Source organism: Parabacteroides caeci, from assembly GCF_023656795.1.
GTDB classification, from domain to species: domain Bacteria; phylum Bacteroidota; class Bacteroidia; order Bacteroidales; family Tannerellaceae; genus Parabacteroides; species Parabacteroides segnis.
On record NZ_JAMOKT010000002.1, the window covers coordinates 1 to 230,686 of the forward strand.

Below are 230,686 nucleotides of genomic sequence, written 5' to 3' on the forward strand. Positions count from 1 at the left end.
TAGCATTACTGCGTACCGTCAGGATGCTTATTGCTGGTAGGTTGCTCCTCAGCAGAGCCTACTTCCTCTTAACATCCTGATACAAAGATAAATTATAAAAGTTAATTAATAATGAATTATCCAACTTTGTTTGGATTTTAAATGGAAAGATGCTATGATTTCTTTTCTCCAAAAAGACCAACGCTTTACAGCATGCAAAATTATCCTTTATGGAATGAGTGAGGGTACTATTATTGCATCGCTCGTTGCAGAACGAAAAGTCGTGCATATAGACGCTCTGTTACTACACGGATATGCCCATGAAAATATGTATGATATCATCTTATGGCAAAATAAAGGACATGGGGTAATGACAATGGCAAACTCCGTTTTCGACAAAGATGGAGATAAAGCTATCAGTAAAGAAGAATATGAAGCAGAGGAGGAAACGGTTATCCGGCATAAAACCTATATATTCCAAAATATGCCATTTGATTCACTGGATATAGTAAAAAACGGTGTCATTGATATACATGACATTGAAAAAATGCGCATGCCGTTCCATGGAGAATTAATAAAAAGAATAACCAACAATGATTGGCTGTGGATTAGAAGTAATTACTTTAATATAACTCCCCAATGGTTTAAAAGCCATTTTAAACTTGAACCGAACAAAACAAGATTGTTACGACTAAATATACCTATACATATTTTTCATGGTAAGGAAGATGCAAATGTGCCGGTAGAAGGTGTTTATGACTTACAGGAACGATTCGAAGTTTGTAATAAAACAAACCTGAACATACATGTTTTAGAAAAACACAATCACGATTTGAACTTTCAAGATTGGTTGATTCATAAAAAATGGTCCGAAGGATTTAGGCAACTCTTTAGTGTGGCAAAAGAATTATCTCTTTAAGGCCCCTCTTTAATCGGTCCAGACCGTCTATCAGCACCTGACGGGGGCAAGCTATATTCAGACGGATAAAACCTTCACCCGCCTCACCGTACATGCTTCCTTCATTTACCCAAAGCTTTTCTTCTTTCAGAAGTATTTCCACTATCTCCTTCGAGCGCCGTTTCAGTATCGAGCAATCCACCCATACCAAGTATGTGCCTTCCAGTATCACCACAGGGAATTCCGGGAGGTACTCATTGAAGTAGGCTTTCAGATAATTGTAATTCATCGCCAGATAATGTTTTAATTCTTCCAGCCATTCCTCCCCGTCATTGTAAGCGGCCATCAGTGCTTCCACTCCGAACGGATTCACATCACAAACTTCGTTGATATTGATGGCTTTGTTTATTTTCATACACATATATTCATCTGCCGAGATAATATTGGCGATCTGTAGTCCTGCCAGATTGAACGCCTTGCTTGGAGATGTACATGTGACGGAATGCATCAGGAATTCTTTCGAAATAGAAGCGAAAGGAGTATAGGTATGTCCCGGATAAACCAGCTCACAATGAATCTCATCCGCTATAACAATCACATCGTTGCGGAGACAGATCTCACCGATACGTGTCAGTTCCTGCCGGGTCCAGACTTTGCCTACCTGATTATGGGGGTTGCAAAGAAGTAACAGCTTTACTTTCGGATCAGAAGCTTTTTGCTCCAATCCAGCGAAATCAATCCGGTACGTTTCGTTTATATAAAGAAGGGGATTCTCCATTACTTCGCAACCGTTATTGCGGATGGAAGAAAAGAAACAATTATAAACCGGCGTCTGCACCAGGATACAGTCTCCCGGAACGGTGAGTGCTTTGATAACGGCTGACAATGCCGGTACGACGCCCGAAGTATAAATAATCCAGTCTTTTTCAATCTGCCAGCCGTGCCGCCGGGCAAACCAATCCGTTATTGCCTCATAATAAGCCGGAGGCACTTTTGTGTAACCGAAGATACCGTGTTCCACCCGTTTGCGCAGAGCCTCCACCACAGCGGGAGCCGTACGGAAATCCATATCGGCAACCCACATCGGCAGAACATCATCGTCGTGTGCCGTATCCCATTTGTAGGAGTTGGTAGCACGCCGGGGAGTTATTTTATCGAAAACATATTTCATGCGCTGAAGCAAGTTCTGTTGTCCCATAATTTCAGTTCGCAGTCGGCAGGAGCTTTTATATTTCTATCGATAATGATCTCGCCGTAACTCTCTGCCAGAATAATACCGGCACGCGGATTCTTCACGCTATGAACAGGACTGTTGATAGTGGCATCCACACTGCTATATTCAAAACACAGGTCGGCATCATCACCCATTATGCAATCCTCCATAATGAGATTATGGGCATAACAGAGCGGTTGCGTACCTGAAATCTTACAGTTCACCAGCCGAAGATTGCGTGAATGCCAGCCTAGATACTCTCCATTCAGTTCAGAATCGTATACCGTTACATTTTCCGTGTTCCAGAATGCATCTTTCGAGTTGATAACAGCGTTGCGGATTTCCACATTTTTGCAGTACTGGAAAGAATAATTCCCATTCTGACTATAGTTCTCGATACGGATATCCTCACTGTGCATGAATAGATAATCGGCCTTGTCTATCTGTACATTTTTCAGTGCCACGTTGCGGCAATGCCATAGGGTTTCTAGGGCATTGGGAAGTTGTACATTTTCCAACCTGATTCCGTCCATTTCACGGAACATCTTCGGGGCCTCTACTACCGTATCCGTCATTTGGAGATTTTGGGAATACCATAGGGCAGCCCGTGCTCCCTCCGTAAAAAGACAATTCTTTACAATAAAGCCATTGGTATGCCAGAAAGGATATTTACCTTCAAACCGGCAGTTCACGGCAATGATATTACTGCATTCTTTCAGTGCGGACTCGCCTGTATGAATGGTTACATTTTCCAGTTGCAAGTCGTGTGCAGCGAATAGAGGACGTTCGCCTCCGAATTCTTTGTTTTTAATTATTTCCATGATATTTAATTGTTTCGTTATTCATTTTATAATTCCAGTCTCATTTTAGAGGGATTATCTAACTATGTTGTTTCTACATTGCAAAATTACGGGAAGAAAAAGACTTCCTTTGTAGATAAATTACAGACATCATTACCTCAATTACTGATTATCTCTTTATTATAGCCATAACTGTTGCATTCATTTAATCTGGGTAAGAAAAAGTATGTGCACCCGAAGATACCATCTCTATCTTATTTCCCATGATAACATCGGCAGAGCAATCAGACGGAACGAATACAGATTACAACAAGGACAGACACTCGAAAATCTGTAATTTAGCTAAAAGAGGGTTGTGTCCCTACGGTATCTCCACCCTTTTACGTATCTTTGTTTAGGAAAAGGAGGTTATACGGAACGTAAAATCATACATATAGATATGGATGCATTCTATGCATCGGTCGAACAGCGGGATAATCCGGAACTGCGGGGAAAAGCGCTGGCGGTCGGTTATTCGGAAGAGCGTGGCGTGGTTGCCGCGGCCAGTTACGAGGCACGTAAATATGGCGTCCGTTCCGCCATGTCGTCATAAAAAGCCAAGCGCTTATGCCCTCACCTGATTTTTGTGCCGGGCAGAATGAGCGTATATAAAGAAGTATCTTCACAAATCCACGAGATTTTCCATGAGTATACGGATATCATCGAATCGCTTTCGCTGGATGAAGCCTTCCTCGATGTGACGGAAAATAAAAAGCAAATCCCCCTGGCTGTCGACATTGCCAAAGAAATCAAGCAACGGATAAGGCAAGAACTGCATCTGGTCGCCTCTGCCGGCATTTCCTACAATAAATTCCTGGCTAAAATCGCCTCCGATTACCGTAAGCCGGACGGCCTTTGCACCATCCATCCGGCCCAGGCACTCGACTTTATCGCCCGACTACCCATTGAGTCATTCTGGGGCGTGGGCCCGGTCACTGCCAAGAAGATGCACACATTAGGCATTCATAACGGTGCCGAATTACGGGACTGTTCGCTGGAAATGCTGAGCCGCCAGTTCGGTAAAGCAGGCTGTCTGTATTACGAATGTGCCCGAGGAATAGACCTTCGCCCGGTCGAAGCAGTCCGTATCCGTAAATCCGTAGGATGCGAACATACACTAGAAAAGGATATCTCCCGTACCTCTTCTGTCATCATCGAGCTTTATCATGCAGCCACCGAACTGATCGGACGCCTGCTGCGAACAGGCTTCAAAGGGAACACCCTGACATTGAAGATTAAGTTCCACGATTTCACCCTCAAGACCAAAAGCGTCACACAGCCCCACAAACTGACTACCCTGAAAGAAATCCTCCCCCTTGCCAAGCAATTGCTGAAAGAGGTGGATTACGAAACCCATCCGATCCGCTAGCTTGGCCTCTCTATTTCCAACCCACAGGAAGATTACAGGTTTATCGCCAAACTTTAATACATTTTAGTTCCTCTCAAGAAGAAAACCATTTACAATCTACAAATGAGAACAAGACCCTACACTTTTAGCAGCACTCAAGCAAGCACCGAAAGCTGCTTCTTCCTGATACAAAGAAAAAGACAATTTACAGCCGAATAATTCTTCAAAAGCCTGACATAGGAGCGGATTTCTTTTAAGGGCATTCCCGGAACCTACGATCACATCTTTCCCATTACGAATATTTTCAGGCAAACTCTGATAGAAATCGTACAGTTCACGACTGATTCCTTTCAGAAAGCCTAATATCAAATTCTCCGGGGTAAAATTAGAAAGAGATATATTGTCTATATGACCACGTTTCGATGGAGCAAAACGGGTTCCGTCAAATAAGGTTTTAACAACAGGAAGGTCACTGGTATCCTCTTTATAAGAAACGGAAGTCATCACCTTGTAAAAATCAAAAGCGTCGAGTAACTTTATCTGGTCGAAATGGTAATCCTCCGATAATGCAGGCAAAAAAGTCTGTAGAGTCTGCTTAAAAAAGTTTTTCAACATAACAAATGCCTGACCGCCACAAAGAGCAGCCCCTACCAATATGTATCCACCACCAGGAAAAGGTCTTGTATCCAGTTCCGGAATTTTAATATACTTATCAGAATAGACAGAGATCTGGCTACTAGTTCCCACTGTTATATGAATAGAATGGTGGATATCCTTTACCGATCCGAGGAAAGCTGCTTGATTGTCTCCTATCGCGGAATATACGGGAATCTGCAGCTGGCTATAACCACAACAGGTAGCAGATTCGGCCAACTCTGGCAAGATAGAAAGATCAATGCCTGCTTTTTCCAGAGCGACATGATCAAACCGCAGATTTTCCATATCGAAAAAGCCGATGCTTGCTCCGTTCGAGTAATCAGTAAGAGGTGTTTTCCGTCCGGATAACTTCATAACAACATAGTCCATGATCGTACATAGCTGTTTCGCTTCGCTAGGAACCAATCCATTAACCTGGTTATAGAAATGAGTCACCAGCCCGAAACCTGTTGCCAGCGCATAGCCTGTTTCATCCGACAGATAGGCTGCATACGTCTTATTATCACGATATAACCGATTGCCTCTTCCATCCTGCCAGGTATAAAGTGGACTGACAGCTTCGCCTTGTTCATTCAAATAAAGCATTCCATGCATTTGTCCTGTGACACCAATTCCTTTAATATTCGGATAACGGGAAATGAAATCTTCCATTATTCCTTCCACGATCTCGATGATTCTGTCCGGAGATTGGATTTTCTCCCAAAGAACCTTTGAGACAATCGTTGAGTCGTTGGTTATTGTGACCGATTCTATTTTGTTATTTTCCAGATCATAAGCTACACTACTGATAGAACTGGTTCCGATGTCTATTCCAATAAAACACATATATTACTTCTTTAATTACTGATCATTTAATTTATATTCCGGAAAATCCTGCCTTTACATTTCATTATAGAATTTTGTAATACAATTAATTAACTGCAAAGTTACGTATTTGATACGAATGTTCGCCCAATATCTATATTTCAACAGGATTATATATCTTCATGTATCGATTTAAACTTCAACATAAGAAATATCAGGTAAACTACACAAACTGTTAACACAACAACTGCTCCGACCTGCCCACCGAGATTATCGGAAGCTAGTCCCATCAACAAAGGGAAAACAGCACCTCCGGCTATCCCCATAATCATCAGCCCGGAAATCTCATTGTTGCGTGCAGGCATATACATCAAGGCTCGTGAAAAAATGACCGGAAATACATTCGAGTTCCCTAATCCGATAAATGCTACACAGATATAAATTGTCACCATATTAAAACTGAAGTAAAGGCCGAGTATACCTGCAAGCATCAGACAGACGCTAATGATAAAGAAATTTCGCGGGGAGAACCTGGCCAGGATGAAAGTACCGGCAAAACATCCGCAAGTTCGGAATAAAAAATATAAACTGGTTGCATAACCAGCTTCGGCAAGCTCCATACCGGTTCGTTCAATCAATAGTTTTGGTGTTGTAATATTCACCCCGACATCGATTCCGACATGAACCAATATACCAAAGAACAGTATCAGAATAATCCTGTCACCTAGCATTCCGATACATTCTTTAAAAGAGGAAGGTTTACCTTCGATGGCAGGTTCTTTAATCTCTGTAAAATAAAGATAGAAGATCGCTATCAGGGTTACAACAGCAAAGATCGGGAAAAGCAATTTCCAGTTTCCATAAAAAATCAATGCCTGTGCTGCAATGATCGGGGCAATAAAAGATGCTATAGCCTTCACAAATTGCCCCAATGTCAGATAACTCGGCAGTTTATTCCCGCTTACGATATTGGTCAGTAAAGGATTAAGCGACACCTGCATCAGCGTGTTTCCCAATCCCAGGAGCGAAAAGCACAACAGCATAGAGAGGCTGCTGTAAACAATAAAAGGTATACATAAAGCAATAAAAGTGACAATCAGACTCAGCAGCACTGTCTTTTTCCGACCGATTTTATTCATTAGTATTCCCGTAGGGACAGAAAAAATCAGGAACCACAGAAATACCATCACCGAAAAGGCGTTGGCTGCCGTATCGGAAAGATTGAAATCACTCTTCACATAATTCGTTGCTATCCCGATAAGATCTATAAAACCCATCGTAAAAAAGACCAGCATCACCGGGATAATTTTTGCTATGACATTCTCGTTTTTCATGATATTTGTTTATTTATTTGTTTTCTATACTTATCAAAGAGGCATCTCTCAAAGTAATATGGCCCGACTCTGTATAACAATCAATAGCTTCTATGGGATCGCCAGTAAAACAGAGCGAAGTCATAGCGACCTTATTATCCCCCGCAAACCATTCAGCCGAACCCTGATCAAGAAGGATATACCATTCATCGACCGGAGGATTTACCCGATAAGCCGCTCCTAACCGGCTTGCATAATCGTCTGAAAAAGAGGTAACCGACAACCGGGAACGATCCATATAGTAATAATTCATCTCAGCACGATAAGCCAGAGTCAATTCTCCACCGGTTAATGTCCTCAAACGGATGCCATATTCGCGGGGATGCCACATTGCATAACGGTCGGAAGTATCAAATACCAAATGAATAACAAAAGGAGATTTCGGTACCGATTTTTTATTGAAAATGGTTTGAACGCCTGCTATTTCCGTGTTTTCATGTTTTCGGATTTTACCGTATAAACCGGTCAGTTCACGCACCGGTTTTGAACAAAGCATGTAATTATTTTCTTCATAAGCCAACGTCAATTCCCGGGGGAATGTCATACTTCCACGCTTCCCGGCTTGTGGAGTCAGGTTGGCATATAGCCAACAATTCATCCAACTGATCATAACAGTACGGTCATCCGGCAGATTATTACATAAGATGCCGCCATAATTATCTTTCCCATAATCGACCCAGAGGTCTTTCGATTGTGTCATATGAAAACCGGAGTTATTGAAATCGCCAATAAAATAGCGTGTGCCCGGTGCCCCATCCGACACTCCTTCGTTTACATTGATAAATAATACCCACTTCGTATCATCCGAGCCCTCTATCTTCAGCGGGCTAAGCGTTGAGTTTTCCCAGCTTCCCGTTATCTCCATCTCCCCGCCGAACTCATTCAGGCTTTTCCAGTGGATAGCATCCGGCGAAAAATAAAACCGGATTGTACGCCCTGTAGAAACAGTCATTACCCATGCATCTATTTGTTTATTCCAGCAGACATTGGGGTAACGCTTATTATCGGAACCATCTTCCCACTCCATAGCAATATCCGTCCAGGTCATCCCTTCGTCTCTGCTGTATGCCGTTCCAACCGAATAGGGAGAGGAATTGCTGTCTGTACCTTGTTCCGGTTTATAACGGGTGTAGTAGGCAATAAAGACCGGGTGATCCGCAGCGCCTAATCCGGAAGTATTATCCTTGTCGACAATGACACTGCCGGAATAAACCTGGCCGTTCTCATCTGCCGCTATTGCGATCGGGTACTCCTCCCAACGGATCAGGTCTGTACTGACGGCATGCCCCCAACTGATATTCCCAGAAACGACATCCGACGGGTTACATTGATAAAACAGATGGTATTTTCCGTTATGATACACCAAACCGGCCGGTTCTCCCGTCCAGTTCTGTCCCCGTGAAAAATGTATCTCCTCACCGTCAGAAACGTTTCCCTCTCCGCAAGAGGACAGAAGTCCGGTTATTATTCCTATAATCAAAAAAGCAAACTGTTTCATTTTACTATCGCATTTAAATATTCCAGGCCGATTTTAAAGAATAGACTTTGGCTTTCACCACCAGAAGTGACCCTTGAGAACGGATCGCATACGTTTTATTATTATCTTCCGGCATAAAGCAGGAGCTCATCACGACTTCGCCGTCATTGCCAAATATCTCCACCGAATTACGGTCTAATAAAATACGCAGACGGATCTTACCGTCCCGGGCAGGAAAGAATGCTCTTCCCAGATTGTTCGTATCATTGATTTCCGATTTATTTCCGGAAACCCAGTTGTCGGGAATAATACCGTTGCGCATGGGACTTCCACCGCAGGAGAGCGTTTTCTTAACGGCATCGTATGTCACCGTCACATTGCGTAATGCTATTTCGAAGAAAGACGACCGGGTTACATCAAATTCGAATTCCATGTCATAAAGGTCATCATTCAGCTTATCCAGCTTTTCTTCACCGTTTATCGTTTGATTTTCCCATGTATATTCTTTATCATAGAGGTTTTGTATTTCCCGGACAGGCATACGGAAAGCTTTCAATCCGGTAGAAGTCGTTCGTAAAGTCATTTCAGTCGGGAAATTCATCTGTTGCTCAAAAGGCATTCCCGGATATTTTAGAGTTGGCATCCAGGCGATGGTAATACATCTGCCGTCAGGCACATTGTTCCATGTCTGCGCTGCATAATAATTGGTACCGTAATCACCCCGTAACACTTTTGTTTCGGCCTTAAAATTTTTACCGTCAAAGGAACCGATCACATAGTCGCCATTGGCTCCAAAAAACAACCATTTCTTATTGCCCGGATCACCGTCAACCGGCAGGGCTTCAAACCCGGGACATTCTCTTACTCCCTCAATGGAAGAAGTACTCAGGTATTTCCATTCTTTCAGATCTTTCGAACCGAACAGGGCAAATTCATATCCCTCATCCATGAACAAAGACATGATCCATTGTTGTGATTCTTCATCCCAAACCACTTTCGGATCACGGTTGGCATATTTAATATGCCGGATCACCGGATTCTGATCATAATAGGTAAAGGTCATCCCACCATCATTACTGTAAGCGATACATTGCGTGCATAAAGGGCCCAGGCCGGCATCCGGATGCCCACCATTTGTGATAAAAGCAATAATTGTTTTTTTATCTCCTGTCTGGAAACCTGCAACATTGTCCACATCGACCACTGCCGATCCCGACCAACACCCCGACCACACTTTATGAGGTGTGATATGCTCTGTTATCTGCTCCCAATGTACCAGGTCTTTACTGATTGCATGTCCCCAATCTTTGTACGCTCCCGGACGATGCGGAGGCATATACTGGAAAAACAAATGATAAACGCCGTCGTAAAAGACCAAGCCGTTCGGATCATTCAACCAGTTCTTTTTAGCAGAGAAATGGAATTTGGGGCGATATTTTTCTTTGTAGTATTCCGGCCGGCCGTCTTTCAGTATCGTTACATTAGACAATGCCATGACTTCCGGGTCTGGCAACCACTTATCCCATAATGCAACAATATTGATCAACCCTTTAAAAGTAGCTTCCACTTCATTGTCTGCAACACCCGCGTATCCGTCAGATTGTTTATACTGTGCGCCGATAAGTAGCGGACGACAGTTCCAATCACGTATCTGTCCGACGGTAACTTCGTCATCCCGTAATATTCCGTTCACATACAATTCGGATGTTTTTCCGTTAAAACGAAAAAGAATGTCCTGCCAGCCATTTATTTCGTCTTCCGGTAATTTATATTTTAATAAATGAGTTCCGGCAATTTCGTCGCTACCCATTTTTACTTCAATGTAAATATCTTTATCTATCGGATTAAGGGCAATGCTATAGGCCAGGTTTTGATCGTTGCCTGCCTTGGTGATAACCGGAGAATATCCATTTACGACAGATGCCTTCACGCGGGCATAAAGCGTCACCTCTTTCCCTGTCAGATTCAGCTCGTTACCTGCTCCCTGGCCGGCATCCAGCCATGCAGTGCCGTCAAACTGCGCCGCTTTATTCCCTTTCAGGTTCACAACCGGAACTTCACCATGAGATTTCAACATGCTGTTTTCTCCTACCTGATCATTCAGGTCGGAGAATAACCATACGGCGACAGCATCGTCGAAAACACTTTCCGAACGGCAGGATGTGGCTAACAACATCACTATAAATCCCCATGTAAGCAATCTATTCATATAACTTCTATTTCTATAGATATTTAATATTTTGTTTCAACCTTTCAGGCGTACAGGCTCGATTTGCAGAAAGGAGCCATACTCAGGATACTGAGCACAGCTCCTCCAATCACCGGGTATATTACCATCCGGTATTCTGCTTGTATAATCCTTTCACATAACTGATCTGTACCTGAGGGATCGGGAAATATTCATCCCGGTTCTTTGTAAACTTCGCATCCTTCAAATAAGAACGGCGTGTTTTTTCCACTTCAAAATATTCGTTCATGTATTCTGCGGCAATACCCCAGCGTACAAGATCAAAGAACCATTTACCCTCTGTTGAGAATTCAAGGTGACGCTCCCAGCGAAGAGCCTGCATCGCAAAGTCTTTTGTCCATGCCGGGCAATTCACTCCCGGTCGATAAGGTTGAACATCAAATTTACCGGTAGGAGTCCCATCTTCAAACTTCAATCTGCCTGTACTTGCAGCAGCACGCATACGGATCTGATTGATCAGGTTTAAAGCCTCGTCCATTCCTTCTCCTAATTGAATCAGCGCTTCCGCTCTCCACAGCATCACTTCATCCAAACGAAGCACATCCCAGTTCAAGCCTGCTCCCATAAACGGGTTAGTCTTTTTAAAGCAATCGCATGTCGGTAAAACAAGTAGTTTCTGACTCATGGAATAACCATAAACCTCAGGCGTACGTGTCCAATTCTCCTGCATCACATAAGAAGGTTCGTATTTCCAGGGCATCCCCGGAACACAAGCCGTATGCATTAAACGTGGATCCATCGGTATCTTTGCAAAAGCTTCTTTATTATCCAGTGTTTCACCATTGTTGAACTTTTCGAAATCGGGCACTCCGTTCACTGTTTTATACCGGTTCATCATATTCACAGATGGTTGCAGGAATCCGCAACAGCCATAGTCCGAATTAACGGGAGACACCAACCAGGAATTCAATCGTCCCTGAGGAGTATCTGCTGTATATTGGATTGCCCATATAGACTCGGGACCATTTTCGAACTCACACAAGAAGTTTTCCGCAAAATCAGATGCCAAACTCTTACCGGAGTTATCTATGATATCTTTACATAGACTTGCTACTTCCGTTAGTTTCTCACGATTAATATTCACTACATTGTGCTTATCATCCTGTTCATAAGCGGCAAAAATCAATACTTTCGCCAAATAAGCCTTTGCGGCGAATTTATTCGGGCGTCCTACTTCATCCTGTTTTTCAGGTAAAGTACTCACTCCGTAACGAAGATCCTCTATCAATTTACCCCAAAGTTCCTGATCGGTCAATTCATCGTTGCTTACTTTGTCATACATATCCTGTGGAGTATCCTCATCGATATAAGGGAAGAATTTGAAACATTGCTTCATGTACATGTAGATATGCGCCCGTAAGAAACGCAACTCTGCGATCCGCTGGTCTTTTAATGGATATTCTTCCGGCGTCAAGGCTTTTACTCTTCTCAAAGCATCATGGATCCTGCCTATCGCTACATAATGAACCCACCAGAGGTTATCCAGGTCTCCCACATTGGTTGCCTGCATATATGTGAATGTTTCCCAGCGGTTTCTTTCCGCATTGTCATTTGTACCGGAACCTCCTTTATACGCTTCCCCACCACGAACAGATCCTTCTTCATAGGGCATACCCATCTGTTTATTGAAATGGTTTTGTCCGCAAAAAGAATAAGCCGCATTCACCATCTGCTCAACTCTTTCAGGTGTATTTAAATCTTCATCGGATACAACTCCCTGTGGCTTCGTATCGAGCATGGAATCACATGAGGTACAGAAGAGTAGAGATAAACCGAAAATGGCTATTGTTATCGCTTTCATATTTCATTATATTTTAGAAGTTATTAAAAAGAAACATTTACCCCGAACGTCATAGAGAATGGTAACGGATAACCATTACCGGGAGTTTCAGGATCAAGGCCGGTATAGGCATTGTCACCCCAGGTTTTCTTCAAGGTGAGCACATTATCGGCTCTCAATGAAAGTCTCGCCCTGCTCATTCTCACTTTTGCCAGCACATTCTTGGGTATAGTATATCCTAATTCAATATTCCGGATTTTCATATAAGAACCACTTTCCACATAATAGGTAGAAAAACGTCCTTCGTCATTATAGTTATTAATTGACATCGCCGGGATGGTAGAACCGGTATTCGTCGGAGTCCAGGCATCCAACATGCGTGTTCCATAATTCTCACCGGAAGTACTTAATGCATAGATATCAGTCCATGACTTCCATCCGCTGACATCCAGTTTTTTTCCAAATACTCCATTGAAGAATACAGAGAAATCGAAGTTTTTCCAGTTTAAGGCAATGTTAACACCATATTCAAGGGCCGGATTCTGGTCTCCTAACCATGTTCTGTCTTCACTATCGATCTTTCCGTCTTTATTGATATCCTTGTATCGAATACGGCCGGGAGCAGCACCTACCTGCGTAGCATGTGCATCGACTTCAGCCTGAGACTGGAAAAGTCCGTCAGCGATATAACCATACATAGAAGACTTGGGACGGCCAAGAATATTCTGGTCTGTACCGTTACCGGCAAAATTGTTTATTACTTCATCGGGAACATGGATTATTTTCTGCTTATTATGTGAGAATACTCCACTTACGTCAAAGCCTACATCACCAAATTTATCGGTATAATTCAAGGTTAATTCAAACCCCTTGTTATCAATATCAGCACCATTCAACCACATCTGGGCTCCTTCACCTAAAGTGGCTACAGTACCCGGCTTCATCAGGATATCGGATGTCTTTTTTATATAGTAATCAAACGATCCTCCGAACTTAGAATCAAAGAAACCAAAATCCAATCCAAAGTTATGCTGTGCGGTTGTTTCCCATTTCAGGTTAGGATTGTCTCTTTGAGTTCTGCGAAAACCTGAAGGTAGATTATTTCCGCCTTGCCCTGTAAAGTCATAAGCCGTTCCCCAGTTCCAATCTTCCGCATAATGGTCGTAGAGAGCCTCGTACATCAGATAAGCGGCATAGTCATCTATACGTGAGTTACCGTTTTGTCCCCAGCCGTAACGAAGTTTCAAAATAGAGAAATTGGATAATGCTTCTTTCAGAAATGCTTCATTATTCAATACCCATCCCAAAGAGAATGCAGGGAATGTAGCCCAACGGTTATTCGCTCCGAATACAGAAGAAGCGTCCCGGCGGAGAGTAACTGAAGCAAGGTAACGGTTTCCATAATTATAGTTGAGTTTACCAAACCAGGATATCAGCGTATTATAACTGGAAGAACCTCCGTTATCCCGGTCTTCTTCACCTGCACCCAATTGCATATAGTCCGGTGTTTCCAAAGCAAATACACGTCTGCTTCCCCAGTGTTTCTGATAGCTATGGTCTACTGTTTCCTGCCCCAGCATAATATCAAAACCATGCTTATTTATATCAAAGACATATTGCAAAATATTACTGTTATTCCAGTCGAAATTATAGTCTGACGTCTGGGTTAGCTTGTTCCGGTTTTCGCTCATAAAACCTGAGCTATAAGTCAGATTCATTTCTCTTCTCCAGTAACCGACAAAATCTGCTCCAAAAGAAGAACGGAAAGTCAATCCCTTCAATATCTCAATACTGATAAAGGCATTCCCGAATAAACGCAGGTTATCCTGATAGTTCTGGTCATTATCCTCAATTAAGCGGACAGGATTCTGACGGTCACTCATACCACCTATAGGGCCACCCCAACCAATACCATCGACCGTATGAACAGGAACAATAGACATCAGGGATTTACAACCACCCAGGTTGCCGTCCCCAACATTCGAACTGCTCCTCCATTTGGATACAGTAAAATTCTCTCCGACTTTCACACGTCCATCCAACCAACTGTAATCGGTATTTACACGGGCATTGAAACGATTAAAATAACTTCCTTTTATCGTACCTTTGTTATCATAGTAGTCAAGAGCCAAAAGAGCATTTCCGCTATCTGTACCAGACGATAAAGTGACATTATATTGCTGGATCTGTCCCGTACGTAAAATTTCTTTTTGCCAATCCGTATCTGCCGAACGCATAGTCTTTTCGACCGGATCCAGATACTCTCTCCAGGAAACATTATCCAAAATCCAATTTCCGTTCGAGTCCTGATGATCCTGGTATTGATACAAACCACCATAACCATTCACATATCCGATACCTACCTGGTTAGGATCGGCTTGCGAATTATCGTTTTTGATCGCCCAGTATTGAGCGATACCGCGCTGTTCGGTATTCATCAGTTCATAAGGCTTCTTACTGCTTGCCACTGTATAGGAAGCCTTAAAATCGACTGTTGTGCCTTTCTTACCTTTCCGGGTCGTAATAATAATAACCCCATTGGCAGCACGCGAACCATAGATAGAAGCAGAAGAAGCATCTTTCAACACCTGGATCGATTCAATATCCATCGAGGACAGTTCTTCCATGGAACGGGTTGTAGGTGTTCCGTCGATAATATACAACGGGTCGTTGTTGTTTAAAGTACCTTCTCCACGTATACGGATAGTTGCCTTGGAATCGGGAGATCCATTAGTAGAGATAGCCATACCAGCTACTTTTCCCTGAATGGCACGCATAGCATTACCCGCGATATTTGAACGAATCTGGTCTACTTTGACAACAGACACGGAACCGGTCAAATCCGCTTTGCGCTGGCTGGTATAACCTGTCACAACTACCTCATCCAGATTCTGTGCGTCTTCTACCAATCTGATAGTTATATCTTTCGCTGTCGAGATTGGGATTTCCTTCGTCTTATATCCGATAAAGCTCAAAACTAACGTGCCTTGGCTTCCGACATTTAATGAAAAACGTCCGTTGGCATCCGTTATGGTCCCATTACGATCTCCATCTTTTTCAACAATAGAAACGCCCGGCATAGGCTCACCGGTCTCATCTAAAACAGTACCTGTCGCAACTATTTTCTGCTGATTGACAGTACCTACCTTATCCACGGTAGATGCATGTCCGGTAATAGCACACAGGGAAAACACAAGTGTCAGATAACACATTGCTTTTTTCACACGAAATGTTGTTTGATTCATGAAATAGATTTTTAATTGTTATTAAACTTAAGGTGCTCTTTAATATTCGCCTTTTCACTTTGCTCTCAAAGTATTTATCATACTTTCCTAAATCAGATTCATCCACTATTCAAATTCTTCATATATATATAAATTTGTCACTCATTTACATTTACCAAACCTGGCTATTATTTCCCCTGACAGAAAAATATCCAATCAAAAACTCACCTTATTAAAGACAAAAGGGCCCCTGTCAACCGGATAATCCGGATGATTCACACATTATATTCAAATAAGTTTTCCGGGTCTAAAACCCTAATGGAAAGAAATAGAAGTTTCTAATTTAAAACCATAAACACTAATTTTTAATTTCCTGAATTTGTATATCACGGATAACGGCATTACCGTTTTTTACATAGAAGAAGAGGTTTTTCCCCTTTTGCTCTGGCAAACGATTAAGCACACATCGTTTGTTATTTATAGACACATCAAAAAACTCTCCGTTCACAATCACATCAAGCAAGATAGGTTCATCCAATCCTTTTACACCATGAATGGATGTGTTATGCATTAAAACTGTTTGATTGTCCGGATTTAGCTCCAAACGGTAACCATTCTTCCGACCGTCTGTTGCACGCAAAAACAAACCTAACTCTTCATAATTCCCTTTAGGTTCTATCTTCATCGAAATGCGGTAATTATCCGGAAGCTCAGGAAGAGAAGCTACGCCGATATCGCCCGAAGCATTCATTGTTATGTTTCCATTGGATACGGAAACAATATTTGCAGGTGAAGATATTTGTATGGCAGGAGTCGCTATCGGATGCATAGCCGGTAAAACTTCTTTTAAGAATTTGGTTGCCAAGGTTCCATCCGGCTCCTGATATACTTCCCGAAGTAAAATAGTTCCACCCCAAATCCTATCTCCGTTATCTTTATCATCCTTACGGCAGGGAGAATAGGCCACTGCAATACGGCGTCTGTCTTTAAAACCGGCTGTTTTATAGACACTCCCGAAATACTCAATCAAAGCCTGTGATTCTGGATATATCCAGGGGCCATACGTATCTTTGGACATCAGATAATAGGTGTGACCACCAATACTGTATAATAAATAATACCAATCGTTCCACTTAAAATAATCCGCACATTCGGGAGTTCCGCGTTGTCCTTTCAACGGAGATTCCACTTCCTTCCAGTTTTTCAGGTCAGTTGAAGTAAGATGCACCAGATATCCTCCAAAACCGTCTAAAGAGGGCTCTTTCAAATTACCGGGAATGAACAAATGGAAAAGACCATTTTCATCCTTAAAGACTTTCGGGTCTCTAAAATCGCGGCTTATACATTCTTCTGGAGCATAATAGAATGGATTGGGTTCCTGCTTTTGGTAAGTATATCCGCCATCCGTACTTATTGCATAACTCAGTTGTTCATGTACTCTCTCGTTTTCCTTCACACGCGTTGCATAAAATGCATAGAATTTATCACCTTCCGCAATTACCGATCCTGTACAGATAGACTTTTCCCATTCCTCGTTTTCAATACCTAAAGCAACCGGATAGTGTTTCCAGTTTATCAAATCAGTTGTAGTGCTCAATGCCCACTGATGACCTCCCAAACCACCAAGACCTGCATGATGCCCTTCGTCCAGCAGCCAGTACAAATAGAATGTTCCATTATGATAATAAGGCATACAATCACCGGAAAACAGATGTTCTTCTACCGGTTTAAAATATTGCATATGGGTAGTACGCTGAATGGCCGGATTATAATCTTTTACAACCTGTGCAAAAGAAGATATCGTAACTAATAGAAAAGTTGCTAAAAGTCCTTTTTTCATTTGAGTATGATTTAATTTTTATACATTAGTTATAAAGTAAATAACAAAGCAGTATGATAGTCATATTACATTTAGCTAACAAAACATCCCTTGTCTCCCGTTGCAAATATAGAGATCAGATCATAATAAACAAAGAACAATTTACATTTTAGCGTATTTTAATTTATCATATTTATTACATTTACCCTCGTATACAATACTTTAAAAAGAGTAAACAGAAATATAAAGCAGTAGGCCAAAGCAGAAGTCACAAACAACACAACATATATATATCAAAGCATAAACACCAACAAATCTTCAAGTAAAGTATTTTAAAACATACAAACATTACATTCATTAAATGTAAACATCAACACGTTGCACTTTAACATTTCAAGAAGAATAACTTACATCTACCAAGGTTTATATTTACATTCCGAATCTATTCACAGAAAAAAAATATCACATTTACCTCCTACAAATGCAAACTATTTGCAAATAATAATTACATTTGCACATCACTTTAAAATCACCTTTATGGAATCTAAAATAAGCTACAAGGTTATTTACAATACATTAAAAGATCAGATACTAAAAGAAGCTTTTCCTCCGGGGTCTATGTTACCTACAGAGCAAACGCTCGCTCAAAAATATTCTGTTTCCAGACCAACTATTGCTAAAGTATATAACCAGTTACAGGAAGAAGGTTTTATAAAAAAGACGAAAGGACTTGGTACGGTCGTTATATACCAATGTAAAAATACAACCTATACATTTGGCTTACTTTTACCCGGAGCAGGTGAGTCGGAAATATTTTCCATTATTAATGACCAACTCTTGAGGCAATCCGAAATAGGTAGATTCAATTGCCTTTGGGAAGGTGCAACAGCAAGCAGTGCGGAAATCAGAAAAACACTTATTGAAACGTGCTGTGAAAGTTACATAAATAAAAAGGTCGATGGTATTTTCTTTTCCCCGCTGGAAAGAGTACCGGATGCATACAACCTGAATTTAAAAATCTGTGCAGCTATACGGGAAGCCAATATACCATTAGTTCTTATTGACAGGGATATTCTGACTTTTCCGGAACGAAGTGAATTCGATGTGGTATGCCTGGATAATTTCAGTGCCGGATGTATCATGGCAAAACATCTGATCGATCAAGGCTGCAACAAACTTCATTTTTTCTATCGTCCTGATTCGGCCAGTTCTGTAGACTTACGCCTTTCCGGTGTTCGTGAAACAGTCCTTAAACATCAGTATTCGTTTACGGAGGATAATATTTTCTGTGGAAATCCGGAAGATCTGGACTTTGTCAAACAAATGGAGATAGTTCCTGGGAAAACAGGTATTGTATGTGCCAATGATTCCACAGCGGCAGTGCTCATGTCTTCTTTGGATGCTTTAGGCATCAAAATATCTTCGGATATTCTGATGTGCGCGTATGATGATATGAAATATTCCAAGCATCTCAAACATTCATTGACATCTTACAGGCAACCGTGTGTGGAGATTGCTAACATCAGTATCGAGTTGTTGATGCGGAGATTAAAAGATAACAACCATATTCCCATTACAGCAAACCTGACAGGAGAAATAGTGATTCGTGAATCCAGTCAATTTCTCTAATATTATACAAATTACATTCTGATCCTTTTGACTTACATCAGGCATCAGAGTTTACAAATTATTAAATTCTAACAGTCACAGTCTCTTAAAAGATTGTGACAGATAATTGTTACACTCAAATTTCTGGAAAAATGAATACTAAATTTATTACTTCGTTTACCGTAATCATACTCATTATTAGTAGTATTATCGGCTGTACCGAGACACAAAAGCCGGTTCAACTCGAACTCCGCTCTTCCCCCTGGAATTTTACAACTCAGGATGCCCCATTAAATATTCTCACGCAGCAGAATACAAAAAATAACTTTGTATCACCGGGAGACAGAAGTAGTTTCACTATTAAACTACAAGTCAACCTGACAAAAGTCACTTCAAAAAAATCGTTACTAACCATTCCGGGGGTATTGGAATTAAATACATATCAAAACGATCCGGAAGACCGCAAACAACAAAATTACCCGGCCTACCCTATGGCAGACGGTTCCGTACCTGTATTGGAGGCTTCCCTCCTGCTCCATCTACCGGTTCAACCGGAAGAAGCCCGCTATATGCCAGTCGGTATTCCGTTGGCAATGTTGGATAAGCCTGAGGGAGGACATGAAATTGTCCTTCATTTTTCAGGAGTTCGATGGACTATGTATGTCGATAATGAACTCCTGGATAATGACTTCCCTTTGGGTTATCCACAATGGGGATAACAAACAACCTGGGAAATAGATCCTTCTATTGTTTCGAAAGCTGAAATATATTTTCCGGGAATTGAACCTCAAAAAACAAATTTAGATACACCACGCACTTCACCGGAAATCCAATACTGGACACCTGAAGGGCATAATACCTGGGTAGGTGATGTAGCAACTTTCTTCTATCAGGGACGTTATCATGTATTTTATTTGTATGACAGACGCGGACATGCCAGCAAATTCGGCCGAGGAGCCCATTATTTCGAGCATATCTCAACAACTGACTTCAAGACATGGACTGAACACGATGCAGCTACCCCTATTGAAGAACAATGGGAAACATTAGGTACAGGTACGCCTTTTGTTTTTAACGATAAACTTTGTATCAGCTACGGACTTCATACGACTCGTATTTATCCCAAAGAAAAGACAACCTTACCACAGTTATGGGATTACTATAATGAACATGGTGCAACAGGCTCCTTCCATTACGATACGATGCCCGGATTTCCTGCTGGTTCGACTTACTCTATCAGTCAGGATGGTATAAGTAATTTCAAAAAGACACATATATTATTCCACCCATGCGAAAACCCGAGTGTATATACCGATCCAGAAGGACGTTTACGCATGTTGGCCAACTATGGAGCCAAAGGCACCTGGGAGTCTGGCTCAATCGATGGTGGTTGGTGGTCTGTCAATCCCGGATTTCCTCCGGGAGGTGACTGCACATTCTTTTTCCGCTGGGGAAATTTTGATTATGTAATCGGTGGATTTACCGGCTTATGGTCAAAACCATCTAATGCAGGTGAAGATGAATATACGGATGTTGTCAAACAAGGACTGGATTTTTATAACGGGATGTGTGTACCGGCCATCACTGAAATAGCTGACGGACGCTTCCTAATGGCTGGTTGGATTCCAATGGTTAACTGGGGCGGGACATTAAACATTCATGAGATGATCCATTACCCTGACGGCCGTATCGGAACAAAATGGATGGAGGAAATTATTCCAGCTACTGGAAAGGCAAAAACTTTGGCTAAAGAAATAACAGAACCATCTTCTTTTTCTGTTGAAAATCCTTCATTTATGTTGACATTCGACGTTGAGCCCGGAGATGATCTGTCCGGAAAACTCGGAGCTTTACTTCTCGGTGCCGACGAAAACGATCACGCTTGTGAAATTCAGGTTAGTCCCATAGCAAAGAAAGCACAGTATGCAAAAGGAAATCTGCAGAAATTCGCAGAAGCAGAAAAAACATTGCATGAAGGAGGTTATCCAAACCATGCACGCAACTATGCTATTGAGAATCTGATCGATACCGACAAACCATTCATGGTTCGTATGATTATCAAATATGAAGATAAATTTGGTGGTTCACAAATAGATACGGAAATTGCAGGCCAACGTACCATGATATCTTTCCGTCCGGGTTTGAAAGTAAAAAAATTACTTCTCCGCTCAAAACAAACTGAAATTAAAAACGTAAAAATAGCATCTCTCAAATATTAACGGTGCCTGAGGGTGTGTAAAAATTATAGCGCATCCTCTTTGTTTATGTAGTAGGCTGTCTCGTCGAGAAATAGGTTGACTGTGTATTAAAAAATCCTGTTATAGGTTGTCTACAAATGTAAAAAAACGGACAAACCTCTCTGAATCCTAAAATAGGTTACCTTATCCTGTTTCACTGTAGGACAGAGAGCTTTTCACTGCAAAACTCATCGGCCGGGGAACGCCCAAGCGGCAAGGGGCAGGGCAACCTGTCCCGACGAGCGCATCCTGTTTTATTTTCGTTACCTGCAAATATACCATTTTTATCCGTCTGATGGTAGCATCGTTTGCTTTTGCTTGTAAACAGTTTTCCATTTTCTTTTTAAAGGTCCATTTCTTAAATGGGCTTCCACATCTCTACGCTGCCATAAAGTCGTTGATTATTATTAATATCGATAATTCTTTTTACAACATCGCGAGCCTGATTCAACGTAGTAATCAGTTCTCTATTCAACCATTCTTCTTTTAATATGCCATTTACACGTTCGGTTATTGCATTCTCTCTTGGATCGCCATTTTCAGTCATGCTGATCAAACATTTGTTCCTACGCAATATAGAGGTGTAGTCTTTGCTGCAATACTGCACTCCTCTGTCAGAATAATGGATAGGTTTGTTACCCTCAGGAAGCGCTTCCAAAGCCATCTTCAGGGCTTTTATCGGCCCCAACATTTCCAGCGAATCTTCTAAAGCCCAACTCACTATTTTGCGTAAGTATCCGTCGGTCAACAAACTCAGATAATAAAATCCACCTTCTACATTACGGATATTAAGTAATATCGGCAACGTATACCTGGTTGGACGCTGACGGGGCATAATCTTCTATCAGGTTGGGATACTTATGAAAGTGTTTCCAGGACTATGCCGTTACTGGACGATATGTTCTGGATTTCCTGATTAGCAGACCATTGGAACCCAATAATACAAAAAACTTATCACGCCCTATGTCTAAATCCGGATGCATCTTTGTTTTTAGGATATGGTACAATTTGCGACCACCTAAAACCGGTTGGGTTTCCCGAATACGATTTACCATTTTCAAAATGATTTCCTCTGATAATAATTCTTTTTCAAACTGTTTTTCCCTCTTGTAATAGGCTTGCTAACTATACCCAAACAACGAACAATAATCAGGGATACTTATTTCCTGCTGATTATTGTGAAGCCTTCTCACTGCTTGGAACCAGAGTTTTTTCGAATATCGATATTATAGTGTTCATCTGCTAATTCTATTACAATTTCCATCGCACAACGATACGTTTTCTCATGTTTGAGTTCCTTCTCTTTTTCTTTTAACTACAACTCTTTTTGTTTGAGTGCACGTTCCAACTCTTTGATTCGTTTGGACAATTCAGATTCGTTTTCTGTCATTTTTATTCGTCGTTTTCTTACTTTCAGGGGCTTTACAGACCCGCTGGACTGCTTTGTCACTTCAAATTTACGAATCCAATGCGATATTACCGTTGGATCAGTTATCGAATATTTTAATGCGATCTCTTTACGACTTACTCCTAAACGATACTCACCAATTGCGGCCAAGCGAATTTCAAGAGGATAAGCCTCCCCTTTTTGACGAATGATGGACTTCTCTTTTTTCGTCCCCATTAACCATTTGGGAATCAACCTATTTCAAGACGAGACAGAGATAGCAGAAATAGTCGGAATGAGCAGTTCCAACATCGGAATGAAAATTCACAGGCTAAAGAACCGATTACAAAAACAATTAAAAAAGTAAGCCCTATGGAAACAAATGACATTAAAGATATTTGGAAAACAGAAGCTGTAAAGGATATGAAACCATATTCCGAGGAAGAACTAAACGAAATAGTGGTTAAATCTGTAAGAAAGTCAATCAAAACAGTATATCCCGGGACTATTTTTCGACTCGTCATCATCACTGTGATTGTGTATCTCATCGCAACATTGTTTTTTAAGAAAGCAGAGTATGGAAGGAATGCTCTTAGATGTCAGCGCTTTAGTTATATTATCTGTTTCTTATCTGTTTTGGGTAGATTCTGCTTACAAAATGCGGAAATATACCAATAGCAAGCCTGTAAAAGAATGGCTGGAATATCGAATAAAGGAAGTTGAGAAAAATATAAAATTCAAAACCAAATATGATTTGGTCATATATGCATGTTCTTTTCTGTTTGCAATAGGTTTCTATGTCTTTTATCAAATAGCAGCAAATATTCCCCCGGGCATTTTGACTGTTATCATTATTCCACTCGCAATCATCATCTACCTTTTGATAATAAGACGTTCTATAAACCGAAATTAAGAAAGCTCTTCATGAACTAAAAGAGCTTTATAAACAATTTGAAGATTCAAACAAATAAATACTTATGAAACGAGTTCTTATCAACCTATCCGCATTTTTGCTAAGCAGCAGAGCTTTCGCTTTTATTCCGGAAATCAAAACAATCCCGTTAAATGACGGAGAAGTAATTGAAGCCCGTCTGTGTTTACCGGATAATGAAGTGAAAACAAATGGTCTGAAGGATTTAGTCTACTATTTAGTGTAGCAAAAAGTATGTAGAGACAAAATCTACACGGTATCTCCACCCTTTTACGTATCTTTGTTTAGGAAAAGGAGGTTATACGGAACGTAAAATCATACATATAGATATGGATGCATTCTATGCATCGGTCGAACAGCGGGATAATCCGGAGCTGCGGGGAAAAGCGCTGGCGGTCGGTTATTCGGAAGAGCGTGGTGTGGTTGCCGCGGCCAGTTATGAGGCACGTAAATATGGCGTCCGTTCCGCCATGTCGTCACAAAAAGCCAAGCGCTTATGCCCTCACCTGATTTTTGTGCCGGGCAGAATGAGCGTATATAAAGAAGTATCTTCACAAATCCACGAGATTTTCCATGAGTATACGGATATCATCGAACCGCTTTCGCTGGATGAAGCCTTCCTCGATGTGACGGAAAATAAAAAGCAAATCCCCCTGGCTGTCGACATTGCCAAAGAAATCAAGCAACGGATAAGGCAAGAACTGCATCTGGTCGCCTCTGCCGGCATTTCCTACAATAAATTCCTGGCTAAAATCGCCTCCGATTACCGTAAGCCGGACGGCCTTTGCACCATCCATCCGGCCCAGGCACTCGACTTTATCGCCCGACTACCCATTGAGTCATTCTGGGGCGTGGGCCCGGTCACTGCCAAGAAGATGCACACATTAGGCATTCATAACGGTGCCGAATTACGGGACTGTTCGCTGGAAATGCTGAGCCGCCAGTTCGGTAAAGCAGGCTGTCTGTATTACGAATGTGCCCGAGGAATAGACCTTCGCCCGGTCGAAGCAGTCCGTATCCGTAAATCCGTCGGGTGTGAACATACATTGGAAAAGGATATTTCCCGTACCTCTTCCGTCATCATCGAGCTTTATCATGCTGCCACCGAATTAATCGGCCGCCTGCAACGGACAGGCTTCAAAGGGAACACCCTGACATTAAAGATTAAATTCCACGATTTCACCCTGAAAACAAAAAGTATCACGCAGCCCCGTGAACTCACCACCCTGAATGATATTCTTCCCCTGGCCAAACAACTGCTCAGGGAAGTGGATTACGCAACCAACCCCATCCGGTTAATCGGCCTTTCCGTTTCAAATCCATTGGAAGAGCATGAGGAAACAGAAAGAAAAGAACGGTGGGAACAGTTAAGTTTGGAGTTCAGCGATTGGAATACAAATACCAGAATAAAAAAAGCTCCTTATATTCAAGGATAGTATCTATTTTTCAATTATCTTCGTTCGATCTTTATAAAAAACAATAATTATGGCTAACAGCAAAAAAAAGAAACCGAAAGTGGCTCAATTGTCTCCTATTAAATACATTCAAGAGAAAGGTCGAAAACTTCCTGTTTATGAATGTTTCATTAATAATAATTGGGAACTTTACGGAGTGACTTATGTTATTATAACCCGCCAGCACAAATCCGGTAATTACACACTGGGATATTATTTGGTAGATACCTTTTGCCGAGGAGTAAAAGATACCACATTCCGTTTCAATATAGACGAATTTGAATATGAGGAATTCAAACAAATCATATTCGATAATAGCGATCCGCTCCTGGTCAGTTACAAAGAAGCACATAACATTATTTTCGGAGCAATATCTTATGCCGAAGATTGCGGTTTCAAACCATGCCCCCAGTTCAATCTCACCCAATATTTACTGGAAGAAGACACAGAAGAAATTCCATTAATAGAATATGAATTCGGAAAAGACGGACAGCCCTGCCTGGTAGTCGATAGTCAGCTGGAAGCTAGCTATTATTTACCTACATTGAAGAATAACGTCGGTGAAAATTATGATTGCATCATTTTAGACGAAGAGATAGAAGAAGAAAATATAGATGATTTAGAAAATATATCGGATATCTTGGATAACATGAGCGAAGAAGAGCTTAATCAATTATCGATACGTCTCAAACAATTTCAAGCCGACCAGAAAAAATACCTGAGTTCTCCTAAAACCATCTATGCCTATCAACACCCAGAATATCCGGCAGAGTTAAAACTAAACTATCCCGAAGAACTGCAAGACTTGTTCAAAGGCAAGTATAACTACAACCTACCGGAAGATTGCATTGAGCGGATTAGTTCCATTCCACAGAAAAATTTAGCAGCCGACCTTAAGCACATTATCCGATATGAAATAGGACGGACGTATCTACTGGCGGAAAAAGATGATTGGGATGAAGATGATGTTATAGCAACCTTAAGTCACGTGCTGTTATTCATTGCCGGCCTGAGACTGGAAGAATGCCTGGAAGAGATTCTCGAAATTCTTCGTCAGTCTTCTGACTTCATGGACTATCATTTCGGATATATAGCAGAAAATCTTCTTATTCCTGCTCTTTATGAAGCCGGACACAACCAACTGCAAAGATTGTCTGACTTTATGAAGGAACCCGGATTAGACTCATTCAACAAATCCTGCGTCTATTATATGATACAGAATATCGCTCATAATGAACCCGAGCGGCGCGAAGAAATTATCGATTGGTTCCGGACAGAACTGAATTACCGAATTGCTAACAACAAAGATTTATCTACGTTTGACTCGGACCTCGGAGCAGGCCTTTGCAATGCTCTGATTGATCTGAAGGCAGAAGAACTTCTGCCGGAAATAAAACAGTTGTACGAAGTTTGCGACATCAATATCCTTGTCAACGGCGATTATGAAGAAACAAAAAAATATATCTTATCCGACGACGAGCTTTCTTCTTCCTACACAATAGATAGAAAGAATATATATGACACTTATAAAAACTACAAAAGTTACTTCAACTGATTTATATGCATAACAAAACCCTCTCCATATCCGGGCAAACCGATGACGAGTTACTTATTCTTTTGCAAAAAGGAAATGAGAGGGCTTTTACTGCTATTTATGAACGCTACCACAAACTGCTCTATGTGTTGGCATACAAATATTTAAAAGACAATGACACCGCAAAAGACGCTGTCCAGCAGATATTCCTGAAACTCTGGGAATCGCGTTCCCTGTTCAGCATCCATATCAACCTGAGAAACTACCTGTACACCATGTTGAAAAACCATCTCCTGAACGAGATACGCAACAACTACACCGCTCTGGAGAAGAATTACGAACTGGCACAGGAAACAATCGAATATGAAAACGAAATATTATCGAAACTGGAAGAGAAGGAAATGACCGAGCAACTGTACCGGGCCATCGACGGCCTGCCGGAACAAAAGAAAGCAGTCTGCTTGTACAAACTGAAAGACAGTTTATCCAACCAGGAAATCGCAGAAAAAATGCAGATATCCATACCGACTGTCAAAACCCATTACTCGCAGGCTATCAAGCTACTCCGTGAACATTTCGATAAGTTACTAATCCTATTGCTCTCCTCTCTTTTCTCCTGAAAAGAAAAAAGAGTAACAAACACTCATACTATCCGCCCAGTTATGTGTCAATTAAGAAAACAGGAATAAAATGAAAGCACCAGATAAACATATCATCGACAGGACCCTCAACAACACGGCCACCCCGGAGGAAGCCCGCCAGATAATTCGCTGGTTCTCCACTCCCGAGGGCACAAAATATCTGTCCTCCTTGATGGATGAGGACGCAGAAAAGATACAGCCGGGCAGCGAAGAACTGTATGCAGAACGCAGCATCCCTTCCGATGAGATGTATCAGTATATCATGAAGAGAATCCACCTCCGGAAAAGAAAACAGATGCTTTTCCGGGCAGCCGCCATTCTCATTCCATTACTATTATTCCTCGGTCAATTCTGGTATATAGATAAACGTATCGACCTGTTTGCCGATTCCGGCTACGAAGAGATATATGTCCCCAAAGGTGAACGTATGCAACTGATTTTCCAGGATGGTTCCAAGGCCATGCTCAATGCCGAGACACGCATCAAATACCCGCGGAAGTTCGGTTTCAACGAGCGTAAAGTCGAATTGGAAGGAGAAGCCTTCTTCGAAGTATCTCCCAACAAAGACCGCCCGTTCATTGTCGACTTGAAAGAAGTCAATGTAAAAGTACTGGGTACAACATTCGACGTAAAAGCATACGCAACCGATCCGGATATCTTCGTTTCGCTGGAAACCGGAAAAGTAGCCTTGGCCAATAATGCCCGCCCGCTTGCTCATTTACAACCGGGGGAGAAAGCCACCTATAACCGCAAAACCGGTGTCTGCAAAATATCCCGGCCTGAAGACATCGGGCATAACTCTGCCTGGAAAAAAAATCAGATCGTATTCAATAATACGCCTTTATCCGAAGTCATCACGACCTTGTCCCGCTGGTACAACGTAGAGTTCGAAATGCAGGATTCCTCGCTGCTCTATTATAACTATACACTAACGTCCACAGATCAGAAACTGGAACAGATACTGAAAGATCTTGAGAAAATAACACCCGTACAATTCTCTGAAAAAGAGGGCGTTATAAAGATAAGAAGAAAAAAATAAATAATTTTACATATCCCACTCATACTTTTTTGTCCCTTGTGTGTCTACTATATAAAGACAAACAGGGTTAAGTCGCCACGTAAAGAATCGAGAAACTATCATATTGTTTAACCTATAAAATAAAGACAAACATGAACGACACGACATAACAAACTAAAAAAATAACCGGAAATGTCCCCACATCCCCGGTTATTCGACGTACCGAAATTCAAATTAATTTCTAATACATAAATTCATTTCAAAAATATGAAAAAAAATAATCTGTGCCTTATCCTCAGGCACCTTTTAATATTAATTGAGAAAATCCCGAATGCAATGAAACTGACATTCTTATTTCTTGTCATCTCTTTGTTAACTTTTACAGCGGAGGCTTCCGCCCAAAGGGTATCCATCTCCCTCAATAACGTAAAAGTAGAAAAGATTCTGTCAACTATTACCAAGCAGACAGGATTAAGCGTAGCATACAGCAAACAGATCGTCAACCTGGACAGAAGAATGAGTATTCAGGTGGAAGATGCCGATGTAGCCCAGGTATTGGAAAAACTCGTTGCCAATACCAATTTGAGTTATGAAATTAAAAACAATAAAATATACTTGTTTGAAAAGTCCCCCACTACAATACCCATTGTTGCACAACAAAAAAAGCACATAACCGGAATCGTTGTTGATCAAAACGGAGATCCGATAATCGGCGCAAATGTGGTAGAGAAAGGATCCAGTAACGGGACTATTACCGATATTGATGGAAATTTCTCGCTTCAGATATCTGAAAAATCAATACTGACAGTTTCTTATATAGGATATGAAACTAAAGATGTGAAAGTGGGAAATCAATCCAAACTACAAATCGCCCTTTCTGAAGATACACAATTTATAGATGAAGTCGTAGTCGTCGGTTTCGGAACTCAAAAGAAAGTGAACCTGACCGGAGCTGTCAGTGTCATTAACTCCGAAGCTTTAGAGGCCCGTCCAGTAACAACAGCCACTCAAGCATTACAAGGCGTTTTACCTGGATTAAACATTGGCATGAATAACGGAGGTGGAGAATTAAACAATTCTCTAGAAATTAATATTCGTGGAGCCGGAACAATCGGAGATGGATCCAAATCCAGTCCATTAGTATTAATTGATGGAATGGACGGAGATATCAATATGTTAAACCCTCAGGATATTGAATCTGTCAGTGTTCTAAAAGATGCCGCTGCTGCTTCTATTTATGGTTCCCGTGCATCATTTGGTGTGATTTTAATTACTACCAAAAAAGGGAAAGAGGGAAAAACCAATATTTCATATAATAATAGTTTCCGCTGGTCTTCTCCAATGCGTATGCCTGAAATGATGGATTCCTATACGTTCGCTAATTATTGGAACACGGCATCAACGAATGCTCATCAAGGTGTTGTATTTGATGAAGAAACAATGGGACGTATCATCGCATTCCAAAAAGGAGAAATCACAACCCAAGGCGTGTCCGATCCTAATAATCCCAATCGTTATCAAATGTACGAAAAAGGTAACAATAATATAGACTGGCTGAAAGAACACTTCAAAAGTGGAGCTTTTGCACAAGAACACAACCTGTCTGTCAATGGAGGTAGTCAAAAAATTCAATTCTATTTATCTGCCAACTATCTGGGACAAGAAGGACTGCTCCGATATGGAGGTGATGACTATAAAAGATATTCATTTACTTCTAAAATAAACGCTCAACTCGCAGACTGGGCTTCAGTGAATGTTTCCACCAAATTTTTAAGAGGAGATCAAAGCCAACCAACCTATTTGACGGAAAACACAAGACTATTTTTCAATGAATTATCAAGAAAATGGCCTGTAACTCCACGCAATTATGAACATGGAGGATACACATCAACTTCACGTATTATTCCTTTAGAAGACGGTGGACGCTACAAAAGCCAAAATGATTATTTATATCAACAACTTCAATTAGTTTTGGAACCTATAAAAAACTGGAAATTATTCGGAGAAGTTAACTATAGAGTACACAATAAAAATGAACATACAGAAATATTGGAAACTTCTGAATTAGGAATAGATGGTATCAATTCACAAATTGAAGGGGTAGCCGGCTATGCAAAAGGCCTAACCCGTATTACCGAAAATTACTATAAAGAGAATTTTCTAAACACAAATCTGTACACTGAATATTCTCACACTTTTGCTTCCGGTCATAATTTAAAAGCATTGGTTGGTTTCAATGCTGAATTAAGTAAAGATCGTGACTTAAAAGCTTACAAAGAAGGCCTGATCACTCCTTCTTTACCAACGATTGACACTGCTACCGGACTGGAAAAGATACAAAGCGGAGGATATGACCAGTGGGCAACAGCAGGTTTCTTCGGGCGCTTGAATTATAACTACAATGATCGGTATATGGCAGAACTCAATCTACGATACGATGGGACCTCACGCTTCTTGGAGGCAAAACGGTGGAACTGGTTTCCTTCTGTTTCCGCAGGCTGGAATATTGCACGAGAAGCATTTATGGAATCCACAAACTCGTGGCTCGGTAGTTTAAAATTAAGAGTATCTTACGGACAATTAGGAAACCAAAACACGGAATCACTATATCCTTTCTACTCATTAATGAATATTACAGCTGGTGGTGGAAATTGGCTATTAAATGGAGCTAAGCCTGACAAAGTATTGCCAGCAGCACTAATTAGCAAGTATTTAACATGGGAAAAAGTTGAAACATGGAATGTCGGACTTGACTTTGGATTATTTAATAACCGATTGATCGGTTCTATCGAAGGATTCTCCAGATATACAAAAGACATGGTTGGTCCAGCTCCTGAATTACCGGTTATTTTGGGTACAGATGTTCCTAAAATGAATAATGCAGACTTACAAACCACAGGTTGGGAATTGGATTTAAGCTGGCGCGACCGATTGAAAAACGGATTATCTTACGGCATTCATTTCACTGTTGCAGATGCACGCATGAAGGTCAAACGCTATCCGAATGAGAATAACAAAGTCGATGTAAAAAATGAGGACAAAATATATTACGAAGGTCAATACATCGGAGATATATGGGGATATACTACCATCGGCATAGCAAAAACAGACGAAGAGATGAACAATCATTTGGCAAAAGTAGATCAAAGTACCATTGGCAATGAATGGGCTGCAGGTGATATCATGTATGCCGACCTGGACGGTGATGGTGAAATTAACGGAGGACAAGGCATGTTAGGAAAGATGGGGGATAAACGTATCATTGGAAATAAAACTCCCCGTTACAATTTCGGATTAACATTAGATGCTTCCTGGCAAGGATTCGATATCTCTGCTTTTTTTCAGGGAACAATGAAAAGAGATCTGTGGTTAGGCGATAATCAGTTCTGGGGTGCCAGCACTATGTGGCAAGGCATCGGTCTAAAAGCTCATGAAGATTATTTCCGATTGGCAAATGATCCAATGGGAGAAAATCTGAACTCTTATTATCCGCGTCCTATTTTTGATTCAGAAAAGAACAGACAGGTTCAGACCCGTTATCTGCAAAGTGGAGCTTATATCCGATTAAAGAATTTACAGTTTGGATATACGTTACCGACAAAATTTATGCAAAAAATAGCTATCCAGAAATTGCGGGTATTCATCTCTGGAGAAAATCTCTGGACAGGGACGAAAATGAGCAAAGCTTTTGATCCGGAAGCTTTTGCCGGAGAAAGAGGAGAAGGACGCGTATATCCTTTACAAACAACTATATCTTTAGGTTTAAGTGTTAATTTCTAATTAAATATATCATGAAACTTTATAGTACGATAATATCATCAATTCTGACACTTGGGATTTTTACAGGGTGTAATGACTTTTTGGACAGACCCCCATTATCTTCCGTATCACCGGACAAGTACTTTCATTCAGAATCAGACCTGGCCAACTTCTCTATCACACTTTATAGCGAATTTAAGACTCCGGAAAATTGGACTATGACAACCGGCGAGGATAACAATACAGATAACCAGGCTGAAGTCTCTCCCAATAATCGTTTTTCTCCGGGAGAATGGCGAGTTGCTCAAAATAAGGAGAACTGGGATTTTTCAACAATTTATAAATGTAACAATTTTCTTGATAACGTTTTAGCCAACTATCAAGCCGGTTCTATCAAAGGGGATGAAAATAATATCCGCCACTATATCGGGGAGGTTTATTTAATACGCGCACATAATTACTTTGCGCGTTTAAAAGAGTATGGAGATTTCCCTATAGTCCGCAATGTTCTGCCTGATGATATGAATACGTTGACTGAGGCATCAAAACGCATGCCGAGAAATGAGGTTGCCCGATTTATTATATCAGATCTGGACTCGGCTGCAATGTTTTTAAGCGAAGTATCCCCCAACCAAAAAGTAAGATTATCTAAGAATGTAGCTTACTTATTAAAATCCAGAGTCGCATTGTATGAAGGATCGTGGCTGAAATCGTTCAAAGGCACTTCTTTCGTACCTAAAGGCGAAGGTTGGCCAGGCTCAACCATGTACCCGGATTATCAATATCCATCCGGAGATATCGACAGCGAAATAAACTACTTTTTGGATATTGCTATAGCAAGCGCAAAAGAGGTTGCAGAAAAAGTAGGATTAACCAGTAACAGCTATAACAAAACAGAATTAAACCAGGCTATTTCTAATCCTTATTACAGAATGTTTTGCGATAAAAACCTGGAATCTTATGAGGAAGTTCTCTTTTGGAGAAGTTACGACCAATCTTTAGTAAGCCACGTCACTACACGTTACCTCTATTATGGCAGTTGTAACTCGGGATATACAAGAGGCTTTATCCAGTCCTTTTTAATGGAAAACGGACTTCCCATTTATGCAGAAAACTCAGGTTATAAGGGAGATACAGACTTTACCAGTTTTCGGGAAGACAGGGACTGGCGTTTAGGCCTGTTCACAAAAACTAAAGGAGATTTTTTGTATCCACCAACAACAACGTTTGAATATCCTAAAATATTAGCTATCAACGCAGAAAGAGACGTAACAGGATATAGTATCCGTAAGTACTGCACACATGATGAGTTCTTTACAGGAGCGAATGTAGATACAGGTTTCCCTATTTTCAGATCTGTTGAAGCCTATTTGAATTATATTGAAGCCTTTTATCTGCGTTACGGGTCTTTAGATGCCCTTGCCGACAAATACTGGAAAGCAATTCGTACACGTGCCGGTATAGATCCCGATTATCAAAAGACAATTGCTGCAACAGAGATGAGTAAAGAGGCTCCAAACGACTGGGGAGCATATACTGGAGGACAACTAGTCGATCCTACATTATATAATATTCGCCGCGAACGTCGTTGCGAATTTATAGCAGAAGGTTTACGTTACGATGATTTACGTCGTTGGCGTTCCATGGATCAAATGATTACAACCCCCTACATCATAGAAGGCTTCAACTTATGGACAGAAAACTATAAAACATATGTCGATAATAGCGGTACATCTTTATTAATCACCTCGGACAATAATGCAGGAACTCCTAATGTTTCCCCAAAATCAGTAAGCAACTATCTGCGTCCTTATCAAATTGTAAAAGAGAACAATCGTTTTTACGATGGTTACAAATGGCATGCGGCCCACTATTTATCGCCTATTCCAATGGACAATTTCATTATTACTTCCAACGGTACGGGAGATGTAGAGCAATCTACCATCTATCAAAATCCCGGTTGGTCGAAAATTGCACAACAAGGTCCTAATGATGTAATCGGATTCTAATCTCTATATTTGTAATGTGAATCAGTATTTGATATTGATTCACATTACAAATACTAAAAAATCAAATTAATAAAGAATTATGAGCAAAATACTACTTATCTGTATTGGTATATTATACACTGTATTATCTAAAGGAGAAAATATAAACAAAGAGATTCGTATTATCGACGATTCTCTACAGATACAGATGACTTCGCCACAAAATAAAATTATCCATATCCAAGTAACTCCTGTTGGCACAGAGGTAAAAGAATCATTAATCGTACCTAAAAAAACAGACATATCTTCTTCGCATTGCAGAATCTTAGAAAAAGAGAATTCCATATCCATACAAACTCAATATATAACAGCTACCTACTCTTACAAAGATAAAAACATTTATTTTACAGATACCCAAAATGAAACTGTGCTCCTTCAGGAGCAGGCACGTTCTTTCGAACAAAAGAATATAGCCGGTGAAACGGTATGGCAAGTGAAACAAACATTCAGGTTGCAGGCAGATGAAGCCTTATATGGCTTAGGTCAATACCAGGAAGGTATCATGAACTACCGGGGAAAGAAAGCCAAACTGGTACAGGCCAACATGGAGATTGTTAACCCGTTTCTGCTGTCCACACAGCCATACGGCATTTTATGGGATAATTATTCCAAAACATTATTTGAAGATAATGAAAAGGGAGCCTCTTTCTGGTCGGAAGTGGCCGATGGCATCGACTACTATTTTATCTACGGTAACGACATGCATGAGGTAGTTGCCGGCTATCATCAACTGACGGGAAAAGTTCCAATGTTCCCTAAATCCGCTTTCGGATACTGGCAGTCCAAAGAACGCTACAAATCGTTCGATGAGTTAACTGATGTCGTAAAAGAATACCGTAAACGGCAGATACCGCTCGATAATATAGTACAAGACTGGGAATACTGGGGTGACCGCGAACATTGGAACAGCCTGAAATTTGATACAACCCACTTCAACCATCCCACCGAAATGATCCGCCAGCTGCATGACCGGTACAATGTGAGCCTGATGCTTTCCGTATGGCCGGGATTCGGGAAAAAGACTGATATATACAAAGATCTGGAAAAGATCGGGGCATTGTTCAATGAACCGACCTGGGCGGACTATAAAGTCATGGATATATACAATCCGCAAGCCCGGCAACTTTTCTGGGATCATCTTTATAAAGGATTGTATCGCACAGGCGTCGACTCCTGGTGGATGGATGCGACCGAACCTTCTTTCCGCGAAGGTTTCACACAAGACAAACAGGAAGAGAAAACGAAATCGGCCGGTCAGACCCACATCGGTTCATTCGACCGCTATCTGAATGTTTACTCCCTCTTCTTATCGAAAGTCATGTACGAAAACCTGCGTAAACAAAATGATAAGCGCGTTACCATATTAACCCGTTCCGCATTTGCCGGGCAACAGCAATATGCAACTGCCGTCTGGTCCGGAGACATCACCGCTTCATGGGAAGTATTCCGGAAACAGCTTCCGGCCGGATTAAACCTGTGTATGAGCGGAATACCTTACTGGACTACCGACATCGGCGGCTTTTTCGTTACGACAAGAGGCAGCCAGTTCACCAAAGGTCTTGCCGATCCTTCTTATAAAGAACTCTATCTAAGATGGTTCCAGCAGGGAGTATTCTCTCCTATTTTCCGTGCCCATGGCAGTAACGTACCCCGTGAAGTATGGCAATTCGGTGAACCGGGCGATCCTTTTTATGAAGGATTATTAAAGATGATCAACCTGAGATACAGCCTGCTCTCTTACATCTATTCATCAGCTTGGCAGGTAACGGCAGATTCCAGATTGATGATGCGAGGGCTGGTCATGGACTTCCCCAATGATCAGAAAGTACACAATATGGCAGATGCCTATATGTTCGGCCCTTCATTACTGGTCAAACCCATAACGAAACCGATGTACTACACGCCAGAGGGAATCATCAGCAATCCTGACGCCGAAGAATCTGTTTATTTACCCGGCCACGCAGGAAAATACTGGTTCGACTTCTATAATCAGCAAGTCTATAAAGGAGGGCAAACTATTTCATATCAAACTCCATTGGATATCATCCCCGTATTTGTAAAGTCCGGCTCCATCCTTCCGATAAACAAAGTAGTTCAATATGTCGGCGAACAAAAAGAGGAAGAACTGGAAATAAGGATTTACGGTGGAGCAGATGCCGATTTTGAACTTTACGAAGATGACAACAAGACATATGCTTATGAAAACGGCATTTATTCTCTGATCCGGTTCCGCTGGGATGATCAAAAGATGCAACTGAGTATTTACGATAAAAAAGGCACCTTTCTCGAATATCCTCAAAGAAATTTCCGAGTGAAACTTTATATACCGGAAAAAAACGGCTCTAATTATTCTACCCGGGAAAAGCTTATCCGATATGAAAATAAAAGCATAACGGTAGAAATGACAAAATAATACCCGAAAACTCGTTTAAAACGAACTCCATCCCGTTTAAAACGAACCTTACCCCCGTTTAAAACGAAAAAAAACTCGTTTTAAACGAAATTGGGGCTCGTTTTAAACGAGTTTTGGCATTCTACTTATGGTAATAAATAACAAATTCCTATAATTACTCTTCAATCCGCCATGTTATTTCTTTTATTAACAAATCATTCTTAATGTTCTGCATAATTCAAATTACAGCAGTTTTTTTACCTTTGCTAAGAGATATTGATTATGGGAAGAAATTTTGTAATCTTCGATTTTTATTTATCTTTACCCTATCAATCATTCGATATGGAGAACATTTCAGAGATAAAGGAATTTAACAAACTGTTTTCGAACTATCAGGGAATTTTCATCCGTTTTGCTAACACTTATATTCAGGATGAAGATACTGCCGAAGATATAGTGGTCGACAGTCTGGTATATTATTGGGAAAACCGACATTCTCTCGCCTCCAATTCGAATATCCCGGCTTATATCATGGAAGTCGTCAAGCATAAAAGCCTCAACTATCTACGTAACCAACGAATCCGGGAAGATATCGAACAAAATCTCTGGACCCACATGGACAGAGTCAGGAGACTAAAAATCACGACACTGGAAGCCTGCGATCCGGAAGAGTTATTCAGTTCGGAAGCACAACGCCTGATAGACGAGACATTGGAAAGCCTCCCCGAAAAGACACGTACTATCTTTATTATGAGCCGGTATGAAAATAAAACTCATAAAGAGATTGCCGAACATCTCGATTTATCGACTAAAAGCATTGAATTCCATATAACCAAAGCCCTCGGCGTATTAAGAAAAAGATTAAAAGATTATCTCCCGTTCTTTCTTATCTTCCTGAATTAATTAGTAACGATTTTGTTTTTATTGAAAAAAGTAAGTTTTTCCATTAGGGATACATTTTAGTTATGTGCTTACTATATATGGAAAGAAAAATACTATATCGTTTTTTCGAAGGAAAAGCATCTCTTGAAGAAGAAAAAGAGGTTTGCGACTGGACGGAAGCATCTGAAGAAAACATGCAGGAATACATAAAGGAACGTAAATACTTTGACCTTCTACTTATTCAGAACAAGAGAAACAGTACGCTGCATTCTTCTTCCGGAAAAGTGTTCCAACTGAACAGTCTAATCAAATATGCAGCAGTTGTTGCCCTGTTCATCATGTGTGGCTTACAAGCCTACCGGATAACAAAAACGGAGACAGACCAGGAAATGAACACGATCACAGTGCCAACGGGACAAAGAGTTAATCTTTTATTGTCGGACGGAACAAATGTATGGCTCAATTCCGGAACTAAAATGAGATATCCGGCCTCCTTTACAAAAGGGAAAAGCAAGCGAAAAGTGACATTGGATGGGGAAGGTTATTTTGAAGTTACCAAAGATGCCAAACGCCCGTTCGTTGTTCAAACCGGTAAATATGATATAGAAGTATTAGGTACTAAATTTAATGTGAATGCCTACAATAAAACCTCCTTTTTTTCTGCCGCATTAATGGAAGGTTCCATACAAATTTCAGATAAAACCGAACCATCCAATAAAATAGTGTTGCATCCACTGCAAAAAGCAGATTATATAAATGGTCAACTGAATGTTGTACAGATACAAAACTATGATATTTATCGCTGGAAAGAAGGTCTGCTCTGTTTTGAGAATATCACGTTCAACGATTTGATGAAAGAGTTCGAAAAGACCTACGATATACAGATCATCAATAAAAACAAAAAACTGGAGAGTTATATTTGTAGTGGGAAATTCCGTATTTCGGATGGGTTAGACTTTATACTACATGTCCTCCAACGAGATGTCAGATTTAGTTTTACCAGGAATGAAAACAATACGATCATCTATATAAAATAACATGTCGAACCTTTAAATCATATCGCCTATGAAATAGCACATAAAGAAAAAGCGATAAATGCGGGAACATCTATCGCTTCACGACTAACACAATTATCAACAACTGTATTAATCTCTAATAATTACAAAGTTATGAATAAAGTATCTTTGTCGGGACCTTATTATCAAAAAAAATCACGACATAAACATTTTTTCAGAATCATGAGAATAACCTCATTCCTTTTGTTTGTACTGATATTTTCATTACATGCAATCAATTTGAACTCGCAGAATACGAGGGTGACCGTCCGGGCCAGCAATACTTCTTTAAAAGAAGTATTGAATACTATCGAAAAACAAACGGATTATCTATTTGTATATAATATTAATGTAGATACGAGTCAGAAAGTGGCTTTAAACACGATCAATCAGCCGGTAAAGCAAGTATTGGATAATCTGTTTAAAAATATAGGATTAAACTACGTACAGGAAGGTTCCTATATTATCGTATCCAAATCAGAGGCAGAACAACAGAAAAAATTTGTAACCGGAACAGTCATCGATATGAACGGAGAACCGGTCATTGGAGCTAACATCGTGGAAAAAGGGACAACAAACGGTATAATCACAGACGTAAACGGGGAGTTTTCCCTACAGGTCTCTCCTGAAGCTGTGCTACAAATATCGTATATCGGATACAACACACGTGAAGTTGCCGTTAATAATCAATCTTCAATCACTATAAAACTAACGGAAGACACCCAGGCGATCGAAGAAGTCGTTGTCGTCGGTTACGGAGTTCAAAAAAGAGAAAACCTGACAGGAGCTGTCTCTGCCATTATGGGAGACGACCTGATGAAAAGACCTGTCGGACAAACATCCGTAGCTTTGCAGGGAATTGCCCCCGGAGTAACTATTACACAACAATCCGGACAACCGGGACAAGATGCCGGAACAATCCGGATCAGGGGAATAGGAACCCTTAATGACTCCAACCCTTTGGTTTTAGTAGACGGAACCGCAATGGACCTCAATAGCGTCGATCCCAATATCATTGAATCCGTTTCTGTTCTAAAAGACGCAGCCTCATCCTCTATCTATGGTTCACGTGCTGCCAATGGAGTGATCCTGATCACTACCAAAAGAGCTAAAAATAAAGAATTCTCCGTTTCATATAACGGATATGCCGGATGGCAAACACCAACCGACCTGCCGGATAAGGTGAATGCGATAGATCATATGGTCATGCTGAACGAAGCATACAGGAATGTCGGAAGAAGCCCGTTGTACACAGACCAGTATATTCAGGAATACAGAGAAAAAGGTCCTTCCGACCGTGATCATTATCCGGATGTAGACTGGCAGAAAGCTGTCTATAATCAATATGCATTCCAGCAAAACCATTTTTTCACACTTAACGGAGGTACAGAGAAGATGAAACTTCTTGCTGCAATCGGTTACTATGATCAGCAAGGCATAACTCCTAACACTGATTATAACAGATTCACGGTGAGATTAAATTCTGATATGCAGTTTACCCAACGTTTTTCTGCCAAATTAGACATGTATTTAAAATATAATACACAGAAAACTCCAGGCAGAGGTATATATGACGTTATTTACTGGATAAACCGAACTCCCTCCATTTATCCTGATGTCTTATCAAACGGAAAATATGCAGTCGGCTGGGATGGAGATAATGTACTGGCGTTTGCCAAAGACGGCGGATTTGCTAAAACCAAAACGCCTTCAGCTTCCATTAATATGGCTTTAAGTTATCAGTTTACAGATTTTCTGAAAGCAGATGTCAGTTATACGCCTATTTATAACAATAATATCACCAGCACTTACAATAAAAGTGTAAATACGTATTACGCCGATGGAGAACTAGCATACAGTAAACCCAGCAAAAGTGCACTATACGAGCACCGGAGTTGGGGATTATCGCATGACTTCAAAGCATTACTGAACTTCGACAAAGCATTCGGGCAACATAACCTGAAAGCATTGGCTGGTTTCCAATGGGAAAGTGGAACTGATGATTATATCGATGCTTCCCGCGATACTTTCATATTTCCTCAATATCCAAAATTGAATGCGGGAGGCAGTGACAATCAAAAAGCATCCGGTTCCGGATCTGAATATGCGCTGGCTTCTTTCTTCGGACGTATAAATTACGATTACCAGGGGAAATATTTATTTGAAGCAAATGTCCGTTATGATGGTTCCTCCCGTTTTGACCTGGGACATAAATGGGGTGTATTCCCTTCTTTTTCCGGTGGATGGAGAATTTCAGAAGAGAGTTTTTGGGAGCCTATACGTAATATTGTCGACAATGCTAAATTCAGAGTTTCCTGGGGACAACTGGGAAATCAGAATATAGGAAACTATGCTTTTGCCTCTGTCGTCAGCTACAGTTCCTATATTATCGGAGGACAACCTGTTACCAGCGGTGCGATCAACGACATGTCTAATTCTGCCATTTCATGGGAAAAAACGGAAATGCTTGACTTAGGGATTGACCTGCAGTTTTTCTCCAAACTTTCAGCCTCATTCGATTACTACAATAAAAAGACAAGTGATATCTTATGGAAACTCAATGTTCCGCTAATCATTGGCCTGAATCCTACATATCAAAATGCTGCAAAAGTTTCCAACAAAGGATGGGATCTGGAATTGAGATGGAATGACCAGATCAATGATTTCAGATATGGTGCCTCATTCATATTATCCGACGTAAAAAACAAAGTTGTCGACCTGAAAGGCATCAGTATGACTGGATTAACTGTAAACAGGGAAGGACACTCCATCAATTCAATCTATGGACTTGAAGCGATCGGTTACATATCCGAAGAAGACTACAATGCTGACGGTTCCTACAAACATGCCACTCAGTTTGGTGCATTTGCTCCCGGCGATATCAAATATAAAGATCAAAATAACGACGGGATAATAAATAACGAAGATGAAGTAATCATCGGTAATACCGTTCCACGTTTTACCTACGGATTAAATCTGGATGCAAGTTGGAAAGGTTTTGATTTTAGTATGTTTTGGCAAGGAGTTGGAAAAGCTGACGGATATTTAAACAAGCAGGCGACAATGCCATTCTATTGGGGAGCCTCTGCCCTGGAAATGCATAAAGATCATTGGACCGAGGATAATCCCAATGCCCGTTTTCCTCGTTTGGCATTCAATGAAACAAATAATGAACAGAATTCCAGTTTCTGGATGGCCAATGCTGCTTATTTAAGGCTGAAGAATGTAACCTTAGGATATACGCTTCCTAAAACGTTAAGTGAAAAAATAAAGTTCTCCCATGTCCGGCTTTATGTCAGTGGACAGAATCTTTTATCCATTGATAAATTCTGGGATGGATTTGATGCAGAAGCGCCTGTTGGAGACGGAGCTTACTACCCTCAAGTGAAAGTGTTCACGATCGGATTGGATGTAAAATTCTAAATGTAAAATTATTATGAAAAATCTTTTATACATATGCCTGGTAATAACAGGTCTATCTTTTTTCTCATGCGACAGTTCACTTGAAAAATATCCATTGGATAAACCCTCTTCAAGTACATATCCCAGTAATGAAACGGAGTTGGAAATGGCTTTGTGGGGATGCTACGGTTCTTTGTGGTTAAGCACTAACTATGGAATGGTCATGCCTGCTCTTTTAGATATAACAACAGATATAGCCTGGGAAAGAGCAGAAGTATCCATGCAATCAATCGGAAACGGTTCTCATGATGCCAATAACTCATGGTCCGAAGAGCTTTGGAAAAATTATTATATCAGCGTAGCACGATGTAACTATTTACTGGATAACATGGAACGGGCTAAAGCAGAAACAACTCCGGCTGTTTACGAAAGGATAAAAGGAGAGGTCCAATTCTTAAGAGCTTACTTTTATTTGATGCTGACCGAAACATGGGGAGATGTTCCGTTAGTAACAAAAACTCTTACTCTAGCAGAAGCCCAGATCCCCCAAACATCCAAATCTGCAATAGTCGATTTTATACTAAAAGAATTGGATGAAGCTATTCCGGTTCTCCCTGTACATATTGATGCCAATGAATGGGGGCGCATCAGCAAGGGAACCGCTCTTGCTATAAAAGCCAGGACCGCTTTGTATAATAATATGTACAATATTGCAGCCAAAGCGGCTAAGGAAGTTATTGACTCTGGTGAATATCAAATTGATGACAACTTTGAAAATTTATTCAAATCTGCCACCCAATCGAATAGTAAAGAAATGATGTTCTTCATTACTTATAAGGAAGGTTATCGAACCCCCGGAATAGTAAGAGGCTGTACATCAAGAATGGGCGGGGGCTACAGCAGTAAAATACCTGTCCAGGCCACAGTTGACTCATATGAATGCATTGATGGACTCCCTATAGATAAATCCTCTCTTTACGACCCTCAAAAACCATTTGAGAACCGAGATCCGCGTTTGGGATATACAATCGTCTTACCCGGTTCCGAATACATGGGATTTCAATTTGAGACTCACAAAGACAGTGTGGAATGCTGGAATTATAAAACTTCTCCAGCAAGCCGGGTCGCCAATCAGGATGCCTTAAATCCTTATGCAACTTTTTCGGGTTACATCTGGAGAAAATATAATGAAATATCAAAGCCTAGTGAATTAGACAATAGCGAAACGGCATTTATTATCATGCGTTATGCGGATGTTTTGCTCATGTATGCTGAAGCAAAAACCGAATTGGGAGAAATAGATAATTCCGTTTATCAGGCAATTAATGAAGTTCGGCAAAGAAAAAGCGTAAATATGCCTCCCATAACAAATAAAAATCAATCGGAACTACGTTCAATCATTAGAAAAGAACGAAAATGTGAGTTTGCATGGGAAGGATTACGATGGTCTGATATTCGCCGCTGGGGAATTGCGGAAAATGTCATGAATGAAGTTTTATATGGCAGACCTCCAAAAGACTATCTACATTCTGCTCCTAAAATCGATGAAAATGGAACGCCGGATTATAGTACAGTCTCCAATAAAAACGACATGCGCGTAATCGAACTCCGTTCGTTCAACAAAGACAGAGATTATGTACTCCCTATTCCAAGAATAGAAATAGAAACAAATACAGCATTAAAACAGAATCCTAATTACTAATGGGATTTACCGTTTTCCACTAATTCTACAGAGATAGCCCTTGCCTTTCATCTGGGCAAAGGCTACTCTTAAAAATCAATCGTATATGAAAGTAAAAAACTTACTCACAGTAGTCATAATGCTCTTTTTCCTGCCTGTCATATCTGCGTCCGGACAAATATGGGTGGAAGCAGAACAATTTCAGGAAAAAGGAGGATGGATCGTTGATCCTCAATTTATAGATCAAATGGGATCCGCTTATCTTCTGGCTCATGGATTAGGAAAACCGGTCCAGCCAGCCAGAACAATCATACAAATAAAAAAATCCGGAAATTATCATCTATGGGTTCGTACCAAAGACTGGGCTCCCTACCCTACAGGTCCCGGAAAATTCACTATCGCAATCGATAACGACACATTACCAATAGTCTTAGGGCAAGATGGTAATTCCTCATGGCATTGGGTATATGCAGGTGTCTCTATGATCGAACAATCAAAGATTACCCTGTCAATAAACGATTTATCCGGATTTGAAGGCCGGGTAGATGCCATCTATCTGACCCAAAAGAAAAATGACCAGCCACCGGCATCCAAAGATGCTCTAAAGTTGTTCAGACGAAAAATGTTACATTTACCAAAGCAACCCAAAGAAGCCGGAACATACGATCTCGTAATTGCCGGAGGGGGAGTTGCCGGTACATGTGCAGCCATCCAGGCTGCCAGATTAGGACTAAAAGTTGCTCTTATACAAAACCGGCCGGTTTTAGGTGGTAATAACAGCTCAGAAGTCCGGCTTCCTATGTCCGGAGACATCTATCATAACCTCTATCCTAAATTAGGACGTATCGTAAGGGAACTGAATACAGGTACTACCAATGAAATAGCCTCTGCAGATCAATATGGAGATAAAAGAAAACTGGACATCGTTAAAAATGAGAAGAACATTACTTTATTTCTTTCTACCCACGTTTATAATGTAGAAAAAACAGGAGATCACATAGCAGCAGTTCTTGCTAAAAATGTAGAAAATAATCAAGAACTCCGCTTCATCTCTCCTCTTTTTGCTGATTGTACCGGAGATGCAACTCTCGGTGTTGTCGCAGGAGCAGACTATAGAAGTGGCAGAGAAAGTTTTTCTCTTACCAAGGAACCTAAGGCCCCACAGACAAGTGACAGTTTAACAATGGGTACAACCAACCATTGGTTTGCCCGCTTCGAAGAAAAATCTTCGGAATTTCCTTTATGCCCGTGGGCTGTTCAATTCAGTGATGACTATCATTTAGAAAACACAGCCAGTGCCTGGTTCTGGGAGTCTGGCTTTTATAAAGATAAAGTCGAACAGGCGGAAGAAGTAAGGGATTACAATTTCCGGGTTATTTATGGGCATTGGTCTTACCTTAAAAATCAGAAAAGAAAACAATATTCCAACTGGAGACTGGAATGGATGTCATTCATTGCCGGAAAAAGAGAATCCCGCCGGTTAATCGGTGATCTGATCCTCTCAGAACTGGATATAAACAATCGGATACAATACCCGGACGCATGCGTTACAACAACATGGGGAATCGATCTTCACTACCCGGATCCCAAAAACAGTCAATATTATCCGGGAAATGAGTTTCTAGGCATAGCAGATCATAACCGGGAGTTCGAGCCCTATCATATACCGTACAGATGCTTTTACTCAAAAGACATCAATAACCTATTTATGGCAGGTCGTAATATCAGTGTTACTCATATTGCCTTGGGAACAGTCAGAGTTATGCAAACTACAGGAATGATGGGAGAAGTGGTCGGGATGGCAGCTTTCTTATGCAAAAAATATAATTGTTCCCCCCGCGATATATATACACAACATCTGGAAAAACTGATCCAATTGTTAACCGAAGAGTATGATTAAAATCATACTAAACAGAATAACAAAAAAGCGAATTATCTAATAATTAGACAATTCGCTTCATTTTCGTGGTCCCACTTGGGCTTGAACCAAGGACTCCCTGATTATGAGTCAGGTGCTCTAACCAACTGAGCTATAGGACCGGTGTTTCAGAGGCTTGCTCTGAAATCGGGTGCAATATTACGACTTTTAATCGGATTCTGCAAGTATTCTTGTAAAAACTTTACTTTTCAGCTGCTTCCTCACCGCCAAATTCCATCAGGTAAGCCTTGATAAATTCATCGATCTTGCCGTCCATGACACCATTTACGTCGGATGTCTGGTAGTTTGTACGATGGTCTTTGACACGACGGTCATCGAAAACATAACTGCGGATCTGTGATCCCCATTCAATTTTCTTCTTACCGGCTTCGATCTTTGCCTGTTCTGCCAAACGATGTTTCAATTCCTTATCGTACAGGATAGAACGCAACTGACGCATCGCATTTTCACGGTTCTTCGGCTGGTCGCGCGTTTCAGTGTTTTCAATCAGGATCTCTTCCTCCTCACCTGTGTAAGGATCTTTGAATTGGTAACGCAAGCGTACCCCTGATTCCACCTTGTTCACATTCTGTCCACCGGCACCGCCTGAACGGAAAGTATCCCATGAAATAGCGGCTGTTTCAATCTTTACCTCAATCGTATCATCAACCAGCGGAGTAACGAATACAGATGCAAAAGATGTCATTCGTTTTCCCTGTGCATTGTAGGGAGAAACACGAACCAAGCGATGCACGCCATTCTCACTTTTCAGATACCCGAAAGCATAATCGCCTTCAATATTGATCGTGACAGTCTTGATACCCGCCTCGTCACCTTCCTGCAAATTTGCAATGGATACTTTATAATTATGAGATTCCGCATAACGCAAATACATACGCATCAGCATGGAAGCCCAGTCCTGACTTTCCGTACCACCGGCACCGGAATTGATCTTGAGTACGCAACTCATCTGGTCTGCCTCGTCACGAAGCATATTCCGGAACTCCAGATTCTCTACCAGATCCAAAGCCTTGGCATAAGCCGCATCGACTTCATCTTCGGTGATAATCTCTTCTTTTACATATTCATAAGCCAACTGCAACTCCTCTGCTGCCGCATTTACCTCGTTGTAAAGTTCGATCCACTTCTTCAGTTCTCTTACTTTCTTCATCTGAGCCTCTGCCCGTTTGGCATCTTCCCAGAAGCCGGGGTCCTGTGTACGCAGTTCTTCTTCTTCTAACTGGATGGTCTTACCATCTATGTCAAAGATACCCCCTCAGCGCGTTCTCGCGCTCCAACACATTCTGTAGTTGGTCTGATGTTATCATAATCTTCTTCTTATTTTAAATTTTGTGCAAAGATAGGAAATTAATTGTCAGTTTACTCTGCATACATCGCTTCAATCTCATTCGCATATTTTTGCAAAACAACCGGACGACGTAACTTTAATGTATCTGTCAACTCACGCCCCTCCATCGTAAAAGGCTGAGGAAGTAGGGTGAACCGCTTGATCTTCTCGTAAGAAGCCAGATTTTTCTGATGTTCCTCAATATGCGACTCTATCAGGCGGATGATTTCATTACTAGCCAAAAGTTCTTCACGACTATTGTAAACAATTCCTTTTGTTGCTGCATACTCCTCTAAAAGAGGATAAGACGGCACGACCAGAGCACTAACAAACTTACGCTGGTCACCGATGACGGCAATCTGCTCAATATATTTATCACTGCTCATTTCCATCTCGATGGCCTGCGGAGCTATATACTTTCCATTTGAAGTCTTATAAAGATCTTTGATACGTTCTGTAAAGAATAACACATTTCCTTCCAAACGTCCGGCATCTCCTGTACGGAAAAAACCATCTTCCGTAAAAGAACGGGCATTTTCTTCCGGTTTATTGTAGTAACCGGTAGTAACAGTCTTTCCCTTTACAAGAATCTCTCCGTTACTTTCATCAATCTTCACTTCCACTCCCGGCATTGTTTCACCGATAGAACCAAACTGAAAACCTATTTCTGGATAAAAACAAACAGTAGCCGTCGTTTCACTCAAACCATAACCATACACTATAGGAATATTGACAGACTGCAAAAACTCATTGACAGTATCAGACAAAGGTGCACCTGCTACTGGGAATAAACGACCTCTCTCAATACCCAGAACTTTTTTCAGAAGTGTAAATACCGTTTTATTATAAAACTCAAATTTGGCTTTCAGACAGAATGACGGTTTGATGCCTTTATTCTTATATTCCAAATTATATAAACGTCCGGTTTCGATTGCGTTCAGAAATACTTTCTTCAAAAAAGGTGATGAAGAATTTATTTTCTCATGAACACCGACATATACCTTTTCCCAGAAACGCGGCACATTACACATTAAAGTAGGATGAATCTCCGGTAATGTCTTTTGTATCATCTTCGGATCCTGATTGATAGCGATCTTCACTCCCTTATGAAGGCAGTAGTAAGTCCATGCCTTCTCAAAAATATGAGTCAAAGGAAGAAAACACATAGATGTATCCTTGTCATTGACCATCGGCAAGCGGATATCATGAATACGCATCGCTTCCAGGTAATTAAAATGATGAAGAACGACCCCCTTTGATTCACCGGTCGTACCCGAAGTATACATAATAGTAGCTACATCATCAGAACTAGCCTCATTCATACGGATCTTTACAGTAGTCTCAGCATGTGCATTATCACCCAGACGCAGAAAGTCTTCAAAATAAATAGAAGTCTTATCTTCCGGATTCAACTTAACGGCCGGATCAAAAATAATCAGACGTTTTAAGACGGCAGATTCTTTTTGTACCTTAAAGGCATTGTTATATTGCAACTGTTCACCCACAAATAGCGTATGTATCTCCGCATCATTGATAATATATTCTATCTGAGCAGGAGAGTTAGTTGCATACATCGGGATAGAAATCACCCGGTTTCCGTATGCACCGAAATCTGTGAATAAACATTGCGGCATATTTTGAGAATAGATACCGATCTTTTCCTGTACTTCTATTCCAAACTCAGCCATAGCCTTTGCTGTAAGCATTACTTTCTCTGAGAATTCTCTCCATGAGATCTTTAACCATTTCCCGCTTTCATTATCACGGTATTTTAAAGCTGTACGTGAACCATACTTTTCAGCCTGTCTGTGAATTAACTCGGCATAGTGGTAATAAACCATAATTCTTCTTTTTGAATTGATACAACAAAAGTACGGGTTTCCTACTGAATAGCAACACTTTCACTCCTTTTTTTACACACAATTGCACTTTTTGTGCAAAAATGGATTCAGGAATACAGGCAGACCACCACTCGAAAGATGTTAAAATAGAATAATTACAGTAGCATGTATTGCATAGTACACAGGCAATACATATATTTGCAGCATAAAACTATAAGCGATGAATGCAGAGAACGTAAAATCACAGATGAGAAAGGGGACACTGGAATATTGTATCCTGTTGCTTCTCAAAAAAGAGCCGGCTTACACCTCTGACATTATTCAGAAGTTACAAGAAGCAAAATTGATTGTAGTAGAAGGTACTTTATATCCGCTCTTGACCCGTTTAAAAAACAGCGAACTGTTAAGTTATCAGTGGATAGAGTCTACGCAGGGACCGCCCCGTAAGTATTACCAACTCACTTCGAAAGGGGAAGAATTCCTCGGTGAACTGGAAAACTCCTGGCAGGAACTAAATAATACAATAAACCACATCAGAAACAATTAAAATTAGAAAACAATGAAGAAGACACTTACAGTTAATTTGGGAGGAACTGTTTTCCACATTGACGAAGATGCATACCAGTTACTGGATAAATATCTTTCTAATTTACGCATACATTTCCGTAAAGAAGAAGGTTCCGAAGAGATCATGAATGATTTCGAAATGCGTATTTCGGAGTTGTTCGGCGAACGAGTACGCCTGGGACATGAGGTGATCACGATCGAGCATGTAGAAGAGGTGATCAACCGCATGGGTAAACCGGAAGAGATATTTGAGGAAGAAGCTGAAGAAGAAAAAGAGAACACTAAAAAACGGACTTATCAAGAACAGGTCATTACCGGCAAGAAAAAGTTGATGCGTGACCCGGACAACCGGGTAATCGGTGGTGTTGCAGCCGGTATTGCGGCCTATATGGGATGGGATGCTACCGCCGTCAGACTGGCGATGATCCTGCTGTTATTCATTCCGGTCGTACATTGGATGGCTATACTATATATTGTTTTATGGATGGTCATGCCGTTGGCCAGAACTGCCGCAGACAGATTGATCATGAGGGGTAAAAGCGTAACGCTTGAAACCATCGGACAAACCGTCACCGACGGATTTGAAAAAGTCAGCAATAACGTAAACGATTATATAAGTTCAGATAAACCAAGAAGTTTTTTTCAGAAAATAGCTGATCTGTTTGTCACGGTATTCGGCTTTCTCTTAAAATTCGGAGCAGTCCTGGTAGGTATCATTTTGCTCCCTCCTCTTTTGCTGGTTGTATTTATACTGTTTGTTGTAACGGTAGCCCTGATTGGAGGAGGTGCAGGAATGCTATACCAACTTTCTCCTTTCGGAATGGATCTCTACAGCGGAGTCCCCGTTTATATGGCGGTTTTAGGTTGTATCGGCATCATCTTACTGATCGGAATACCTGCAATAGCATTGCTTTTTGCCATATTCGGACAATTATTCAATTTAAAACCGCTGCCTAACCCGGCAAAATGGACTTTGTTCGTCATTTGGATACTTGCTCTTATTGGAAGCATTATTTACTTTGTAAATCTAGGTTTACCGGCGCTTAGCCCGTACCTATGGCATAACTCTAATTTTTCAATACATATATAAGGAGATAAAAAGATTTGTTTATAATTTGTGTGTTTAAAAAAAGAAGGCCGCTCTGTCTCAGAGGGGCCTTTCTTCTAAGGTTAACAAATTTATGAGTAAAAACCACTAATGAATCATTTAAAAAACCACTATTTCTGCCGTTTTAAAACTAAGCAGAAATAGTGGTTACAAATATACGTATTATTTCCAATAAAAAAAGCCTTTGGCCAATTATTTGTACGCTTTTCTTATCAAGGCAGCTACCGCCGCCAACTCATCCTGAGTTATTGTCATTTTCTTACCACCAAAACACATATCCGATTCCTTTGTTATAGGGATTAAATGAATATGTGCATGAGGCACTTCCAATCCCATTACAGCTATCCCTACACGCTTGCAGGGAATAGCCGCTTCCTGAGCACGGGCCACACGCTTGGCAAAAGCCATCATTCGCCCTAACAATGCGTCTTCCAGATCAAAAATATAGTCAATTTCTTTCTTCGGAATCACTAAAGTATGCCCTTTTGCAACCGGATTAATATCCAGGAAGGCAAAGAATTCTTCGTCTTCCGCAACCTTATGGCAGGGTATCTCGCCAGCCACTATTCTACTGAATATTGTTGCCATATCTTATTGTATTAAATTGATATATCCATTATTTCAAAAGTCATCAATCCGGATGGCACTTTGATTTCTACCACGTCTCCGACTTTCTTTCCCATCAGTCCTTTCGCAATCGGTGTGCTCACGGCAATCTTTCCTTCTTTCAGGTTTGCTTCCGAATCGGAGACCAATGTATATGTCATTACCATATTATTCTTCGTATTTTTGATCTTCACCTTATTCAGAATCTGAACTTCGTCAGTCTGAACACGTGATTCATCTATCAGACGTGCATTAGATATCAGCCCCTTCAACTGGGCCAGTTTTGCTTCCATAATGCCTTGAGCCTCCTTTGCAGCGTCATATTCTGCATTTTCAGACAAGTCACCTTTATCCCTGGCTTCAGCAATCTGGGCAGAAATTTCAGGACGCTTCACGGTTTCCAAATAGTTGATTTCAGCTAAAATCTTATTGTAGCCGTCTTCTGTCATATAACTAACAGCCATACTAAATCCTCCTAATTATTGATTTAAAAATTAATATTTATTACTGCATAATAAAAAAAGAATCCCGACCAACAACCTGGCCGGAACTCCTTTTTCTCTTTATTTTAGACATTGCAAAGATAAGACATCTTTTCAAGATGCACAAACCCTCACAAGTGCTTTACAACATATAAATCTGATTGTTAGCGTACTATATTAAAGTACTGCCTTTACATCTACTGCCAGATTTTTCACGTCATCCACCCGTTTAACCAGATTACCTTTGCGGTCAAGGATGAAGATCGCCGGGAGTTGTTTCACATTATACAATCCGGCTATCTGAGAGTAGACAGACTGCGGATCACGAACAGCTACCCAAGGTAGGTTTGAAGCCGCATTCTTCCAGAAGTGAGCATCAGAGTCCAGAGACACCTGATAAATATCCAAGCCCTGACTATGATACTGCGTATATAATTCACCCAAAGCCATATTCAATGCCGGGGACCATTCAGCCTGATAAGCTGTAAAATTAATAATAACCGGCTTTCCTTCTGCCACAGAAGATAGTTTAACCACCTCCCCTTTCAGATTCGGCAATTCGATATCCAGAAAACTCACTTCAGTCGTTTTCACATCATCCAGATTTACCGGACGCTGTGCACGAAGCACCTTCATAGACTGCAAAGTCAGGTTGTAAAGATGTTTTGAACGGGGACTTCCCGGATAGAAATGATCGTAACTGGTAGCCACTGCTCCGTAAGCCTTTACATCATTTCTGTCATAGAGGTCAAAGAACAATAGTCCGTCGATCTGCTGAAACAAAGCAAAATAAGCAGCTGTCGACATCGGGGCTGCATAAATATATTTACGGGCCACATCCTTATAAGCCTCTGCTGTTTCCAAAATTCTTGCACGGTATGTCGTATCTGCAATATGCTTATCCTCATATTCTTTACGTAAACGACCGATCGCCTGGTTCGCATCCAACTGTGCCAGGGTGATCGCTTTGATCGCTTTACTGTTTTCAGATCCTTCAACGGAATAAGAAGTGGCAAACGTTCCGGCATCAGCAGCAAAAGTAACCGTTTCAACCGAGTCGATCGCAAAATTTATCAATTGATTATTCAGACGCAAACGATAAAAATCCGGAAATTCCGGACGTTTATGGGTAAACTTGAATTTACCGGCAGCAGTCAGTTTCACCGAATCCAACAATTCGATATTTGATATGCCCACATTCTCCAGATACATTGTCTGGCCGTCGGCTCCGGATACAACTCCCTTCACTGTAAAATCCGATGCCTTGTTACATGCAGTAAACAACAGCATACAAATTCCGAAAATAACCAATAATTGCGCAGATATTTGTTTCATCCTTTTTTCTTTACAATGTTCGTAATTCCGATGCAAATATACATTATTTTACAATTGTGGCACTATTATTCTCAAAATCTTCCTTTTATTTTTATAAAAAAGGGCTTTTCTGATGTTTTTTATTTTCATTTTCATGTGTTTACAGGTAAACTTTCATTACATTTGCACCAATTTTTACAGATAGAAAAATAAGAAAGAAGATTATGCTTAATCCAATTAACAAGACGATCGAGTTGGCTGATGGAAGAACCATCACCATCGAGACCGGGAAATTGGCAAAACAGGCGGACGGTGCGGTTACCGTACGTATGGGCAACACTGTGTTGCTGGCTACTGTTTGTGCCGCTAAAGATGCAAATCCCGGTGTTGACTTTATGCCGCTGCAAGTTGAATACAAAGAAAAGTACTCCGCATTTGGCCGTTTTCCCGGAGGTTTCACAAAAAGAGAAGGAAAAGCTTCCGATTATGAAATCCTGACATCGCGCCTCGTTGACCGCGCTTTGCGTCCGTTATTTCCGGACAATTACCACGCTGAAGTATATGTAAACGTTATATTGTTCTCTGCTGACGGCGAAGACATGCCGGATGCATTGGCTGGCTTAGCAGCTTCTGCTGCCCTGGCTGTTTCAGATATACCTTTCAACGGACCGATTTCTGAAGTACGTGTAGCCCGTGTGGATGGAAAATTTATTATCAACCCGACATTCTCAGAATTGGATAAAGCAGACATCGATATGATGGTTGCTGCAACAATCGACAACATCATGATGGTTGAAGGCGAAATGGCTGAAGTACAGGAATCAGACATGCTGGATGCTATCAAAGTTGCACACGAAGCTATCAAAGTACAGTGCCAGGCTCAGCTTGAACTGTCGGAAGCTTGCGGCAAACTCGTTAAACGCGAATACTGCCACGAAGAAAATGACGAAGAACTGCGCAAAGACATACACGAAAAATGTTTCGCAAAAGCATATGCCGTTGCAACATCGGGTACGGACAAACACCAGCGCTTCGATGCTTTCCAGGCAATCATAGAAGAATATAAAGCTAATTTCTCTGAAGAAGAACTGGAAGCTAAAGCCGAAATGATCGGCCGTTACTACCACGATGTAGAGAAAGAAGCCATGCGCCGCGCTATCCTTGACGAAGGAAAACGCCTGGACGGCCGTAAAACAACTGAAATCCGTCCGATCTGGATCGAAACGGATTATCTTCCGGGACCTCACGGATCAGCAGTTTTCACACGTGGCGAAACTCAGTCACTGACAACCGTTACACTCGGTACCAAAGCCGACGAAAAGATGGTTGACGACGTACTGAACCACAGCAAAGAACGTTTCTTATTACATTATAACTTCCCTCCGTTCTCAACCGGTGAAGCAAAAGCATCACGTGGCGTAGGACGTCGTGAAGTCGGCCACGGGAATCTGGCCCACCGCGCTTTGAAGCGTATGATCCCGGAAAACTATCCATATGTAATACGCGTAATCTCCGATATCCTCGAATCAAACGGTTCTTCTTCTATGGCAACTGTTTGTGCAGGTACACTGGCTCTGAGAGACGCCGGCGTTCCGATGAAGAAACCGGTTTCAGGTATCGCAATGGGTCTTATCTCTGAAAACAAAGGTCAGAACTATGCTATCCTGTCGGATATCTTAGGCGACGAAGACCACCTGGGAGACATGGACTTCAAGGTAACAGGTACAGCAGACGGTATCACAGCTACCCAGATGGATATCAAGGTTGACGGTCTGTCATACGAAATCCTTGAAAACGCATTGGCTCAGGCAAGAGAAGGCCGTATGCACATTTTGGGTAAAATCATGGAAGCTCAGCCGGAAACACGTGCTGAACTGAAACCGCACGCTCCGCGCATCGAATCAATGACGATCGGCAAAGAATTTATCGGCGCAGTGATCGGCCCGGGTGGAAAGATTATCCAGGGTATCCAGGAAAAGACCGGTGCTGTTATCACAATTGAAGAAGTTGACGGTGTAGGTAAGATCGAAATCTCCGGAACAAACAAAGATACGATCGATGCTGCTATCAGAGCGATCAAAGGTATCGTTGCCGTTCCTGAAATCGGTGAAGTATACGAAGGAAAGATTTCTTCTATCATGCCTTACGGTGCATTCGTTGAATTCATGCCGGGTAAAGACGGTCTGCTTCACATCTCTGAAATCGACTGGAAACGTCTGGAAACAGTTGAACAGGCAGGCTTGAAAGAAGGTGACACGATCTCAGTTAAGTTGGTAGACATCGATGCTAAAACAGGTAAGTTCAAACTTTCCCATAAAGTATTGCTTCCGAAACCGGAAGGTTACGAAGAACGTCCGCCAAGACCTGAAAGAGGTCCGAGACCGGAACGTGGCGACCGTGGCCCTCGCCAGGATCGCGGAGACCGCAACAACCGTAACGATCGTTAATAGACAACTTTCTTATACATTTATATATAAAGAGCTATCCTGCGAAGGGTAGTTCTTTTTTTTGTACTATCCGGAAATAAAAATACATCTATTAGAGATAAGCCCTGTTTTTCAATTTGTTTTAATAAATAATGATTATATTTGCGACCAGATAATCAAGTAGCAAATGTACAAACAGAAAAGGAGTACCTTCCTTATTTTAATCACTCTTCCCCTACTGCTGTTCGTTTACAACTGTAAAATGCCTCTCATTCAATTTGGCTGTCGACAATTATGCGCAGGCCTGTTGACAATTGTGGGCTAGCCTGTCGATAATTATCAGCAGGCCTGCGCATAATTGTCGGCAGCCAAATACATAAGGGAATCAATCGGAAAAGATCACTATGAATAGGCAACAACAAGGCAAGGAAAAGGAGAAAACAGAAAGAAAAAGCCCGCCCCGAATAAACGGAACAGGCCTTTCACCTCTTATAATAAGTTGTTCTTATTTGCTACAGGAGCAACGCGGCTTCAATTGTTTGAAGAAATCGTTGCCTTTATCGTCTACCAGAATGAAAGCAGGGAAATTTTCTACTTCAATCTTCCAGATTGCTTCCATACCCAGTTCCGGATATTCCAGACATTCTACTTTCTTGATGCTTTCCTGTGCCAGGATAGCAGCCGGACCACCGATACTTCCCAGATAGAAACCGCCATGCTTCTTACAAGCATCTGTTACCTGCTGGTTACGGTTACCTTTGGCAATCATAATCATGCTACCGCCATTGTCCTGGAACAAGTCGACATAAGAATCCATACGGCCGGCTGTTGTCGGACCGAATGAACCGGAAGCCATTCCGGCCGGAGTCTTGGCAGGACCTGCATAATAAATAGGATGATCCTTGATATACTGAGGCAGATCTTCGCCTTTATCGATACGTTCTTTCAGTTTTGCATGGGCAATATCACGACCAACCACAATCGTTCCGCTCAGCGAAAGACGGGTGGATACCGGATATTTAGTCAGTTCTTTCAGAATATCGGCCATTGGCTGGTTCAGGTTGATCTTTACGGCATCGCCTTCACCAGCATTACGCAACTCTTCAGGAATCAGGCGACCTGGATTAGAATCCATCTTTTCAATCCAGATACCCTCTTTATTGATCTTACATTTGATATTACGGTCAGCAGAGCAGGAAACTCCCATTCCTACCGGACAGGAAGCACCGTGACGCGGCAGACGAACGATACGTACGTCGTGTGCATAATATTTACCACCGAACTGAGCACCCAAACCAATGTTATGAGCCGCTTCCAAAACTTCTTTTTCCAGTTCGACATCACGAAAAGCACGGCCATACTCGTTACCGCTTGTAGGCAGGTTGTCATAATAATGAGTAGAAGCCAGCTTCACGGTCAGCAGGTTCTTTTCTGCTGAAGTACCGCCGATAACGAATGCAATATGATAAGGAGGACAGGCAGCTGTACCTAATGTTTTCATTTTTTCAACCAGGAACGGAACCAATGTTGCCGGATTCAGGATCGCTTTTGTTTCCTGGAACAGATAAGTCTTGTTGGCAGAACCACCACCCTTCGCTACACAAAGGAATTTATATTCCATACCTTCAGTTGCTTCGATATCGATCTGTGCAGGCAGGTTACATTTTGTATTCACCTCGTCGTACATATTCAACGGTGCATTCTGTGAATAACGCAGATTTTCTTCCGTATATGTTTTGTAAACACCCAGAGAAAGCGCTTCTTCATCACAATAGCCGGTCCATATATGCTGGCCTTTTTCACCGTGGATGATAGCCGTACCTGTATCCTGGCAGAAAGGAAGCTGGCCTTTAGCTGAAACTTCGGCGTTACGAAGGAAAGTCAATGCTACGAATTTATCATTGTCGCTTGCTTCCGGATCGCTCAGGATTTTAGCAACCTGTTCGTTGTGGGCCGGACGAAGCATAAAAGCCACATCGCGGAAAGCAGCATTAGCCATCGCTGTTAATCCTTCTTTTGCAATCTTCAGAATCGGTTGTCCTTCAAACTCGGATACCGACACATAATCTTTTGTAAGCAGATAATACTCTGTTGTATCCGGTCCCAGTGGAAACGGTTCCTGATACTTGAAAGGAGGTGTTGCCATATCTTTATTATTTAATTATGTAATATTGGTTTTACAATTTCAGAATCATTCTTTTTCGCTTCGCAAACTTAGACAAAAATCACGAAATACGGGAGTGGTTTCACAAATTTGTTCGTAGTACAGGAAGAATTAATTAAAAGAAAAACATATATTTGCATGAATATGAAAAAGCTAGTCACTCTTTTTTTCCTCTGCCTGTTGGTATCCGCCCATTTAACAGGACAGATCAGTCACGGAGGCAGACCACTTCCGATGACGATACTCAGTACCCGCTCAGGAAGTATGTTTCAAGAAATGCCTGCTTTTGACATCGCTGAACAATTACGAATCGACTCACTCAACGAAAGCGATTTGCGCAGTAGTTTTCATTTTGCCTATAAATTCATGACCGATTTTACTCCGGATAACTCTGGCAGCTGGTTTACACAAGCCGACGGCACCCGCGTATGGCGACTGGGCATTCGATCGGCCGGAGCCTATTCGATCAATGTATTGTTTTCTGAATACGAAATTCCGGAAGGAGCCCAGCTCTTCCTGTACAATCCGGACCAGACACATATATTAGGAGCATTCAACCACTTGAACAACTCCAAACTGGGCATACTTCCCGTCTCTCCGGTACAAGGTGAGGAATTAATTATCGAATATCAGGAACCGGCTAATGTTCCGTTTCATGGCAAGCTAAAAGTGGGTGAAGTAAACCATGACTATCGTAATATCAGAGGATACGAGCCGCAAGAATATAGCAGGACGTATCTCGGATGCATAAAAACACTGGCCTGCCTGCAAGAAAGTACGGATAAATATAATGAGATAGGCCGAAGCGTCGTCCTGCTCATTATCAATGGAACTGATTTTTGTACCGGTACATTAATTAATAATACATCAAACGACGGTACACCTTACCTGTTAACAGCATCCCATTGTTTGAACAAGCAGTTCAGCATTGAGAATCCGGACTATGAAATGATTGCAAGCAATATCGTCACCTATTTCAATTATGAAAGTCCTCTATGCGAACCGATCATGAGAGGTACGGAAGAAATGTCGATGGCCTCCACCCTCTTCAGGGCAACCAACGAACAGACCGACATGGCCTTACTGCAACTGATGGAAACACCACCGGCTTACTATCAGCCATATTATGCCGGTTGGAATGCCAAAGACCAGGGCACTGCCCCATACGTGGGAATCCATCATCCGGCGGGCACCGTAAAGCGACTTAGCACGACAGAAGAAGTCGAATTAACAACGTTCAACTCTTCGATAGGAAACTTTATAAAAAACGGGCACTGGCACATAAAGGAATGGTCGGACGGAAGCACGGCCGGCGGTTCTTCCGGTTCCGGATTATTTGACAGCAACGGCTTAGTTATCGGAGGCCTGTCCGGAGGATATTCTGACTGCCCCCGCCCTTATGATGATTTCTATTTCGCCTTAAGCCAAAACTGGGAAATATCTCCGGATGCCGACAAACAATTAAAAATATGGCTCGACCCGGCAGGAACAAACTCCGGACGGACCTGCAAGGGACTTGATCCTTACAGTGCAACCCCATGTCTGCGCCTGAGCAACATAAAGGAAAGCGGAAAAGCCAACACGATAGAATCAACACCTCTCCCTTCACCCGGTACAGGTCCAGCTTTCGGCAACAACTCACTGGGGATGAACGAATTTGCCGAAGCCTATAAAATAACGGGCAACGCTAAAATATACGGCACATACATCGTAAATCCGGCTATAAGCAAGATGAGTGACCTTGAAGTAGAAATCACCGTCTACAATGGCTCGGATAAACCGGAAACACTATTACACAGCGAATCATTCAGTCCTTCATTCGTAACGCTCAATGACAAAAGTGCTTTTATCGATTCTACCAAGCCGATGAACCGCGACCAGGAATCATTTATAACCTTCAAAGAGCCAATCGATGTGTCCGGTAATTTCTTCATCGGATACAAGATCAAATCGGCTGCCGGCAATACCTCTTTTTCGGCATTCAATCTCCCAAAAGGAGAAACAAGTAAAAATACCGTATGGATCAATTATAAAGGCCAATGGATAGAAGCTACCAGCCATCCGGCTTCCCCGATGAGTACTTCCTTATTCATCGACCCAGTCATCCAATACAATACGGCATCAGCTAACACTTCCATTAACGAAAGTAATCCAATCCGCATATTTGTGGAAACAGCTACCAAAGTAATTCATGTCCTGCTACCGGAAACAATCCGTCAGGCACGGTATTCAGTGCTGTCGATGGAGGGAAAAACTTTACAGAACGGCACTGTTCATTCGGGACAAAACATCATCACCGCTACAACGGCCACGTCAGGTATCTATCTGATACAAATCAGCTACGGAAACGAATGTTTTACTCAAAAGATTTTATTTTAATCAAAAATACACAATAAGAAAACAGCCGGCAGAAGCCGATAAGATAAAGAGATGAAAGCGAAACACTATAAATTAACTAAATTAGTACCGGATGGAAGCTATTAAAGCGTTCATAAATCCTGTCATTTATACTCTTTTTAGCAAAAAAAGGAGCCTGGATTCATTAATAAGTATTAATTAGAAAGATTTTATCGTATCTTTGCTATTCATAACAAAAAAATGCTTTAGTTTTGCACTTTGATGGCTAAGGGACAATTGAAAGTGAATATATAAACATAGTAACATTTTAAACTTACATCAAATTATGAACAAAAAGTTTTTATTGTCATTCTTTGTAATGGCAGCAATCTTAACCCTTTCTTCTTGTTCAAACAAGTTGAAACCGCTAGCTGAAGAGTACATCAAAGCTGAGCCGCAGCCGCTTGAGGCTATCGGAGGCAAAGTACCCGTGACTATCAACGCGACTTTCCCTGCAAAATGGTTCAACAAGAAAGCCGTTGTAACTGTAACTCCGGTTCTCCGCTATGCCGGTGGTGAAGCATGGGGAACATCTTACACTTATCAAGGTGAAAAAGTAAAAGGTAACAATCAGGTTATCGCTCAAAAAGAAGGTGGAAACGTAACAATGAAATCTTCTTTCACTTACAAACCTGAAATGAAGAAATCTGAACTGTACCTGACTTTCGATGCAAAGATCAAGAACAAGACAGTTAAATTACCGGACGTAAAGATCGGTGAAGGTGTAATCGCAACTTCTGAACTGGCTGACGCTGCTACTGCAACTGCTGCTATCGCTGCTGACAAATTCCAGCGCATCATCAAAGAAGCTCACGATGCTAACATCATGTTCCTTATCCAGCAGGCTGAACTTCGTGCTAAAGAGTTGAACTCTGATGCAATCAAAGAATGGAAAGACCTGGTTAAAAACGCTGACGAAGCTCCTAACCAGAATGTAGCAATCGAAATCTCTGCTTACGCTTCTCCTGATGGTGGTGTTAAACTGAACACTGGTCTGGCTGAAAGACGTGAAGGTAACACTTCTAAATACCTGAACAAAGAATTGAAGAAAATGAAAGTTGATGCTCCGGTTGACGCTCGTTACACTGCTCAGGACTGGGAAGGCTTCAAAGAATTGGTATCTGCTTCCAACTTACAGGATAAAGACCTTGTATTAAGAGTTATCTCTATGTACCAGGATCCTGAAACAAGAGAAAAAGAAATCAAAAACATCTCTGCTGTTTATTCTGATCTGGCTGAAACTATCCTTCCGCAATTGCGTCGTTCTCGTTTGACTGCTAACATCGAAATCATCGGTAAGTCTGACGACGAAATCAGCGCATTGGCTAAGAGCAATCCTTCTGAACTGAATATCGAAGAAATTCTTTATGCTGCTACATTAACTAACAACGACAGCGAAAAGATGGCTATCTATACAAAAGCTTCTGAACTGTATCCTAACTGCTACCGCACTTGGAACAACATCGGTATGATGGCATTCAAGGCTGGTGACCTGGCTAAGGCTGAACAAATGTTCAACAAGTCTAACTCTGTTAAGGCTAACAACGAAGCTAACATGAACTTAGGTTTGATCGCTCTGACTAAGGGTGACCAGGCAAAAGCTCAGCAATTGTTCGGTAACGCTGCAGGTGTTGCTGAATTAGGCGAAGCTCTGGGTGTTCTTTATCTGGAACAAGGCGAATATGCTAAAGCTGTTAACTCTTTCGGTTCTGTTAAGACTAACAACGCTGCTTTGGCTCAGCTTTTAGTAAAAGACTACAGCAAAGCTTCTCAGACTTTGAACGCTGTTGCTAAACCTGATGCAACTACTTCTTACCTGAAGGCTGTTGTTGCAGCACGCACAAACGATGTAAACGCAGTTATCAGCAACCTGAAAGCTGCTATCGCTGCTGACAAAGCTATGGCTAAAGAAGCTGCTATCGACCTGGAATTTGCAAAATATGCAACTAACAGCGATTTCGCTAGCTTGGTTAAGTAATTAGTATATTACACAATCCTATAATAGAAGCTGCCTCCGTAAAAAGAGGTGGCTTTTTTATTTCTACCAAAATCATAAGGAGATAACAATTTATTCATTTTTAGCTGTTTAGTATTGCATTTTCAGTATTATTTTCCTATTCTTGCATATGCTAAGCTTAATCATAATATTATGAGTAGATTCATTATTATACTATTATTGGCTATTATCTCCGGAAGTAATAAGTTGGCTGCACAAATCGACAGTGCACAATTCTTGTTGCGCAGCTTCGAAAACGGATATGTATATTACAAAGATGGCAGGACATTCAATGTGCCACTAAACTATAGCCTGCTCATCAAAAAATTCCTTTTTCAGGACCAACACGACAATAACAATATCAAAGAGTTCTCTGAACCGGATATGGTGGCTACCATCAAGATAGGAGAAAGGATCTTTCTTCCAACGAAAGACGGGGCCACCGAAGTGCTACAAAAAGATCCTCCTATTTTCGTCCAGTACAGAGGTGCATTAAAATGGGAAGGCAAACAGGTCGGTTACGGAGGGCGTTCGGAAACATCGGCGGTCGACTCCTATTCCTCTTTCCAGTCAGGAAACACGACCCATAAGCTGGAAACGGAAAAGCTGATTCTCAGTCGTATCGACAAAATATTCCGGATAGAACGTAACGGGAAACAATTCAGGTTCCTCAATGAGAAGCAATTCCTCAAAGCGTTCCCCGACCATAAAGAAGAACTAAAGAAATATGCCGATGACAATAAAACGGATTTCAACGAGATTGAAGACGTACTGCAGATTTACAATCATGCAGTAACTTTATAAAAAAACCGGATACACAAATGCATATCCGGTTTCCCATTATATATTTCAACAGGTTTATCTACCCTGACGTTTGCGTTCTGTTTCGTCCAGAATAATTTTACGCATACGCATATAATTCGGAGTGATTTCTACATATTCGTCTGCCTTGATGTATTCCAAAGCATCTTCCAAACTGAATACAATAGGGGGAGCCAATGAAACTTTATCGTCAGAACCCGAAGCACGCATGTTCGTCAATTTCTTTGATTTCGTTACGTTTACAACCAGGTCACCTTCTTTTGTGTGTTCACCAACTACCTGACCGGCATAAACATCTTCCTGTGGAGAGATGAAGAAACGCCCGCGAGACTGAAGGTTATTCAATGCATAGGCAAATGCCGTACCTGCTTCCATGGCAATGATGGAACCGTTGTTACGACGTTCGATATCTCCCTTCCACGGTTGATATTCCAGAAAGCGGTGAGCCATAATCGCTTCACCGGCAGAAGCTGTCAAAACTGCATTGTTCAGACCGATGATACCACGTGAAGGTATATTGAATTCAAGATGCATACGGTCGTTCTTACTTTCCATCATTGTCATCTCACCTTTGCGCTTTGTCACCATATCGATGATACGGCTGGAAGATTCTTCCGGGAGATTGATAGTAAGCTGTTCAACCGGTTCGCATTTTACACCGTCAATTTCTTTAATGATTACCTGCGGCTGGCCGACCTGCAATTCGTATCCTTCACGACGCATCGTTTCAATCAACACAGACAAGTGGAGCACGCCACGGCCATATACCAACCATGAATCAGCTGAATCGGTAGGAACCACACGCAAAGCCAGGTTCTTGTCCAACTCTTTCTGAAGACGTTCAAAGATATGGCGTGATGTAACGAACTTACCATCTTTACCGAAGAACGGAGAGTTGTTGATGGTAAAGAGCATAGACATCGTCGGTTCATCGATTGCAATCGTAGGCAGCGGTTCCGGCTCATTGATATCAGCAATAGTCTCGCCAATCTCGAAACCATCGATACCAATCACGGCACAGATATCGCCGGATTGAACGGATTCTACTTTCGTACGGCCCAAACCTTCAAAGATATCCAACTCCTTAATTTTCGATTTTACCATCGAACCGTCACGTTTGCACAACATAACTTCCTGACCTTCGCGTAACTCACCACGGTGAACACGGCCTACAGCGATACGGCCTACATATTTGGAGAAGTCCAGCGATGTAATCAACATCTGGGGAGTTCCTTCCAATACCTTCGGCTCCGGAATATATTTGATGATAGCATCCAGCAATGCATAGATATCTTCGGTCGGCTTCTGCCAGTCTTCAGACATCCATCCCTGTTTAGCGGAACCATAGATTGTCGGGAAATCCAACTGTTCTTCGGTTGCATCCAGGCTGAACATCAGGTCGAACACCATTTCCTGCACTTCCGACGGACGGCAGTTCGGCTTGTCTACCTTATTAATAACTACGATAGGTTTTAATCCTAATTGAATTGCTTTTTGCAGCACGAAACGTGTCTGAGGCATCGGGCCTTCAAAAGCATCTACCAACAGCAGGCAACCGTCGGCCATGTTCAATACACGTTCTACTTCACCACCGAAGTCGGCGTGACCCGGGGTATCAATAATATTGATTTTGCAATCCTTATAATTAATAGATACATTCTTAGCTAGAATAGTGATACCTCGTTCACGTTCCAGGTCATTGTTATCCAGGAACTGGTCCGGCTCTGCCTGTCCTTCACGGAAGAGCTTACCGGCTAATAACATCTTATCCACGAGCGTCGTTTTGCCGTGGTCTACGTGCGCGATAATCGCGATGTTTCTGATTTTTTGCATCGAAGACTAATTTATTGGCTGCAAAAGTACGACATTTTTACGATATGTATGTGATATTCATGTTGCAAAATATAAAAAAGATACTGAAAAGAGTTGTCAGACAAAAAAGTTATGCATATCTTTGTCGCCGCTTAGATAATATAGTATCAATTTATTAAAGTAAAAAGAATCATGTATTTAGATTCAGCAAAGAAAAAAGAATTATTCGAAAAGTATGGCAAATCAGCTGCCGACACAGGTTCTGCAGAAAGCCAAATCGCACTGTTTACAGTTCGTATTGCACATTTAACAGAACACTTGAAAGCTAATCACAAAGATTACAGCACTGAAAGAGCTCTGAAAATGTTGGTTGGTAAACGTCGTCGTTTACTGGATTATCTGATTAAAGTTGATATCGAAAGATACCGTGCTATCATCAAAGAACTTGGTATCAGAAAATAAGAAACTACTTCGCAGGAAGTTACAAAAGGGCAACTCTCACAAGGGTTGTCCTTTTTTTCTTTCAGTAAATTACATGGTAAAATAAAATATTAATGTAAATTTGCGGCGTTCAGTTACAAATTAAAAGATAATCTAAAAATAAACATACTTATGGGAAACAACAAAATCATCGGAGCCAAAATTAAAAGTATCCGTGAATCAAAACAACTCACTGTTGAGGAAGTTGCCGAACGTTCCGGCCTGAGTACAGAACAAATCGAACGTATAGAAGGTAATGTAGATTTTCCTTCACTGGCACCTCTTATCAAAATAGCACGGGTACTCGGTGTCCGTCTGGGCACATTCCTTGACGACCAATCCGAACTCGGCCCGGTTATCTGCCGCAAAAAGGATAGTAATGACTCCAATAGCATCGGTTTTACCAACAATTCGATGGAAAACCGCAAACATATGGAATACCATTCACTGTCGCAGGATAAATCCGGCCGCCATATGGAACCGTTCCTGATTGATGTTTCCCCTTCGGAAGATGGCGTTGATTTTGTTCTTTCCACACATGAAGGCGAAGAGTTCATTTATGTACTGGAAGGCGTACTTGAAATAAACTACGGAAAGAATACCTATATATTGGAAGAAGGCGACAGCATCTATTATGATTCGATTGTTGCTCACCACGTTCATGCCGCTGCCGAAAACACGGCTAAAATCCTTGGAGTTGTTTATACCCCGTATTAATGTTAAAGAAAGGATATGGAAATACAACTGCAAGATAAGACATTAGGCCAATGGCTGGAACATTGGGCCGAAACGACGCCGGACAAGGAATACCTGGTTTATTCCGACCGCGACCTGCGTTTTACATGGAAAGAATTCAACGAACGTGTCGACCGGATGGCAAAAGGCATGCTCTCTATCGGCATCGAACACGGCACCCATGTCGGTATCTGGGCAACGAATGTACCCGACTGGCTGACATTCCTTTATGCTGCCGCCAAAATCGGAGCCGTAGCCGTTACCGTCAACACGAATTATAAACAGAACGAGTTGGAGTTTCTGGTAGAGAATGCCGATATCCACACCATGTGTATCACCGAAGGCGTATTTGACGGCAGTTACATCGATATGATGTACACCATGCTTCCCGAACTAAAGGAATCGCAACGCGGCTATCTGAAAAGCAAACGCTTCCCGAGACTGAAAAATGTCGTTTATATCGGCCAAGAGAAATATCGCGGTATGTATAACACGCCGGAGCTGTTATTGCTGGGCGAAAATATAGAAGACGACAAACTGGAAGCTGCTAAAAAGCTGGTTGACTGCCACGATGTTGTCAATATGCAATACACCTCCGGCACGACAGGCTTCCCGAAAGGGGTTATGTTGACGCACCATAATATTGCGAACAACGGTTTGCTGACCGGCGAGCATATGAAATTCACCGCAGACGACAAACTCTGCTGCTGTGTTCCTCTTTTCCATTGCTTCGGTGTGGTGCTAGCTTCCATGAACGTGCTGACACACGGTTGTACACAGGTTATGGTCGAAAAGTTCGACCCGCTGGTGGTACTGGCCTCTATCCATAAGGAACGGTGTACGGCACTTTACGGTGTACCGACCATGTTCATTGCCGAACTGAACCATCCGATGTTCCCGATGTTCGACCTGACTTCACTCCGTACTGGTATCATGGCAGGTTCGCTCTGCCCGGTAGAACTGATGCGCCAGGTGGAAGAGAAGATGTTTATGCGTGTAACCAGCGTTTACGGTCTGACGGAAACATCGCCCGGTATGACCCATTCACGTATCGACGACCCGGCAGAAGAACGTTATAATACTGTCGGACGCGACTTTGAATTTACGGAGGTGCGTGTTATCGACCCCGAAACCGGCGAAGAATGTCCGGTTGGCGTACAGGGAGAAATGTGCAACCGCGGTTACAACAACATGAAAGGTTATTATAATAATCCTGCCGCCACAGCCGAAGTCATCGACAAAGACGGCTTCCTGCATAGCGGCGACCTCGGCGTAAAAGACGAAAACGGCTTCTACCGTATTACCGGACGCATCAAGGATATGATTATCCGTGGCGGAGAAAACGTTTACCCGCGTGAAATAGAGGAATACCTTTATCACCTGGAAGGAGTGAAAGACGTTCAGGTGGCAGCCGTCCCGTCCAAGAAATACGGCGAAGAAGTCGGCGCTTTCATCATCCTGCACGAAGGTGTTACAATGACGGACGACGTAGTGAAAGACTTCTGCCGCGGCAAGATAGCCCGCCACAAGATTCCGAAATATATCTTCTTTGTCGATACCTTCCCGATGACCGGTAGCGGCAAGATTCAGAAGTTCAAGCTGAAAGACCTCAGCCTGAAACTGCTGGCCGAACAAGGGATTACTCCGGTATAAAACGAAAACATATTAAAAGTACAGGGCTTTTGCCCGGCAAAATAGCCGTTGATACTAATCAACGGCTATTTTCATTATAATACTACGGCTCAATCTATTACAGTTTCCTCGTAGTTTCCTCCCATGGAAACGCGCGTTTCCTGCTGAAGAAACTAGCGTTTCCTTAGCAGGAAATTATGAAGAGATAAGCAGACGGATATGTTTGTCCTTGCAAATCATCCGTACAACTCAATAATTTGTTATCTTTGCCACACATTCAAAATAATTATTATTTATGTCACAATTATTTCCAACTAATCTGCCTTATAAAGTGGCAGATATGAGTTTGGCAGAATTCGGTCGCAAAGAGATTGAAATCGCCGAACACGAAATGCCGGGACTGATGGCTCTTCGCCAGAAATATGCCGCTCAGAAACCTCTGAAAGGTGCCCGTATCACCGGCTCACTGCACATGACAATCCAGACAGCAGTGTTAATCGAAACATTAGTTGCGTTGGGAGCAGATGTACGCTGGGCAAGCTGTAACATCTTCTCTACCCAGGACCATGCCGCTGCGGCTATTGCTGCAACAGGCGTTCCCGTTTTTGCCTGGAAAGGTGAAACTCTGGAAGAATACTGGTGGTGTACCGACATGGCACTCCGCTTCCCTGACGGAAAAGGTCCGCAGATGATTGTTGACGACGGAGGTGATGCTTCTCTTCTTGTTCACATGGGGTATCGTGCTGAAAACGATGCAGAAACCATCAATCGCAAAGGTGGTAACCACGAAGAACAGGTTATTCTGGATACATTAAACAGCATCCTGAAAGAAGATAACCAGCGTTGGCATCGTACGATTGCAGAGATGAAAGGTGTTTCCGAAGAGACAACGACCGGCGTACACCGTCTGTACCAGATGATGGAAAAAGGCGAACTGCTGGTTCCGGCCATCAATGTGAACGATTCGGTAACGAAATCCAAATTCGACAACCTGTATGGCTGCCGCGAATCGCTGGCCGACGGTATCAAACGTGCTACCGACGTGATGATTGCCGGTAAAGTCGTGGTAGTTGCCGGATACGGTGACGTGGGTAAAGGTTGTGCACACTCCATGCGTTCTTACGGAGCACGTGTGCTGGTTACTGAAATCGACCCGATTTGTGCTTTGCAGGCTGCTATGGAAGGATTCGAAGTTACAACGATGGAAGAAGCGGTTAAAGAAGGTAATATTTTCGTTACTACCACCGGAAACTGCGATATCATCACCATCGGCCACATGAGCCAGATGAAAGACCAGGCAATCGTTTGCAACATCGGTCACTTCGATAATGAAATACAGGTAGACAACCTGGTGAACTATCCGAACATCAAACATACCAATATTAAACCGCAGGTTGACAAATATACGTTCCCGACAGGAAACTCTATCTTCCTGCTGGCAGAAGGACGTCTGGTGAACCTGGGTTGTGCAACCGGTCACCCTTCCTTTGTAATGAGCAACTCATTTACAAACCAGGTACTGGCACAGATGGATTTGTGGCAGATGGCTTACGAAGTGGGTGTTTACCGTCTTCCGAAACGTCTGGACGAAGAAGTTGCCCGCCTACACCTTGAACGTATCGGTGTAAAACTGTCTACATTAAGCCCCAAACAGGCCGACTATATCGGAGTTCCGGTAGAAGGTCCGTATAAGGCTGACCATTACAGATATTAAGGATTAGTCCTTTATAGGAGTAACCTTTTCCCCTCTCGAGAGAGGGCAGGGGGTGTGTTAAAGCCAGTTCATAAGGCAAAAAGATAACACACCCCTTATCCCCTCTCAAGAGGGGAAACAGTTACCATCAGTTGCCATAACCAGTAAAATATGGCACATTAACTAATTGGCACATAATCTATGTTATACCGAAGCAAAGCACCTTTCAGACTGGGAATTGCCGGAGGAGGAACAGATGTTTCCCCCTACTCCAACCTCTATGGCGGTGCAATCCTCAACGTTACCGTCAATTTATATGCCCACGCCACTATCCGCCCGCTCGACAACGGGAAAATCAGGTTTGTCCATATCAATGAAAACATTACAGAAGAATTTGACGCTGTAAGCGAACTGCCTCTCGACGGCCCGTTAGTACTGCAACATGGCATATACAATTCAATCGTTTCGCGTTATAACAACGGAGAACCTCTTTCCTTTGAACTGATTACCCAGATGGACGTCCCATCCGGTTCCGGTCTTGGCACCTCTTCCACCTTGGTTGTCGCCATCCTCGGAGCCTTCACCGAATGGTTGCGGTTACCGCTGGGGAAATATGATATTGCCCATTACGCTTACGAAATCGAACGCATCGACCTGAATATGGCGGGAGGCAAGCAGGACCAATATGCCGCTACCTTCGGAGGCGTTAACTTCATGGAGTTTCTGGAAGACGACAAAGTCATTGTCAATCCTCTCCGCATCGGTGATGATATCTTGCAGGAATGGGCCATGAACACCGTCCTCTTCTACACCGAACAACAGCGTTGCTCCGGAAAGATTATCGAAGAGCAGGCCGAAAACGTCAAAAACAATAAAAACGACTCGCTGGAAGCCATGCACAATGTCAAGCATGAAGCATTCCGCATGAAGAATTGCCTGCTGCGGGAAGAATTGCAGGAACTGGGAAAAGCGCTTAACACAAGCTGGACCAGTAAGAAGAAAATGGCCCGCAACATCTCCAACGAATTTATCGACCATATATACGAAACCGCCATGGCCAACGGTGCCCTGGGCGGTAAAATCTCCGGTGCCGGAGGAGGAGGATTCATGTTCTTCTACTGTCCCGGCAATAGCTGCTACAAAGTGTCCGAAGCATTGGACAAGATGCATATCGGACATATACAACAATTTGAATTTTGTAAGAAAGGATTGATTACATGGACAGTAAAGGAATAATCAGAAAACGGCTAGCGCAACACCGCGACATTATCGAACAGATACTGGCGGACGAGAAGCTGCAGGACACAATTGCACAGATCACTGACACGATTGTCACCTGTTTTAAATACGGTGGAAGGGTTTACTTCTGCGGAAATGGTGGAAGCGCCGCCGATGCACAGCACCTGGCAGCCGAGTTCTCCGGCAAGTTTTATCTGGAACGTGACATTTTGCCGTCTGAAGCATTACACTGTAACTCTTCTTACATCACGGCCGTATCCAACGACCTGAGTTTCGAGATCATCTACTCCCGGCTGATTTCGGGTATCGGAAAGGCAGGCGATGTCCTGGTCGGCTTATCCACTTCGGGCAACTCCGCCAATATCGTAAAGGCGTTCGAGACATGCCATGAAAAAGCAATTACAACGGTAGCTTTTACCGGTGCCGACGGTGGCCGCATGCGTGAACTGACAAAACTCCTCATCAATGTGCCGTCTACCGATACTCCACGTATCCAAGAGGCACACATCACCATCGGGCATATCATCTGTGAATTGGTAGAAGCAGAAATATTCGGAAAGGAATAAGGGATGGAATGTATCATACTGGCGGGAGGAATGGGTACCCGGCTGCAAAGTGTAGTGTCTGATGTTCCCAAATGCATGGCTCCGGTAGCCGGGCATCCTTTCCTGCATTACCTGATTACAACGCTGATTGAAGCCGGATTCAAACATATCATCCTTTCCTTAGGGTACAAACATGAGATTATCGGGGAATGGCTCGGGGCAAACCGCTTCTCCGCCGACATATCGACCGTAGTCGAAGAAGTCCCGCTCGGAACAGGAGGAGCAGTAAAGCTGGCACTTTCAAAAGTCCGTACAGAGAATGTGTTCGTCCTGAACGGCGATACATTCTTCGGTGTGAATTATCCGGAGTTATTAAACCTCCACAGGCAAACCAGCGCATCAGCAACCCTCGCATTGAAAAGAATGGAGAAGTTCAGCAGATACGGGGTTGTCGACATCGAACAGGAATCCCGCCGTATCCTGCGTTTCAACGAAAAGCAATATTGCGAATCGGGCCTTATCAACGGAGGCATCTATCTGATTAACCGCAACGAACTGGACGGCTATCCGGCAAAGTTTTCACTCGAAAAGGATTTCTTTGAGGCAAAAGTCACCACCTCCATCCTTTCCGGATATATATCGGAAGGATATTTCATAGACATCGGTATCCCTGACGATTACGCACAAGCTCAAACAGACTTCAAAGATGGAAGATATAAAGCCTTATAACACATTATTCCTGGACCGCGACGGGGTTATCAACCAGCAACGTCCGCACGACTATGTCAAAACAACCGGGGAATTTATCTTTATCGACGGAGCATTGGAAGCCCTGAGGCTACTCTCCCCCCTGTTCAAACATATCATAATTGTCACTAACCAGCGCGGAGTCGGAAAAGGCATAATGACCCGGAAAGATCTGGAAGAGATACATGCTTATATGATGAATGAAGTCTCCGGACAGGGAGGAAGGATAGATAAGATATATGTTTGTACCGATACCAGCGATTACAGTAAGAACCGTAAACCCAACACAGGCATGGCACTTCAGGCCAAAGATGATTTCCCGGACATTGATTTCCTGAAAAGTATAATGGCAGGAGATAGCATCAGTGACATGCTGTTTGCCAAAAATGCCGGGATGAGAGGAGTATTTATAGGAAACAAATATGGCCCGGGAGAAGTATCAAAAACACTCTACCAGGCCCATTATGCGGATTTGCTGAGTTTTGCTCAGGCTTTCTTCTTATAATGCTTCTTCAGCTCTGCCTCAACGTCTACTTTCTGCTTTAAAATCACCTTGCGGACAAATGCACCGATAAATCCCATACCATAACCGCCTAATTGAATAAAGCTGGTCACGATGGAAAGTAAAGCGATCGGCAGGCTTTTATTGACAAACAGAGATTCCAAGAACAGCGCCAGTATATAAACACCCAACGGCAGTAAAGCCCAGGGACAGATTAACGACGATAACAATAAAAACAACACTCCCAGTACAAAACAGGCAGGCAACAGATGAACCAGCTTCAACGAATCCGGATGCATCTGATATAAATCCACACGCGCCATTCCAAAAACATACACTTGTCTGTAGAATGATTTCAGACTCACGCGGCGCTTATGATACACATAGGCTTCCGGAAACAACTCTACACTAAAACCGGCTTTACGGATACGGGTACTTAAATCAATATCCTCTCCGAACATATCCTTAAAGCCGCCTACCTTCTGATAAACTTCCCGCGAGAATCCCATATTGAATGTACGGGGCACGAACTTCTCCAGCCCTTTCTTACTTCCACGAATACCGCCAGTTGTCAGAAAAGAGGTCATCGAATAGCTAATAGCTTTCTGCATCAGGGAAAAAGAGGCATGTGCCCTGTCCGGTCCGCCGAAGCAATCCGCATTTGTCTCTTTCAGATAGTTCGTAACCTTCTCGAAATAGTCTTCCGGAATAATACAATCCGAGTCGAAAAAGACCTGATATTTACCTTCGGCACGTTCCATGCCATAATTCCGGGTCAGGCTTCTGCCCGAATTCGGTTTGAAAAAGTAACGTACATTCAACCGGTCTTCATATTCTTTGACTACCTCGTCGCAACGAACCGCTGAACCATCTTCAATAATCAGCACTTCAAAATCCTTGCAAGTCTGATGCAATAAACTTTCAAGCAACTCCCGAACTTCAACCGGACGGTTATATACAGGGATTATGATTGAGTAAGATATCATAAATTTTACTTTTGTTTTTTTCTATAAGCTTGGTTTGGATGATTCGGGATGGTCGGATAAAGACGCTCTAAACGCTCCTGAGCCAAAAGGAGAGGCAATATCTTATTCTTCAAATAAGTTGGTGTACGAAGAATCACTGTTGCAATCTCATCAACGCTTTTAAATGTATCGCAACAAATCTCAACAACCAACGTCATTAGTTCTTCATTCCTCATCCATTTCTTTCCCCGAAGTGTCATCGTTTCTCCCGAGGTGTCATCATTTCTCCCCCGAGGTGTCATCATTTCTCCTGAGGTGTCATCATTTCTCCCCGGAGGTGTCATCATTTCTCCTGAGGTGTCATCATTTCTCCCCGGAGGTGTCATCGTTTCTTCAAAAAGATTCTTTTGGACAGTTTTTTTCTCTTCGCGTAAATTCAAATGGTAGACAGTCCATCGTCCTTTATTTTCTGCAACCAAATATCCCTCATTGCATAAATCTTTCAATAACTGAGATATTTCCGTTGAATGTTTATTTATCAGTTGCTGTAATCTGACATTAGACACACATCCTTCCATTTCGGCAGTCGTGAGTGCAATTAATCCGTCACCATATAAATGGGTAATTTCTTCCCCAAAAACAGAGATAAGTTTATTTATACTTTTTTGAGGCAATAACTGCTCCATACTCAGGCACAACTCAACTCTATCCGGACGGGGCAACACATTTATCAGAGGTTTTCTCCAATGTGCTCCTTCCCAGGCATTCATAATCCGAGTGCTTCCGGAACCTGCCTTTTCTCCATACCCTAAAAGCAGAAACATTGTTTGGATACTATTATTACGCGGAACGCTAATGCCTCCTTTATAATATTGAGCTTGACTTATCAGTAGACATCCCGGATTAGAGAATAAGAAACAATCCGTATACTTCTTTATTACAACTCCCCCTATCCCGAAATAATCCGCATGAATCAAAGTATTAGCCAATGCTTCCCGTAAGGCTTCATGAACAGCCCCTTCATCATGCCTTTGGCCATTCTTTAGCTTAAATGTTTTCGGAAGAGAACGACTCACCTTAGGCCACACCAAATGAAAAAATTGAAATAGATTAGCCTCCCAGGTCCCATCCGGATAAACTCTGTCTATCCAACGTTCTCCGCTTTCCGGTATCTCTTGATAATCTACATGATAATCAGGAAAAGCCTCTACTATACTTTCTGTTTTACCAAACATCAATAAACCAGCAACCGTCAAGCCTTCTTTTCCTGTATACCTATCCTTTTTCCAACCGCCTAATTTCAGTAATAACCCTTTATCATCCCATTTTAAAAAAGGATGGCCCGGTCTTACACTTCCTAGCAACTGTCGATATTGAGCGACAGATACTTCATCAAGATCTTCCAATGTATAGTTCTCCAAAATTCTGGAGTCGGGTTTGTCTGGCAAGCTATCGGCAAGCATTCTTTTTACTTCGTCCGGAGTACATTTATAATCTCCCGTATGACAACGCTTATAAGTACCTTTCATCGGATCTGAACCGATATAAACAGGACGATTCCTATAATCAGCACAAGAAATACGGAAGGTTAAAATAAATTGTCCTTCTTGTATCTCAAGCATCTGTACATCATTTTCCAACAATAGATTAAAGCTAACCTTTTCCCTATTATTAACCTGATTCCAAAAATCATCTTGAAACTTACGCATCACCATCTGTGGCAGACCATCATAGAAGCATTGGTCATCCTTTTCTGAAATGCCTAGGATGATGATGCCGCCTTCGGTATTTGCAAAAGAAGAATAAGTTTCCCAAAAGCTCTTAGGAAATCCACCTTTCGCACTTTTAAACTCCAGATCAAAAGATTCCGTCAGCAATCCTTTATTCTCCAGAAATTCCACTATGGAACTATAATTGTCTTTCATTCACGACTCTTCTGCCAATATTTCCAGCCGGACCATCCAACTGCAGCAATCAGCAATAACAAGATTAGGAAAGAGCTATAAGCTGAAACATTAGCGGCAAGCACATAAGTATCCGGATGGAAATCAAAAACGATTGTATGTTCTCCCGCGGGTACCAGCATTCCACGTAAAATCCAGTCCGCACGGAAATGATTCGCTTCCTTTCCGTCTATTGTAACTTTCCAACCCGGATAATAGATTTCGGAGAAAACTGCCAGTTGTTCTGAAGATGCTTTCGTTTTATATGTCAACCGGTTAGGACGGTACTTTTCCAACACAATCGTTGCCGTGGAATCTACCTGCGGAGTAAAGCCTTCCAGGTCTTTCGCAAAGCGCTTATCCACCACTGCTGTCTCCAACGGATCAATCGTATTCAAGGCTTCAATCTCAGCATCCGCATTTTCTACAATATCCACCTTATCTACAAACCATGCATTTCCATAAGCATACGGATTTCGAATCGGCGCCTGGTCCGGATTATAAATAATATACCGTGTATTCAACATGTTTAAAGAAGGAGAGGCTGCCAGGACAGGCATTATATCCTGTATGCTCTGTGCCTTTTGCAAAGCACCGATAATATTACGGTATTCACCATCCAGACGATAATCAATCAATTCCTGGTAACGACGTAATTTAACGGCATGATATCCTCCAATCGAATGATGGAAATAAGAAACGTTTGTATCCTGCCACGGATTATTCAGTCCAAACACGCGGAAAGATTCATCCGTATCCTTAAATATCTCTTTATCAGCAACACTTTCCTTATAAGATTCTTCCGCTTTTTCCTTTACATAATTACTATCGTCCAGATAACGACGGTCGACAGACCATAAATCAACCAATATCAACACGGCCATACCTGCACTCACAATCATAGAAGCAGTCGTCTTATTTTTCGCCTTCCAGTACCAAAGCAATAAACCGGCTCCCAACAAAATAAAAATCAAAGAACGCAATGCATCCGACGAAGCCAGCGAAGCACGGTCCATCAACAAAGCAGTGTAATACCATTCCGGAACCTGGTTCTGGAACTGTGCATCATAAGCAGAATGGAAATTCAACAATAATGAAGGTATCAGGAAAACAATCAGACAAATACCACCAGTTATGCCTAAAGACCATAAAAAGCCTTTTTTCATCGTTTTATCATCCACATTTCCCCTGAATATTTCCCGTAATCCCCAAATAGCAACAAGAGGAAATACCAATCCTGGAATCACCAAAGCCATTTCTACTGTTCTGAACTTATTATACAAAGGCAAATAATGGAACATTATATCATTGAATGCATCAAAATTACGTCCTAAAGCCAGGAATGTAAGGAAAACAGCCCCGCCAAACAACCACCATTTCATCGGGTTACGCACCACGAACATCCCCAATACAAACAAGAAACATACCAATGCTCCAAAATAAACAGGTCCTGATGTAAATGGTTTATCCCCCCAATAAGTATAAGTCTGAACCTCTTTTCCTACCTGGGCACCATTTTTCTTCAATTCTTTATACAACTCGGAAGAACTGCCTAATGTACCTCCCGAACTACCTCCATATACATCCGGAATCATGACAGTCAATAACTCCTTCCAGCCATAACTCCATTGGAAAGCATAATCTTTATCCAAACCGGAAGAGGCTTTCTCCACTTTTCCCGTTTCGTCTGGTTTAGGCGTCAGTTCAGAGACTCCACGGATAGAATGTTGTCCCAAATCCCAGTTGGAATACATATGTTTTGCATTGGGAAGGACTGCTAAAACTACACATGCCAGCATAATCAAAGACGTTTTAAGCCAGTCGGCAGTCTGCTTTTCCTTAAGCATCCTGATAGAATATCCCAAATAGATGAAGAAGCATAACAAAACCAGATAATAAGTTATCTGAACATGCCCATTCAACAAAGAGAAAGCCACTCCTAAAAGGAACAGGACTGCTCCCCAAAGCCATTTTCGTTTAAACAGCAAGAACATACCCGCCAACGTTACAGGCATATACCCTATCACATAAGCCTTTACAATATGTCCCGCTTCAATAATGATTATATTATAAGAAGCAAAAGCAAAGGCAATCGCTCCCGCTATCGCCAGCCACCAGTTCACTCCCATGATGCACATCAACAGATAGAAACAGACTAACCCGGTAAAAACCATGGCAGCATGAGTATATCCCGGAGTCTTCAACCATCCGTCAACAATGCCATAAGAGGGCAATTCCGGAGCCGGACTTCCATATCCCGGTCCATAAGGCATCCCCGAAAACATAGCATCCGACCATACACTAAACTCACCCGGTTCAGCAGTCTTTGCATATTTATCGACCTGACTTCCTCCCATACCGGCAGCTTTCACATTATCACCTTGTCTGATAACCTTTCCATCAAACACTGCGGGAGAGAAATAAGCCATCACCAACCCTAAAAACAAGACAAGGGCAGCCACATGCTTACCCACATTTTTCATCATACTATGCATAATATGTATCTTCTATATATTTTCGTTTACACTCTACCTTTGAACCACTTAGCAAAATAAAAGCGAATAGCAAACCAGACATGAAGTAAAGATGTTGATATTACTCCATAATACCGGCACATAATATCATATCTTTCTTTCAAAGAGGCTTTGCGCTGAGTCGTGCTAACCCCGCCATCCAGGAAGTTAGATAATGTCATTCGCGTATTATATATTTTACCTGCTTGTTTCATACTTCTGATACACCAGTCGAAATCAGCAGAATAGCGATATGTTAAATCATATAACGGAGCAATACTACGTTTTGTTATAAATGACTGATGACAAACTAACATGCCCATCCGGAAGCTTTTCCATGTAAGTTTGTTTGGGGCCTTCAATCTCCGTTGTCCTAACGATTTACCTTCTTCATCAACAATAACCGTTTCTCCATAAATAATATCAGGCAGAACTTTCTTCTTCTGAACTAAAGAGGCAACCCGTTGTACGATATCGGAGGTAAATAAAGAATCCCCGGCATTAATAAACCATACATAGTCGCCCGTAGCTTTCTGAAGACCTTTATTCATTGCATCATAAATACCTTTATCCGGCTCACTTATCCAATAAGAAATTCCGGAAGCATATTGCTTTATAATATCCACCGTCCCATCCGTCGAACCTCCGTCAATAACGATATATTCAATATTCGGATACGATTGGCTCAGCACCCCAAGAATAGTCTGCTCTAACCAACGGGAAGCATTATAGGTGATTGTTATGATTGAAAAAACTGGTTGTTGCATGTTAACTTTTTTACGAACTAATTAATTCAGACTAAGTTTGTATATCAATCTATATCAAAAAAAAGATTCTTCTTTCAACATATTCAAATAACGTAAGCCTCTATTCTTATTTTTATAATACAGATGGCAATATTAACATCCTCATTATGCATCTAACAACTTATGATATAAAGAAATATATTTATTAGCAACGATTTCCTCAGAATAATTATCATGCACTTTCTTTACACAAGATAAAGAAATATCTTTATTATTACGATTATTCAGAGTCCAATCAATACCTTCTGCAAAATCTACAACATTACGATATTGCGCTAAATAACCATTTATTTTGTGATCAATAATATCTGTTTGTCCGCTATTATTAAAACTAACCACAGGGCAAGCACAAGCCATAGCCTCGATAATCGTTTGACCAAACGTTTCATAATATGAAGGAACAACAGTTACATCTGCCGCAGAATACAACTCTGCTATTTTTACAGAGTCACTTATCTGTCCTAAGCATAAATAAGGAACCGATAGATCATTCAATATGGATTTATCTTTTATAGCTCCAAATAAAAGTAACATAACATTTTTAGTACTCACTTTAGATAAGGCATCCTTCAAATATCCGAATCCTTTGATTGGATCATCTAAACGAACCGCCCCCATTAAAATAACAGATACATCCTGCGATATAGAATATTCCCTACGAATAGTCATCTTGTCCCTTTGGTAAAAAACAGACAAATCTATCACATTTGGAATAACAGTAATATTTAGCTCTTTTGTCAAACTACTTTTTTGAGCCATTTGGGCTAACCAGGAACTAACTGCTACAATTTGAATATTTGAAGAAGCTATAAACTTTTTTTTATGCCAAATTTGATAAGAGATATCTTTAGAATTTTTTGATTTCAAAAAAGGACACATTCCACAGTTTTTCGTAAAACCTTCACATCCCCAGGAATGGTGACAAATTGAGGTTACAGGCCACATGTCATGCAATGTCCAAACTATAGGCTTACCTGTATCAATTAATTTTTTTATATCATGCAAAGATAGCATACCCTGATTTATCCAATGAATATGTATTATGTCAGAGGATATAACTATATTCTCTTTAGATATATCTATCCCCGTATTCGCCAAAGAAACTTTAAACAAATTAGTACGATTAAATCCATTATTCATAAAAATCACTATCCGTTCCCAAAAGAAACGACAATAATTCTGTCCAGAACGAAATGCCGATGTATTAAGAGACAGAATATCAGACTCTCCTGAAGCAATCTGCTTAACCAACAATTTAGAATTAATCCGCATTTTTATTAACGCACGCAATAATCGCTTTGCAGCTATGGCCGCACCTCCAAAATATTCATATGTACTAATCAAAAGTACTTTCATATCATCTTGCCACTATTTTCTTGATATAATTAAACAGCATTGAAGGATTAGATACTGCTTTTTTTATAGATTTCATTCTTGCGAATAACATTTTTTCAGAAAACATCCATGTTAATGTATAGAAAAATCCGGACTGATGGTGATTTTTGTCATCCAACAAATATTTGAATATGGAGTACTTTGATCTTCCTTGAAAGTGAAGACAATAAAATTGAACAAAAGTACCATCTTCTACCAACTTGCCATATGGCAAATCATTTTTCCAATAAATCCTCTTTTTGGAACCTGCCATTTCAAATCCAGAGGAAACAGTAATAGCACCATCGAAACAGACTCCATTTTTCGGTATTGATAAATCAATCACATTGTCTGAGACTTTATTTTGATACCACATAAATGCAGTCATATCACAAATTCCTCCAGAAAGTTTTTTATCAACTATATTCTGATAAGTTGATTTTAGTTCACCCAATATTCTCTCATCAGTATAAAAAGACAACATTAAATTACACAACTTTTCTATCGAAGAAACATTAAACAAAGAGTTCCCTGGTCCAATTTGATGACATACTGTAAAATCATAATTTAAATAACGACTAAAAATTTCATCTACATTACAATATAATAACACATCAGAATCAAGGCAAAGGAAATGTTGAATATTTTTTTGCTTAATAAAATCTCTTATTACAAACCATCTTTGAAAACAAAATAGTTCATAAGCATAAAAATTAGAAGACATATGCTTGTAAACTTTTTGAAATTCATTAGCACCATCCATATACAACTCTATATAACAATGCTCTACACAGCTATATTTATTCGTAGATTTATCACTAATCAAATAAATTTGACTATGAGGATTAATTAATCGAGCCTGTTTCAAAACAGGAGATAAATAAAAACTATCTCCTTTATGAACAATTATAATAGGAATTTCCATTAAATGCCAACATTAGAGTTATAATGATCTCATTACAACAGATTAAACATATATCTTAGAAGTCTTTTATAAGAAAAGAAATTATTCTTTACCGTACAAATATCAATAGATTTATTTGCCAGTATATATCTTGGATGTTTCAAAGGGAGTTTGATCTCTTCGGACTCAATGTAGTATTTACTATTACCCTTAGTATGAGTTGCATCCGGACTATTCAACCCGATATTAGTGACCAAATTCACCTGAGGATAAACAGATAACTGATTTTGTACTCTAAGCATAAATAAATATTGAACATCCCAGGTATTGATACCATTTATATTCTGTAATGTATCATCTATAAATGAAGTAAAATAAATTTTTTCACGAATATTCCTAAACAATGAATCCTTCAAGAAACTATTCGATTGAGCATCACGCCAATACGAGAAATTCACATCATAGTTTTTCCACACTCTTCGCCAAGATGCCCAGCCCCAAATATGAGAAAATGAACAAAAATCATAGCTAACTTCATTGGAAACGATCCCTTTAAAAAAATTATTACCACCTATATGTCCAATACGGTCATCATCCCTATATTTAATAAGCAATTCTTCACAGAAAGGGAAGAATGATAGGTCAGGTAAACAATCATCTTCCAAAATTATGCCATATTCTTCTTTTTCGAAAAACCATGTAATGGCAGAAGATACAGCCAACTTACATCCTAAATTCTTTTCACGGAATAAAGTATATACCTCACAAGGCCAATCAATCTGATCAAAGATACGACGTGTTTCTTCACTTCGTTTGATCTCATCCGGGCGATTATCCCTCGGTGCATCAGCAGCCACATACAATCTACAAGGCTGTATCTGCCTTATACGCTCAAAAACTTTGGCTGTTGTATCGGGTCGAGCAAAAACTAAAAATAAGATAGGAGTCTTAAACATAAAAAGTATTTCAACATTTTAATCCGGTTTAGACATATATCTAAAATAATCACTTGAAGATATAGGAAAATATAATGCACGCAAAAAAGTAAGGAAGTTATCTGGCTCTTCCACATAAAAAAGTCTCGTCCTTCTCTTCACACAAAGATATATGATATTCAAATATGAAAAAAGACCTTTTTGTGAATTATAATATGCTATCTTTTTTGCATAAACATTACAATCTTGATTCGGAAATTCATTGAGTAGACAGCACATATCAATAAAATAAGACCTGATCTTAGAGTGTAGCTTCAAATACAGAATGAACGTCCTTAATAAGGAAGAAATAATATTTTTAATATTTTTCGTACTCTTTCCACGCTTCATTACGGGCAACGTAAAAGTCGCAGAGGAAGAATGTTCTCTATGATTAACCAAAATCTTATTGCAGAAGCTCAGTTTACCCAAAGCTGCAGCTGTTATCGTCATCAAGTGATCATAAAGGATAAAATCCATCATAGGAACCTTACTTAATAACTCCTTTCGAAATAACAAAGTATGACCAGGAGTAGAAGACGCAATATAAATAAGCCTTTCCAAATTCAAATTAGGTATTCTATTGTCAAAATAAATAGATTCATTATCAGCAAAAGGCTTCGAAAATCCACTTGACAACCAATTATCTTGTATTGAATTCATTTGATTCTCAATTTTATCTAATTCCCAAATATCATCTTGGTCAGAAATAGCTATGAAATCACCTTTAGCACGAGACATTGCAGAAAAAAAATTAGCATTTATACCTTTACGAGTCTCATTACGATATACGTGTATACACGTATATCGTTTTTCAAATGTTTGAAAAACGATATTACTAGAATCTGTAGAACAATCATCTTGGATTATAATCTCATATATAGGATAAGTCTGATTAATAATGGACATTAACTGTTCCTCCAAATATAACGCACCATTAAAAGTACACATTACAACACTTATATTCTTGTATTCCATAAAAAAACAGTTATGAGAATTAAATACCTATAAAAAACATTTATCACCTCCATCCTATTTATTTTAGTATTCTCTTTTCACTACATTACTATTAGATTTTTTGAGTATGTACAATAATTGATAATAATAACCACTTCAATTTATATGGTAACAAAAAAATAAAATGTTTCATTTTCTCTGAACAACTCAATGGCATCCTCAAAAAATCATTAAAACTCAACAACGGTACAGAAAACTTAACTAATAAATTATTTTTGTCATCAGTTAGAACTTTTCCTTTTAATAACAACCATATTGGAAAAAGTCGAAAATTATTCACATACCGTAACATTTCAATATAATTATCATCAGTCAAATATTTTGGCAAAATACCAGCCATATATACAAATCCTAAAAATAAATCAGAAATATTCTTCTCCTTATAAACAGAAGTAACCGAATTCTCCCTAAATCTCCATTGATAAATAATAGATGACGATAATCTTATTTTATTCAAACACAACATTAAATGAAATGTAAAGGGAGTATCTTCATGATTACAAAATTCAATAAAATTCAAATTATGTTCTCTCAAAAAAGATAATTTATAAAGTTTACCCCAAATCATTTCATAACATGATTTTTTAGCAAAGTAGGTACTTACAATTTCATTTTTGCCAATCAAAGCATTATCTGGCAAACAAAACATTTCGCTCTTTTCATTAATTACCCTCTCAAAAGATGCTGCAATCATATCATAATCATCCTCTTTCAATAAATCAACTAACAGTTCAATTGCATTATTCAACAAAATATCATCACTATCCAAAAAAAATAAATATTCACCAGTCGCTTCTAATATTGCTGTATTTCTTGTACCACCAAGTCCTCGATTTTTAGGATGCTTTATTATACGAATTGCTTCTTTGCGAGAATGACTATTTACTATATCATTTACAATATCCATACTATTATCTGTACCTCTATCGTCAATAATAAGATACTCTATATTAGAATAAGATTGTTCTAACGCACTTAGTAAACTATCTCTTACATAAGCAGCAACATTATAAACTGGAAAAACTAAGGATATTTTTTTCATCTCAGATTATTTCTATATATCACTTTAAATGAACAAAGACATTATTTTATTTTTTTGAAAGGACAGCACACAGACCGCATGTTCTTTTATAAGATGGATAAAATATTTTAGCTATCGTCGGATAAAGTCTTTGAGAAAAAGACTGATAAAAAGAACTCCTCTTAAATTTTACAGGAAATATACCTCCTTGATAATATCCTATCCATTTTTGTGGAATAGGTTTACCATCAGCATCTAATATATAAGAATTTAAAGCTGGTTCTTGATTATAAGGCGACATAGAAACCTGATATGAATTTGAATAATCCAAAAAATGAATAGACAAATTCAATGAGTCAGCCATATACTTAATGGATTCTTCCGAGAACCACCAACAATGCACAGGAGGATTGTCACCACTCCAAATTACATCTTCAGGATAAAAAGACTTATTAGGAGTTGTTAAAATAATAGAACCACCCGGTTTTAGAATTTTTGCTAAAGCACTCATAAAAGCTAAAGGTTGTTCAACATGTTCAATAACTTCTGTTAATATTACGGCATCTGCACTTTCTGGATAGAGTTTTGCATATTCGAACAAATCTCCACAGACATAATAGTCTCCAAAATATTTTTTGGCCTGGCTTACAGCAGATTTGGATACATCTAATCCCTTTATATCATAACCCGCCTCATGCAGTGCATATGTTAAATAACCATACCCACAACCAATCTCAAATATTTTTCCAGATTTTAAGTGAAGCATCTTCGTCAAAGCATAATTAACAGACCAATAGGTCAAACTTTTAGAGATCAAATAACGAAGAGGATTTTTTTGTTGTTTTATTTCCCTATAAATATCAAGATATTCACTATAGCCAGGTAAATGGCTTGAATTATTATAGATCAAATCATAAAGTTTTGTAGTATCGCAACGTGGCATACTGAAAGCTGTATTACAATTACTACAGTGATAAATACTAAAAACAGTTGGTTCTTGATAACCAGTCCATTTATCACATTTCAAAATGGTTTCATTTGCACAAAGAGGACAATTTACTTTCATGTGGATTATAAGTTATTCTATATTTATCTATAGATTTTTATCAAAATTATCTTTTTTGTTTTTTTAAGAAGGAAATAGATTCCCTCAAAATTGTTGACCGCATAAACCATAATAATAAAATATATAATATTACAACAATAAATATCTTCGCAAAAAATAATATATATACATTATTAATTGATCTTGTCACAAACCATGACACAACAAAACAAAAAAAAGTTAGAATAAAATATGGAGAAATATCTTGCAAAAGTTCGAATGTTTGAATGCCAATATATTTTTTACCACAAAAATGCCATCCAAAGTTTAATAAAACAGTAAGACATGAGCATCCTATTACCATTGGAAAAATACCATAAGAAACTAAACAGAAAGCTAACAACAAATTAATACCATAAAAGATAGAACTAGTATAAAGTATTATATTTGATTTTCCATGAGATAACAGCAAACTACAATACAGATTGGTTATAAATGCAAAAGAAGCCGCTATACTCAATACCTGAAGATAAAGAACACTATCAATCCATTTCTCTCCTACCGTAATTAAAATAAATTCTTTCGCAATAAAAGCTATCCCCATCATTGCTGGAAATGAAACAAAAGCTCCAAATCTCAGCATCTTCCTAAAAACATTCTTCTGCCGCATTTTATCGTCTGTAACTTCTACTAATACAGGCTGAGCAACCCCTTGAATCATACTAGTAACAGTCATACTTCCTACCACCATCCATTTATTACCTTGAGAATAATAGCCCGTATCTGCCTTCGTATAATATTTACCAAGTAATACAGAGAAAAGATTTGCATTTACTTGTCCTAATATATTATTAAACAGAATTTTAGAACTAAACCCAAACATTTCTTTAATAGGAGAAAAATCGAATGTAAAAGTAGGACACCATCCCGAAAAATACCAACGCAATAAAGTTGCAACTAAACATTGAGTGACTAACTGCAAAGCTAACCCCCAATAAGCAAAACCAGATAAAGCTAAAATCAATCCTACACTTCCAGACACAAAAACCGCCACTATATCAATAATACCTCGTTGCTTAACTTTTATCTTCTTAAAAAGTAATGCATTATGTGCAATACCAAAACTTGAAATCAAAAAACTTAAAAACAGAATACGTGAAAGATTTATGAGAATCGGCTGATCATAGAACTTAGCGATAAGAGGCGCAGTTAAAAATAAAATCATATAAATAACTATTCCACAAAACGCACTAAACCAAAAGACAGCATTGTAGTCCTCATGCCGAATAGTCTTTTTATTAATCAATGCCGTAGTAAAGCCACTATCCATAATTGTATTGGCAATAGCACTAAAAATGGCAAGCATAGCCACCAATCCATAGTCATCCGGATTAAGGATGCGGGCTATCACAATCCCGAAAACCATCCCTATAATCTGTTGAAGGAATGTACTAAGTCCTCCCCAAAAAAGACCTTTAGCCGTTTTATCTTTTAAAGTTTCCTCCGCCATGATTATCACTCGATAACAAATAGTTCCATTTTAGGAGATTCTAGTTGATCCACTAAAGTCACCTTCTTCCCTTCCTTTTTGCATTGCTGGATATAAGTATCCATATTTTGGTATCCGAAGTCATCCACTGCTTTCAAAATATAACGTGTATCTTCCGGTACGAGTGTCAAAGGATAAATCCCTGTAAAATAACAATGCTTCGTTATATTTCGTATTGGGTAATAAGAAACAAAAGGGGAAATAATCTTATCGTTAGATGAAAAGTTTTGCTTACGAATAAAATTCTCTACATTCGAATAAGAATCTTTATCTGCCTTATATAGTACTTGAGGTAAACCGAAGGAAACAATCACACAAGTCATTCCTGTATAAATAAATAATAATGGCTTGCTGTCGAATCGGGCACATAAATAAACCATATACATTATCGCTGGTATATAGCACATCCATGTATAGTAAGGAGAAAATCGCCCTGCTAACCCCATCAACAAAGGAATAGAAAATACTACTAATCCCAATACTCCCTCCTGCGACTTCAACTTTAGCTGTTTTTTATAAATGATATAACTAAATACCAGAATATTAATTGCAGAAACTATCAGATACTCGACATTCGCCACATACGCATCCAACAACTTCTGACTAAAAGGAACTGATTCAGATACTACTAATTTTGACGTAAATTCATTGACATTTATATTCAATACATCAGCAAAGTAAGGTAGTAAAACCAACGCGACCTTCTTTAAACTACTTGAAAAAATAAAAGTTCTATAATAAAATGACAACAAATGTCCTTGCAACCCGAAAAACAAGCTTAAGCCGCAAAGTCCTAAAAAATAACCACTTAAAAGCAGGAATAAAGCATTTATAGTCTTAACTCTGATTTTTCTTTGAAAGAGAAGCAAAAGAATTAAAACTCCACCTATAAGTGGGCAAGCCTGAATTCCAGATATAAAAACTAAGAAAGACCAAAAAACTAACCACCATTTATTACCTGAACCCAATAAGTAATTATAGAAACAAGAAAAAAAGCAGGTTGTACACAACATATTCAATATATCAACCCGTCCATTTCTATACATCCATGAAAAAAGATCGGCTCCCCAAAACAACAAAAGAAAACAAATCAGTATTAGTCTACTATTAATAAGATTCGCTTTTTTCATGACTCGGTATATAACCAAACAACAAATAAAAGCCAATATCACACTCAAACTTCTACATGCCAATGGAGATACACCAAAAAGCCAAACCCACGGAACTAAAACAAACTGATACAAAGGAGGATAAACCGAATATGCCTCATTGTTCTTATCTCCAAACCACGCAGTAGTCCTCCACTCACCATCTAAAACAAAATTAACAGAATAATCCGAATAAGATATCTCGTCAATCCATGGTAAAGGAGTCCACTCCAATGTTACTAAATTCAATATAACAAAAAAGAGACTGAATCCAATTACAATCAATAAATTCGAATCATTCGACCAAACCTTTTCTGTCTTTTTTCTTATCACTTCAAACTCTTCTTTATCATTCTAAAATCACCAATAGCTTTCACTCCAATCTTAAATATCCTTTTTAAATTAATGGAGTTCTCCCCACCCTGGCGGGGTTTAAAGGTTATTGGTACCCATTTCATATTCTCTTTCTTCAATACGGCTAGTGCACTAACCGCCACATTACTTAAAAAGAAATCAGAAGGAATATAATTCATTATTTTCTGCAAACGACTTGATTTCATCAACCGGAACGGTGTATTCGCATCCTCTACATAGACACCAAACGTTATCCAGACAACTAAACGCAAAACTTTTGTAACAACAACTCTACTGAATCCATCTTGCCGTCCAGTCCGCGTCCCAATAATAAAATCATAATTATTCCGATCCTCCCACATTGACCAAAATTCAGATGGGCATGTTTGCCCATCTGAATCAGTCTGAAAGACATAGTCAGACTGATTCTCCAAAGCATATCTATATGCATACAGGCAAGTTGCCCCATGGCCAGAGTTTGGTTTTGTTAATGGCACAAAATCAGGAAATCCGGATTGTAGCCTTTCCATTGTCTTGTAAGTAGTATCTTTACTCCCATCATCTACTATTACAAGTTTGGAACCATTCCCAACCTGTGAAACAACAGGATACCATTCTTCTATTGTCTTCTCAATATTAGCCTCTTCATTATAAGCAGGCATGACAATATATAACTTATCCACTGAATATTATTTTTTAAAGGTTATATTCTTATTTATAATGAATTGCATTATAACAACAAAAACAATCGACAAGAGCTTAGATAATAGTTCGTCCAACTTCAACTGTTGAATACATACATAAAGAATCAGTGAACTTAACAAAAGACCCGCAAGGCCGACACACAAGAAAATAGCAAATCGTCGTTTGGTTTTATCCTTTACTTTAAAATTATAATGTCGGTTCAAAGTAAAACTGGTAGTTATTCCGATTAAGATACTACAAGTATTCGCTATCAAATAGTGTACTCCTACAATATTTACCAATAAAAAATAAACAAGAAAATCCAAACCGGAGCTAATACCTCCTATGATACCGTATAATATTAGATTCCTGAATTTATTATATATATAAGATATTACTTCGATAGCCATTCTTTAATTTTATTCATTGCTACTTCTATAACCAGATCCATGTTATAATACTGATATTCTGCTAAACGACCTATAAATAAATAGTTACTTGATTTTTCAAGTTTTTCAACCTCACTCATATATTGCATGCGCTTCTGAAGATTCTCCTCAGTAGGTACCGTATAAAACGGATCTCCTTTTTCTTTTGGATACTCATAACAGATTGTTGTTTTTCGTGGAGACTCCTCTCCTGTAAGTTTTTTAAACTCTGTTATACGAGTCCAATCATAATCATTCGGATAATTAACTACAGCTACCGGTAGATAAGATTGCATTTCTAAAGTCTTCAATCTGATATCAACAGAACGATATTGTAATTGTCCATATTTATAATCAAAAAAACGATCAAGTAACCCAGTGTATATAAGAACCTTTGAGAAATTTATCTGATCTTTTATACTAAAATAATCACATCCCAGCATGAGATGTATTTTTTCATGATCCAGCATGTTAGTAACCATCGTAGTATATCCTCGAACAGGCATTCCCTGATAAGGATCATTAAAATAACGGTCATCCGTATTAAAACGAATCGGAATACGACCCGCCAAAGTTCCTGATAAGTCAGAAGGATCACAACTCCATTGTTTACGGGTATAAGATTCAAAGAACATCTTATATAATCGTTCTCCCACCTGAGAAACAACAACATCTCTAAATGATTTTAGAGATGAATCAAAGGTTGAATTTTCAACCTGTTGTTTTAAAAAAAGAGACACTTCATTTGATTTCAAGTTTACACCGAATACAGAATTAACAGTGTCTCTGTTGATTGGAAATTTATAATATTGCCCTTCTGAATAGCTTTGAACCCGATGTTGATAATCAGAAAAATCAGAAAAACGATTGACAAAATCCCATACTTCCTTCTTCCGAGTATGAAATATATGTGGGCCATATTTATGGATTGTAATTCCAGAATCATCCTTATAGTCATAACATTGCCCGGCAATATGCCTTTTAGCCTCTACCACTATAACAGAAAAACCAACCTCCGCTAATAATCGAGCCGAAGTTGCCCCTGCTAATCCTGCACCTACAATCACACAATCATACCTCATAAATCACCTGTATCAATTAAGTACTTCCGACCATCTACACTCTCTGTCAATACACTCACCACATCTACTATGGAAAAATACCATTCTTCCGTTTCGTCGTCCCAAAGAGTACGAACTTTCTTCTCCTCGAAAATTTTAATAGCTTCTTTCCTAGTCATTGTCTTGGTTTTTATTTATTCTTAATTTATTTTGCAAAACAACTGTCATACTATCATCAACATCATTACACCGATTGTAAATCAATTATTACAACAAATGACAGTATACATGATAGATACAAATTACCCTCTCATACTATCATAAAAACAGCTATCTTTTTTCAAACAGTATATTGCTTATTTTCAAAGATATAACTATATAAACTCATTGAGACCCAGGTCTTAACCATCTCCACACCCGGGTGTCAGCATCACTCAGACCGGGGTATAAAAACTGTCGAAATAGGGGTCCCGGGAAAATTTTCTTCCTGTTTTAGCTAAAAAAGATAACTACTTTGACAAATTAAATGTCATACTTAACACAAAACAGACGGAGAGTAAGACGATAATGACAGTTTATGATAGTTCTATGATAGATAAATTCATCAACCATCATAGTTATACATCCCGTAAATCAAAGAGTACAAACAAAATATGATAGTATGATAGTTATTTTTCAAAAAACTTCTTTATGACCAACCACTCTTATCTTCTTTTCACCGTATGCTTAAACTTTAAAACAGCCAGATTCAATTCTATTTTCGTTTCCGAATCTGTTACTTTCGGTTCATCATCTAATAAGTCAGCCATTAACTCACTCGTGCGCTGCATAAGTGTTTTCTGCTGTGCTTCATCAGCGGTAGGTAACTGTAAAACAGTTCTGGACAATTCCTTGATTCTTGCAAAAGCTTCAACGATTGCGATTGTTGTCTGCGTTGCCTTGTTACTTTTCAGGATTGTTGCCAACATGTAAAGTCCTTTTTCAGTAAAAGCTGTCGGAAGAGCTGTTGAATGTTTTAAAGGATTGAACCGGTCAAAATTTTTGACCAGTTCGGCTTTCTCAACTTTATTACATTCGATTAAATATCCGGCAGGAAATTTATCCGGATTATTTTTGACTGCCTGATTTATTTCTTTTGTTTCTACATCATAAAGCATAGCGACATCCCTGTCAAGCAGAACTCTTTGATCCCGTAATTCAATTATGCAACTTTCTACATCACTGAATCTAATCACATTTTCTTTCATAGTTAATTAATTTTAGTTTACAATATGTATTTACCTCCCTATGCAATGATAAACAAACCCGTTCTCCTCCATCTCCTTGATATCATAAATATTACGGCCATCAAGAACCAGCGGAGTAGCCATCAGTTTCTTTATTGCAGACCAGGAAGGCATACGGAACTCTTTCCATTCCGTTACAAGCATCAGGGCATCGGCATCCACTACTGCATCATAAATATCTTTTGCATAATGGATAACATCTCCGATACGACGTTTGGATTCTTCTACAGCTACAGGATCATAAGCATATACTTCACAACCTGCCGCCAACAGTTTTTCTATCAAAACCAAAGAAGGAGCTTCGCGCATATCGTCTGTTTCAGGCTTAAAAGCCAGTCCCCAGATAGCGATACGTTTACCTCTCAGGTCTCCATTAAAATGCTTTTCGAGTTTATGGAACAAAAGAGATTTCTGCTCGTCATTGACTTCCTCGACTGCCTGAAGGATACGCATCGGGTAATTATTTTGCTTGGCTGTATTGATCAATGCTTTCACGTCTTTAGGAAAACATGAACCGCCATAACCGATGCCAGCATACAGGAAACGGTTACCGATACGGTTGTCAGAACCGATACCTTTACGTACCATATTTACATCCGCACCGATAATCTCACACAAGTTGGCAATATCGTTCATAAAACTGATACGGGTAGCCAACATGGCGTTCGCAGCATATTTGGTCATCTCGGCAGATGGCACATCCATAAAAATCACACGGAAATTATTTAAAAGGAAAGGACGGTACAGACGAGTCATCAACTCTTCTGCACGCTCAGATTCTACACCAACAACAACACGGTCCGGACTCATAAAGTCGCTGATCGCTGCTCCTTCCTTCAGAAATTCAGGATTAGAAGCTACATCGAACTCGATCTCAACTCCACGTTTATCCAGTTCTTCCTGGATAGCCCGGCGTACTTTCTTTGCCGTGCCGACGGGAACCGTACTCTTTGTTACGACCAGAATATGTTTCTTCATATTCCGACCGACAGTACGGGCTACCTCAAGCACATACTTCAAATCTGCACTACCATCCTCATCGGGAGGCGTACCTACGGCACTGAACAAAACTTCCACTTCGTCCAGACATTCAGTAAGATCGGTTGTAAAGTGTAATCTTCCGGCCTGCTGGTTACGATGGACCATGTCTTCCAGACCGGGTTCATAGATAGGGATTATCCCCTTTTTAAGGTTTTCAATTTTTTCGGTGTTAACATCTACACAAAAAACTTCGGTCCCCATTTCTGCAAAACAAGTTCCGGTAACCAGGCCGACATAGCCTGTTCCTACTATCGCTATTTTCATAATTTATAATCAAAATGCAAAATTAAAGGCTCTTGAAATATTTAATTGTATCTATCAAACCTTCTTCCAAACGGATTTTAGGTTCCCAGCCATTCAGTTTTTCTTTTGCTAAAGTAATATCCGGTTTACGCTGTTTGGGATCATCAGAAGGAAGAGGGGTAAATATTATTTTTGATTTCGAATTAGTCATCTTCAATACTAACTCGGCCAACTCCAGCATGGTAAATTCTCTCGGATTTCCCAAATTGACAGGTCCGGTAAAGTTTTCGGAAGCCATCATACGAATCATACCTTCCACCAGGTCGTCGACATACTGGAAGCTACGGGTTTGCTTTCCATCTCCGTAAATAGTAATATCTTCGCCTTTCAACGCCTGCATGATAAAGTTGGAAACAACCCGGCCGTCATCCGGACGCATACGGGGACCATAGGTATTGAAAATACGGATAATCTTGACATCTACCTTATTCTGACGATGATAATCCATGAATAAAGTTTCCGCACAACGTTTGCCCTCATCATAACAACTACGCAAACCGATCGGATTCACGTTTCCCCAATAACTTTCTTCCTGGGGATGGACGATCGGATCACCGTAAACTTCACTGGTAGAAGCCTGAAGAATACGTGCTTTGGTACGTTTAGCCAACCCAAGCATATTGATGGCACCGATAACAGATGTTTTAGTCGTACTCACCGGATCGAACTGGTAATGTATCGGAGATGCCGGACAAGCCAGATTATAAATCTCATCGACCTCTACATAATACGGGAATGTCACATCATGGCGAACCAGCTCAAAATAGGGATTGTCCAGTAAATGAACAATGTTTTGTTTCAGACCTGTAAAATAATTATCCATACAAATCACATTGTTCCCGTCTTTCAGCAGGCGTTCGCAAAGATGAGAGCCGATAAAACCGGCTCCTCCGGTAACTAAAATCTGTTTCATGCTATCTGTTCAATTTGAGTTTCTCTATATATCTCAGTCCTTTTCATAAGAATGAGAGCACAACAATGTTGGTCAGTCCCATGCCGGGAATGACAAAACTTCCACAAAGATAGGAATTTGAAGGGATTCTTTCCCTTCTAAAATCGTTATTTATATAAAAGGGAAATTACCGATCATTATTTCTTATTCAGAATCGTTACTTTTGAGCATAGATACGTTGTATTATATCTACGACTTTCATACCTTCCAAGACATTCGTTGTAATACATTCCGAACCGGAACCGGAAAGGACACGGACCACATTGCGGATTACGAAATTATGATTCTGAGCCGATCCCTTGTAAGGGCCGTAATCATTACCCGGGTTGGTTGGAGCCAGTTCGGGCATCTCATACTCCTTCACATGGCAATATTCCACTTCATTCATATATTGTCCACCGATCTTTACGCTGCCATTCTCTGCCACGATCAGCATGCTGCTTTCCATATTTTTGTCCCAGACAGCAGTCGAATAACTCAGACTTCCCATTCCTCCGTTCACGAAATTGAAATTCACAAAGCCGGAATCTTCAAAAGCGGTCAGTTTATCATGATTGAAATCGGCAAAACGGGCCTGGATATTACAGATATCCCCGAACAACCAATACATGATATCGATAAAATGAGAGAACTGGGTGAAGAGCGTTCCGCCGTCCAGCGCAGCATCCCCATGCCAGCCACCGGGTTTATAATAGCGTTCGTCACGGTTCCAATAGCTGTTCAACTGAACCATATAGATCTTTCCCAATTTACCGGAATCGATCATATCCTTAATCCACACGGAAGGAGGGGAATAGCGGTTCTGCATGACGCAAAATACCTGTTTACGGTATTTCAAAGAAGCATATACCACCTTCTCCGCATCAGCCAGTGTCAACGCCATCGGTTTTTCTATCACCACATTACAGCCGGCTTCGATGGCTTGTACCGCCATAGGCGCATGCAAACCGTTCGGAGTACAGATATTAATGACATCCATCTGAATGCCACTCTGCAATAATTCCTGCAAACCGGCAAAAAAAGGAACTTCATACGCCTCTATTCCCAATTCTTCGCGAGGACGGATATCGCATAAAGCGACTAATTCGGCATCCTGATCACGGGTTACCATCTCGGCATGGCGCTTTCCGATATGACCACAACCGACTACAGCGAATTTTATCTTATTTTCTTTCATATTTTATCAAATGTGAACTATCCGATTATTGACCGATTGTACCTAGCTCCCCTCTTGAGAGGGGGAAGGGGGTGTGTTAAAGTTTCGTCCTATAACCAGCTTTAACACACCCCTTATCCCCTCTCAAGAGGGGAATTGGTTACTACCGTCACCATAAACAGATAGCTCAAATCTTTCTATTTTCTAACTCCTTTACCAATACATCTATTATATATTCCTGTTCTTCCACTGTCATCTCCGTATGAATCGGCAAGGATAGGACACAGTTGCTTAAACGGGCTGCATTTTCCATACTTCCGGGGGTACGTGCCATCCATTTATAAGCATCTTGTGCTTGTAAAGGAACAGGATAGTATACCATGGTAGGAATACCTTTCTCTTTAAGAGCCGCTTGTAATGCCTCCCGATGCTTTGCCGTATCGGGATACTCCGGAACCGGCTTCAACTGAACCGTATATTGATGATAGACATGTGTAGAGAAATCACTCTTCTTCGGAAGAATCAACTGCTCGCATGAAGCCAAACCTTCGTCATATCTTCGGGCAACGACCTGCCGGGCTTTTGTAAACTCGTCGATATACTTCAGCTTCACATCCAAAACAGCGGCATGCAGGGTATCCAGACGAGAGTTACATCCTATGAGCTTATGATGATATTTAACTTCCTGACCATGATTTGCGATCATACGGATACGCTTTGCCAGACTCTCATCAGAAGTCACTAAAGCGCCTCCGTCACCAAAACAGGCCAGCGGCTTGGAAGGGAAAAACGAAGTCGTACCGATAACGCCCATTGTCCCCGTTTTCTTCACCTGCCCATCCGGGAAAGTATATTCCGCACCAACGGACTGCGCATTATCTTCTATCACATGAAGATGATACATGCCGGCTATTCTCAGGATCGGAGCCATATCGCAGGACTGGCCGAACAGGTGAACTACAATGATTGCCTTGGTATTACGGGAAATAGATTCTTCTATTTTACGGGGATCAATATTATAGGTTCGCGGATCTACATCCACCAGCACAGGAGTCAATCCCAGCAAAGCGATCACTTCAGCAGCCGCCACATAGGTAAATGCCGGAACAATCACCTCATCCCCCGGTTGCAACTGCAACGCCATCAAAGCGATCTGAAGAGCATCCGTACCGTTCCCGCAAGGAATCACATAGGGAATATTGAGATATTCAGCCAAGTGATCGCCAAAAGCCTTCACCTGAGGACCATTGATAAAGGCACTGCTTTCAATAACAGTTTGCATGGCGGCATCTATCTCCTCTTTCAGGCGATGATACTGACCTTGCAAGTCAACCATTTGTATATGTTTTTCAGACATCTTTCCTATTGTATACCACTGTTTATCTTATGAAGATTAAAACGTTCCAAATAATCTTTTATTGCATAAAAGACCTTTAACATTCTTTTCTATGATAAGTGAGAGCTTAGGGACTCTTACCTATGAGAGAGCCGGGACTCTTACAGATAAGAATACCGGCTCTATTATCATTCATACCTCCGGCACTCTTACGTTCCATAGCACCGGAGATCTTATGTTATTTTACTTCGCTACCCGGTTTCACTTCTTTTTCCGGAGTGATGACAGACAGCTTGCCATCGAAGTTTTCAGCAGAGAGGATCATACCTTCCGATACAATGCCTTTCAATTTACGCGGAGCAAGGTTGGCAATAAAACAAACCTGCTTTCCGACCAACTCTTCAGGGGCATAATGCTGGGCGATACCGGAAACGATTGTACGTTTCTCCAGACCGTCATCGATACGGAACTGCAACAATTTGTCGGCCTTAGGCACCTTTGTACATTCCAGGATCGTTCCCACACGGATATCCAGTTTTGTGAAATCATCGAACGCGATGTTTTCGCGTATCGGTTTCGCTTTATAGTTGGCTTCTTCGTTCGCTTTCTTTGTATCCAGCAACTTCTGAACCTGCGCTTCGATCACACTGTCTTCGATCTTTTCAAACAACAGTTCGGATTTGCCTAGCTGATGTCCGGCTTCCAGCAAGTCGGTTGCGCCCAGACGGCTCCAGCCTAACGGTTCCACATTCAGCATCTTGTTGAGTTTTTCCATACTGAACGGCAGGAACGGTTCGAAAGCAATGGCCAGGTTAGCCGTGATCTGCAAAGCGATATTCATGATCGTAGCCACACGTGCCATATCCGTCTTCGCCAGCTTCCAGGGTTCCGTGTCAGCCAGGTATTTGTTTCCGATACGTGCCAGATTCATCGCTTCCTTCTGAGCATCACGGAAATGGTATGTATCCAGCAAACGTTCTACATTTACTTTTACATCTTCAAAATCCTTCAATGTCTGACGGTCATAATCGGTCAACTCGCCGGCTGCAGGCACTTTTCCTTCAAAATACTTCTCAGTCAGTACCAGTGCCCGATTCACGAAGTTACCCAGGATAGCCACCAGTTCATTATTATTGCGTGCCTGGAAATCTTTCCAGGTAAAGTCATTATCTTTTGTTTCCGGAGCATTGGCCGTCAGTACATAACGCAATACATCCTGCTTACCCGGCATATCCACCAGATATTCATTCAGCCAAACCGCCCAATTACGGGAAGTAGAGATCTTATCCCCTTCCAGGTTCAGGAACTCGTTGGCAGGCACATTCTCCGGCAGGTTGAAAGAACCTTCCGCCTTCAGCATAGAGGGGAATACGATGCAGTGGAACACGATGTTGTCCTTACCGATGAAATGTACCATCTTGGTTTCAGGATCTTTCCACCAGGTCTCCCAGCTATCCGGCAGCAATTCTTTGGTATTGGAGATATAACCGATCGGAGCATCAAACCACACATAAAGTACTTTGCCTTCAGCTCCTTCCACCGGCACAGGGATACCCCAGTCCAGGTCGCGGCTTACGGCGCGTGGCTGCAATCCCATATCCAGCCAGCTCTTGCACTGTCCGTATACATTCGGCTTCCACTCCTTATGATCTTCGAGGATCCATTTGCGCAGGAACGGTTCATGTTTATCCAACGGCAGGTACCAGTGTTTGGTTTCCTTCATCACCGGCTCGCTGCCACTGATGGCAGACTTCGGATTGACCAGGTCTGTCGGGCTTAACGAAGTACCGCAGGCTTCGCACTGATCGCCATAGGCTTTTTCGTTACCGCAATGTGGGCATGTACCGGTTATATAACGGTCGGCAAGGAATTGTTTGGCTTCCTCGTCGTAATATTGTTCGCTGGTCTTCTCGATGAATTCACCTTTTTCGTAGAGTGTCCGGAAGAAATCCGAAGCCACCTGACGATGGGTAGACGAAGTAGTACGGGAATAGATATCGAACGTGATACCGAACTCCTCGAAAGACTTCTTGATGATACCATGAAAACGGTCCACCACATCCTGCGGTGTAACTCCTTCTTTCTTAGCCCGGAGCGTAATAGGCACACCATGCTCATCCGATCCCCCAATCATCAAAACCTCTTCCCCCTTCAGACGAAGGTAGCGGGCATAAATATCGGCAGGCACATACACCCCAGCCAGATGTCCGATATGTACCGGCCCGTTCGCATACGGCAACGCCGTAGTAATCAGCGTTCTCTTAAACTGTTTTTCCATACCTTGTGTTCTCTTTTTGAGGGGCAAAGGTACGGAAATATTTGGTTAGATGGAAAAGATTGGTTTCCTTTGTAACTAGTAATCATTTAATCAAAGAATAACTATGTTAAAAGAATTAGGAAAGTTTTTATTAGACGTAGCCAAACTCGTCATTGGGGGGGTATTCTATCTACAATCATGAGTGACGCGACAGACAGATGGCTGATTTATACACTTAGTGGATTATCTGTTTTCGTTCTAATAGTTATAGGATTATATTTTATTGACAAATAGAAGTAAGGAGGAATAAATATGATAGCATCAACAATTGTAATAACACCAGCACTCGCTGTTTTCGGGACAATCTTTTTAATTAGTTCAATAATATTTATAAGGATTATCCTCTGCCGCAAAGACGGAAGGGATTTCTTACGTAAACTATTCAAGGCATTTTTCTAATCAAGGAATAAAAAGTTTAGTATTAGGGAGTAAAGGTTTGAAGACCTTTACTCCTTTTTCTTTACCGAACAACGACTTTCACCGGTTGTCCGTCACCCACTTTCACCAAATAAGCTCCCGACGGAAGCGAACTAGTATACATCCCTGCAGGAACTGTAAGGGTACGGAACAAAGAGCCTTTGTAATCCCAGATATATAACAGGGAAGTTTCCGGCACTTCAATAAACAAAGTAGAAGCGGATACTTTCATCCGTACTCGTTCCGTATCAACCAATTCATTATCGACAATCGATTCTGTTCCGACGAAACAGGCTTTTACTTCCGTATCGGAGGTTACCGTATACGGATAAGGATTCAGGGTGTTACCATCCCACCATTTGACAAACAACATGCCGGAAGCCGCCTCCGCCTTCAATTGGACTTTATCCCCATGAGTAACCTTACCTGCCGGAACAGCAGATACGGTACCACCGTTAGTCTGGCTCACTGTAACCTCATAGCTATTTAGTTTCAGTCCCGATACTTTCACCGTTATACCGTCTTTTTCCACCGGCAAATTATATACATAGGTTTTCGTCTCAGATGCTGCGCGTAAAGAAGTTTCAGGAGTCAGCACCTTGTCATCGGCTGTCAAAACGACTTCGCTTTGACTATAAGCAGGAAGCAAAACGACTTTCAGCTGCACAACGTCACCACTCTTCACTGCATCCATATTCGAACCGGCTCCCGTAATACCGGCTCCCGGTGATTGATTCAGGATCACCTTTGCATAAGTAGCATCTTCCTTATCTGTAAACAGAGGTATGAGCTGGGCTGCATCCACAGCCGTTGCCATTCGGGGATTATCCGTCTTACCGTCCGTCCATTTACTAAAGATTTTACCTTCGGGCGCTTTCGCCTGAAGCAAAAGCATCGTTTCTTCAAATAGCCCTTGACCGGCTACGTCGGACATCGTTTCAACAACTTTCGCCTTCACATGATCCGGCAATGTCAGCTTTATGGAATCCCGGACAATACCATCGACCGAGATACTGATGTTCTTATTTATATGGTAGATCGCATATCCTCCTTTATTCTTCGTCAACTCTTCACCATTGGCACGAACAACCAAATTTCCTTCACGGTATCCTTTAGCGAGAACTAGATAGAACTTAAACGTTCCGTCTTTCTTCACTTCGGTAGAATAACCGGAGAACGGTTTCACAGTCACACCTTCCATCTGCGGCAAAGTCATCATATACGATTTATAATCAGAGATGAAACGGGCAGAAATAGTCGTATCCCTGCTAATCGTCAGTTTCAAAGGGTTGCTTTGACTGCCGGTATTCCATTGCAGGAACTTAAAGTCTTCATCAGCAACAGCCGTGATCGACACCGATGATCCGTATGCAACTTCCGAAGTCGTTTCGTCCGCACCGTCGGTAAACTTGATCTGCCCGTTCTCTGTCTGCTGCAATGTAACCGTACAGGTTCTGGCTTTCAGACCGGAAACAGTCACCGTAATATCGGACGAGCAATCCGTCAACGTATAAAGCCCGGAGGCATTCGCCCGAATCGTCGAGTCATTCGCCGAGACAACCATTGAGTCGAGATTCGTATAATAGTCTTTATCCACCGTCAGCTTAAACTCAAAAGAGCCTCCGGTCGTGGTAGCCGTCACCACATCGCCGCCTGTCGGGTTGGTAGCTTTCACGCCAAGAGGGAGATCGAAAGTCAGGGTAATCTTCCCATTATTGAAGATAATATAACGTGTTGTCACCCCATCCCGATAACCTTCTTTCTTTGCAATAGCCTCCAAAAGAACCGTATCTTTAGCACTCTCAACCAGGAACTCTCCCGAATAAGCCTTCTCTGGTGAACCGTCCAAACGGTAATATAAAGTGGTAGCCTCATCTGTTTTCTTTAGTCGAACCTTTACATCCTCCCCTTTCGGAAATTTATCGACACCGGATGGGGTCAGGATAATTTCGGGGGCAGAGGCGGCAGGCCTAGAAGCCTCGGTAAACGTTGCCGTTATCTTCAAATCTTTTTCCGGCATCGCTACCAATTGCGGGCTGGAAGTATAAGCTTTGCCATCAATGACTAATTCCTTCAATTCATAGTTGGCATCCGTCGCTTCGGCTGTCACCGTCAACGATTCTCCTTTACCGATCATCGTTCCGGCAGGCAGAATAGTACCATTACGGGTAACGGAAATCTTACCATAAGAAGGTTGGGTAACGATTAATTGGTAACCACGATCCCAGGTGGCGTAGAAGGTTTTGTTGCCGGATGAACCTTTCTCAATCTTTGTTACTTTCTCTTTCAACAAATCATCGGCATACCAACCGGCAAAAGTGAAACCTTCCCGATGTATATCGGTAGGCAACTTGACTTCTTGTTCAATGGTGTATTTCTCTACCTTTCCGGATGTAATTTTTCCATAATAGGTATCATACGTAATTATATATTCCGTGGGAGTCCATTTGGCATAAAGAGCCAGTTCATCACCTGTCCCTGCCGGAATCTTATCAGCAGTAATTAGATCACCAAAAGGACGTGTTAGAGCGGCATCATAACACCAAGTCAAGGTATATCCCTCTTTATATGTTTTCTTTGTTTTTACTTCCGTACCATACAAATAAGACTGGGCAGGAAGCGCTGTTTCAGTGTTGGTTATATACGAAATAGTATATACACAGGGAGTCCACTGGGCATAAAATTTTTGATTCCCTTCCGTATTAGCAGGAATAGATTTCACGTAAGTAGTTGATGTGGCTTCTGTTGTCCAACCTGTAAATACATAATGATCTTGTTTTACATTTTCACTCGGCAAAAGACATCCTTCGTTATATATAAAAGAAGAAGGAGCATTCGAAGCATTTGTACCTCCTTGCATATCATAAGTGATAGTATATGTTTTAGGAGTCCATTTCGCATAAAGCTTCAGTTCTCCAGCTCCGGCAGATACATTTTCTATCTTATCACCCGTACATGCTTCATTTCCAAACCAACCGCCAAAGTCATAACCGGTACGCTTGACATCTTTTGGCATATCTTCCTCTGGAATACCGGTATTCACATTATAGGTATATTCTTTCTCACTTAATACAGCCCCAGTTCCATCATTCAAGTAAAAGATGACTTTATAGTTTTGAATTTCCCATTTAGCAGTTGCCGTAAATAAAAATTCTTTCTGCGTATCACTAATAAGTGTCGGAACCTTTTCCAATTTGTCTGTGCTACCAGGTAAAAACCAACCTAAGAAATTATATCCTTTACGTGAAGCACTTCTTATTTGTGTTTGAGCAGTTTCCGTATATTTATATTTATCAGAAGAAGAAGGCGTTTCACCATCCGCATAATCATAAGTCAACGTATAGGTTATTTCCGTCCAATCAGTTGTAAATGTTTTATCTCCAATTATACCTTTTGAAATAGAAGAAACAGGCTTTCTGTTTTCATTCAACCAAGAATTAAATACATAACCATCCTTACGAATAGTTGGAAAATCGGACAAACCGGATTCTATCGTATATTCTTTCGTCTCTTTCGTTTCTTCTCCATCTTTGAATATAACATGATAAGTAATCGGACTCCATACGGCGGTTAATGTTATATCCGAGTCATAAACATTTGCCGAGATTTTATCATGAATTGCGTTTCCTTTCCCGTCAGACCAATATTCAAATGTATAGCCCTTCTTTTCTTTCGGAGTGGGAATTGACACCTCCTTACTTGTAGCAGTTGATATTTTTAAGATCGATTCCTCTGTTCCTGTCACAAAAGTTATATTATACTTCTTATCCCATATCGCATCTAACTCTAAATTCCGAGGATCATTTCCCGGTAAATTCGTTATCATTTGGCCAGTAGACCGATCTTTCCAACCTAGAAAATCTGCTTCACTTCGTTTGAGAGTTGGAAGTGTTGTATTATTTCCTATTTGATATGTTTTCAGTCTATCTACTGTAGAGGTTATATCTTTACCTTCATTAAAATAAGTGACAGTATAATCTATAGCTTTCCAATTTGCAATAAAAGTCATATCCACAGAAGCAACATGCCCAGATGATTGAATTTTAGATTTCAGATAGTCCTTATCTACATTCGTTCCATTCTCTTTCCACCCCACAAATGTATAACCTTTCCTAAGTATAGCCCCTTCCGTCGGCAACTGGAAATCATCAACAGTTTCAAGATTGTATTCAGCATTTGTTGATGCCATTTGCCCTCCATTTGGATTATAAGAGATTTTATAATTGGTCAATACGACCGTTGTCGATGTAGCAACAAGACCTGTACTTGAATAATCATTGCTATTGGTCATATATGCTCCGTTCGGAATCATATCAGCTACTGTACGACCATTATTAGGATCTAGAGTATAAGCTGTTCCTTTGTAATATTTTTCAGCTTCAAAACGAGCTCCTAATATATGAACTTGTCCTCCATTATATGATAATGCAATAGCATTATACTTACTAGACCAACTACCTACTTCCCACGATGCTTTTGCTTTAATAAGTCCATTTCCTTTTATTGTCAAATTTCCACTATTAACAGAAAAGACCATAGCATCTTTATTCACTGTAGATAAGCTAAGTTCTTTCCCATTCAAATCCAGTATAATCGTCCCTCCTGTAAAAGTTAAAGTACTACTTAAAGAAACATTATCTGTCAACCGAACCGTATTATTTCCAATATCCGTTGCCTTATCACTCCCCAAAGCACTGATTAAACTACTCACAGAGTTCACATCCGTTGCCTTTACCCCGACCGAACAGATCATCCCGACCAGCAAAACCAGCCATTTCATATATCTCTTCCTTTCCATCTTCATATCCTTTCCTCCCAGCAAAACACCGTTTCTTTCGGGAGAAAACCCTGTTTCTTCCGAAAGAAAACATACGTTCTTCCGATGCTACTCTATTTATTCTTAAACTGTTTTTATTTTATGCCGGTCCAAAACCGAGGTTTAAAGCCTCCGGTTCTATCCGGTTTCTTATTTCATTCTTAACAACCGTTCTATGAAGTATTGAAGCAAGCCAAAAACTGCTTATTAAGTAGAGCATCGTCTACTTAATAAGCAGACACCCCCACTACTTACTAAGTAGACGAGCATCTACTTATCGAGTAGATTTGACCTTACTCGATAAGCCGGTTTTCTTCCACATTCGAATCCTATTCAAACACCAACTCCAACTCATCCAGCAACAACACGCTACTCGTACTGCCAGTAAAGTAATCGCCATACTTGCTGGCGGAAGCGACAATCAATATATAGGTTGGCTTTGTTGTCTGGTCGCGATATTGCAGGTCGATACGGAACTGCGTATAATCCTTCACTGTCTCACCCTGGATCAGTTCGCCAAAGGCAAGCAGGCTTTCATTATTCCAGGTACGGTCCACAAATACCCCCGTATTCGTATTGACAGGGAAAGGAGCCGTCCAATCGGAGAACAACGCCATATAAATATGACAAGAGTCTTTACGACCTTCCAAATCCTTATAGGGATCTTTCGCTTTATCAATCGTGCCGGAGTTATATTTATAGTAGCCGCGCAAGGCTGACGGACGACCGGTATACGGACGACCGAAATTCAACGAAGCACCGCTCAGTCCTTCCACCTTTCCAAAAGTACCTGTATACAAACTACCGGCAGCAAACACTCCGGCTACCGTTTTACTTTCCAGGCGGGCGGCTTTTCCTTTTACTACATCGCTGGTTTCCGGAGAAGTAGGATTGGCTTCACCTACCGCATTCGATCCCTTATTACCGGAATCCCAGAAATAGTTTTCCGTTGTCAGGTCGAGATTGGCATACCAACTTTTACCATCTTTGAACCAATCGTCCAACGAGAGGTTCGGCACCAATTCCACCGCCTCCGTCGTAAATGTCTTGATATCCTCGGATGCACCATCCACTGTTAACTGATACTCATACTCCATGCTTGGTTTAAGATGCGTAAAGACCAACGTAAAGTTTCCTTCTTCATCTATCTCTATTTCACTGGAAAGCACCTCTTCCCAAGCTTCTTCCGAATCGGCCTTTGTCTCTGCCTGCGGTTTACCGCGATAGCGAGCCGAAACCTGTCCGGTCAATGTCTTACCCGTTACTACCGCCCGTTTCGCCCATGCCGACAAAGAGGTGAACGACATGCCGGCAGGCGGATACGCCACACTCACGGTCCATTCTTCCGTTTCACCGAAAGCCGATACCTGAAATACACGAGGACGGGTGAAATCGGTTACTTCCGACGGTTCGGGTGTCGTTTTTGCAATGCTGCTACCTAACTGGAAGGTCTCTATTTTCACATTACGTAAAGAAGGCTGGGCTGTTGAATCCACATATATAATTACATTATGCGTATCTGCATCGATCAAGGCATTTCCCAACTGGTTGGCAACAATTACTTTACGTTGTATGTCATGCACCACTGTTACTTTCCAAGGATAGTCCTGATACAAACGAAGCAGGAAAGAAACCGGCTCCCTGAAGTTCATCCGCGTATTAACCGTTTCGGGCAAACTGTCAACCGACACAAATCCAGTATCCGGAAAATGCCGGAAATCTTTGCAGGCAACAGAATCCGGCAGAACGGTCATGCCTGGAGTAACGACCAGCTTTTCCACCCTCAGGTCTCTTAAGTCTAACGTATCCGCCACCTTCACAGAGACGGAAGCCGAAGCCTTATCGATCTTTACCGAAGTCTGCCCTTCGATGGCGAACTCCTCGATAACCCCTTTGATGGTAGGATAAGGCAGATCGTTTTCCACACAGCCTGCCAGCAACAGACTTAATAAAAAACACAATATATGATTTCTTCCTTTCATGCCCTGTTTTTACAAATAAAAGACAATACCCAAATCGATCGACAACAGATTGATCTTGAAATTAGCGGAACTTGCCGTGCGTTTTCCTTTATACACCTGGTCTTTCGTCTGGTCATACCAGTTAAAGTTCAATCCCGCCACATTGACCGAAGCCTCGGCTGCCACGTAATCGTTGATAAAGACAGTCAACCCGGGAGCCAGACCGATATTCAGGTTATGTTTCAACTGATACATACCGGAAAGATCGATACCTGTACCTGAACTGCTATTGCTTTCTGAATAACCATACGACACACGCGCTTCATTGAATAATCCGAAACGCTTGCTATCTCCCAGATTCAAATAGGTACGGAGAAAGACCGCTGCCGTATAGGTATTGGACACAGACTTGAAGTTATCGACATCAAAACTCAGATCGTCACCCAATTCCAGAGATATATTACCTATATCCATATTCGTACGCGAATAGGCAAACCGTCCGCCGAGACTAATATTATCGCGGATAAAATAGCTTACCAACGGAGTAACCTTAAAGGTATACCCTTCGCTGTTAATATCTTTCAACACAGATAAAAACTCAAAGTTCTCATCCACATGTTCGCTATATGAGAATGTCGTACCAACCATCCATTGCCCTTTCGGGATAAAAGTTTTCATCAGAATGCCCCGGTCGTATTTGTTCTTCTTGGCCAACGCAGGAAAAGAAAAACAGAGAAGCAACAAAACGGTTAAAGATAAGAGTTGTTTCATATTCGTTATTTGTCGTTTATATTTACCGAAACCATATTTCCAACTACCGAAGCTGGAACAGCAGAATCATTGTAGTCGTAAAGCAATTCGAACTCATCCAAAAGCAACCAACTATCCGTCGATCCTTTGAAAAACTCTCCCTTACTGCTTGATGCAGCCATAATAATAAGGTAGACTTTCTCCTCTGCTTTCGGCAATCGAGCATAGACTAACGGAATATTGAACTGTTCATAAGTTGTAACTTCCTGCTGAGTCCTCATCTCGCCATAAGCAATCACGCCACCATCGGTAGGAGCAAAAGTTATAACTCCACCAATATTTGTACGCAACGATTCCAAGATATATTGTTTGGTAGTCAATGCCGCATAAATAATTGCTTCATCTGTTTCGTTTGTCGATGTCTCTTTATTATCCACCCAATTGATTTTACCCGGATGATATTTATACCATCCCTGTAAGGCTGTCGGATAACCATTATGCAGCTGTCCGTACTTCAGTTTTGCCCCTGCCGTAGAGACCTCTTGCACAGAACCGGAGAATATACTGCCCGCAGAGAACGCACCGATACCCATCGCACCAGCCCAACGAGAAGTCAGTTTGGCAGCTTTCCCCTGTTTGACATCCATGCTTTCTCCCTGCAGCAAGACTTCCCCCCCGGATGCAGCACCCCGGTTTCCGGATTCCCAGTACACACCACCGGAACTATTCACTCCATTTAAGCAAGGATAAGAGACATTTCCTCCGATAGCTCCCTTTCCGCTTCGTGTTCCCCAATCGTCCATATTCAATCCCGGCACCTCCAATGGTTTAGCCAAGCTAAAGCCAATCGGTTCGCATTTCATCGCACTATTATCCGCCGATTCAATCCAATACGAATAGTCTGTACCCGGTGTCAATCCAACCACCAAAGCCGACAGATTTCCTTCCGCATCTCGCTGAACAACATCTACCTTCTTCGGTTCTCCCTCTGCCGCTTTCAACATGAAATAGCTGGATTCGTCCAGACAGACACCTTTCAATACAGCGAAGTGCGTCCATTTTACAGGCTCTTCCACATAAGCATCCACATCCGGCATTATCTTGAAAGAGAAGTCAATGGATGTTTCCTGATTGATATTGTCAAGCAACGTAACCGTGAAAGCATGTACTGTCGGTTTACGGTCTATCGTTTTCAAATAAGGCAATATCCCCGAAAGATCCAACTCATAGTTGAGATAAAGTTCTTCCTCTTTACCCGCTACCCCCGGCAAACGCGGAAATCCCAACCGAGCAGCCTGCATTGCAACCGTTTCATCAGTCATCTCAAACTCCGCTAATCCGGCTGCCGAAAATACCGGAGAGTTGGTTGTCACCTTAAACGACTGTACACTATTCTTTTTACCGATACGATAAACCAGGCCAACAGTTCCGGCTGCCGGAGGTTCTACCCCGTCCACTATCTCCGGTTGCTGGAATATACCTTCGTCCTTAAAACCGCGAAGAAGCAAAGAAGGCTCTCCCTTTTGTGTCAAATCCTCTTTACGGATAAAGATCGGACAGGTTATTTCTTTATGTTCCTCATCAATAGTGATATCGAAATCGATGCCGGCATCCGTATCACCCGGTCCCTGGTTATCTATTTCAAACTTAAAAGTATAATGATATTTCGGCTCGATATTCGGATAGACCCGTTTAATGACAAATTCGTTACCATCCCGGTTCACCAGCTTGAGCTCGACCGCCAACTTTTCCGGAGCAAAATATCCGGCACGATATTCGTCACGGGTATAGATCAAAGAGCCGGAAGAATTACTCACTTCCGTTTGATAATCGGTAAAATAATCTTTCAACAGTGAAGCATCTACCGATACTTTTGTATTGTGAATGGTACAAGTCACCTTTGCATTCGTTATCTCGCCTTGTTTCACTTCCACCGTTTCCTGTCCTTGATAGAAAGGAGATTCCCATGCCGCTGTCCCATCATGGTTGGAAGTAACGGCAACCGTATATGCCCCGATCGGCAATATCAACCGTTCGCCTTTTACCTCCTCCAGGTAATCGTTGTAAACTTTCAGCGTATCTTCCTCCCCTTTGATAATAGCTACCCGAAGCGACTCATACATCACCTCCGACGTAGCCCGGGTTTGCAAAGAAGCATCCTCCTCCACATTCAAATAAAGCATGCCTGTCGGTATTCCCTCTGTCTCGTCTTTACAGGAAAAGCAAAAAGCCATCAAGAGGCAAAGAGTGTATCCTATTATCTTTTTATAGTCCATGTTCATCGCTTATTTCTTATTCAACTTTATAGTTGCACTCGTCGTCTCCCCATTCTTGTCTCCCAAAGAAATCTTAAACGAGTTATTCGTATCCATCAGTCCCAAGAAGCCCGATATATCAAACTTCAGGTTTCCTTTATCCCCTTTGGATGGGACTACTAATTTCTTACCTAAGTTAGCCAGAATAGCATTCACTTCATCTACTGAAGACTTATTTAGCAAGTCAAGTGACAAATTGATATCTGCTCCGATCGCCACATCCACACCCAACTGAGACAAGCCTGTCGGCAAATACAAGTTAATCACCACGCTTTTAGTAGCAGAAGTAATAGTCTGTGCTTGATTGACATTAAACGACTTGCCATCGATCGTTCCGGTTATACCAATCTTCTGTTGCGTATCCCCTCCCGGTCCGTCTCCACCTCCGGGCGTATCCGTGCCTCCTCCCGGTGTATCCGGTTTTCCGGACTCTTCAAAGACAGAGGGCACTTCAATCACATAGTCCTTTTCCACCAAAGATATATCCACTTTCAACAAGGGGCGAGCTACCGTTTGTGACGAATCGCTCGGTTCTTCCGGATCCTCCGGTAGTTCGGGTTCTTCTCCCTCACCATCTCCACCTGGTGTATCAGGGGGTTCGGGTTTCATCGGCTCGGTGCCCAATTCTATATACACATTATTATGCTCCAACACAGTTTCTTCTTTGGATAGGTCAACCGAATAGGTACAAGCCTTATTTTCTTTTGTCGTGGCATATACTGTAAAGCGTAAAGTTCCGCTGTTTTTCAAATAAGCAATTCGTTTCTCATCCGCCGGAATCGTTAACACACCTAAGCCATTGTCTACCACGATCGTATAATCCCCTAAAAACTCCTGCTGGAATTTATCAGAAAAGCCAAACTGTATTTTTTTATTTTGTAACCGACAGTTCGTTACCACTTTTGCCACCTCCTTAGCCGAGACCACACAAGTGGTATCACCTGCATAATAGGGTCGGTTGAATCCGGCATTCACATCATCGCCCAGACTAGCCAACACATGATAAAGTCCGGGAGGCAACAACAATTCGCCCGCTTCTTTTAGCTCGGCATACGAGGCGTATGCCTTTACTACTTGCCCTAAACTATCTAAAATGGAAACGCCAAACTCATCCGAGTTCAATGTTTCATCAGCATCCCCTTTAGTTCCCGGTACCGGAATCTCTTTTTCTGCACTAACTTCCAAATCAAGCAAACCGACATTCTCTATTGACACGCCATCTCCCGTTTGCCCGTCTTTTTCACCAAACAGATCTTTCTTCATCTCGCAAGAAAACAAGAAAGAAAGAAATAATAAAAGACTACAATATATTCGTACGTACTTCATCTGTTTATTCTTTTATCTCCTGTGTTACCGATTTCAATGACAAAGTTTCTTCCTGTTCAGCCCCTGCATCCAGGCGTATAACATAATACTCTCCTAATTGCGGGGAGGTGGCAGGCGTATTCAAACTGTTTTTTACGTAATAGGTCCGTTTCGGATACCAGCTATTGGAAGCACCTAGCCTAACTTTCACCTTTACAACCAAAGCTTTACAAGCGTCCAGAAAATAGACAGCCGTCATTTTATCCGGAGTAAACTCTCTGGAAACGATTCCATTGGAGACTGTTACCTGATAAGAATAGTTATTCGGTTGTTCTTCCATCAACTGCTTGAACTGGTCGGAAACGGCTAGTTCCACACCTATACTCTCAAATGTACAACGAAGAGAGACATTGGATATTTGTTTTTCTTCTACCCTGACTTTATCATTCTCAGCCATAAAATAGGGTATTTCCGTCACACCCTCGGCTGTATCTGTTGTCGTACAGGCTTTAACTGTATATTCTCCCAATGGAAGAACAATAGGTAATCCCCCCTCTTCTTCATTCAACAAATCACCGTACACCTTATCCAGCTTCACGGAATTGTCCTTGTTATCAGTAATCACTATATGTAGGTCTTTAACTGCCAAAGCACTGAAATCCGCACTCCGGGTAATGACCGGAACCTTTATTTCAGTAGAATAACCCGCCATCAGTCGCAGACCACCCGTTCCTTCCTCAAAGCCAGTCACCTTGTTTTCCGGCTCGTCACCGCAAGCCGACCAACCCAGCAATACGGCACACAGACAACAGTATAGTATATTTCTTTTCATCTTTTCTTATTCGTATATTAATTCGACGTTGTCAATATAAAGTTGACTACCGACAGATTCACCATTACTTAAATTTGAGAAAGGAGGCATTTTCACCAAGTTACTTCTCAAATAATCATAATTATCACTTGTACTTGATTTAAAACGGATATAAATTTTCTCCGCTTTCAATCGGCCATTTTCTCCTGTGTACTGTAAACGAATCTGCTTACCCTCAAACCAAGAAGACATCGCTCCTGACTCACTTTTTGGTAATTGTTGCTGAGTTACAATTTCACCATTTGCACCTAATACAACAATCTCTGCTATGAATGTATCATCTCCACCCGACTTCGTTTCATACTTATAATCAAAAGAAATCCCCGTTGGACGAGATCCAAAATCATAGCCATAAATAGGCTTTAACGTATTACTATTTACTTCACCTAAAAACAACTCTCCAGGTGTTATTTCTTTAATCACAGAAGCATCACCTCCCCCTGTATTACCAGCTCCCCAGCCAACTGTACGAATTAAAGCTGCAGAGCCCGACACTCCTTCCGCCTTTATCGTTCCGGAATTTGCTGCGTAACGCGTCCAACCATAATCTCCGCCCGCAGTCACCCAACCTTCATTCATAGAACCATGCTGGGTTGTAAGTGCATTCAATGTAGCCCATCCGATATTCTCAGAAGAGGACCAAGGCTGCCACAACTCCCAATATCTATACGGATATTCCGATTTACCAGTCACTGTAATTGTATTCTTTGCCCCCTCATCTGTATTTCCATTTGCATCTGGCGCAATACTCCATTCTTCGAACCCTCCATTCGGAATCGTGCCGGTAGTCTCGGTTGTAACCGTTACCTCTTTGCTGATACGTTCATAATCTTTCCCCCTATTGTATATCGCACGAACCGAATATTTTGTTTCCGGCATCAAACTACGCAAAGTATCTACCCACTGGTTTCCGTCAGCATCTTTCTTCAACGATTGGTTCGGAAGATCCGTCCAATCGCTTCCGTTCAAATATTGATAAGTCAACTTATTCTTATCTTCGCCACCCAAGAAATTCGTACGCAAGACGATTCGTTTGGCAAAAGCATCCCCTTCACCTGTTACCAATTCAAATTCCGGAGCTTTCACTACAATCTCTTTCGTCACCTCATCCGTCTTACCATTTTTATCTTGCAGATGCAGTTTCAACGAATAAGTAGTACTTCCTCCCTCTGCCGGTGCAGTCAAGAATGTCGTAAACGGCTTGAATACATACAAATCCAATCGGGAATCGGCAATTTTCTCCACGCCTATACCATACGTTTCATATAACTTCTTCCGTTCATCATCATTTGTCAAGCGGAATATATCATTCAATCCACCTGTACTTGCCAACGTCAAGGTCGTATGCTCTTCATCGATCAATCCTTCTGCTATTATAGAGGCTTGCAGCACATCAACCAATTCATCCCCTTCCACCGCTTCGGATGGCAAAGCCAATGCCTGCTCGTCAATAAAGGGAGCGCCGGCCGGTTGAACGACCACGGTCAGACGAAGCGTATTGCTTTCGTATGCCTTACCGGTCGCATCGACAGCCTGAAAAACGAAATGATAAGTCACCGGATTATCCGGATCCGCTTGTAAACTCCGGATCGCTTTCAACAAACTGATATATCCCGCCCGGGCATTGGACAAACTACCGTTTTCCGTCTCTCCAACCATCCAACAATATCCTTGTTTCAATGCCTCGTCCGCTTGTGCGACCAAATCAAGGCTCTCAGCATCTTCCTCTTCTTCATCACCTATCCAACGTTTTACAGACAAAGACTTCATTCCTCCCGGAATATTGAAACCAACCCGCAAATCTTCATCAAAAGCAGATGTTTTTACCTCCAGCGAAGCTCCGTCCTCAAACCCGGCAGCACTCAGCGTCGGCTTATCAAACGGCTTCCACATAAAATCCGGAATCTCCGTCGTAAACGTCACTTCCTCCATTGTATCATCCAATACGATATCCAGCCCGATTCCTTCCAGGGCTTCGCCATCCGTCTTAAAGATGAGACGTACATTTTGTCGGCGTTCCAACTTCAATGCAGTCGGTACGTAATATGTTTTCTCCGTCTCTTCAGTTATTTTCTTCAACTTGATACCGATAGCAATATCTGTTCCCTCTTTATCGACCTGCATATATGCCGGACGCGTTTCGCCTTTAGCAATCTCCAAATCAGTAGTTGTATAGGCAGAACTCAGCAAAACGGCATACTCCGAATACGCCTCCTTGAAATCGTCGGTATATTCGGCCGTGATCCGTGCATTTCCCAATGTCGCCGTCACCTCCAGCGGCGTACTCATCCCCTCTTTTACGGTAAAGGCAGTACTTCCCTCGAAATAAGGATTCTCAAATTCAGCAGGGAGATTGTTCCCTTTGGAGGCAACCAGGGTGTAAGCACCTTCGGGCAGTTCGATCTCAGACGGCATCTGGTCGAAGCGGTCGTATGATTTTGTGGTGTCTTTGTCGGTGACAATCAATATCCGATAATCTTCTGTAGTAAGGAATTGCGCGAACTCGTCCGAAGCCGCTTTGGTGATACCCGAGTCGATACCTTTCTTCAGGGATGTGGTATCAGCGGTCAAGCTTAAACGTAGTTTTCCCGATTTGGAAGAATGACCTTCCTCATCACAAGCAGACAGACTTAATATTAATACAGAAATATACGTAAACAACGCCATAGCTCTCGCAGAACTATGTCTTCTCTTTATTTCCATTTCCTTCTTATACCTATTTTAGGGTTATTTTCTAACCTTAATATTATATACTAGTACCTATGCATTTTTATCGGGGACAAATTAACTCCGAATTTCGGAACCTCACAAGGTCTATTTATACGATTTACTGTCCTTTTTTTAAGATATGCCTTAAAACACATCAACTAACTCTCTTTATTATACATGATATGGTACAGAAAGGAGCTATTCTGGTGTTCTATTTATAAGAAAGCATATTGGCCTTTGAAAAATAATGAATACATTTGCAGCTATATAAAAACAGGCAAATGGATACAAATATACCTAAGGAGCTACCCAAACTCGACATCCCCGAAGACTGGATTGTCGGGAAAGATATCAGCCCCGAAATACTGAATATGTACACGAATTTCCCCTGCCGGTTGAAAGCTGGTATCTTCGTGCTCTGCATGGCAGGAAAAATCGAGGCTTCAATCGATGCAACGACCTACCAGGTAAAAGCAAACGACTTCGTGACCATCCTGCCGGGAAGTATTCTCCAGATACTGAAAGCAACAGGAGAGCTAAAGATCTATTTCATAGGCTATTCCTCCCAGTTCATTACATCAACCAATATTATCAAATCGACTCTCGACATCTTCTATACGATAAAGACCTCACCGGTTTTCCCGTTGAAAGAAGGAGTCGCCCAAATCTTCCGCGACCATATGGATCTGCTGGCCAGGACCTATATCACTTGTTACGGAAAAATCAGCAGAGAGGTTACCAAACATATGTTCTTCACCTTGATCCACGGACTAGGCGATTTGTATAAGGATTTACGAACTAAAAAAACAGTTTTAGCAAAAAGTGAACAGATCGCACACGAGTTTACACAACTGGTCATGCAACATTACAGTCAGGAACGAAACGTATCCTTCTACGCTGATAAACTGGGAATTACACAGGCTCATTTAAGTACAACGATCCGGCAAGCCACAGGAAAAACCTGCATCGATATCATCGCATCGATGGTCATCATGGATGCCAAAGCCCAGTTGAAATCGACCGAGACTTCGGTGCAGGATATCGCCTATTCGCTGAACTTCACAAATATGTCCTTCTTCGGCAAATATTTTAAACGACATGTGGGTATAAGTCCGTTGGAATACCGGAATAGTTGAAGTTCTGTGAGAACTACCATCGTATACTATTGGCTACTAAGCGATAAGTCCCGATCAATTAAGCCAGACATCATAAGCCTTTCCCTTAACGAGCAAGGTCAGCAAGCTTAACGAGCCATATCGCAAAGCTTTTCGACCTACGTCGTTAAGCTTTGCGACAGGAGTTCCGGAGATTGAAAGTTATAGCTAAAGAGTTAGTTAGTAACGTGTTTGACAATAACAGGTAACTAGGAGAAAGATACTTTTTAGTTGCCGGAAAGATTTATTTATAAAAAGGTGAAGGGTTCGAATCAACCATTCACCTTTTTATAAAACCGTTCACCCCATCCATTCACCCATAATCGTATAATAATCAAAAGGCGAGCATAAAAAGGTGATAGGTGAACGGTATATCTTAAATTTCTACAGTCCCCAACTCTCCCTGTCGAGGTTTCGGTAATTGATGGCTTCGGCGAGATGGCGGGTCTCGATGTTTTCGGAGGCATCGAGGTCGGCAATGGTGCGGGAAACTTTCAGGATACGGTCGTAGGCACGGGCGGACAGGCTCAGACGCTGCATGGCGGTTTTGAGCAAGGCCAGACAGGCAGCATCGGGCACGGCATATTTATGCAGAAGCGGCGTAGTCATCTGGGCGTTGCAATAGATACCTTCATAATCGGAAAAACGCTTTTCCTGGATAGCACGCGCCTTGATAACCCGTTCACGGACAGCCAGACTGGGTTCGGACGGACGTTGTTCGGAAATCTTTTCAAAAGGCACGGGAACGATCTCCACCTGTATGTCGATGCGGTCGAGCAACGGTCCAGAAACACGGTTCATGTATTTCTGTACCGCTCCCGGAGGACAAAGACAAGGCCGGTCGGGATGGTTGTAATAACCGCACGGGCAAGGATTCATCGAAGCGACCAGCATAAAGCTGGCAGGATAATCGACCGAGAAACGGGCACGCGAAACCGTGATCTTGCGATCCTCCAGCGGTTGGCGCATCACTTCGAGCACACTCCGGTTGAACTCCGGCAACTCATCAAGAAACAGTACCCCATTATGAGCCAGGCTGACCTCTCCCGGTTGCGGATAAGCTCCCCCGCCTACCATCGCCACATTCGAAATGGTATGATGCGGTGAACGGAACGGACGCTGTACCATCAGGGAAGTCTCCACCCCTATCTTTCCCGCTACAGAATGGATCTTCGTTGTCTCCAGCGATTCATGCAAGGTGAACGGCGGAAGAATAGTCGGCAACCGTTTTGCCAGCATCGACTTGCCGCTTCCCGGTGCACCGATCATCAGCAGGTTATGACCACCGGCAGCCGCCACTTCCAAAGCACGCTTGACACTCTCCTGCCCGCGTACATCGGAGAAATCGAACTCAAACTGCTCCTGGCGGGCATAAAATTCTTCCCTCGTGTTCACGACAGTCGGCTGCAGTTCACGCTTTCCACTCATGAACTCGATTACCTCTTTGATGGTCGAAGCCCCGTACACCTCCAGATTATTGACTACCGCAGCTTCTCGTGCATTCTGCCTGGGAAGGATAAAGCCCTTGAAGCCCTCTTCCCTCGCTTTGATGGCGATAGGCAACACTCCTTTCACCGGCTGCAGGCTACCGTCGAGCGAAAGTTCTCCCATCAAGATGAATTGATCCATCCGGGAAGCATCCAGCTCTTCAGCAGCAGCCAATATGCCGACAGCCAGCGGCAGATCATAGGCAGAACCTTCTTTCCGGATATCGGCAGGCGCCATATTGATCACAATACGATTACGGGGGAATTTATATCCGCTCACTTGAAGGGCAGAGATGATACGTTCGTGACTTTCGCGTACGGCAACATCGGGGAGACCGACCAAAAAGAACTGGATTCCCTTCGTACAATTGACTTCAATGGTGACAATGGTTGCAGAGATGCCCTGCACCGCGGCGGCATACGATTTGACTAACATAATTAATGATTTTGGTTGAAAGTTTATAATTCGTTATTTCATCACTCTATCAGTTTTTCAAGTGTTTGTTCTATTTCCACACCGTTGTCCGTCTTCATGACGATCTTTCCTTCTTCATCGATCAGGAAACAGCGGGGAAGTGCGTTTACATTATAGAGGTCGACCAACATCGTTGCCTGTCCGGCAGAGTCGGTCACCAGGTTCCAGTCGATACTGTCTTTGGCCAGCAGCTTGCGGACTTCCTTCGGGTCGTCGTCCAGGCTGATCAGCAGCATATCTACTTTCTCTTTCGGATATTTCATTGCGACTTTATCCAAAAACAGATCTTCCGTCTGGCACATGTCGCACCAGGGAGCTGTAAAAGCAAGCAGCAAATAACGTTGCGGGAATGAGTCCAGACTCACAGTTTGTCCGTATACGTTCTTTACATGAAAGCCGGGGGCTTCCGCACCCAACAAGGTACGCTGTGCCTTGGCACTATATTCCTGCAGTTTACGTATCAGATAGAAATTGTTCAACTTCGGACTCAGCACCGCCAGTAACTCATCCAGCTTTCGGGTGTCATCCGGATTCATGAAGTAATATTGCAGTAAAACAGCTGAAGCCTCCTCATCGGGATGCGCCTGTATGTATTCCATGGCCCGTTCCGACAACGTATGATTCACATTGGTCAGACGAGACGGGATATCGGTTTCTTCCGTTGTATTCGTATAGCTTCCCTTATTCGTCAAAATCTTGAACAGATCCGCTTGTTCCTTCAGCAAGGGACTGATACTCTTCTTGTAGGAGTTCAACTGATCGTTGATCCGTCCGCCTTTTACCTGCAACAGAGACGGATAAAGAGCATCACCGCTAATGGTTATTTTTTCACCTTTGATCAGGTAAGCCGTAGTCCAGCTTTTCTTGTTATCGAAGAAGATTGTGACCGTATTGAAATCACCTTCATTGTGTTTCAAAGAGAATTGTCCGGGTTTTTCACACGTGATGGTATCGACGACCTTGTAATTGTCATTTTCAAAAACAGCATACAACGTCTCATCTTCCAAATTAGACAATTTGCCTTCTATTCGGTAAGAGACGTCCTTGCCGCATGACGACAAAAACAATACGACTCCGAAAATCAATAATAAATGCTTTATCATTCTACCTTTAAACCCCACAATAACGGATAATTTGGGGGTAAAGATAATAATAGATTTTAAAACAAACTAACATTTATGATAAAATTAATATAGATATATAAAAAAAGCGCAGAACAAAATGTTCTACGCTTTTTGATTTTTTATACTTAATCCAGGTTATATAGCCCTGAATCTGTAAATTACAATTTCGGACCAGCAGCAACCAAAGCCTTACCAGCTTCGTTTCCAGTGAACTTAGCAAAGTTCTTGATGAAACGACCAGCCAGGTCTTTTGCTTTTTCATCCCACTGAGCAGCGTCAGCGTAAGTGTCGCGAGGATCAAGGATCTTCGAATCAACATTCGGCAATTCTGTCGGAACAACGAAGTCGAAGTAAGGAATAACCTTAGTCGGAGCTTTGTCGATAGAACCATCCAGGATAGCGTCGATGATACCTCTTGTATCTTTGATAGAGATACGTTTACCGCTACCGTTCCATCCAGTGTTAACCAGATAAGCCTTAGCACCAGTCATTTCCATTTTCTTAACCAGTTCTTCACCGTATTTAGTCGGGTGCAATGACAAGAAAGCAGCACCGAAACAAGCTGAGAATGTAGGAGTCGGTTCAGTGATACCACGTTCTGTACCAGCCAATTTAGCTGTGAAACCAGAAAGGAAGTAATACTGAGTCTGTTCCGGGTTCAGGATAGATACCGGAGGCAATACACCGAATGCATCAGCAGACAGAAAGATAACCTGTTTTGCGTGCGGGCCTTTAGACACCGGCTTAACGATGTTTTCGATATGATAGATCGGATAAGAAACACGAGTGTTTTCTGTTACGCTCTTATCTGCGAAATCGATTGTACCGTCAGCAGCAACTGTTACGTTTTCCAACAGAGCGTCGCGTTTGATAGCGTTGTAGATATCCGGTTCGCTTTCTTTGTCCAGGTTGATAACCTTAGCATAGCAACCACCTTCGTAGTTGAACACACCTTCGTTATCCCATCCGTGTTCGTCATCACCGATCAACAGACGTTTCGGGTCAGTTGACAAAGTAGTCTTACCTGTACCGGACAGACCGAAGAAGATAGCTGAGCTAGTTCCTTCTTTATCTGTGTTAGCAGAGCAGTGCATAGAAGCGATACCACGAAGCGGGTTCATGTAGTTCATGATAGAGAACATACCTTTCTTCATTTCACCACCGTACCAAGTGTTCAGGATAACCTGTTCTTTAGTCTTCAGGTTGAAAACTGTAGCAGTTTCAGAGTTCAGACCCAGTTCTTTGTAGTTGTCAACTTTAGCTTTAGAAGCGTTGAAGCAAACGAAATCAGGTTCACCGTAGTTAGCCAGTTCTTCCGCTGTCGGACGGATGAACATGTTAGTTACGAAATGTGCCTGCCAAGCTACTTCCATGATGAAACGAACTTTCATACGAGTTGCTTCGTTTGCACCGCAGAATGTATCGACAACGAACAAACGTTTGTTAGACAATTCCTTAACAGCTTTAGCTTTCAGATCAGCCCATGCTTCTTCAGTACAAGGCTTGTTATCATTTTTATATTCTTCAGAAGTCCACCATACTGAGTCTTCGCTGGCTTCATTCTTTACAAAGAATTTATCCTTAGGTGAACGACCTGTGTAAACACCAGTCATTACGTTTACAGCACCCAGTTCTGTTACCTGACCTTTTTCAAAACCTTCCAAAGACGGTTTTGTTTCTTCTGCGAACAGAACATCATAAGACGGATTGTGTAAAATTTCTGTTACACCGGTAATTCCGTACTTGCTTAAATCTAAATTAGCCATTCTTGATAATAATTTAAATGATTGACTTTATATAACTTTTCTCTCTCGCGAAATTAAAATAACAGGACTCCAATACCTACATCTAACTTGCTATTATTGCGCCTTGTTAAGACCGGTACAAAAGTAATACATTTTTTTATAGCTGGTACTCTATTAAGGAAATTTTTCAGTAATAATTGCTCTTTTCCATGCAATTAACAATCCGGGCAGTCTATTTGTCAACTAGACTTTACAATCTGCGACAGAAGTGTCAACTAAAGTAGTCACTTAGAAAAAAGTGAATATATTTACAGAAAAAGATGAGTAGTTTTCCCAAATTTTTGTGTTCTGATTCTGAACAAGGTCTAACCACGTAGCATTCTTATGAGAAAAAACACTGAGTCAACCCCCATGACTACAAAAAAGAGAAACTCAGATCAGATAATCTGGGAGAATTTTCTTTGTGGAGATGATGAAGCTTATACATATATTTATAGAGAGTACTCGCAGGCGCTATATGCTTATGGCATGCATTTTACCTCTGATAAAGGGCTGGTAGAGGATTGTATACAGGATGTGTTTATAAAGATATTTCAGAACCGCAGACACCTCCAGTCTACAGACAACATCAAACTATACCTTTTTATTGCCTTGAAAAACAAGCTATTCAATATATTCAGAAAAGACATAAAATACAGTCAGATCGATTCGCTGGAACCTGTTTTTGCGGCAGAATATACGATTGAGGATGAGATTATCGAAAATGAAAGAGAACAATTCCTGAATGAGAAAATGATCCGGATGCTCGAGGTTTTATCGCCACGCCAGAAAGAAATCATCTATTATCGTTTTGTAGAAGGATTATCTTATGAAGAGATTTGCCAGATCATGGATATGAATTACCAATCTACCCAGAATCTGATACAAAGGTCTTTAAAAAAGCTACGTACCACTTTCTCACAGGCAGAAATGCAATTTGTCCTGCTCCTTCTTATCAGCATGTAACTTACAATTGCCTATAAAACAAGTCAATCAGTAGTTTGTCGTTGTTTTATAAGCAATTGCGTGGTTCTCACTCGAGAACTTTTATACGGATATATCTGAACCTGACTACCGAGTCATGCCCCAAGAAAGCGATGTGACCACATGAGTTCCGCAATCCGGACTGTACCTTATCATACGGAATATCCTTAATCACTTTCTTGATATTCGTATCGAGAATGACCGTCCCATTCAAAATGATCTTAATATTGGCTCCCCGAGCTATCACTTCCTGTTGATTCCATTCGCCCACTGGTTTTAAATACCCGCGTTTGGCCGGAGCATAATTATATAAACCTCCGTGATACTGGTAGGGCTTCAGATCCTTATATTGAGGATCGTCATTATCCAGTATCTGAAGTTCCATTCCCAAATAACCTTCCGGAACTATGATGTGCCGAAGCCCCAATCCGTTATTTGCTCCGGGTGTCAGTTGAAATTCAAACTTCAATACAAAGTTACAGAAACTATCTTCCGAATAAAGATTTCCGAATCCCGAGGCTTTTTTAGCAATACAACCGTTTTCCAATATATACTCATCAGAGTTGTTAATCCATCCATCCAGAGTAGTTCCGTCAAACAACAACCGGTAACCATCTTTCTTCTCCTGCTCCGATAACCGGTATGGGACAACTGTTTCCGCTGTCGACGAAAGAACCGGATTCGATGCGAACAAAGGACAGCTTATTAACAACAACAAGACTGCATATCCTATAATTTTCATAGACGAATCTCTTTTTTAATTTTTCTTTCTTTCAGATTCTCAGCATCCCAATAAACGGCCTCTCCCCGTTCATAACTTTCATAACTTAATAAGGCCGGAGCAGCAGATCTTACAGAAAACATGACATCACAAACAAGCGGGGTTTTATTACGGATACCCGTAAAAAAGTTTTCAAAATGATCATAATGCCCCCCCTTATAGTCCGATGAAGCAATGAATTCTATCTCCTTTTCCGATTTGACAACCGGCGTATCGATCCCCTGCCCAATCGGTTCCAATGCCTGCAAGAAAGCTGTATCAGCCTTATGCAACGTTTTCAAAGTGACCTTATCCCATGCCACATCGAGAGTTCCTTCCGAACCGACAATACGAAAGTCCATACTTCCCCATTTACGCGAAACACCGTCGACATAGTTTGCACCCAACTGTACGGTGAACGCTCCCAGATCCTCCCTGTCCGGATAATCCAGATAAGCAAGCATCACATCAGGAGTATCCCGATATCCGTCTGTATAATGCCGGATACCACCTGTCGTATAAACTTTTTCCGGACCAATAGCATCAGTTATATAGTGAAGGCTTGCCAGCACATGCACGAACAGATCTCCGGCAATGCCGGTTCCGTAATCTTTCCAGTTCCTCCAATAAAAGAAACGTTGGGGATCGAATTTATGCTTAGGTGCATTTCCTAAGAACCGTTTCCACCAGATTGTTTTTTCAGAAGCATTATCAGCAACCGGATAATACCCCAATGTTCCCGGAGCACCTGTAAACTGCCCATCTATAAAATTGACTTTGCCGATAGCCCCGGATCGCAACAGTTGCCGGGCTTTTCTATTCCCTAAAGAAGCCATACCCTGACTTCCGGCTTGAAAATACATACCACTTACCCGCTGCGCATCAATCAATTTTTCCGCCTCACTTATTTTATGGATAACCGGTTTTTCACAATATACATGCTTACCAGCTTTCATGGCTGCAATGGCAATGGGTTGATGCCAATGGTCGGGAGTTCCGATCAGTACGGCATCGACATCACTACGTTTCAGAATATCATTATAATCTTTTGTTATGAAAATATGATCTCCCCACTGTTTTTTAGCATCCTCCAAACGAGTTTCATAAACATCACATACGGCCGTGATCTTTACCCCTGGTACCCGTAAAGCACAATTCGCATCAGCAGTCCCCATTCCGCCTTTACCGATTAAAGCAATTCGTATCTCGCGGGAACCGACAGATTCCCCATTTCCAACCACTCCGGAAGAGTTTCCCTCCGCCAGGAGTTGGGGAGCTGAAGGTAATAATATACCTCCAGCCATCATTTGTTTAATAAAAGTTCTTCTATTTGACATAACATCTGTTATTAAATACCCCAACCATTAATCTCTGCAACCTGGCAAACCGCACCACTTGCTTTGCCCAATGCCGGATCTGCATATTCAAATGCATCCGTAATAACAAAACGGATATAATTGGCTTGTTGCATTGAGAAATCCAGTTCCATCGAACGATCCTCCAGATTACTTTTGCGGTTCCAATCTACAATTTTTGTCCAATTTTCACCATCTGTGCTAACTTCAAAATAGCCTGATTTGATATTTCCCAGTGATTCATCTTCCGGCAACTGGAATCCCAAACGATACAAACTACAATTCTCCTGCAAGTTTATAGTGACAAAATAAGGGAATTCTATCGGCTTGATAGCCCTAGTACACCAATAAGTGTTATTATTATTATCCAGTAGATTATCCGGTATATCCATCGACGAAGCGTTCTCGACTTCATCTGTAATAATAGAATTACACTCTTCTATCGTCCAGCCGGTTTTCTCCATAACCGGGGGTTGGATAGAAATCGGATAGATTGTCACATCCGCCTCCGGATCGATTCCATACTTTGAGACAGAAGCTATTTTGAGAGGAAGGGCATAGTACCCGAAAGCATAATTATTTTCATCCACTTTAAATGCTTTCTCCTCCAATGTGATCTTTAGATATTCATAATCCCGGTTCTTATTCAGGATACAAGTCGAACGATCTATCGTATACGCACCTTCCGGCAGTAATTTATATTTTCGGGCACCTGCACTCAGGGAACCGTTATATTCATCCAGTGCAGCTGAATTGACCTCGACATCATAAGAAATATCCCAGTCATTATAATAATTGACCTGTACCTTAGGATAAATGACCAGAACATCATCGTCATCCGTTTTTATGCTGAACTCAGATCCCGTCCTGTATATACCCGGAGTTTCGAAACCAATATAAGGCTGATAGACAGAAGGCTTGATCAAAATCTGCGCCTTATCCTCCTCTACAATCCGAATATCCGCGTTATCGGTCACCAACAAACAGGGCAGTATATATTGCAAACCATCGTTGCCCAGATCAGTCAGGGAGGCGGGATCAAAATCAATCAGAAAGAACTTTCTGTAATCATCTTCCGTAAAAGATAAACTCCCCTCTTTCAGCGAATAACAATTATCCGGCATTAGTTTATAATCGGTACCGTTCGTTTCGTTATAAGCAGCCAAAACGGATTCATCCACCGACAGGCGGACGGTTGCGGAATGATTTCCTTTACCACTCTTTATCACAGGCAGTTCATAGGTAAAAGTACCCCAATTAAAAACCTTAGCTTCCAGCAAACCCGATTTTTGCAGGTAAAGCTGATCATCCAGTTCATCGGCATCCCTGTATTCGTCACATGAAACAAACCACAACGAGAATACCGATAAGGCCATCAGAAATATATTATATTTGAATTTCATATTCTTCATTTTTTATTACCAACCATAATTTTGTGTCAAATTCTGCATTTCATTCAATTGCTCCTGAGGAATAGGGAACAGATAATTTTTGTCTGTGAATACCCTGTCTCCTGAAGCCCAGATAGACGTAGTCCTGTGCCATGAGTCTTCATAATTTTTCGCAGCGACATTCCTTGTCCATACTTTTCCGTTCAGAACATCTTTAGCGGTCATCCACCGACGAAGATCCGATAGCCGGAGTGTCTCGAAAGCCAATTCGACCATACGTTCTTTCTGGATCAGCTCACGAAGTAAGTTTTTATTCCCTTTGACTTCCGGATAAGCATCCTCCAATTTATTCAAACCGGAACGTTCACGGATCAGGTTGATATACTTCAAAGCTTCGGCCTCATCCCGGTTCGGTTTTTCGTTACAGGCTTCCGCATAGTTCAGATAAATTTCACCTAAACGAAAGATCAGAGCGACCAATTGCCCCCAGTTACCCTGGTCCGTATTCAAAGTCGGGTCGGTCATTCTGCGCCAGGAATATCCTGCCTTTACACAATCGCCACTACCTGAATAGGAAGAAGTACCTCCATCAAAAAATGTAACAGCATCTTTTCTCATCGCCGGATTCAGCCAAGGAAATCCATTCGCCAAAACAGAAGCATAAAAACGGGCATCACGTCCGACGCAGCTGTTATGTGCTTTTACAAGTAGGAAAGTATCTAACGGGTGTTTATAACTATCCTTAAAACCATCCTCCACATAACCGGACTTCGGATCTATGACCGGAGAACCATCCGCATTATATCCCGTGACAGGGAAGCGCCCCGAAGCAGCCATAGGATAAGTATCGACCAAACGGATAGAAGGACAATATCCACCGTAGCCGGTCTTACAGAACTTAGGAGGATTACAGCGGACCACAATGAACATTCCATTAGTCTGCCATTGCCCCCAGATAACCTCTTTATTCCACTTTTCCAATGTTACCCCCATATATGACCGGATTGCCCGTTTGAACGGATCAGTCTCCGCCGTATTCCGTACCAGATCATAAATTCCCAGATCGATGACAGCTTTAGCTGCATCAGCCGCCTTTTGCCACTTTTCAAGGTCTGGTGACTGCGGGAACAATAATTCTCCGTCTTTATTCTGCATCCCTTGATATAAAGAGCAACCATTAAACAACGGACTCGCCATATACAACAAGAAACGGGCCTTAGCAGCTAACACAACTCCTTTCGTTACACGTCCGTACCAACTGAGATCCGTTATCTGTAAAGGTAAAACCTCTGCAGCCTTATCATATTCTTCCAGCACGAACTGTACATTTGCTTCCAGCGGGTGGCGATCAATATCTTCCGCATGAATGCTGGAATCAGAATCCTGATCTCCCCAAACATAAACAGGTCCGTACTGATTTATTAAGAGCGTATAGAAATAAGCTCTCAAAAAACGAGCCTCCGCCTTCATTATATCTTTTTCTTTCTGGGTCAACTCCACACACTCATCTACGTGGTTCATAAATACGGTAGCCTGATTAATGGCCTGATACATATTTTTCCAGATTGCATAGGAAGTTGTCGTGACACTCCATGTTCCATTCAAAAAACTATGATACCCCAACCCGGACATCCAGGAAAACAAAGCTTCATCACTCATGGGAACACTAGCTCCGACTGCATTTTCGTGCCAATTATATGTCTGTGGAACAAAGCCATACACCTGTGCCAGATATTGTTCGGTTGTGGAACGTTTATTGAATACTTCCTCCAGTTTAATCTGATTATCCAACTCTACATCCAGAAAACCGTCACAACCGGTAAACAACATACCAATCATGTATAACAGACTGATTACTGTATATTTATGCTTATATTTTTTCATATGCTTAATAATTAAAAGTTAACATTCATTCCTATAGCAGCCGTACGCATTTGAGGATATAACCCTCCGGTTCCGGTATTCAGTTCCGGATCCCATAATTTGAAGCCGCTAAACGTCAGAAGATTGACACCCTGTATATAAAAACGTATTGTCGAAAGACCTATCTTTTGTATCAGTTCTTTAGGCAATGAATATCCTATCTCCGCATTTTTCAAACGGATATAGCTCATATCACGCCACCAATAGGAGGACTGTTGCTTATTATTGTCGAAAGCAGACATCCACATACGGGGATATTTCGCATTCGGATCCGGATTCCATTCAGTCCAACGGTTCTCTGCTACCTCTTCATAGAAGTTTCCAAGAGACAGAATACTGCCGTCACTACCGTACACCTGGCTTCCTCCGATCATACGCCCTACATGGGTAGCTCCCTGAAAGAATACGGATAAATCAAAACGTCTCCATCGCAGGCTCACACCGAAACCATAGTTGATCTCAGGGATTGTCGTATATCCCATCGGAACCCGGTCGTTTGAGTCGATAATCCCGTTCCCGTCTATATCCCGGTATTTGATATCTCCCGGACGTACCGGACCGAAGGTTTGTGTCGGACTGTTCGCTATATCTTTCTCCGACTCAAACAAACCAATAGCAACCAGCCCCCTATGTTGATTCATCGGAAAACCTACATCATTCAAATAAGGCCATTGCTGACTCGGTTTATCATCATACAATACTTTATTACGGTTAAAGGTAAAGTTTCCACGTCCGGATATATATAACTCATCATTTACCTGCTGTTCATATTCCAGCGTCATATCTATCCCCTGATTCTGCATCTTACCTAAATTCACATACTGCGTCACGTTAATACCGACTACCGAAGGAATACTTTGTTGCTGAATATAAATACCTTCGCGTTTTTCTTTAAAATAATCGGCACTCAGTTTAATACGATGGAACAGTCCCAATTCAAAACCGACATCCGTCTTCTTGGCAGTTTCCCAGGATACATTCGGGTTACCGGGATGTCCGGTTGCGATACCTCTGATCCACTTTGCCTGATCACGTCCGAAATTCCAACCTCCCGTATACTGCATCTCGGTATTATAAGCAAAACGACGATCACCGCCGATCTTATCATTTCCGATCTCTCCGTAAGAGCCTTTAATCTTCAATAAGGAGATCACAGACGACAGGGATTTCCAAAAATCTTCATTGCTGATCATATAGCCCAAAGCACCTGAAGGGAAAAAACCGAAACGTTTTCCAGGAGCGAAGTTTTCAGAACCATTATAACCAAAATTAAATTCAGCGAAATACTTATCCCTGAAGGAATAGGCAGCACGACCTGCAATACCGATATTTCTATTGGCAAAAGCTGCAATATAATCAGTCGGGAAATTGTTGGTATATTCCCGGATATTGAATAAAAACAGGCCGTTCACCCGATGATCATCGTTGAATACCTGATCATAAGTAAGCGATGTTTCAAAATTCCAGGTTTGTGCCCCTCTGTTAGAACGAGCCAGAGAAAGAAAATCATTACCGTCGCGGTTCTGATGTAAAATCAGATTTCCTTCCTTATCCCTTCCCAGGGCATCGTACGTAACCGGCGACTTACGTTTATCCAGCGTCGATTCATTACGGGCATCCCACGAGAATTTTGCATTTCCTTTCAAGCCGGGAGTAATGAATGAAAAATCCTGTGTCAAGCTGATCAAAGATTGGGCATTGTTCCAGAAATCAGCGGAATACCCTGTATAGTTCAAGTCCAGATAAGGATTAGTACCTACAATAGGGCGGGATAAACTTCCATCTGAAAATACGGGCACAACAGCAACAGAAGGGACAGCCAGCGTATTATTATAAACACTTTCCATTGCAACCCCGAGGCGATTTTTTATTTCATATTGGTTCGACAACGAAAGGCTCAGTTCTGTCAGACGGGTTACATTGATATCGACATTGGCCCGAAAATTAATTTTCTTATATCCGACCTGAGGATCATACTGAGGATTTTTTACCGGTTTAAAAATGCCATTTTCACTATAAAACGAACCGGCAACATAATAGCGGACACTTTTTCCACCTCCCGAAACATTTACATTCGCACGGATATTGTTGGATATATTGCGGAAAGTAGTATCCCACCAGTCCACATTCGGATATAAATCAGGATCCGTATGATTGACGTGTTTATCATATTCTACTGGCTGATAAGCCAGTTGTCCGTTCCCCTGCAATGTGATATCATTATAATAATCCATCCATTGAGAGGCATTCGCCATTTTGGGAGTTACGGTCGGATTGGAAATTCCGTATTCCACCCGGGCATTGATAGCAGGCTTGGCTTCCCTTCCTCGCTTTGTCGTAATCAGAACAATCCCGTTTGCACCACGAACCCCATACAAAGCCGTAGCAGTCGCATCCTTCAATATTGAAAAAGTAGCAATATCTTCCGGATCAACCAAATCCATCGAACGTTCTATTCCATCCACCAGTATAAGCGGTGTATTGTTTGCCCCGAAAGAACTAATACCCCGTATCCAGAAATCTGCTCCGGCACCAGGCTCACCGGTACGTTGTATGGCAACGATACCGGCCATCTGTCCGGCCAGGCTTGTACTCAGTTTCGCAACCGGTACCTGAAGTTGTTCGGAGGTGATAGTTGATATAGCACCTATCACACTGGCTTTCTTTTGCTTACCATAAGCTACAACGGTCACTTCTTCCAGTTCATCGGCCTTTGGCTTCATTCTGATCACAACATCATTCTGATTACCGATAACGATTTCCTGATCTTCCATCCCCAAATAAGAAATGACCAGTTTATCCGATTTATTTACTTCCAGTTCAAAGGAACCGTCCAGGTCAGTCGTCACCCCGCGGGTACTTCCTGCAACCAGGATAGCCGCTCCCGGCAAAGGTTCGCCCAAATCATCCAGTACCTTTCCCCGAAAAGAACTTCTGTCCTGGGCTTTCAATGGCAATGGGCCGATCAAACCGGTATTCTTTTTCTTTGATATAAATATCTGGCGGTCTTTAATTACATAGGTATTATCCGTTCCTGTAAACAACAGATTTAATATAATATCCACAGTCTGATCAGTGATATCTAATTTCACTTTCCGGTTTACATCCAATATGCCGTCATAATAGAAAAAAACATATTCGCTTTGTTTTTCTATTTCAGAGAAGATCTCCTGCACTGTCTTATTATTCGCTTTCAAAGACAATGTTGCCGATTGCGAATAAGTACTGCTGGCCAAACTTGCATTTATTCCTAAGATCAGGAATAGGGCAGCGATTTTCATAATTCGATATTTAATACTCCAGGAATTGGAGAATCGTTTATTTACCATATCTTTGTATTGATTTTTAAATGGTTATTTTCAACTAGTTAATTTAGAGATCCAACCGGATAACATGGCAGTGTTATCCGGTTTTGTTAGTATTTACAGATCTGTCATTTTTCCATCCGAGCTTTTTCCATAGGCTTTCCAATTTAAGTTGTTAATATATATGTTAAAAAATAATAACCTAATATACAATCTTTTATCTGCCTTCTTTGACTACTATATACTCTTCATCTATTTTCTTATAGAGAATCGGGGCTGTTTGGCTCAGCCCATCCAGGACAACCTCCAGATCCTCCTGCATATCAAGTTTTCCCGAGCATTTTAAATCTGCCACATCAGATTTATAGCTGATCTTTTTTCCATAGTAACGGGATAAACGATCCAGGATTACTGACAAATGTTCACTTCTGTATGTATATAACCCATCTTTCCATAAAATATAATCATTCACATTAACCTCCTTTATGTCACATTCTCCCTGGTTATAAGAGAACATTCTGTTAGGTTCCAAACGGAAATCTTCGTCATCCTTAGTATCCACCTGTACAGCCCCTGTAACCAGGACAACTGAAGAAGATTCGTCCGTTTCGTATGCCATTACATTAAAAGAAGTACCCAAAACCTGTACATCCATCTCTTTCGTTTTTACGATAAAAGGCCTTTTTTTATCCGGTGTCACTTCCAGAAAAACTTCGCCATTTACATAGATCTCCCTTTTTTTATCAGCGAATGTAACCGGGTACACAATCCGGCTGCCGGCATTCACCCAGAGTTTAGTCCCATCTTCTAAAATCAGGGTGGAACGTTTTCCATTCGGGACAATCAACTGATTAAACTCAGACAACCGTTTAGAGGAATTGGCAGAATTCAAAGATACATCAGCAATCTTTTCCGAATTAACGGCCACTGTCCCTTTCGCATCATATTCGATTTGAGATTCCTGTCCGCTAATCGGAATCTGCTTGTCGAATAAAACCACTTGTATCTCTCCCTCATCCGGAGTAACAGCCATTTCCCGGGCAACAGCTTCTACATCCGGAGTCTTATTTACATTGGTATATATATATGAAATAGAGAATATAATCAAAACAGCGACACTAGCGGCAGCCATCCACATAAAAGAACGAAAGCGACGGCTACGCTGCAGTTGCAGAATCTTATTCGAATCCTTGATCTTTGTCCATAATAAATCCTGCCGTTCATTAGTTATTTGTTCTTTTTTCACCTTTATGGAACGCAAAAAGAATATAGCCAACTGATATTCCTGTTCATCCAACCCGTCTACAACCTGTCCTTTCCAGAAATTGATCGTATCCAACGTCGGAGAAGTATTGGACTCGATAAAAAAATCATCTTCCAACAATTTTTCCGCAGTATATTTTGTATAATCTTTATTCATTGTTCCAATAACGTTTTTCTTTCAAAACACAGGTTTCGATCATTTATACTCACTTTTTCTTATAAAAATAAAAAGGGATGACCATATGATCACCCCTCCTATTCCAGTTATTATAATAAAATCTTATTTCACTTCCCAAACTTCACCCTTCATTAAGAAGTCTTTCAGTTTACGGGTAGGATTCTTTGCCTGTACCTCTTCGATCTGTTGATGAACGGCTTCATCATATACCGGAGCATCCACATCGCGGATAACACCTAGGGCAATAGGCATATCATCTTTCATCATAGCCAGCATCATATGAAGTGTCGTATCTTTTTCATGGGCATCATGAACCAGCACATCATCCATTGTATAGCCACCTTCACCGATCGTAACGGCTTTCAGTTTAAGACCATCCAACACAAGACCTTTGTTACCTTCTTTTCCGAAAATCATCTTTTCGCCGTGGCGAAGGAAGATGGTACGGTCTGCACGATATTCCTTATCAACGATACTCTTATGAATGCCGTCATTGAAAATTACACAGTTCACCAGCACTTCCGTGACAGAAGCACCTTTATGGCGTGCAGAAGCAGCCAATACTTCAGTTGTATTCTTCAAATCCACATCGATCACCCGGGCAAAGAAGTTTCCGCGTGCTCCCAAAGCCAGTTCAGCTGGGATAAACGGGTCTTCCACTGTTCCGTAAGGAGAACTCTTGGAAACGAAACCTCGTTCGGAAGTCGGGGAATATTGTCCTTTGGTCAGACCATAAATTTTATTGTTGAACAGAACAATGTTCAGGTCGACATTACGACGTATGGCATGGATAAAATGGTTACCACCGATAGCCAGACAGTCACCGTCACCGGTGATCAGCCAGACACTCAGGTCGGGACGGGCAGTCTTCACACCTGTTGCTATCGCAGCACCACGTCCGTGGATGGTATGGAAACCGTATGTATTCATATAATAAGGTAAGCGGGAAGAACACCCGATACCCGAGATAACGGCCATATTATGAGGAGCCACTCCTACTTCCGCCATCGCTTTGTGTAAGCAGTTCAATACGGCATGGTCTCCACAACCCGGACACCAACGTACATACTGGTCGCTTTTATAATCTTTCGGTTCGAATTTTATATCTGTCATTTTTTAAGCCTCCAATATTTTAGTGAATTCCTCAACTAATCTCGCAACAACGAAAGGCTGTCCTTTCACCCGGTTGAATCTGTACGGATTGAATCCGGGAACTTTACCACGCAGGTAGTTGGCAAACTGTCCGTTATTCTGTTCGGCAACAACCACTTTCTTATATTTGGAAAGTACCTCTGCCGTATTTTTCGGAAGCGGACTGATAAATTTGAAGTGGGCCAAAGCTACTTTCTTGCCTTGTTCATGCATTGTTTCCATTGCTTCATACAGATGACCGTATGTACCACCCCAGCCTACCAGCAGCAGGTCGGCATCGGGATCTCCGAGCACTTCCAGTTCCGGGATAAAATCAGCAATTTTGTCGATCTTTGCCTGGCGGGTGGTAACCATCTTCTGATGGTTGATAGGATCGGTCGAGATAGCACTTGTATCGTAATCTTTCTCCAGACCTCCCAAACGGTGTGCAAATCCTTCCATACCCGGGATAGCCCAGTAACGAACCTGTGTATCTTTATCACGACGATATGCCTTCCAGGGCTTTTCTCCCTGATAGTTGGACACGTAGTTCGGTTTGATTTCCGGATAGTTGTCCAGATCTGGTAATTTCCAGGCAGACGAACCGTTTGCAATGAAAGCATCCGTCATCAGGATAACCGGAGTCATATGTTCTACAGCCAACTTACCAGCCCAGTAAGCAGCATCGAAACAGTCTGTCGGAGTAGAAGCGGCAATCACTACCAACGGACTTTCACCGTTACGTCCGTAAAGCGCCTGCATCAGGTCGGTCTGTTCACTCTTTGTCGGCATACCTGTTGATGGACCTCCACGCTGTACGTCGATGATAACCAACGGCAATTCTGCTATTACAGCCAGACCGATCGCTTCACTCTTCAACGCCAAACCCGGACCGGAAGTCGATGTAGCAGCCAGACAACCGGCAAAACTACCACCGATAGCCGTACAAATACCGGCAATTTCATCTTCGGCCTGAACGGTAATTACGCCCAAATCTTTCCGTTTAGATAATTCATGCAAAATATCAGTCGCCGGAGTAATAGGATAACTACCCAGGAAAAGTTGCAGGCCGGCTTTTTCGGCAGCAGCAATCAGACCGTAGGAAGTAGCCTTATTTCCATTCACATCCGTATAGAATCCCGGTTCAGCTTTCTTACTTTCAATACGATAAGTAGAAACTGACGCATGGATATTGTGACCATAGTTATAACCGTCTGTCAACGCCTTGATATTAGCCTGTGCGATCACCGGCTTCTTGGCGAATTTATTCTGGAGCATGTTCATGGCTTCTTCCAGAGGACGGTCAAACAACCAGCAAACAAGGCCCAGGGCAAACATATTCTTTGAACGGAGCGCAGACTTGTTATCCAGGCCAAACTCTGCCAAACCGTCTTTCACCATCGTAGAGATCGGGGCAGCGACAACCTGCACACTGTTCAGCCCCAGTTCTTTAAACGGATCGTCCGTTGTGTACAAAGCCTTATCCAGATCACTCTTCTTGAATGAATCGGTATCGATAATAACAATTGCATTTGGCTTGATATTCTTCACATTCACTTTCAGAGCGGCGGGATTCATAGCGACTAAAACGTCCGCCTTATCACCAGGAGTAAAAATTTTACGTGACCCCAGATGCACCTGGAATCCTGATACACCACTCAGTGTTCCCTGAGGAGCACGTACTTCCGCCGGATAGTCGGGAAATGTAGAAATCTCATTTCCAAAAATAGCCGACAGATTAGAAAAGATCGTTCCGGTTAACTGCATACCGTCTCCGGAGTCACCCGAAAAACGGATCACAACCTTCTCCAACGTTGTTACTTTTGTTTGTTCTGCCATAATTATTTATATTAGCTTAATCGCTTGTTTGTAGTTAGATTTCCGCAAAGTAAAGAATAAACTTGGCTAGTTCAAAACTTTTGAGGCTTAAAAAGCAGAAAGATATAGATCCAGGTTATTTGATGATAAATTAAAATGATTAGACACGTAATTGTTTACAGGTTTCCCACAATACATGTAAACACCTGAACGAAAGCCATCATCCGACTTTATCATATTCTGGACTGTCCCGGCATCTCCCAAAGCAAGAAAGATGGGTACAAATATATTACTGAAAGCCATCGAGGTGGTACGTGCCACCCGATTACTTATATTAGGTATACAATAATGTAATACACCGTATTGCTCAAAAACGGTCGGATCGGATTTAGCCAGGCAGCAGGTTGTCTCGAAACACCCCCCCTGACTGATACGCAAATCAATCACCAGAGAACCCCGTTTCATAGTCCTGACCAGTTCTTCCGCAATCACATAACGGTAACGTGTATTGATATACCGCATAGCTCCGATCACTACATCCGCCGAACAGAAAGCATTATGCAACACATTCGGATGAAAAGTCGAAGTAAACAAACCTTGCCCCAATACTTGCTGAATCGTGCGCAGCTTGTTGATATCATCATCGAAAACCTTAACGGATGCACCTAGCGCCAAAGCAGCACGGGCAGCCACGGTTCCTGCATTTCCGGCACCGACGATCACAATCTCAGTCGGTGACACTCCGGGGATTCCTCCCAGCAAAATACCTTTTCCTCCCTGGGTATTACTCAGCAATTCGGAAGCAATGGTAATAGAAGCTGTCCCTTCTATCTCTGAAATAACATTCAGGACAGGACACCTTTTCTGATCGTCCGACATCAGTTCATAAGCGATTGCCGTAATGCGTTTGGCCATCATCAGTTCAAAAGCGTCCTGAGCAAACAGATTGAGTTGCACCATGGAAAAGACAGTAGAACGAGGTTTCATCAACAGGATTTCCTGGGGTAAAGGAGGAAGTATCTTCAGAATAATATCAGCCTGGAAAACTTCGGCCGGAGTAGCAACAATCTCGGCACCAGCCTCGGAATAGTGATTATCGGAGTAATTGATCCCCAAACCGGCACCCGACTCTACCAATACGCGATGTCCGCGATCGGTCAGCATGTCTACAGCCTCAGGAGTAAGCGCAAGCCGCTTTTCCCCCTCTTTCCGTTCACAAGGGATACCAATCAGTAAACGATTACCTACCTTATTCAATTCCTTCAACAGTTCCTGGGTAATATATGAACCTTGAAGCTGTTTGTCTCCTGTTGCTTCCATAATACGATTCCACGGCCGGCAATTCCTAACTGCCTTACATTATATATTATACTATTTTTTCCAATGCTTCCGAAATCTCATGCACATCCGTTTCCGTCAACATCACTTCGGCATCAAACACGATTGAAGCTTTCATATAATGGGGAGTTCTTTTCTCCAGGCTTTCGGCAATAAATGCAACCAACTCATCACCGGAGCGTCCTTTCAGTACGGGGCGAGTCGATTTACAGATTTCAAGACGTTTAGCCAACTCTTCCACCGACACCTTCAAATAAACGGTTGAGCCTGTTTCGTTCATAAACTCCATATTGTCAAAAAAGCAGGGAGCACCGCCACCAGTGGAGATCAGTACATCTTCAAACATGGCCACTTCGTGGAGCATCCGCCGTTCAATATCGCGAAAAGCCTCCTCCCCTTTTTCTGCAAATATCTGCCCGACCGTTCTATGGTAGCGGGCTTCTATGTAACAGTCCAAGTCAATAAAAGAGAGTCCCATTCGTTTGGCCAGGTCTTTGCCGACCGTCGTCTTTCCGGCTCCCATATAACCTATCAAAAAAATACGCTTCATCTCGTATATGATTGTTTACCGCAAATGTAAAGTTTTTTTTCTTCATTACTTTTCTTTCAATAGAAAAGTAACAAAATATTACCTTTGCAAATCATATCCGAAGAATACAGAAGATGGCGAAGAACAAATATTATGTCGTGTGGAAAGGACTTAACCCAGGTGTTTACGACAACTGGGCAGAGTGTAAAATGCAGGTGGAAGGACAAGAAGGAGCGAAATACAAATCGTTCGAAACCCGCGAAGAGGCCGTTGAAGCCTTTGAGAAAGGATATACGCATTACCTGAAAACTGCTTCGTCAGCCAAAGCTGCCGCCAATCTGGCACCGAAAGCACCTGTCGGAAAACCGATCAACGAAAGCCTGGCAGTAGACGCCGCCTGTAGCGGTAATCCGGGGGATATGGAATACCGGGGTGTTTACACAGCCACCGGACAAGAGATTTTCCATATCGGACCTTTGAAAAAAGGGACAAACAACGTCGGCGAGTTTCTGGCACTCGTTCATGGCCTGGCACTGTTAAAGCAGAAAGGAAGCAACCTGCCTATTTATTCGGATAGCCGTAACGCTATCAGCTGGGTCAAAAAGAAGAAATGCAAGACTCTGCTGGAACGTGAACCTGTCAACGAACAAATCTTCGATCTGATCGAACGTGCCGAGAAATGGCTGAACACAAACACCTATTCTACAACGATCCTGAAATGGGAGACTTCGGTATGGGGGGAAATTCCGGCTGATTTCGGACGGAAATAACAGAAAAATCCTCCTTCAAGATCGTTTTCAGAAACAGCGGATATAGGCCAACGAAAAACTATCGTAAAGATAATCTTGTATACCGTGTTTATAACCAAAAGAGATAATGTTCTTTTTTATCTCATAATTGAGTTTTGAGCGGACAATCATCGGTTTGTCCCCGTCTCCTCTGTATCCCTTTATGCCTGTATAGTCACAATTCAATGTAAAACCACGATAAGTAGCCTGTGCCCCTATCGCATATGTCAAAGCATCATTCTGCCGATGTATCAAATCGTTCGTCATCCAACAGTAAAAACCGGCCATTCCCTGTAAACGGACAGAAGCATTTTTTTCCGGATTCTGCCACAACGTCCGTCCGATATTACAATCGAACCAATAAGCTGCCGCATCTGTATAACGGGCATCACACAAACGTCCCCCACTGGCTGTTCTCAGAGTTGCATTTACCACGATATCCACCCATTTCTCACTTTTCAGCACCTGATAATGGCAACTCAATATAAAATCCCCATGACAAGGGATCGGAGATTTCACTTCAACAGCATTACGCTCGTCACGCACTTCCGGTGATGTTTCGTACCATTCCTGAATCACCCCGTAAAGCGATACTCCGGCACGTCCCTTAGCTATAGGGATATACAAACGGGCAAAAACATCTTTCGTCTTATCCCCCGTCATTTTATGATATTCACCTCTTAATTCGACCTCCCAGTGCGGAGATAACTTCCCGCCCATCAATTCCGGAAAAGGGAAGGCATTCGCTCCAAAATAACGGGGAGAATACTTTAACAAGGGTATTTTATCCCTCCAATCTGCATTGGCAGGAAAGATTGTAAAAAAGCTACAGCAAAAAACAAGGAAGGAAAAAAGTATGTTTGTTTTCATTCTATATGTTGTGGATTTAATTTACAGCCGATCGTCCACCCATTCCGGATTCAGACAACCTTTTACATCATATACTACGTGATTTTCACTGACAAGCGACGGGATGTCAAGTTCCAGAAATTCTTTATGAGCCACAGCCAGTACAATCACATCATACTTCCTGCCTTTGGATAAAGAGCCGGTCAACTCTATTCCGTATTCATCCCGGACTTCTTCCGCACGAGCCCAAGGATCATACACGGAGACATTGATGCCGTAATCTTTCAATACACGGACAACATCCCCTACTTTTGTATTCCTCACATCCGGACAATTTTCCTTGAATGTAAAACCCAGCACCAGCACTTCCGCATTCTTAACCGGTACATCCTTTTTAATCATACATTTCACCACACGGTTAGCTATATATTCGCCCATCGTATCATTGATACGACGCCCATACAGGATCAGACCGGGATGATATCCGTAATCCTGCGCTTTCCGGATCAGGTAATAAGGGTCGACACCAATGCAGTGACCTCCAACCAGCCCCGGTCTGAACGGCAGAAAGTTCCATTTCGTTCCGGCAGCAGCCAACACTTCGTTTGTATCTATATCCAACAGATGAAAAATTTTAGATAACTCGTTTACAAAAGCAATATTAATATCCCGCTGCGTATTTTCAATCACTTTAGATGCTTCTGCCACGCGGATACTGGATACCGGAAATGTTCCGGCAGTAATTACAGAACGGTATAGCGCATCTACCTTCTCCGCCGCATCCGGTGTGGAGCCGGAGGTTACTTTCATAATTTTCTCTACCGTATGTTCCTTATCCCCCGGATTGATACGCTCAGGAGAATAGCCGGCAAAAAAGTCTTCATTATATACCAATCCTGAAGTCTTTGTAAGAATCGGAACACATTCCTCTTCTGTAATACCCGGACAAACAGTTGATTCATAGATAACAATATCACCTTTTGATAATACGCGCCCAACTGTTTCACTGGCCTTATATAAAGGTGTCAAATCCGGACTATGATGACTATCTACAGGAGTAGGCACAGCTACTATAAAATAATTACATGACTGAAGATCAGAAGGAGCAGATGTAAAATAGAGTCCTGTTTCATCAAATTCCGGCAAGTGAGACAATAAAACAGATTTCAGTTTTCTGTCAGAGACTTCCATCGTTATATCCTGCCCTTTCTTTAAGGCCTCAACCCGGTCCTGCTTAATGTCGAAACCAACAACCGGATATCTGGTTGCGAACAAATGCGCTAACGGTAACCCGACATATCCCAGGCCAATAATTGCAACCTTTATATTTTCCATTTATTTTATTCTTCTTTTCCGTTCTGAAATGATAGGCAAAGATACAACTTATTTCTGTATATTTATTTATACACCAACACTGTAAACGTCTGTCAATATCCGTACAAATTAGTTTAAACATCAATACAAGTAATTTAATATCATATCTTTGTATCAGATATTTACGTAGAGCATCTGTTTACCTATAGAGTTGATTAAAGAAATAGAAGATGAATTGCAGAGCAGATATTGATCTTATTTTACCTTGCTATAACCCACCTTCCGGCTGGGAGCAAAAGGTTATCAGGAAATTCAAAGAGATACAATCCTTGTTTAATCCTGTAAATTTTCACTTGCTTATTGTCAGTGACGGTTCTAAACGCGGATACGAACCGGAAGTAGTTGCCGCATTAAAAAACGGAATCCCCGGAGTCCAAGTAATTGACTATCGTCCCAACAGAGGAAAAGGATATGCTCTGCGTGAAGCCGTGCAGCATTGTCAATCGGAATATATCATATATACCGACTATGACTTTCCCTACACAGATAGTTCTTTCAGACAAGTAATCAACACATTACTCAACGGAGCAGATATCGTTGTTGCCATAAGAGACAGGAATTACCAAAAAAATTTACCGCCTTTCCGGAGATTTCTTTCCGAATCGTCCCATTTATGCAACGCAGTTTTCCTTCGTTTAAAAATACGTGATACTCAAGGCGGACTCAAAGGATTCAACCGCTCAGGCAAAACGATTTTTTTATCAACAAAAGTTAATAGCTTCTTGTTTGATACTGAATTTATATACAAGGCACAACGAAAAAAAATGAATATACAGGCTGTACAATCCCATATCAGAGACGGCTTAACTGTCTCTGATATGGGATTTAAAGTGCTCAAACGTGAAATGGTAAACTTTTTTTCAATTTTACTCAGCAATGATACTACTCAGTTTTGATATTGAAGAATTCGATCTCCCGCTGGAACATGGGATAGAAGTGCCATTTGAACAACAAATGGCTGTATCTGTCGAAGGAACCAAAGAGATATTGGCTTGCCTTAAAAAACACCAGGTACATGCTACATTCTTCTGCACGGTCAATTTCGCAGTTCACGCTCCTGAAATCATCAAGAGTATCCTACAGGACGGTCATGAGATCGCCTCACACGGATACCATCACTCTTCATTTGAAATTGAAGATCTGAGACGTTCACGCGAATTTCTCGAGCAACAAACCGGGCAATCCGTAAAAGGATTCCGTATGGCACGTATGATGCCGATCGATGAAAAAGAAATAAAAAAAGCAGGATATACATATAATTCTTCATTAAACCCGACATGTATTCCGGGAAGATACAACCACCTGGATAAACCCCGCACGTGGTTTTACAAAGATGACGTCCTACAACTTCCTGCATCTGTTTCTCCTGTTTTCCGTTTTCCTCTATTCTGGCTGGCCTACCATAACCTCCCGGCTAAAGTCTATCGGTGGTTATTTCAGAGAACGTTGAAACACGATGGCTACATTGTTACTTATTTTCACCCCTGGGAATTTACCAATCTGAAAAAATGGAATTTACCATTTATCATAACCAATCATTCGGGAGAAGGTATGATAAAACGATTGGACGATTTGATATCCTTCTCTATAAAAAAGGACTATACTTTTATGACCTTTTCTTCATTTCAACAAAACATAATACAAAATGGGAATAGTAAGTAGCAGACCTCAAATAAACAGTAAACTCAAATTTGTAACCTCCTTTCTACATAATCCTAAATTTAAAGAAAACAAAACTATTCTTGCAATATGGCTGGTTACAGCAGCAATTACAGTCATAGCCAAGTTGATTATCGGAAAGTTCAACAATTACAAGATATTTGAAGGTGTTTACAATCACGCGATACACGGACTCACATTATACGGTCCTTATCCTGAAGAATATGGCGACGTCAATCTTTACGGAATCATATTCAGTTTTATCATTTCACCTTTTGCCATTCTCCCCCAGTGGTTGGGAATGGTATTATGGGTAATGGCCAATACAGCCCTGCTATTTTACGCCATACAGCAACTCCCCCTGTCAAAAAATCAAAAAGCGATAATATGCTGGACTGCTTATATCGAATTGATAACAGCCCAGTTAGTCCAGCAATTCAATATATCTGTCGCTGCCTTTATCCTGTTGGCCTTTGCTTTTATCGAAAAGAAAAAAGACTTTTGGGCAGCATTTGTCATATTGCTCGGTACATTTGTAAAAATATATTCAATTGTCGGACTGGCTTTCTTCTTTTTCTCAAAACACAAGATAAAATTCTTACTATCTTGTTTATTCTGGACGATCCTTTTATTCATATTCCCGATTCCTTTCTTTGGATTGGAATATACGATGAGCCAGTATCAGGATTGGTTTATAGCCATCACTGAGAAAAACTCACATAATATGTTCGCCATTTCACAGAATATATCTTTACTGGGATTAGTCAGAAGAGTATCCGGAAATCCTGATTACAGCGACTTATGGCTGATAGTTCCCGGACTCATTTTATTTTTTATTCCATATCTGCGTATCAGGCAATACAAAAGTCTCTCTTTCCGTTTCCTGCTACTAGCCAATGTACTGCTTTTCACAGTCTTGTTCAGTTCCGGAAGCGAGGCTAGTTCTTATGTAACGGCCATGCTTGGAGTAGGTATCTGGTATGTCAACTCACCTGCTTCAAATAAAAAACTGAACTATTGGTTGCTTATACTAACCATTATCGTCGTCGCTATTTCTACAACGGAATTAACACCTCCCTTTTTCCGAAGGGCTATAGTTCATCCATATGTAGTAAAGTCATGGTTCTGTATTCTGGTCTGGTTAAAGATTTGTTATGAAATGATTTTTCTTACATTCGATCAGAAATCACTCAACCATGATTAGATCAAATTATTTAGTTTTAGTTATCTTTGGACGCAATAACAAGTTATAGTAGTAAATTGTGGAGTTAGTAAAAGTAATCATACCCATCTATAAAAATACGTTCACTGCGACGGAAAAACGTTCGTTGATGCAGGCATACGATATTTTAAAGGCTTATCCGCTGGTTGTAATAAAGCCCGAGTCTTTGGACCTTTCAGAACTACAGGCTGAATTTCCCAGATTGACATTTACGTCATTCGATGATGCTTATTTTAAAGGGATCAGTGGTTACAACCGGTTAATGCTTGCTTCCGTTTTTTACGAACGGTTCCTTGACAGCACTTATATACTGATCTACCAACTGGATGCCTTTGTTTTCCGGGATGAGTTAAAGGAATGGTGCAGCAAAGGCTATGATTACATCGGTGCTCCCTGGCTGCAAAAACCGGTATATCGCTTTCCCATTATCTCCACCATTATGCATCTGGCACATATCTACCACCGGCAAAAAGGAGAGCCATCCAAACAAGACCTCTACAACAAAATCGGGAACGGAGGATTATCATTACGCAAAACCGACAGCCACTACCGGGTAACCCGCGAACAGGCAGACCGTATCAATTTCTACCTGGCGCAAGACCGGCATCACCTCTATAATGAAGACGTGTTCTGGGCAACAGAAGCAACAGGGTTCATTTATCCGGAAGCTATGGAAGCAATCCGATTCGCCTTCGATAAATATCCGGCTTACTGTTATAAGCTGACAGGCGGACAGTTACCTTTCGGATGCCATTCATGGTATAAACGGAAAATGAAAAAGTTCTGGCAACCGATTATCCACTTTTAGATATTCCAAGCCGATAAGAGTCTTTTCAGACTCTCCGTATCCAATTTTTTTCTACCGTTTGAATAATGCAAAACGAACCACAAGGCATATATGCTTTAAAAATCGCTCAATTTTTCTACCGAAGCGACGTTTTCGCCAACTGCCATACACCTGATGGCAGGCAAAAGCCTCAGGATATCTGATTGTTTTACACGGAGAAACGTAGCAACTTGGATAGATAATTATATCATCTCCCAAACGCTGCTCGACATCTTCCCTCTTATATCCTTTTTTCTCAGCAATCATCGTCATAATCTTGGGTGAGATCAACATATCGAAAGCTCCGTCAGGCAATAGAAAATGACGTTGGTTGTAATATTCAAAAACCTCCTTACAATAAGCATTTCCCTGTTCTCCAATCAGGAAAGCAGCCTGTAAAAAAAGCGTACCCCACAGCTCATTAAACGTTGCAAAACCATGCTGAGGTATAAAAGAGTCGAAGCGTTTCTCTACAAGCATATCGCTATCCATGTATATTCCTCCCTCTTTATAAATCGCATAAAAACGTACAGCATCTGCCGCAAAAGCCCATTTCTTAGCATGCAATGCCTCTGCTATAAAATCACAGCCAATAGCCATCGCATCAGCATAGGTCCAGCGCCTTACCGTATAATCCGGCAATATTCGTTTCCAACTTGCCAAACAGATTTTTATTTCAACAGGAAAAGGATCATCACTAAACCAGCACAAATGAATTACTTTCGGAATCATACATATATAGTTTATAATATGAAAAGAATGCCTATCTCTTCTCTCTTTTACCCCACAAAGGTAGAGAATGGATTCTTAGTTGCAAAATATTCAGTAAGAATATGCACGCCTTCCAACCTACCATACAAAAGAAAATCATTATCTTTGTCCGGATATTATGTGCAGACAGAATTCATCTCATTCCAATAATAAATATAATAAACCTATCAAAACAGATCAATCATGTTCGCTTTATCTTCTTTTTACAAATGTCGGATTTTACCCCACGGCCTCCGCAGAAAATTATTCAGAAAAGTCATCCTGTCTTATTTCGATTCTCTTCCGCAAAATTCATTATCCAATGAGCAGAAAGAAGCAATCGGATACTTAAGATCACATCCTATAACAACATTTCTTTCATCATTTACGGAGCAGTACAAAGCGAAAGACATTCAGGTTTTCACGGATGACGACTCTCAGCTAAAATACGTCCTGCACGAAGAGAAAAGACTTTATTTCAAACGTAAATGGTCCGTAAAGCGGATACAGCGTGCCTACAACGCCCTGCAAGCAGAACAAGACATAGCTTCTCCTCACCGTTATACCGATGGAAATTTCAATGTTAAAGACAATGATATTCTATCAGATATCGGAGCTGCGGAAGGGAACTTTTCGCTCAGTGTAATAGATAAAGTACAACATGTTTATCTTTTTGAAACAGATAACGACTGGATAGAGGCTCTGGAAAAAACATTTGAACCCTGGAAAGAGAAAGTATCCATTATTCACAAATTTGTCGGAAATAAAGATACCGATACCTGCATAACTCTCGATTCGTTTTTCTCTGACGACTCCTCTGTGAATTTTATAAAAGCCGATGTTGAAGGAGCAGAACGAGATCTATTGTACGGGGCAAAACGTCTGATAAATGAAAATAAATCCATGCAAATTGCGTTATGTACTTATCACCGGCATGATGATGAAGTTGTATTAACGGACATATTGCAGGGTAACGGATTCAAAACAAGTTTTTCAAAAGGCTACATGATCTACACACACAATCATGACATGCAGCCCCCTTATTTACGCAGAGGATTAATCAGAGCATCTAAATAAATTATTACTCTATATGCTAAAGAAACTGACTACAGCCATCGCGAATTATTATTATTTCCTCAAAGGAAAGATAATACCATCCCACATATCAAACGGGAAGGACATCCCTATTATCATCAATAACTTCAACCGGTTGACAACACTCATCCAATTGACGGACAGTCTGACTTCAAGAGGATATACGCGTATTTATATATTGGATAACGCTTCAACCTACCCGCCTCTGCTGGAATATTACCAGACATGCCCCTTTACCGTATTCCGGCTTAAAGAGAACCTCGGATTCAAGGCTCTGTGGAAATCAGAGTTGAAGAAGAAATTTTGTAATGACTATTATATCTATACGGATTCAGATGTCATCCCCATAGCTGATTGTCCGGACGATTTCATCGATTATTTCCTGAAAGAACTGAAAGCGCATCCGTTTGCCCGCAAAATCGGTTTTTCATTACGGATCGATAATCTGCCGGATCAGTACGAGCATAAGCAAAAAGTAATTGACTGGGAAAAACAATACTATGCCCGTCCGACCGAAAACGGTTTATTCCGGGCTCCCATCGATACGACTTTCGCCCTTTACCGACCGCATGTCGGACTGAGCAGAAGCCGGTCGGTTGAGGCATACCGCACGGCATACCCTTATCAGGCTGAACATAAGCCATGGTATAACGATTCTAAAAATCTGTCGGAAGAAGAATCATATTATATCAGCCACTGCTCACAGATAACAGGCTGGACCTCCCAATCACAAAAAAAAGAGGATCAATCCTCCTGAGAGCTTTCAGGAAAGACTTTACGGAAATCAAACGGCAATATGCAAGAGGTATAAATCCGGATACGTTTTTTATGGAAACGATCTCGCACAGCCTTCGTGAAAAGAGGACAATGACTGAACAGATTCGCCATGACGTACTGGAAATAAGGTTGGGTAAACCAATTTCCACCCTCTTTCCTCCAGGCTTTACATGCCAGATGGGAAGCGTACTTTTTATAAACACGATCACTGTATTGATTAGTCTGCCGTACAAAAGAGTCCTCATCCAACCCGCGAATCCGTGCATATTCACAGGTGACACATGACAATGCTTCACGGGAAATGGCCAACCGTGAAAAGTTCCTGATCGCATCCTGTACTGTTATTTTCTTAAATTGCATCCGGTTGATATCTACCAGAGTGAAACGAAAAGTTTCCTGTTCCTTATAATACAGGATATTTCCCGGTGATAAATCTATATGAAAAATTCCAGCCTGATGCAGACTGGCTATAAAAACACCTAATGCAGTCAACAAGGTTTTATCCTTCAGCTGTCCGTTCATGTATTCCCGGATATCGGAAGCTCCGCTATACGCAGAAACACTATAGCTATGATTCAACAGGCCATGTTTATATTCTTCTATGTATCCAAGAGGTTCCGGCGTGTTGCTCCCCCGCTTCAATATCTCGAAAGCATATTCATACGAACGCCTGGCCTTTGATTTCCGGAATAACGTATAAACAACCCGATTGACAAAGAACGGGACCTTGAAACTCTTCACCACCAGTTCACATCCTTCGATATTAAACCGCTTCAACACGTTTCGTCCCTCATATATCGTGATTCCTTCCGTCTCAAAACGGTCGGATAAATGACAAAAAAAATCTGCCAGGAAAGGATATGCCGGATTCGTTACTACTTTCATTTCTGCAAGGTGGAATTTATCTTATCCACAATCATCTCCGGCGTAATCTGTGTCATGCACGCCCAATCCCCCCGGAAACAAGGCTTCTGGCCGAAGACTGAACAGGGACGACAAGGAAGATCGAGTTGAACGGCATTTTTCGGGTCCTGATGATAACCGTAAAATCCGGCATAGGGATGCGTTGCTCCCCAGACCGAAATCACTTTTGTATCGACCAGAGAAGCGAAATGCATATTGGCTGAGTCCATACAAAGCAATACGTCCAACCGGCTGATCAAGGCAAGTTCGTTATCCAGCGAATAACGGCCGACGACACTTTTTACACGCGGATACTGGAATGCCCATTGCTCCAAAACAGCTTCTTCATAACCACGACCTCCCAACAGAAAGATCGTATAATCTTCATTTTCCGACAAGCGAGCGACAACCTGTTCCATATCGTCCACCGGATAGATTTTTCCGCGATGCTTGGCAAACGGGGCAATTCCAATCCATTTACCGGTCTTTGTTCCGGCCACGGCTTCCATAGCCGACAAATCGGCCGGCTTCGATTCATAAAGGGATGTGAAAGTTTCCGTATAGTTCAGACCGGCAGCACGGAACACATCGGCATAGCGTTCTATCACCGGACGCAAGGGTTTCAGTTCCTTATGATTACGCTCGGTCAGCCGTTTCCGTTCCTTCCTTGCCTTATCAACAACATAAACCTTTTTCCCTTTTATCCGGAACATACCTCGGATAATCATGGTACGGATCACATTATGCAAATCCAATACGACATCATACTCATACTTGACCAACGCAGAGGCAAACCGGAGCAATCCGCCCAATGTCTTTTCTGCCGCCTTCGTATTGATACCGATCACGTCCACATTTGCCGGACGGTTCATAAAAACAGGTATCAGGAAAGCCTGCGTAAGTACAGTAAACGTATGTTGGGGGTTTGCTTTGGCGGCAGAGTAGATCACTGGAACCGTCATAGCAACATCGCCAATAGCAGAAAGTCTTATAACAAGTATTTTTGCCATGTAATGAATTAATACATTTTCATGATTCGTAACTTCTATCAATACTGTTCACAAAGATATAAATTATTTCCGGAATAAGTTATCTGAATTCATTACATGCCGTTGTCATATTGTCACGGCAATCATTGTTACGACAGGATATTATCGTATTTATCAAAATGTCAAATTATCCCTATCAGCAATAAGCTGTATGTAGTCCTGACCAGACACAGCACCTTTTATCTCACCCAGGAGAAGATAGCAAATATCCTTATTCAGACTTTCACTGCACAAATACATCCTTTTGATCTATCAATAGTCAATATTCATAAATGATGATATAAAAGACTAAATGAATATATGAATTAGATATTTAAACCCAATACAACTTTTCGCTTCATCTGGAATCTAAATCTGCTGTACAGCATAGTTTTTAAAGGGGAAAAGGCTCATCAAAAAAGTTTCACCGACTGAATTTAACAAATATTTCGTCTTAAATAAACCCTCATCTCATTTAAAATGAAAAAAAATTCGTTTTAAACGAGATGACAATTTATTTAAAACGGTGATTGGAAATTCATATAAATAGACACGATGTTAAATATTGTATACTAGACTCTCCTATTTCAATTATCCTGACAAACATTACAATCACAGCAACTGCCTAAAACAAGACAATAAGATATATTATTCCTAAAAACAACATCAATTTGCCATCAAGACCATTCAGTATAATTCGCTTTAGCGACAGAGAAAATCATCGAAACCAGGCAAAATACCCCATGCAGAGAGTCGCATAATAAGTATTTTGCCGTTTCATTCCGTTTTATTTTTTCCCGTACAACACAGGGTTTAATGCCGGGTCATTGTACATTTTCATTTGTTTATACACCTTCATGTACTTACGTCCTGCTTTTATATCAGCCAGTAGCTGGTCCAAAGCCGTTGACAGGTCAACCTTCTGTTCCAGCAACACGTTCAGCTTTTCTTCGCATTTCGCTTTATGCTCGGGAGTTGCATCGGGGCGGTTAGCCTCTTCGGCCATATGATAAATCTTCAATGTCAGGATAGACAACCGGTCGACCGCCCATGCCGGACTTTCCGTATTGATCGTCGCATCCGGCAATACTTTCACTTCTTTGTATTTATCCAGAAAGAAACTGTCGATCAATTCCACCAAGTCGGTACGATCCTGATTAGACTTGTCTATACGGCGTTTGATAGCCACTGCCTCCACCGGATCGATTGCCGGATTACGGATGATATCTTCCAGATGCCACTGTACCGCATCAATCCAGTTTTTCAAATAAAGATAAAACTCTATACTTTTTACCTCATACGGATTATGCATGGTTGCATCCACATCATCAGAAACATGATACGCTTTCGTAGCCTGTTCAAATATCCGGTAACACTGTTCGCTGAAATTCATAAATAATCGTTTTGCTTTCTGTAAATACTGTTGACAAAGGTAGAAAATCTTTTTCGATAATCTATCAATGGATATGCTGATTTCAAGCCATCACCTACCAGTCTATTCCGCAAATAATCTCTATCTTTGCCCTGCAAAAAGCATATAAAATGAAAATAGTAGCTGACAACACGGTCCCATACCTAAAAGGCGTAGCCGAACCAATCGCAGAAATAAAATACCTCAACTCAAACGAGTTTACTCCTTCAACCATCCACGACGCAGATGCTCTCATTGTACGAAGCATCGACAAATGTACGCGCGAATTGCTCCAAGGTAGCCGTGTCAAACTGATCACTACAGCGACTATCGGCTTCGATCATATCGACATAAAATATTGTGATGAAGTAGGTATCACCTGGAAAAATGCACCTGGCTGCAATGCTGTCTCGGTTGCACAATACGTATTGGCTTCACTTATCACGATAGCCCTTCGCAGAGGAGAAACGCTTCAAGGAAAAACGATCGGGATAGTCGGTGTAGGGCATGTCGGGAAAGAACTGGAAAAACTGTGTACGGCTTACGGTTTACATATCTTGCGTAATGACCCGCCACGAGCAGAAGAAGAGGGAGCGGCAGGATTCGTTTCGCTGGATACGATCGCAGAAGAAGCTGATATCATCACCTTCCATACACCGTTGACAAAAGAAGGACCTTTTGCAACCCGTCACCTTGCCAACGAAGTTTTTTTCAACAAAACACGTAAAAAGCCCTGGTTTGTAAATGCTTCAAGAGGAGCTGTACACGATACGACGGCATTGATAAAAGCTCTGAAATCAGGAAAAATCAGCGAAGCAGTGATAGATTGCTGGGAAAACGAACCGGCGATCGACCGGGAACTGTTAAGTCTTACAGCCGTTGCCACCCCCCATATTGCCGGATTCTCCGCTGATGGCAAAGCCAACGGGACTCGTACCTGCCTGGAAAATATCGAACGTTTCTTCGGTGTGAAAATAGAGAAATTAAGAGAAGTTATGCCGCCAGAGCCTGCCGATCCTGTTATCGATCTCGCTGGAGTGACGGAACATCGTATCGAACACGCAATACTTAAAAGTTTTAGTCCGCTTGGTGTAGACAGAGCACTGAGGGAAACGCCGGAAAAGTTCGAATGGTTCCGGGCAAATTATCATCATCCCCGGGAGTTTGCCGCTTATACGGTAAAGAACGCGACAACAGAAGAGCGGGAACTTTTTGATAAGTTAGGTTTCAAATAATACCATTCTACTATTCACTGCTATGGCGAAAGACAAGTTATTATCACCCGGTTTTTGCAACATATTAACGGCTAATTTTCTGCTGTTTTTTGCATTTTACCTGATACTGCCAATCCTGCCCTTCTATTTACAGGAACGGTTTATGACGGATAAGTCGATGATCGGGTTTATCCTGTCCTGTTATACGATAGCCTGTCTTTGTATCCGTCCGTTTTCCGGATATCTGCTGGATACCTTTGCCCGTCGCCCGTTATATCTACTGTCTTATGCTATATTTATGGTCATTTTCGCCGGATATATGATTGCCAGCGTGTTGAGTATTTTCATTGTGCTGCGTATTCTTCACGGATTCGCATTCGGGATGGTCACGGTATCGGGTAATACGATCGTGATCGACATTCTTCCTTCTTCACGTCGTGGCGAAGGAATTGGATATTACGGGATGGCGAATAATCTGGCAATGAGTTTCGGTCCGATGATCGGATTGTTCATGCATAACAGTTTCAGTTATGAAGTGATTTTCAGTTGCTCGCTGGTTTCCTGCTTCTTGGGATTTATCATGGCTTATCTGGTTAAAACGCCTTACAAGCAACCGGTAAAGAAAGAACCGATTTCGCTCGACCGCTTCTTCCTGGTAAAAGGCCTTTGGGCAGGAATATCACTACTAATGCTTTCCATTCCTTACGGGATGACAACCACCTATGTGGCAATGTATGCCGACGAGATCGGTATATCTGTCAATTCAGGACTTTATTTCACCTTTATGGCGATCGGACTCGCGACTTCCAGGCTGTTTTCCGGCCGGCAAGTAGATAAAGGGCGTATCACACTGGTTATTACATTGGGGATGTATCTGGCATGTGCCAGTTTCTTTGCGCTCGCTTCCCTCGATGCATTGATGAAATGGAATCCGACGTTCACTTCCTATTTATATATAGCCATCGCTTTATCACAAGGTGTTGCTTTCGGAACCATGTTCCCGGCATTCAACACCCTGTTTGTCAATCTGGCACCCAACAGCCAGCGCGGAACGGCAACTTCCACCTACCTCACTAGCTGGGATGTCGGTATCGGAATCGGATTAATGATCGGCGGAAGTATCGCACAGGAATTCGGTGGATTCAACCACGCTTATCTGTTTGGAGCCTGCCTGACAGTTTTATCCACTTTCTTTTTTATCTTCAAGGCTGGACCGCATTTCAACAGGAACAAACTGCGGTAGAGATTACCCAGTAAAAACGATATGCTTGGTAAGGGGAAAAGGATTTCCCCACCACAGTGGGGGTTTTTCCCCATATATGTGGGGCATATTCCCCATGCTTGTGGGGAACCCCCCCCATAGGCATGGGGAAAGTGGGGAACTCATCCCTCCTAAACTGGTATACTGCCCCCCTTTTCAAACAATTTGGTGTGGTTGCCCTGGCATTATTCTGTCAACGTGGGAATTTCGCAATTTTTTCATTAATTTTGTAACCGAATGAAGCGACTTAAACCCATATTACTTTTCGCCGGACTAATCATACTCTATGCCTGTCAACTAAACAGGCCTTATCCGGCAGCCATGTTGCAAGCCATGCGATGTATGGAGCAACATTCGGACAGTGCGCTCATATATTTGACTTCGCTTGATTCCGTTATCCGAAATGAACCAAAAGAGACTCGGATGTACTACAGATTGCTGAAGACAAAAGCTGAATATAAAGAATATATACGGCACGATTCGGATTCGTTGATGAAAGAGGTAGTCCGTTTCTACGAATCATACGGGGATGAAGACAAGCTGATGGAAGCCTACTATTATTTAAGTACCGTCTATCAGGATATGCAGAATGTCCCGCAAGCACTTGCCGTCTGCCAGCAAGCTGCTGAAGCGAGTAAACATAGCCGACAATATCTGACTTTAGGACGAATCTACCAAGATATAGGAAGGTTATTGGCTTATCAATCACTATATGAAGATGCTTTAGAGGTTTATCAAAAATCGTATGAATATTTCAACATAGAAGAAAATCCGGGACAGGCATATGCACTTCGGAACATAGGACGGATGCACAATGAATTGAAGCAACTAGACAGTGCGGAATATTACTACCAGGCAGCTTACCGGAAAGCATACGAAACAAATGATCCGGAGATAATCGAAGTAATATCAATCGAGTTGGCGAATGTTTACTTGGGTTGGAATAAACCGGATTCCACTCAAAAGATCTTTTCCCGGATTCCGGAACTTAAAGACAATGCCATCTATTTACAAGGATGGGCTGAATATCATACGTTGATATCGCGACCCGACTCGGCTGAGTTTTATTATTTACAAACCCTGCAAACCAACAAAAGCGATCAAAATATATGGTTGAAAAGCACCAGCAACAAAGCCTTAGCCGAACTGGAAGCTCGAAAAGGGAACTATCAGTCTGCTTTCGACTATGCCCTAAAGAGCTTGGAGATAAAAGACTCTATTGAAACAATTACTCGTACAGAAACCATTGGGAAAATACATGCAATTTACAACTATCAACATATAGAAGAGGCAAATCGGATATTAGCCGAAAAGAACAAAGACAAAAACACATTATTAATTATTGCAATAATTATTGTCATAGGTATTGCTATATGGGTTTACCGATATAGAAAAAAACAAAGAAGGCTTATTATAGAAAAAGAACAGCGAATTGCTGATATAAAAAAGGAACAGGAACAAAACAGCCTGAACCGAATCAAAGAGAATGAACAAAAAATAGCCAAACTGGAAAAAGAGATCGAACAATCTCAAGGAGAAAAAGAAAAGTTGACCCAACAGATAGAACTATTAAAGAAAAACAATCAAAAGATCCGAAGCATACGAGATGAGAAAAGTTTGCAGGAAGACTCTTTGAAGCAATCGGACATTTACCTATTGTTTCATAAACAGGCAGCTCAAGACGAACCAAAAGTTTCCGACGAAGAATGGCCGGAGTTGCAAAAAGCGATTGACCAAGCATACAACGATTTCACTAATCGCCTTTACAGATTATATCCGCAAATATCTCAACATGAACTTCGGATTTGCTACCTGATTAAGATACAAATCCCGGTCAAAGAAATAGCCAAAATCCTTCTTCGCAGTGCTTCTGCCATCAGCAACTCCCGTGTACGCCTATATAAAAAGCTACATGGAAAAGAGGGAAAGGCAGAAGAATTCGATCGGTTTATCCTTGATTTATAATCCGTTATATACGTGTAAACAAAATGTGAACAATTTGTGAACGCAGTTTCACCCCCTGTACAAACTGTAGATTCTAATTTTGCGTCCGAAAACAAATACATAACGCAAAATGAAGATGAGAAAGTTCATAACAATGTTATTGGTAGCAATTGTTTCTGTTGCTTTTTTCCCAATAGAAGCAAAAGCAGATAAAAATAAAAATGAATGGGTTGATAAAGACAACCGTTCAATCTCCCTCTACATAAATATAGAAGGGAACGACCTCTACATCCATTCCGACAAACAATACAATCATATCAACATCCAGGTCGTAGATGCAAACGGTATAATAATCTATGCCGACCTGATAAACATTCCGGCCGAAGAATCATTGGTTATCCCCTTGTCCGATCTGCCGGAAGGCAACTATCAGGTAATATTGACAAAAGACAACCAACCGGTAGTTTGGTATTTAAACAAATAACAACCATTTAATTCTATACAAAGATGAAAACGCGCCATATCATCGGTTGTTTTGGAGTATTCCTTTTGCTGGAGAACGGCTGTCAAACTTCGACACCTTCCCCCGGCATAGAGGAAACATTGTCGAAGGCAGGGAGTAATCGGGAAGAACTGTTCCACGTCATTCGGCATTATCAGAAAGCAGGAGATTCGCTCAAATTGCAGGCAGCCCTTTTCCTGATTGAGAATATGGCAGACAAATATTATTACACAGGAAAAGCCATCGATGAATATTATACATTTATCGATTCGGTCTATCAAATCCAACAGGAAGAATATGATATTCCTGCCATTTATGCTGATTTCAGCAGCAAAGCCCAATATTTGAAAGAGCAACCTACAGTGACCATAGATGTCCAAACGTTGTCTGCCGATTACTTGATCGAAAACATCGAAGAGGTTTTTGCTGCCTGGAACCGCCCTTGGAACCAACACCTAAGTTTCGATAAGTTCTGTGAACTGATCCTGCCCTATCGTGTAGGATCGGAACTGCCGGAAAGCTGGCGCCAATTGTATCGGGAACGATTTGAACCATTCCTGAAATCAGATACAATTCAAACAGCCATACAAGCCTGCACTGCAATCAATAACGAACTGATCAAACAGACCATCCATATTGCAGAATCATCTGTTTTGCCGATTGATTTGCGCCCCTCCACATTGGTTGATATCAAATTCGGTTTATGCGGAGATTATGCAAACCAGGCTGTTTTTGCCATGCGGGCAGTCGGTATACCGGTTGCTGTAGAAATCGTACCTCATTGGGGAGACAATAACAATTCGCACGTATTCAATGTTGTGTACGACAACAATAAGACATCACACGACTTCTCCGGCTCAGAACAAAATCCGGACGAACATCTGATTCGTTTCAAAAACGCAATTCCTAAAGTATATCAAAAAACATTTGGCAAACAGCCTAATTCATTGGCCATGCAACACGAGAATGAGGCAATTCCTCCTTTTTTCATGAACGCCAATCTATTAGACGTGACCGGCAATTATCCGTTTATCGGAGCAAAAGATATTACTATTCCATTACCGGAACAACCCAATCGTAGGTTTGCTTACCTCTGTGTATTCGACACACAAGGTTGGATACCAATAGATTGGGGAACAATCTCCGGAAACAAAGTCGATTTTAAAGCAGTAGGGCCCAATATTGTATATCAAACTGCCTTGTACCGGAATGACAAACTGGAACCGGTTGGCGATGCTTTCCTGCTGGATAGTTTAGGACAAATATCATTCTACACTCCACAAACGGAGACCATGGAATACGTATTGGAACGAAAACATCGGGATGCCAACTATCTGGATTACCTCCCTCCTACCATGGTAGGAGGAAAGATTCAAGGGGCAAACCGCCCGGATTTCAGTGATGCTGTTACATTTTACTCATTCACGGAAGAACCGAATTTCAAGTACACTACCGTTACTTCCGAAAATCCGACAACACCGGTAAAATATCTCCGTTACCTGTCGTCCGACCAAACGTGTGGGAATATAGCAGAATTGGAATTTTATACCAAGGATAACGATACGCCTTTAAAAGGAAAAGTAATCGGCGATTACGAACCAAGTCTCTATTACCCCCGAAATGGAGCAGAAGTCATGTTTGATGGGGATCCATTGACCTTCTTCCACACCAACGACACGCTTAGCTGGGGTGGACTGGAATTGGAACAACAGGCAACCATCTCCAAAATCCGTTACATCATCCGCAACGATGATAACGGTATCCGTAAAGGACATGAATATGAATTGTTCTATCTGGAACAAGGAGAATGGAAATCATTAGGTAAGCAAATAGCCACCGAAGATGACAGACTGCTTTACAAGCAGATGTCGAAAGGGGCTTTGTATTGGCTACGCGATTATACCAAAGGGAAAGCGGAGAGATTTTTTGAAATAAAAGAGAATAAAGTAATTTGGCATTAAACAATATGAAAACGCTAAGAACATCTTCTTATACAATTCCTGTAAAACTGGAAAAAGATAAGGATAAATATATGCTAATTCATGGTTATACAGGAGCCGCAGATGTTATAACGGCAAATTTATTCGATAAAATAAAAAACATTTCCAAGACTAACAATTTATCCAATAATACATTGAATTTATTATTAAGTCGAGGATATATAACAACTAAAACAGAAGAAGAAGAATATGCTTACGTCGCAAGAATAGCAAAAGCTTTACACAAAGGCAGTGATATTCTAAACTCCTATTTTACATGGGTAATATCTTATAATTGTAATTTTCGCTGTCCCTATTGTTTTGAGGAAAGAGATAAAAAAGATGGAAAAAATAAACTATCATTTTCCAAGAAACAAGTAGACATAGCCTATAACATACAAGAAATGATACAACCACACAAAGAATTACGGTGTAATGTAATCACCCTTTATGGAGGTGAACCTTTATTAGCTGAAAATAAAGAAGTCGTAAACTATATTGTAGAGGAAGGTTGTAAACGAGGATATCAATTCATTGCAATCACAAATGGATATGAAATAAATCATTTCTTAAATTTATTATCTCCTGATAAGATAAAAAAACTTCAAATAACCATTGATGGTCCTAAGGAGATGCATAACCAACGTCGAATTCATTATAAAGATAATAATACGTTTGACAGAATTATAGAAAATATTAAACTAGCTTTAGAAAAAGATATAGAAATTGTAGTTCGAATGAATACAGATTTATACAATCTGGGAAAATTCATAGAATTAAAGGATTATTTCAAAGAAAATCAGTTCTTTAATTATCCTAATTTTAAAATCTACTCTGCAAGATTAAGAGAGTATGATTATTTCACAGAAACAGAACGTAAAGGATTAAAATTTATACCATTACAAAAATTCACAACTAAACAAATAAATCAAGGAATAGATCCACTAGATAATAACAAATATTACAAAATTTATAACGCATTAAAAAATAAGCGATCTAGACCTTTTAATCCTATAGGATGTACAGCTCAATCAGGAGGTTATGTATTAGACCCTATTGGGAATATTTATCCTTGTTGGGAAGTAATAGGGAAAAAAGAGTTTGTAGAAGGCACTTATTCCTCAAAAGGGATAATATGGAATGACAATGTTTTAAATAGATGGCACAATTCTGATATCGCCCAAAGAAAACCTTGTAACCATTGTAAATATGCTCTCTTTTGTGGTGGAGGATGCCCTTATCACTATTTCATAATGAATAAAAGGGAAAATCAATGTTCGACTTTCAAAGAACTATTTAATCAAACAGTAAACAAGGCATATGCCGAATTATATTAAATTAATTTATCATGAGAAAAGTAGAAATGGAGAATGAAGAAATGCTCTCCTTAAATTCAGCTGTTTCAGAATTTGATGTAGAAAAATTAGAGGATCGATTAGAAACAGACCCTCTTGCAATTGGGGGCTTATTAGATCTAGCCTCTACCCAGGATTTATCTCAATCTGTATCACTTACAGATAATTGCGAAGGTAATTGTGGTGGTATTATTGCCATCAACAAACACTAATCCTACATCTAAAACTGGAGAGACTCTTTATTTATAAAAAATATAGAGTTTCTCCAACTTTTTATATTTATCAATATCTTTTAAATTATTCATATGAAATATTATTTATTCCTTATCATCTTATCTCTTACAAGCATTTTGCAAGCACAAAATATTGTAAAAGGGAATATTAAAGATGAATCAAATATTGATTTACCAGCTGTAACTATAAAAGTTTTATCTCTAGATTCTACTATGATAAAAGGAGGAATAACAGATAATAATGGTTACTTCCAATTTGAAGACATTGATGCTGGTAAATATATTTTAGCCATTAGTCACATTGGCTATATAAATCAATATTTCAATTTTGAAATGTATAATTCCACTCTTGAATTACCTACTATCATATTAAAAACAAATAATATCTTACTAAATGATGTAACTATTACCGCAAGTTCATTTATAAAGAAAAATGATCATTTACTTATAATTCCAGATAAAAAACAAATTAAAAATTCTTTTTCCGGTTATGACGTGTTATACAATCTAATGATACCTGGACTTACTGTAAATCGAAAAACAAAGACTGTAAATGCAGTAACTGGAGGTGCTTCACTATATATTAATGGGATAAAAGCAGACTCCAAAGAGATACAAAACCTACAACCCAAAGACATAGAACGAATTGAATATTATATTCTACCTACCAAAAAACCATTTACCGGTGATGCCGCATCCATCAACTATATCACTAAGACTCATAAAACAGGCGGCTATATTACCTTAAGTGGAGAACAAAACATAGGGTATCTGAAAGGAGATTATAATATAGGAACCAAATTTTGTAATAATAATACTTATTATTCATTTTGGGGAGGACATAATATGCAAAGTTATGACGGCATACAAATAACTAAGGATGAAAATATGTTTCTCAATAATCATACAATCAATAGAAACACTCAAAACCAAGAAGCTGATTATTGTAATAATCAACAATTTGCACAATTCAAAATAGCTAATAATACACAAAAGCATAATCTGTCAGCCAGTACCTCTGTGATTCATGATATCACACCACATAATAATCAAAATGAAATATTAAATTATTCAGAAAACAAGAATGAATACAATATATTATCAACAGACAACAGTAATAGTAAAAGCATACGTGCTTCTCTAAATTTAGAAGGAACATTTAATCTAAATAAACAACAGCAATTAACTGCCAGAATGAATGGTAGATATACAAACAATAAATACGCAAGAACTTACATAGAAGAAAATCAACAAACTTATACAAATACAAACGAAGATTTATATTCATTTGATGGGCAAATAGCATATCAATATGATCCTAATGAATCTAACTCCTTCTATGGTAGAATATCTCATTATCACAACATTACCTCTTCAAACTACAATGGAAATTATAAATCGTGGCAACATTTGTGGACAGGAGAAAGCCTATTTCAACTTATGTATATTCACAATTTTGGTGAAAAAACAAAATTTATGATATCCCCTATCATTACTTGGCTAAATTATAAACTACATGGATATGATCTTTCAAGCTCTTGGAATAAGCGACTTAACACTTGGATTGTTCACAATATAAATTCTAAACAAATGATCGGATGTGGATATAATCTAGGGACCACTCAACCCAATATTAGCTATTTAAACTCTGTGAGCCAAGATATTGACTTTTACCGTATTAAACGTGGAAATCCATATCTTGATAATACAAAAATGCATGCATGGTACATATTATACGAAGGAACACTCCATCGATTATTCAATTTCCAATGTGTATTATGGTATACAGAAGATATAAACAATATATATACTAATTACTATTTGGAAGAAGACAAATTGATCAGTAGTTATGCATCAGATGATTCTTATAATACAGCTAAAGCAGATATATCAATAACTAATCGCATTTCGGACAATTTACGTATAAAGACAGATTTTAACTACGCATATATGTATGTTCCTCATAAGCCAATATTAAAGCAACATAGTTATGTCGCAATATTTGATATAAACTATTTTATTAAATCATTTGCTTTCAATGTTTATGCAAAAACACCTCAAAAAATATTGGATAAAACGGCTTTGGTATTTATGAAAATACCAGCGACTTATGGAATGTCTATTCGTTATAGTGGGAAAAATTGGATGACAGAAGTAGGTACAGAGAACCTTTTTTCCAAACATGTTCGTTACAAAGAATATGCTGATTATAGTATATATAAATACAATCAGATACAAACAAGTCGTATTTATCAACAGACTGCTTATATTAAATTCTCTTACACTTTCGATTTTGGAAAGAAAACAGATCGAGAATCAAATAGTATAGACAAAAATATTAACAGTGCAATTATGAAAGTAAGATAATGAACAAATACAATAATATTACTATTCATCCGCTATCCTCTTCCACGCAAGAGAGGCAATATCTTTTGTCATACAACGGACAATATTACGAAGCAAGCCTTCCAATCGTGGAATTGGTAAAAGTATTACAGGAGTCTCCGGTGGAAGAGGAAGCCATCGCTACATATGTAAACAGAAAAGAGGGGAAATATACCTCTGAACAAGTAGAACAAATTATAAGTAAGTTCATTACCCCTCTTTTCTCCTCTAAAGAAAAAAAGCGGACTTTTCTCTATGAAAAGGAACTGTTCAGTGCATCTACTATCGACAAATTCTCAGATGCATTCCGCTTTTTATTTAACAAAACGTATATGCTAGCGGTATTGACAATTACCTTATTATTGGATGCCTATTTCTTTCTGACAACCAACGACCTGTTGATATTTAACACAAAAGTAAATATCTATATGGTTGTCGGACTGTTTGTCTTTATACTTTCCTCTTCTTTCTTTCATGAACTCGGCCATGCTTCCGCCTGTAAACATTTTGGTGTAAAACACGGTGGTATCGGTTTTGGGTTATACTTAACCTTTCCGGTACTCTATACTGACGTATCAGAAGTATGGCAACTGAATAGAATTCAACGTTGCATAGTTAATATTGCCGGAGTTTATTTCCAAAGTTATTGGTTGATCGGGTTATTGATTGGTTTCTTCCTAACAGGAAACGATATTCTGCGTTACCTCATCCTAATCATGAACTTCGGATTTTTGATGACCTTGAACCCATTCTTTAAGTTTGACGGTTATTGGATTGCTTCTGACCTATTGGGCGTTCCAAACCTGCGTACCCGTTCGAAAGAGTTACTTGGTTATTGGTACAAACGCATGCGTAAACTACCAGTAAAAACGGTTCCCTATCTCCTTCAAATACGTCCCGCTGCAAAATATGGACTACTGGTCTATTCAATTGTGGTAAACCTGTTTATGGGTTTCTACTTTTTCTATATCATCCCCAACTTCTTATACAAATTTATTCGTACATTCCCGGATGCAGTCAATGAATTGATCCTCTATCTATCCAACGGCATGACACCTCCATTTGCCCTGTTACGCAATATCGGATCTCAATTACTATTCTTGGCTTTAATCGGATACATGTTGTGGAAGTTGGTTCAACCTTTAATAAAACGATATGTCACAAAGTAATCCGAATAAAACCCATTGGAAATATACTGGTATAGTCATTCTATTTATTGTAATAATGGCTATACTTTTGTTTCAGGCAGAAGATAAACTAAAAATCTGCTTGTTGTTGTTGACCGCCAGTTTTGTTCTGTTGCGCCCGCTTCCTTTCCAACAATGGACGATGGTTGACTATAGCCTTTGTCTAATCACGGCTTACGACCTGATTTCATGCCTGAACGCTGCATGTACGACACCTGCCATTTCTTACAGTCTATTGTCTCTTTTTTGCTTGACGGTCTATTTCGTACTACGCAAGCTCTTTGGCTCTGCGCAAGCTACGCGGCAACTCCAGCAAGGCTGTTACCTGCCTATCGGAGCGGCTTTATTGTTAGCCATCTGTTCTTTCTTTGTCTTCCGACAGTCTGTACTGGGTGTCGGCTTTCAGGATACCTACCATTTTCGTTTCCTGTTCCGTCCGCTGGGATATATCACCAACGTATGGGCGGAAGTGTTGCTGGTCCTGTTGGGATGGGTGTGCTTAATCCGTAAATATTCCGGGATATTTATTTTCCTCACCGTATTAGCCCTCCTCTTCTCTTTTTCACGGGGAGCTTACATCGCGCTTGGGGTCTATCTGATTTGTTGGCTGCTGTTTGTAAAGTCCAAACAGGAAAAGATTCGTTTGTTTGCGGTCAGTATGGCTGCCATCGTGCTAACCGGGATCTGCTTCCCCCGCGAGATGAAGACTACTTTGCAAATGAACCGCACCGTCTCCCAGCAACAAAGCACCGAAGGACGAATCAATGCCACACAAGCTGGGTGGGACACATTCAGGCAACGCCCGATATTCGGATACGGAAACGGCAATTACACCTTTGCTATCGACCAGACATTGAATCAAGATATAACACATTCTTACACATCATACGCCCCCAACATTCTTGTACAGCTACTAATAGAAAAAGGTATCATCGGCTGCTTGCTTTATCAGATATTGGCTATTGCAATATGTCGCACGATTATCAAACGCAGGAAACAACCGGAAAGCTGTATGCTCGGTTGCCTACTGCTGGCTTTAATGACCAAAGAGATGGCGCAGGCAACCCTGCTCAGTACGCCGTTCTCCCTGTTTATGGTCTACGCCATGCTGGCTTTTCTCCAAAAGGAAGAGTTCCCGGAAGAGGAAACGGAACACAAACCTGCCGTATCCGGCTATTTGTTACCCGCAATAACAACCGTTTGCTATATTGGTTACATTTTCTTTATACTCCAACAAGACCTAGACGAATCACACCTTCGGCAAAGTATAGCCGCTTTTGAAAAAGGGCAATACACCGAAGCCATCCGCCTGATGAAACAAAACGGGGAACAAACGCCGAACCTGGTCAACCGCGGACTGCTTTATATGCAATATTATCGGAAAACAGGAGATCCGAAAGCTGTAGAAGCTGCCGAGCTGGCATTACAAAAAGCCCGACAGCAGCAACCGGAAGATATACATATCCGTTATCTGTTGGCACGCTTGTACATAGACAGCAAAGCATTCGGGAAAGCCCTCCCGATGGCGGAAGAGCTGGTAACCCATTATCCTAAAAACTCACTCTATCTCTCCGCCTTGTCGGATGTCTTGTATCTGCAAGGCGAAAAAGAAGCTGCTTTACAACCCCTAGTCAATGCTATCCGCTACATGCCCCGTCTATTAACCGGGAAACGTATCCGTGATTTACAGCAGAACGATCCGGTGTTTTTCCTTGCTTTGCAACAACAGTTGGCAACATTAGTACCATCCCCGACAGATGGTCCTGCCGATTATGCCCGTTTGGGATATATCACCCGATGGTGTGGCAATCAATCTGTAGCAGAAGAGTATCTTCGGAAAGCAGTAGAAGGCATGCCCAACCTGGCTACTCCCTGGCATCTGCTGGGAGATGACAACAAATATCGCCTGCTCCTCTTCGGTGCCTTCCAGAAAGACTTATCATCAACAAAGTTACCGGAAGAAAAAGAAATGAGTGACCACCTTCTGTTAAAAAATGCCTATCAACCTAAATTTACAAATTGGTATGGGGGAATGGTATTATTTATAATTTGATAATAAGCATTCAACATAATCACACAAGTTTTCGATTCCCTGTTCACTTTTGATCTGTTCACTTATTGCGACAGCATTCTTTCTATAAATCGGGTTATCGACAAGATCCGCTATTTTACGTTCCAGTTCATTCTCGGAAACTTTAGCGATTTTTACTCGTTCCGGACCTAATCCCAGCACTTGTACTCGATATGCCCAATAAGGCTGATCGAGTAATAAAGGTGTGACCATTTGAGGTATACCAGCACGTGCCACACTATGCGTCGTTCCGCTTCCACCATGATGAATCACGGCATCGCAATGAGGGAAAATCAAATGATGCGGAATCGGTTTCTTCATCAAAAAAAGTTGTTCGCTTCCTTGTAAAGTCTCCCCTGTTTTTGCCCAGCCTGAGCCAACCACCAGTCGATACTTTTTCCGGTCACTGATACGTGCCAGCATACCGCAAAAACGTTCCCGATCGTTCGACGTACAACTACCTAATGTAAAAAAGATAACAGGTGTCTTTCCCTTTTTAATGAATGCCATCAATTCCTGATAAGCCTCTTCGTCATACTCAAACGAATCATTGAAACAGTATCCACCTATATTCCAGCGAAAACGTTTATCCCAGACGGGATCGGTATGTCCCAGATATCGACTGTACAATAAGAAGTTATCACTATTCTTTGCGGCATCCTCCCCAAAGTTACTGATTGGAGCCAATCCGTATTTCCGACGGTTCTTGTTTATCGTATCCTTCACCATATAGTTGGATACCCGGTTCATCATCAGCCAAAGCAATTTAGGTGTAATGATCGGATTGGGTTTCGGATAAGGAAAAGCAGGAGGAGGCATTTTCTCGCCCGGAAGAAAAGGCGCAAAAGAAGTGCGGACGAACGGCTTCTTGCAATACGCGGCAATCCCCGTAGCGGCAAATTCAGTATTAGCAGCTACAAGAACATCGTTCTGTTCCAAAAGCGGAATTACCTGCACAAACTGTTTGTCTATCGCCTCGCGCGTCCACTCGACAATCCTTTTGAAACTCTGTTTATTCTCGGCTGCGTCGGCCATCATCCCGCCAATATTATCAAAATCCTGCAAAACGACTTTTACAGGATATTTCTTTGCCATTTCCTCAAAAACATGGGGAATATTTACCGTCACCTCATGACCCCGTTTAACCAACTCGCGGGCTACAGCCAGATAAGGCAGTACATCGCCTTGCGATCCTCTTGTTACAAGCAGTATTTTCATTCTTCAATATTTTAGACGTAGTTTTTTCATCACAAATCAGACTTCTTTGCCTTCTTTGCCATCCGGGAGACATTGTTCTTTTACCTCACAAGCCTCACTTACCTTTTTATCTGCTATCTTCCTTTTAAAAAGCATCCGGACCAAAAAGGCTAAAAATCCTAACAATATACTCATTAACATAATGAGAACAAAGAAAGGAGATATAAACATATCCGTCAATGTCTATTTTTCACATTCGATATTCTATTATTAATAATGTCATTTTACCATACACTAATATACAGATAGTTATTATACCACCAAAAGGTCAATTCTTAATAATGGAATATTGATTCTGAAATATAGCTATTGTTTGGTACAAAGTTATATCAGTACTTTGTATCATCAAAATTAAACAATAAAAAGAAAAGTAAATGAACAAGTATTTATTGCGCAACTTTCTTTATGTTATCTGCATGGTCCCTTTCCTGTTTGCCTGCGATGACAATGATGATGATGGCGGTTCCGAATTAAACGGAATCTATTCCAATAAGTTGAGCACACCGGAAGGTGGCAATACACTGAACCTGACTTACAGTGGACGTGAGTTCATCGGTAAGGATGTCTCTTTCAAACTAACCGATAACAATGCGGCAACCATTACACTGCATTACGTCCTCCCCGGGGAAGCCACAACATTACTGGAGAACGTAGCAGTTACTTCCGGAAGCAACAGTTACTCTTTTTCAGGAAACGGAACCGGAAACAACGGCACTACTTTTGCTTATAAAGGAAATGTTGAAAAAGGCAAGATGACACTCGATCTGACCGATGTAAAAATAGCATCGAACCAACTGACTTCAAATGGAACATGGTATCCGGTACAAGGTGGGGAATCTACTGAAACAGACCCTGTTTTGGGAGAATATACTTTGATGCGCCATGCCTTTCATATAGTAACTGATAATGCTCTTCTGGGACAGGTAGTTCCCATACTGGAGCCTATTGCAGGAAACCTGATCTGCTGGTTTATCAATGAAGTCTCTTTCAATCCGGATGGCAATATCACAGCCCGCTACGCCACCATGCCGGAAGGTAAAGCTATCGGAGATTTGATAAATACTCCCCCGAACAGAAAAGAGAGCGAATGGCTCACTTCGCCGATCAATCTGGCTTCTTATTATGTAAAAGACGACTCAGAACTTTATATAGTCCCCAACATTGATATGATTCTTTACCAGATTCAACAGAATAAGACTAAGGCAGACGGCGGCCTCGATGCTTCCGTTATCGCGGCCATTTACCAGCAGCTTAATAAATGGAGTACTACCGGTATCCGGATGAATATCCGCAAAAATTCGGAAGCCCCTTACAGCAGCATGGGCAGACAAATCGCTTATAAGGGAGATATATTCCTGTATCTGGATAAAGATGAAATTGCAGCTTTCCTTCCGCTGTTACCCTTAATAAAAGATCTTCTTCCGGAAGAAATACTTGGCGGACCGATGGGACCGATGATAACATCTTTGCTTGAAATGCTTGCCAGTAGCCTGCAACAAACAAAAACACTGGAACTAGGCATGATGCTAAGCAAACAAAAGGAGATACAATAATAAATAAAGAGTACAGACATGAAAAAATATACAATACTATTTTTACTTGCCTTCCTGACCGGTCCTGCTTTCGGACAGATCATGAAAGGATTCGTATATGACAAGGAGACCAATGAGCCATTGGCGGGAGTCAATATTACCTATAAAAGGATCACGGGAGAAACAAACGGTACAATTTCCGAAGCAGACGGTTCTTATCAGATCAACCTTCCGGAAGGGGGTGTCGACCTGCTGTTCAGTTACATCGGTTATGAGAACGAACAGGTCCCGGTAGTAATCAACCGGAATGAAACGAAGACAAGAAATATATTCATGCAGGTAAAAGCCAACCTGTTGGGAGATGTGGTAGTCAGTGCCGGACGTTTTGAACAAAAACTAAGCAATGTCACCGTCTCCATGGATTTACTGAAGGCCGAAGATATTACCAAGCAAGCGCCAACCGACCTGAGTGCCACACTGAATACAATGCCGGGAGTCGATATCAACGACAAACAGCCTTCTATCCGTGGTGGTAACGGCTGGACCTACGGCGTCGGTTCACGAAGCCTTGTGCTGATCGACGGAATGAGTGCGCTTACTTCGGGTACAGGAATCATTAACTGGAATATCGTTCCGCTGGAAAATATCGAACAGGTAGAAGTTATGAAAGGGGCCTCTTCCGTACTGTACGGTTCGTCTGCCCTGAACGGTGTAATCAACATCCGGACCAAACGGCCAAGCCTGACACCGGTAACGACCTTGCGTACTTATTTAGGTATTTACGGCGATCCCGACAACGAGGAATACCGGTGGAGCGACAAATCTTTTTGGAAAGAAGGTAAATATGAGGTAGAGCCATTCCTGCGTAAAAACGTATTCTCCGGTATCCGCAACCCGATTTATGAAGGGATAGACTTCTCACATGCCCGCCGCATCGGAAACTTCGACGTATCGGCCGGACTGAATATGTTTACCGACGAAGGATATAAAAAACAAGGTTACAACAAACGGTTTCGTGCCGGCGGTAACCTGACTTACCATCAGCCGATGAAAGACGGCAATTTGCTGAACTATGGTTTCAACGTAAACTTCATGAGTGACAAATATGCCGATTTCTTCCTCTGGCGTTCGCCGAAAGATGTTTATGAACCGTCTCCCATTGCCAATATGGGACGCGAAGCAAATACTTTCTACATCGACCCGTTCTTTAATTTTACAAACCCGAATAATAATACCTCCCACAAGGTAAAGGCCCGCTTCTATTACCGCGGTGACAATATTGCAGACGGCTCGAACAGCGGGAAGTCAATCACGGACATTTTGGGAAATATGGGTACTGATGTCAATGCCATTACCGGTATTGTGCAAAACGTACAAAACGGCGATTACAGCATACTCTATCCAATCATCCAGCCGGCTTTGCAAGGCGACCTTAACGGACTGGTAAACGGAACAACCAATCTGCTGGGAAGTATTTTCCCGACAGCGACTACAGCCGATTACTGCGACCTGCTTTCATGGGTGATGAAACGTGGTATTCCTAGCAGTACCTCCGACCTGATCCCTTGGTTGTCCAATGCGATCAACCCGAAAGCTGACCCGGTAACCATCGACAAGAATTATACGTATTATCTGGATTACCAGTTCAACAAAAAATGGGACAACGGTACACAGATCACAGCCGGAGCCACTTACGAACATATGCGAAGCACCTCTGTAACGACAGGCAATCACGATAGCGACAATGCAGCCCTGTTCTTCCAGTATGACCAACGCTTTTTCGACCGTCTGAGCGTGTCTGCCGGTATGCGTGCCGAATATTATCGTGTGGATGATTTTCTTCGTGAAGCCGACACAAAGATATTCGGAGCTAAAGTACCTGTCAAACCTATCTTCCGTGCAGGTTTGAATTACCAACTGGCTGATTACAGCTTTATCCGGGCCAGTTTCGGACAAGGCTATCGTTATCCTTCTCTGACCGAGAAATATGCCCGCAAGGATATCGGTGGAGTCGGTGTATTCCCGAACAATGAAGTAAAGGCAGAAAAAGGGGTAAATGCAGAACTGGGTTTCAAACAAGGATATAAATTCGGTAATCTGATGGGATTCTTCGATGTGGCCGGTTTCTATACGCAATATACGGACATGATCGAATTCCGTTTCGGCTTCTTCGACCCCAACTCTTATGCCTATGCCAACAGCACACAGGAAATCCTGGGTATCATTGCCAAAGGTCAGATGCCGGGTATCGGTGCACAATTCTACAATGTATCCAAAGCACGCATCTATGGGGCAGAGATAAGTACAAACGGTTTCTACAACTTCAATCCCGACACCAAGTTATCTTATAACCTGGGATATGTTTTCATCGAACCCGAGGATATCGATTACAAGGAAAAGAACGAAATCGAAGCACAATATAACGACCCTCTCCGTGCCAAGGAAAAATCCAACGACTCCAAATATCTGAAATATCGTCAGAAACACACGGTGAAAGGTGTGCTTGATCTCCAGTGGAAACGCCTGAACCTGGGTATGAATGTGACTTGGAAAAGTAAGATGCTGGCAGTCGATTATCTGATGGTAGACGAGCGCGAAAAAGAACAGCCGGATGCCATGGAGTATATCCGTCAGCTGCTGTATGGAAATATCGGCGGAGAAACGCTTAATACATACTGGAAAGAAAAGAATACGGACTATTGTGTAGTCGACCTGCGTGCCGGCGTAAAGATAACGAAAGACGTATCATTCCAGTTTATGATCAACAATCTCTTTAATAAAGAATATTGCACACGCCCGATGCTGGTATCGGCACCACGTACTTATGTGATGCAATTGAACATGACATTCTGATTAAACCACTAATAGATGAAAAGCCCTGCCGGATCAAGAAATTACCGGTAGGGCTTAATTTTTTATACCTTTTTCTTACTATTTCAATAAGTCATCAATCACATGCGGATAATGAGCATATTCCAATGCATGCACTTTAGTAGCCACTTCTTCAGGGGTATCGGCAGGCAACACCTCACATTTAGCCTGGAAAATGATATCACCTTCATCGTAATTCTCATTTATATAATGTATCGTTATGCCTGACTCTTTCTCGCCGGCAGCAACGACAGCCTCATGCACATGCATCCCATACATTCCCTTTCCGCCATGTTTAGGTAACAGAGCCGGATGAATATTGATGATTTTACCCGGATAAGCTGTCAGTAACGCATCTGAAATCTTATTCATAAAACCAGCCAGAACAATCAAATCGATCTGATATTCCGCCAGTTTCGCCAAAATGGGGGTTCCTTCCACAAATTCGTCGCGGGAAAACACAAAAGACGGAATTCCCAGATTATTGACGCGTGCATGAACGCCCACATTCTTATTATTGGACAAAACAACCGCGACTTTAACGGTTTCACTTTTAGAGAAGTACCGGGCGATATTTTCCGCGTTTGTACCCGAACCGGAGGCAAAAATTGCTACGTTTTTCATATTTTTCTATGTTTTAGTGCACACGAAAAGAAAAAATGTGCAGTTTTCCGCATTTTTAGTGCATTAAATTTGTTTTGTAACATAAAAAATTCTTTTCTTTGCACTGCAAATTTAAAAAGTATATTCGTATTTATTAATCTAAATTGAAAAAGTTATGTCTGAAGTTGCATCTAGAGTAAAGGCTATCATCGTTGACAAATTAAGTGTTGAAGAAACAGAAGTTACAAACGAAGCGAGCTTTACTAATGATTTAGGAGCAGACTCTCTTGACACTGTAGAATTGATTATGGAATTCGAAAAAGAATTCGGTATCTCAATTCCTGATGATCAGGCAGAAAAGATTACAACAGTAGGCGATGCAGTCGCTTATATCGAAGCTAACGCGAAGTAATCAATCCTTTTAATTAAAGGTATGGAATTAAAAAGAGTTGTAGTAACAGGTCTTGGAGCCATTACTCCTCTTGGTAATACCCTCGCAGAAACCTGGGAGGGCCTTATCAACGGGAAGAGTGGAGCGGGACCTATTACTCATTTTGATGCATCAAAATTTAAAACGCACTTTGCCTGCGAAGTTAAAGGTTTTGATCCCTTAGAGGTGATGGACCGTAAGGAAGCTCGCAAATGCGACCGCTATAGTTTATTGGCTATCAGCGCAGCCAAACAGGCTGTTGCAGATGCAGCTATGGACTTGGAGAATGAGAATAAAGATCGTATCGGTGTTATTTTCGCTGCCGGAATCGGTGGTATCAGGACTTTTGAAGAAGAAGTTGCCAGTTATGAAAAAACAAAAGACACGATCGGTCCGAAATTCAACCCGTTCTTCATTCCTAAAATGATTGCAGATATTGCAGCAGGACATATTTCAATGATGTACGGTTTCCGTGGTCCGAACTTTGCGACTGTTTCAGCATGTGCATCTTCAACCAATGCTATTGCCGATGCTTTCAACTACATTCGCTTAGGAAAAGCAAATGCAATTGTTACAGGTGGTGCAGAAGCTGCTATTGCGGCTCCCGGTCTTGGCGGTTTTAATGCGATGAACGCTCTTTCAACCCGAAACGAATCACCGGAAACAGCTTCGCGCCCATTCAGCGCAAGTCGCGACGGATTTGTAATGGGTGAAGGTGCAGCCTGTCTGATTCTTGAAGAGATGGAACATGCATTGGCCAGAGGCGCTAAGATCTATGGTGAAATTGTCGGTGCAGGTATGTCGGCAGACGCTTACCACCTGACAGCTTCTCATCCGGAAGGTCTGGGTGCAAAACTGGTGATGAAGAATGCTCTTGAAGACGCAGAGATGAAACCGGAAGAGATAGACTATATCAATGTTCACGGTACTTCTACTCCGGTAGGAGACATCTCGGAAGCAAAAGCTATTCTGGATGTATTCGGCGAACATGCCTATAAGCTGAACATCAGTTCAACGAAATCTATGACTGGACACTTACTGGGTGCAGCCGGAGCATTGGAAGCAATTGCTTGTATTATGGCTGTTAATGAAGATATTGTTCCTCCGACTATCAATCATGAAGAAGGAGACAATGATCCTGAAATCGATTACAATCTGAACTTCACGTTCAATAAAGCACAAAAAAGAACGGTTAACGCAGCACTGTCCAATACCTTCGGGTTCGGTGGTCACAATGCCAGCATGATTGTAAAAAAATTTGTGAAGTAAAGTGTTTACACAATTATACAAAAAGATAAGGCTCCTCAAACATAAGAATAAGGAGCCTTATTCTTCTTTATATAAAATACTGGGATTTTACCCCGATAACATCCACGTTTACGAACAGGCCTTCCTGCACAAATCTTCCTCTGTGGAAGCCAGCGATGGAAAATGGCTGAACAACGAACGACTGGAGTTCTTGGGTGATGCCGTATTGGATGCCGTCGTGGCAGACATTGTATACAAACATTTTCAAAATAAACGGGAAGGTTTCCTGACCAACACCCGTTCCAAAATCGTTCAACGCGAAACACTCAATCGCGTAGCCGTTGAACTGGGACTCGACAAGATGGTTGTCTACTCAGCCAAACTGAGTTCTCACAATAATCATATGTATGGCAATGCACTGGAAGCACTGATCGGAGCAATCTATCTGGATCAGGGATACCGCATGTGTTATCATTTTGTAGAAGATGTAATCATCAATAAATACATCGACCTGGATAATATCGCCCGTAAAGAAGTAAACTTCAAATCCAGTCTGATAGAATGGAGCCAGAAAAATAAACTGGAAATTACATTCGAATTGATAGAATCGTTCACCGACAATGACGGCAATCCGGTCTTCCAAACGGGCGTCACACTGGCCGACACACAAATAGGCGTCGGTATCGGTTATTCCAAAAAGGAGTCACAGCAGAACGCTGCTAAGATGGCAATCAAGAAATTGCGTACGGATAAAGTATTCCAGCAATTCATTTCCGAACTGAAAAAGAAACAGACCGGCGAAACAACTGCCGAGCATGAGTTTGAAGATCTTCCGGAGGAAGATTCGACAACGGAGCAGGAACAGGCTCCGGTCAAGCAAACAATAAGTAATAGTACGCAGTGTATCGATGCCACAATCAATGAAGAAGTTCGGTAATTAATTATTTACCGAACGAAATCCCCATTCTTTCTCCCTGAACGATCAGATCATGTTCCGGAGTGACCAGTTTTAATTTGCCGGCCACTTCCGACAAGGCTATCGATTCCACATTATTTCCTTTCATGCAGACCATACGCCCGAACTGACGGTTGGCAATCAACTCCGTCGCATGTCCTCCCAGGCGGGTAGCCAGATTACGGTCAAAAGGTGAAGGATTACCGCCACGCTGGATATATCCCAGCACCGTATCACGGGATTCTATTCCGGTTGCCGCCTCAATCGTACGGGTGATATAATCGGAAGGACGCTTCTTATCGGGCGTTTCCACTCCTTCGGCAACGACTACAATCGAATAGGGTTTGCCACGATGGGCACGGTCGAGAATCGTCTGGTTTACTTTGTCCATATCATATCCCAGTTCGGGAAGCAGTATCACATCCGCACCTCCCGCCATTCCGGCATAAAGAGCGATCCAGCCGGCATGATGTCCCATTACCTCCACTACCATGACCCGTTTATGCGAACTGGCAGTAGAATGCAAACGGTCGATCGCATCCGTCGCAATATTGACAGCCGTATCGAAACCGAACGTTATATCCGTTCCCCACACATCATTATCGATTGTTTTAGGAACACCAATAATATTCAAACCAAGGGCAGAAAGCATTCCGGCTGTCTTCTGTGTACCGTTTCCACCGATACAGACCAGACAGTCTAATCCTAATTCTTCATAATTCTGTATAATAACCTGAGGTTTTTCACTTTCACCGGAGGCGAGTAGTTTACGGAACGGTTTTTCACGGGAAGTACCCAGGATCGTTCCGCCCAGGTTCAGGATACCGGAAAGACTACGTTCGTCGAACGATTGAATATCTTTGTTCAACAAGCCAACAAAACCACTATGAATTCCGATCACTTCCATACCATAATGCATTATGGCAGTTTTACCGACACCACGAATCGTTGCGTTTATACCGGGACAATCACCTCCCGAAGAAAGGATACCTATTTTCATTGTTTTGTTAATTATGTATACGACAAAGATATAAATAAAAAGAGAATGCCTACATTTGCAACCTATACAAATAAAAAGAGCATGGATATTTTAACAAATACAATATCACTACTCTTCCGCCCCCGTCAAAAGGAGATAGAAAAATATGGGCAGGAGACCGACCGGCTGCAACGCAAGCAGCTACGGTCGTTATTATCGGCAGCCCGCAACACGGAATGGGGGTTGAAATATGATTATAAAAGTATCAAAAGATATGAAGATTTCTGCCAGCGTGTCCCGTTGCAGATATATGACGACATAAAGCCTTACGTTACACGGATGATTAACGGAGAAAGGAACATACTCTGGCCTTCGGTAGTAAAGTGGTACGCCAAAAGCAGCGGCACCACGAACGACAAAAGTAAATTCCTTCCCGTCACTCCGGAAATATTGCAGGGCTGTCACTACAAAGGTGGTTTCGACACGGTTGCCCTCTATCTGAGAAATAATCCGGAAAGTCATTTTTTCTCCAAAAAAGGATTGATTCTGGGCGGTAGCCACAGTCCTTCTCCTTTAAATCAAAAATCCCATTGCGGCGACCTGTCCGCAGTTCTGCTACAGAACCTGAATCCGCTGGTCAACCTGATGCGTGTTCCGGCTAAACGGATTATTCTGATGGATGAATGGGAAAGCAAAATAAAAGCGATCGTAGACAGTACGTGGAATAAGGATGTAAACAGTCTTTCCGGTGTTCCTTCATGGATGTTGGTATTAATCAAGTCTGTTCTGAAAAAGACCGGACGGGACTATCTGACCGAAGTCTGGCCCAATTTGGAAGTATTCTTCCACGGAGGTATCAGCTTCGAACCTTACCGGGAACAATATAAAGCCCTCATTCCTTCGGACAAGATGCATTATATGGAAACGTACAATGCTTCAGAAGGATTTTTCGGCATACAGGATGATCCGGCGGATCAGAGTTTGCTGTTGATGCAAGATTACGGTGTATTCTACGAGTTTATCCCTATGTCGGAAGTCGGTATGCCCAATCCGACCATTCTGCCGTTGGAAGCAGTGGAGACAGGAAAAAACTACGCGATGGTCATCACGACCTCCGGCGGACTATGGCGTTATCAGATTGGAGATACGGTGCGTTTTACCTCTCTTTTCCCGCATAAATTCGTTATTTCGGGAAGAACCAAGCATTATATCAATGCTTTCGGAGAGGAATTGATGGTCGATAATGCTGACAAAGCAATCAGTAAGGTCAGCCGGCAGACCGGAGCTATCGTCAAAGAATATACAGCAGCCCCTCTTTTTATGCTCGACAAGGCGAAAGGCCGTCATCAATGGTTTATCGAATTTGAAAAGATGCCTCCTTCCATGGAAGAGTTCGCTTCATTACTGGATAAAACATTACAGGAATTAAACTCGGACTATGAGGCCAAACGTTATAAGGAAATATCTCTTCAACCGCTGGAAATCACAATCGCCCATGAAGGCGCCTTCTACGAATGGCTCAAAGAAAAAGGGAAATTAGGCGGCCAGCACAAAATTCCACGTCTCAGCAACGACCGGACACATATCGAACAATTACTGGCTATCAATAAGCAGTTATCCTGATTATTCAAAACGAATAAGAGAAATAAACTCCTCCTCCCTGTTCATTAAAGGTCGGAGCAATAACCATATTTTGAGCCGCTTTACGGTTTATCTTACGGGCAATAGCGTTACGAATAGGGAAATAGGTGAGATAAGCCAGTTCGACGGACAAAATACCGAATCCGGCTCCGGCGACGACATCGGCTACCCAATGCCGGTTATTATATAATCTGGAACCCGCAACAAAAAGGGCCAGGGCATATCCTGAATAAGCCAATATAGGGCTGCTGTCCTTAAACTCTTTATAGGCCATATGTGCCCCTAAAAAAGCATTCGCCGTATGTCCGGAAGGAAAAGAATACGGGCCTCCGTCCGGACGTATTTCTTTAACCGTATATTTCAGGGTACGTGTCATAACGGCATTCATCCCTTCCGCCAGAGTGACAAGGAAAAGCTGGTCCCCCCAGTTATGCTTCTCCTTCCCCATCAGGTCGCAAACAAATACCCAGCCCAGCATCCCCCACTCCATATAATCATCGAGATGAATTTTCTTAACATCGCTTTTCCGCGAGAAAAGATGAAAATCATTCATACCGTCAATAGCAGTACCGACTGCCCCGACTGTAATCAGCGAAGCCGGAAGTATCAGATGTTTCGCATTGAATTTATACTCGATAACAGGCATCTTCTGTTTTAAACTGTCAGGCAACACAGTCTCATTTTGTGCACAGAGAGGCGACAGACATGCTATTATCAGAAAAATTACAGTAAAAAGAGCTGTTCTCATTCCTTGCAGGCTTTATCTTATTCAAGCCACAAAGGAACAAAAAATAACTTATCTTTGTTTCTATATAGTATAATGATATCCGTTTATAAACAAATTAAAAACATTCATTCTGATGAAAAGAACAAACAACGGGCCTATCCTATCTGCCCTTATCCTTTGCACAGGCCTTCTTTTTTCCTGTGGACAACAGAAAGCGAAACAAGAATCCCAGGCTGAAAACGAATCTGCCGAAATGGTTGGAAATGATAAAGACGAACATGGCTGTATTGCTTCTGCCGGTTATACCTGGTCGGAAGTGCAACAAAATTGTATCCGCCTTTTTGAATCGGGAATACGACTGGAAGCCACCGATGGTAAATCATCCGCTTATATCGTTTTCAGCCCGGACTCATTAAAGGCTGAGTTATTTTTCTCAAACGGTACACCGAATGAAATACTCGACCGCCGCTCGCTTCCCGCCGGAGGTTATGCCTGGAATATAGAAGACGATGACACTAAGAATATACGTCTCGAAGATGGTATATGGACAATTAGCCAGCGCCAAAAAGAAATATACCGGCAAGACAAGGCGGAAAGCGATGACTCCCTGGGTAAAATGCAAACGCTCACTTATGAAGGTGAGTTGCCTTGCGCCGATTGCCCGGGCATCCGTTACGACCTGACAATCCGTAGCCGTGAACATAGCGGTGATGGTACGTTCTCTCTTTCACAGACTTACCTGGAAGCCGAAGACGGTAAAGATGTTACTTTCGTCACTACCGGCAAACGACTGACATTGCGTGGAATACCCGGAGATGAGAATGCCACCGTCTGGCAGTTGATTTCCGATAATGGCGATGAAACAACGAATTTCCTTTGCGAGAATGATTCTACAATCACTTTAATTGGAGATGATTTCAAAAAAGCAGAATCCGGACTGAACTATAGTTTAAAACGAATAAAGCAGTAATCCTCCTGCGCTCACAAAAAGTTGTGAATTTCATCGGGTTTTAATATATTCTATTCTGTTTTTTAATCAGAGAGAAATATATTCAGTAACTTTGTCGACTAGTCAACCTCCGAAATTTATAGGCTATGGCGAATGATGAAAGCTCACTGACAGGCATGAAGCAGTTCCTGGAACTCCTTCCTGATACCGTTTTAATAGTTAATAAAGAAGGTTTTATTGAAGACCTGCTTAATTATCAGCCCGAAATATCTTTGTTCCTTACGCCTCAACAGCAAAAAGGGCAAACTATCCGGGAGCTGTTTAGCTATAAGAATTTAAGAGGTAATTCCGGAAATGAACTCCTGAATGCATTTCTGGATACGATGAAAACCCGTAAATCGAATATAATTCATTACGAAGTAGAGAATGAAAGCCATATTGGTTATGCCGAAGGATATATAATCCCTTTCGAAGATTATACTTTCGGCATATTCCGAAATATGACCAAACGGGTAGAAGCCCAGTTAGAGACTATCAATGAAAAGAACAAACTGGCAATGGCTTTAAAAGCCGGAAACTTGTCGGTGTGGTCTTATCTTCCCGAAAGCGACTCTTTCGATTTATCTGATGAAAATACCGTGCCACAGCCGGGGATGAAACTATGGGATGTCACCAAACAACTGGTTCCCGAGGACAGAGAACGTCATGTCAAACTGGTCACCGACATTGTTGAAGAGAAACACGAACAAAGCATCGAACAATTCCGCCTGTTAACACCGGAAGGAGAAATACGCTGGTATGAGATTTATTCAATGGGCATACGTGGAGAGGACGGGAAGATAGACCGTCTAATCGGTACCCAAAAAGATATCACAGACCAGAAAAATAAGGTGCAGGAACTGATAGAGAATCGTCAGCAACGTGATTTACTCCTACAAATCACAAATATGATTATCTGGGAATATGACAATCAGACCGGCATATTTTCTTCTGCCGGAGAATCCGTATTTTTCAATCAGGATACGACAATAAAGGATATTTATAAAGCAATTGCCCCCGAACATCAGGAAACCTATTTAAAGGCATTCGACGATATTCTGAATAAACGTTCCGAACTTTTGAATATTCAATTCTGCATAAATGGTCTTGACTGTTCATACCGATGGGTCAGACTAATTGCCAAAGTTTCTAAATATGATAAAAACGGAAATGTCCTCAAACTAATCGGGACACGCGAAGAGATTACAGAAGAGATAGAACGCGAACAAAGATTCCGCAATTACATACAACGCAGCGACCTGGCTATTCAGGCTGCCAATATTATCCAATGGGATTTGGATATCAAGACACAAGAATATACGCGAATATATCCCGACCCGGTCAATCCCGGTAATTTCATCCGCGGATCGTTCAGCTTCACTGTTCACCCGGATGATCGTCTTATTTTGCAAAAGGAACAAGAAAGACGTGCCCGTGAATGCAAAGGATACAGTAACCTGCATTTACGCGTCATGCTGGACGGAGATACGGATTATCGTTGGATGAATACTTTCTCCGTTCCGTTGGAATATACTCCCGACGGAAATCTTAAAAGCGTAACAGGCCTTCTGATCGATATCACACATATTGAAAAAGTAGAAGAAGGCAACCGGATGAAAATGGCTTTCCTTGCTAATATGAGCCATGAAATACGGACACCGCTGAATGCCATTGTCGGCTTCTCCCAGCTTCTCGCCCAGACAGATGATCATGAGGATAAAGATGAATTTATCCAGATTATCGAAGAAAACAACGATTTGCTACTACAGATTATCAACGACATACTCGACATATCCAAAATCGATGCGGGAAAAATGACCTTCAACTACAGTGATTTTGATATTACAGAAGTCATTGCTGATTTGAAGCAGGTCTATGATTCGCACTTACCATCGCAGGTAAAACTTATCTGTAACCTGCCTTATAAAAAGTACATTATCCATTCCGAAAAGAACAGGCTGATACAGGTAATCACCAACTTACTGAACAATGCAGCCAAATTCACCTCGGAAGGCTCTATTACAATCGGCTATGAAGTCATTCCAAACGGATTATCTTTCTATGTTTCCGATACAGGAAAAGGGATAGATAAGGAGAATTTAAACCATGTATTTGAACGATTCACCAAATTCGACAAGTTCGTTCCCGGAACCGGACTCGGCTTATCTATCTGCCAAATGATTGTCAACAAGCTGGGCGGCGAGATGTCCGTTGAATCGGAATTTGGGAAAGGGAGTACGTTCCGGTTTACAATAGCATGTGATATAAAATCACCAGACCTTCTCAAAAAATAGATTTTGAAAAGGTCTGACAATGCTATTCAAAAGGCAGATTAATTCTCTACCTTCACATCGCGCTTCTCGTCGAAGCCGCCGTCAAACTGATTATCCTTGATTTCTGAATGAATCACACGCTGGAAGAAGAAACGGAGCTTGTTCCAGTGGAAAGCCGGATATTGATTATTCTGTTTGATTGTGTTGTTACGGAAAATCAGGCCGTCTACCGATTTAGCATACAGGATCGGAGCATCGAATGTTTCAAACTCGTTATTTTCAATGACGATATTACTATGGAAATACTTTTTCTGGTCTTTCAGGTCGGGTATTTCCGGATAGATTGAAATAACGGCATTTGTGAACTGGAACATATTCGTCAATGAATTGATGAATTTATTGTTACGAATCTCCACATCATGGCAGGCACCGGTCTCAAACCAACCATTACAGTCACCACAGAGCAGAATGGCCGTACCGGATGTATGGTCGAATACATTCTTTTCAACAATCGTTTTCTTCGGTGTGCTGAACAGGGAACCACGGGCACGGTTATTACGGATTACGTTGTCTGCAAAATAAACTTCAGGAGTCCACTCCAAATTCTCGACACCGAATGTTCCTTTCTCACTGATAGCCGGATCAATCGGTTTCTCAAAAACAATCTCAAACACTTTAGCTCCGTGAGCACTTGGCTTATCCAACGCTTTGATGGCTGTAACCTTATTCAGGTCGCCGATTATCTCCATTGTTTTCGAGTCGATAAACTGTACGGCATTACCAGGAAATCCCCATTCAAAACCATAGCTTTGCGAATGCATGTATTCACCTACCAGCGTTTTATCATCTACACGTTTCTGGATTTTCAGATAAGTTCCGTGCACATTGATGGCATCGTCCATCATACCTTCGTACAAGCCGCCTACAGAAACGATTTTTCCTTTACAACCGGAGAAATGAGTGGCATCTGCCTGCGTCGTGAAGTAACGGGGATCGTTATCACCACGAAGACATACGGAGAATTTATCCAGTGTGATATTCTCACTCATCTGCGCCAGTAATCCCATACCTTCCGCATAATGAACCCGGATGTTTTCAAGTGTTGTATTCGTATCATAAGAAACAAAGATACCTGGTGTCGGACGTCCCCAGCCGCGCATGGCAACAACTGTCCCCGGAATCAGTTTCTTATTATTCCATTTGGTTGATTTAAGCACGCGGGGAGAAACTTCCGATACGCCTTTAGAACCGACAGCAATATCGCTGGTTGTATAAACAAGGCGTTTGGTATCTCCTTCAAAGGCGATACCCCAAGCCGGAGCATGCTCCCAACCTTCACCTTTGGCATAAAATACACTGTCACGGATTTCATATTCCACCCAGGGAGCCACTTCATAGGTAATGACACCGGCAACCGTATCGTTCTCCAATATCTTCACCTGGCTGATATGCGGATTATCAAAGTCGATACTGAAATTCTTCAAGGTGCAGTTTTCCGAATTAATCAGTGAAACAGGTAACATACGGCCATGAAAAATCAATTCCGAGCCTTGTGCATCAAAAATGACATTCTTCATGTTCTCAAAAGGCAGTCCCACCAGCTTCGGATTATCCTGATCGTGGTTAGAGATAAAATATTCCTTTTGCGCTGCACCTTCGGGATAGAAATCATAGCGGCCTTTAGGGAGTACGATTGTTATCGTATCATCGCCTGTATGGGAAGCGGCTATCTGTTCCAAAGCCTTCGCCATCAAAGGGGAAGCATTATCTTTCTTGTCGGGAGTCAGACCAAAGTTCGACAAGTCATACTGATTCTTTGTCTGGGAACAGGAACAGAGCATGGCCAGACAGCATAAAATACCAATAAGAGTACGAGAGTTTTTCATATTATTCATTTTCTAAACATTAACCCGACAAATATACGGATTCTTTGCAACTTTGTTGCACCTCATAACCCCTACCTTTGTATCAGGAAAAACAAATAAAACATTACAGATATGGGACATTGCAGTTGTAATCATTGCCATACGGAACGTAAAAGAAAAGTTTCGCCTTATCTTCTTCCGGCAATTTCTTTCGGGATGCTACTGGGAGGAATTGCGATGCAGGTAGCAGAGACCGGATTCTTCGACCCAACCGTCAGATTTATATGGTATGCACTCGCTTATCTGCCGGTCGGGCTTCCTGTGATGAAAGAGGCGGTTGAAAGTATTCGCGAAAAAGAAATATTCAGTGAATTCACGCTTATGTGTATCGCTACACTCGGCGCATTCTATATCGGGGAATATCCGGAAGGCGTGGCTGTTATGTTATTCTATTCCGTCGGCGAACTGTTTCAGGAAAATGCATTGTCGAAGGCCCGTAAAAATATCAGTGCACTGCTCGACGTTCGGCCCGAAACAGCAGTTGTTATTCGTGATAACGAACGTGTTCCGTTAGCTCCGGCCGATGTAATTCAGGGAGAAATCATAGAGGTGAAAGCCGGAGAAAGAGTTCCTCTCGATGGTAAATTACTCAGCGGGACCGCTTCCTTCAACACCGCAGCACTTACGGGAGAAAGCGTTCCACGTACGATTAGTCCGAATGAAAATGTCTTGGCCGGAATGATTGTGACCGATAAGGTAATCCGGCTGGAAGTAACCAAACCATATAACCAAAGTGCCCTGGCACGTATTCTCGAACTGGTGCAGAATGCATCCGAACGGAAAGCGCCGGCCGAACTGTTTATCCGGAAATTTGCCCGCATTTATACACCAATCGTAACCGGACTGGCTTTTCTGATTGTCCTTATACCTTATCTTTATTCACTGGTACAGCCGGACTTCCTGTTCATCTTTAACGACTGGTTATACCGTGCGCTGGTATTTCTTGTTATCTCTTGTCCCTGTGCGTTGGTTATCAGCATTCCATTGGGATATTTCGGAGGCATCGGAGCGGCTTCGCGGCAAGGCATCCTTTTTAAAGGAGGGAATTATCTGGATGCCATCACCAAAATAAACACCGTAGTATTCGATAAAACAGGTACGCTCACCAAAGGAGTCTTTGAAGTACGAAGCCTGTCTACTGAAAATAACGTTCCTGAAAAAGAGCTGCTCCGTATCATTGCTTCTGTCGAAAGCCGGAGCAACCACCCTATTGCCAAAGCCATCCTGGCATACGCCCAAGAGCAGCAGGTAACAATCGACACAACCATCGATACGACCGAACTGGCTGGTTACGGATTAAAAGCAATAGTCGACGGGAAAGAAGTATTAGTAGGTAACCCCCGTCTGTTAGACTCGGAAGGAGTTTTGTTTCCTCCTAATGAAACAAGTGTTTCACCATATAGAAACAACTGTTTCATTAGGAGGAAACAGAATCCGGATACCGTGGTTGTCTGTGCGATCGACCGGCAATACGCCGGTTATATCCTGCTTGCCGATACGCCCAAAGAAGATGCTGCGGAAGCTATCAAACAATTAAAAGACTTAAATATTAATAACCTGGAAATATTATCAGGCGATAAACAAATTATTGTTTCTAAATTAGCTACACAATTGGGGATTCCCCGGGCCTACGGTGACCTGCTGCCGGAAGGAAAAGTCGCCCACCTGGAAGCATTGAAGCAGGACAAAGCAAACAAAATCGCTTTTGTCGGCGACGGGATAAACGATGCGCCAGTCCTTGCATTAAGCGACATAGGCATTGCCATGGGAGGCCTCGGAAGCGATGCCGCTATCGAAACGGCCGACGTCGTAATACAGACCGACCAGCCCAGCAAAGTGGCAACGGCAATCCGCATCGGAAAGTTTACACGTACTATCGTGTGGCAAAACATAGCATTGGCCTTCGGTGTCAAACTGATTGTTCTGATGCTGGGAGCCGGAGGGATTGCTACCATGTGGGAAGCGGTTTTTGCCGATGTCGGTGTTGCTTTACTGGCAATCCTCAATGCCGTACGAATATTAAAGACGACTAAAACAGATTGATATGGATGCTTATTTAGATATATTGAAACAAAGAGAAATCAGACCGACAGCCATCCGCCTGCTTATCCTGAAAGCGATGATGCAGTTTGAAAGGGCTTTCAGCCTGCTCGACCTGGAGAATGAGTTGGACACGGTAGACAAATCGACCGTATCGAGAACTATCAATCTTTTCCTGGACCATCACCTTATCCATTGTATCGACGACGGTTCGGGTTCTTTGAAATATTCGGTTTGCGGTAACGATTGCAATTGTTCCGTCAGTGAACTTCATGCGCATTTTTATTGTTTGAAATGCCACAGGACATTCTGCCTTCGGAATATTCCGGTACCGATGGTCGAATTACCCCGTAATTTTACGCTGGAAAGTATCAACTATGTATTAAAAGGTTGCTGCGAAGATTGCTCAAAATAGACAAAGGCATTATCTTTGCATTCTGTCTTCCTCAGTATTACGATGATACAGGCAAAGACAAAGCAACTTTTAAAGTATGAACAGATATGGAACATCCATTAAGTATTTACAACACGCTCACAAGAAAAAAGGAACAATTTATCCCGTTGCATGAACCCCACGTAGGCATGTATGTCTGTGGTCCGACGGTCTATGGCGATGCGCATCTGGGACACGCACGCCCGGCTATCACATTCGACCTGTTGTTCCGTTATCTTACACATATAGGATACAAAGTACGTTATGTACGCAACATTACCGACGTAGGTCATCTGGAACATGATGCCGATGAAGGTGAAGACAAAATTGCCAAGAAAGCCCGTCTGGAACAGTTGGAGCCGATGGAAGTGGTGCAGTTCTACCTGAACCGTTACCACAAGGCGATGGAGGCCCTCAACGTGCTTCCTCCCAGCATCGAACCGCATGCTTCGGGCCATATCATCGAGCAAATCGAACTGGTAAAGAAGATTCTTGACAACGGATATGCTTACGAAAGCGAAGGCTCCGTTTATTTTGACGTAGAGAAATACAACAAAGACCATAATTACGGTATCCTTTCGGGCCGTAATATCGAAGATATGCTGAACACGACCCGTGCACTGGACGGCCAGGACGAGAAGCATAACCCCATCGACTTCGCCCTCTGGAAATGTGCACAACCGGAACATATCATGCGCTGGCCTTCTCCGTGGAGCGACGGTTTCCCCGGATGGCATTGCGAATGTACGGCGATGGGTAAGAAATACCTGGGACAGCATTTCGATATTCATGGGGGTGGCATGGACCTGATCTTCCCGCACCATGAATGCGAGATTGCACAGGCTGTCGCTTCACAAGGAGATGATATGGTTCACTACTGGATGCATAACAATATGATTACCATCAACGGACAGAAGATGGGTAAATCGCTCGGTAACTTTATCACGCTGGATGAGTTCTTCACCGGTGACCACAAAGTGTTGAGCCAGGCTTATTCGGCCATGACAATCCGCTTCTTCATCCTCCAGGCGCATTACCGCAGTACGGTAGATTTCAGCAACGAAGCCCTGCAAGCCGCAGAAAAAGGATTGAGCCGTCTGATGGATGCTTACAACCATCTGCAAAAGCTAACAACTTCGGATGCCTCGACAGTAGATGTGAAAGACCTTCGCAAGAAATGTTATGACGCTTTAAATGACGACCTGAACTCTCCGATTGTCATCTCTCATCTGTTCGATGCCGCCCGCGCCATCAATTCCGTAAAGGATGGCAAAGCGACTATCTCGGCAGAAGACCTGAAAGAGTTGAAAGAAGTATTCCACACTTTCGTATTCGATATCCTGGGAATGAAAGACGAAGCATCTGCCGGAGGTGACAATTATGAGACATTCGGTAAAGCTGTAGACCTCTTGTTGACTATCCGCCAGCAGGCAAAAGCCAATAAGGATTGGGCTACTTCCGACAAGATACGTAACGAACTGACTGCCATGGGATTCGAGATTAAGGATACCAAAGACGGAGCAGAATGGAAGCTAAGTAAATAAAGCGATGACAATAAACGAATTTCTTCAAGGCGACAAATTTGCCTTATTTGCCGGGGTAGAATTATTGGAAACGGGTAATGGTTATGCCAAAGCCCGTATGGGGATAAAACCGATGCACCTGAACGGTGGTGGTGTCTGCCAGGGAGGTGCCATCTTTACGCTGGCCGACCTGGCGTTTGCGGCAGCTACCAACAGTCATGCCCGGCTGACATTGTCCATCACTTCCAATATCAACTTCTTCAAGGCCGAAAGCAAAGGATTCCTTTATGCCGAAGCACGGGAAGTATTCAGCCATAAACGGCTTGCCAACTGCGAAGTGAATATCACGAATGAAGCCGGAGAACTGATTGCTACGTTCAGCGGCTCCGGATACAGGAAAGACACGGAACTTCCGTTTGCACCGATAGAATAAAATGAAATGTCAATCGACAAACAGATATAAAATACATTATCTGTCTGAATAATAAACGTATAACAGAATAAGAGAAGATGAATATGTCAACTCCTTATTTTGTTATACGTTTTTGTTTTCCCTACATTTGCTCTTCCTGAAACAATAAATACACGAATTATGAAACACATGAAAGTCGGAACAAGTACTGCTATTTTATGCATAGGAATCGCCTTATGTGCCTGCGGCGGAAAACAGGGAAACACACAAACAGAGGAAACAGCCGAAGTAATCCCGATAAAGCCCGTTATCATCGAAACGAGCCAGTTAAATCCGGGCATACAGAACACTGAAATACGTACAGCCGATCCAGCCAATCCTCCTGTCGTACTGGACTTCACAACCAAGCTGCCTGTCCGGCCTTTCTCACTGAAAGAGCATTTCAACAAGGCAACCTGCATCACTCTAAAAAATCCACTTTCCCCCGACCAAGGAAGTTTCCTGTATGATGCCAGTATCATCGTCTCTTACGACCGCGGTATGAGCAGTGCCGGAGGAGTCAATACAAACGTACAACTTCTGGAAAACCGGATTCTGACAAGTGACCTTTTCGGTACTTTCTGTTTCGATTTAAACGGACAGCTCACGGATACGCTGCTTATCTCCCGCATCGACGGACTGAAATACGACCCTGCCACCCAGAAACTGGAATTTCATGCCAACAACAGGAAAAGCACAATCAACGGAATTACACTGGAACCCGGAAACCAATACCGTCATATGGAAAGGGACACCGTCAACAAATACAATAAAATGGTCTGGAAGTCAATTGAAGACGGCCGCCTGATCGAAGAAATCCGCTTCATTGACTCCAAGCAGACAGCCCTCCTGGCCAGCCTGGACGATTCAACCTTATTTAATATCTCCGGCGATTTCATGTCACCGGTCATGTTTACGACATTCAACAAGAACTCATACGACACGTTATGCGTATTCGGTAATTATAATCTCCCGACCGTCAAGTTAAGTGGTCCGTATGCTTTTCCCGAAAGTTCCTGGAGTTACCGGAACAAAGACAAAGCCTATTTCAGACAAGCATTCAACGATACAATCTTCAGCGTCTCCTCACCCAACCGTTTATACCCGGAATATATCCTGCAATTCGGAGATAAGAAATTAAATATCGACAACGGACTATACGGGGATAAGTCTCAGAAATACGTAGCCAAAAGCTGGGTCGATACAGATCATTTCATACTCTTCACATATTCGAAAAATTACGATTGTCCGAATACACGCAATGAGAAAAGCGTTTTCTATTCGTATGCATTATATGATAAAGATTATAAACAGCTATCGCTTATTCAGGATGAAAACAATTACCCGGAAGAATTTCTTTTGCCGGCAGAAATGCCGAACGGTATCCCTGTTATCTTAGGCGAAATCAGTTGGCAGGATAATAAACTGTTTACCAGCTATACCAAGAGGAAACTGGAAGCCCTGCAAAAGATGAAAAACTTCTCCAAATTACCGGCAGAACAACAGGAACGCGTCCGCCAGCTGGCCGGTTCATTGGCTGATAATGAAATGATAGTGATGATACTTGAATAAAAATCAGAAAAAGGCTTGTACTCTGCAAATAAAAGTACAAGCCTTTTTTATTTCAGTTTATCCAATAAACGCAAGGGATTTTGACGACAGTCCCAAATAAGAGCTATATTAACAATGTTATTCTCCTCATAATAGATTATTTTATAATTACCTTCTATTAATGATCTGTAACATTTCATGCGCCCAGACAATAAATCTACCACTTCTCCCATTTGAGGGAACAATGCTAAACGATCTGCAGCATCCACTATCGCATTAAACACATTAACAGCCACAGATTCGCTTTTTGCTCACTATAATAAGTATAAATTTCGTTCAACTCATCAAGAGCCGGTTCAGTCCAGACTACTTCTGTTGCCATAACTTCAATCGTTCACGAACCTGTTCAGTTGTAAAAACACGACCTTCCCTTACAGCCTTCTCTGCCTGGTCCAAACGCTTATTTACTTCTTCAAGCGTATAGGCACAAGGTCTTTGGTCTTCTGTCGAAGCCAGTTTCTTGACCTTTTTGTAGGCGGCTTCCAGGCGGCTCATCAATTCTTCATTGTCGATCGTATTGATTATATCCTGTATCAGGTTCAACTTACGTGCCTGTAATTCCAAGTGTGTCATATTCATACCCTTTCTTTAAATGATCGACAACAAATGTACGCTATTGCCGTCAGATTAGCAAATAGCGTACATTTTATTTCACTCATACCGCAACGACCGGGCAGGTTTGCTAAGGATTGTTTTAGCAGTCTGCCAGCCTATGGTCAACAGGGAAATCACACACAACAAAATCACCGGAACCAGGAAGAACCAGGCTTTCCAGTCGGTGCGGAACGAATAATTACTCAGCCAGCCGTCCATGACCCACCAGGAGAGAGGAAGAGCTATCATTATCGCAATGCCGATCAGGATAAAGAACTCACGTCCCAGTTCATAGAACAACTGTATTTTGGAGGCACCTAAGACTTTACGTATACCCATTTCACGAACACGGGTCGAACAGGAGAACATCACCAGCACCCAAAGTCCCATGCAGGAGATGAAAATCGCCAGTATCGCAAAGAGAGCTACAATCAACCCGAACACCTCATCCTGCCGGTATTGCTGGTCGAAGAACTGGTCGAGGAAGAAGTAATCGTAGCTGGAATCCGGGAAATAACGGTTCCAGACCGTCTCCGCCAGCTTCACCAACTCACGGGGATTGGCATTCTCCATCACCACGGAGATATAACGCTGTTTCATCCAGCTCAGTTTGTCGTGAAGGGCGAACAGGATAGGCGTATAGCCTTTATTCAAAGACTGTTGATGATAATCTTTCACCACACCGATAATCTTCATCGGCTGGTCCACCGTCTCCACGGAAAGGCGTTCGCCAATCGCGGCATCAGCCGAGGCAAAGCCCAATGTACGGACGGCCGCCTCATTCAGGACGATATTATATACATCTCCCCCAAAGTCTTCGCCGAAACCACGCCCGGCAACAAACTTCAGATCGTAGGCATCCAGATAATAGTAATCGCAATTGAGCATTTCCAGCAGGCGGGTTTGCTTTGTGGCGTCGCTCAGGCGGACGATAGACAGGAAGTCCGTCACCTCCGTACCCGGAACAGCACCGGAAACCGTCACATTCTTTACGGAAGGTAACGCCTTCAACTCCCTTTTCATCGCCGTCAGCTTCGTAGACAAGTCCTCGCAATGCGCCGGAAATTTCAACACCAACGTCTGGTCCACACGGACACCCAGCGATGCCTGACGCATAAACTGCAACTGAGCATACACAATCAGCGTTCCGCAGAGCAAAGCCATCGACGCCGTATATTGCAAAACGACCAGCACCTTACGGGTCGTTGCAGCATTCTTCGTATGCGTGAATTTCCCTTTCAGCATCCGGATTGGCTTAATGCCGGACAAAATCGTCGCCGGATAGAAACCGGACAGGAACACGCCCAAGGCGAAAATCAACAACAGCATCCACCCCAACGAGGTCGTCACCCACACGGAGAATCCCAGGTCACGCCCGGTCAGGTTGTTAAAAGCAGGCATCAACGCCTCCATCAACCCGATAGCCAGGATAAAGGCAATCCCGTTCGTTATCAACGATTCAAACAGGAACTGTGTCACGATTTGCCGGCGGCTCGCCCCCGAAGCCCGGCGTATGCCGATTTCTTTGGCCCGTTCCATCGAGCGGGCAACCGTCATATTGATATAGTTAATCCAGGCAATGCAGAGGATAGCCAACGCCGTACATATCAACACCAGCATGGAAGAACTGTTCCCCTTCGTCTCCGGTTCATACGCCTTCTGCGGATTCAGATGGATATCGCGCAGGTTAGTCAATTCGATTGCCCAAGTCTTATTTTTCAGCGCCTCATCCGTCTTGTATTTCTCCGCCATTGCGGGGAAGGCCTCTTCCACCTGTTTCTTCAGGGCGGGCGACTTCAGGAGGACGTATGAGTACACTTCGTGGCGATACCAGTATTCATCCATCCATTTCGGAAGAGTTTCGTAAGAGATCATCATGCTGTAACGCACATGCGAATTGACGGGCATATCTTTCATGATGCCGGTCACTTCGCACGCCTCTTCGCCGATATTGCTGCGGAAAATCAGTATCTTCCCAATCGGGTCGGCCCCTTTGAAATATTTATTGGCGATGCGCTCGGTTATCACCACCTTGTTCGGCCCGTCGAGGCAAGTATTCTTATCGCCTTTCAGTAATTTATAATCGAAGAAGTTGAAATAATTCTTCTCGGCATACCCGATGCCAGTCTCACGATAGAGCAGTTCGTTGTATTTCACGACCTGCTCCGGATAGTACTGGCTACCGACGCGGGTATAATCCTCCACGCCCGCCAGGTTACGCTTCATAGCGGTGGCGTAGCCGGCCGAACTGCTTGCCCAGTTATCCGTCAGTTCGCCGTTTTCGTAGAAACGTGCTTCCACGCGGAAGATGCGGTCGGCACGGCTGTGCATATTGTCGTAGCTGTACTCGAAAGCCACGTAGGTCAGAATCAGCAGGGCGGCCGCCATACCGATTGCCAGGCCGATTATATTGATTGCACTGAAGCCTTTCTTTTTCGTCAGGCTGCGCAGGGCACTGTTCCAATAGTTTGATAGAATCATGTTTATATTGTTTGAGTGTTCAGAGTAATAGAACCTTATTTTATACGGGTGCCGTATATTACCGTATACGGTCCTCCGATACAATCCGCCCGTCCAGCAAATGAATGACCCGGTGGGCATACTTCGCGTCCCGCTGGGAATGGGTGACGATAACGACCGTCGTTCCCTGCCGGTTCAGTTCGCTGAGCAGTTCCATTACTTCGAGACCGTTTGTCGAATCCAGATTACCCGTCGGCTCATCCGCCAGAATCAGGGGGCAGTCCGTTACCACTGCACGGGCAATAGCCACACGTTGCTGCTGGCCGCCGGATAACTGCTGCGGAAAATGGCCGGCACGATGGGCGATATTCATACGTTCAAGCACCTCCATCACCTTCTTTTTGCGTTCGGACTTCTTATTGTTCAGATAGACAAGGGGGAGTTCTACGTTTTCATAGACTGTCAGTTCGTCAATCAGGTTGAAGTTCTGGAATACAAAGCCGATATTCCCCTTACGGAAAGAAGTCAGCTGGCTCTCGCTCATCTTATCAATCTCCTTTCCGTCGAAGAAGTATTTGCCCGAAGTCGACGAATCAAGCGTTCCCAGGATATTCAGCAAGGTGGACTTGCCGCAACCCGAAGGGCCCATGATAGCCACAAACTCGCCTTTCTTTATCTCCAGGCTTACTTCATTCAATGCTTTGGTCTGTACGTCTTCCGTGGTGAAGAGCATAGACAGGTTCTCTGTTTTAATCATATGTTCCTATTTATAAATTATTCACTCCTTAAAATATACATCGGCTTCAGGCGGATGATGCGCCATACCTGCCGGGCAATCGTCCCGAAAGCGATACACATCAGCAGCACGAACGCCACCGCATAACTCCACCAGGGCAACGGGATATGAAACGCATAGCTTTCAAGCCAGTTATTCATCAGAAAAGCGGACACGGGAATACCTATCACGGACGCAAGTACCGTAAGAAGCAATAATTCACGCGTCAAAACTACAAAAAGATTCCTTTTACCTGCTCCCAAGACCTTACGGATTCCCACTTCCTTTACCCGCGAAAGGGTCGAGAAAAGCGTGATTACCCACAATCCCAGGCAAGCGACAAAGACGGCCAGCAAAGACGATGCGGCAAATATCCATCCGAAATTCCGGTCTTCCTTATACTGGTTCCTGTTGAAATCGTCGAGGAAGAAATAGGAGAACAACGAAGTCGGAAAGAAATCGCGATAGGTTTGTTCTATCTCCGCCAGACGGGCCGGCCCAGCCACACCGTCCATGCGGATGGAAATATAGGGTGTCCCGATAATCGGAACGCGGTCTTTCAGGAAGAAGATGATTGGCTTATAAGGGACGGCCAGCGACTGTTGGTGATAGTTTCTCGCCACCCCTATCACCTGGAGAGGGTCTTGCAGCACTTCCATCGTCAGTTGTTTGCCTAAAGCCGCTTCCGCAGAAGGGAAACCCAGGAGGCGGACGGCCTCTTCGTTCAGCACGACCTTATTCAGTTCATCTCCATACTCTTCCGAGAATCCCCTGCCGCAGACCATCTCCGGCGAATAGGTAGCCAGGTAATCGTAATCGACAGCGAACATCTGAACCAGCTTCACCTCGGACGGGTCGCTGCCGAACGGACGGTTGGCAAAATAATTGGCAACCTCCACCCCCGGCACGGCACCGGAAACAGTCACCTGACGGACATACGTCTTCCGCTTCAGTTCTTTCTTGAAACTTTCCATCCTGACGGACAGTTCATCTGTAAAGGAGGGATATTTCAATACGACTATCCGGTCCGTCCCGGAAGAAGCGGCCTCATTCTGCATGTAGCGAACCTGTGAGATAACGACAAACGTACCCGTTATCAGGATAAAAGAAGCGACAAACTGCACGACAATCAATGTTTTCCGCATCTTATTGCCTTTCCGGCTATGTAATAACTTCCCGCGTATAATATCCGACGGACGGATGCGTGTCAGCAGATAGGAAGGATATAAGCCGGTGAAGAGCGTCCCCAGCCCGGCAATAACCGCTACGACCAGCCAGAACTGCGGTTGTACTAATATATCGGCACCAAAATCATGTTCCGCCCAGGTATAGACAAGCGGCAGCAATACCTCCAGCCAACCGAGCGCAATCAAGGTTGCCAGCAGATTGACGATACCGGCCTCCGTCAGTCCCTGCAACAGCATCTGCCGGCGGGAGGCACCGAAGGCTTTACGGACCCCGAACTCTTTTCCTCGTTCCAGGAAACGCGCCACCATCAGATTCAACGCATTGACCCAGCCTGTCAGCAACAGGGCAATCGCCATCACCGAAAGGATATACACGGCGGTACGGCTGCCTTTCGTCTCCTTCTCATACGACTTCTGCGGAGTCAGATGAATATCTTTCAACGGGATTAATTCCACCTTCCAATTCTTATGCTTCAAGGCTGCGGTTTTGTATTTATCTGAAATAGCAGCAAAGGCATTTTCTATATCTTCCGGTTTTTTCCCCGGTTCCAGGCGGACATACGTATAGACGCCGTGAATATACCAAATATCCTGCCGTTCCTTCGGTATCGTGGAATAAGACAGCAGGAAATCATAATGCAGATGCGAATTGGCCGGCATGTCGGCAATAATGCCTGTCACTTCGAAATGCTGTTCGGCCGTCGACGTGCGGAAGGTCAGGATTTTACCCAACGGCTCCGCCTCGCCGAAATAACGGTGGGCGGCACTTTCCGTCAGCACGGCGGTATTGGGGCGGGTCAGCTGGCCGTCTCTCTCCCCTTTCAGAATGGGGAAACGGAAGAGGTCGAAGAAGGTAGGCTCGGCAAAGCAATAGCGGCTTTCGGCGAACTGCTTATCCTGGTAAGTAACCACCTGTTCCCGGTCCTGGGCGGTCAGCCGGACAAACTTTTCGATGCCCGGTATCTCCCGGCTCATCACCGGACCGTGGCCGAATGCGGTCGTCGCCCAGTTATCCGTCAGCGTCGCTCCCTCATACAAACGGCTTTCGACACGGTACACGCGGTCGCCGTCATGGAAAGAGTCGTAGCTCAGTTCGAAACGGACATAGAGCAGAATCAGCAGGGCGGCCGAGATACACACGGACAGGCCAAAGATATTAATCACCGAAAGTGACTTGCGGGCCCGCTGGCTTTTTATGACTTGGGAAAGATAATCCATATTTATCCTTTCTGTTATCTGATAATCAATCGTTCGTTTTCACCGAAGAGTTCATAGCCGGAGATAATCACTTTCTCGCCCGGTTTCACACCTTCGGTCACTTCATAATACTGCGGATTCTGGCGGCCTATCTTCACCGGACGGCGGCGGGCGACGGTCTCGTCCTCATCCACGACATATACATACAGGCCGCCGCTTGCCTGGTAGAAGCTACCGCGGGGAATCAAGATAACCTGTACGGGGTCACCCAGTTGCAGGTTCAAGTGATAGGTCTGCCCGGCACGGATATTCTCCGGGCGTCCTCCGGTAAAATGAAGGTCGGTACGGAACTGTCCGTCGCGCACTTCGGGGTAGACTTTTGTCACTTCCATGTCGTAGGTCTTCCCTTCACGCTCGAAGCTGGCGGGAAGGCCGGGCATCACCCGTTCCACATAATGTTCGTCAATCTTGGCCTCCACCTTCAGTTCGGGGGTGATGACCTGCCCGATACGTTCCCCCTGGGCGATAGACTGCCCTATCTGTGCTTCGAGATTGCCCAGCTGGCCGCTGACGGGGGCTTTCACCTTCAGGTTCTCCAACCGTTCGCGGACAAGGGAGAGGCTCCGTTTCATGTTCCGGATATTCTCATCCAGGCTCTCCAGCTGGCTGCTGCGGAAAAGGTCGTCCTGGCGGATACGCTGGTCCAGCACGACAAGCTGGTCGCGGGCGCTTTCGTAGTCCTCCTTTGCCAGCAGGAAATCTTCGCGGGCCAGGAGTTGTTTGTTATACAGGCGTTCGTATTGCCGGTAACGGCGGTCCTTCTGTACCAGTTCCTTGTTGAGGCTGATACGGTCCTGTTGCAGGCGCAGATGTTCCTGTTCCATGCTGATGCGGGTGTTACGGAGTTCATTCTCCTGATAAGCAAGGTCTGCCTCGCTTTGCAGGATACCGATATTCAGCAGCGGGTTACTCAGGCGGAGGATAACATCGCCGGCCTTGACCTGTGCCCCTTCTTCTATCAGGCGTTCTTCCACCCGGCCGCCCTCGATGGCATCAAGGTAGATGATACGGTCCGGGAGCACCTGCCCTATCACACGGATATAATCATTAAACTCACCCTGGACGATGGTGGAGATGGTCAGCCGTTCCTTGTCCACTTTCATGGAGGAAGAGGTATCGCGGAAAATAAAGTAAAGCAGGCAGACCAGGAAGAAAGCGCCTCCTGCCATCGCATACAGATGTTTCTTCTTCAAACGGGATTTCCGTTCGATAGGGGTGTCCATGTTGTTATTCATATCTGTTCTTTGTTGTTATTTTACTAAAAATGAACCGGTACGGTAAAACTCGACCATCCGGTGTTTCAGGTCATATTGCAGCCGGGTACGGGCCAGTTCTGCTTTGGCCTGGATATACAGGTTACGTTTCTCCATCAGTTCGAAGACGGATACCATACCTTCCTCCCACTTCTCCTCGTTCTCTTTGAGGGTGGTTGCTGCTGCCTGCAATTGCAGTTTAGCCTGATGATGTTCCTCTGCCGAAGCCTGTAAGGAAAGGCAGGCATCTTCTATCTCCTTATATAAGGATATTCGTTGCTGGTCGTTGTTATTCCTTACCTGTTGCAGGCGGAAACGCTCTTTCCTGACTGCCGTAAAGCGGGACAAACCGCTGAATATAGGGAAAGATACCCGCAGACCGATATATTTGTTCCAATTGTTTTTCATCTGCTGCCCGAACGAAGAGATATGTCCGTCCGCATCGCGTTCCGTATCATAGTAACTCGAATAAAGGCTGAAATCCGCACGGATGGAAGGCGAGAAAGCTCCCGACGCGATGGCGAGCGACTTTCGCGACGCCTGTTCCCGCAAATCCATCATCCGGAACTCAGGAAGCGCAGTCTCCGACTCTGCATACACTTCCGGAGCCGAATAGCCGGCAAGAAGCGGCAACTCGCTGTCATCCCCCTCTCTGTCACTAACGGATAAAGAGTCCGAATCGCGCATCTGCAACAACTCTTTTAATGCAAGAAAAGAAAGACGCTCCGTCTTCTTCTTCACCGTCTCCTGATAAATATCGTTCTGCAAACGGGCTTTCACCTCCTGAAGGTCAGAAGGAGAACGAAGGCCGAGGTCCACATATTCAAGCATCTGCTCATGGTAACGCTCGCTTAGTTTACGTTGTTCGGCAGCCAGGGCACTCATCTTCCTGTCAAAGATATATACATAATAAGCGTCCATCACCTCGAAAGCCACCTGATTCTCCTCCGCTTTCCCGGCAACGCTGCTCAGTTGCCTGTTCAGCCGGGTGAACTGCGCCCGGTTGATACGTTTGAATCCGTCGAAGACAGGCAATGATATATCGACCCCCAGCGTACTTTCCACGAAGGAAGAGGTGGTATACAAATTCGTTTTCGGGTCGACCGAACGTCCCATCCGTTTCCCGAAAGCCCCGCTGGTACTGACCGAAGGCAGGAAATCACTTATCGCCGCCGTAAAGTCTTCGCGAGCGATACGGGTATCCAGCCGGCTGTTTTTCAATGCCAGGTTCCTCTCCAGCGCATAGCGCATGCAAGAGTCGACACTCCAGGATTCCTGTGCACCTGCTCCCACTGCCGAACCAAACAGCAACAGACAGGCTAACCGCAATCCATATTTAATTGTTATTTGCATTTTCATCATGCACATGTAAAAGCAAAAGGCGTGCCACATTTCACGCTGATTGATTATCAAAACGCACAAAAGAAACAGCCTCGCAAGGTGTAAAATATATGGACGCCCGATTGTCAAAAATATGGACGCTGACGTGTCAATCATAAAAGAACAAGCCCTCCCCCTATGCCTGATACGGGGCCAGCACAGTAGTGTTACCCTCACCAGCACTACTGTGCTGACTGCCTTAACATACGAGTGCTAATCGGATTAGGACTATAGTGTTATATTATCCTGTTATTAGTGTCAAATATTTTGACGCTCATTTGCATAGTACCCCGGAAGCCGATACCTTTACGGAAAAATTAATCGTATGCAAACCGGAACAGTTCTCATTGTAGATGATAATAAAAGTGTATTGACTTCGCTCGAATTATTATTGGAAGATGAATTCGAACGGGTAGAGACCGCCTCCAACCCGAACAGCATCCTATCCGTGCTGGATACGATGCCGGTCGACCTTGTCATTCTCGATATGAATTTCTCCGCAGGCGTAAACACCGGAAACGAAGGCCTGTTCTGGCTACGCCGTATCCGGGAAATAGCCCCCGAACTGCCAGTCATCATGCTTACCGCCTACGGAGATGTGGAACTAGCTGTCAAAGCCCTGAAAAGCGGAGCCGTTGATTTTATACTCAAACCCTGGGACAACGAAGTCCTGCTCGAAAAGATACACTCCGCCTTACAAGCCGTAGAACGGGAAAAGGTCAAACAGAAGACCGACCGTAACCGACCCGACCGGCCCGCAGAACCAGCCATGATCATCGGGCATTCCGCCGTTATGATGAAACTGATCAAGGTCGTGACCAAGGTTGCCAAAACAGATGCGAATATCCTTATCACCGGCGAGAACGGTACGGGTAAAGAAATGCTCGCCCGCGAAATACACCGCCTGTCGCTCCGCAGCCGCCGGGAAATGATCAACGTCGACATGGGAGCCGTCAGCGAATCCCTTTTCGAAAGCGAACTGTTCGGACATGAAAAAGGTGCCTTTACCGATGCCCGCGAAAGCCGTCCGGGTAAATTCGAGGCTGCCAGCGGAAGTACCCTGTTTCTGGATGAGATAGGTAACCTCCCGGTCGGCCTGCAAGCCAAACTGCTCGCCGCCCTGCAGAACCGCGAAGTCACCCGACTGGGAAGCAACCGCAAAATCCCGGTCGACATACGTCTGATCGCCGCCACCAACCGCGACCTGCCGGAACTGGTGAAGCAGTCTCTTTTCCGGGAAGACCTCTACTATCGCATCAACACCATACAAATAGAAATACCGCCTCTCAGGAACCGCCGGGAAGACATTCCTCTTTTCATCGACTATTTCCTGAAAAAGTATACGGCCCTGTACAATCAGCCGGGCCTGACCATCCACCCACAGGCAACGGCCAAACTGGAACGTTACAATTGGCCGGGCAACATACGCGAGTTGCAACATACCATCGAGAAAGCAGTGATCCTGGCCGAGAAGAATGTAATCCGTGCCGCTGACCTCTTTATCCGTCCCGGAAAATCCGTCTCGTTCTCCGATACCCCCAACCTGGGAGAAGTGGAGCGCAAGACGATCGAGGCGGCTATTACCCAGAACGACGGCAACCTGACCGCAGCCGCCGAACAACTGGGAGTAAGCCGGCAGACCTTATATAACAAACTAAAACGGTTCAACCTGTGAAACGAATGTTTAGCACACGCATCTATCTGAAGATAGTCTTCCAGGTCGCAGTCATCCTCCTTGTTGCCGGCGTAGGACTAACGGGTATTATCACCGGTAAAGCCATCATACTGGGATGCGTCACCTTGCTGATCGCCTTATGGCTGGTCGGGGTCCTCGTCTATTTCCTCAATACATCGAACCGCCGTATCCAACTGTTCCTCGACGCCATCGAAGACAATGAGTCGATGCTTTACTTTCCCGAAAACAGCGGACCGGAAGAACAACGCCGTCTGCATACGGCATTCAACCGCATCCACCGCCTGATGACGGAGAGCAAGCAGAAAGAGTTCGAACGCGAACTGTTACGGAAGGAATACGAGGCATACGACAAGTTGATGCACGTCCTGACCCACGAGATCATGAATTCGATCGCTCCGATCGTCTCCCTCTCAGGCACGCTCCTCTCCTATTACCGGAGCAACGACACGACGAAAAGCTGCGACGAGATCAACGACGCCACTATCCGGAAGACGGTCCGTGGATTGGATACGATCAAGAGCCAGGGACAGAGCCTTATGAATTTCACCAATTCATACCGCCAACTGGCACGGTTGCAGGCTCCCAATCCCAATCCGTTCTCCCTCTCCCGCCAGGTACGCAACATCGAACTACTGTTCCAGTCGGACCTGCAACGTTTACAGATCGGTCTGACTGTTTACCTCTGTCAGGACGAAATAACAGTCAATGCCGATGAAGAACTGCTCTCACAGGTCTTGATCAACTTGTTGAAAAATGCGATGGAAGCATTGGAAGGACAGGATAACGGTGAAATCTCACTCACAGTAAAACAAACCGGCACCACGACCCTGATAGAAATAACAGATAACGGGCCGGGCATCCCTCACGATATGCTGGAAGATATTTTCATTCCTTTCTTCACAACCAAGAACAAGGGTACGGGTATCGGCCTGAGCCTTTCACGCCAGATCGTACGGATGCATGGCGGCGAACTCCAGGTCAGTTCACAACCTTACTCCGAAACACGTTTCACCCTCTCACTGCCTAACGCCGGGGAATTTCCACCCGCGAAGTAAGTGGGTAACGCAATCCTTTGGATGATTTGTAATAGACCTCGGCCGCTCCTATCTTCAGCTTGGCACGAATCTTGACCGGGATATGGTTTTCATCGTCCCCGATCCATATTTCGGCAGCCGCCTTACTTTGGGTGAAAGCGTCGTCAAAAATATCGATATAGAAATGTCGGGTACGGTATTTCAGCGTCTCGTTGCGTTCCACGATCTGCTGCCCGGTATAGCGAAAACTGATGTTGATCCGGTCTCGTCCAATCACCACATGAAACGGAAATTCATCACCCTGTTTCATCTTATCCCAGTCCAGCGAACGGAGGTACATGGTTGCACCCAGCATATCGAACATATATTGTTCGGAAACGATCATCGTATCGATCTTCGTCCGTGAAGGCGTATAGCGATGGGAATGGGCCAAAGTCTTCCCTTTAGTATAAGAGAACTTCAGATCGTCGATCAGATAGTAGTCATTCTCATTCACCCGTTTCTCGCTACGGAGCAGCAACATCTCGGGTGTAAAATAACAGTCGATCGTATCACGCATGGAGAATATCTTCTCAAACATGCCGGAAGTACGGAACAACAGGTTATAATGATAAGCCGGATTATCCTCATAGCGGGTATCTTTAATAGATAAGGTTGCCTGTCCGGCACGCGGCATCAAAATACCCCACTTGAAGTACAATTCATATTGCACCTCCTCACCGGCATTGAACCGCTCTTTCACCGGAATAGTCTGCGCACCGGCCACTCCGGAAAGGAGCAACAACAGGATCAGCAGACATAAACCGGTTCCTTTAGAACGGCATACCCATGCTGCCACCCATACCGCTATTGCGCGAAGAAGACTTCTGTTGTCCTTCATCTTTGTAATTTCTTTTCTTCTTGGTTGCCTCTTTCGGCTTATTCTTTGTAATCTCGATAGGTTTCTGTTTTGCCCATGGGGTTGCCTTGACATTCCAGGTCTCTTCTACCTGCCAGTTCTGTAATACGTTATACTGCACGGGCGAATAGTAAACCTCTTCCGGCTGGCGTTTATCGGCATAATTACCGGTATCCCATTTGCCGTTGTCATTCAGGTCGACCACCAGGCGTGCATAATACTTGTCCGGTTTCAGATCCATGAAAAGGACACCGCCATTCTTTACCTTTGCCTTCCGCACCGGGGCATCACTACCGTTCAGCAATTCCACATAAGCGGTCGTATCAATTCCTTCTACATTAATATATAAGTGTCCGTATTCATCCTCTTTCTTAATCTTGAACTCAGCCGAATACGGTTCGTTCCACTTGCCATAAAGACTGAAGATCGCTGCCGAATCCACCGACAGGCGATACTCCTCGGCATATTTCCACGGACGGCGAATGAAGTAATTCAGACTATTGGTAGAGTCCGGGAAAAGCTCGAAATCAACCGGAGTCCACACCGTATCAACCTTCTGGTCCAGATAGAAGACTTCCTTCGGCAGTTCGAGGATCGGTTCATTGAACGTAACGGATACGGTATCGAACAAGTCCATCGAACCAGGCGCATCGATCTGCATACCCAGGAAGACGATCGGTTCCGGCTCGTCATCTTTCTTCTTTTTCTTCTTTTCGGGACGACGGCGCATCACGAACTGAAGCGTATCGGTTTGCGGCCGGAGAATGTTCAGCGAGTCGCTCTTCGGATACGACAGCTCCACCTGCAACGTATCCTGTTTCCAGACCAGCGAATCGGTCAGCCAAAAATTAACGCCTTTTCCCGCCTCCGTTTCCTGTGTAAAGAACCAGTCAGGATTCTCCGGGGTAAAGTTGAGCGGCTTCGGAAGCGGTACGGTGTCCAGCGGAGCATTAAACCGTATGGTCAGCAAGTTTTCCTGCTGGCGCTCCGGTTTCAGCAGATACTGGCGCACGAAGTCTTCCTTGAACAGACGCAATTCGATATCATCCGGGAAATAACGCGTATAGGCAACCGTACGGATCGTATCGATGGTCAGGCTGTCTTTCCAAAGCGTATCCTGCCGGGTGGTCAACTCCAGCGAGGGGATGATAATGGAGTCGTTAAACGCAATCTCCTCGCCCGGCTGGTCGAATTTATAGTCGCGGTTGACATCGTTCAGACCGAAGATACGGTAACTGCCCGGAGAGATATTGCGGATGGTGAACTGTCCTTTATCGTTCGTACGCGAAGTACGGTCGAAAGGCAGTTTCACAAAAGCCGAATCCTCCAGGTTCTTATGCAGACCGATCGTGATACCGGGCATAGGTTCCAGGTTTTCGGCATTCAGCAAAATACCCGATACCTCCAGCGTATCGATCACATCACCGGTAGAGAAGGCAAAGGAGAAATTCTCGAATACATTCTTCTCGTTATTATCGGAGATCGAGTTGGTGAAGTCGATCGTATAAGTCGTATTTTCTTTCAGTGTATCTTTCAGTTCGACTACGACCTTCTTTCCCGCGGCACGGATCACAGGTAATTGCATCTGCGGCGGCGTGATGATTACATTCTCCGACGGCTTGTCCAGCTGAACCAGTTCATCAAACAGAATCTCCACCTTCTTCCCCTTATAATTCGTCTGATTGGGGGCAGGCAGACTGCTTATGAATTTTGGGGGGGTCTCATCGTAAGGTCCCCCGTTCGGAGAAGCCATATTGGCACACGAATACATGGTTACCAACAGAAACACTCCGCACAGTACCAGCAATAAATCTTTTATATATCTGTTACCCATTCAATCGCTTTTTAATCAGATGGCAAAAATAGGGAAAAATCCGGTGACTAATAGTGATATATACGCTAAATAAGAAATCTTTGCATTCTATAAAGAGGGAATACCCCGTTTCAGATACCTGAACCCGATCCGGCAATACAAACATTTCTTCTTTTCGCAATACTCCCGTTTCAACTGGATCAGCGCCTGACTGTCACCTGCATGGCAGACTTTTATCCCTGCCCGACTGAAACCCGAAACAATCGTATTCTTCTCCGGAGGGAGATTTTCAAGGATACGGATTGCACGCTCGCAGTATTCGGGTTGCTTATTCCTGACCCCGTAAGCGAAAAGAATAGGAACTACCGTATTTATCAATAATATACACAAAGAATTCTCCCCGACTGTTTTCTCTTTTATAGCGGAAGCGCATCGGAAATGATAATGCGTCTCCCAATAAGCGGAAGGTGTGACACGCAGACATTGCTTAATCTCACCGATACTGCCTGCCGTCAGGACAACAGAAAACAAGGTATCGTATTGCGTCCAGACAGCCGCCAGTTGCGCCAGTTTCAGACAGGGAAAATTGATGGGCCGGGTACGAAGGTTCCTGAATTGGGAACAGTCCAGCGGAGTCAGTCCGAATTTATAACGGAGAAACTGATACTCGCGTTGCAACAAACGGTAATAAGGACAATCGATCGCTTCATTCAGCATCCCCGCCTGTCCGAAGAGCATCGCTTCGACCTGCGAACTGCTGCCGCGTTGCTTCTGAATATACCTGAGCGGTAAGCTCTTGGCTAGACGCTCGAAGATGTCGTTATTCACACCGAAACCGAAATTGCGGGTTAAAGTAATATAAAAGACTTCGTTCCAGTCGCCGGCATACTGCTCCAGCAAATGGAATATATCGGTCGTTTTCCGTTCCAGCCGTTCGCCGAGTAGAGCCCCCAACCACGATGTAATGTGAACGGGCTCCATTTGAGGAATATATCCGGCACAGGGAAGAGAGCTGTCATGATGGAGCAACCAGTCGATATTCCGTACAACCGACTCCGGCACTGCCAGTTCCATTTGCGGAATAACTTCCCCGTTCATCCGGTAAACGATACAGTCCGACACCTCCACAATATGGAGAACAACGGCATCATAAGCCTTGTCCTTATCATGGCGATGAAGCAGCCAGTCGGAGGCTTTGTCATGGATTTCAACACACCCGGCCCACAAAGTGCCGTCTATTTTCATCTTTGCATTGAAGAAGTCCGGGCCCGCGTCGGTATTGGGTGTTCCGGGGTCAATGACCGATACTGTACGTCCGTCAGTAGTAAGAAGCGAAGTCGTTGGATACAGTCTGTATTTCCAAACATAATGTAATAAACGTTCCATATTCTTTTCAGAGTTAAGATTTATGCCACAAATCTAATTCATTTTCTTTATATTTGCACCCCTGAAGGCTAAGTTATTAGCTTATTTATTCATTTTATTCTGAAAAGATTATGAAGATTGCACTTATCGGTTACGGAAAGATGGGTAAAACCATCGAGCAGATTGCATTGAACAGAGGACACCAAATCGTCTCTATCGTAGATATAAACAACCCGGAAGAATTTCAGTCAGCTAATTTCAAGAGCGCAGATGTAGCCATCGAGTTCACGACTCCGGCCACGGCATTCGACAATTATATGAAGAGTTTCGCTGCCGGCGTTCCCGTTGTTTCCGGCACGACCGGCTGGCTGGACCGTATCGGCGAGATAAAAGAGAAATGTGAAAAGGAAGGCAAGACTTTCTTCTACGCTTCCAATTTCAGCATCGGAGTAAATATCTTTTTCGCCCTCAACAAGTACCTGGCGAAAATCATGAATAATTTCCCTTCCTACAATATCAGCATGACGGAAACGCACCATATCCATAAGCTGGATGCTCCGAGCGGTACCGCTATCACACTGGCAGAAGGAATCATTGAAAACGTAGACCGGAAAGACCGTTGGACATTGGAAACAGCCGAACAGCCGACCGACCTGCCAATCCACGCCATCCGCGAAGGCGAAGTGCCGGGCATCCACGAGGTGACCTATGAGTCGGATGTCGACTATATCAGTATCAAACATGACGCCAAGAGCCGCGCAGGTTTCGCACTCGGCGCTGTCGTTGCCGCTGAATTTACCGCCGGGAAGAAAGGCTTTCTGGGTATGGACGATATGCTTAAATTTTAATTCCACATTAGTCAGCAAATGAAACAAATTTCCAAGAAACAATGGATTAAGTTCGGCATCTCTGCCGTGCTGTATATACTCTTTTCAATCTGGATGCAGAACCTCTGGTTGTTGTTCGGGTTGATTGTACTCATAGATATTTTCCTGACAAAATATATTCCCTGGGGAGCCTGGAAACGGTCAAAGAATCCGGCGGTACGAAATGCGTTGGAATGGGTGGACGATATCCTGTTCGCGCTGATTGCCGTCTATTTCATTAATCTGTTCATCTTCCAGAATTACCAGATTCCGAGTTCTTCGTTGGAGAAATCTTTATTGGTAGGCGATTATCTGTTTGTAAGCAAGCTGAGTTATGGTCCTCGTGTCCCGAACACTCCGCTGTCGTTCCCACTGGTACAGAACACGCTGCCGTTCTTCAACTGTAAATCGTATCTGGACTGGCCGGAATGGGGTTACAAACGGGTAAAAGGTTTCGGTCATGTAAAACGCAACGATATCGTAGTGTTCAACTTCCCTGCCGGCGACACGGTTGCCCTGAAACAGCAAAATCCGAGCTACGACGAACTGGTTATGCAGTACGGACGTGAACGCATCTGGATGGATAAAAACACCTTCGGGGATGTAGTCTACCGCCCTGTAGACAAACGTGAAAACTATGTGAAACGTTGCATCGGTATGCCGGGCGACACCATAGAAATACGCGACAACCAGGTATATATCGATGGTAAAGCGGCAGAGAATCCGGAGAATATGCAGTTCTGTTATTACGTCGAAACGGATGGTTCCCCTATCACAGAAGAACAGTTCCGCCTGATGAACGTAAGCAAAGAAGACCGGGTACTGGTCTCCAACAACGGATATTACCAGGATTTAATGTCTTTCCTCGGTTTCGAATCGATTGCCCCCGGACAGTACAATCCGGTCTACCGCATGCCACTGACCAAGAAAGCACTGGCGATAGCCGAGAAACTGCCTATTGTAAAAAAGATTGTAATCGAACCGGATGCATTTTCGGGGTTGACTTATCCGGCATGGTATGAAACTGGTTGGACACGCGACAACTACGGTCCGCTGTGGATTCCGAAGAAAGGGGCAACAATACCGCTAAACAAACGAAACATCGCTCTATACGGTCGTTGCATCAAAAACTACGAAAACAATACACTGGAAGAAAAAGACGGTACATATTATATCAACGGCAAGCCGGAAACAGACTATACATTTAAATATGATTATTACTGGATGATGGGCGACAACCGTCACAACAGTGCCGACAGCCGCTCGTGGGGATTTGTTCCGGAAGACCATATCGTAGGAAAGCCTATCCTTATCTGGTTGTCACTGGATAAAGACCGCAGCCTGTTCGACGGTGGTATCCGCTGGAACCGTCTGTTCCGCATGGTGCATCCAGATTAATTATTTATGGCTGAACGTTCCTCCATATCTGTTATAAAATGGCTGGTGACAATCGTGTTGCTGGTGGGGGGCGTTATGGTAATCCGTTATTTCTGTATGGAGTCGTATCACGTGTCGACCGACTCCATGGAAGTTGCCCTGCATAAAGGCGATTATATTCTGGTGAACAAGCTCCCGCAGAAAGACAACCCGGGGCGCAACCGGGTGGTTTTATTTACCAGTCCGCTGCTGAAAGATACGACATCGAGCCCGCTATTTCTGAGCCGTTGTATCGGTATGCCAGGCGACACAATCCGGATTAGTAATGACGGATACCGGGTAAACGGAAGGCTGATTCCTCATTCCCCCCGGTCACTCAATACTTATATCGTGACACAGGCGGCACAGGAGGAAGTTCTGGCGGCACAGAAGAAACTGAATATCCCGCTCAGGGAGATGAAAGAAGAACCGTTCGGCATCTCCTTCAACCTGACTTCCTTTGAGGAATATCAGATACGAGAAGAATTATCGGAAGATGCCAACATCCGTTTCCTTAAAAACCCGATGGATACGTACGAACTGGTCGTTCCCCAAAAAGGCAGAGCCTACCGCCTCAATGCAGCAGCACTCACCGCCTGCCGTGAAGCCATCCGGGCCGAAGCCGGCGACAAGGCCGTATTCCGTGACGGGAAGTTATTCCTGGACGGTCGGGAAACAGATTTCTTCTTCTTCAACCAGGATTATTACTGGATGCTTTCCGATAATGCCAACGAAGCGGTGGACTCGCGTCACCTCGGATTCATCCCACGCAACCATATCATTGGAAACGCCTGGCTCTGTTGGTACAGCAAAGACCGGCAACGAATTTTTAAACCCGTAAACTAATCATGCAACCTGTATATATTTCTTCGGCCTATCTGGGCCCGGTACAACAATACTGCAAACTCTACCAATTTGAAGAGGTACGGATAGAAACAGCTGAAAACTATCTGAAGCAAACCTACCGCAACCGCTGTACAATCGCGGCTGCCAACGGTCCACTGTCACTCTCCGTCCCCATCGTCAAACCCGACACGCTGAAATGCCCGACAAAGGATATCCGCATATCCGACCACGGGAACTGGCGCCACCTGCATTGGAATGCACTGGTATCGGCCTATAATACGAGTCCGTTCTTTGAATATTACGAGGAAGATTTCGCACCGTTCTACGAAAAGAAATATGAGTTCCTGTTTGATTTCAACGAGGAGCTGCGCATGCTGGTCTGCCGGTTGCTGGACCTGCAACCGAACGTTGTCTATACGGAGACTTACATTCCGGAAGTACCGAACGATTTCCGGGAAATCATCCGCCCGAAACACGAAGGGGAAGATTCCGCCTTTCTCCCGCAACCCTATTACCAGGTATTCCAGGATAAATTCGGATTCCTCCCCAACTTAAGTATCGTAGACTTACTATTCAATATGGGACCGGAAGGAATACTCGTCCTGCGGGATTCCATCGCCCACCGATAGTAGTTACTTGTTCAGGTCTTCAAAAAGGAACTTACCAACGCTGAACTTCACACTCAGACGTTTCGGGATAATAACAACCTCACCTGTCTTGGGATTGCGGGCCGGACGGCTGTTCTGCTCTCTTGGAGAAAGAGTACCAAATCCTTTCAGCACTATTGGGTCCCTCTGGCGAAGTGCATCAGTCGCAACAGAACAAAATGCTTCAAGCATTGCATCCACATCTTTCTTACTACAACCACTTTCTGCAGCTATAGCTGCAATTAAATCTGACCGTTTCATTTGCTTTTATTATTAAATTACTACCATCCATCAACTAAATAGGCACTGATGAATCAATTTCGAACAATCTCCTGAATAACTTGATTTTTAATGGGAGCAAACGTACTCAAAATTATTATCATATACAATATAAAAGCAATTATCGGTTCATTATTCTTGCATTTTTTTCAGATTGGGCTAATTATAACCGGAAGTGAGCGGCAACATCCGGTTATAATATAGTATATCAACTATTTTCAGAGTTATATTCTATTTGTAGTCTGTATCCCGGATTGCCTCCAGCAACTTCTCCATATCTTCCGGGAATACATCGCCGATATTACCGATACGGAAAGTATCCGCATCGGATATTTTACCCGGATAAATCACAAATCCTTTCTGCTTCAGAGCAGCATAGAATGCGTTAAAATCAAACCCGGCATGTGGATAGAGGAAAGAAGTGATAATCGGACCCTGGGAAGCATCGGGAAGCAAGGTCTTGAAACCTTGTGCACGCATTCCGTCAACCAATGTACGATGGTTCTTTTTATAACGTTCGTAACGGGCGGCAATGCCTCCTTCTTCGTTCAGCTCTTTCATAGCCTGGTAAAAGGCACGGACTACATGTGTGGGAGACGTGAAACGCCATTTACCTCCACCCTTCTCCATCGTTTCCCACTGGTCATAGAGATCCAGTGACAATGAACGGGCCACACCTTTGCAAGCCATCAGCTTTTCCCTCTTTGCAATGATAAAACCGAATCCGGGAACTCCCTGGATACATTTATTGGCACTGCTCACCAGGAAGTCGATATCCAGCTTCTTCATGTCGATAGGTACACCGCCAAAGCTGCTCATGGCATCGACAATAAAAGTGATGCCCTTGCCGCGAATGACTTCCGCCACCTCTTCAATCGGGTTCAGCAAGCCGGTCGTCGTTTCGCTGTGTACCATCGAAAGATGGGTAATGCCCGGATTCTCTTCAAGGGCACGGCGGGCAACTTCACCTGTTATCAGTTCTGTTTCGTGCAAAGAGACCAGGATATGGTCGATATGGTAATATCCGGCAATCTGCGCCATACGTTTCCCGTAAGCGCCGTTGGCAAGGATAAGCAGTTTGTCGGTCGGTTTCACGGCGGCTCCGATGGTTGCTTCCACACAGTAGGTTCCGCTGCCTTGCAGGAGCACATCGGTATATTCGTTTTCATCCAGCCCGGCGATAGCCAGCAGACCTTTACGGATTGGGGTTACGATTCCTCCATTATAATCTTTATCCCAGGTACACCAATCCTGGAGCATGGCTTCGCGCACTGTCTGTGACGTACTTAATGGGCCGGGTGTCAGCAAAAGATAATTTCTCATATTTAATGATATCTATTATGTCCTTATTTTATCTGTTAATTTTCTCAATGCAAGCAGGAAGTTCCGTGATGTTATCCAATACGAAATGGGCACCGGCAGCCAACATGCGTTCACGTACTTCGTGTTTCAGTCCGGCCAGTTCGTCGGCAGAGCGGCGGTTGTATTCTTCTTCCGAAATGCCCATCTCGTTACTTCCCGTTATAAGGCCGACAGCCCATACTTTCGCATTCACTCCCTCTTTGATATCGGCAATCGTATCGCCCACCTTCACCACATTATCCACCGACGGGATAGCCAGGTCAATCATATTCTTATAAATCATATAGGGAGCCGGACGGCCTGCGGGGACATCATCGGGAGTCACCAGGTTGTCCACCACATAACCTTTTGCGGCGGCACCCGGACGGACCACGTCCATCATAGCTTGCGTATAGCCGGTTGTCGAACCAATCTTCAGTCCGTCTTCACGTAACAGTCGGATAGTATCCAGTACACCGGGTATCGGAGTCGTAAAGTTTTTAAGGGAAGCGAACAGATGCTTTTCGAAACTCTGATACATCTCGTTCACGTCGTCCATATTCCAGTCGCGGCCATAACGTGCACGGAATTTATCATTCACCTCCGGCATATTCAGAATAGCCTTGATATGGTCTATCTTGAGAAGTCCCATCGGTTCACGTGCCTGACGGTAAGTAATGTCTATTCCTTTTTCTTCCGAAAAGACTTTCAGGAAGGCGTTCAAAGGAGCGAAACAACCAAAATCGACGGCCGTTCCGGCCCAGTCCATAATTACACACGAAATCTTCTTCATAACTTTATATACTAGTTTTTATTATTTCTCTCAGGCTACGGTGATGGCATTCTGCGGAGTGGCTTCAAGTGTCTCTTCCCTGGCGGCTGTCATACCCGTTTCTTTACGGAAACGTTGATGCAAATATACGAAAGAACAGATGAAAGTGATACAACAAAAGATGCCAACATAACCGGCTAGTTGATTATAAAATACCGCCCAATTAATATGGGGGTTGCAAAACTCTTTCAGGATAAGAACCAATACGGTTCCAGTGTATCCCAGGAAGTCTGTCGTCACGATAAAGAACCCTACATTTCCACGTATTTTGAAACAGGCGATGAACCGGTCGAAAAAGATAGTCTGGAAAGTCAGATAGGCAATATACAGGCACAGACTCTGGATAAACAGCCATGTCACAGGCGACAGATGAAACCGGTCCTGCCCGAAAGAAACGACCGACATTGCAATCATTCCCATGATGATAAGACCGAACAGGACAGATAATGCTTTCAGATTGTCTTTCACAAAGACCATCAAACCGAATATCCCCAGGATAATCAACGTCACCACACTGTCAATCTGGGCAAAAAGCCAGGGAGAATAAGCAGTGACATCTATGATATTCACCAGGAAATCTTCTTTTATATCCCGCAGGACTACAATAGCTATGTTTGCCACAAAAAGCATACTGAGGAAAGGCATAAAGCTCTTAAACAACTCCCAGCGCTGCTGTCCGTTCAACGTTTCGCGTTCAGACTTCATGGCGATGTCTTCTTTGTTAGGCTCCGGAAGTTTGTTCAGCGCACAACCGAGCAACAACAAGAGGGGAAGCGCAACGCCGCCAATCAGGGCCGGCATCCAGAACTCGCTTACATGGAGATGGTTCATGACATACAACCCGACAGACTTGGCCGTACCCGAACTAATCACCATACTGACTCCCAGCAGGCTTGCCAGAATATCCGTCACCCGGCGTCCTTCGATAAAACTGAAAATGACTCCCCACATACATCCCAGCGACAACCCGTTCAGAAACATGGCAGCCACATTGAACGGCGTGGAAAGCAATCCGAATAAAATAAGTGAAGACTCCGCCAGCACCACAGAAGTGAGGATAAACTTAAACCGTTCTTCCGGCTTCAACTCAGAAATCAGCTTAATCCCTATGAATTTGGAAATGACATATCCCAGTATCTGTGAGATTGTCACCACCACTTTATAATCCAAATCGAAGAATTCCGCATTTTCAAAGGAGGCAGCCGTAAAAGGTTTGCGTAGTGCATATACTAATGAATAGGATAACAAGGCGGCACCTCCGGCCCAAAGGATAAAAAGAAAATCGGAAAGACGTTTCCGGGTTGTTTCGTTGATATGTAACAAATTATTCATCATGCTGTCATTTTGTTTTCGACGGCAAAAGTATCCCGGAGATGTTACAGGAATATTACTGAACACATGAATATGTATTATTAATATATAACTAAATATCAATAAATTATAAAGAAATATTTATGTAACATTCATGTAACGGAAATGCAACAAACGGGGCGTTATTTTGTATTGTATTAAAGAAAATGTTACATGATGAATGACTTCTCAGAACTCTACAAAAGGATTGAATATTTAAGGAACAACGGTACGAAGATGAAAGAAATAGCCGATTGGGTGGGAATGGCTCCGAGCGTATTGTCATCGCTCTATACGACCGTCTTGCCCGCCTATTTTGAATCGGCCAAAACAATGCCGCAGGAAGAGGCGCTCGACCAGGCGCTATCGCTGGTTAATAACGTATCCAAAAGAAAACTGCTTTCGGGACTGGAAGACACGCTGAACCGTCTCGACGAACTGGAACCGGCGGCATTGCACACACAGAAAGGGATTCCTTTCATCGAGTCGCTCAACGAGGAATTATCTCTTTCCGCCCGGAAGACAGCCAACATCTGCGGGTTATATACCAGCTATAGCCTCTCCTCCTCCAGCGATTGCCTGAAATGCGAACCTTATATAATCACATTGTCCGACAATAAGGACCATATCCGTATCGGCCGGCTCAATGCATACGATGAAGCACAATGGGGCATCGGGGTAAACGGGGACCCTCAAAACTTCTATTGCATGTTCAGTGAAAATCCGGTTCCCCCGTTAACGCTGGTTACTGTCTATCTGCAAATTCCCATGTTCAAGAATCCCCGCCAGCTGCGCGGTTTATATCTGGGACTGGATTACAACCGCAATCCGGTCGCCCGCCGTATCGTCCTCATAAAGGAATCGGAAAGTACGGACATCGCAGAGTTTCTGGCAATGAAAAACGGCCTGATAGCCAAAGAAGACTTCACGCCCGAACAACAATCCTATTACGACTACACCTGCCAGACCGGCGATTACATCAAAATGTGCACCGTCCCTTCTCTCCGCATGGATGAAAGCGACCTGATAAAAGAAAAGAAGATGCTGGCATTATAAAGCCGGCATCTTCTTCTCTGATAGTTCCTTTATAAATTCCTTATAGTTTCCTTACAATTTCCTTATTAGGAAACTGCGGTTTCCTGCCTTGGAAACTCGCGTTCCCTGCCCAGGAAATTACAGTTCCCTGCCCGGGGAACTACAGTTTCCTGAAACAGGAACTACGAGGAAACTGTAATCGACTAGCGAATAACATTATAAGTCATTTTGCCCCGGTGCCGTTTTTCATCCTTATTCCTTTTGGAATTTACGGCTTACTTTCACCAGGTTTGCAGTAAACGATACAACGTTCTGCGCTTCCTGTACCATATTCAGATAGACCATGCTTACCTTCGTACTTCCGCTCTGTCCCTGGATACGTTTCAATTCACCTTTCTTCAGGGCGGTGAGCTGGTTGGTCAAGGAGACGGATTCGACTATGACATCGTCCAAACGATGATAATCGTTCATTTCAATCATGACAGCGCAGCGTTTCAGATAAGTAATGATGCTCTCCGTCATTTTGCTGAAATCTTCTTTCTGAATATCGTTGAGCGGACTGAAGTTATTATCCACATGCTCCTTGCTGGGTTCTGTCAGACGGCGGACACTGAAGATAATCTCGCTGGCGAAATCATTCCCCTGATAATAATACAATCCCTTTTCGACGGCAATATCGTGTTCCAGATGCGTTACGCCCAGCGTACCGACACGTTTTACTTGCTTCAAATGTATCTTTTTCTCTTCTATTTCATTCAGGACTTTACGCAGCTCCCGGAGATTTTCATTCATGAAACCATGGACGGAGCGGTCGAGTGCATCCGCAGTAAACAGCAATACCGACTGTAATTCTTCACGGCTATGTTCACGGAACAAAAAAAGGGCTTCGCGGCTGTCTGTCGTATCACGCAGTTTGGCAACTGTCGTGTTCACTTCTTCCTTCAGGGCTTCTTTCTTCATCTTTTTCTTATAAGCAATCTGACTGCGTATCAACATATAAACTGCCAGGCCGACCATTGCTGCCATCGCAGCAATACCTCCGAAATAAATAACGATAGCAACCAGGAAGCAAATCGTAAAAGCAGCTCCCGCCGTAATAAACCATCCGCCGATAACCGACAACACACCGGTAATACGGTAAACCGCACTTTCACGTCCCCAGGCACGGTCGGCCAACGAACTACCCATTGCCACCATAAATGCCACATAAGTCGTTGAAAGCGGTAACTTCAAAGAAGTACCCAATGCTATCAGCAATCCCGAAAGCACCACATTAACCGAAGCACGGACCAGGTCAAAGCTGGCTTTGTCTTCCAGAATAATTTCATCATTATTAAAACGGCTGTCAATCCAGTCCTTTACCTTTGGAGGAACCACACTCAGAATCGTACTAGAAGCATTATTGCAAGTACGGACCAGCATACGTGCCACCGGCGATGTACCGAAGCTCTCGTTTCCTTCCGACTGGCGGGATAAATCCAGCGAAGTCTTCACCACATTATGCGCCTTCTTGGAAGTAGCCAGTGCAATCACCATCACCAGACCGGAACCGACCAGGAAATACCAGGGTGTCTGAGCCGGGGCAAGCAGCGAACCCATCAGGAATGTATCCGTCGTCGTCGTTCCCCCCTGTGCCATCAAATCCATATAAGAAGAATAGCCGACCAGAGGAACACCGATAAAGTTCACCAGATCATTTCCGGCAAAAGCCAGCGCCAGGGCAAAAGTACCCAGCATCACAATAATCTTGAATACATTCACTTTCAGCCAGTGAAGGATTTGCATCAGGATAGTGAAGAAAATAAATGCTCCCCACACAACCATGCTGGTATTGCCGTAAATAAGCTCTTTCAGATTACCGGTCATAAACGAACTTTCCTTCAACCCTTTTATCAGCATAAAATAAAGGATGGAAGTAGCCGCCAGGCCGCCAAACAGCGCTATAAAGTATTTTGTATGTTTCTTATAATTAAATGTAAAGATGAGACGCGAAATATATTGTACCACGCTTCCGAAAAAGAAAGCAATCGCCACAGAAAGGAAGATGGCCAGAATCACGGTAAAGGCCTTATCGGTATTCAGCAAATCCCCCAACTGCAAAGCACCGTTGGAATTGGCTATCTTGACCAGCGACAGGGCCACCGTACCTCCCAGCAATTCAAACACAAGCGAAACGGTCGTCGATGTCGGCATCCCCAATGAATTAAAGATATCGAGCAGTACGACATCGGTCAGCATAACAGCCAGCAGGATACACATAATCTCAGAGAAAAAGAAGTGTTGCGGCTGATAAATCCCATGCCGGGCAATATCCATCATACCGTTTGACAAAGAAGCGCCGACAAAAATACCGATTGCGGCGATGACCATAATAGTTTTAAACGATGCGGCCCTCGAACCGATTGCAGAATTCAAAAAGTTTACTGCGTCATTACTAACTCCGACCGACAGGTCAAATACCGCCAGCACGAAAAGAAAAATTACGAGGAACAGATAGAATGTTTCCATAAATGAGTGTTACATATTCGACAACAAAGGTCTGAAACAAATATTTCACATGTGTTACACAGATATTACAAACATGTTACAATTGTTAAAACGCCCTTATTATTAAAACAAGGGAGAAAAAAGAAAGTTAGCGCGCAGGAGGCTTTTCTTTTATAAATATGGAATACCGAACCCGGCAGACCGTATCGGACACAATACACTGATATCGAAACAGTCCCATCTTTCTTGACATTCTTTCCAAAACTATTTCCCCAAAAACGAGTCTTCATCCTTATTAAAGAACCTTATATGAATACATTAGCTGATATTTGTCTGCCGTTCTTCCTAATTTGGTTGATTAATGAAACAAATCATAATCACAAATCACATACATTTGTAATATAAAACTTATTGGGAAATAAGGGGGTCGGTTAAGTAAGAGAGGGAAAGACCTGGAGTTAAATCCAGACTTTCCCTTTCATTTTTTTGTATCTTCCAAACTACAATATTTCTTTCCATACCAGTAGGGGTATTTTCAAAATTCCTGTCTTAATAATAAACGATATAACTCGGTCTATAACCAATATCTTTACAATATCACTTCGATTTTTTCCATTTTTTTCGTTCCTTTACAGTTTCAATACTGTAAAGGAACATTTTTCATGAGACGGATAACAATCTTATTTCTACTTATTCTTTTTGCTTTTTCAGTTTTTGCAACGCCGGATTCTTCACCTATCGACTGGAAATTATCAGGCCGTTTATTCCTGGATGGCGGTGTTTATATTCATTCTCCCAAAGAGTTACATGCCGGAACGCATATCGCAGATGTCCGGCTGGCAGCCAAAGTCCGTATCTATTCGAACTGGTATACCAAAATAGATGTAGGCTTTGCAAATAATAAGATAACACTGAAAGATGCATTCACCGAATATGGCAAAGACGGAAATTATTTCCGTGCCGGTTATATGCTCGGTTATTACAGTATCGACCAATCGACCAGCACAAATGATTTAATTTTCAACACAGCCTCCAATGTGGCGGAAACTTTCTATCCGGACCGTAGAATAGGCATATCCTACACACGTTCCCTTCCTTCTTATTATTTATCAGCCGGTGCTTTTTGCGGCGACGGACTCAGTTTCTCTGAGACAACCAAACCCGGTTATAACTTTTCCGGACGTGTCGTCTGGCGTCCGGTGAACTCTCCGGGACAATTATTCCATATAGGCACGGGAGTTTTATTCAAGGTCCCTGATGAAAATACGGAAACCGGCGAACAACAAATCCGGTTAAAGACAAAAGGCGTTACATACATTCCATCTCCACGGACACTGGATTTGACATTCGAACATGCCAAAAATCAGGTTCAGTCGAACGTAGAATGCCTATTGTTTCAAAAAAAATGGCTGTTACAAACAGAGTTTCTTTACACGAAAATCAAACAAAATTCTTCCCTACCCTCCTATTCTGCCCACGGAGGATATATATTGGGCGGATTCCTCTTAAAAGGGAGCAAATATGCTTACGACGCACTCGATGCAATACCAGTAATGCCTGAAGACCCACATTCCATTCTTCTTGCCTGCCGTTACAACTATACGAACCTGAATGATTTCAGCAGCCATATTACAGGAGGAAGCCAGCACGATATATCCATCGGCATCAATTATTATTTCAACAAATACATTTCCTCCCGCCTGAATTACGCACATCTTTGGATGGACAAGTATTCTGCATTAGGCAAATGCAATATTAACATGATACAATTGCGACTGCAATTCCGATTCTGATTACTTGCTCTCCCCCGTCTTATTTACTCCGAACAGATCCACTCCGTATCTCCACGACTTACTTCTTATAAAATGCCATATCCATTCTTTCTTATCAGTCAAACCACAAAGAAACAGACCTAAATAAAAAGGAGCTGTATCAAAATACACGAAATGACACAGCTCCCTTATTACCAACTTTCCTAAGCAATCTATTTGCAATAGTTCAGAACCTCTACATTCTTAATCGTACTCTTGAAATTGCCGGTCTTCTCTAAAGGGAACACCAAAGTACGGATATAATTCTGTTTACTTTTCCCCTCTTTGTCAAAGAAACGCTGTTGCTTGTTCAACTCCTCTTTCAACTGCCCATTCACATACAAACGGGTCGATTGTTCATCTCCACTGATAGCAATGGCCGCTTCCTCTCCGGGATAGAATTGATAATTAAAAGTATTCAGATAACCATCGCGGGCAAAGCCCAATTTACCACTAATCGGGTCGGACAAATAAAATACGGCATCGGGAGAACGGAACAGTTCTGTCCCGCGTTCTTCTTTGGCAGAACAGACATCAAATGAAACAGTATAATGATAACCTATCTCTTTCAAGCCCGTCTTTGTATTCGGTTTCAAAACATCCTGATTGTACACCGCACGCGGTTCGCCCTTCATGCGTCCGGCTACATTCACACCCGGCCCTTCACCCAGCGCAATACGCTTCGCATCGAAAGTTTCATAAGGGACCTTACAATCCGCGCCCGTCCACATCTTGACTGCCAATGTCTGCATAGCCGGGAATACACGGTAATGAATATCCTTCGTACTGATACCGTTGCCCGCATGATCGTTCCATACGGCAAACATTCCGCCCTTGATCTGTTTATGCTTTTCAGGGAATACCTCTTTGCCTACGTGAGCAGGAGTCCATTCATTATAAAGCATCTTCGTATTCAAATAGTTATAATAATAACCGGCTTCCGGGACGATATACAAATAACCATCAGGTACACTAATCAAATCATATCCCTGCTTGACCATCTCCTTCGGATCTGCATAGCCATTATACCAGGCACTCATCAATACGTTTTCCGATTTAACAGGAGTATCTCCGTTTGCATGCGTCAATGCTCCCCAAACACACGCCTGCTTGCCAAAGCTTTCAACAAAACGAATATAATGGTCAGTAAACTCGCGGAACTTCTCTACGACCTCTTTCTTCTTATTCGAATATTCATCTGTCCCGATATGCACCTTTTTACCTCTGAACACCGGATTCCGTCCTTCCAGATATTCACGGAACAAGCTGTCTACAAACTGATAAGTTTCCGGTTTGAACAAATCCAGATGGTCCATGCCATATTCCTCACTACCGATTTCCGGACGATACTGTGTCAATGCCAATGAATGAGCAGGGACATCTATCTCCGGGATGATCTCAACACCAAGGCTGTCGGCCAGTTCTTGCAATGCAATAAACTCCTTCTTAGTGTAATACCCGTCGCGTGCCGTCAGCCCCGGGAAATATTCACTTTCCAAACGGAATGCAGCATACGTCTTGTTCCAATCATGTTCATAAAATTGCTTGAATGCATTATCATTCAGATGAACCTGTAACGTATTCATCTTATAATAGGCCATCATCTTAACGTAATCGCGCAAGAAGTTCATCGGGATAAATTTACGGCCGCAATCCATCATAAAACCACGGATCGCATAATCCGGATAATCGCGCATTGAACCTTTTGACAAAGCCAGGTCACTGTTTTGCTCCGTCATCTGAAGAAGCGTACGGGTTGCCCAGTATAAACCTTTAGCTTTGGGAGCCGATACGGTTACACGGTCAGCTATTTTCACGGCATATCCTTCTTCACCCAGTTGTTTGTCTCCGGATATGGAGAAAACAAAGTCACCGGCAGAGGCTCTTCCCTGCACAACAGCCAACTTACGCCCGAACATTGTTTCATAATCTTCGGCAAACTGATTAGCGACACGGGCAACAGCAGGATCTTTACCCGCATAAACAATACGGGAAGTGGCAGAAGGAATAAACATTCCCTGGGCACCTCTCCATTCCTGTAATTCAGGTATCACGAACGGTTTCTCGTTATCGGCAGCAAAACTTTTCCCTAAAAAGAGAGTACACGCTGCAACCAGCATTAAATAGCGTTTTATCTTCATTATATTTTAAATTTAAGCGTACAATATTACTGCTTTTTACTCATCTGCACAAACCGGAAATGAAGGAATAGTTAAAAGATGACTAATAAAAAGGCGGTTTCTGATTGATTTATTACTTTTGTGCTCAAAAACATATAAATGAGTTACAAATGGAACACACGGACGGAACTTTTACTGGGGGCCGAACGGATGGAGTACTTGTCACATTGCCATGTGTTGGTCGTAGGACTTGGAGGCGTCGGGGCTTATGCAGCCGAGCAGATATGCCGTGCCGGGATAGGACATATGACCATTGTTGATGCGGATACGGTGAACGACAGCAATATTAACCGCCAACTGCCGGCTTTACACTCTACCTTAGGGATGCAGAAAGCGGAAGTTGTAGGGCAGCGTTTACTGGATATCAACCCGCGATTGAAGCTGACAATACTCAATGAATTCCTGCGTGACGAACGGACAGAAGAGGTTCTTTCTGCCCAAAAGTACGATTTCATCGTGGATGCCATCGATTCACTCAGTCCGAAAGCATATCTGCTATATCATGCTTACAGACGTGAAATCCCCATTGTTTCATCCATGGGTGCCGGAGCAAAGATCGATCCGTCGCAGGTGAAAATCGCTGACATTTCCAAGACATGCAACTGTGCATTGGCAAAAGCGGTGCGCAAACGGCTTCGGGGAATGGGACTAAACAAAGGTATTCCGGTCGTTTTCTCAACAGAAATCGCCAATCCGGAAGCCGTAGTGGAAGTGGAAAACGAACAATGCAAGCGGACGACTACCGGGACAGTTTCGTATATGCCGGCTATTTTCGGCTGTTATCTGGCTTCCTATGTAATAAGAAATATTTAATCAACATGATACAAACGCAGGGTATTACTAAAAGTTTCGGGAATTTACAGGTATTGAAGGGCATCGACCTGACGATCAATAAAGGTGAAGTTGTAGCTATTGTCGGCCCCAGCGGTGCCGGAAAAACGACGTTGCTCCAGATTATCGGGACATTGGATACGCCCGACAACGGTAAGTTATTTATTAACGAAACAGAAACAGGCAAACTTTCCGAAAAAGAACTGGCTGCCTTCCGTAATAAGAATATCGGCTTTGTATTTCAGTTCCACCAGCTACTACCGGAATTTACAGCGTTGGAAAACGTAATGATCCCGGCACTGATTGCCAGGGAAAAGGCGTCCGACGCAGAAAGAAGAGCGAAGGAAATACTTGATTTCATGAAACTATCGGACCGTATGACTCATAAACCGGCTGAATTATCCGGTGGCGAGAAACAACGCGTCGCCGTGGCCCGTGCATTAATCAATAACCCCGCCGTCATCCTGGCTGACGAACCTTCGGGCAGCCTGGATACAAAAAACAAAGAAGAATTACACAGCCTTTTCTTCGAATTACGTGACCAGATGCACCAGACATTTGTGATCGTAACGCACGATGAACAACTGGCTGCCAACACCGACCGCGTGATTCACATAAAAGACGGTGTCGTTTTAGAGTAAAAAAAACAATAATTTTAATTATGGCAGACAACAATAGAGTAACCTTTGGTAGTAAAATAGGTGTAATTCTGGCAACTGTAGGATGTGCTGTGGGGCTAGGTAACATCTGGCGTTTTCCTTATATGGTCGGAGCCAATGGCGGTGCGGCCTTTCTTCTGATCTATATCGTTTGCATCCTGTTGCTGGGACTACCGGTGATGATCACCGAGTTCTTTATCGGAAGACATTCACGTAAAAATGCAGCCGGAGCATTCAAAGTGATGGCTCCCGGAACCCATTGGAGTATAATCGGCTATAATGGCGTATTGGCCGCATTTCTCATCCTGGGTTTCTATTCCGTCGTATCGGGATGGACACTGGAATATATTTACCAGGCCTTTACCGGATCGCTCCAAGGCAAAACGGCTGCCGATTTTACCGTTAGCTTCGAGACTTTCTCGTCAAGCATTGTCCGGCCGATCGTATGGACCATCATATTCATCGCTATCACCCATTTCATTATTATTTCCGGGGTTGAAAAAGGTATCGAACGGGCATCGAAGATTATGATGCCGGTATTGTTTTTCATACTGGTGGCTTTATGCATACGTTCTGTCACATTGGACGGGGCAGGCGAAGGACTGGCATTCCTGTTCAAGCCGGATTTCGACAAGATCACTTCATCCGTCGTGTTGAGCGCGATGGGACAGGCTTTTTTCTCCCTGAGTATCGGAATGGGATGCCTGATCACCTATTCTTCTTATTTCGGTAAAGATACAAAACTGCAAACAACGGCATTGCAGGTTACAATTCTCGACACAATGGTCGCCGTGCTGGCCGGAATCATGATTTTTCCGGCAGTATTCAGTTTTGGCATTGCACCGACAGCCGGTCCCGAACTTGTATTTATCACGCTGCCGAATGTCTTCGAACAGCTACCGTTCGGGAATGTCTGGTCGTTAGTCTTTTTCATCTTATTAGCGCTGGCAGCTCTGACTTCCACCATTTCGCTCCACGAGGTGGCAACGGCTTATGTACATGAGGAGTATCATATTTCGCGAAAGAAGGCCGCATGGTTCGTATCGGCAGGCGTATTGATTTTAGGTATCCTGAGTTCCTTATCTTTCGGCATCTTAAAAGAAGTAACCATTTTCGGATTGACTTTCTTCGATGCGCTCGATTACCTGACCGCCAAAATCATGTTACCGCTGGGCGGCATGTTGATCTGTATTTTTGTCGGTACCCGAGTCAATAAAAAGATTTTGAAATCCGAATTAACCAACAAAGATTCAATACCTTTCTACTTCTTCAACATGTATGCTTTTTTTATCAAATATATCGCACCGGCTGCCATCGGCCTGATCTTCCTGAACGAATTGGGACTGATCAAAAAGATAACCTCCTTGTTTTGAAAAATAAAGCTATGAGTTACTTGCTTATTCGCAGGTAACTTATAACTTTGCAAAACTGTATTCTTTTGTAATAACAACTTTAACAATACCGAACTATGAATTGGCGTGATTTACTTTATTTCTCCAGAGGAGAACGCAGAGCATTGACTCTTCTACTTTGTCTGATTGCTGCTTCCTGGATCATTTTACTGCTGACGGATGAAAAAACCGATTACACACCTGTCAACAATAACAGACTATCTGAACCGGAAAAAACGGCTCAAAATATTCCTGTAAATAGTCCTGAACCGGAAAAGGTAAAAACCCCAACACCCGGGAGAAAAAACAATTCCTCCCGAGAGAAAAATAAATTTCATTCGGGAGAAACCCCAAATACACCCGAAAGAAGGACTTTTCCTAAAACAGAAAAATACCCTGTCGGAACTGTTGTCGAACTAAATACTGCCGACACCACAATCCTGAAAAAAGTTCCCGGGATCGGAAGCACTTTTGCCCGCCGGATCATTAAATACAGAGAACTACTGGGAGGTTTCTTTACAGTTGAACAACTTCGTGAAGTGTACGGTCTTGATGAAGAACGATATAATGCGATGAAATCGTGGTTTTCGGCAGATATCTCCCTGATCTGTCCGTTAGAGGTCCATAAAATGTCTTTTAAAGAACTATGCAAACATCCTTATATAAATTATCAGCAAGCCCGCATCATCGAACAGCTAAGGAAACAGAAAGGGAAGTTATCCGGCTGGGAAAATCTTCAATTACTGGAAGAATTTACTGAAACAGATAAAGAAAGACTGACTCCTTATTTATCATTTGAATAAAACAGGAAGTTTATATACATTTGTAAAAAAGAAAGCTATGATTTATCTCAAACAAGCACAATTACTCAACCCTGCCGAAGTGGAAGGCCCGGTAGAAGAGCTCAAATATCCGTTCAGAGCCGCAGCAGTACGGTACATCGAATCGATTGTTTTCCGAAAACCGGTCACTTTCCTGGTCGGTGAAAACGGAGCCGGCAAGTCAACCTTGCTCGAAGGCATCATGTTCAAATACGAAGAACGGGATGAAGACAGCCAGGGCATGCTATATGACGGAAAAGAAGCCTGGAAATCCTATTCAAACGTATTGCCTCAATGCATCCGCCTCATCGAAGAACGAAAACCATTCGACCATTTCTTCTTCCGGGCAGAATCTTTCTTCGAACATGCTGCCGAAATAGATGCCAAATCGATGAAAGACATATTAAACTATGGCCGCGATTATTCTATGGCAGCTTACGGAGGACGCCGCCTCCTCGAACAGTCGCATGGTGAAAGTTTTCTTAGTACCTTTCTGAATTATGCAGGAAGAAATACCCTTTTCATCCTCGATGAGCCGGAAGCAGCCCTATCACCTCAACGCCAGCTGGCTTTACTGGTCCGGATACAAGAACTGGTAGCACAAGGCTGCCAACTGATTATTTCCACGCATTCTCCCATCATCATGGCTTATCCGGAAGCAGATATCTATTCCATAGATGAGGATGGAGCACATATTACTCCGTATGAGGAAACACAACATTACCAGTTAACGAAGTATTTTCTGACTCATACGGAGCAAATGCTCAGGGAATTGGGAATAAAGTAAAATTACTTTTCCCAGGCATTCACGATTTCTGCCACATATACGTTATGCAGATTACCCGCCAATGCGCTGTACCATTTTTCATACAAAGCCGGATCGATGAAACTATTTTTATCCATCTTTGTCACATAAAGCGTTTTGCACTCCAACGTCAGGCGTGACTCTTCAAAACAGGGATTTCCGAGCTCCGTGAAATAAGGAGTCAGGCCTGTAGCCGCCACTTTATCCATATCACGGCCTGATTTGGAACCACAGACCTTATGAGCCGCTTTGTGTTCTTCCCCCAGGAAAGAGAGCGTAAAACACCCCTTTTCATCGACAAATTCACGGGTATAACGCTCCGGACGGATGAAGACAAACACCACCGGTTTGTTCCAAAGGAAACCTACGCCGCCCCAACTGGCTGTCATCATATTAAACTTATCCTTATCACCGGCACTTACCAGCATCCACTCCTTCCCGATAATTTCAATAAAGTTATCCTTTATCAGATTGGGTTCAATTGCTTTCATACTTTATACTCTTTAATTTCCTTCAAAGATACAAAGAATATTATTTACCCGTACTCATTACGCCCGAATCACTGTCACTATTGTTCAAACGTTTCTGTCCAGCCTTATATGTACGTCCGAAAGAGAAATTATACGATACCGAAACAACAAAAAGACGAGAACTTTCCTTGATATAAGAAGTTTTTTTGCTGGAAGCATATTGATTCCAATTCTCGGACTGCACTTTCCAGTTATCGGAGAAAGGATTAAATGCCCCAATGCCTAAAGAAAGGTTCTTGAAATTATATTTCGCCATAAGAATCTGAATATTCTCTCCTCCGTCCAACGTTTCACCCCAGAACCAGTTCCAGTTCGTATCCAACTGATACATCAGCATAAACTTCTTCCAGGTAAGCGATGCCTGTAAGTTACAATACCAATTTGTATAAGTATGAGAGTAAGTATTGCCGTTGCTGATATAATGGTTTACTCCGCCTGTAAACGAAAATTGCAGAATATCTTTAATCGGTCCGACACGGAACATGGCAGAACCGGTCACACGCTGCCAGTTTTTCTGATTATTCCAGGTCTGAATGATCTTATCCCCTTCCTGGAATTTCTCATCCATAATAGGATTCGGCAAATATTCATAAGCTCCGTCCAAGTTGGTATAGAAAATGCCTTTCTGAAATTCGTAAGTAAGAGCCAGACGGTAACGCATATAAGCCTCCAGTTGAGGATTACCGCGTTGCAGTTGCAAAGAGTCGATCACCTGTTCGATAGCACTCAGGTTTCCTAAAGAAGGAGACGAATTTCCGACATAACCTCTTAGACGGACGAATGACTGACCAGGCAGAGCATATTGCAACGTGAACCGCGGATTGAACGTATAATACTGATAAGAATCGTCCGTTCCGTCCTGTTTATAATAGGATCGCGAAACGCCAACCCCTAATGTATAATCGAGTTTCCGAACCTTTCCTTTGAATTCTCCGTAAAGAGAACTTTCAGCCTGGTTCATATGGGTATCATAATTATGCCCGTTGCGATATTCATTATTGGAAAATGATTGTGTATGGCGCAGACCGGTACTCAAACGATTCCCGTTCGCCAGTTTCTTTTCATAAATACCTTCACCGATTACAGAATATTTATTACCGGAAACGCGATTATTAATATCAGTCAGTAGTTCCTGATCACGGCTTTCCTGATAAAAACGATGGGAAGAGGTACGATTGTAAGTTCCTACCACGTTGAATACCAATGTCTGATCATTTTTCAGATTACGTTGGTAATATAAGTCCAGTGCCGGAACCTGATTGTCCTCGCTATTTAAGTCTACCATGTCTACATAATCATCCGGATTTTCCAGGTTGGAAAGAATTCCCCGGTAATCCCAGTTTGGCTGGTGGTTGTTCCAATAACGAAATGTAGCATTAAACAAATATTTTTCAGGATCCTGAATACTGTAATTCAGGTTCACATTATGCATAAACATACGGGCATGACTCGGATCGCCAGTCTCTTTTCGATGCAGCTCTGTCCCATCCGCCAAATGAAAAATTTCTTCATTATCTCTCGACATGCCATAGAAATCGCGCGGACCAAAACGATAAGAAGCGCCAAATTCCGATTTCTTATGATTGATCTTTCCTGAAAAACGATGTTCACCCCATAAAGCATTCACCCCCTGGCTCATATCCAGACTCAATGTTCCTCCCGTTTCCGGACGGCGGACAATATAATCAAGCACAACTTCCGCATTTCCATAGCGCAATCCGGGATTATCATGATATTCTATACGGATAATATCGGAAGGCAATAATGACTTTATTTCCTGCAATTCTACTTTCACACCGTTAATGCGAAGTTGCACTTCTCCGTTTCCCGGCACTTTAATTTCGCTTGACATCGGATTTACTTGTATTTTAGGCAACATCAACTGTTGAAGCAAATCCATCCCGTTCGTAGAAGCCTTTACCTGCCGGTCAGAAGGGAACACCAGCTTCCGGTCGGAGCGGCTGCTTGCATTGGAGGCACTGACAGTAACGCCATCCAAAGAAACCGAGGCATCCTCCATCGGAATATCACCCAAAGTCACACTCTTATTAAACCCGTTCAGGGAGACATACTGTGTTTCATATCCCAGACTGGAAATAACCAGCAGATAATCTCCGCTTTTCACCTTGTCTAATACAAAACTGCCCTTTCCATCGGTAGTTGTTCCAAGGACAAACACGGAATCCGTCGTTTGCAGAACAACATTTGCAAATTCAAGCGGCTCCTTATTCCGTCCATTCTTCACCAGACCTTTTATCCCTAAATTTTGAGCAAAAGCTCCCTGCATCATGCAGCCAAGCAGCATGATACCGAATATAATTCGTCTCATAAGTTTATTGTTTTTTATCTGTCGCAGGGTGGCCTCTCCTGCTTTCGTTTGTTTCTATTCATAAGACGGAACAACCCGGGAAAAGGTTACATCCATTTTGAAAAAAAGTAGATTTCTTTTTTTATTCCTGTTTAACATCTTATGTTTCAGTATTAAAGAAAAACAGTATCTTTGAATAAAACAAACAACACACATGGATATATTAAACACCTGGATCAGCGCCATTAACGATGTTTTATGGTCATATATATTAATTATCATGCTATTGGGTTGTGCCATCTGGTTTACCCTGAAAACTCGTTTCGTACAATTCCGCATGATAAAAGAAATGATAAAATTGCTTGGAGATTCTACCGGAAAATCTAAAAACGGTGAAAAACATATCTCTTCTTTTCAGGCATTTGCCGTATCGCTGGCAAGCCGTGTCGGAACAGGCAATCTGGCGGGAGTAGCTACGGCAATTGCGGTTGGCGGTCCGGGAGCCGTATTCTGGATGTGGATCATTGCTTTATTGGGAGCCTCCAGCGCCTTCGTCGAATCGACATTAGCACAATTATATAAAAGAAGAGGAAAAGACTCCTTTATCGGAGGGCCGGCCTATTACATGGAACGCGGCCTCGGGTTACGATGGATGGGCGTGTTTTTTGCTGTATTGATTTCTATCACTTTCGGCTTCGCCTTCAATTCGGTACAAAGTAACACGATCTGCGCGGCTTGGGAAGGGGCCTTCGGATTCGACCACAGGATTATTGGCGGCATACTAACCATCCTGACCATCCTCATTATCTTTGGTGGCATTCAACGGATCGCGAAAGTGAGCAGTATTATTGTTCCTGTAATGGCTCTCGGATATGTTGCGCTGGCATTAGGCATCGTTCTTTTCAATATAGGAAAACTTCCGGCCGTACTGGAACTCATCATCGGTAATGCTTTCGGATGGGAACAGGCTATCGGCGGAACGGTCGGAGCCGCTTTGATGCAGGGAATCAAACGGGGCCTGTTCAGTAATGAGGCAGGTATGGGTTCGGCTCCAAACGTAGCGGCAACAGCCGATGTATCGCACCCCGTAAAGCAAGGTCTTATCCAGACATTAGGTGTTTTCACCGACACGTTGATCATCTGCACCTGTACGGCCTTCATCATCCTTTTCAGCGGTGCCCCGCTCGACGGAAGCGTGAACGGCGTACAACTGACGCAACATGCACTGACCAATGAAGTTGGAAGTATCGGCAGTATCTTCGTCGCTGTAGCCATTTTGCTGTTCGCATTCAGCAGTATAATCGGTAACTATTATTACGGAGAAGCCAATATACGATTCGTCACTCAAAAGAAAAGCGTGTTGTTCACCTACCGCCTGTTAGTCGGTGGAATGGTGATGTTCGGTGCTTTGGCAAGCCTCGACCTGGCCTGGAGCCTGGCCGATATAACAATGGGACTGATGACGATCTGCAACCTGATTGCCATCTCCCTGCTCGGTCGTCAGGCATTCCTCTTACTCAATGATTACATCACCCAGAAACGAAAAGGAATAGCAAGCCCCGTATTCACCAAAAACAGCATCCCTGAACTTAAGGACAAGGCAGAATGTTGGTAAAAAGCATCATACATTTTGTATGATACAAAATGTATGATAAAATAAACTGAAAAGTTGTTCCATAGGCTAGAACTGACTTTCTGAACTTCTTACTGATAGATCAGACTAAACAACCGCTCCGGCGCGAACACCTCATTTGCCACCTCCTGTATCTCTTCGGCAGTCAGGCTTTCGACCTTGCTGAAAACTTCCGGAAGGGTATCATACCGGTTATAGTGGAGGAAACTCTTTCCCAAACCGAGGAAAAGTCCTTCTTTATTATCTCCCGAAACACCTAACTGGCCGATAACCTGCTTTTTGGCAGCTGCCAGTTGCGTAGCAGACAACTTGATGTCACGTATCTTACCTAACTCTTTATGGACCAGTTTCAGGGCTTTCTCCATATTCTTCGGATCCGTACCAAAGTAGATGCTTGCCAGGCCGGTATCAGTATAAGAAGTAACATTCGATTCCACATTATAAACCAATCCATGCTTCTCACGGAGTGAAACATTCAGACGGTTGTTCATGCCCGGGCCACCCAGCATATTATTAAGCAGGAACAACGGTATCCGTTTTTCATCATGCATACTATAAGCACGACTACCGATCAGTACATGTGCCTGGTGTGTATCCTTATGCACTTTCTTCACACACGGAAGGATTCCGGCAGGTGCCACCCGGTTGCGGGAAGCAATCGGGAAAGCGATATCCGACAGCAGACTTTCCGCCAGTTTAACGATCTTCTTGAAATCCACGCGCCCCATTGAAAAGAATACCATATTCTCCGGCGCATAGAAACGACGCATAAACGAACGGCCCGATTCAGAATTAAAAGTCAGAAGAGAAGCCTCATCTCCCAATATATTATGTCCCAGCGCATGTCCGTCATAAAGCAAATTCTCGAATTCATCGAAGATCAGTTCCGAAGGGCTGTCCTCATACGAATTGATCTCATCCAGGATCACATCCACTTCTTTCTCTATTTCCTGTTGCGGAAACTGTGAATGGAAGATCAGGTCCGTCAGCAATTCGAAAGCACGCTGATAATGTTCTTCCATAAAGATAGAATACACAAATGTCTCTTCCTTGGTCGTATAAGCATTCAGTTCTCCGCCTACATTCTCCATCCGGTTCAGGATATGCCAGGCTTTTCGCTTTTCGGTACCCTTAAACATCATATGCTCCACAAAATGAGCCAGGCCAAATTCGTTCGATTCTTCATCCCGGGTTCCGGCATTTACAGCAAATCCACAGTACGAAACCGGCGATTCCATCGGCAAATGTACCATACGAAGACCATTAGGTAAAATATGTGAGAAGTAATGCATTGTTTTCTTTTTGCTTATTTAGAACTTGCAAAAGTACAATAAATAAAAGGAGAAAGGAAGAATGCTGGATAAATTTCCGTGGTAGACAATCTTTAAAGTTATACTCAGACCACCTTCCATCCTTCGATATTCCTTGTTTTAGAACTGAAATTTATAGCTAGCTTAACCAATTTGCGGGGATCGTGAGCAAACGGCTCGGCATAACCTTTCTCTTCGATCTGGCGAATCGCTTCTTCTAATGTTCCGTTCAATTTGAACTCCATTATATAAATGTAAGCCGGAGTTTTCAGGATTAGATCCGCCCTTCCACGATTGGTGTGATATTCAGCATCAACATAAAATCCCATCAAGCAACTTATAATATAAAGTACATTTTGGTAATGTTTCTCCAAATCGCCGACCAAGTCGTAAGGAATGTTACAGAAAAAGGTTTGAAGCCTGGAAAAGAAAGAGTCGTAATCGCCAGTTTCCACTTCACCTACAAATTTACGGATATTGAAAGTCGTATCCGTTTCCTTTACATCGGCATAATAAGGCAACAGGTATTTAAAAAAGCCTTCTTTGACCTCCAAATTCGGGAAACCCAACGTATATAATTTGAAGCGCTTATCATATCCTTTGATGGTCAGATATCCACTTTGATAAATTACCGGTATCGGATTTTTCGAAAAGGAATCAATACTATCCAACACATCGGAATCTGTTTCCACCTCTTCCAATTCCCATAAATCATAACGGGATCTTTGCAAAAGGTACACCAGAAAACTTGGTGTTCCCGTTGCAAACCAATAACTATCGGGACGCATGGCATAAAACGTATTCAGTAAGCTGAAAGGATTATAGATACCCTCCGAATTTTCGGTAAAATGATAACCGTCATAATTTTCCCTTAACAATTCAACAGTTTCATCATAAGTCAGATCCTCTTTGGTTGCCAATGTATGGATATCCAAATCAAAATAATGATGTATCTCCTTTTCAGTCAGACCACAAATAGCGGCGAAATCAGGGTTCATTGAAATGTCGTTCAAGTTATTCAAATCACTGAAAACACTTATTTTCCCAAATTTGGTCACCCCTGTCAAGAAAGCGAATTTGATATAACTATCCATGCTCTTCATCACACCGTAGAAAGGCTTCAATTGGTTTCGGTACACCTGTTGTAACCTGTCATCTTCGATAGCCTGCAACATCGGTTTATCGTATTCGTCCACCAAAATAACTACCCGTTGCCCCGTTTTCTCATATGCTAAACGAATGACATGAAAAAAACGCTCTTCCGGAGCACGATCGCCATAATGGCTTCCATATTCACGCTCCCATATTTCCAAATGTTTGTTCAATTCTTCCAGCAGGGAATTTTCATCTTTGTAATTTCGTGCATTCAGATCGAGATGAAGCACAGGATAAGTCGTCCAGTCTTTCTCCAATTGTTCGATATCTAACCCCTCAAAAAGTTCTTTTTTCCCGGCGAAATAGGCCTGAAAGGTAGAAATCAATAGACTTTTTCCAAAACGTCGCGGACGGCTCAGAAAATAATATGAACCGGTTTTCGCCAACCTGTAAACATACCGGGTTTTATCTATATATACATAATTGTCCTTCCGTATCTTCTCAAAACTCTGTACTCCTATCGGATAATTTCTTTCCATAACTCAACCGGATTAAACATTCAGACAAAGATAAGGATTTAGACCAGAATTCACATTGACAAACGTTATTTCTTCCAAATTCAAACCGGAACACAGAAGATATGAGACTTTTGCTTTGTCAATGGTCAAAAAAATGATATTTCCGATAATTCATGAAAGCAGAAAGTATCATGAGGTTGACTACCCCAATCACTACATTCGGATAAAATACCTATTCAGGCAGTTTTATACCATCCGGTATAGTAAATTTATCAGTCGCCACAGCGGAAGTCTCGTCTATCGTTTTCGCTGTTTCAACCATAACGACCATTCCGTTAGAAGAGGTTTCGGATTTAAGCACAAGTCCCTTCCAAACCCAGACAGACATCTGAACTGTCTGCCCCATCTGCGTGATTTCCAAACCATACTTTTTACAAGGTTTTCCGGCAATATCTTCTTCGCCTGTTTCTTTGATCTTATATTTCTCCACGATTTCAGGAGTTAACTGCAAATAATTGATCGGTTTTTCGGGTAATTTCATTTTCATGGCCGTTTTCATATCCAGATCTATATTGATCGCTGAACTCCCATCCGCAATGGTTCGTATATGTTTTTCCACACCAGCTACTCCACCTGTCTTCATAGTGAGTTCCGTAGATTCTTTCTTCCCATAATCATCCATATACCATGTACATTCAACTTTCTGCCCCATGGCAACCACATCCTTTTTAATAATAGCTGACTTAATCCCATACTTCGCTTCCTGAGCGTTTAACAAGATCGTCGCAGACAAAAACAATAATGCAAATAAAAATTTCATTTTCACAACTTTATCTATTAAGATTAACAAATTACAGACTCTCACCACCAAACTTGAGAACTATCCTCATAAGTAAAAATCACCTCTTCTTTTCTTCGCGTATGGCTATGGAGTAAAAGTAATGTATTTTCGGATACATTATCATGCGTAAACCAATATTTTTCGGCATATACATTCTATCATCATGGTAAAGCGAATCAAGAGGCTGATTATCTGCCTCTTGATATAAATTTATAGCCAATTATAAAGATATTATCTCATAACCTAATAAATCTTCTTTATTTATATTTGCTGTTGGCAATTTATCAACAAAATCTTTTAGCCCATACAAATTAAGAGACCTGTCATAGTTATATATTGATAAACCACATTTACTTTCATCAGGGATTGATATTATAACACCATTCTCATCTTCAAAAAGAGGAGTTCTCAGCGTTAACATTTCCTTGATATAATCTCTTTTAAATATTAATGTATTTGAATCTTTCAATTTAGATCCATTATACAGTAAATACAATGTATTATTTTCATTATCAATATATTTACGCAATAAATTTTCATTAAAAAATCCTAGTTGAAAACAATTATTAGGAGGTATTGGAATTGTATCATTTGCAAAAGATTTATTAACAATCTTCAAACCATAAACCTTACTTTTTTCATTTGCGACCTGTCGTATATATTCCTGCTTTTTTGATTCTGAAACACGAGTTATATTCTTAAGATCAATCAATGCTCTGTCCTCATTTTTGGTCACCAACGAAGTTATTAACAATGTATTACCTTGTATATCCCTACGTAATACCTCAATATAAGGTTCTTGTACTTCCATTGGCTGTTCAATAGATAGTCCATAAAGATAATCACGAATATGTTGTTCTATATTTTTTTCCAATACAAATTTAGATAATGGCATTAGACCTTCAGACTCTATATCTATCATTCTATATGAATCAGCTGAAGCCATAGAAGACATCCAACTACTTAAATCGATATTAACCTGTGTCAAACCCTGAGGAGAAGAAAAAGTTGGAAAAGATAAATTTCCTCCTATTGCTTTGACCGATAAAGTCATATTTGTTATTTTATTAGACATTTTAGTCTCATCATAATAATGAAGGCCTATTCCTAAATTCGCACTACCACTTACATCTTTTTTAGGTCCATATGAAGCATTTATATCATTCTCAATATTTTTCTCCTTAGTTTCTACCAAATCAGATGAGCTATATATCCCAGAATATATAGCCGAAACTCGTCCCCCTGTATAAAAATCTTTTAAAACTAAAGCACCATACTCTTTTACAAATTCTGCCATAGTTATTGAATACAATTCATTTCTAAATGAAGGATTCAAATATCCCAATTTTATCATATTCAAAGCATTAGAACTTGTTTCTAAAATATACTTTTTACCGAGAACCTCTGCATTGAATTCACCATATACTCTATTTGTTTCATTAGCAACATCTTTTCCATAT

173 protein-coding genes, 1 tRNA gene and 1 pseudogene (1 of these 175 cut by a window edge) are annotated in these 230,686 nt (G+C 42.4%); 80 read left to right on the top strand and 95 right to left on the bottom strand.

Annotated features, from left to right (window positions below):
• Positions 1 to 154 precede the first annotated feature (154 nt).
• A complete protein-coding gene (locus tag NBH15_RS01180; RefSeq protein WP_250821803.1) occupies positions 155 to 898 on the top strand; it encodes an alpha/beta fold hydrolase in 744 nt (247 codons plus the stop codon).
• Here the strand turns inward: NBH15_RS01180 and NBH15_RS01185 are convergent.
• Both NBH15_RS01185 and NBH15_RS01190 read right to left on the bottom strand, forming a co-directional pair.
• Complete coding sequence (locus NBH15_RS01185) at positions 870 to 2,048, bottom strand: MalY/PatB family protein (RefSeq protein WP_250821874.1); 1,179 nt, start codon at positions 2,046 to 2,048, stop codon at positions 870 to 872. The two genes, NBH15_RS01180 and NBH15_RS01185, sit on opposite strands and share 29 nt — an antisense overlap.
• Positions 2,045 to 2,911 carry a DUF3737 family protein gene (locus NBH15_RS01190; protein WP_128132784.1) on the bottom strand — a complete coding sequence of 289 codons (867 nt, stop codon included), beginning with the start codon at positions 2,909 to 2,911 and terminating at the stop codon, positions 2,045 to 2,047. The genes NBH15_RS01185 and NBH15_RS01190 overlap by 4 nt, the downstream gene beginning before the upstream one ends.
• Positions 2,912 to 3,329: 418 nt before the next feature.
• On the opposite strand from NBH15_RS01190, the pseudogene dinB (NBH15_RS01195) reads away from it, so the two are divergent.
• Positions 3,330 to 4,295, top strand: a pseudogene (dinB, locus tag NBH15_RS01195) (DNA polymerase IV); the annotation flags it as partial.
• A gap of 99 nt (positions 4,296 to 4,394) precedes the next feature.
• On the opposite strand, the gene NBH15_RS01200 reads toward dinB (NBH15_RS01195), so the two are convergent.
• From NBH15_RS01200 to NBH15_RS01230, 7 genes are all read right to left on the bottom strand, one after another.
• On the bottom strand, positions 4,395 to 5,759 hold the full coding sequence (locus NBH15_RS01200) for a sedoheptulokinase (protein WP_244050382.1): 1,365 nt from the start codon (positions 5,757 to 5,759) through the stop codon (positions 4,395 to 4,397).
• 149 nt (positions 5,760 to 5,908) lie between these two features.
• A complete protein-coding gene (locus NBH15_RS01205) occupies positions 5,909 to 7,072 on the bottom strand; it encodes an MFS transporter (protein WP_250821804.1) in 1,164 nt (387 codons plus the stop codon).
• Between the two features lie 13 nt (positions 7,073 to 7,085).
• Entirely contained in the window at positions 7,086 to 8,609 is a 1,524-nt protein-coding gene (locus NBH15_RS01210) for a glycoside hydrolase family 32 protein (RefSeq protein ID WP_244050384.1), read from the bottom strand.
• A 13-nt stretch (positions 8,610 to 8,622) separates the two neighbouring features.
• A complete protein-coding gene (locus NBH15_RS01215; RefSeq protein WP_250821805.1) occupies positions 8,623 to 10,797 on the bottom strand; it encodes a glycoside hydrolase family 32 protein in 2,175 nt (724 codons plus the stop codon).
• A 121-nt stretch (positions 10,798 to 10,918) separates the two neighbouring features.
• The gene (locus NBH15_RS01220) at positions 10,919 to 12,637 is read right to left on the bottom strand and encodes a RagB/SusD family nutrient uptake outer membrane protein (RefSeq protein WP_244050386.1); all 1,719 of its coding nucleotides are present in this window, start codon (positions 12,635 to 12,637) and stop codon (positions 10,919 to 10,921) included.
• A 23-nt stretch (positions 12,638 to 12,660) separates the two neighbouring features.
• A complete protein-coding gene (locus NBH15_RS01225; RefSeq protein WP_250821806.1) occupies positions 12,661 to 15,861 on the bottom strand; it encodes a SusC/RagA family TonB-linked outer membrane protein in 3,201 nt (1,066 codons plus the stop codon).
• Between the two features lie 337 nt (positions 15,862 to 16,198).
• Complete coding sequence (locus tag NBH15_RS01230; RefSeq protein ID WP_244050388.1) at positions 16,199 to 17,680, bottom strand: glycoside hydrolase family protein; 1,482 nt, start codon at positions 17,678 to 17,680, stop codon at positions 16,199 to 16,201.
• A 516-nt stretch (positions 17,681 to 18,196) separates the two neighbouring features.
• On the opposite strand from NBH15_RS01230, the gene NBH15_RS01235 reads away from it, so the two are divergent.
• From NBH15_RS01235 to NBH15_RS01245, 3 genes are all read left to right on the top strand, one after another.
• Positions 18,197 to 19,288: a GntR family transcriptional regulator gene (locus NBH15_RS01235; RefSeq protein WP_244050389.1), complete on the top strand. Its 1,092-nt coding sequence runs from the start codon at positions 18,197 to 18,199 to the stop codon at positions 19,286 to 19,288.
• Between the two features lie 131 nt (positions 19,289 to 19,419).
• Positions 19,420 to 19,986, top strand: a complete 567-nt coding sequence (locus NBH15_RS01240) for a hypothetical protein (protein ID WP_250821807.1) — start codon at positions 19,420 to 19,422, stop codon at positions 19,984 to 19,986.
• A gap of 108 nt (positions 19,987 to 20,094) precedes the next feature.
• Entirely contained in the window at positions 20,095 to 21,486 is a 1,392-nt protein-coding gene (locus NBH15_RS01245) for a glycoside hydrolase family protein (RefSeq protein ID WP_303228245.1), read from the top strand.
• Positions 21,487 to 21,648: 162 nt separating this feature from the next.
• Here the strand turns inward: NBH15_RS01245 and NBH15_RS01250 are convergent, their stop codons facing one another.
• From NBH15_RS01250 to NBH15_RS01260, 3 genes are all read right to left on the bottom strand, one after another.
• The gene (locus NBH15_RS01250) at positions 21,649 to 21,840 is read right to left on the bottom strand and encodes a hypothetical protein (RefSeq protein WP_244050391.1); all 192 of its coding nucleotides are present in this window, start codon (positions 21,838 to 21,840) and stop codon (positions 21,649 to 21,651) included.
• A gap of 22 nt (positions 21,841 to 21,862) precedes the next feature.
• Positions 21,863 to 22,309, bottom strand: coding sequence for an integrase core domain-containing protein (locus NBH15_RS01255; protein ID WP_244050392.1), 447 nt, complete (start codon positions 22,307 to 22,309; stop codon positions 21,863 to 21,865).
• 510 nt (positions 22,310 to 22,819) lie between these two features.
• The gene (locus tag NBH15_RS01260) at positions 22,820 to 23,128 is read right to left on the bottom strand and encodes a hypothetical protein (protein ID WP_244050393.1); all 309 of its coding nucleotides are present in this window, start codon (positions 23,126 to 23,128) and stop codon (positions 22,820 to 22,822) included.
• 340 nt (positions 23,129 to 23,468) lie between these two features.
• Between NBH15_RS01260 and NBH15_RS01265 the strand changes: the two genes are divergently transcribed.
• The 14 genes from NBH15_RS01265 to NBH15_RS01330 all read left to right on the top strand — a co-directional run bounded on the left by NBH15_RS01265 (position 23,469) and on the right by NBH15_RS01330 (position 45,588).
• Complete coding sequence (locus NBH15_RS01265; RefSeq protein ID WP_244050394.1) at positions 23,469 to 23,804, top strand: hypothetical protein; 336 nt, start codon at positions 23,469 to 23,471, stop codon at positions 23,802 to 23,804.
• 64 nt (positions 23,805 to 23,868) lie between these two features.
• A complete protein-coding gene (locus NBH15_RS01270) occupies positions 23,869 to 24,048 on the top strand; it encodes a hypothetical protein (RefSeq protein ID WP_244050395.1) in 180 nt (59 codons plus the stop codon).
• 88 nt (positions 24,049 to 24,136) lie between these two features.
• Positions 24,137 to 25,258 (top strand): DNA polymerase IV, encoded by a 1,122-nt coding sequence (dinB, locus tag NBH15_RS01275; protein WP_350472255.1) that lies wholly within the window; start codon positions 24,137 to 24,139, stop codon positions 25,256 to 25,258.
• A gap of 49 nt (positions 25,259 to 25,307) precedes the next feature.
• Positions 25,308 to 26,831, top strand: a complete 1,524-nt coding sequence (locus tag NBH15_RS01280) for a hypothetical protein (protein WP_128132783.1) — start codon at positions 25,308 to 25,310, stop codon at positions 26,829 to 26,831.
• A 5-nt stretch (positions 26,832 to 26,836) separates the two neighbouring features.
• Positions 26,837 to 27,430 (top strand): RNA polymerase sigma factor, encoded by a 594-nt coding sequence (locus tag NBH15_RS01285; protein ID WP_128132782.1) that lies wholly within the window; start codon positions 26,837 to 26,839, stop codon positions 27,428 to 27,430.
• Between the two features lie 70 nt (positions 27,431 to 27,500).
• Positions 27,501 to 28,490 (top strand): FecR family protein, encoded by a 990-nt coding sequence (locus NBH15_RS01290; RefSeq protein WP_128132781.1) that lies wholly within the window; start codon positions 27,501 to 27,503, stop codon positions 28,488 to 28,490.
• Between the two features lie 315 nt (positions 28,491 to 28,805).
• A complete protein-coding gene (locus tag NBH15_RS01295) occupies positions 28,806 to 32,249 on the top strand; it encodes a TonB-dependent receptor (protein WP_250821810.1) in 3,444 nt (1,147 codons plus the stop codon).
• An 11-nt stretch (positions 32,250 to 32,260) separates the two neighbouring features.
• A complete protein-coding gene (locus tag NBH15_RS01300) occupies positions 32,261 to 34,237 on the top strand; it encodes a RagB/SusD family nutrient uptake outer membrane protein (protein ID WP_244050399.1) in 1,977 nt (658 codons plus the stop codon).
• A 79-nt stretch (positions 34,238 to 34,316) separates the two neighbouring features.
• Positions 34,317 to 36,689 (top strand): glycoside hydrolase family 31 protein, encoded by a 2,373-nt coding sequence (locus tag NBH15_RS01305; RefSeq protein WP_244050400.1) that lies wholly within the window; start codon positions 34,317 to 34,319, stop codon positions 36,687 to 36,689.
• 321 nt (positions 36,690 to 37,010) lie between these two features.
• The gene (locus NBH15_RS01310) at positions 37,011 to 37,571 is read left to right on the top strand and encodes an RNA polymerase sigma-70 factor (RefSeq protein ID WP_250821875.1); all 561 of its coding nucleotides are present in this window, start codon (positions 37,011 to 37,013) and stop codon (positions 37,569 to 37,571) included.
• Positions 37,572 to 37,648: 77 nt separating this feature from the next.
• Positions 37,649 to 38,587 carry a FecR family protein gene (locus NBH15_RS01315; protein ID WP_122326847.1) on the top strand — a complete coding sequence of 313 codons (939 nt, stop codon included), beginning with the start codon at positions 37,649 to 37,651 and terminating at the stop codon, positions 38,585 to 38,587.
• A 201-nt stretch (positions 38,588 to 38,788) separates the two neighbouring features.
• A complete protein-coding gene (locus NBH15_RS01320; protein WP_158579624.1) occupies positions 38,789 to 42,028 on the top strand; it encodes a TonB-dependent receptor in 3,240 nt (1,079 codons plus the stop codon).
• A gap of 13 nt (positions 42,029 to 42,041) precedes the next feature.
• Positions 42,042 to 43,709: a RagB/SusD family nutrient uptake outer membrane protein gene (locus NBH15_RS01325; protein ID WP_128132778.1), complete on the top strand. Its 1,668-nt coding sequence runs from the start codon at positions 42,042 to 42,044 to the stop codon at positions 43,707 to 43,709.
• An 85-nt stretch (positions 43,710 to 43,794) separates the two neighbouring features.
• Positions 43,795 to 45,588: an FAD-dependent oxidoreductase gene (locus NBH15_RS01330; RefSeq protein ID WP_244050401.1), complete on the top strand. Its 1,794-nt coding sequence runs from the start codon at positions 43,795 to 43,797 to the stop codon at positions 45,586 to 45,588.
• Positions 45,589 to 45,654: 66 nt separating this feature from the next.
• On the opposite strand, the gene NBH15_RS01335 is transcribed toward NBH15_RS01330, so the two are convergent.
• The 3 genes from NBH15_RS01335 to NBH15_RS01345 all read right to left on the bottom strand — a co-directional run bounded on the left by NBH15_RS01335 (position 45,655) and on the right by NBH15_RS01345 (position 48,795).
• Positions 45,655 to 45,728 (bottom strand) — tRNA-Ile (locus NBH15_RS01335).
• Positions 45,729 to 45,808: 80 nt separating this feature from the next.
• A protein-coding gene (gene prfB, locus NBH15_RS01340; protein WP_122326787.1) for a peptide chain release factor 2 occupies positions 45,809 to 46,934 on the bottom strand; the annotation gives its coding sequence in 2 pieces (ribosomal slippage) (positions 45,809 to 46,870 and positions 46,872 to 46,934; 1,125 coding nt in all).
• A gap of 52 nt (positions 46,935 to 46,986) precedes the next feature.
• Entirely contained in the window at positions 46,987 to 48,795 is a 1,809-nt protein-coding gene (locus NBH15_RS01345) for an AMP-dependent synthetase/ligase (RefSeq protein WP_128132777.1), read from the bottom strand.
• Between the two features lie 220 nt (positions 48,796 to 49,015).
• Between NBH15_RS01345 and NBH15_RS01350 the strand changes: the two genes are divergently transcribed.
• On the top strand, positions 49,016 to 49,342 hold the full coding sequence (locus NBH15_RS01350) for a PadR family transcriptional regulator (RefSeq protein WP_128132776.1): 327 nt from the start codon (positions 49,016 to 49,018) through the stop codon (positions 49,340 to 49,342).
• Positions 49,343 to 49,354: 12 nt separating this feature from the next.
• Positions 49,355 to 50,452 (top strand): PspC domain-containing protein, encoded by a 1,098-nt coding sequence (locus tag NBH15_RS01355; RefSeq protein WP_250821811.1) that lies wholly within the window; start codon positions 49,355 to 49,357, stop codon positions 50,450 to 50,452.
• Positions 50,453 to 50,662: 210 nt separating this feature from the next.
• Here the strand turns inward: NBH15_RS01355 and NBH15_RS01360 are convergent, their stop codons facing one another.
• The 3 genes from NBH15_RS01360 to NBH15_RS01370 form a co-directional block, all read right to left on the bottom strand.
• Positions 50,663 to 51,058 (bottom strand): HIT family protein, encoded by a 396-nt coding sequence (locus NBH15_RS01360; RefSeq protein ID WP_244050402.1) that lies wholly within the window; start codon positions 51,056 to 51,058, stop codon positions 50,663 to 50,665.
• Positions 51,059 to 51,069: 11 nt separating this feature from the next.
• Positions 51,070 to 51,540 carry a transcription elongation factor GreA gene (gene greA / locus NBH15_RS01365; protein ID WP_009860750.1) on the bottom strand — a complete coding sequence of 157 codons (471 nt, stop codon included), beginning with the start codon at positions 51,538 to 51,540 and terminating at the stop codon, positions 51,070 to 51,072.
• Between the two features lie 195 nt (positions 51,541 to 51,735).
• Positions 51,736 to 52,893, bottom strand: coding sequence for a TlpA disulfide reductase family protein (locus NBH15_RS01370; RefSeq protein WP_244050403.1), 1,158 nt, complete (start codon positions 52,891 to 52,893; stop codon positions 51,736 to 51,738).
• A 203-nt stretch (positions 52,894 to 53,096) separates the two neighbouring features.
• On the opposite strand from NBH15_RS01370, the gene pnp reads away from it, so the two are divergent.
• On the top strand, positions 53,097 to 55,319 hold the full coding sequence (gene pnp, locus NBH15_RS01375; RefSeq protein ID WP_128132773.1) for a polyribonucleotide nucleotidyltransferase: 2,223 nt from the start codon (positions 53,097 to 53,099) through the stop codon (positions 55,317 to 55,319).
• Between the two features lie 484 nt (positions 55,320 to 55,803).
• On the opposite strand, the gene NBH15_RS01380 is transcribed toward pnp, so the two are convergent.
• Complete coding sequence (locus tag NBH15_RS01380) at positions 55,804 to 57,444, bottom strand: fumarate hydratase (RefSeq protein WP_244050404.1); 1,641 nt, start codon at positions 57,442 to 57,444, stop codon at positions 55,804 to 55,806.
• A gap of 162 nt (positions 57,445 to 57,606) precedes the next feature.
• Here NBH15_RS01380 and NBH15_RS01385 point away from each other — a divergent pair, with 162 nt between their 5' ends.
• The 3 genes from NBH15_RS01385 to NBH15_RS01395 all read left to right on the top strand — a co-directional run bounded on the left by NBH15_RS01385 (position 57,607) and on the right by NBH15_RS01395 (position 62,659).
• Positions 57,607 to 59,841, top strand: a complete 2,235-nt coding sequence (locus NBH15_RS01385; RefSeq protein ID WP_250821812.1) for a T9SS type A sorting domain-containing protein — start codon at positions 57,607 to 57,609, stop codon at positions 59,839 to 59,841.
• A 304-nt stretch (positions 59,842 to 60,145) separates the two neighbouring features.
• Positions 60,146 to 61,837, top strand: coding sequence for a tetratricopeptide repeat protein (locus NBH15_RS01390; protein ID WP_009860742.1), 1,692 nt, complete (start codon positions 60,146 to 60,148; stop codon positions 61,835 to 61,837).
• Positions 61,838 to 62,008: 171 nt separating this feature from the next.
• The gene (locus NBH15_RS01395; RefSeq protein WP_128132772.1) at positions 62,009 to 62,659 is read left to right on the top strand and encodes a hypothetical protein; all 651 of its coding nucleotides are present in this window, start codon (positions 62,009 to 62,011) and stop codon (positions 62,657 to 62,659) included.
• Between the two features lie 54 nt (positions 62,660 to 62,713).
• On the opposite strand, the gene typA is transcribed toward NBH15_RS01395, so the two are convergent.
• Positions 62,714 to 64,510 (bottom strand): translational GTPase TypA, encoded by a 1,797-nt coding sequence (gene typA, locus NBH15_RS01400; protein WP_128132771.1) that lies wholly within the window; start codon positions 64,508 to 64,510, stop codon positions 62,714 to 62,716.
• Positions 64,511 to 64,681: 171 nt separating this feature from the next.
• On the opposite strand from typA, the gene rpsO reads away from it, so the two are divergent.
• The 8 genes from rpsO (at position 64,682) to NBH15_RS01440 (ending at position 72,065) form a co-directional block, all read left to right on the top strand.
• Positions 64,682 to 64,951: a 30S ribosomal protein S15 gene (gene rpsO, locus NBH15_RS01405; RefSeq protein ID WP_009860739.1), complete on the top strand. Its 270-nt coding sequence runs from the start codon at positions 64,682 to 64,684 to the stop codon at positions 64,949 to 64,951.
• Positions 64,952 to 65,101: 150 nt separating this feature from the next.
• A complete protein-coding gene (locus NBH15_RS01410) occupies positions 65,102 to 65,686 on the top strand; it encodes a helix-turn-helix domain-containing protein (protein ID WP_128132770.1) in 585 nt (194 codons plus the stop codon).
• A gap of 15 nt (positions 65,687 to 65,701) precedes the next feature.
• Complete coding sequence (locus NBH15_RS01415; protein WP_128132769.1) at positions 65,702 to 67,357, top strand: AMP-binding protein; 1,656 nt, start codon at positions 65,702 to 65,704, stop codon at positions 67,355 to 67,357.
• A 274-nt stretch (positions 67,358 to 67,631) separates the two neighbouring features.
• Positions 67,632 to 69,050: an adenosylhomocysteinase gene (ahcY, locus tag NBH15_RS01420; RefSeq protein ID WP_122326780.1), complete on the top strand. Its 1,419-nt coding sequence runs from the start codon at positions 67,632 to 67,634 to the stop codon at positions 69,048 to 69,050.
• Positions 69,051 to 69,230: 180 nt separating this feature from the next.
• Entirely contained in the window at positions 69,231 to 70,265 is a 1,035-nt protein-coding gene (locus tag NBH15_RS01425; RefSeq protein WP_009860735.1) for a GHMP family kinase ATP-binding protein, read from the top strand.
• Positions 70,247 to 70,834, top strand: a complete 588-nt coding sequence (locus NBH15_RS01430; RefSeq protein ID WP_128132768.1) for a D-sedoheptulose-7-phosphate isomerase — start codon at positions 70,247 to 70,249, stop codon at positions 70,832 to 70,834. Before NBH15_RS01425 ends, NBH15_RS01430 begins: the two co-directional genes overlap by 19 nt.
• A 3-nt stretch (positions 70,835 to 70,837) precedes the next feature.
• The gene (locus NBH15_RS01435) at positions 70,838 to 71,542 is read left to right on the top strand and encodes a nucleotidyltransferase family protein (protein ID WP_250821813.1); all 705 of its coding nucleotides are present in this window, start codon (positions 70,838 to 70,840) and stop codon (positions 71,540 to 71,542) included.
• Positions 71,520 to 72,065: a D-glycero-alpha-D-manno-heptose-1,7-bisphosphate 7-phosphatase gene (locus NBH15_RS01440; RefSeq protein WP_128132766.1), complete on the top strand. Its 546-nt coding sequence runs from the start codon at positions 71,520 to 71,522 to the stop codon at positions 72,063 to 72,065. The genes NBH15_RS01435 and NBH15_RS01440 overlap by 23 nt, the downstream gene beginning before the upstream one ends.
• Here NBH15_RS01440 and NBH15_RS01445 read toward each other — a convergent pair.
• The 22 genes from NBH15_RS01445 to metG all read right to left on the bottom strand — a co-directional run bounded on the left by NBH15_RS01445 (position 72,047) and on the right by metG (position 98,200).
• Positions 72,047 to 73,048, bottom strand: a complete 1,002-nt coding sequence (locus NBH15_RS01445; RefSeq protein ID WP_250821814.1) for a glycosyltransferase — start codon at positions 73,046 to 73,048, stop codon at positions 72,047 to 72,049. The genes NBH15_RS01440 and NBH15_RS01445 overlap by 19 nt on opposite strands.
• Before the next feature lie 5 nt (positions 73,049 to 73,053).
• On the bottom strand, positions 73,054 to 74,952 hold the full coding sequence (locus NBH15_RS01450) for an RNA/DNA-binding domain-containing protein (protein ID WP_250821815.1): 1,899 nt from the start codon (positions 74,950 to 74,952) through the stop codon (positions 73,054 to 73,056).
• Entirely contained in the window at positions 74,949 to 77,465 is a 2,517-nt protein-coding gene (locus tag NBH15_RS01455; protein WP_250821816.1) for a YfhO family protein, read from the bottom strand. Before NBH15_RS01455 ends, NBH15_RS01450 begins: the two co-directional genes overlap by 4 nt.
• 26 nt (positions 77,466 to 77,491) lie before the next feature.
• A complete protein-coding gene (locus NBH15_RS01460) occupies positions 77,492 to 78,250 on the bottom strand; it encodes a glycosyltransferase family 2 protein (protein WP_250821817.1) in 759 nt (252 codons plus the stop codon).
• A 144-nt stretch (positions 78,251 to 78,394) separates the two neighbouring features.
• Positions 78,395 to 79,645: a glycosyltransferase gene (locus NBH15_RS01465; RefSeq protein ID WP_129697846.1), complete on the bottom strand. Its 1,251-nt coding sequence runs from the start codon at positions 79,643 to 79,645 to the stop codon at positions 78,395 to 78,397.
• A 1-nt stretch (position 79,646) separates the two neighbouring features.
• Positions 79,647 to 80,588: a hypothetical protein gene (locus NBH15_RS01470; protein WP_129697845.1), complete on the bottom strand. Its 942-nt coding sequence runs from the start codon at positions 80,586 to 80,588 to the stop codon at positions 79,647 to 79,649.
• Between the two features lie 32 nt (positions 80,589 to 80,620).
• Positions 80,621 to 81,523 (bottom strand): hypothetical protein, encoded by a 903-nt coding sequence (locus tag NBH15_RS01475; protein ID WP_129697844.1) that lies wholly within the window; start codon positions 81,521 to 81,523, stop codon positions 80,621 to 80,623.
• 18 nt (positions 81,524 to 81,541) lie between these two features.
• Positions 81,542 to 82,519 (bottom strand): glycosyltransferase, encoded by a 978-nt coding sequence (locus NBH15_RS01480; protein WP_250821818.1) that lies wholly within the window; start codon positions 82,517 to 82,519, stop codon positions 81,542 to 81,544.
• Between the two features lie 91 nt (positions 82,520 to 82,610).
• Positions 82,611 to 83,600, bottom strand: coding sequence for a glycosyltransferase family 2 protein (locus NBH15_RS01485; RefSeq protein ID WP_250821819.1), 990 nt, complete (start codon positions 83,598 to 83,600; stop codon positions 82,611 to 82,613).
• Positions 83,601 to 83,646: 46 nt separating this feature from the next.
• On the bottom strand, positions 83,647 to 84,645 hold the full coding sequence (locus tag NBH15_RS01490) for a class I SAM-dependent methyltransferase (RefSeq protein WP_129697841.1): 999 nt from the start codon (positions 84,643 to 84,645) through the stop codon (positions 83,647 to 83,649).
• A gap of 46 nt (positions 84,646 to 84,691) precedes the next feature.
• On the bottom strand, positions 84,692 to 86,134 hold the full coding sequence (locus tag NBH15_RS01495) for a lipopolysaccharide biosynthesis protein (RefSeq protein ID WP_250821820.1): 1,443 nt from the start codon (positions 86,132 to 86,134) through the stop codon (positions 84,692 to 84,694).
• Positions 86,135 to 86,139: 5 nt separating this feature from the next.
• The gene (locus NBH15_RS01500) at positions 86,140 to 87,654 is read right to left on the bottom strand and encodes an ArnT family glycosyltransferase (protein ID WP_129697839.1); all 1,515 of its coding nucleotides are present in this window, start codon (positions 87,652 to 87,654) and stop codon (positions 86,140 to 86,142) included.
• On the bottom strand, positions 87,651 to 88,358 hold the full coding sequence (locus NBH15_RS01505; protein ID WP_207214393.1) for a glycosyltransferase family 2 protein: 708 nt from the start codon (positions 88,356 to 88,358) through the stop codon (positions 87,651 to 87,653). The genes NBH15_RS01500 and NBH15_RS01505 overlap by 4 nt, the downstream gene beginning before the upstream one ends.
• Positions 88,359 to 88,364: 6 nt before the next feature.
• Positions 88,365 to 88,769 (bottom strand): GtrA family protein, encoded by a 405-nt coding sequence (locus NBH15_RS01510; RefSeq protein WP_129697838.1) that lies wholly within the window; start codon positions 88,767 to 88,769, stop codon positions 88,365 to 88,367.
• On the bottom strand, positions 88,754 to 89,869 hold the full coding sequence (gene glf / locus NBH15_RS01515; RefSeq protein ID WP_129697837.1) for a UDP-galactopyranose mutase: 1,116 nt from the start codon (positions 89,867 to 89,869) through the stop codon (positions 88,754 to 88,756). The genes NBH15_RS01510 and glf overlap by 16 nt, the downstream gene beginning before the upstream one ends.
• Positions 89,866 to 90,027 (bottom strand): BRO-N domain-containing protein, encoded by a 162-nt coding sequence (locus NBH15_RS01520; RefSeq protein WP_165364453.1) that lies wholly within the window; start codon positions 90,025 to 90,027, stop codon positions 89,866 to 89,868. Before NBH15_RS01520 ends, glf begins: the two co-directional genes overlap by 4 nt.
• A gap of 525 nt (positions 90,028 to 90,552) precedes the next feature.
• Positions 90,553 to 91,095: an ORF6N domain-containing protein gene (locus NBH15_RS01525; RefSeq protein ID WP_122326765.1), complete on the bottom strand. Its 543-nt coding sequence runs from the start codon at positions 91,093 to 91,095 to the stop codon at positions 90,553 to 90,555.
• A gap of 30 nt (positions 91,096 to 91,125) precedes the next feature.
• On the bottom strand, positions 91,126 to 92,439 hold the full coding sequence (locus tag NBH15_RS01530; RefSeq protein ID WP_250821821.1) for a UDP-glucose dehydrogenase family protein: 1,314 nt from the start codon (positions 92,437 to 92,439) through the stop codon (positions 91,126 to 91,128).
• A 22-nt stretch (positions 92,440 to 92,461) separates the two neighbouring features.
• Positions 92,462 to 93,391 carry a UDP-glucuronic acid decarboxylase family protein gene (locus NBH15_RS01535; protein WP_009860713.1) on the bottom strand — a complete coding sequence of 310 codons (930 nt, stop codon included), beginning with the start codon at positions 93,389 to 93,391 and terminating at the stop codon, positions 92,462 to 92,464.
• A 196-nt stretch (positions 93,392 to 93,587) separates the two neighbouring features.
• Positions 93,588 to 94,607 carry a Gfo/Idh/MocA family protein gene (locus NBH15_RS01540; RefSeq protein ID WP_250821822.1) on the bottom strand — a complete coding sequence of 340 codons (1,020 nt, stop codon included), beginning with the start codon at positions 94,605 to 94,607 and terminating at the stop codon, positions 93,588 to 93,590.
• Positions 94,608 to 94,773: 166 nt separating this feature from the next.
• On the bottom strand, positions 94,774 to 95,943 hold the full coding sequence (locus NBH15_RS01545; RefSeq protein ID WP_250821823.1) for a DegT/DnrJ/EryC1/StrS family aminotransferase: 1,170 nt from the start codon (positions 95,941 to 95,943) through the stop codon (positions 94,774 to 94,776).
• Positions 95,944 to 96,160: 217 nt separating this feature from the next.
• Entirely contained in the window at positions 96,161 to 98,200 is a 2,040-nt protein-coding gene (metG, locus tag NBH15_RS01550) for a methionine--tRNA ligase (RefSeq protein WP_250821824.1), read from the bottom strand.
• Between the two features lie 103 nt (positions 98,201 to 98,303).
• On the opposite strand from metG, the gene NBH15_RS29600 reads away from it, so the two are divergent.
• A complete protein-coding gene (locus tag NBH15_RS29600; protein WP_502921266.1) occupies positions 98,304 to 98,381 on the top strand; it encodes a DUF6722 family protein in 78 nt (25 codons plus the stop codon).
• Between the two features lie 318 nt (positions 98,382 to 98,699).
• On the opposite strand, the gene NBH15_RS01555 is transcribed toward NBH15_RS29600, so the two are convergent.
• The 7 genes from NBH15_RS01555 to NBH15_RS01585 form a co-directional block, all read right to left on the bottom strand.
• Complete coding sequence (locus NBH15_RS01555; RefSeq protein ID WP_250821825.1) at positions 98,700 to 103,454, bottom strand: InlB B-repeat-containing protein; 4,755 nt, start codon at positions 103,452 to 103,454, stop codon at positions 98,700 to 98,702.
• 347 nt (positions 103,455 to 103,801) lie between these two features.
• Positions 103,802 to 105,454, bottom strand: coding sequence for a PCMD domain-containing protein (locus NBH15_RS01560; RefSeq protein ID WP_250821826.1), 1,653 nt, complete (start codon positions 105,452 to 105,454; stop codon positions 103,802 to 103,804).
• 9 nt (positions 105,455 to 105,463) lie between these two features.
• A complete protein-coding gene (locus tag NBH15_RS01565; RefSeq protein ID WP_250821827.1) occupies positions 105,464 to 106,204 on the bottom strand; it encodes a hypothetical protein in 741 nt (246 codons plus the stop codon).
• Positions 106,205 to 106,209: 5 nt separating this feature from the next.
• Positions 106,210 to 108,465 carry a DUF4493 domain-containing protein gene (locus NBH15_RS01570; RefSeq protein WP_250821828.1) on the bottom strand — a complete coding sequence of 752 codons (2,256 nt, stop codon included), beginning with the start codon at positions 108,463 to 108,465 and terminating at the stop codon, positions 106,210 to 106,212.
• A gap of 3 nt (positions 108,466 to 108,468) precedes the next feature.
• A complete protein-coding gene (locus tag NBH15_RS01575) occupies positions 108,469 to 109,824 on the bottom strand; it encodes a DUF4493 domain-containing protein (protein WP_250821829.1) in 1,356 nt (451 codons plus the stop codon).
• Positions 109,825 to 109,828: 4 nt separating this feature from the next.
• The gene (locus NBH15_RS01580; RefSeq protein ID WP_250821830.1) at positions 109,829 to 110,635 is read right to left on the bottom strand and encodes a DUF4493 domain-containing protein; all 807 of its coding nucleotides are present in this window, start codon (positions 110,633 to 110,635) and stop codon (positions 109,829 to 109,831) included.
• 6 nt (positions 110,636 to 110,641) lie between these two features.
• Positions 110,642 to 113,377: a DUF4493 domain-containing protein gene (locus NBH15_RS01585; protein ID WP_250821831.1), complete on the bottom strand. Its 2,736-nt coding sequence runs from the start codon at positions 113,375 to 113,377 to the stop codon at positions 110,642 to 110,644.
• Positions 113,378 to 113,676: 299 nt separating this feature from the next.
• Here NBH15_RS01585 and NBH15_RS01590 point away from each other — a divergent pair, with 299 nt between their 5' ends.
• A complete protein-coding gene (locus NBH15_RS01590) occupies positions 113,677 to 114,519 on the top strand; it encodes a helix-turn-helix domain-containing protein (RefSeq protein ID WP_250821876.1) in 843 nt (280 codons plus the stop codon).
• A 402-nt stretch (positions 114,520 to 114,921) separates the two neighbouring features.
• Here NBH15_RS01590 and NBH15_RS01595 read toward each other — a convergent pair whose 3' ends face one another.
• The 3 genes from NBH15_RS01595 to pckA all read right to left on the bottom strand — a co-directional run bounded on the left by NBH15_RS01595 (position 114,922) and on the right by pckA (position 119,389).
• Positions 114,922 to 116,460 carry a YifB family Mg chelatase-like AAA ATPase gene (locus NBH15_RS01595; RefSeq protein ID WP_250821832.1) on the bottom strand — a complete coding sequence of 513 codons (1,539 nt, stop codon included), beginning with the start codon at positions 116,458 to 116,460 and terminating at the stop codon, positions 114,922 to 114,924.
• Between the two features lie 41 nt (positions 116,461 to 116,501).
• Complete coding sequence (locus NBH15_RS01600; protein ID WP_250821833.1) at positions 116,502 to 117,602, bottom strand: TlpA disulfide reductase family protein; 1,101 nt, start codon at positions 117,600 to 117,602, stop codon at positions 116,502 to 116,504.
• Between the two features lie 179 nt (positions 117,603 to 117,781).
• On the bottom strand, positions 117,782 to 119,389 hold the full coding sequence (gene pckA / locus NBH15_RS01605) for a phosphoenolpyruvate carboxykinase (ATP) (RefSeq protein ID WP_250821834.1): 1,608 nt from the start codon (positions 119,387 to 119,389) through the stop codon (positions 117,782 to 117,784).
• A 363-nt stretch (positions 119,390 to 119,752) separates the two neighbouring features.
• On the opposite strand from pckA, the gene NBH15_RS01610 reads away from it, so the two are divergent.
• Positions 119,753 to 120,373 (top strand): RNA polymerase sigma factor, encoded by a 621-nt coding sequence (locus tag NBH15_RS01610; protein WP_009860705.1) that lies wholly within the window; start codon positions 119,753 to 119,755, stop codon positions 120,371 to 120,373.
• 67 nt (positions 120,374 to 120,440) lie between these two features.
• Here the strand turns inward: NBH15_RS01610 and NBH15_RS01615 are convergent, their stop codons facing one another.
• The 10 genes from NBH15_RS01615 to NBH15_RS01660 form a co-directional block, all read right to left on the bottom strand.
• Positions 120,441 to 121,133, bottom strand: coding sequence for a 3-keto-disaccharide hydrolase (locus NBH15_RS01615; protein WP_010801362.1), 693 nt, complete (start codon positions 121,131 to 121,133; stop codon positions 120,441 to 120,443).
• Positions 121,130 to 122,488 carry a Gfo/Idh/MocA family protein gene (locus NBH15_RS01620; protein ID WP_250821835.1) on the bottom strand — a complete coding sequence of 453 codons (1,359 nt, stop codon included), beginning with the start codon at positions 122,486 to 122,488 and terminating at the stop codon, positions 121,130 to 121,132. The genes NBH15_RS01615 and NBH15_RS01620 overlap by 4 nt, the downstream gene beginning before the upstream one ends.
• A gap of 11 nt (positions 122,489 to 122,499) precedes the next feature.
• Positions 122,500 to 123,909 carry a BT_3987 domain-containing protein gene (locus NBH15_RS01625; protein WP_250821836.1) on the bottom strand — a complete coding sequence of 470 codons (1,410 nt, stop codon included), beginning with the start codon at positions 123,907 to 123,909 and terminating at the stop codon, positions 122,500 to 122,502.
• Positions 123,910 to 123,924: 15 nt separating this feature from the next.
• Positions 123,925 to 125,781: a RagB/SusD family nutrient uptake outer membrane protein gene (locus NBH15_RS01630; protein ID WP_195436879.1), complete on the bottom strand. Its 1,857-nt coding sequence runs from the start codon at positions 125,779 to 125,781 to the stop codon at positions 123,925 to 123,927.
• A gap of 11 nt (positions 125,782 to 125,792) precedes the next feature.
• Positions 125,793 to 129,101 (bottom strand): TonB-dependent receptor, encoded by a 3,309-nt coding sequence (locus NBH15_RS01635; protein WP_250821837.1) that lies wholly within the window; start codon positions 129,099 to 129,101, stop codon positions 125,793 to 125,795.
• Between the two features lie 241 nt (positions 129,102 to 129,342).
• The gene (locus NBH15_RS01640) at positions 129,343 to 130,545 is read right to left on the bottom strand and encodes a FecR family protein (RefSeq protein WP_250821838.1); all 1,203 of its coding nucleotides are present in this window, start codon (positions 130,543 to 130,545) and stop codon (positions 129,343 to 129,345) included.
• 123 nt (positions 130,546 to 130,668) lie between these two features.
• Positions 130,669 to 131,679 carry a 2-oxoacid:ferredoxin oxidoreductase subunit beta gene (locus tag NBH15_RS01645; RefSeq protein ID WP_250821839.1) on the bottom strand — a complete coding sequence of 337 codons (1,011 nt, stop codon included), beginning with the start codon at positions 131,677 to 131,679 and terminating at the stop codon, positions 130,669 to 130,671.
• Between the two features lie 3 nt (positions 131,680 to 131,682).
• A complete protein-coding gene (locus tag NBH15_RS01650; protein WP_122326754.1) occupies positions 131,683 to 133,536 on the bottom strand; it encodes a 2-oxoacid:acceptor oxidoreductase subunit alpha in 1,854 nt (617 codons plus the stop codon).
• A gap of 87 nt (positions 133,537 to 133,623) precedes the next feature.
• Positions 133,624 to 134,835 (bottom strand): alanine dehydrogenase, encoded by a 1,212-nt coding sequence (locus NBH15_RS01655; protein ID WP_250821840.1) that lies wholly within the window; start codon positions 134,833 to 134,835, stop codon positions 133,624 to 133,626.
• A 46-nt stretch (positions 134,836 to 134,881) separates the two neighbouring features.
• Complete coding sequence (locus NBH15_RS01660) at positions 134,882 to 135,403, bottom strand: shikimate kinase (protein ID WP_122326753.1); 522 nt, start codon at positions 135,401 to 135,403, stop codon at positions 134,882 to 134,884.
• A gap of 113 nt (positions 135,404 to 135,516) precedes the next feature.
• Here NBH15_RS01660 and NBH15_RS01665 point away from each other — a divergent pair, with 113 nt between their 5' ends.
• The gene (locus NBH15_RS01665) at positions 135,517 to 136,152 is read left to right on the top strand and encodes a ribonuclease H1 domain-containing protein (protein ID WP_250821841.1); all 636 of its coding nucleotides are present in this window, start codon (positions 135,517 to 135,519) and stop codon (positions 136,150 to 136,152) included.
• Between the two features lie 27 nt (positions 136,153 to 136,179).
• On the opposite strand, the gene NBH15_RS01670 is transcribed toward NBH15_RS01665, so the two are convergent.
• Both NBH15_RS01670 and NBH15_RS01675 read right to left on the bottom strand, forming a co-directional pair.
• Positions 136,180 to 137,040 carry a hypothetical protein gene (locus NBH15_RS01670; protein WP_250821842.1) on the bottom strand — a complete coding sequence of 287 codons (861 nt, stop codon included), beginning with the start codon at positions 137,038 to 137,040 and terminating at the stop codon, positions 136,180 to 136,182.
• 21 nt (positions 137,041 to 137,061) lie between these two features.
• A complete protein-coding gene (locus NBH15_RS01675) occupies positions 137,062 to 138,354 on the bottom strand; it encodes a nucleotide sugar dehydrogenase (protein ID WP_250821843.1) in 1,293 nt (430 codons plus the stop codon).
• A 209-nt stretch (positions 138,355 to 138,563) separates the two neighbouring features.
• Between NBH15_RS01675 and NBH15_RS01680 the strand changes: the two genes are divergently transcribed.
• From NBH15_RS01680 to NBH15_RS01695, 4 genes are read left to right on the top strand one after another with little or no spacing between them, the layout of a single operon-like run.
• On the top strand, positions 138,564 to 139,289 hold the full coding sequence (locus NBH15_RS01680) for a glycosyltransferase (protein ID WP_250821844.1): 726 nt from the start codon (positions 138,564 to 138,566) through the stop codon (positions 139,287 to 139,289).
• Positions 139,270 to 140,055 (top strand): polysaccharide deacetylase family protein, encoded by a 786-nt coding sequence (locus tag NBH15_RS01685; RefSeq protein ID WP_250821845.1) that lies wholly within the window; start codon positions 139,270 to 139,272, stop codon positions 140,053 to 140,055. Before NBH15_RS01680 ends, NBH15_RS01685 begins: the two co-directional genes overlap by 20 nt.
• Complete coding sequence (locus tag NBH15_RS01690; protein WP_250821846.1) at positions 140,039 to 141,256, top strand: glycosyltransferase family 87 protein; 1,218 nt, start codon at positions 140,039 to 140,041, stop codon at positions 141,254 to 141,256. Before NBH15_RS01685 ends, NBH15_RS01690 begins: the two co-directional genes overlap by 17 nt.
• Positions 141,257 to 141,314: 58 nt before the next feature.
• Positions 141,315 to 142,082 carry a DUF5672 family protein gene (locus tag NBH15_RS01695; RefSeq protein ID WP_046145735.1) on the top strand — a complete coding sequence of 256 codons (768 nt, stop codon included), beginning with the start codon at positions 141,315 to 141,317 and terminating at the stop codon, positions 142,080 to 142,082.
• 51 nt (positions 142,083 to 142,133) lie between these two features.
• On the opposite strand, the gene NBH15_RS01700 is transcribed toward NBH15_RS01695, so the two are convergent.
• Positions 142,134 to 142,832 (bottom strand): glycosyltransferase family 32 protein, encoded by a 699-nt coding sequence (locus NBH15_RS01700; protein ID WP_046145736.1) that lies wholly within the window; start codon positions 142,830 to 142,832, stop codon positions 142,134 to 142,136.
• Positions 142,833 to 143,054: 222 nt separating this feature from the next.
• Here NBH15_RS01700 and NBH15_RS01705 point away from each other — a divergent pair, with 222 nt between their 5' ends.
• Both NBH15_RS01705 and NBH15_RS01710 read left to right on the top strand, forming a co-directional pair.
• Positions 143,055 to 143,927, top strand: coding sequence for an FkbM family methyltransferase (locus NBH15_RS01705; protein ID WP_009860681.1), 873 nt, complete (start codon positions 143,055 to 143,057; stop codon positions 143,925 to 143,927).
• A 13-nt stretch (positions 143,928 to 143,940) separates the two neighbouring features.
• A complete protein-coding gene (locus NBH15_RS01710; protein ID WP_009860680.1) occupies positions 143,941 to 144,702 on the top strand; it encodes a glycosyltransferase in 762 nt (253 codons plus the stop codon).
• On the opposite strand, the gene NBH15_RS01715 is transcribed toward NBH15_RS01710, so the two are convergent.
• The 3 genes from NBH15_RS01715 to NBH15_RS01725 form a co-directional block, all read right to left on the bottom strand.
• A complete protein-coding gene (locus NBH15_RS01715) occupies positions 144,690 to 145,607 on the bottom strand; it encodes a lipopolysaccharide kinase InaA family protein (protein ID WP_046145737.1) in 918 nt (305 codons plus the stop codon). The genes NBH15_RS01710 and NBH15_RS01715 overlap by 13 nt on opposite strands.
• A complete protein-coding gene (locus NBH15_RS01720) occupies positions 145,604 to 146,635 on the bottom strand; it encodes a glycosyltransferase family 9 protein (RefSeq protein ID WP_046145738.1) in 1,032 nt (343 codons plus the stop codon). The genes NBH15_RS01715 and NBH15_RS01720 overlap by 4 nt, the downstream gene beginning before the upstream one ends.
• A gap of 805 nt (positions 146,636 to 147,440) precedes the next feature.
• The gene (locus tag NBH15_RS01725) at positions 147,441 to 148,046 is read right to left on the bottom strand and encodes a DUF4254 domain-containing protein (protein ID WP_046145740.1); all 606 of its coding nucleotides are present in this window, start codon (positions 148,044 to 148,046) and stop codon (positions 147,441 to 147,443) included.
• Between the two features lie 149 nt (positions 148,047 to 148,195).
• On the opposite strand from NBH15_RS01725, the gene pdxB reads away from it, so the two are divergent.
• The 10 genes from pdxB to NBH15_RS01775 all read left to right on the top strand — a co-directional run bounded on the left by pdxB (position 148,196) and on the right by NBH15_RS01775 (position 162,177).
• A complete protein-coding gene (gene pdxB, locus NBH15_RS01730) occupies positions 148,196 to 149,299 on the top strand; it encodes a 4-phosphoerythronate dehydrogenase PdxB (RefSeq protein ID WP_250821847.1) in 1,104 nt (367 codons plus the stop codon).
• A 22-nt stretch (positions 149,300 to 149,321) separates the two neighbouring features.
• On the top strand, positions 149,322 to 150,521 hold the full coding sequence (locus tag NBH15_RS01735) for an MFS transporter (RefSeq protein ID WP_250821848.1): 1,200 nt from the start codon (positions 149,322 to 149,324) through the stop codon (positions 150,519 to 150,521).
• Positions 150,522 to 150,776: 255 nt separating this feature from the next.
• The gene (locus NBH15_RS01740) at positions 150,777 to 152,504 is read left to right on the top strand and encodes a tetratricopeptide repeat protein (RefSeq protein ID WP_250821849.1); all 1,728 of its coding nucleotides are present in this window, start codon (positions 150,777 to 150,779) and stop codon (positions 152,502 to 152,504) included.
• Positions 152,505 to 152,619: 115 nt separating this feature from the next.
• Positions 152,620 to 152,967: a DUF3244 domain-containing protein gene (locus tag NBH15_RS01745; protein ID WP_250821850.1), complete on the top strand. Its 348-nt coding sequence runs from the start codon at positions 152,620 to 152,622 to the stop codon at positions 152,965 to 152,967.
• A 23-nt stretch (positions 152,968 to 152,990) separates the two neighbouring features.
• Positions 152,991 to 154,946 (top strand): transglutaminase-like domain-containing protein, encoded by a 1,956-nt coding sequence (locus tag NBH15_RS01750; protein WP_250821851.1) that lies wholly within the window; start codon positions 152,991 to 152,993, stop codon positions 154,944 to 154,946.
• A 5-nt stretch (positions 154,947 to 154,951) separates the two neighbouring features.
• Complete coding sequence (locus NBH15_RS01755) at positions 154,952 to 156,301, top strand: radical SAM/SPASM domain-containing protein (RefSeq protein WP_250821852.1); 1,350 nt, start codon at positions 154,952 to 154,954, stop codon at positions 156,299 to 156,301.
• A gap of 11 nt (positions 156,302 to 156,312) precedes the next feature.
• Positions 156,313 to 156,531 (top strand): hypothetical protein, encoded by a 219-nt coding sequence (locus NBH15_RS01760; protein WP_250821853.1) that lies wholly within the window; start codon positions 156,313 to 156,315, stop codon positions 156,529 to 156,531.
• A gap of 93 nt (positions 156,532 to 156,624) precedes the next feature.
• Entirely contained in the window at positions 156,625 to 158,919 is a 2,295-nt protein-coding gene (locus NBH15_RS01765; RefSeq protein ID WP_250821854.1) for a carboxypeptidase-like regulatory domain-containing protein, read from the top strand.
• Entirely contained in the window at positions 158,919 to 160,106 is a 1,188-nt protein-coding gene (locus NBH15_RS01770; protein ID WP_250821855.1) for a zinc metalloprotease, read from the top strand. Before NBH15_RS01765 ends, NBH15_RS01770 begins: the two co-directional genes overlap by 1 nt.
• 55 nt (positions 160,107 to 160,161) lie before the next feature.
• Complete coding sequence (locus NBH15_RS01775) at positions 160,162 to 162,177, top strand: O-antigen ligase family protein (RefSeq protein ID WP_250821856.1); 2,016 nt, start codon at positions 160,162 to 160,164, stop codon at positions 162,175 to 162,177.
• Here the strand turns inward: NBH15_RS01775 and NBH15_RS01780 are convergent.
• Positions 162,163 to 163,413, bottom strand: a complete 1,251-nt coding sequence (locus tag NBH15_RS01780) for a glycosyltransferase (protein WP_250821857.1) — start codon at positions 163,411 to 163,413, stop codon at positions 162,163 to 162,165. The two genes, NBH15_RS01775 and NBH15_RS01780, sit on opposite strands and share 15 nt — an antisense overlap.
• A gap of 413 nt (positions 163,414 to 163,826) precedes the next feature.
• On the opposite strand from NBH15_RS01780, the gene NBH15_RS01785 reads away from it, so the two are divergent.
• Complete coding sequence (locus tag NBH15_RS01785) at positions 163,827 to 165,005, top strand: DUF4925 domain-containing protein (RefSeq protein WP_250821858.1); 1,179 nt, start codon at positions 163,827 to 163,829, stop codon at positions 165,003 to 165,005.
• An 18-nt stretch (positions 165,006 to 165,023) separates the two neighbouring features.
• Entirely contained in the window at positions 165,024 to 167,837 is a 2,814-nt protein-coding gene (locus tag NBH15_RS01790; protein WP_250821859.1) for a TonB-dependent receptor, read from the top strand.
• 78 nt (positions 167,838 to 167,915) lie between these two features.
• Here the strand turns inward: NBH15_RS01790 and purN are convergent, their stop codons facing one another.
• The gene (purN, locus tag NBH15_RS01795; RefSeq protein WP_009860669.1) at positions 167,916 to 168,479 is read right to left on the bottom strand and encodes a phosphoribosylglycinamide formyltransferase; all 564 of its coding nucleotides are present in this window, start codon (positions 168,477 to 168,479) and stop codon (positions 167,916 to 167,918) included.
• 154 nt (positions 168,480 to 168,633) lie between these two features.
• Here purN and NBH15_RS01800 point away from each other — a divergent pair, with 154 nt between their 5' ends.
• Genes NBH15_RS01800 through rnc form a run of 3 tightly spaced genes read left to right on the top strand, consistent with a single transcriptional unit; the run spans position 168,634 to position 171,073 of the window.
• Positions 168,634 to 168,870, top strand: a complete 237-nt coding sequence (locus NBH15_RS01800; RefSeq protein ID WP_009860668.1) for an acyl carrier protein — start codon at positions 168,634 to 168,636, stop codon at positions 168,868 to 168,870.
• 21 nt (positions 168,871 to 168,891) lie between these two features.
• The gene (fabF, locus tag NBH15_RS01805; protein WP_128132739.1) at positions 168,892 to 170,157 is read left to right on the top strand and encodes a beta-ketoacyl-ACP synthase II; all 1,266 of its coding nucleotides are present in this window, start codon (positions 168,892 to 168,894) and stop codon (positions 170,155 to 170,157) included.
• Position 170,158: 1 nt separating this feature from the next.
• Positions 170,159 to 171,073 (top strand): ribonuclease III, encoded by a 915-nt coding sequence (gene rnc, locus NBH15_RS01810; protein ID WP_128132738.1) that lies wholly within the window; start codon positions 170,159 to 170,161, stop codon positions 171,071 to 171,073.
• 4 nt (positions 171,074 to 171,077) lie between these two features.
• Here the strand turns inward: rnc and NBH15_RS01815 are convergent, their stop codons facing one another.
• Entirely contained in the window at positions 171,078 to 172,091 is a 1,014-nt protein-coding gene (locus tag NBH15_RS01815; protein WP_128132737.1) for an ATP-dependent 6-phosphofructokinase, read from the bottom strand.
• Positions 172,092 to 172,172: 81 nt separating this feature from the next.
• Here NBH15_RS01815 and NBH15_RS01820 point away from each other — a divergent pair, with 81 nt between their 5' ends.
• Entirely contained in the window at positions 172,173 to 173,693 is a 1,521-nt protein-coding gene (locus NBH15_RS01820; RefSeq protein WP_128132736.1) for a GH3 auxin-responsive promoter family protein, read from the top strand.
• A 4-nt stretch (positions 173,694 to 173,697) separates the two neighbouring features.
• On the opposite strand, the gene NBH15_RS01825 is transcribed toward NBH15_RS01820, so the two are convergent.
• On the bottom strand, positions 173,698 to 174,459 hold the full coding sequence (locus NBH15_RS01825; protein WP_244050412.1) for a phosphatase PAP2 family protein: 762 nt from the start codon (positions 174,457 to 174,459) through the stop codon (positions 173,698 to 173,700).
• A gap of 112 nt (positions 174,460 to 174,571) precedes the next feature.
• On the opposite strand from NBH15_RS01825, the gene NBH15_RS01830 reads away from it, so the two are divergent.
• Both NBH15_RS01830 and NBH15_RS01835 read left to right on the top strand, forming a co-directional pair.
• A complete protein-coding gene (locus NBH15_RS01830; RefSeq protein WP_244050413.1) occupies positions 174,572 to 175,408 on the top strand; it encodes a copper resistance protein NlpE N-terminal domain-containing protein in 837 nt (278 codons plus the stop codon).
• 125 nt (positions 175,409 to 175,533) lie between these two features.
• A complete protein-coding gene (locus NBH15_RS01835; RefSeq protein WP_250821860.1) occupies positions 175,534 to 177,720 on the top strand; it encodes a PAS domain-containing sensor histidine kinase in 2,187 nt (728 codons plus the stop codon).
• Positions 177,721 to 177,758: 38 nt separating this feature from the next.
• Here NBH15_RS01835 and NBH15_RS01840 read toward each other — a convergent pair whose 3' ends face one another.
• Complete coding sequence (locus tag NBH15_RS01840; RefSeq protein ID WP_244050734.1) at positions 177,759 to 179,540, bottom strand: right-handed parallel beta-helix repeat-containing protein; 1,782 nt, start codon at positions 179,538 to 179,540, stop codon at positions 177,759 to 177,761.
• A gap of 156 nt (positions 179,541 to 179,696) precedes the next feature.
• Between NBH15_RS01840 and NBH15_RS01845 the strand changes: the two genes are divergently transcribed.
• From NBH15_RS01845 to NBH15_RS01865, 5 genes are all read left to right on the top strand, one after another.
• Complete coding sequence (locus tag NBH15_RS01845; RefSeq protein WP_250821861.1) at positions 179,697 to 181,667, top strand: heavy metal translocating P-type ATPase; 1,971 nt, start codon at positions 179,697 to 179,699, stop codon at positions 181,665 to 181,667.
• 1 nt (position 181,668) lies between these two features.
• Positions 181,669 to 182,079, top strand: coding sequence for a Fur family transcriptional regulator (locus tag NBH15_RS01850; RefSeq protein WP_128132735.1), 411 nt, complete (start codon positions 181,669 to 181,671; stop codon positions 182,077 to 182,079).
• Between the two features lie 86 nt (positions 182,080 to 182,165).
• Positions 182,166 to 183,641 (top strand): cysteine--tRNA ligase, encoded by a 1,476-nt coding sequence (cysS, locus tag NBH15_RS01855; RefSeq protein WP_244050417.1) that lies wholly within the window; start codon positions 182,166 to 182,168, stop codon positions 183,639 to 183,641.
• 4 nt (positions 183,642 to 183,645) lie between these two features.
• Complete coding sequence (locus NBH15_RS01860) at positions 183,646 to 184,053, top strand: PaaI family thioesterase (protein WP_244050418.1); 408 nt, start codon at positions 183,646 to 183,648, stop codon at positions 184,051 to 184,053.
• Positions 184,054 to 184,212: 159 nt separating this feature from the next.
• Complete coding sequence (locus NBH15_RS01865; protein WP_250821862.1) at positions 184,213 to 185,643, top strand: DUF4933 domain-containing protein; 1,431 nt, start codon at positions 184,213 to 184,215, stop codon at positions 185,641 to 185,643.
• A gap of 47 nt (positions 185,644 to 185,690) precedes the next feature.
• Here the strand turns inward: NBH15_RS01865 and NBH15_RS29290 are convergent, their stop codons facing one another.
• The 7 genes from NBH15_RS29290 to NBH15_RS01895 form a co-directional block, all read right to left on the bottom strand.
• Positions 185,691 to 185,918 carry a type II toxin-antitoxin system RelE/ParE family toxin gene (locus NBH15_RS29290; protein WP_350472254.1) on the bottom strand — a complete coding sequence of 76 codons (228 nt, stop codon included), beginning with the start codon at positions 185,916 to 185,918 and terminating at the stop codon, positions 185,691 to 185,693.
• Between the two features lie 70 nt (positions 185,919 to 185,988).
• Positions 185,989 to 186,261 carry a hypothetical protein gene (locus NBH15_RS01870; protein ID WP_147349089.1) on the bottom strand — a complete coding sequence of 91 codons (273 nt, stop codon included), beginning with the start codon at positions 186,259 to 186,261 and terminating at the stop codon, positions 185,989 to 185,991.
• A gap of 72 nt (positions 186,262 to 186,333) precedes the next feature.
• Complete coding sequence (locus NBH15_RS01875) at positions 186,334 to 188,757, bottom strand: ABC transporter permease (RefSeq protein WP_250821863.1); 2,424 nt, start codon at positions 188,755 to 188,757, stop codon at positions 186,334 to 186,336.
• Between the two features lie 58 nt (positions 188,758 to 188,815).
• Positions 188,816 to 189,493 (bottom strand): ABC transporter ATP-binding protein, encoded by a 678-nt coding sequence (locus tag NBH15_RS01880; protein ID WP_244050422.1) that lies wholly within the window; start codon positions 189,491 to 189,493, stop codon positions 188,816 to 188,818.
• 17 nt (positions 189,494 to 189,510) lie between these two features.
• Positions 189,511 to 191,916 (bottom strand): ABC transporter permease, encoded by a 2,406-nt coding sequence (locus NBH15_RS01885; protein ID WP_244050423.1) that lies wholly within the window; start codon positions 191,914 to 191,916, stop codon positions 189,511 to 189,513.
• Between the two features lie 14 nt (positions 191,917 to 191,930).
• Complete coding sequence (locus NBH15_RS01890) at positions 191,931 to 193,178, bottom strand: efflux RND transporter periplasmic adaptor subunit (RefSeq protein ID WP_244050735.1); 1,248 nt, start codon at positions 193,176 to 193,178, stop codon at positions 191,931 to 191,933.
• Positions 193,179 to 193,205: 27 nt separating this feature from the next.
• Complete coding sequence (locus tag NBH15_RS01895) at positions 193,206 to 194,567, bottom strand: TolC family protein (RefSeq protein ID WP_250821864.1); 1,362 nt, start codon at positions 194,565 to 194,567, stop codon at positions 193,206 to 193,208.
• A gap of 346 nt (positions 194,568 to 194,913) precedes the next feature.
• On the opposite strand from NBH15_RS01895, the gene NBH15_RS01900 reads away from it, so the two are divergent.
• Both NBH15_RS01900 and NBH15_RS01905 read left to right on the top strand, forming a co-directional pair.
• A complete protein-coding gene (locus NBH15_RS01900) occupies positions 194,914 to 196,263 on the top strand; it encodes a sigma-54-dependent transcriptional regulator (RefSeq protein ID WP_244050425.1) in 1,350 nt (449 codons plus the stop codon).
• A gap of 5 nt (positions 196,264 to 196,268) precedes the next feature.
• On the top strand, positions 196,269 to 197,339 hold the full coding sequence (locus NBH15_RS01905) for a sensor histidine kinase (protein WP_186958146.1): 1,071 nt from the start codon (positions 196,269 to 196,271) through the stop codon (positions 197,337 to 197,339).
• Here the strand turns inward: NBH15_RS01905 and NBH15_RS01910 are convergent.
• The 3 genes from NBH15_RS01910 to NBH15_RS01920 form a co-directional block, all read right to left on the bottom strand.
• The gene (locus NBH15_RS01910; RefSeq protein WP_244050426.1) at positions 197,308 to 198,198 is read right to left on the bottom strand and encodes a DUF3108 domain-containing protein; all 891 of its coding nucleotides are present in this window, start codon (positions 198,196 to 198,198) and stop codon (positions 197,308 to 197,310) included. The two genes, NBH15_RS01905 and NBH15_RS01910, sit on opposite strands and share 32 nt — an antisense overlap.
• Positions 198,131 to 200,050 carry an Ig-like domain-containing protein gene (locus NBH15_RS01915; RefSeq protein ID WP_244050427.1) on the bottom strand — a complete coding sequence of 640 codons (1,920 nt, stop codon included), beginning with the start codon at positions 200,048 to 200,050 and terminating at the stop codon, positions 198,131 to 198,133. The genes NBH15_RS01910 and NBH15_RS01915 overlap by 68 nt, the downstream gene beginning before the upstream one ends.
• Before the next feature lie 87 nt (positions 200,051 to 200,137).
• Positions 200,138 to 201,415, bottom strand: coding sequence for a DUF2851 family protein (locus NBH15_RS01920; RefSeq protein WP_250821865.1), 1,278 nt, complete (start codon positions 201,413 to 201,415; stop codon positions 200,138 to 200,140).
• Between the two features lie 110 nt (positions 201,416 to 201,525).
• Between NBH15_RS01920 and dapB the strand changes: the two genes are divergently transcribed.
• From dapB to NBH15_RS01940, 4 genes are read left to right on the top strand one after another with little or no spacing between them, the layout of a single operon-like run.
• Positions 201,526 to 202,242, top strand: a complete 717-nt coding sequence (dapB, locus tag NBH15_RS01925) for a 4-hydroxy-tetrahydrodipicolinate reductase (RefSeq protein ID WP_010801324.1) — start codon at positions 201,526 to 201,528, stop codon at positions 202,240 to 202,242.
• An 18-nt stretch (positions 202,243 to 202,260) separates the two neighbouring features.
• Positions 202,261 to 203,658, top strand: a complete 1,398-nt coding sequence (gene lepB / locus NBH15_RS01930) for a signal peptidase I (protein ID WP_250821866.1) — start codon at positions 202,261 to 202,263, stop codon at positions 203,656 to 203,658.
• A gap of 6 nt (positions 203,659 to 203,664) precedes the next feature.
• Positions 203,665 to 204,522 carry a signal peptidase I gene (gene lepB / locus NBH15_RS01935; protein WP_244050431.1) on the top strand — a complete coding sequence of 286 codons (858 nt, stop codon included), beginning with the start codon at positions 203,665 to 203,667 and terminating at the stop codon, positions 204,520 to 204,522.
• Between the two features lie 2 nt (positions 204,523 to 204,524).
• Entirely contained in the window at positions 204,525 to 205,151 is a 627-nt protein-coding gene (locus tag NBH15_RS01940) for a WbqC family protein (protein ID WP_250821867.1), read from the top strand.
• A 3-nt stretch (positions 205,152 to 205,154) separates the two neighbouring features.
• Here the strand turns inward: NBH15_RS01940 and NBH15_RS01945 are convergent, their stop codons facing one another.
• The 4 genes from NBH15_RS01945 to NBH15_RS01960 all read right to left on the bottom strand — a co-directional run bounded on the left by NBH15_RS01945 (position 205,155) and on the right by NBH15_RS01960 (position 208,953).
• Entirely contained in the window at positions 205,155 to 205,430 is a 276-nt protein-coding gene (locus tag NBH15_RS01945) for an HU family DNA-binding protein (RefSeq protein WP_122361879.1), read from the bottom strand.
• A 249-nt stretch (positions 205,431 to 205,679) separates the two neighbouring features.
• A complete protein-coding gene (phnW, locus tag NBH15_RS01950; protein ID WP_250821868.1) occupies positions 205,680 to 206,771 on the bottom strand; it encodes a 2-aminoethylphosphonate--pyruvate transaminase in 1,092 nt (363 codons plus the stop codon).
• A 28-nt stretch (positions 206,772 to 206,799) separates the two neighbouring features.
• Complete coding sequence (gene phnX, locus NBH15_RS01955) at positions 206,800 to 207,582, bottom strand: phosphonoacetaldehyde hydrolase (protein ID WP_250821869.1); 783 nt, start codon at positions 207,580 to 207,582, stop codon at positions 206,800 to 206,802.
• 30 nt (positions 207,583 to 207,612) lie between these two features.
• Positions 207,613 to 208,953: a DUF5690 family protein gene (locus NBH15_RS01960; protein WP_250821877.1), complete on the bottom strand. Its 1,341-nt coding sequence runs from the start codon at positions 208,951 to 208,953 to the stop codon at positions 207,613 to 207,615.
• 195 nt (positions 208,954 to 209,148) lie between these two features.
• Here NBH15_RS01960 and NBH15_RS01965 point away from each other — a divergent pair, with 195 nt between their 5' ends.
• Positions 209,149 to 210,027, top strand: a complete 879-nt coding sequence (locus tag NBH15_RS01965; RefSeq protein WP_250821878.1) for a hypothetical protein — start codon at positions 209,149 to 209,151, stop codon at positions 210,025 to 210,027.
• A gap of 231 nt (positions 210,028 to 210,258) precedes the next feature.
• On the opposite strand, the gene NBH15_RS01970 is transcribed toward NBH15_RS01965, so the two are convergent.
• On the bottom strand, positions 210,259 to 212,514 hold the full coding sequence (locus NBH15_RS01970; protein WP_250821870.1) for an inorganic phosphate transporter: 2,256 nt from the start codon (positions 212,512 to 212,514) through the stop codon (positions 210,259 to 210,261).
• A gap of 641 nt (positions 212,515 to 213,155) precedes the next feature.
• On the opposite strand from NBH15_RS01970, the gene NBH15_RS01975 reads away from it, so the two are divergent.
• Entirely contained in the window at positions 213,156 to 214,286 is a 1,131-nt protein-coding gene (locus NBH15_RS01975; protein ID WP_250821871.1) for an OprO/OprP family phosphate-selective porin, read from the top strand.
• Positions 214,287 to 214,477: 191 nt separating this feature from the next.
• Here the strand turns inward: NBH15_RS01975 and NBH15_RS01980 are convergent, their stop codons facing one another.
• The gene (locus NBH15_RS01980) at positions 214,478 to 216,445 is read right to left on the bottom strand and encodes a beta-N-acetylhexosaminidase (RefSeq protein ID WP_250821872.1); all 1,968 of its coding nucleotides are present in this window, start codon (positions 216,443 to 216,445) and stop codon (positions 214,478 to 214,480) included.
• Between the two features lie 138 nt (positions 216,446 to 216,583).
• On the opposite strand from NBH15_RS01980, the gene NBH15_RS01985 reads away from it, so the two are divergent.
• The 5 genes from NBH15_RS01985 to NBH15_RS02005 all read left to right on the top strand — a co-directional run bounded on the left by NBH15_RS01985 (position 216,584) and on the right by NBH15_RS02005 (position 220,973).
• Positions 216,584 to 217,297 (top strand): tRNA threonylcarbamoyladenosine dehydratase, encoded by a 714-nt coding sequence (locus NBH15_RS01985; protein WP_009860627.1) that lies wholly within the window; start codon positions 216,584 to 216,586, stop codon positions 217,295 to 217,297.
• Positions 217,298 to 217,302: 5 nt separating this feature from the next.
• A complete protein-coding gene (locus NBH15_RS01990) occupies positions 217,303 to 217,956 on the top strand; it encodes an ABC transporter ATP-binding protein (RefSeq protein WP_244050438.1) in 654 nt (217 codons plus the stop codon).
• A gap of 20 nt (positions 217,957 to 217,976) precedes the next feature.
• The gene (locus NBH15_RS01995; protein ID WP_244050439.1) at positions 217,977 to 219,347 is read left to right on the top strand and encodes a sodium-dependent transporter; all 1,371 of its coding nucleotides are present in this window, start codon (positions 217,977 to 217,979) and stop codon (positions 219,345 to 219,347) included.
• A 95-nt stretch (positions 219,348 to 219,442) separates the two neighbouring features.
• On the top strand, positions 219,443 to 220,168 hold the full coding sequence (locus NBH15_RS02000; protein WP_244050440.1) for a helix-hairpin-helix domain-containing protein: 726 nt from the start codon (positions 219,443 to 219,445) through the stop codon (positions 220,166 to 220,168).
• Between the two features lie 37 nt (positions 220,169 to 220,205).
• Complete coding sequence (locus NBH15_RS02005; RefSeq protein ID WP_244050441.1) at positions 220,206 to 220,973, top strand: AAA family ATPase; 768 nt, start codon at positions 220,206 to 220,208, stop codon at positions 220,971 to 220,973.
• A gap of 2 nt (positions 220,974 to 220,975) precedes the next feature.
• Here NBH15_RS02005 and NBH15_RS02010 read toward each other — a convergent pair whose 3' ends face one another.
• Both NBH15_RS02010 and NBH15_RS02015 read right to left on the bottom strand, forming a co-directional pair.
• A complete protein-coding gene (locus NBH15_RS02010) occupies positions 220,976 to 221,482 on the bottom strand; it encodes a flavin reductase family protein (protein WP_128132707.1) in 507 nt (168 codons plus the stop codon).
• A gap of 40 nt (positions 221,483 to 221,522) precedes the next feature.
• Positions 221,523 to 223,850, bottom strand: a complete 2,328-nt coding sequence (locus tag NBH15_RS02015; RefSeq protein ID WP_250821873.1) for a TonB-dependent receptor — start codon at positions 223,848 to 223,850, stop codon at positions 221,523 to 221,525.
• A gap of 193 nt (positions 223,851 to 224,043) precedes the next feature.
• Here NBH15_RS02015 and NBH15_RS02020 point away from each other — a divergent pair, with 193 nt between their 5' ends.
• Positions 224,044 to 225,444 carry an alanine/glycine:cation symporter family protein gene (locus NBH15_RS02020; RefSeq protein ID WP_244050443.1) on the top strand — a complete coding sequence of 467 codons (1,401 nt, stop codon included), beginning with the start codon at positions 224,044 to 224,046 and terminating at the stop codon, positions 225,442 to 225,444.
• 89 nt (positions 225,445 to 225,533) lie between these two features.
• Here NBH15_RS02020 and NBH15_RS02025 read toward each other — a convergent pair whose 3' ends face one another.
• From NBH15_RS02025 to NBH15_RS02040, 4 genes are all read right to left on the bottom strand, one after another.
• Positions 225,534 to 226,754 carry a M16 family metallopeptidase gene (locus NBH15_RS02025; protein WP_010801302.1) on the bottom strand — a complete coding sequence of 407 codons (1,221 nt, stop codon included), beginning with the start codon at positions 226,752 to 226,754 and terminating at the stop codon, positions 225,534 to 225,536.
• Positions 226,755 to 226,858: 104 nt separating this feature from the next.
• The gene (locus tag NBH15_RS02030) at positions 226,859 to 228,406 is read right to left on the bottom strand and encodes a PD-(D/E)XK nuclease domain-containing ATP-binding protein (protein WP_128135723.1); all 1,548 of its coding nucleotides are present in this window, start codon (positions 228,404 to 228,406) and stop codon (positions 226,859 to 226,861) included.
• A gap of 211 nt (positions 228,407 to 228,617) precedes the next feature.
• Positions 228,618 to 229,205: a DUF4412 domain-containing protein gene (locus NBH15_RS02035; protein ID WP_128135722.1), complete on the bottom strand. Its 588-nt coding sequence runs from the start codon at positions 229,203 to 229,205 to the stop codon at positions 228,618 to 228,620.
• A 241-nt stretch (positions 229,206 to 229,446) separates the two neighbouring features.
• On the bottom strand, positions 229,447 to 230,686 hold the 3' portion of the coding sequence (locus NBH15_RS02040) for a BSAP5a family pore-forming toxin (protein WP_244050444.1). Its footprint extends 491 nt past the window's final position; only the last 1,240 of its 1,731 coding nucleotides appear in the window; its start codon lies beyond the right edge, outside the window; its stop codon occupies positions 229,447 to 229,449.

Excerpts from the sequence above, each read along its gene's own strand:
- NBH15_RS01180 (WP_250821803.1), top strand. The coding sequence starts at position 155 with ATGATTTCTTTTCTCCAAAAAGACCAACGCTTTACAGCATGCAAAATT.
- NBH15_RS01185 (WP_250821874.1), bottom strand. The coding sequence starts at position 2,048 with ATGAAATATGTTTTCGATAAAATAACTCCCCGGCGTGCTACCAACTCC.
- NBH15_RS01190 (WP_128132784.1), bottom strand. The coding sequence starts at position 2,911 with ATGGAAATAATTAAAAACAAAGAATTCGGAGGCGAACGTCCTCTATTC.
- NBH15_RS01200 (WP_244050382.1), bottom strand. The coding sequence starts at position 5,759 with ATGTGTTTTATTGGAATAGACATCGGAACCAGTTCTATCAGTAGTGTA.
- NBH15_RS01205 (WP_250821804.1), bottom strand. The coding sequence starts at position 7,072 with ATGAAAAACGAGAATGTCATAGCAAAAATTATCCCGGTGATGCTGGTC.
- NBH15_RS01210 (WP_244050384.1), bottom strand. The coding sequence starts at position 8,609 with ATGAAACAGTTTGCTTTTTTGATTATAGGAATAATAACCGGACTTCTG.
- NBH15_RS01215 (WP_250821805.1), bottom strand. The coding sequence starts at position 10,797 with ATGAATAGATTGCTTACATGGGGATTTATAGTGATGTTGTTAGCCACA.
- NBH15_RS01220 (WP_244050386.1), bottom strand. The coding sequence starts at position 12,637 with ATGAAAGCGATAACAATAGCCATTTTCGGTTTATCTCTACTCTTCTGT.
- NBH15_RS01225 (WP_250821806.1), bottom strand. The coding sequence starts at position 15,861 with ATGAATCAAACAACATTTCGTGTGAAAAAAGCAATGTGTTATCTGACA.
- NBH15_RS01230 (WP_244050388.1), bottom strand. The coding sequence starts at position 17,680 with ATGAAAAAAGGACTTTTAGCAACTTTTCTATTAGTTACGATATCTTCT.
- NBH15_RS01235 (WP_244050389.1), top strand. The coding sequence starts at position 18,197 with ATGGAATCTAAAATAAGCTACAAGGTTATTTACAATACATTAAAAGAT.
- NBH15_RS01240 (WP_250821807.1), top strand. The coding sequence starts at position 19,420 with ATGAATACTAAATTTATTACTTCGTTTACCGTAATCATACTCATTATT.
- NBH15_RS01250 (WP_244050391.1), bottom strand. The coding sequence starts at position 21,840 with ATGGAAAACTGTTTACAAGCAAAAGCAAACGATGCTACCATCAGACGG.
- NBH15_RS01260 (WP_244050393.1), bottom strand. The coding sequence starts at position 23,128 with ATGGGGACGAAAAAAGAGAAGTCCATCATTCGTCAAAAAGGGGAGGCT.
- NBH15_RS01265 (WP_244050394.1), top strand. The coding sequence starts at position 23,469 with ATGGAAGGAATGCTCTTAGATGTCAGCGCTTTAGTTATATTATCTGTT.
- NBH15_RS01270 (WP_244050395.1), top strand. The coding sequence starts at position 23,869 with ATGAAACGAGTTCTTATCAACCTATCCGCATTTTTGCTAAGCAGCAGA.
- NBH15_RS01280 (WP_128132783.1), top strand. The coding sequence starts at position 25,308 with ATGGCTAACAGCAAAAAAAAGAAACCGAAAGTGGCTCAATTGTCTCCT.
- NBH15_RS01285 (WP_128132782.1), top strand. The coding sequence starts at position 26,837 with ATGCATAACAAAACCCTCTCCATATCCGGGCAAACCGATGACGAGTTA.
- NBH15_RS01290 (WP_128132781.1), top strand. The coding sequence starts at position 27,501 with ATGAAAGCACCAGATAAACATATCATCGACAGGACCCTCAACAACACG.
- NBH15_RS01295 (WP_250821810.1), top strand. The coding sequence starts at position 28,806 with ATGAAACTGACATTCTTATTTCTTGTCATCTCTTTGTTAACTTTTACA.
- NBH15_RS01300 (WP_244050399.1), top strand. The coding sequence starts at position 32,261 with ATGAAACTTTATAGTACGATAATATCATCAATTCTGACACTTGGGATT.
- NBH15_RS01305 (WP_244050400.1), top strand. The coding sequence starts at position 34,317 with ATGAGCAAAATACTACTTATCTGTATTGGTATATTATACACTGTATTA.
- NBH15_RS01310 (WP_250821875.1), top strand. The coding sequence starts at position 37,011 with ATGGAGAACATTTCAGAGATAAAGGAATTTAACAAACTGTTTTCGAAC.
- NBH15_RS01315 (WP_122326847.1), top strand. The coding sequence starts at position 37,649 with ATGGAAAGAAAAATACTATATCGTTTTTTCGAAGGAAAAGCATCTCTT.
- NBH15_RS01320 (WP_158579624.1), top strand. The coding sequence starts at position 38,789 with ATGAGAATAACCTCATTCCTTTTGTTTGTACTGATATTTTCATTACAT.
- NBH15_RS01325 (WP_128132778.1), top strand. The coding sequence starts at position 42,042 with ATGAAAAATCTTTTATACATATGCCTGGTAATAACAGGTCTATCTTTT.
- NBH15_RS01330 (WP_244050401.1), top strand. The coding sequence starts at position 43,795 with ATGAAAGTAAAAAACTTACTCACAGTAGTCATAATGCTCTTTTTCCTG.
- NBH15_RS01345 (WP_128132777.1), bottom strand. The coding sequence starts at position 48,795 with ATGGTTTATTACCACTATGCCGAGTTAATTCACAGACAGGCTGAAAAG.
- NBH15_RS01350 (WP_128132776.1), top strand. The coding sequence starts at position 49,016 with ATGAATGCAGAGAACGTAAAATCACAGATGAGAAAGGGGACACTGGAA.
- NBH15_RS01355 (WP_250821811.1), top strand. The coding sequence starts at position 49,355 with ATGAAGAAGACACTTACAGTTAATTTGGGAGGAACTGTTTTCCACATT.
- NBH15_RS01360 (WP_244050402.1), bottom strand. The coding sequence starts at position 51,058 with ATGGCAACAATATTCAGTAGAATAGTGGCTGGCGAGATACCCTGCCAT.
- greA (WP_009860750.1), bottom strand. The coding sequence starts at position 51,540 with ATGGCTGTTAGTTATATGACAGAAGACGGCTACAATAAGATTTTAGCT.
- NBH15_RS01370 (WP_244050403.1), bottom strand. The coding sequence starts at position 52,893 with ATGAAACAAATATCTGCGCAATTATTGGTTATTTTCGGAATTTGTATG.
- pnp (WP_128132773.1), top strand. The coding sequence starts at position 53,097 with ATGCTTAATCCAATTAACAAGACGATCGAGTTGGCTGATGGAAGAACC.
- NBH15_RS01380 (WP_244050404.1), bottom strand. The coding sequence starts at position 57,444 with ATGGCAACACCTCCTTTCAAGTATCAGGAACCGTTTCCACTGGGACCG.
- NBH15_RS01385 (WP_250821812.1), top strand. The coding sequence starts at position 57,607 with ATGAAAAAGCTAGTCACTCTTTTTTTCCTCTGCCTGTTGGTATCCGCC.
- NBH15_RS01390 (WP_009860742.1), top strand. The coding sequence starts at position 60,146 with ATGAACAAAAAGTTTTTATTGTCATTCTTTGTAATGGCAGCAATCTTA.
- NBH15_RS01395 (WP_128132772.1), top strand. The coding sequence starts at position 62,009 with ATGAGTAGATTCATTATTATACTATTATTGGCTATTATCTCCGGAAGT.
- typA (WP_128132771.1), bottom strand. The coding sequence starts at position 64,510 with ATGCAAAAAATCAGAAACATCGCGATTATCGCGCACGTAGACCACGGC.
- rpsO (WP_009860739.1), top strand. The coding sequence starts at position 64,682 with ATGTATTTAGATTCAGCAAAGAAAAAAGAATTATTCGAAAAGTATGGC.
- NBH15_RS01410 (WP_128132770.1), top strand. The coding sequence starts at position 65,102 with ATGGGAAACAACAAAATCATCGGAGCCAAAATTAAAAGTATCCGTGAA.
- NBH15_RS01415 (WP_128132769.1), top strand. The coding sequence starts at position 65,702 with ATGGAAATACAACTGCAAGATAAGACATTAGGCCAATGGCTGGAACAT.
- ahcY (WP_122326780.1), top strand. The coding sequence starts at position 67,632 with ATGTCACAATTATTTCCAACTAATCTGCCTTATAAAGTGGCAGATATG.
- NBH15_RS01425 (WP_009860735.1), top strand. The coding sequence starts at position 69,231 with ATGTTATACCGAAGCAAAGCACCTTTCAGACTGGGAATTGCCGGAGGA.
- NBH15_RS01430 (WP_128132768.1), top strand. The coding sequence starts at position 70,247 with ATGGACAGTAAAGGAATAATCAGAAAACGGCTAGCGCAACACCGCGAC.
- NBH15_RS01435 (WP_250821813.1), top strand. The coding sequence starts at position 70,838 with ATGGAATGTATCATACTGGCGGGAGGAATGGGTACCCGGCTGCAAAGT.
- NBH15_RS01440 (WP_128132766.1), top strand. The coding sequence starts at position 71,520 with ATGGAAGATATAAAGCCTTATAACACATTATTCCTGGACCGCGACGGG.
- NBH15_RS01445 (WP_250821814.1), bottom strand. The coding sequence starts at position 73,048 with ATGATATCTTACTCAATCATAATCCCTGTATATAACCGTCCGGTTGAA.
- NBH15_RS01450 (WP_250821815.1), bottom strand. The coding sequence starts at position 74,952 with ATGAAAGACAATTATAGTTCCATAGTGGAATTTCTGGAGAATAAAGGA.
- NBH15_RS01455 (WP_250821816.1), bottom strand. The coding sequence starts at position 77,465 with ATGCATAGTATGATGAAAAATGTGGGTAAGCATGTGGCTGCCCTTGTC.
- NBH15_RS01460 (WP_250821817.1), bottom strand. The coding sequence starts at position 78,250 with ATGCAACAACCAGTTTTTTCAATCATAACAATCACCTATAATGCTTCC.
- NBH15_RS01465 (WP_129697846.1), bottom strand. The coding sequence starts at position 79,645 with ATGAAAGTACTTTTGATTAGTACATATGAATATTTTGGAGGTGCGGCC.
- NBH15_RS01470 (WP_129697845.1), bottom strand. The coding sequence starts at position 80,588 with ATGGAAATTCCTATTATAATTGTTCATAAAGGAGATAGTTTTTATTTA.
- NBH15_RS01475 (WP_129697844.1), bottom strand. The coding sequence starts at position 81,523 with ATGTTTAAGACTCCTATCTTATTTTTAGTTTTTGCTCGACCCGATACA.
- NBH15_RS01480 (WP_250821818.1), bottom strand. The coding sequence starts at position 82,519 with ATGGAATACAAGAATATAAGTGTTGTAATGTGTACTTTTAATGGTGCG.
- NBH15_RS01485 (WP_250821819.1), bottom strand. The coding sequence starts at position 83,600 with ATGAAAAAAATATCCTTAGTTTTTCCAGTTTATAATGTTGCTGCTTAT.
- NBH15_RS01490 (WP_129697841.1), bottom strand. The coding sequence starts at position 84,645 with ATGAAAGTAAATTGTCCTCTTTGTGCAAATGAAACCATTTTGAAATGT.
- NBH15_RS01495 (WP_250821820.1), bottom strand. The coding sequence starts at position 86,134 with ATGGCGGAGGAAACTTTAAAAGATAAAACGGCTAAAGGTCTTTTTTGG.
- NBH15_RS01510 (WP_129697838.1), bottom strand. The coding sequence starts at position 88,769 with ATGGCTATCGAAGTAATATCTTATATATATAATAAATTCAGGAATCTA.
- glf (WP_129697837.1), bottom strand. The coding sequence starts at position 89,869 with ATGAGGTATGATTGTGTGATTGTAGGTGCAGGATTAGCAGGGGCAACT.
- NBH15_RS01520 (WP_165364453.1), bottom strand. The coding sequence starts at position 90,027 with ATGACTAGGAAAGAAGCTATTAAAATTTTCGAGGAGAAGAAAGTTCGT.
- NBH15_RS01525 (WP_122326765.1), bottom strand. The coding sequence starts at position 91,095 with ATGAAAGAAAATGTGATTAGATTCAGTGATGTAGAAAGTTGCATAATT.
- NBH15_RS01530 (WP_250821821.1), bottom strand. The coding sequence starts at position 92,439 with ATGAAAATAGCGATAGTAGGAACAGGCTATGTCGGCCTGGTTACCGGA.
- NBH15_RS01535 (WP_009860713.1), bottom strand. The coding sequence starts at position 93,391 with ATGAAACAGATTTTAGTTACCGGAGGAGCCGGTTTTATCGGCTCTCAT.
- NBH15_RS01540 (WP_250821822.1), bottom strand. The coding sequence starts at position 94,607 with ATGAAAGAAAATAAGATAAAATTCGCTGTAGTCGGTTGTGGTCATATC.
- NBH15_RS01545 (WP_250821823.1), bottom strand. The coding sequence starts at position 95,943 with ATGTCTGAAAAACATATACAAATGGTTGACTTGCAAGGTCAGTATCAT.
- metG (WP_250821824.1), bottom strand. The coding sequence starts at position 98,200 with ATGGAAAAACAGTTTAAGAGAACGCTGATTACTACGGCGTTGCCGTAT.
- NBH15_RS29600 (WP_502921266.1), top strand. The coding sequence starts at position 98,304 with ATGTTAAAAGAATTAGGAAAGTTTTTATTAGACGTAGCCAAACTCGTC.
- NBH15_RS01555 (WP_250821825.1), bottom strand. The coding sequence starts at position 103,454 with ATGGAAAGGAAGAGATATATGAAATGGCTGGTTTTGCTGGTCGGGATG.
- NBH15_RS01560 (WP_250821826.1), bottom strand. The coding sequence starts at position 105,454 with ATGAAAGGAAGAAATCATATATTGTGTTTTTTATTAAGTCTGTTGCTG.
- NBH15_RS01565 (WP_250821827.1), bottom strand. The coding sequence starts at position 106,204 with ATGAAACAACTCTTATCTTTAACCGTTTTGTTGCTTCTCTGTTTTTCT.
- NBH15_RS01570 (WP_250821828.1), bottom strand. The coding sequence starts at position 108,465 with ATGAACATGGACTATAAAAAGATAATAGGATACACTCTTTGCCTCTTG.
- NBH15_RS01575 (WP_250821829.1), bottom strand. The coding sequence starts at position 109,824 with ATGAAGTACGTACGAATATATTGTAGTCTTTTATTATTTCTTTCTTTC.
- NBH15_RS01580 (WP_250821830.1), bottom strand. The coding sequence starts at position 110,635 with ATGAAAAGAAATATACTATACTGTTGTCTGTGTGCCGTATTGCTGGGT.
- NBH15_RS01585 (WP_250821831.1), bottom strand. The coding sequence starts at position 113,377 with ATGGAAATAAAGAGAAGACATAGTTCTGCGAGAGCTATGGCGTTGTTT.
- NBH15_RS01595 (WP_250821832.1), bottom strand. The coding sequence starts at position 116,460 with ATGTTAGTCAAATCGTATGCCGCCGCGGTGCAGGGCATCTCTGCAACC.
- NBH15_RS01600 (WP_250821833.1), bottom strand. The coding sequence starts at position 117,602 with ATGATAAAGCATTTATTATTGATTTTCGGAGTCGTATTGTTTTTGTCG.
- pckA (WP_250821834.1), bottom strand. The coding sequence starts at position 119,389 with ATGGCTAATTTAGATTTAAGCAAGTACGGAATTACCGGTGTAACAGAA.
- NBH15_RS01610 (WP_009860705.1), top strand. The coding sequence starts at position 119,753 with ATGAGAAAAAACACTGAGTCAACCCCCATGACTACAAAAAAGAGAAAC.
- NBH15_RS01615 (WP_010801362.1), bottom strand. The coding sequence starts at position 121,133 with ATGAAAATTATAGGATATGCAGTCTTGTTGTTGTTAATAAGCTGTCCT.
- NBH15_RS01620 (WP_250821835.1), bottom strand. The coding sequence starts at position 122,488 with ATGTCAAATAGAAGAACTTTTATTAAACAAATGATGGCTGGAGGTATA.
- NBH15_RS01625 (WP_250821836.1), bottom strand. The coding sequence starts at position 123,909 with ATGAAATTCAAATATAATATATTTCTGATGGCCTTATCGGTATTCTCG.
- NBH15_RS01630 (WP_195436879.1), bottom strand. The coding sequence starts at position 125,781 with ATGAAAAAATATAAGCATAAATATACAGTAATCAGTCTGTTATACATG.
- NBH15_RS01635 (WP_250821837.1), bottom strand. The coding sequence starts at position 129,101 with ATGAAAATCGCTGCCCTATTCCTGATCTTAGGAATAAATGCAAGTTTG.
- NBH15_RS01640 (WP_250821838.1), bottom strand. The coding sequence starts at position 130,545 with ATGAATAAAGATTATACAAAATATACTGCGGAAAAATTGTTGGAAGAT.
- NBH15_RS01645 (WP_250821839.1), bottom strand. The coding sequence starts at position 131,679 with ATGACAGATATAAAATTCGAACCGAAAGATTATAAAAGCGACCAGTAT.
- NBH15_RS01650 (WP_122326754.1), bottom strand. The coding sequence starts at position 133,536 with ATGGCAGAACAAACAAAAGTAACAACGTTGGAGAAGGTTGTGATCCGT.
- NBH15_RS01655 (WP_250821840.1), bottom strand. The coding sequence starts at position 134,835 with ATGGAAGCAACAGGAGACAAACAGCTTCAAGGTTCATATATTACCCAG.
- NBH15_RS01660 (WP_122326753.1), bottom strand. The coding sequence starts at position 135,403 with ATGAAGCGTATTTTTTTGATAGGTTATATGGGAGCCGGAAAGACGACG.
- NBH15_RS01665 (WP_250821841.1), top strand. The coding sequence starts at position 135,517 with ATGGCGAAGAACAAATATTATGTCGTGTGGAAAGGACTTAACCCAGGT.
- NBH15_RS01670 (WP_250821842.1), bottom strand. The coding sequence starts at position 137,040 with ATGAAAACAAACATACTTTTTTCCTTCCTTGTTTTTTGCTGTAGCTTT.
- NBH15_RS01675 (WP_250821843.1), bottom strand. The coding sequence starts at position 138,354 with ATGGAAAATATAAAGGTTGCAATTATTGGCCTGGGATATGTCGGGTTA.
- NBH15_RS01680 (WP_250821844.1), top strand. The coding sequence starts at position 138,564 with ATGAATTGCAGAGCAGATATTGATCTTATTTTACCTTGCTATAACCCA.
- NBH15_RS01685 (WP_250821845.1), top strand. The coding sequence starts at position 139,270 with ATGATACTACTCAGTTTTGATATTGAAGAATTCGATCTCCCGCTGGAA.
- NBH15_RS01690 (WP_250821846.1), top strand. The coding sequence starts at position 140,039 with ATGGGAATAGTAAGTAGCAGACCTCAAATAAACAGTAAACTCAAATTT.
- NBH15_RS01700 (WP_046145736.1), bottom strand. The coding sequence starts at position 142,832 with ATGATTCCGAAAGTAATTCATTTGTGCTGGTTTAGTGATGATCCTTTT.
- NBH15_RS01705 (WP_009860681.1), top strand. The coding sequence starts at position 143,055 with ATGTTCGCTTTATCTTCTTTTTACAAATGTCGGATTTTACCCCACGGC.
- NBH15_RS01710 (WP_009860680.1), top strand. The coding sequence starts at position 143,941 with ATGCTAAAGAAACTGACTACAGCCATCGCGAATTATTATTATTTCCTC.
- NBH15_RS01715 (WP_046145737.1), bottom strand. The coding sequence starts at position 145,607 with ATGAAAGTAGTAACGAATCCGGCATATCCTTTCCTGGCAGATTTTTTT.
- NBH15_RS01720 (WP_046145738.1), bottom strand. The coding sequence starts at position 146,635 with ATGGCAAAAATACTTGTTATAAGACTTTCTGCTATTGGCGATGTTGCT.
- NBH15_RS01725 (WP_046145740.1), bottom strand. The coding sequence starts at position 148,046 with ATGAATTTCAGCGAACAGTGTTACCGGATATTTGAACAGGCTACGAAA.
- pdxB (WP_250821847.1), top strand. The coding sequence starts at position 148,196 with ATGAAAATAGTAGCTGACAACACGGTCCCATACCTAAAAGGCGTAGCC.
- NBH15_RS01735 (WP_250821848.1), top strand. The coding sequence starts at position 149,322 with ATGGCGAAAGACAAGTTATTATCACCCGGTTTTTGCAACATATTAACG.
- NBH15_RS01740 (WP_250821849.1), top strand. The coding sequence starts at position 150,777 with ATGAAGCGACTTAAACCCATATTACTTTTCGCCGGACTAATCATACTC.
- NBH15_RS01745 (WP_250821850.1), top strand. The coding sequence starts at position 152,620 with ATGAGAAAGTTCATAACAATGTTATTGGTAGCAATTGTTTCTGTTGCT.
- NBH15_RS01750 (WP_250821851.1), top strand. The coding sequence starts at position 152,991 with ATGAAAACGCGCCATATCATCGGTTGTTTTGGAGTATTCCTTTTGCTG.
- NBH15_RS01755 (WP_250821852.1), top strand. The coding sequence starts at position 154,952 with ATGAAAACGCTAAGAACATCTTCTTATACAATTCCTGTAAAACTGGAA.
- NBH15_RS01760 (WP_250821853.1), top strand. The coding sequence starts at position 156,313 with ATGAGAAAAGTAGAAATGGAGAATGAAGAAATGCTCTCCTTAAATTCA.
- NBH15_RS01765 (WP_250821854.1), top strand. The coding sequence starts at position 156,625 with ATGAAATATTATTTATTCCTTATCATCTTATCTCTTACAAGCATTTTG.
- NBH15_RS01770 (WP_250821855.1), top strand. The coding sequence starts at position 158,919 with ATGAACAAATACAATAATATTACTATTCATCCGCTATCCTCTTCCACG.
- NBH15_RS01775 (WP_250821856.1), top strand. The coding sequence starts at position 160,162 with ATGGCTATACTTTTGTTTCAGGCAGAAGATAAACTAAAAATCTGCTTG.
- NBH15_RS01780 (WP_250821857.1), bottom strand. The coding sequence starts at position 163,413 with ATGAAAATACTGCTTGTAACAAGAGGATCGCAAGGCGATGTACTGCCT.
- NBH15_RS01785 (WP_250821858.1), top strand. The coding sequence starts at position 163,827 with ATGAACAAGTATTTATTGCGCAACTTTCTTTATGTTATCTGCATGGTC.
- NBH15_RS01790 (WP_250821859.1), top strand. The coding sequence starts at position 165,024 with ATGAAAAAATATACAATACTATTTTTACTTGCCTTCCTGACCGGTCCT.
- purN (WP_009860669.1), bottom strand. The coding sequence starts at position 168,479 with ATGAAAAACGTAGCAATTTTTGCCTCCGGTTCGGGTACAAACGCGGAA.
- NBH15_RS01800 (WP_009860668.1), top strand. The coding sequence starts at position 168,634 with ATGTCTGAAGTTGCATCTAGAGTAAAGGCTATCATCGTTGACAAATTA.
- fabF (WP_128132739.1), top strand. The coding sequence starts at position 168,892 with ATGGAATTAAAAAGAGTTGTAGTAACAGGTCTTGGAGCCATTACTCCT.
- NBH15_RS01815 (WP_128132737.1), bottom strand. The coding sequence starts at position 172,091 with ATGAAAATAGGTATCCTTTCTTCGGGAGGTGATTGTCCCGGTATAAAC.
- NBH15_RS01820 (WP_128132736.1), top strand. The coding sequence starts at position 172,173 with ATGGATATTTTAACAAATACAATATCACTACTCTTCCGCCCCCGTCAA.
- NBH15_RS01825 (WP_244050412.1), bottom strand. The coding sequence starts at position 174,459 with ATGAGAACAGCTCTTTTTACTGTAATTTTTCTGATAATAGCATGTCTG.
- NBH15_RS01830 (WP_244050413.1), top strand. The coding sequence starts at position 174,572 with ATGAAAAGAACAAACAACGGGCCTATCCTATCTGCCCTTATCCTTTGC.
- NBH15_RS01835 (WP_250821860.1), top strand. The coding sequence starts at position 175,534 with ATGGCGAATGATGAAAGCTCACTGACAGGCATGAAGCAGTTCCTGGAA.
- NBH15_RS01840 (WP_244050734.1), bottom strand. The coding sequence starts at position 179,540 with ATGCTCTGTTCCTGTTCCCAGACAAAGAATCAGTATGACTTGTCGAAC.
- NBH15_RS01845 (WP_250821861.1), top strand. The coding sequence starts at position 179,697 with ATGGGACATTGCAGTTGTAATCATTGCCATACGGAACGTAAAAGAAAA.
- NBH15_RS01850 (WP_128132735.1), top strand. The coding sequence starts at position 181,669 with ATGGATGCTTATTTAGATATATTGAAACAAAGAGAAATCAGACCGACA.
- cysS (WP_244050417.1), top strand. The coding sequence starts at position 182,166 with ATGGAACATCCATTAAGTATTTACAACACGCTCACAAGAAAAAAGGAA.
- NBH15_RS01860 (WP_244050418.1), top strand. The coding sequence starts at position 183,646 with ATGACAATAAACGAATTTCTTCAAGGCGACAAATTTGCCTTATTTGCC.
- NBH15_RS01865 (WP_250821862.1), top strand. The coding sequence starts at position 184,213 with ATGAAACACATGAAAGTCGGAACAAGTACTGCTATTTTATGCATAGGA.
- NBH15_RS01870 (WP_147349089.1), bottom strand. The coding sequence starts at position 186,261 with ATGAATATGACACACTTGGAATTACAGGCACGTAAGTTGAACCTGATA.
- NBH15_RS01875 (WP_250821863.1), bottom strand. The coding sequence starts at position 188,757 with ATGATTCTATCAAACTATTGGAACAGTGCCCTGCGCAGCCTGACGAAA.
- NBH15_RS01880 (WP_244050422.1), bottom strand. The coding sequence starts at position 189,493 with ATGATTAAAACAGAGAACCTGTCTATGCTCTTCACCACGGAAGACGTA.
- NBH15_RS01885 (WP_244050423.1), bottom strand. The coding sequence starts at position 191,916 with ATGGATTATCTTTCCCAAGTCATAAAAAGCCAGCGGGCCCGCAAGTCA.
- NBH15_RS01890 (WP_244050735.1), bottom strand. The coding sequence starts at position 193,178 with ATGGACACCCCTATCGAACGGAAATCCCGTTTGAAGAAGAAACATCTG.
- NBH15_RS01895 (WP_250821864.1), bottom strand. The coding sequence starts at position 194,567 with ATGAAAATGCAAATAACAATTAAATATGGATTGCGGTTAGCCTGTCTG.
- NBH15_RS01900 (WP_244050425.1), top strand. The coding sequence starts at position 194,914 with ATGCAAACCGGAACAGTTCTCATTGTAGATGATAATAAAAGTGTATTG.
- NBH15_RS01905 (WP_186958146.1), top strand. The coding sequence starts at position 196,269 with ATGTTTAGCACACGCATCTATCTGAAGATAGTCTTCCAGGTCGCAGTC.
- NBH15_RS01910 (WP_244050426.1), bottom strand. The coding sequence starts at position 198,198 with ATGAAGGACAACAGAAGTCTTCTTCGCGCAATAGCGGTATGGGTGGCA.
- NBH15_RS01915 (WP_244050427.1), bottom strand. The coding sequence starts at position 200,050 with ATGGGTAACAGATATATAAAAGATTTATTGCTGGTACTGTGCGGAGTG.
- NBH15_RS01920 (WP_250821865.1), bottom strand. The coding sequence starts at position 201,415 with ATGGAACGTTTATTACATTATGTTTGGAAATACAGACTGTATCCAACG.
- dapB (WP_010801324.1), top strand. The coding sequence starts at position 201,526 with ATGAAGATTGCACTTATCGGTTACGGAAAGATGGGTAAAACCATCGAG.
- lepB (WP_250821866.1), top strand. The coding sequence starts at position 202,261 with ATGAAACAAATTTCCAAGAAACAATGGATTAAGTTCGGCATCTCTGCC.
- lepB (WP_244050431.1), top strand. The coding sequence starts at position 203,665 with ATGGCTGAACGTTCCTCCATATCTGTTATAAAATGGCTGGTGACAATC.
- NBH15_RS01940 (WP_250821867.1), top strand. The coding sequence starts at position 204,525 with ATGCAACCTGTATATATTTCTTCGGCCTATCTGGGCCCGGTACAACAA.
- NBH15_RS01945 (WP_122361879.1), bottom strand. The coding sequence starts at position 205,430 with ATGAAACGGTCAGATTTAATTGCAGCTATAGCTGCAGAAAGTGGTTGT.
- phnW (WP_250821868.1), bottom strand. The coding sequence starts at position 206,771 with ATGAGAAATTATCTTTTGCTGACACCCGGCCCATTAAGTACGTCACAG.
- phnX (WP_250821869.1), bottom strand. The coding sequence starts at position 207,582 with ATGAAGAAGATTTCGTGTGTAATTATGGACTGGGCCGGAACGGCCGTC.
- NBH15_RS01960 (WP_250821877.1), bottom strand. The coding sequence starts at position 208,953 with ATGAATAATTTGTTACATATCAACGAAACAACCCGGAAACGTCTTTCC.
- NBH15_RS01965 (WP_250821878.1), top strand. The coding sequence starts at position 209,149 with ATGAATGACTTCTCAGAACTCTACAAAAGGATTGAATATTTAAGGAAC.
- NBH15_RS01970 (WP_250821870.1), bottom strand. The coding sequence starts at position 212,514 with ATGGAAACATTCTATCTGTTCCTCGTAATTTTTCTTTTCGTGCTGGCG.
- NBH15_RS01975 (WP_250821871.1), top strand. The coding sequence starts at position 213,156 with ATGAGACGGATAACAATCTTATTTCTACTTATTCTTTTTGCTTTTTCA.
- NBH15_RS01980 (WP_250821872.1), bottom strand. The coding sequence starts at position 216,445 with ATGAAGATAAAACGCTATTTAATGCTGGTTGCAGCGTGTACTCTCTTT.
- NBH15_RS01985 (WP_009860627.1), top strand. The coding sequence starts at position 216,584 with ATGAGTTACAAATGGAACACACGGACGGAACTTTTACTGGGGGCCGAA.
- NBH15_RS01990 (WP_244050438.1), top strand. The coding sequence starts at position 217,303 with ATGATACAAACGCAGGGTATTACTAAAAGTTTCGGGAATTTACAGGTA.
- NBH15_RS01995 (WP_244050439.1), top strand. The coding sequence starts at position 217,977 with ATGGCAGACAACAATAGAGTAACCTTTGGTAGTAAAATAGGTGTAATT.
- NBH15_RS02000 (WP_244050440.1), top strand. The coding sequence starts at position 219,443 with ATGAATTGGCGTGATTTACTTTATTTCTCCAGAGGAGAACGCAGAGCA.
- NBH15_RS02005 (WP_244050441.1), top strand. The coding sequence starts at position 220,206 with ATGATTTATCTCAAACAAGCACAATTACTCAACCCTGCCGAAGTGGAA.
- NBH15_RS02010 (WP_128132707.1), bottom strand. The coding sequence starts at position 221,482 with ATGAAAGCAATTGAACCCAATCTGATAAAGGATAACTTTATTGAAATT.
- NBH15_RS02015 (WP_250821873.1), bottom strand. The coding sequence starts at position 223,850 with ATGAGACGAATTATATTCGGTATCATGCTGCTTGGCTGCATGATGCAG.
- NBH15_RS02020 (WP_244050443.1), top strand. The coding sequence starts at position 224,044 with ATGGATATATTAAACACCTGGATCAGCGCCATTAACGATGTTTTATGG.
- NBH15_RS02025 (WP_010801302.1), bottom strand. The coding sequence starts at position 226,754 with ATGCATTACTTCTCACATATTTTACCTAATGGTCTTCGTATGGTACAT.
- NBH15_RS02030 (WP_128135723.1), bottom strand. The coding sequence starts at position 228,406 with ATGGAAAGAAATTATCCGATAGGAGTACAGAGTTTTGAGAAGATACGG.
- NBH15_RS02035 (WP_128135722.1), bottom strand. The coding sequence starts at position 229,205 with ATGAAATTTTTATTTGCATTATTGTTTTTGTCTGCGACGATCTTGTTA.